Annotated in this window: 177 protein-coding genes; 85 read left to right on the top strand and 92 right to left on the bottom strand. The window is 58.2% G+C overall.

Translation table 11 applies throughout. The features are described 5' to 3' along the window. Positions 1-108: 108 nt before the first annotated feature. Genes AC2FLP_RS14315 through AC2FLP_RS14295 form a run of 5 tightly spaced genes read right to left on the bottom strand, consistent with a single transcriptional unit; the run spans position 109 to position 4,600 of the window. Positions 109-1,602: a cryptochrome/photolyase family protein gene (locus AC2FLP_RS14315; RefSeq protein WP_496684422.1), complete on the bottom strand. Its 1,494-nt coding sequence runs from the start codon at positions 1,600-1,602 to the stop codon at positions 109-111. A 3-nt stretch (positions 1,603-1,605) separates the two neighbouring features. Next, a complete protein-coding gene (locus AC2FLP_RS14310; protein WP_299899725.1) occupies positions 1,606-2,850 on the bottom strand; it encodes an FAD-binding domain-containing protein in 1,245 nt (414 codons plus the stop codon). Continuing rightward, positions 2,847-2,978, bottom strand: coding sequence for a DUF2256 domain-containing protein (locus AC2FLP_RS14305; protein ID WP_496684432.1), 132 nt, complete (start codon positions 2,976-2,978; stop codon positions 2,847-2,849). The genes AC2FLP_RS14310 and AC2FLP_RS14305 overlap by 4 nt, the downstream gene beginning before the upstream one ends. 5 nt (positions 2,979-2,983) lie before the next feature. Beyond that, on the bottom strand, positions 2,984-3,700 hold the full coding sequence (locus tag AC2FLP_RS14300) for an FAD-binding domain-containing protein (protein ID WP_496684419.1): 717 nt from the start codon (positions 3,698-3,700) through the stop codon (positions 2,984-2,986). Positions 3,701-3,730: 30 nt separating this feature from the next. Beyond that, on the bottom strand, positions 3,731-4,600 hold the full coding sequence (locus tag AC2FLP_RS14295; RefSeq protein ID WP_496684416.1) for a deoxyribodipyrimidine photo-lyase: 870 nt from the start codon (positions 4,598-4,600) through the stop codon (positions 3,731-3,733). 568 nt (positions 4,601-5,168) lie between these two features. Between AC2FLP_RS14295 and AC2FLP_RS14290 the strand changes: the two genes are divergently transcribed. Next, on the top strand, positions 5,169-5,702 hold the full coding sequence (locus tag AC2FLP_RS14290) for a thiol-disulfide oxidoreductase DCC family protein (protein WP_496684413.1): 534 nt from the start codon (positions 5,169-5,171) through the stop codon (positions 5,700-5,702). 174 nt (positions 5,703-5,876) lie between these two features. On the opposite strand, the gene AC2FLP_RS14285 is transcribed toward AC2FLP_RS14290, so the two are convergent. The 3 genes from AC2FLP_RS14285 to AC2FLP_RS14275 all read right to left on the bottom strand — a co-directional run bounded on the left by AC2FLP_RS14285 (position 5,877) and on the right by AC2FLP_RS14275 (position 8,873). Beyond that, the gene (locus AC2FLP_RS14285; protein WP_496684410.1) at positions 5,877-7,118 is read right to left on the bottom strand and encodes an ABC1 kinase family protein; all 1,242 of its coding nucleotides are present in this window, start codon (positions 7,116-7,118) and stop codon (positions 5,877-5,879) included. Between the two features lie 84 nt (positions 7,119-7,202). Next, positions 7,203-7,676, bottom strand: a complete 474-nt coding sequence (locus AC2FLP_RS14280) for a DUF427 domain-containing protein (RefSeq protein ID WP_117871557.1) — start codon at positions 7,674-7,676, stop codon at positions 7,203-7,205. Between the two features lie 189 nt (positions 7,677-7,865). Continuing rightward, positions 7,866-8,873: a pyridoxal phosphate-dependent aminotransferase gene (locus AC2FLP_RS14275; protein WP_254683749.1), complete on the bottom strand. Its 1,008-nt coding sequence runs from the start codon at positions 8,871-8,873 to the stop codon at positions 7,866-7,868. 152 nt (positions 8,874-9,025) lie between these two features. Here AC2FLP_RS14275 and AC2FLP_RS14270 point away from each other — a divergent pair, with 152 nt between their 5' ends. After that, complete coding sequence (locus AC2FLP_RS14270) at positions 9,026-9,781, top strand: N-acyl homoserine lactonase family protein (RefSeq protein ID WP_117871562.1); 756 nt, start codon at positions 9,026-9,028, stop codon at positions 9,779-9,781. Positions 9,782-9,829: 48 nt separating this feature from the next. Here AC2FLP_RS14270 and AC2FLP_RS14265 read toward each other — a convergent pair whose 3' ends face one another. From AC2FLP_RS14265 to AC2FLP_RS14220, 10 genes are all read right to left on the bottom strand, one after another. After that, positions 9,830-10,558 (bottom strand): SDR family NAD(P)-dependent oxidoreductase, encoded by a 729-nt coding sequence (locus AC2FLP_RS14265; protein WP_496684405.1) that lies wholly within the window; start codon positions 10,556-10,558, stop codon positions 9,830-9,832. 549 nt (positions 10,559-11,107) lie between these two features. After that, complete coding sequence (locus AC2FLP_RS14260) at positions 11,108-11,563, bottom strand: SRPBCC family protein (protein ID WP_299899711.1); 456 nt, start codon at positions 11,561-11,563, stop codon at positions 11,108-11,110. Positions 11,564-11,672: 109 nt separating this feature from the next. Next, entirely contained in the window at positions 11,673-12,281 is a 609-nt protein-coding gene (locus tag AC2FLP_RS14255) for a nucleotidyltransferase family protein (protein WP_299899709.1), read from the bottom strand. Beyond that, positions 12,274-13,053: an XdhC family protein gene (locus tag AC2FLP_RS14250; RefSeq protein ID WP_117871570.1), complete on the bottom strand. Its 780-nt coding sequence runs from the start codon at positions 13,051-13,053 to the stop codon at positions 12,274-12,276. The genes AC2FLP_RS14255 and AC2FLP_RS14250 overlap by 8 nt, the downstream gene beginning before the upstream one ends. After that, positions 13,050-14,231 carry a vWA domain-containing protein gene (locus tag AC2FLP_RS14245; RefSeq protein ID WP_496684400.1) on the bottom strand — a complete coding sequence of 394 codons (1,182 nt, stop codon included), beginning with the start codon at positions 14,229-14,231 and terminating at the stop codon, positions 13,050-13,052. The genes AC2FLP_RS14250 and AC2FLP_RS14245 overlap by 4 nt, the downstream gene beginning before the upstream one ends. Next, positions 14,228-15,103, bottom strand: coding sequence for an AAA family ATPase (locus tag AC2FLP_RS14240; RefSeq protein ID WP_117871575.1), 876 nt, complete (start codon positions 15,101-15,103; stop codon positions 14,228-14,230). The genes AC2FLP_RS14245 and AC2FLP_RS14240 overlap by 4 nt, the downstream gene beginning before the upstream one ends. A gap of 44 nt (positions 15,104-15,147) precedes the next feature. Then, a complete protein-coding gene (locus AC2FLP_RS14235) occupies positions 15,148-17,574 on the bottom strand; it encodes an aerobic carbon-monoxide dehydrogenase large subunit (protein WP_496710061.1) in 2,427 nt (808 codons plus the stop codon). Then, positions 17,571-18,065: a (2Fe-2S)-binding protein gene (locus tag AC2FLP_RS14230; protein WP_117871579.1), complete on the bottom strand. Its 495-nt coding sequence runs from the start codon at positions 18,063-18,065 to the stop codon at positions 17,571-17,573. Before AC2FLP_RS14230 ends, AC2FLP_RS14235 begins: the two co-directional genes overlap by 4 nt. A gap of 12 nt (positions 18,066-18,077) precedes the next feature. Then, positions 18,078-18,932 (bottom strand): FAD binding domain-containing protein, encoded by an 855-nt coding sequence (locus AC2FLP_RS14225; protein ID WP_496684393.1) that lies wholly within the window; start codon positions 18,930-18,932, stop codon positions 18,078-18,080. Positions 18,933-19,045: 113 nt separating this feature from the next. Beyond that, on the bottom strand, positions 19,046-20,161 hold the full coding sequence (locus AC2FLP_RS14220; protein ID WP_117871583.1) for an MHYT domain-containing protein: 1,116 nt from the start codon (positions 20,159-20,161) through the stop codon (positions 19,046-19,048). A gap of 206 nt (positions 20,162-20,367) precedes the next feature. On the opposite strand from AC2FLP_RS14220, the gene AC2FLP_RS14215 reads away from it, so the two are divergent. Both AC2FLP_RS14215 and AC2FLP_RS14210 read left to right on the top strand, forming a co-directional pair. Then, a complete protein-coding gene (locus AC2FLP_RS14215) occupies positions 20,368-20,706 on the top strand; it encodes a transposase (RefSeq protein ID WP_496684429.1) in 339 nt (112 codons plus the stop codon). Between the two features lie 150 nt (positions 20,707-20,856). Further along, positions 20,857-21,081, top strand: coding sequence for a hypothetical protein (locus AC2FLP_RS14210; protein WP_117871585.1), 225 nt, complete (start codon positions 20,857-20,859; stop codon positions 21,079-21,081). Between the two features lie 29 nt (positions 21,082-21,110). Here the strand turns inward: AC2FLP_RS14210 and AC2FLP_RS14205 are convergent, their stop codons facing one another. The 5 genes from AC2FLP_RS14205 to AC2FLP_RS14185 are packed head-to-tail and all read right to left on the bottom strand — an operon-like array spanning position 21,111 to position 25,317. Further along, the gene (locus tag AC2FLP_RS14205) at positions 21,111-21,653 is read right to left on the bottom strand and encodes a DUF3833 family protein (RefSeq protein WP_496684390.1); all 543 of its coding nucleotides are present in this window, start codon (positions 21,651-21,653) and stop codon (positions 21,111-21,113) included. Then, complete coding sequence (locus AC2FLP_RS14200) at positions 21,650-22,267, bottom strand: DUF3833 domain-containing protein (protein ID WP_117871589.1); 618 nt, start codon at positions 22,265-22,267, stop codon at positions 21,650-21,652. Before AC2FLP_RS14200 ends, AC2FLP_RS14205 begins: the two co-directional genes overlap by 4 nt. After that, complete coding sequence (locus tag AC2FLP_RS14195) at positions 22,264-23,487, bottom strand: MFS transporter (protein ID WP_496684387.1); 1,224 nt, start codon at positions 23,485-23,487, stop codon at positions 22,264-22,266. Before AC2FLP_RS14195 ends, AC2FLP_RS14200 begins: the two co-directional genes overlap by 4 nt. Further along, positions 23,487-24,032 (bottom strand): hypothetical protein, encoded by a 546-nt coding sequence (locus AC2FLP_RS14190; RefSeq protein WP_496710060.1) that lies wholly within the window; start codon positions 24,030-24,032, stop codon positions 23,487-23,489. Before AC2FLP_RS14190 ends, AC2FLP_RS14195 begins: the two co-directional genes overlap by 1 nt. Next, positions 23,986-25,317 (bottom strand): NAD(P)/FAD-dependent oxidoreductase, encoded by a 1,332-nt coding sequence (locus tag AC2FLP_RS14185; RefSeq protein WP_496684382.1) that lies wholly within the window; start codon positions 25,315-25,317, stop codon positions 23,986-23,988. Before AC2FLP_RS14185 ends, AC2FLP_RS14190 begins: the two co-directional genes overlap by 47 nt. A 193-nt stretch (positions 25,318-25,510) precedes the next feature. Between AC2FLP_RS14185 and AC2FLP_RS14180 the strand changes: the two genes are divergently transcribed. Continuing rightward, complete coding sequence (locus AC2FLP_RS14180) at positions 25,511-26,236, top strand: SDR family NAD(P)-dependent oxidoreductase (RefSeq protein WP_117871596.1); 726 nt, start codon at positions 25,511-25,513, stop codon at positions 26,234-26,236. A 3-nt stretch (positions 26,237-26,239) separates the two neighbouring features. Here AC2FLP_RS14180 and AC2FLP_RS14175 read toward each other — a convergent pair whose 3' ends face one another. Both AC2FLP_RS14175 and AC2FLP_RS14170 read right to left on the bottom strand, forming a co-directional pair. Then, positions 26,240-27,892, bottom strand: a complete 1,653-nt coding sequence (locus AC2FLP_RS14175; RefSeq protein ID WP_496674479.1) for a Y-family DNA polymerase — start codon at positions 27,890-27,892, stop codon at positions 26,240-26,242. A 62-nt stretch (positions 27,893-27,954) separates the two neighbouring features. After that, entirely contained in the window at positions 27,955-28,242 is a 288-nt protein-coding gene (locus AC2FLP_RS14170) for an I78 family peptidase inhibitor (RefSeq protein ID WP_117871601.1), read from the bottom strand. A gap of 130 nt (positions 28,243-28,372) precedes the next feature. Here AC2FLP_RS14170 and AC2FLP_RS14165 point away from each other — a divergent pair, with 130 nt between their 5' ends. Continuing rightward, positions 28,373-29,485, top strand: a complete 1,113-nt coding sequence (locus AC2FLP_RS14165) for an S-(hydroxymethyl)glutathione dehydrogenase/class III alcohol dehydrogenase (protein WP_117871603.1) — start codon at positions 28,373-28,375, stop codon at positions 29,483-29,485. A gap of 58 nt (positions 29,486-29,543) precedes the next feature. Here the strand turns inward: AC2FLP_RS14165 and AC2FLP_RS14160 are convergent, their stop codons facing one another. The 3 genes from AC2FLP_RS14160 to AC2FLP_RS14150 form a co-directional block, all read right to left on the bottom strand. Continuing rightward, on the bottom strand, positions 29,544-30,482 hold the full coding sequence (locus AC2FLP_RS14160) for a DMT family transporter (RefSeq protein WP_117871605.1): 939 nt from the start codon (positions 30,480-30,482) through the stop codon (positions 29,544-29,546). Between the two features lie 152 nt (positions 30,483-30,634). Then, positions 30,635-31,048: a group III truncated hemoglobin gene (locus AC2FLP_RS14155; protein ID WP_496684376.1), complete on the bottom strand. Its 414-nt coding sequence runs from the start codon at positions 31,046-31,048 to the stop codon at positions 30,635-30,637. A gap of 47 nt (positions 31,049-31,095) precedes the next feature. Continuing rightward, entirely contained in the window at positions 31,096-34,014 is a 2,919-nt protein-coding gene (locus tag AC2FLP_RS14150; RefSeq protein WP_496684373.1) for an error-prone DNA polymerase, read from the bottom strand. A 109-nt stretch (positions 34,015-34,123) separates the two neighbouring features. On the opposite strand from AC2FLP_RS14150, the gene AC2FLP_RS14145 reads away from it, so the two are divergent. Further along, positions 34,124-34,588 carry a DUF1203 domain-containing protein gene (locus tag AC2FLP_RS14145; protein ID WP_117872934.1) on the top strand — a complete coding sequence of 155 codons (465 nt, stop codon included), beginning with the start codon at positions 34,124-34,126 and terminating at the stop codon, positions 34,586-34,588. Here the strand turns inward: AC2FLP_RS14145 and AC2FLP_RS14140 are convergent. Further along, positions 34,585-35,577, bottom strand: coding sequence for an ABC transporter ATP-binding protein (locus AC2FLP_RS14140; protein ID WP_117871611.1), 993 nt, complete (start codon positions 35,575-35,577; stop codon positions 34,585-34,587). The genes AC2FLP_RS14145 and AC2FLP_RS14140 overlap by 4 nt on opposite strands. A gap of 87 nt (positions 35,578-35,664) precedes the next feature. Here AC2FLP_RS14140 and AC2FLP_RS14135 point away from each other — a divergent pair, with 87 nt between their 5' ends. The 3 genes from AC2FLP_RS14135 to polA all read left to right on the top strand — a co-directional run bounded on the left by AC2FLP_RS14135 (position 35,665) and on the right by polA (position 39,263). Continuing rightward, on the top strand, positions 35,665-35,841 hold the full coding sequence (locus tag AC2FLP_RS14135) for a zinc-finger domain-containing protein (RefSeq protein ID WP_299899654.1): 177 nt from the start codon (positions 35,665-35,667) through the stop codon (positions 35,839-35,841). A gap of 82 nt (positions 35,842-35,923) precedes the next feature. Beyond that, positions 35,924-36,394: a hypothetical protein gene (locus tag AC2FLP_RS14130; RefSeq protein ID WP_496684370.1), complete on the top strand. Its 471-nt coding sequence runs from the start codon at positions 35,924-35,926 to the stop codon at positions 36,392-36,394. A gap of 70 nt (positions 36,395-36,464) precedes the next feature. After that, positions 36,465-39,263 carry a DNA polymerase I gene (gene polA / locus AC2FLP_RS14125; protein ID WP_496684367.1) on the top strand — a complete coding sequence of 933 codons (2,799 nt, stop codon included), beginning with the start codon at positions 36,465-36,467 and terminating at the stop codon, positions 39,261-39,263. 10 nt (positions 39,264-39,273) lie between these two features. Here the strand turns inward: polA and AC2FLP_RS14120 are convergent, their stop codons facing one another. Together AC2FLP_RS14120 and AC2FLP_RS14115 are read right to left on the bottom strand one after the other, a co-directional pair. Further along, positions 39,274-39,594 (bottom strand): DUF2798 domain-containing protein, encoded by a 321-nt coding sequence (locus tag AC2FLP_RS14120; protein WP_366140778.1) that lies wholly within the window; start codon positions 39,592-39,594, stop codon positions 39,274-39,276. Then, the gene (locus AC2FLP_RS14115) at positions 39,579-40,334 is read right to left on the bottom strand and encodes a hydroxypyruvate isomerase family protein (protein ID WP_496684364.1); all 756 of its coding nucleotides are present in this window, start codon (positions 40,332-40,334) and stop codon (positions 39,579-39,581) included. The genes AC2FLP_RS14120 and AC2FLP_RS14115 overlap by 16 nt, the downstream gene beginning before the upstream one ends. Positions 40,335-40,508: 174 nt before the next feature. On the opposite strand from AC2FLP_RS14115, the gene AC2FLP_RS14110 reads away from it, so the two are divergent. Beyond that, complete coding sequence (locus AC2FLP_RS14110) at positions 40,509-41,459, top strand: DMT family transporter (RefSeq protein WP_299899648.1); 951 nt, start codon at positions 40,509-40,511, stop codon at positions 41,457-41,459. Here AC2FLP_RS14110 and AC2FLP_RS14105 read toward each other — a convergent pair. After that, positions 41,442-42,017 (bottom strand): DUF1285 domain-containing protein, encoded by a 576-nt coding sequence (locus tag AC2FLP_RS14105; protein ID WP_496684361.1) that lies wholly within the window; start codon positions 42,015-42,017, stop codon positions 41,442-41,444. The two genes, AC2FLP_RS14110 and AC2FLP_RS14105, sit on opposite strands and share 18 nt — an antisense overlap. Positions 42,018-42,081: 64 nt before the next feature. Between AC2FLP_RS14105 and AC2FLP_RS14100 the strand changes: the two genes are divergently transcribed. Genes AC2FLP_RS14100 through AC2FLP_RS14085 form a run of 4 tightly spaced genes read left to right on the top strand, consistent with a single transcriptional unit; the run spans position 42,082 to position 48,759 of the window. Beyond that, positions 42,082-43,089, top strand: a complete 1,008-nt coding sequence (locus AC2FLP_RS14100) for an AAA family ATPase (protein WP_117871625.1) — start codon at positions 42,082-42,084, stop codon at positions 43,087-43,089. Next, the gene (locus AC2FLP_RS14095) at positions 43,086-43,961 is read left to right on the top strand and encodes a DUF58 domain-containing protein (protein WP_299899644.1); all 876 of its coding nucleotides are present in this window, start codon (positions 43,086-43,088) and stop codon (positions 43,959-43,961) included. Before AC2FLP_RS14100 ends, AC2FLP_RS14095 begins: the two co-directional genes overlap by 4 nt. Continuing rightward, on the top strand, positions 43,958-46,720 hold the full coding sequence (locus AC2FLP_RS14090) for a DUF4159 domain-containing protein (RefSeq protein ID WP_496684356.1): 2,763 nt from the start codon (positions 43,958-43,960) through the stop codon (positions 46,718-46,720). The genes AC2FLP_RS14095 and AC2FLP_RS14090 overlap by 4 nt, the downstream gene beginning before the upstream one ends. Then, positions 46,717-48,759: a hypothetical protein gene (locus tag AC2FLP_RS14085; protein WP_299899641.1), complete on the top strand. Its 2,043-nt coding sequence runs from the start codon at positions 46,717-46,719 to the stop codon at positions 48,757-48,759. The genes AC2FLP_RS14090 and AC2FLP_RS14085 overlap by 4 nt, the downstream gene beginning before the upstream one ends. Here AC2FLP_RS14085 and pbpC read toward each other — a convergent pair. Continuing rightward, positions 48,756-50,792: a penicillin-binding protein 1C gene (gene pbpC, locus AC2FLP_RS14080; protein WP_299899639.1), complete on the bottom strand. Its 2,037-nt coding sequence runs from the start codon at positions 50,790-50,792 to the stop codon at positions 48,756-48,758. The genes AC2FLP_RS14085 and pbpC overlap by 4 nt on opposite strands. Before the next feature lie 36 nt (positions 50,793-50,828). Next, a complete protein-coding gene (locus AC2FLP_RS14075; RefSeq protein ID WP_496684353.1) occupies positions 50,829-56,255 on the bottom strand; it encodes an alpha-2-macroglobulin family protein in 5,427 nt (1,808 codons plus the stop codon). 116 nt (positions 56,256-56,371) lie between these two features. Between AC2FLP_RS14075 and AC2FLP_RS14070 the strand changes: the two genes are divergently transcribed. Then, positions 56,372-58,630, top strand: coding sequence for a response regulator (locus tag AC2FLP_RS14070; RefSeq protein ID WP_496684350.1), 2,259 nt, complete (start codon positions 56,372-56,374; stop codon positions 58,628-58,630). 93 nt (positions 58,631-58,723) lie between these two features. Here AC2FLP_RS14070 and yaaA read toward each other — a convergent pair whose 3' ends face one another. The 3 genes from yaaA to AC2FLP_RS14055 all read right to left on the bottom strand — a co-directional run bounded on the left by yaaA (position 58,724) and on the right by AC2FLP_RS14055 (position 61,933). After that, positions 58,724-59,494 carry a peroxide stress protein YaaA gene (yaaA, locus tag AC2FLP_RS14065; RefSeq protein WP_299899635.1) on the bottom strand — a complete coding sequence of 257 codons (771 nt, stop codon included), beginning with the start codon at positions 59,492-59,494 and terminating at the stop codon, positions 58,724-58,726. 33 nt (positions 59,495-59,527) lie between these two features. Then, positions 59,528-61,567 (bottom strand): DNA helicase RecQ, encoded by a 2,040-nt coding sequence (gene recQ / locus AC2FLP_RS14060; RefSeq protein WP_496684346.1) that lies wholly within the window; start codon positions 61,565-61,567, stop codon positions 59,528-59,530. Positions 61,568-61,645: 78 nt separating this feature from the next. Continuing rightward, a complete protein-coding gene (locus AC2FLP_RS14055) occupies positions 61,646-61,933 on the bottom strand; it encodes a YggT family protein (protein ID WP_117871642.1) in 288 nt (95 codons plus the stop codon). Positions 61,934-62,061: 128 nt separating this feature from the next. Here AC2FLP_RS14055 and AC2FLP_RS14050 point away from each other — a divergent pair, with 128 nt between their 5' ends. From AC2FLP_RS14050 to smpB, 10 genes are all read left to right on the top strand, one after another. After that, positions 62,062-63,429: an MFS transporter gene (locus AC2FLP_RS14050; RefSeq protein WP_117871644.1), complete on the top strand. Its 1,368-nt coding sequence runs from the start codon at positions 62,062-62,064 to the stop codon at positions 63,427-63,429. Continuing rightward, positions 63,426-64,289, top strand: a complete 864-nt coding sequence (gene mepA, locus AC2FLP_RS14045) for a penicillin-insensitive murein endopeptidase (RefSeq protein WP_496684342.1) — start codon at positions 63,426-63,428, stop codon at positions 64,287-64,289. The genes AC2FLP_RS14050 and mepA overlap by 4 nt, the downstream gene beginning before the upstream one ends. Continuing rightward, positions 64,262-65,146 carry an esterase-like activity of phytase family protein gene (locus AC2FLP_RS14040; RefSeq protein WP_496684339.1) on the top strand — a complete coding sequence of 295 codons (885 nt, stop codon included), beginning with the start codon at positions 64,262-64,264 and terminating at the stop codon, positions 65,144-65,146. Before mepA ends, AC2FLP_RS14040 begins: the two co-directional genes overlap by 28 nt. A 91-nt stretch (positions 65,147-65,237) precedes the next feature. Next, positions 65,238-65,885 carry a queuosine precursor transporter gene (locus AC2FLP_RS14035; RefSeq protein ID WP_496684336.1) on the top strand — a complete coding sequence of 216 codons (648 nt, stop codon included), beginning with the start codon at positions 65,238-65,240 and terminating at the stop codon, positions 65,883-65,885. A 263-nt stretch (positions 65,886-66,148) separates the two neighbouring features. Continuing rightward, positions 66,149-66,568, top strand: coding sequence for an alternative ribosome rescue aminoacyl-tRNA hydrolase ArfB (gene arfB / locus AC2FLP_RS14030; RefSeq protein WP_117872938.1), 420 nt, complete (start codon positions 66,149-66,151; stop codon positions 66,566-66,568). 60 nt (positions 66,569-66,628) lie between these two features. Then, on the top strand, positions 66,629-67,375 hold the full coding sequence (locus AC2FLP_RS14025; RefSeq protein WP_496684333.1) for an SDR family oxidoreductase: 747 nt from the start codon (positions 66,629-66,631) through the stop codon (positions 67,373-67,375). A gap of 82 nt (positions 67,376-67,457) precedes the next feature. After that, complete coding sequence (locus AC2FLP_RS14020) at positions 67,458-68,474, top strand: P1 family peptidase (protein ID WP_117871655.1); 1,017 nt, start codon at positions 67,458-67,460, stop codon at positions 68,472-68,474. 113 nt (positions 68,475-68,587) lie between these two features. Continuing rightward, entirely contained in the window at positions 68,588-69,001 is a 414-nt protein-coding gene (locus AC2FLP_RS14015) for a c-type cytochrome (protein ID WP_117871657.1), read from the top strand. A gap of 200 nt (positions 69,002-69,201) precedes the next feature. Next, on the top strand, positions 69,202-69,744 hold the full coding sequence (idi, locus tag AC2FLP_RS14010) for an isopentenyl-diphosphate Delta-isomerase (protein ID WP_299899615.1): 543 nt from the start codon (positions 69,202-69,204) through the stop codon (positions 69,742-69,744). Positions 69,745-69,802: 58 nt separating this feature from the next. After that, entirely contained in the window at positions 69,803-70,279 is a 477-nt protein-coding gene (smpB, locus tag AC2FLP_RS14005) for an SsrA-binding protein SmpB (protein ID WP_496684329.1), read from the top strand. Here smpB and glpK read toward each other — a convergent pair. From glpK to panB, 3 genes are all read right to left on the bottom strand, one after another. Continuing rightward, on the bottom strand, positions 70,276-71,754 hold the full coding sequence (glpK, locus tag AC2FLP_RS14000) for a glycerol kinase GlpK (RefSeq protein WP_496684326.1): 1,479 nt from the start codon (positions 71,752-71,754) through the stop codon (positions 70,276-70,278). The two genes, smpB and glpK, sit on opposite strands and share 4 nt — an antisense overlap. Positions 71,755-71,823: 69 nt before the next feature. Next, positions 71,824-72,675, bottom strand: coding sequence for a pantoate--beta-alanine ligase (gene panC, locus AC2FLP_RS13995; RefSeq protein ID WP_496684323.1), 852 nt, complete (start codon positions 72,673-72,675; stop codon positions 71,824-71,826). Then, positions 72,672-73,511: a 3-methyl-2-oxobutanoate hydroxymethyltransferase gene (gene panB, locus AC2FLP_RS13990; protein WP_496684320.1), complete on the bottom strand. Its 840-nt coding sequence runs from the start codon at positions 73,509-73,511 to the stop codon at positions 72,672-72,674. The genes panC and panB overlap by 4 nt, the downstream gene beginning before the upstream one ends. A 169-nt stretch (positions 73,512-73,680) precedes the next feature. Here panB and AC2FLP_RS13985 point away from each other — a divergent pair, with 169 nt between their 5' ends. The 6 genes from AC2FLP_RS13985 (at position 73,681) to AC2FLP_RS13960 (ending at position 81,181) form a co-directional block, all read left to right on the top strand. Continuing rightward, complete coding sequence (locus AC2FLP_RS13985) at positions 73,681-75,168, top strand: ABC transporter substrate-binding protein (RefSeq protein WP_299899608.1); 1,488 nt, start codon at positions 73,681-73,683, stop codon at positions 75,166-75,168. A 62-nt stretch (positions 75,169-75,230) separates the two neighbouring features. Further along, complete coding sequence (locus tag AC2FLP_RS13980; protein ID WP_299899606.1) at positions 75,231-76,301, top strand: ligand-gated ion channel; 1,071 nt, start codon at positions 75,231-75,233, stop codon at positions 76,299-76,301. A 40-nt stretch (positions 76,302-76,341) separates the two neighbouring features. Then, a complete protein-coding gene (locus AC2FLP_RS13975) occupies positions 76,342-77,289 on the top strand; it encodes an ABC transporter permease (protein WP_299899604.1) in 948 nt (315 codons plus the stop codon). Next, entirely contained in the window at positions 77,286-78,101 is an 816-nt protein-coding gene (locus AC2FLP_RS13970) for an ABC transporter permease (RefSeq protein WP_299636910.1), read from the top strand. Before AC2FLP_RS13975 ends, AC2FLP_RS13970 begins: the two co-directional genes overlap by 4 nt. Continuing rightward, the gene (locus AC2FLP_RS13965; RefSeq protein ID WP_496684315.1) at positions 78,098-79,696 is read left to right on the top strand and encodes an ABC transporter ATP-binding protein; all 1,599 of its coding nucleotides are present in this window, start codon (positions 78,098-78,100) and stop codon (positions 79,694-79,696) included. Before AC2FLP_RS13970 ends, AC2FLP_RS13965 begins: the two co-directional genes overlap by 4 nt. Before the next feature lie 33 nt (positions 79,697-79,729). Next, positions 79,730-81,181 carry an aldehyde dehydrogenase family protein gene (locus AC2FLP_RS13960; protein WP_496684312.1) on the top strand — a complete coding sequence of 484 codons (1,452 nt, stop codon included), beginning with the start codon at positions 79,730-79,732 and terminating at the stop codon, positions 81,179-81,181. A 16-nt stretch (positions 81,182-81,197) separates the two neighbouring features. Here the strand turns inward: AC2FLP_RS13960 and AC2FLP_RS13955 are convergent, their stop codons facing one another. Both AC2FLP_RS13955 and pncB read right to left on the bottom strand, forming a co-directional pair. Beyond that, positions 81,198-82,358 (bottom strand): hypothetical protein, encoded by a 1,161-nt coding sequence (locus AC2FLP_RS13955; protein ID WP_496684309.1) that lies wholly within the window; start codon positions 82,356-82,358, stop codon positions 81,198-81,200. A gap of 87 nt (positions 82,359-82,445) precedes the next feature. Further along, the gene (gene pncB / locus AC2FLP_RS13950) at positions 82,446-83,738 is read right to left on the bottom strand and encodes a nicotinate phosphoribosyltransferase (protein ID WP_299899592.1); all 1,293 of its coding nucleotides are present in this window, start codon (positions 83,736-83,738) and stop codon (positions 82,446-82,448) included. A gap of 164 nt (positions 83,739-83,902) precedes the next feature. Between pncB and AC2FLP_RS13945 the strand changes: the two genes are divergently transcribed. Then, entirely contained in the window at positions 83,903-84,433 is a 531-nt protein-coding gene (locus AC2FLP_RS13945) for a hypothetical protein (RefSeq protein ID WP_117871685.1), read from the top strand. On the opposite strand, the gene pncA is transcribed toward AC2FLP_RS13945, so the two are convergent. Beyond that, positions 84,430-85,023, bottom strand: a complete 594-nt coding sequence (gene pncA, locus AC2FLP_RS13940) for a bifunctional nicotinamidase/pyrazinamidase (protein ID WP_496684305.1) — start codon at positions 85,021-85,023, stop codon at positions 84,430-84,432. The two genes, AC2FLP_RS13945 and pncA, sit on opposite strands and share 4 nt — an antisense overlap. A 96-nt stretch (positions 85,024-85,119) precedes the next feature. Here pncA and trhO point away from each other — a divergent pair, with 96 nt between their 5' ends. Continuing rightward, on the top strand, positions 85,120-86,025 hold the full coding sequence (trhO, locus tag AC2FLP_RS13935; protein WP_496684302.1) for an oxygen-dependent tRNA uridine(34) hydroxylase TrhO: 906 nt from the start codon (positions 85,120-85,122) through the stop codon (positions 86,023-86,025). A 66-nt stretch (positions 86,026-86,091) separates the two neighbouring features. Then, positions 86,092-86,601 (top strand): potassium channel family protein, encoded by a 510-nt coding sequence (locus AC2FLP_RS13930; protein WP_117871691.1) that lies wholly within the window; start codon positions 86,092-86,094, stop codon positions 86,599-86,601. Between the two features lie 7 nt (positions 86,602-86,608). On the opposite strand, the gene AC2FLP_RS13925 is transcribed toward AC2FLP_RS13930, so the two are convergent. After that, complete coding sequence (locus tag AC2FLP_RS13925; protein ID WP_299899585.1) at positions 86,609-86,938, bottom strand: hypothetical protein; 330 nt, start codon at positions 86,936-86,938, stop codon at positions 86,609-86,611. Between the two features lie 187 nt (positions 86,939-87,125). On the opposite strand from AC2FLP_RS13925, the gene betB reads away from it, so the two are divergent. Beyond that, complete coding sequence (betB, locus tag AC2FLP_RS13920) at positions 87,126-88,580, top strand: betaine-aldehyde dehydrogenase (protein ID WP_496684298.1); 1,455 nt, start codon at positions 87,126-87,128, stop codon at positions 88,578-88,580. Positions 88,581-89,182: 602 nt separating this feature from the next. On the opposite strand, the gene AC2FLP_RS13915 is transcribed toward betB, so the two are convergent. Genes AC2FLP_RS13915 through AC2FLP_RS13895 form a run of 5 tightly spaced genes read right to left on the bottom strand, consistent with a single transcriptional unit; the run spans position 89,183 to position 93,796 of the window. Continuing rightward, positions 89,183-91,318, bottom strand: a complete 2,136-nt coding sequence (locus tag AC2FLP_RS13915) for a hypothetical protein (protein ID WP_496684295.1) — start codon at positions 91,316-91,318, stop codon at positions 89,183-89,185. Next, positions 91,315-92,184, bottom strand: coding sequence for a flagellar motor stator protein MotA (motA, locus tag AC2FLP_RS13910; RefSeq protein ID WP_496684292.1), 870 nt, complete (start codon positions 92,182-92,184; stop codon positions 91,315-91,317). The genes AC2FLP_RS13915 and motA overlap by 4 nt, the downstream gene beginning before the upstream one ends. 47 nt (positions 92,185-92,231) lie before the next feature. Beyond that, complete coding sequence (locus AC2FLP_RS13905) at positions 92,232-92,816, bottom strand: MotE family protein (RefSeq protein ID WP_496684289.1); 585 nt, start codon at positions 92,814-92,816, stop codon at positions 92,232-92,234. Then, complete coding sequence (locus AC2FLP_RS13900) at positions 92,813-93,289, bottom strand: hypothetical protein (RefSeq protein WP_299899577.1); 477 nt, start codon at positions 93,287-93,289, stop codon at positions 92,813-92,815. The genes AC2FLP_RS13905 and AC2FLP_RS13900 overlap by 4 nt, the downstream gene beginning before the upstream one ends. Before the next feature lie 9 nt (positions 93,290-93,298). After that, positions 93,299-93,796, bottom strand: a complete 498-nt coding sequence (locus AC2FLP_RS13895) for a flagellar basal body-associated FliL family protein (RefSeq protein WP_299899575.1) — start codon at positions 93,794-93,796, stop codon at positions 93,299-93,301. 119 nt (positions 93,797-93,915) lie between these two features. On the opposite strand from AC2FLP_RS13895, the gene fliF reads away from it, so the two are divergent. Genes fliF through fliP form a run of 4 tightly spaced genes read left to right on the top strand, consistent with a single transcriptional unit; the run spans position 93,916 to position 97,103 of the window. Then, positions 93,916-95,499, top strand: a complete 1,584-nt coding sequence (gene fliF, locus AC2FLP_RS13890) for a flagellar basal-body MS-ring/collar protein FliF (RefSeq protein WP_496684284.1) — start codon at positions 93,916-93,918, stop codon at positions 95,497-95,499. Beyond that, entirely contained in the window at positions 95,499-96,095 is a 597-nt protein-coding gene (locus AC2FLP_RS13885) for a FliH/SctL family protein (protein ID WP_299899571.1), read from the top strand. Before fliF ends, AC2FLP_RS13885 begins: the two co-directional genes overlap by 1 nt. Beyond that, positions 96,088-96,375 carry a FliM/FliN family flagellar motor switch protein gene (locus tag AC2FLP_RS13880; protein WP_496684281.1) on the top strand — a complete coding sequence of 96 codons (288 nt, stop codon included), beginning with the start codon at positions 96,088-96,090 and terminating at the stop codon, positions 96,373-96,375. The genes AC2FLP_RS13885 and AC2FLP_RS13880 overlap by 8 nt, the downstream gene beginning before the upstream one ends. After that, the gene (gene fliP / locus AC2FLP_RS13875; RefSeq protein WP_299899569.1) at positions 96,375-97,103 is read left to right on the top strand and encodes a flagellar type III secretion system pore protein FliP; all 729 of its coding nucleotides are present in this window, start codon (positions 96,375-96,377) and stop codon (positions 97,101-97,103) included. The genes AC2FLP_RS13880 and fliP overlap by 1 nt, the downstream gene beginning before the upstream one ends. Positions 97,104-97,206: 103 nt before the next feature. Here the strand turns inward: fliP and AC2FLP_RS13870 are convergent, their stop codons facing one another. Continuing rightward, positions 97,207-97,806 (bottom strand): MlaC/ttg2D family ABC transporter substrate-binding protein, encoded by a 600-nt coding sequence (locus AC2FLP_RS13870; RefSeq protein ID WP_117871718.1) that lies wholly within the window; start codon positions 97,804-97,806, stop codon positions 97,207-97,209. Next, positions 97,796-98,566 (bottom strand): MlaA family lipoprotein, encoded by a 771-nt coding sequence (locus tag AC2FLP_RS13865; protein WP_299899743.1) that lies wholly within the window; start codon positions 98,564-98,566, stop codon positions 97,796-97,798. The genes AC2FLP_RS13870 and AC2FLP_RS13865 overlap by 11 nt, the downstream gene beginning before the upstream one ends. 345 nt (positions 98,567-98,911) lie before the next feature. Here AC2FLP_RS13865 and AC2FLP_RS13860 point away from each other — a divergent pair, with 345 nt between their 5' ends. The 4 genes from AC2FLP_RS13860 to AC2FLP_RS13845 are packed head-to-tail and all read left to right on the top strand — an operon-like array spanning position 98,912 to position 101,654. Then, entirely contained in the window at positions 98,912-99,367 is a 456-nt protein-coding gene (locus AC2FLP_RS13860; protein ID WP_117871720.1) for a RidA family protein, read from the top strand. After that, on the top strand, positions 99,364-100,131 hold the full coding sequence (locus tag AC2FLP_RS13855) for a glycerophosphodiester phosphodiesterase family protein (RefSeq protein ID WP_299899558.1): 768 nt from the start codon (positions 99,364-99,366) through the stop codon (positions 100,129-100,131). The genes AC2FLP_RS13860 and AC2FLP_RS13855 overlap by 4 nt, the downstream gene beginning before the upstream one ends. A gap of 45 nt (positions 100,132-100,176) precedes the next feature. Then, positions 100,177-101,364, top strand: a complete 1,188-nt coding sequence (locus AC2FLP_RS13850) for a GNAT family N-acetyltransferase (protein ID WP_299899556.1) — start codon at positions 100,177-100,179, stop codon at positions 101,362-101,364. Then, positions 101,361-101,654: a 4a-hydroxytetrahydrobiopterin dehydratase gene (locus AC2FLP_RS13845; protein ID WP_496684275.1), complete on the top strand. Its 294-nt coding sequence runs from the start codon at positions 101,361-101,363 to the stop codon at positions 101,652-101,654. Before AC2FLP_RS13850 ends, AC2FLP_RS13845 begins: the two co-directional genes overlap by 4 nt. Here the strand turns inward: AC2FLP_RS13845 and AC2FLP_RS13840 are convergent. From AC2FLP_RS13840 to AC2FLP_RS13825, 4 genes are all read right to left on the bottom strand, one after another. Beyond that, on the bottom strand, positions 101,651-101,959 hold the full coding sequence (locus tag AC2FLP_RS13840; protein WP_117872941.1) for a hypothetical protein: 309 nt from the start codon (positions 101,957-101,959) through the stop codon (positions 101,651-101,653). The two genes, AC2FLP_RS13845 and AC2FLP_RS13840, sit on opposite strands and share 4 nt — an antisense overlap. A 22-nt stretch (positions 101,960-101,981) precedes the next feature. Beyond that, positions 101,982-102,329 (bottom strand): EF-hand domain-containing protein, encoded by a 348-nt coding sequence (locus AC2FLP_RS13835; protein ID WP_496684272.1) that lies wholly within the window; start codon positions 102,327-102,329, stop codon positions 101,982-101,984. Between the two features lie 11 nt (positions 102,330-102,340). After that, positions 102,341-102,586, bottom strand: a complete 246-nt coding sequence (locus AC2FLP_RS13830) for a glycine zipper 2TM domain-containing protein (protein WP_496684269.1) — start codon at positions 102,584-102,586, stop codon at positions 102,341-102,343. A 102-nt stretch (positions 102,587-102,688) separates the two neighbouring features. Next, a complete protein-coding gene (locus AC2FLP_RS13825; protein ID WP_299899552.1) occupies positions 102,689-103,174 on the bottom strand; it encodes a peroxiredoxin in 486 nt (161 codons plus the stop codon). A 99-nt stretch (positions 103,175-103,273) separates the two neighbouring features. On the opposite strand from AC2FLP_RS13825, the gene AC2FLP_RS13820 reads away from it, so the two are divergent. The 4 genes from AC2FLP_RS13820 to AC2FLP_RS13805 all read left to right on the top strand — a co-directional run bounded on the left by AC2FLP_RS13820 (position 103,274) and on the right by AC2FLP_RS13805 (position 105,969). Further along, positions 103,274-104,485 carry an NAD(P)/FAD-dependent oxidoreductase gene (locus AC2FLP_RS13820; RefSeq protein ID WP_496684266.1) on the top strand — a complete coding sequence of 404 codons (1,212 nt, stop codon included), beginning with the start codon at positions 103,274-103,276 and terminating at the stop codon, positions 104,483-104,485. Then, positions 104,482-105,039 carry a 16S rRNA (guanine(966)-N(2))-methyltransferase RsmD gene (gene rsmD, locus AC2FLP_RS13815; protein WP_299899548.1) on the top strand — a complete coding sequence of 186 codons (558 nt, stop codon included), beginning with the start codon at positions 104,482-104,484 and terminating at the stop codon, positions 105,037-105,039. The genes AC2FLP_RS13820 and rsmD overlap by 4 nt, the downstream gene beginning before the upstream one ends. Positions 105,040-105,128: 89 nt before the next feature. Then, positions 105,129-105,764 (top strand): HAD family hydrolase, encoded by a 636-nt coding sequence (locus AC2FLP_RS13810; RefSeq protein WP_299899546.1) that lies wholly within the window; start codon positions 105,129-105,131, stop codon positions 105,762-105,764. Positions 105,765-105,789: 25 nt separating this feature from the next. Further along, positions 105,790-105,969: a hypothetical protein gene (locus AC2FLP_RS13805; RefSeq protein ID WP_299899544.1), complete on the top strand. Its 180-nt coding sequence runs from the start codon at positions 105,790-105,792 to the stop codon at positions 105,967-105,969. On the opposite strand, the gene map is transcribed toward AC2FLP_RS13805, so the two are convergent. The 3 genes from map to sfsA all read right to left on the bottom strand — a co-directional run bounded on the left by map (position 105,957) and on the right by sfsA (position 108,237). Further along, on the bottom strand, positions 105,957-106,769 hold the full coding sequence (map, locus tag AC2FLP_RS13800; protein ID WP_117871744.1) for a type I methionyl aminopeptidase: 813 nt from the start codon (positions 106,767-106,769) through the stop codon (positions 105,957-105,959). The genes AC2FLP_RS13805 and map overlap by 13 nt on opposite strands. A gap of 134 nt (positions 106,770-106,903) precedes the next feature. Then, a complete protein-coding gene (locus AC2FLP_RS13795) occupies positions 106,904-107,473 on the bottom strand; it encodes a hypothetical protein (protein WP_496684261.1) in 570 nt (189 codons plus the stop codon). 65 nt (positions 107,474-107,538) lie between these two features. Beyond that, complete coding sequence (gene sfsA, locus AC2FLP_RS13790) at positions 107,539-108,237, bottom strand: DNA/RNA nuclease SfsA (protein WP_299899540.1); 699 nt, start codon at positions 108,235-108,237, stop codon at positions 107,539-107,541. A 50-nt stretch (positions 108,238-108,287) separates the two neighbouring features. Here sfsA and AC2FLP_RS13785 point away from each other — a divergent pair, with 50 nt between their 5' ends. The 4 genes from AC2FLP_RS13785 to AC2FLP_RS13770 are packed head-to-tail and all read left to right on the top strand — an operon-like array spanning position 108,288 to position 111,204. Next, positions 108,288-109,010: a competence/damage-inducible protein A gene (locus AC2FLP_RS13785; protein WP_496684257.1), complete on the top strand. Its 723-nt coding sequence runs from the start codon at positions 108,288-108,290 to the stop codon at positions 109,008-109,010. Continuing rightward, positions 109,007-109,717 carry a GNAT family N-acetyltransferase gene (locus AC2FLP_RS13780; protein ID WP_299899538.1) on the top strand — a complete coding sequence of 237 codons (711 nt, stop codon included), beginning with the start codon at positions 109,007-109,009 and terminating at the stop codon, positions 109,715-109,717. Before AC2FLP_RS13785 ends, AC2FLP_RS13780 begins: the two co-directional genes overlap by 4 nt. 30 nt (positions 109,718-109,747) lie before the next feature. Continuing rightward, complete coding sequence (locus tag AC2FLP_RS13775) at positions 109,748-110,305, top strand: peroxidase-related enzyme (protein ID WP_496684425.1); 558 nt, start codon at positions 109,748-109,750, stop codon at positions 110,303-110,305. Continuing rightward, positions 110,302-111,204: an OmpA family protein gene (locus AC2FLP_RS13770; RefSeq protein ID WP_496684253.1), complete on the top strand. Its 903-nt coding sequence runs from the start codon at positions 110,302-110,304 to the stop codon at positions 111,202-111,204. Before AC2FLP_RS13775 ends, AC2FLP_RS13770 begins: the two co-directional genes overlap by 4 nt. On the opposite strand, the gene AC2FLP_RS13765 is transcribed toward AC2FLP_RS13770, so the two are convergent. Then, complete coding sequence (locus AC2FLP_RS13765) at positions 111,197-112,159, bottom strand: sodium-dependent bicarbonate transport family permease (RefSeq protein WP_117871760.1); 963 nt, start codon at positions 112,157-112,159, stop codon at positions 111,197-111,199. The two genes, AC2FLP_RS13770 and AC2FLP_RS13765, sit on opposite strands and share 8 nt — an antisense overlap. 98 nt (positions 112,160-112,257) lie before the next feature. Here AC2FLP_RS13765 and AC2FLP_RS13760 point away from each other — a divergent pair, with 98 nt between their 5' ends. Beyond that, positions 112,258-113,175 carry a hydrogen peroxide-inducible genes activator gene (locus tag AC2FLP_RS13760; RefSeq protein ID WP_496684248.1) on the top strand — a complete coding sequence of 306 codons (918 nt, stop codon included), beginning with the start codon at positions 112,258-112,260 and terminating at the stop codon, positions 113,173-113,175. 52 nt (positions 113,176-113,227) lie between these two features. Here the strand turns inward: AC2FLP_RS13760 and AC2FLP_RS13755 are convergent, their stop codons facing one another. After that, entirely contained in the window at positions 113,228-114,133 is a 906-nt protein-coding gene (locus tag AC2FLP_RS13755) for a LysR family transcriptional regulator (protein ID WP_117871765.1), read from the bottom strand. Between the two features lie 226 nt (positions 114,134-114,359). Between AC2FLP_RS13755 and AC2FLP_RS13750 the strand changes: the two genes are divergently transcribed. Then, complete coding sequence (locus tag AC2FLP_RS13750; RefSeq protein ID WP_299899531.1) at positions 114,360-114,800, top strand: DUF4399 domain-containing protein; 441 nt, start codon at positions 114,360-114,362, stop codon at positions 114,798-114,800. Here AC2FLP_RS13750 and AC2FLP_RS13745 read toward each other — a convergent pair. The 3 genes from AC2FLP_RS13745 to AC2FLP_RS13735 form a co-directional block, all read right to left on the bottom strand. Further along, positions 114,787-115,005, bottom strand: coding sequence for a hypothetical protein (locus AC2FLP_RS13745; protein ID WP_117871769.1), 219 nt, complete (start codon positions 115,003-115,005; stop codon positions 114,787-114,789). The genes AC2FLP_RS13750 and AC2FLP_RS13745 overlap by 14 nt on opposite strands. Positions 115,006-115,013: 8 nt before the next feature. Next, positions 115,014-115,163, bottom strand: coding sequence for a hypothetical protein (locus tag AC2FLP_RS13740; RefSeq protein WP_299899528.1), 150 nt, complete (start codon positions 115,161-115,163; stop codon positions 115,014-115,016). Between the two features lie 184 nt (positions 115,164-115,347). Continuing rightward, positions 115,348-117,375, bottom strand: a complete 2,028-nt coding sequence (locus AC2FLP_RS13735; RefSeq protein WP_496684243.1) for an FAD-dependent oxidoreductase — start codon at positions 117,373-117,375, stop codon at positions 115,348-115,350. A 137-nt stretch (positions 117,376-117,512) separates the two neighbouring features. Between AC2FLP_RS13735 and AC2FLP_RS13730 the strand changes: the two genes are divergently transcribed. Beyond that, a complete protein-coding gene (locus AC2FLP_RS13730; protein ID WP_496684240.1) occupies positions 117,513-118,007 on the top strand; it encodes an RNA pyrophosphohydrolase in 495 nt (164 codons plus the stop codon). Positions 118,008-118,073: 66 nt separating this feature from the next. Further along, positions 118,074-118,715 carry a PAQR family membrane homeostasis protein TrhA gene (gene trhA / locus AC2FLP_RS13725; protein WP_496684237.1) on the top strand — a complete coding sequence of 214 codons (642 nt, stop codon included), beginning with the start codon at positions 118,074-118,076 and terminating at the stop codon, positions 118,713-118,715. A 71-nt stretch (positions 118,716-118,786) separates the two neighbouring features. Here trhA and AC2FLP_RS13720 read toward each other — a convergent pair whose 3' ends face one another. Both AC2FLP_RS13720 and nth read right to left on the bottom strand, forming a co-directional pair. Beyond that, positions 118,787-119,776 carry an adenosine kinase gene (locus tag AC2FLP_RS13720; protein ID WP_496684234.1) on the bottom strand — a complete coding sequence of 330 codons (990 nt, stop codon included), beginning with the start codon at positions 119,774-119,776 and terminating at the stop codon, positions 118,787-118,789. Beyond that, positions 119,773-120,417: an endonuclease III gene (nth, locus tag AC2FLP_RS13715; protein WP_496684231.1), complete on the bottom strand. Its 645-nt coding sequence runs from the start codon at positions 120,415-120,417 to the stop codon at positions 119,773-119,775. The genes AC2FLP_RS13720 and nth overlap by 4 nt, the downstream gene beginning before the upstream one ends. A 116-nt stretch (positions 120,418-120,533) precedes the next feature. Here nth and AC2FLP_RS13710 point away from each other — a divergent pair, with 116 nt between their 5' ends. Both AC2FLP_RS13710 and AC2FLP_RS13705 read left to right on the top strand, forming a co-directional pair. Next, entirely contained in the window at positions 120,534-121,385 is an 852-nt protein-coding gene (locus tag AC2FLP_RS13710; RefSeq protein WP_496684228.1) for a bifunctional helix-turn-helix domain-containing protein/methylated-DNA--[protein]-cysteine S-methyltransferase, read from the top strand. 175 nt (positions 121,386-121,560) lie between these two features. Beyond that, positions 121,561-121,998 (top strand): glyoxalase superfamily protein, encoded by a 438-nt coding sequence (locus tag AC2FLP_RS13705; protein WP_496684225.1) that lies wholly within the window; start codon positions 121,561-121,563, stop codon positions 121,996-121,998. 59 nt (positions 121,999-122,057) lie between these two features. On the opposite strand, the gene AC2FLP_RS13700 is transcribed toward AC2FLP_RS13705, so the two are convergent. Beyond that, entirely contained in the window at positions 122,058-123,497 is a 1,440-nt protein-coding gene (locus AC2FLP_RS13700; protein WP_496684222.1) for an aldehyde dehydrogenase family protein, read from the bottom strand. 213 nt (positions 123,498-123,710) lie between these two features. Between AC2FLP_RS13700 and AC2FLP_RS13695 the strand changes: the two genes are divergently transcribed. Further along, complete coding sequence (locus AC2FLP_RS13695; RefSeq protein ID WP_117871788.1) at positions 123,711-124,361, top strand: peroxiredoxin; 651 nt, start codon at positions 123,711-123,713, stop codon at positions 124,359-124,361. Between the two features lie 225 nt (positions 124,362-124,586). Here AC2FLP_RS13695 and AC2FLP_RS13690 read toward each other — a convergent pair whose 3' ends face one another. The 3 genes from AC2FLP_RS13690 to AC2FLP_RS13680 form a co-directional block, all read right to left on the bottom strand. Then, the gene (locus AC2FLP_RS13690; RefSeq protein ID WP_299899516.1) at positions 124,587-125,276 is read right to left on the bottom strand and encodes an outer membrane protein; all 690 of its coding nucleotides are present in this window, start codon (positions 125,274-125,276) and stop codon (positions 124,587-124,589) included. A 139-nt stretch (positions 125,277-125,415) separates the two neighbouring features. Beyond that, entirely contained in the window at positions 125,416-125,916 is a 501-nt protein-coding gene (locus AC2FLP_RS13685; RefSeq protein WP_299899514.1) for a helix-turn-helix transcriptional regulator, read from the bottom strand. Between the two features lie 23 nt (positions 125,917-125,939). Further along, the gene (locus AC2FLP_RS13680) at positions 125,940-126,212 is read right to left on the bottom strand and encodes a PepSY domain-containing protein (protein ID WP_117871794.1); all 273 of its coding nucleotides are present in this window, start codon (positions 126,210-126,212) and stop codon (positions 125,940-125,942) included. A gap of 235 nt (positions 126,213-126,447) precedes the next feature. Between AC2FLP_RS13680 and AC2FLP_RS13675 the strand changes: the two genes are divergently transcribed. Next, a complete protein-coding gene (locus tag AC2FLP_RS13675) occupies positions 126,448-127,083 on the top strand; it encodes a DUF1326 domain-containing protein (protein ID WP_496684217.1) in 636 nt (211 codons plus the stop codon). Between the two features lie 7 nt (positions 127,084-127,090). On the opposite strand, the gene AC2FLP_RS13670 is transcribed toward AC2FLP_RS13675, so the two are convergent. Together AC2FLP_RS13670 and pnp are read right to left on the bottom strand one after the other, a co-directional pair. Further along, positions 127,091-128,098, bottom strand: a complete 1,008-nt coding sequence (locus AC2FLP_RS13670; RefSeq protein ID WP_496684214.1) for a Hint domain-containing protein — start codon at positions 128,096-128,098, stop codon at positions 127,091-127,093. 176 nt (positions 128,099-128,274) lie between these two features. After that, positions 128,275-130,425, bottom strand: a complete 2,151-nt coding sequence (pnp, locus tag AC2FLP_RS13665) for a polyribonucleotide nucleotidyltransferase (RefSeq protein WP_117871800.1) — start codon at positions 130,423-130,425, stop codon at positions 128,275-128,277. A 482-nt stretch (positions 130,426-130,907) separates the two neighbouring features. On the opposite strand from pnp, the gene AC2FLP_RS13660 reads away from it, so the two are divergent. Together AC2FLP_RS13660 and AC2FLP_RS13655 are read left to right on the top strand one after the other, a co-directional pair. Then, positions 130,908-132,509, top strand: coding sequence for a BCCT family transporter (locus AC2FLP_RS13660; protein ID WP_117871802.1), 1,602 nt, complete (start codon positions 130,908-130,910; stop codon positions 132,507-132,509). 344 nt (positions 132,510-132,853) lie between these two features. After that, the gene (locus AC2FLP_RS13655; RefSeq protein ID WP_117871804.1) at positions 132,854-133,606 is read left to right on the top strand and encodes a class I SAM-dependent methyltransferase; all 753 of its coding nucleotides are present in this window, start codon (positions 132,854-132,856) and stop codon (positions 133,604-133,606) included. Between the two features lie 159 nt (positions 133,607-133,765). Here AC2FLP_RS13655 and rpsO read toward each other — a convergent pair whose 3' ends face one another. The 6 genes from rpsO to rbfA form a co-directional block, all read right to left on the bottom strand. Continuing rightward, on the bottom strand, positions 133,766-134,035 hold the full coding sequence (rpsO, locus tag AC2FLP_RS13650) for a 30S ribosomal protein S15 (RefSeq protein WP_117871806.1): 270 nt from the start codon (positions 134,033-134,035) through the stop codon (positions 133,766-133,768). A 144-nt stretch (positions 134,036-134,179) separates the two neighbouring features. After that, positions 134,180-135,193 carry a calcium-binding protein gene (locus tag AC2FLP_RS13645; protein ID WP_496684200.1) on the bottom strand — a complete coding sequence of 338 codons (1,014 nt, stop codon included), beginning with the start codon at positions 135,191-135,193 and terminating at the stop codon, positions 134,180-134,182. 91 nt (positions 135,194-135,284) lie between these two features. Further along, a complete protein-coding gene (locus AC2FLP_RS13640) occupies positions 135,285-135,791 on the bottom strand; it encodes a DUF1643 domain-containing protein (RefSeq protein WP_117871811.1) in 507 nt (168 codons plus the stop codon). Positions 135,792-135,812: 21 nt separating this feature from the next. Next, positions 135,813-136,718 carry a tRNA pseudouridine(55) synthase TruB gene (gene truB / locus AC2FLP_RS13635; RefSeq protein WP_496684197.1) on the bottom strand — a complete coding sequence of 302 codons (906 nt, stop codon included), beginning with the start codon at positions 136,716-136,718 and terminating at the stop codon, positions 135,813-135,815. A gap of 60 nt (positions 136,719-136,778) precedes the next feature. Beyond that, positions 136,779-137,516, bottom strand: a complete 738-nt coding sequence (locus AC2FLP_RS13630) for a phosphodiester glycosidase family protein (RefSeq protein ID WP_299899501.1) — start codon at positions 137,514-137,516, stop codon at positions 136,779-136,781. Then, a complete protein-coding gene (gene rbfA, locus AC2FLP_RS13625; RefSeq protein ID WP_117871818.1) occupies positions 137,513-137,908 on the bottom strand; it encodes a 30S ribosome-binding factor RbfA in 396 nt (131 codons plus the stop codon). The genes AC2FLP_RS13630 and rbfA overlap by 4 nt, the downstream gene beginning before the upstream one ends. A gap of 91 nt (positions 137,909-137,999) precedes the next feature. On the opposite strand from rbfA, the gene dapB reads away from it, so the two are divergent. The 3 genes from dapB to AC2FLP_RS13610 all read left to right on the top strand — a co-directional run bounded on the left by dapB (position 138,000) and on the right by AC2FLP_RS13610 (position 140,073). Then, complete coding sequence (gene dapB / locus AC2FLP_RS13620; RefSeq protein ID WP_299899498.1) at positions 138,000-138,809, top strand: 4-hydroxy-tetrahydrodipicolinate reductase; 810 nt, start codon at positions 138,000-138,002, stop codon at positions 138,807-138,809. 342 nt (positions 138,810-139,151) lie between these two features. Next, complete coding sequence (locus AC2FLP_RS13615; protein WP_299899496.1) at positions 139,152-139,835, top strand: hypothetical protein; 684 nt, start codon at positions 139,152-139,154, stop codon at positions 139,833-139,835. 106 nt (positions 139,836-139,941) lie between these two features. Then, positions 139,942-140,073, top strand: a complete 132-nt coding sequence (locus AC2FLP_RS13610) for a hypothetical protein (protein WP_299899494.1) — start codon at positions 139,942-139,944, stop codon at positions 140,071-140,073. A 90-nt stretch (positions 140,074-140,163) separates the two neighbouring features. Here the strand turns inward: AC2FLP_RS13610 and AC2FLP_RS13605 are convergent, their stop codons facing one another. The 3 genes from AC2FLP_RS13605 to tmpA are packed head-to-tail and all read right to left on the bottom strand — an operon-like array spanning position 140,164 to position 142,552. After that, positions 140,164-140,832 carry an ureidoglycolate lyase gene (locus tag AC2FLP_RS13605; RefSeq protein ID WP_496684192.1) on the bottom strand — a complete coding sequence of 223 codons (669 nt, stop codon included), beginning with the start codon at positions 140,830-140,832 and terminating at the stop codon, positions 140,164-140,166. Beyond that, the gene (tmpB, locus tag AC2FLP_RS13600; protein WP_299899491.1) at positions 140,829-141,419 is read right to left on the bottom strand and encodes a (R)-1-hydroxy-2-trimethylaminoethylphosphonate oxygenase; all 591 of its coding nucleotides are present in this window, start codon (positions 141,417-141,419) and stop codon (positions 140,829-140,831) included. Before tmpB ends, AC2FLP_RS13605 begins: the two co-directional genes overlap by 4 nt. Next, the gene (gene tmpA / locus AC2FLP_RS13595) at positions 141,416-142,552 is read right to left on the bottom strand and encodes a 2-trimethylaminoethylphosphonate dioxygenase (RefSeq protein WP_496684189.1); all 1,137 of its coding nucleotides are present in this window, start codon (positions 142,550-142,552) and stop codon (positions 141,416-141,418) included. Before tmpA ends, tmpB begins: the two co-directional genes overlap by 4 nt. Before the next feature lie 98 nt (positions 142,553-142,650). On the opposite strand from tmpA, the gene AC2FLP_RS13590 reads away from it, so the two are divergent. Beyond that, positions 142,651-143,505 carry a LysR family transcriptional regulator gene (locus tag AC2FLP_RS13590; RefSeq protein ID WP_299899487.1) on the top strand — a complete coding sequence of 285 codons (855 nt, stop codon included), beginning with the start codon at positions 142,651-142,653 and terminating at the stop codon, positions 143,503-143,505. A gap of 4 nt (positions 143,506-143,509) precedes the next feature. Here AC2FLP_RS13590 and AC2FLP_RS13585 read toward each other — a convergent pair whose 3' ends face one another. Then, positions 143,510-143,692 carry a DUF1674 domain-containing protein gene (locus AC2FLP_RS13585; protein ID WP_117871831.1) on the bottom strand — a complete coding sequence of 61 codons (183 nt, stop codon included), beginning with the start codon at positions 143,690-143,692 and terminating at the stop codon, positions 143,510-143,512. Positions 143,693-143,780: 88 nt separating this feature from the next. Between AC2FLP_RS13585 and AC2FLP_RS13580 the strand changes: the two genes are divergently transcribed. From AC2FLP_RS13580 to AC2FLP_RS13550, 7 genes are all read left to right on the top strand, one after another. Further along, the gene (locus AC2FLP_RS13580; RefSeq protein ID WP_496684187.1) at positions 143,781-145,040 is read left to right on the top strand and encodes an RsmB/NOP family class I SAM-dependent RNA methyltransferase; all 1,260 of its coding nucleotides are present in this window, start codon (positions 143,781-143,783) and stop codon (positions 145,038-145,040) included. A 90-nt stretch (positions 145,041-145,130) separates the two neighbouring features. After that, positions 145,131-146,870 (top strand): heparinase II/III family protein, encoded by a 1,740-nt coding sequence (locus AC2FLP_RS13575; protein ID WP_496684185.1) that lies wholly within the window; start codon positions 145,131-145,133, stop codon positions 146,868-146,870. Between the two features lie 22 nt (positions 146,871-146,892). Continuing rightward, a complete protein-coding gene (gene purH, locus AC2FLP_RS13570; protein ID WP_496684182.1) occupies positions 146,893-148,482 on the top strand; it encodes a bifunctional phosphoribosylaminoimidazolecarboxamide formyltransferase/IMP cyclohydrolase in 1,590 nt (529 codons plus the stop codon). After that, entirely contained in the window at positions 148,482-148,958 is a 477-nt protein-coding gene (gene lspA / locus AC2FLP_RS13565; RefSeq protein WP_117871840.1) for a signal peptidase II, read from the top strand. The genes purH and lspA overlap by 1 nt, the downstream gene beginning before the upstream one ends. 50 nt (positions 148,959-149,008) lie before the next feature. Further along, a complete protein-coding gene (locus tag AC2FLP_RS13560; protein ID WP_117871842.1) occupies positions 149,009-149,524 on the top strand; it encodes a DUF3035 domain-containing protein in 516 nt (171 codons plus the stop codon). A gap of 81 nt (positions 149,525-149,605) precedes the next feature. Further along, positions 149,606-150,946, top strand: coding sequence for a M16 family metallopeptidase (locus tag AC2FLP_RS13555; protein WP_496684179.1), 1,341 nt, complete (start codon positions 149,606-149,608; stop codon positions 150,944-150,946). Then, positions 150,943-152,253 carry a M16 family metallopeptidase gene (locus tag AC2FLP_RS13550; protein WP_299899476.1) on the top strand — a complete coding sequence of 437 codons (1,311 nt, stop codon included), beginning with the start codon at positions 150,943-150,945 and terminating at the stop codon, positions 152,251-152,253. Before AC2FLP_RS13555 ends, AC2FLP_RS13550 begins: the two co-directional genes overlap by 4 nt. 22 nt (positions 152,254-152,275) lie before the next feature. Here the strand turns inward: AC2FLP_RS13550 and AC2FLP_RS13545 are convergent, their stop codons facing one another. The 3 genes from AC2FLP_RS13545 to deoC form a co-directional block, all read right to left on the bottom strand. Further along, the gene (locus AC2FLP_RS13545) at positions 152,276-153,085 is read right to left on the bottom strand and encodes an SDR family oxidoreductase (protein ID WP_496684176.1); all 810 of its coding nucleotides are present in this window, start codon (positions 153,083-153,085) and stop codon (positions 152,276-152,278) included. A gap of 24 nt (positions 153,086-153,109) precedes the next feature. Next, positions 153,110-155,443 (bottom strand): aldehyde dehydrogenase family protein, encoded by a 2,334-nt coding sequence (locus AC2FLP_RS13540; RefSeq protein WP_496684173.1) that lies wholly within the window; start codon positions 155,441-155,443, stop codon positions 153,110-153,112. A gap of 74 nt (positions 155,444-155,517) precedes the next feature. Then, complete coding sequence (gene deoC, locus AC2FLP_RS13535) at positions 155,518-156,516, bottom strand: deoxyribose-phosphate aldolase (RefSeq protein ID WP_117872944.1); 999 nt, start codon at positions 156,514-156,516, stop codon at positions 155,518-155,520. Between the two features lie 199 nt (positions 156,517-156,715). Here deoC and AC2FLP_RS13530 point away from each other — a divergent pair, with 199 nt between their 5' ends. The 6 genes from AC2FLP_RS13530 to AC2FLP_RS13505 all read left to right on the top strand — a co-directional run bounded on the left by AC2FLP_RS13530 (position 156,716) and on the right by AC2FLP_RS13505 (position 164,026). Then, entirely contained in the window at positions 156,716-157,669 is a 954-nt protein-coding gene (locus AC2FLP_RS13530) for a metal ABC transporter solute-binding protein, Zn/Mn family (protein ID WP_117871851.1), read from the top strand. Positions 157,670-157,672: 3 nt separating this feature from the next. Further along, positions 157,673-158,476, top strand: coding sequence for a metal ABC transporter ATP-binding protein (locus AC2FLP_RS13525; RefSeq protein ID WP_496674680.1), 804 nt, complete (start codon positions 157,673-157,675; stop codon positions 158,474-158,476). A gap of 3 nt (positions 158,477-158,479) precedes the next feature. Continuing rightward, positions 158,480-159,685, top strand: a complete 1,206-nt coding sequence (locus AC2FLP_RS13520; protein WP_496684169.1) for a metal ABC transporter permease — start codon at positions 158,480-158,482, stop codon at positions 159,683-159,685. Further along, positions 159,682-160,611, top strand: coding sequence for a metal ABC transporter permease (locus AC2FLP_RS13515; RefSeq protein WP_496684167.1), 930 nt, complete (start codon positions 159,682-159,684; stop codon positions 160,609-160,611). The genes AC2FLP_RS13520 and AC2FLP_RS13515 overlap by 4 nt, the downstream gene beginning before the upstream one ends. Before the next feature lie 262 nt (positions 160,612-160,873). After that, positions 160,874-162,739: a DNA mismatch repair endonuclease MutL gene (gene mutL, locus AC2FLP_RS13510; RefSeq protein WP_496684164.1), complete on the top strand. Its 1,866-nt coding sequence runs from the start codon at positions 160,874-160,876 to the stop codon at positions 162,737-162,739. 57 nt (positions 162,740-162,796) lie between these two features. Next, positions 162,797-164,026, top strand: coding sequence for a DNA recombination protein RmuC (locus AC2FLP_RS13505; RefSeq protein WP_299639981.1), 1,230 nt, complete (start codon positions 162,797-162,799; stop codon positions 164,024-164,026). Positions 164,027-164,029: 3 nt separating this feature from the next. Here AC2FLP_RS13505 and AC2FLP_RS13500 read toward each other — a convergent pair whose 3' ends face one another. Genes AC2FLP_RS13500 through AC2FLP_RS13490 form a run of 3 tightly spaced genes read right to left on the bottom strand, consistent with a single transcriptional unit; the run spans position 164,030 to position 165,798 of the window. Then, positions 164,030-164,434 carry a hypothetical protein gene (locus AC2FLP_RS13500; protein ID WP_496684162.1) on the bottom strand — a complete coding sequence of 135 codons (405 nt, stop codon included), beginning with the start codon at positions 164,432-164,434 and terminating at the stop codon, positions 164,030-164,032. Between the two features lie 46 nt (positions 164,435-164,480). Beyond that, positions 164,481-165,131, bottom strand: a complete 651-nt coding sequence (locus tag AC2FLP_RS13495) for a ChrR family anti-sigma-E factor (protein ID WP_496684160.1) — start codon at positions 165,129-165,131, stop codon at positions 164,481-164,483. A 10-nt stretch (positions 165,132-165,141) separates the two neighbouring features. Next, the gene (locus tag AC2FLP_RS13490; RefSeq protein ID WP_496684157.1) at positions 165,142-165,798 is read right to left on the bottom strand and encodes a sigma-70 family RNA polymerase sigma factor; all 657 of its coding nucleotides are present in this window, start codon (positions 165,796-165,798) and stop codon (positions 165,142-165,144) included. Positions 165,799-165,944: 146 nt separating this feature from the next. On the opposite strand from AC2FLP_RS13490, the gene AC2FLP_RS13485 reads away from it, so the two are divergent. The 5 genes from AC2FLP_RS13485 to AC2FLP_RS13465 all read left to right on the top strand — a co-directional run bounded on the left by AC2FLP_RS13485 (position 165,945) and on the right by AC2FLP_RS13465 (position 168,960). Further along, positions 165,945-166,718 (top strand): DUF1365 domain-containing protein, encoded by a 774-nt coding sequence (locus AC2FLP_RS13485; protein WP_496674691.1) that lies wholly within the window; start codon positions 165,945-165,947, stop codon positions 166,716-166,718. Between the two features lie 86 nt (positions 166,719-166,804). Continuing rightward, positions 166,805-167,122, top strand: coding sequence for a DUF3775 domain-containing protein (locus tag AC2FLP_RS13480; protein ID WP_117871872.1), 318 nt, complete (start codon positions 166,805-166,807; stop codon positions 167,120-167,122). Between the two features lie 153 nt (positions 167,123-167,275). Then, a complete protein-coding gene (locus AC2FLP_RS13475; protein WP_299899451.1) occupies positions 167,276-168,343 on the top strand; it encodes a hypothetical protein in 1,068 nt (355 codons plus the stop codon). A gap of 126 nt (positions 168,344-168,469) precedes the next feature. After that, on the top strand, positions 168,470-168,697 hold the full coding sequence (locus AC2FLP_RS13470) for a YjiS-like domain-containing protein (RefSeq protein ID WP_496684153.1): 228 nt from the start codon (positions 168,470-168,472) through the stop codon (positions 168,695-168,697). Positions 168,698-168,756: 59 nt separating this feature from the next. Further along, complete coding sequence (locus AC2FLP_RS13465) at positions 168,757-168,960, top strand: DUF1127 domain-containing protein (RefSeq protein WP_117871880.1); 204 nt, start codon at positions 168,757-168,759, stop codon at positions 168,958-168,960. 91 nt (positions 168,961-169,051) lie between these two features. Here the strand turns inward: AC2FLP_RS13465 and AC2FLP_RS13460 are convergent, their stop codons facing one another. Genes AC2FLP_RS13460 through AC2FLP_RS13440 form a run of 5 tightly spaced genes read right to left on the bottom strand, consistent with a single transcriptional unit; the run spans position 169,052 to position 172,822 of the window. Next, positions 169,052-170,194, bottom strand: a complete 1,143-nt coding sequence (locus tag AC2FLP_RS13460) for a saccharopine dehydrogenase family protein (RefSeq protein ID WP_496684150.1) — start codon at positions 170,192-170,194, stop codon at positions 169,052-169,054. A 22-nt stretch (positions 170,195-170,216) separates the two neighbouring features. Beyond that, positions 170,217-170,465: a SemiSWEET family sugar transporter gene (locus AC2FLP_RS13455; RefSeq protein ID WP_117871884.1), complete on the bottom strand. Its 249-nt coding sequence runs from the start codon at positions 170,463-170,465 to the stop codon at positions 170,217-170,219. A 12-nt stretch (positions 170,466-170,477) separates the two neighbouring features. Next, positions 170,478-171,524 (bottom strand): saccharopine dehydrogenase, encoded by a 1,047-nt coding sequence (locus tag AC2FLP_RS13450; protein ID WP_496684147.1) that lies wholly within the window; start codon positions 171,522-171,524, stop codon positions 170,478-170,480. Between the two features lie 14 nt (positions 171,525-171,538). Then, entirely contained in the window at positions 171,539-172,153 is a 615-nt protein-coding gene (locus AC2FLP_RS13445; RefSeq protein WP_496684144.1) for a glutathione S-transferase family protein, read from the bottom strand. A gap of 18 nt (positions 172,154-172,171) precedes the next feature. Continuing rightward, on the bottom strand, positions 172,172-172,822 hold the full coding sequence (locus AC2FLP_RS13440; RefSeq protein WP_496684141.1) for a histidine phosphatase family protein: 651 nt from the start codon (positions 172,820-172,822) through the stop codon (positions 172,172-172,174). A gap of 136 nt (positions 172,823-172,958) precedes the next feature. Between AC2FLP_RS13440 and AC2FLP_RS13435 the strand changes: the two genes are divergently transcribed. Then, positions 172,959-174,146 carry a Zn-dependent hydrolase gene (locus AC2FLP_RS13435; protein ID WP_496684138.1) on the top strand — a complete coding sequence of 396 codons (1,188 nt, stop codon included), beginning with the start codon at positions 172,959-172,961 and terminating at the stop codon, positions 174,144-174,146. Positions 174,147-174,534 lie beyond the last annotated feature (388 nt).

Below are 174,534 nucleotides of genomic sequence, written 5' to 3'. Positions count from 1 at the left end.
ATCATGCGGGGCCCTGGGACTTCGGTTTTGCGATACTGCATCTGACGTGAAGCCAGTTTTTCTTCGAATGCGCTCAATCTCAGTCATGCGCTGCCATAAAGTCCACGCTCATGCCATCCGTCGCAAAAAGGCTTCAGCCGTCGTGACATGCTTATTTTTGACCTCTGGCGACATGCGCCCAGCCGTACGGCACATCATCGCCCAACGGGGATTGCCAGCAAGTCTATCGGTGTGTTTCAGGATAAAGCGCCAATAAAGCCCGTCCCATATGTCGGACCAAGGCCCTTTGCCCCAATGGCTCATTTTGCGAACATAGTTTGAACCGGAAAAGTACGGTTTGGTGGTGATTAACCCGCCATCGGCATGCTGGCTCATCGCGTAGGCATTAGGAACCATTACCCAATCATAACTGTCGACGAACATTTCCATGAACCAGCGATAGACATGATCCGGGTCAATCTCACACAGAAACATAAATCCGCCCAGTACCATAAGGCGTTCAATGTGGTGACAATACCCGGTTTTGAGCACCCTTTTGATCGTGTCGTCCAGCGGATCAATACCAGTGGTTCCGTTATAGAAAGAGCGGGGCATGGGGCGGTGATGGCCCCAATGATTTGTCGTGCGCATCGGCACACCAAGGTTCTCATAGGTCGCGCGCATAAACTCGCGCCAGCCAATGATCTGGCGGATGAAACCTTCTACCGAATTCAAGGGAATGCCCTTGCGACTCGCATGCGCCAAGGCAGCGTCCAAAACTTGTTTTGGCGTCAACAACCCAATGTTCAAAGCAGGCGTGAGAACGCCATGCCATAGCCAGTTTTCGCCCTCAACAATGGCATCTTCATAGTCGCCAAAACGTTCGAACCGCCGCTCCAGAAACTGCGCCAGCCAGTCGGACGCAGCTTTGTGTGACGTTGGATAATACATCGTTTCCAGGCTGCCTAATGCATCTGGAAAGTCAGCAATAACGCTCGCTTTTGCGGCTTCATCAACTGCGTCATGGTCAGGCCAGTCGATCCACGGAAGGTTGCCCAACAACGCCTTGGGTACTTTTTTGCGGTTTTCTTCGTCAAAGCTCCATTGTCCTCCGGTCGGTTGCCCGCTGTCCATCAACACATTCAAGCGGCGGCGTTGGCTTTTGTAGAACTCAGCCATGAGCCAACGTTTTCGACCGGCAAACCAATCTAGATTGTCGGCCCGAGTGTTCAAAAAGCCAGGCGATGGCTGGATATCGAGTGTGATATCGGTTTTGCCAGCCGCCGCCCGTAAACGCCTTTCTGCAATGAAGTCTACTGGATCAGCCATGATTATTTGGCTGACACCGCGATCACACAGACTCTGAAACAGTCGCAGACATGCGCCCGGCTGCCGCTCAAAGGGCCATATCGCGGCATCAATGCCCTTGGCAACCAAGCCATCGCGATAGCGCGCCATAGAGGCGCGGTGCAGCCAAAGCTTTTGCTTGTGCATCGTTGCGGGGTAATAGGCATCGCCAAAGAACAGAGGGTCTTCGAAAAGCACAACAGTATCTGGCCGGGCGGCCAGACCCGGGTGTTGGGCAAACAATTGGTTGGGGAGCAGAAGGGCGGCAGAGGACACGGGCTATGGCCTTTTTGGGGTGGCTAGGTTCATTTCGCCTAAGAACGATGGGATCTTCTTTTGAAGGCCGAAGAATCCGGCCCTTGCATGAGGCCATGTCATAGCGTCGTACGGCCGCATTACCCTGTTCAACGATAGGCCTGCGTCTCTCAATAAAGGTTCCGCACGATCCATCCTTGACCGGGAGGGACCGACAGGCGCATAGGCTGTTGCAATGGTCGTGACACCCGCATTCCGTGCTGCATCGATCAGCGGACCACTCCAGTCGTCAGCTGGTTTCGCGATTTTTCCGTGGTGTTCTAGAGCGCTGCTCATCGCGTCGGTGGCAAAATCCTGTACGACGTGCCCAATCGGGTTTGGGGACCGACCATGCGTCGCCAAAAGTCCAATCGCGGCAGCAGGAGATGTCGGCATTATGCAGTCACCTGACAGATCATCCTCCGTCAACAGTAACAGGTAAGGGCTGTCTGTGGGCATGTGAGGGCTTAAAAGGGGAATGAGCGGGTGATCTACCGGCTCGGTCAGCGGTTCTGCAGATTTGGCCAGGCCTCTCGGTTGAAACCGTCCTTCGGTATATCTGTCAATATTGTCAGCGCGCGCGAGGTAGTTTTTGCCTTTTGTGTGCAATCCGCCAACCCACCGCCAGCTCAGCGTGTTTGACGCGGGATCGCCGTCCAACAAGTGTCGTAAAAAGAAATCCGCGCCAAGCTGCCAAGGTATGCGGAGTGTAAAAATCCAAATTGAAGCAAACCACATGCGCGCATGATTATGAAGGTAGCCAGTCGCAACCAGTTCCCGCGCCCAATGATCGAAACAGTCGATGCCGGTATTGCCGTTTACTGCATCGTTGAAGCGCATCTCCAGGCCCTGATCATTTGCTAGTCGCTTACAAAAACTCAACAAGTCCCGCTGATACAGTGCCCAAACGCTGGGCCTTTGTTCCAGCCAGCCCTTGAAGTAAGTGCGCCAAAACACTTCTTGCACGAACTTTTCGGCCGCGTTGGAATGATGTGACGCTAAGACCCTTGTCAGTACCTCTTTCTCCGTTATCAACCGGTGGCGCAGCCAAGGTGACAAACCCGATACATTGCTGCGTCGCCCGGTCCCAAAATCGTAGTTCCGCGTACTTGTATAATGCCGACCAGTGCGGCCCACGAACTGCTTCAGCCTTTCCAGACCATTGGTGCGTGTAGGTTTGAAACTGATCGACTCTTTCGCTTCAGGAAGTTCTGGAAATTTCTCGATCATGCGGCAGACCTGCATTTTTTCGAGCAGTATTTCACTTCATCCCAAACGTTTTCCCATTTCTTGCGCCAGGTGAAAGGGCGCCGACAGACCGGGCAGTTTTTTTGGGGTAAATCGGCTTTTTTCCGCATTTTCATCACTGGTCCCCCAAAGGCAGGTCGAGTTGCTTTTGATTTTGAGGCGCCCGCGCGACTTCGCGAGCATTCCGCGTGGTCTTTCGGCTAGCGTGTTTTGTCGCGATGGCTCGTGCTTCGGTGCGAAACTCCGCACTTCGGCGGACGCCCCAAACCCGCTCGCGCGCGGCCTTGGCTGCCGCGAGATGGTCAAAAACACGCTCTGGATATAGCCTTCCAAGAAATTGTTTCGCGTTTTGAGCCCTCCAAGGTTCGTGGATATGCTGATCTGCGACTTGGGACAATTCCGGCACCCATGTCCGAATGAACACTCCTTTTGGATCCTGATCATAGCCCTGCTTAACCGGATTATAGATGCGCACAGTATTGATGCCCGTGGTGCCTGATTGCATCTGAACCTGGTTCCAGTGAATGCCCGGCTCATAGTCGGTAAACATGCGCGCCAAATGCGCACCCGGAGCCCGCCAATCCAGCCAGAGATGATAACTCGCCGTGGCCATCACCATTGCGCGCATCCGAAAGTTGAGCCACCCCGTTGCTTGCAAGGACCGCATGCATGCGTCCAGAAAAGGATATCCCGTTTCGCCTTTGGACCATGCGGCAAGTAGTTCGGCATCTGGGGCATTCGGTCGAAGACCGTTGTAAAGTCGATGCAGATTTTCAAACTCAATCCGGGGTTCATCCTCAAGTTTCTGAATAAAATGGCAATGCCAATGCAATCGGCCCGAGAACGAGCGAATTGATTTGCGCTAGTCCTTTGCGTGGGGCGGCAATCTGCGTCGCTGCTTTTCAGTAGCTTGCGCAACCTCGCGCATCGAAAGCGCACCCCAAGCCAGGTAGGGTGATAGCCGCGAACACGCAACGGCTCCCTCCAAGGGGCTGGACATTTCGCGTTGGTATCTTTTGCCACGGTGGGTCAGAAAGCTGTTCAGCCGTTCCAAACCCGCATTTCGTCCACCAGATTGACGACCAACGCACAGATCATCCCGCAAGCCGAGGTCGCGCGCCGTGGGAATATACCCTGGTTCTATGTCGATGTGCTCTAACGCAACTGGTGGAGAAACGGGCCGAGCCATAAACCTATCCCAACGCTCCGCCCAGCCGTTGCGAGACTTGAGCCTGCGAAAAACGCCGTGGTTTTGCACTTCGTGCCACAGCACACCGTAATCCCTGCACCATGCAGCGACCTGACGGTCCCGCTGATACGTCCAACTATTTCCTGTTTCCTCGTGTGACCAAAGAGCGTCAATTAAACCACGATCTTTCAACTCGGAAAGGACCGACACAATTTGCCCGGTGCGCACAACAAGTGGCTGGCCCAGTTTCCCAAGGTCTTTTCTTAACCCAGCGATTGTCTCTGCAACAAAGTCCCACTGCCGTGTTGACGCGTCGAGTTGGTGCCAAAGTTCCGGTTCAACCACATAGAGCGGCAAAACTGGCCCTACCTCAGACGCTTGCGCTATTGCCGGATGATCATATACCCGTAAATCCCGTTTGAACCAAACGACCTGCACGATACCTCCGTTTTTCAAGTGTAGTACGTATGGCCACAAAAAATGGATCTTTGTTCCAGTCTCCTCCGCATTTCGCTGGCGACGTGGCTTTTGCAAAGGCGTCATTTGCCTTCGACACTTGAAGGTCGGAAGTTGGCGCGAACTCACTGATGAGCGCCTGGCCGGGAGTATGAGACCTAGGCGAAGGTGACATTGTTTAGTGACGGCGCCGGGCCCTAAAACACCAATCAAACAACTGGGTTAGCACAACTTAGTTTTGTTCGAATTTCTGATTTCCAAGTAAACGATAACGAGACAACCTCGACGATCTGTACGTCACCAAGCTCTGTCGGCGGGGATGGCGGCGAACTCCAGAACATCCACCCCGAAAGAACTGAAATGGGAGAAAGATATATTCAAGCGGAACCATCTTGTTCGCGCGTCCAAAGCGGTAAGCTAGGCTCATGCAGTTTTTAGCTTCTTCGATCATGCGCTACGGAAATCACTGAACTTGTTTGATTGTCCTAGTCGATCTCCAGTGACGGCAATTTTTCAGTACTCTTCGGCAAACAGCGAGATAACTACAAGCCTTGGGCCTCATTTAACACATTTGCCTGTGCACCTGCAATTCGGGCGAAGCTACGTTTAAGTTTGACTGGCAGCATCCCAAGTTGCGGCTTCATAACGCATATGTATGCAGCTGCTGCACCCTCGTTTCTTCGGTTTTTGCGCTAGCTCTTGCAAACGTACAGGCGAAACCCAAGAGGCGAGGTCAAACAAAGTGTTCAAAACAGACAACGCTGAGGTTGCGCTCACATCTGATGACGCCGATCAATCCTTTACTACTGTGTACTACGACGGATCTTGCCCGCTTTGCTCCGTTGAGATCGGGCATTATGCTTCTTGCAAGGGCGCTGAGCGCCTGCGGTTTGTCGACGTCTCAAAACCCAATGCTCGTATTGGTGCAAATCTAACGCGGCAAGAAGCAATGGATCGATTCACTGTGCGTCGACCAGATGGAGAACTTGCATCCGGTGCGCGCGGGTTCACGGAACTCTGGGGTAATTTACCCAAATGGCGTTGGCTGGCACGTGTGGCAGGCTTACCGGGGGTAACGCCTCTTCTAGAGCTTGCATACCGGGTTTTCCTGCCCCTAAGGCCGACGCTTTCGAGTATCGCTTCTTGGTTCGGAGCGAAGCCGGTTGACAGGACGGGTTCGTCGACATGATCAACCTAGACGATGGTCATTTCTAAAGGCTTGATTGGCTCGTTAAAGGAGTTCTCGAATCCGCACTTGGCAACATTCGCGCCGTACTCGCGCTTCGTCTTGGGTTGGTCACGCGTATCAGTGACGCAGGTTTGTTATTTTTCGGCTTGTTGGTTTTGAGTTAATTGTGATCGTTCAGATGACATACTTTTCAAGCAGCGTCTTCAAAGGCAGCGAAGCACTCAATCGAGTGGCCAACATGAACATCCCCCCAATCTTTCGCTGAAGGTAAAGAATGTCCATTGGCATTTGGGGTGGGGCATACCCGGCCGCAGCCAGGGCCATACCTTCTTTGTTCAGGTGGTTGGAGAGCTTTCGGTCAGTAAAATCAAATTCATTCGCGGATAGGATTGCGGCGAAAACACTGCGGATCATTCCCAGGATCTGGTCGTCGAACGGGCCATCACCTTCAACAAGCTTCAATTGGATGGCGGCGTTACGAAGTGCTGCGTCATTTTCAAGTAAGCCTGCACGCAGCAGGTGCACATACCCGTCTATTGCAGATGATTGCAGTGCTCGGGTTGCGCCAAAATCCAAAAGACTAATCTTCCCATTTGACGCGTCGTATCGGTAGTTGGCACAGTTCGGATCGCTTTGCATGATACCGAACTCGAAAATCTCGCGCAGCGTGAGCTTGACCAAGGCCTCGGAAACTCGATTGCGTTCCTCACTGGGTGCATCTCTCACCGTTTCGATGGAGCGACCTTCCAGAAAGGACATCGTTAGAACTTCTGGCGTGCTCCAATCTGGATAGAACTCTGGGATTTCGAACGCTTCATCGCCCTGCAATAGGTCAGCAAAACAGCGCATGTATTGCCCCTCGCGTTCATAGTCCGTTTCTTCATGTAATTGACTGCGCGCCTCTTGGATATACGGAGCCATATCAAAGCTTTTGGGAAGCAGACCTGACATACGAACCAGAGTGGCAACATTGGCCACATCGCTGTCGATACTGCGCGCGATACCGGGATATTGCACTTTGATCGCCACATCGCGCCCGTCTCTAATAGTTGCACGATGTACTTGCCCAATGCTCGCTGCCGCTATGGGCCTTACATCGAAGGTTTGGAAGGAGTTTCGCCAATCTGAACCCCAGGCTTGGTTCAGGACGTCACGCAATTGTTTCGGCGGCATGAAATGCGCCTGATCTCGCAGACGCGCCATGATTTCTGCCAGTTCAGCCGGTAAGACCTCACCTGCATCCATCGAAATCAACTGACCCACCTTCATCGCGGCCCCTCGCATGCGAGCAAGCCGATCCGCGATCCGTGTCGCGTTACCCGGTGTCATCAACAAACCACGCATATCGGGTCGCGCACCGCGACCGATCTCTCGCAGGGCGCGTACTGCCACGTTCCCCGCAATGCCTGCCGTCATGCTGCTCAAACCGGCAACTCGGACCAAACGGCTTGTAGGAACAGCCAAAGGGGTAGGCGGGGATTTAGGGTCGGGCATCAATTCTCACCAAAACTCGGTTCCAGGAGAGCCTTTGATGCGACCCTTTAAGTTCTCGGTGGCCCAGCCTCCATAGAAGTTCCCGGGTTGCGGGATCACACGGTGCTCACCAACAAAACAAGCGTCCATAAGTCCGGGGTAAAAGGCGAGATAGCCCTTAATCTGTTCAAATCTGGTGGTTGGTGCACCATAACTCCACGCAGCTTTCTTAGCCGCGGCCGCCCCGCTCTGAACGTCCCAGTAACTCGCAACACCCTTCCACTCGCAGTACGATTTACCCAAGGCCTTTGTCAGAACGGCATCAATTGTATGCGGTGGGATGTAGTAAGTTGGGGCGTGGTGAGTTTCGAGAACCAGAAACGCCTGATCGGTTTCCACGATTGTTTCACCGCCGAACTCTACTCTTACGGTACGCGGCACCGCCCGCAGCGCAGGTGGCCGCGGATAGTCTTGAACGTCTTCAGTTGTCAAAGCTGTCATTGCGGACTCGAAATGTGTATTCGGCTGTTCTTTCTGTGAGGTAGCGCGCCGACAGCGTTATTCTAGCGAGATAGCTTTCAACGCATGGCAGGTGAACTTGCACCAAAATTGGGCTTAGTGTCAGCGTGGAACGGGCAGCGTTATTTGACCGACTGTGCAGCCTGAACCGCCGAAAAGAGTGTCCTAAGCCTACCAGTTCGCCAACAGTTCGCCCATGCGCTTAAGGCCAAGGTCGAGGTTGGCAATAGCACCTCCTCCGACACCTAGTCGGATGTGGTTCTGCATCCCGTAAGACGAGCCCGGCAAAAGAAATGTCCGATAGGGATCGGCGAGCAAGCGTTTGGCAAAAACATCACCATCAATCCCGTCGAGCCGTGCCAATCCAATCAATCCAGCCTGAGGTTTGACCCAATCCAGGCAGGGCTGATCGGCAACATACCGATCAAGGCGTTCCAGCGTCTTAATCCCTGCTGCCCGCGCAGTTTTCAAAGCCTGATTATATCGGTCAGGCCTCAAGGCGATTTCGGCGATGACTTCGCCGAGAATATTCATAATTTCGCTAGAGTTTTCCCGCAGGATGATGGCATCCCACATCAAATCAGAATCACGGCAAACCATCCACCCAGTGCGTAGTCCTTGGAGCCCCAGTGCCTTGGAAACGCTGCCCGTCGTGATGCCCCTAGGATACAAACCGGCTATCGAAGGGGCGCGAGACCCGTCCCACTCCAATCCTGCGTAAACCTCGTCAACAACCAGCCATGCACCTACGCGATCTGCAATTTGGACAAGCCTTTCCAGCTCTGTTTGGGTCATCAGGCGCCCGGTGGGATTATTGGGGTTGGTTACAAAGATCAGTCGAGTGCGTTCTGTTACTGCGGTCTCAACTTTGTCGAGCGGCAATAACCAACCAGCACTCTCTTCTCGGTCGACAACTTTGAGCGTCGCGCCGACTGCCTCTGCCAATACTCCCACTTGTGGCCAGCCCGGGCGTTCCGTTACGACTTCGTCGCCCGGTTGGACCAATTGCATGAATGCAAGATAATTGGCTTCTGCTGCGCCGGCGGTGATCAGGACGTCGTCTGGCTTGCAAACATCAGACAAACCGGCGCGGTCCAAAACATGTCGTCGTAAAGCAGGCAGACCCCGAAAACTCTTTTGGTTCCAATCCAACGGCAGCGCTGGATCCAGCGCATCCATGAACTCACCCAAACGCGGCGACTCGGACAAGGAAAACCCAACGAAAGCTTCTGGATCCGTTTCCGTGGTATCCAGTAGGTACTGAAAGAGTGTGTGTATCTTGACTTTCATGCTCTACTCAAAATCTATGTAGTCAATCAGGGAGATAGTCTGTGCAAGCAGAGGGATTTGTCAAAGGGCGACCGATTGACCTTGCGGTTTTGGACTACGGGCTGTTCAAGGTCCATTCCACTGGCCGCATCATAGGTATCTGCGGGTTTCTGATCCGGACAGATTTGGGAGAATCAATACTCATCGATACTGGGTTTCCTGAAAAATATGCCACCGATACCGACGCCGCGGTCAAAGAAGATCGATTGTATGAGTTCGGCGACGTCTTGAAGTGTGAACCAGACAATCTTCCAAGCGCACAACTGGCAAAACTCGGGCTTATTCCGTCAGACATTACACTACAGATTTGTACGCACACCCACATCGACCATATCGGGGCACTGGGCGACTTTCCAAGCAGTCCAATTCTTATCTCTGCTGCGGAGCGAGCCTTACCCCGCCCGTTGTACTGGGGCGATATGCGGCCTTTGGAGTGGCCCAACCAGGATTATCTCTTAGTTGACGGCGATGTAGAGATTGGGCCGGGTATCTTAGTTTTGGCGGCGCCAGGCCATGCGCCTGGCCAGATCGCCGTGATGGTCCATCTTCCGTCGGGGGCGATTTTATTAACCAGTGATGCGATTTCCCGACCAGCAGAAATCGACGAGAAGTTTGCCGGGTCTTGGGACGAAGATGCAGCGATTGCCAGCGCAGAAAGGTTGATGCGCCTTGCATCCGAGCGAGACGCCTTTGTAATCTATGGGCATTGTCCAAGCCAGTGGCTTGTTCTGAAGAAAGCACCAGAAGTCTACAGCTGATCCTACCCCGTGGACCATTTTCCCGAAAAGTGATGTCGCACCCGAGAGTTATCTGACGTCGCGCCCTTGGTTCAGAATAATCACATTCCCACTGGAAACATCACCGGCCGGCGAAATGAGAAAACCGACCCAAGAGGCGATTTGCTCAGGCAGCATCGCGCGACCATGTGGCATGGCACTGACGGCTTTCTCCAAGACTTCCTCAGTTAAGACATTGAACAAAGGTGTTTCAGTCATGGCAGGTGCCAGCGAATTCACACAGATTTTTTCCTGTGCGTATCGACGGGCGAGGTCTTTCGTAAGGGTATCCATCGCCGCTTTTGACGCCCTGTAATGCGGAGGGTCAAACACATCGAAATTATAAGCACCGTTCGATGAGATATTTACAATCTTTTTGATGCCTTCGCGTTCCAACATAAATTGGACCGCCTGCTGGCAACAATGGAACGCAGAGTTAAAGTTGATTGCCATCTGCTTTTCGAGTTCCTCGGGCGGAATATTCGGGAAGTCAGACATAAAGCAGGTGCCAGCGTTGTTTACCAAAGCATCCAGACCACCATTCTCTTCCTTAATGCCATCAAACGCATGAGCGATTGCAATAGGATCCGTTAGGTCAAGGCAGATAGGCGTGAAATCCGAACCTAACTCAGTTGCCATTTCACCTAGGCCCTCCTCGTTAAGGTCCAGTCCAACAACTTGGAACCCATCTGCCCACAGTTGGCGACAGATGGCCCGCCCCATCCCTCCCGCGGCGCCAGTCACAACCGCTGTTTTCATAGCAACTCCTCCCACCTTGACATGATTTTCGGATACTTCGATTTAAAGAAGGAAACTCACAACCCTTTTATCCGAAAGCCGCGAAAGTCAATTCTGCTTGAATTCAGTACGCGTCCGTTTTGGGCTCAAGCTAGACTTTGCAAAGTCCGCTTTCTGCGTATTGCTGTAATTGGGGCATAGCGCAGCATCGGCCAAAGTGGACTCCGAAGTAGACATTCGCGGCACTCGGTTTGAACGACTGCTATGCGGACTATGCAGCCGTTTGCTCAGATTGGCCTAATCTCTGCTCTCTTCAAAAATCGCACGGTATGAGGTTGCGTGTCTGTGTCTTGAACAACCGTTACGATTTCAGCCATTGCTGATACTGGAATGGGCGATGTGTCCTGTAACGACCGTACCAAGCCAATTGGTCCTCGAAATTAAGCCAGGCTCTCCTCGGGGATGCCCGGTTGGCGAAAAGAGACTTGTCACAGGCCGAAGAAGTGGTGGCTTTGCAAGCGCCGCCCCTTTGCAATGATGTCTGGCGCGTGCTGTGCCTAGATGAGATCGCTAGGCGATTGCGTCTTCATTGACCACATCAGCGAAGGATTTGAAGAATTTGGCCGCAAGTTTCTTGGCAGTGCTTTGGATCAGCCGGCTGCCCAGTTGAGCCAGCTTTCCGCCGATATCGGCCTTTGCCTGATACCGCAGGATCGTCGTGTCGGACCCGTCGGCTGTGAGCGTGACATCTGCGCCGCCCTTGGCATGCCCAGCGGCACCGCCATTGCCCTGGCCGGTCAGCGAAAAGGCATCCGGCGCGCCTGCGGTGTCGAGTTGGACGTCACCGTTGAACCTGGCCTTCACCGGCCCGACCTTGAGGACGACCTTTGCCTCCAGTTCAGTATCCGAGTGCTTGATCAACTCTTCGCAGCCCGGAATGCATTGCTTTAGAACCTCGGGGTCGTTGAGCGCGGCATAGACCTGCTCTTTGGGTGCGTTGATGATGATTTCGTCTGCCAGTTCCATGGGATGTCCTTTTAGCAACAGGGAAATTTGATGGTGGCCAGATGGCTGGCTTGCTCAGGTGTAAGTGCTGTCTTTCGGCGCAGTCGGGCTGCGATTTCTCGAACGAATTTCATGTGATCTGCTCCAGCGTGCCCGCCTGAAAGGCGGCATAGGCCTCGGGGGTGTCCACATCCATGTAAAAGCCGGGAGAGGCCAATGGGTGAAACTGGACATGTTCGGGATGGGTTCGGGTGAACTTCTTGCAGCCCGGTGATCTGGGGTTTGCCAGAAGCCGGGCACGCAAGTTTGCAGGCACCACGATCGGGTTGCCGCGCTTCTGATCGACCGCCGGAATGGAGATACGTGCGCTGTCAGTCGCCACGTGTGCGGCCAGCAATGACCGGATGTCAGCGACGTTCAGAAGCGGCTGGTCGCCCAATCCGATTAATACCGTATCGTCATCACGCGCCGCACGAAGCCCGCAGGCGACCGATGTGGGCTGACCGTCACCGTAAGCCGGGTTGAAAACCGTCTTGGCGCCACTGCCTGCAAGGGCTGTTTTGATCTCATTCGCCTGATGTCCCGTGACCACCAGCACAGGCCCCGCCGTGGCGGCGCCATAGACATCGACCATATGGCGGATCATTGGAACATCGCCATGGGGCAGAAGCAGCTTGTTCCGCGCGCCCATGCGGCGCGAAAGCCCTGCGGCCAGTATGATCGCAGTGACATCACGCATCGGCCTGCTTCACCGCCGCGCGCCGATCCTGAACAAGTTGCGCCAGTATGGACAGGGCTATTTCCTCAGGCGTGACCGCGCCAAGGTTAAGACCCGCCGGGGCCTTTACCCCGTCGATGGCGGCTTGTTCAAAACCGTCAGCGCCTAGTTTTTCTGCAAGCGAAGTGTATTTTCTGCGGCTGCCCACGAAGGCCACATAGGTCGGTTGCGTGTTGAGCGCGGCCTTCAAGGCGTCAAGATCACCCTGCCCTTGCGTGGCAACAACCACAAAGCACTGCTGATGTGGTTTGCCTTGCACCGGGGTCGAAGACACAGACCAGTGAAACTGCGGGGCAAGCGCACTCAGCGCCTGTGCTACCGGTGATGCTCCCATGACAACAAGTTGCGGTGACGGCAGGCAAGGTTCGATGAAGATGTCGACCGTGCCACGAGAGGGGCACCCATTGCGGGCAAATCGTGTGCCGTCTACTTCATCGCCGGCTGCAACGCCTTTTTCCGCCAGCAAATCCTCGGGTGCGACAGACACAAGCTGTGGCGTGCCGTCCTGCAACGCCTGCAGCGCCGCGCGTTTGACGGCACCTCGGGTGCAACCGCCGCCGAGCCAGCCTTGCAGGATCGTCCCATCGGCGCTGAGCAGCGCCTTGGCCCCCGGTTTGGCGGCGGTGGAACCAGCGGTGCGCACGATGGTGGCAAAGGCAAAGGGTTCGTCCTTGTCGCGCAACTCCTGAGCGGCCTCGGCCAGGTCTGATGAAAGAATTTCGGCCGGGGTCATAGGCGTGCCAGCTCCTGTTCCAGCGCGGCCAGATCACCCAGCGTGTTGGCCGCTTTGAAGACATCCAGATAGGGAAGTGCCGCCGCCATGCCCTCGGCCACGGGTGCGTAGTCTGCCCACCCTTTCAGCGGGTTGAGCCAGATCACCTTGCAGCCGCGTTTGCGCAGTTTTTCCAACGCGGTTGCGATCATGTCAGGTGCCTCAGTGTCGTAGCCATCCGACAGGATCAGCACGACGCTACGACCATCGACAAAGCGTTTGGCATAGGTGTCGGCAAAACGCCTGAGCGATGGGCCGATCCTTGATCCGCCGCCGAACCCGTCGGCCATCAGTGACATCCGGCCAATCGCGCGCATCGCGTCCTTGTCACGCAGCGCCTCGGTGATGCGCACAAGGCGGGTGTGGAACAAATAGGCGTCGGCGGCTGTATCAGCCCGCATTAGGCCAGCGAGGAACGCCAGAAAAACTTTGGCATAGACGGACATGGACCCGGAGACATCGCACAGCGCCACGATCTTGCGGGTGCGGTCCGGGCGTTTCTTGCGCCACAGGTGCAGAGGCTCTCCGCCAGTGGCCAGGCTGTGGCGAATGATCTTGCGAAAATGCAACCGATCGCCTTTGCGCGCGGCAATGCGGCGGCGGGATCGCGTGTCACGCAAGGCAGCCCCAAGGCGGCGTGCGACGTCTTCGGCCTCGGCAATCTCTTCCGGGCGGACAAGGTCGCGCAGGTCACGCCGGTTGAGGTTGCGTTGTGCGGTGGCGATCAGCTTGCCGGTCCCGTCGCTGTCGGACGCCCCGCCTGTGTCTTCCGGGGCCGTGGAGGTTCCTGATGCGCCCGCGTCTTCGCCCTTGGCATCGCGTGAGGAATGCACGTCATCGCTGACCGGGGACGACGAGGTGGGAACGACCTTCTGCCGCACGCGGCCCATGTCCATCCAGTAGCTGTCGAAAAGGTCGTCGAACCTTTCATACTCTTCCTTGCAGCCCGTGCAGACAGCGCGCAAGGCACGGCGGCTGTCGTCGGGGCGGATGGCGTCCACCTCGTCCAGCGCCTTCAGGGCAAGGTCCGCTTCGGCCACGCCAAGCCGCAAACCGTTGTCGCGCAAATGAGCGATGAAGCCCGCGATCCGCGCGGCAGGGCCGGGATCGCGGCCAGCAAATTTCGTCACCCGGCTCATGCAGCCTTGCCAGCGATACGCCCGGCCACCTCTGGCGTGATCTGGGCCTGATCGCTTTGGGTTTTCAGCAACGTCGTCAGCGTCGATTGAAGGACCGCGGGGTTTTCGGTCAGATCAGCGATGCCAAGACCCATCAACGCCGCGGCGAAATCCAGCATTTCGGCCACGCCAGGGGTTTTCTCCAGCTCTTCTTGGCGCAGCTTTTGCACAAATCCGACGATCTGCTCGCCCAGCCGAATCTCGACGTCGGGGCAGCGGGCCTTGAGAATGGCCAGTTCGGTCGCACGGTCCGGGTATTCCACGAAGGTATAAAGGCAGCGGCGACGCAGGGCGTCAGACAGGTCGCGGGTGCCGTTCGACGTCAGGATCACGACCGGGCGGCTTGTCGCCGTGATCGTGCCCAGCTCGGGGATCGACACTTGATAGTCCGAGAGGATTTCCAGCAGGTAGGCTTCGAACTCCTCGTCCGCCCGGTCAATCTCGTCGATCAAAAGGACCGGGGGCGTTTCCTGGGTAATGGCCGCCAGCAAGGGGCGTTCCAGCAGAAAATCACTGGAAAAGATGCGGTCTTCTAATGCCTTGCCTGTTTCGCCAGCCTCGGAGGCCGCTCGGATGGTCAGCAGCTGCCGCTGGTAGTTCCATTCGTAAATCGCCTGCGCCGCGTCCAGTCCTTCATAGCACTGCAGCCGGATCAGGCGCGTATCCATCACCGTAGACAACGTGCGCGCGATTTCGGTCTTGCCGACACCTGCCGCCCCTTCCAGCAATAGCGGACGGCCCAGCGACAAAGCCAGTTGCAGCGCAACGGTCAGATCGTCCGAGGCCACATAGCCTTCGCCAGCCAGCGCGGTTTTCAAGTCAGTCCAGGTCATTCGTGTCTCCGTAGGGCGAGGATCACCTCGCCCTACCAAAGGGATCAATCGTGCAGGCCAAGCTCGTTGGCCGTGCGCCAAATCCGCCAGTGATCATGCGGCATATTGGTATGCCGGTTGCCGAAGGGGCGGAACGCGTCCTGCACCGCGTTCGAGAAACAGGGCACGCCGCCCACGTGCGGGCTCTCGCCCACGCCCTTTGCGCCGATCGGGTGATGCGGGCTGGGTGTGACGGTGTAGTCGGTTTCGTAGTTCGGCACTTCCCATGCCGTAGGCAGGAAGAAGTCCATCAGCGTGCCGGTCTTGACGTTGCCCATGTCGTCATAGGCAATCTCTTGCCCCAGAGCGACGGCGAGGGCTTCGGTCAAACCACCATGCACCTGGCCTTCGATGATCATCGGATTGATCCGCGTGCCGCAATCGTCCAGCGCATAGAAGCGGCGAATTTCCGTCACACCCGTGTCGCCGTCGATGTCCATCACACAAACATAGGCTCCGAACGGATAGGTCATGTTGGGCGGGTCGTAATAGCTGACGGCCTCAAGCCCCGGCTCGATCCCCGGAATGGCCTGGTTGTAGGCTGCAAAGGCGATTTCCTTCATCGTCTTGAACTTTTCAGGCGCGCCTTTCACGACAAACCGATCAACGTCGAATTCCACGTCATTGTCGTGAACCTCAAGCAGGTACGCCGCGATCATCTGCGCCTTGGCGCGGATCTTGCGGCCGGCCATGGCCGTGGCTGCGCCTGCCACAGGGGTAGAGCGCGACCCGTATGTGCCGAGGCCATAGGGTGCTGTATCGGTGTCGCCTTCCTCGATGGTGATGCTGTCGGCAGGCAAGCCGATCTCCGAGGCAAGGATTTGCGCGAAGGTTGTCGCGTGGCCTTGCCCCTGGCTGATCGTTCCCAGGCGAGCAATCGCCGACCCGGTCGGATGGATGCGGATTTCGCAGCTGTCGAACATACCAAGCCCAAGGATATCACAGTTCTTTACTGGGCCGGCGCCGACAATCTCAGTAAAGAAGCTCAAGCCAATGCCCATCAACTTGCGCGTCTTGCCAGCTTTGAAGTCCTCGACCCGCTGGGCCTGTTCGGACCGCAGCCCTTCGTAATCGACTGTCTTGAGCGCCCTATCCCATGCGGTGTGATAATCGCCGCTGTCGTACTCCCAACCAAGGGCGGCGGTGTAGGGGAACTGCTCCTTCTTGATGAAGTTGATCCGGCGTAGCTCCGCTGCGTCCATGTTCAACTCTATGGCCAGAACCTCGATCATGCGTTCGATGAAGTAGACCGCCTCGGTCACCCGGAACGAGCAGCGATAGCTGACGCCGCCTGGGGCTTTATTAGTGTAGACGCCATCGACCTCTAGATAGGCGGTCGGGATGTCGTAGGAGCCGGTGCAGATGTTCATGAAGCCCGCCGGGAACTTTGTGGGATCGGCGCAGGCATCAAAGCCGCCGTGGTCGGCTGTCACATGGCAATGCAGCCCGGTGATTTTGCCGTCCTTGGTGGCAGAGATCTTGCCGGTCATATGATAGTCGCGGGCAAAGGCGGTGGTCATCAGATTGTCCATCCGGTCTTCGATCCACTTTACGGGCTTGCCCGTGACGATCGACGCCACGACCGAGCAGACATAGCCCGGGTACGCGCCGACCTTGTTGCCAAAGCCGCCGCCAATATCGGGGCTGATCACGCGGATGTTGTGCTCTTCAATGCCCGAGATCAGCGACACGACCGTCCGGATCGCGTGCGGCGCCTGGAACGTGCCCCACAGCGTCAGCTTGCCGTTAACCTTGTCCATCGACGCCACGCAGCCGCAGGTTTCCAGCGGGCACGGGTGGGTGCGATGGTAATACATGCTTTCAGTCGCAACGACCTCGGCGTTGGCGATGACCTCGTCCGTTGTGCCCTTGTCGCCCGCGTCCCATGTAAAAATGTGGTTGGGATGTTTGCGGGGTCCGTGTGCGCCATCGGGAATTGACCCGTCTTCGCCAACAAGATCTTCGCGCAGCACCACATCCGATTGCAAAGACTCGAACGGGTTGACGATGACAGGCAGTTCTTCGTAGTCAACCTCGACCGCCTCGATCCCGTCAGCGGCGGCATAGCGGTCTTCGGCGACGACATAGGCGACTTCCTGGCCCTGAAATAGCACCTTGCCATCGGCCAGTACCATCTGCTTGTCGCCCGCCAGCGTCGGCATCCAGTGCAGCCCCAGCGGCTCCAGATCCGCCGCTGTCAGCACGGCCAGAACGCCGGGCACCTCAAGTGCGGCAGCGGTATCGATGCTCTTGATCCGTGCATGGGCGTAGGGAGAGCGGACAAAGTCGCCAAACAGCATGCCATCCAGCTTGATGTCATCGACATAGTTGCCCTTGCCTTGGGTAAAGCGCGCATCCTCGACCCGCTTGCGCGAGCAGCCCATGCCTTTGAGATTGTCGACACGTTCTTCGCGGGAAATATCGTCCTTCATTCTGCGGCCTCCTTGGCTGCATTCATTTCGGCTGCGGCGGCCTGAATGGATTTCACAATGTTCTGATAACCCGTGCAGCGGCAGATATTGCCGGCCATACCAAAGCGGATTTCTTCTTCGGTCGGGTTGGGAATTTCTTCCAGCAGCTTGGTCGCCCGGGTGATCATCCCCGGCGTGCAATAGCCACACTGCAATCCGTGGTGTTCTTTGAACGCCTCTTGCAGAGGGTGAAGGTTTTCAGGTCCGCCGAGACCTTCGATAGTTGTCACCTCGGCGCCATCGGCTTGCGCCACGAACATGGTGCAGGATTTCACCGACTTACCGTTGATTGTGACCGTGCACGCCCCGCAGTGGGATGTTTCGCAGCCAATGTGCGGCCCGGTGATGTTCAGCCGTTCGCGCAGCGTATAGATCAGCAGTTCGCGCGGTTCGGCCAGGAATTCCTCGTCCTTGCCGTTCACGTTCATTTTGATGTGCATTTTCTTGGACATGGTGTGTTCCTCTTACGCCCGCGACCAGGCGCGCTCGATGGCGCGGCGCAGGATGACGCCCGCCACATGATTCTTGAATGCGACGGGGCCGCGGTTGTCTTCGGTTGGGTCGATATCGCCCAGCATCGCAGCCACTGCCGCGTCCAGTGCGGCGGCATCGACAGATGTTCCCACCAGCGCGGCGCCCGCATCCTCGGAATAAACCGGCGTGTCGCTTAGGTTCGTCATAGCGATGGAGGCGCTGACGCACGTTCCGTCGTCCTTGACGATCTGCACAGCGGCGGCGGCCGTCGCGTAGTCGCCGATCTTGCGCTTTTGCTTTTCGTAGGCGTAGCCGCCAGCTGGCGTGGGGATGGTCACGGCGGTCAGCACCTCTTCATCCTCGCGCGCGGTCATGTAGGCGGCCTCGTAAAACTCCCGCGCGAGGATATCACGCTCGCCATCCGGGCCGACCAAGGTGAACACCGCATCAAGGCATTGCATCAGACCCGGCATGTCATTGCCCGGATCGCCATTGGCGACGTTGCCACCGACGGTGCCCATGTAGCGGACTTGAGGATCAGCGATCTGCAAGGCAGCCTCGCGCAGGATGGGGGCGGCATCCGCGAGGCCGGCATGGTCTATGATTTCGGCCTGCGTGACCATTGCGCCGATCCGAACGCCGTCGGCACCTAGTTCGATATCCGACATACCTCCGACATCCTGAAGGTCGATCAGGTGTGGGACTTCCGCCATGCGAAGTTTCATCATCGGAATCAGACTGTGCCCGCCTGCCATGACGCGCGCGTCATCTCCGTATTCTTCAAGTACAGCCAGAACGCCAGCCATATCCTGAGGACGGTGATATTCAAATGCCGCTGGAATCATCGGCTCTCCTCCCTAAAGCGAATGCTCAGTGTCGGAGGAAGTTTGCATGCGACAGCAAGCCACATCACCAGAAAATCAGTGAAACACAGGTCTTTTGCACGAAATGCGCGTGCTCACGCACCAATTGCGCCGCCCTGCGACGCAAGCACGTCCTGAACAACCTTCAGTTTGGAACGGCTAACGGGTGCGGGCGGCAGATCACCCCTGTCGAAAAGGCAGCGCCCTTTGTCCTTGGTTCTTTCAAACCGCGAGACACGGGCAGGGTTGACCAAGTAGCTGCGATGCGTCTGCAGGAACCCCAGCGGCAAGAGGCGTTTGGAAGCCACGGTGATCGGCCAGACACAGAACAGCCGTTCGTCCTCGGTATAGATCTGCGTGTAGTGCCCATCGGCACGTACGAAAACAACGTCTCTTGCCCTGACAAAGACTTTGTTGCCGTCTGCCTCGCAAGGGATCTGCAGATCCGCCTTCAGTTCCGGCTCGAGCTTCGCTCGCTGGTGTTGCTCTTGTGATCCGGGCGTGACGAGATACGTCACGCTGACCCAGAGGCACGCACCAAAGATCACAAAGCTGAAGAAGATCACACCAAGTGCCAAAGTTTCATTGCTCATGGTGGGGCCAAATTCAGTAGCGGTGGACGCTTGCACAAAATTGGTTTCCGCAATCGCCAGAAAATGAGCCGAGCAAACTGCAATCGCAAAACAAATCGTCCCAAGCACGATGTTGCGGTTCGTGCGCTTTCCGTAGGCGATCCAGAAGGCAAGAATGCATAGCCCGATGGCCACGATGGAAGAAAAGACGACACCCGACGTCGTATAGACCGCGCGGCACAACTCCAGACCGGCCATGCCGATATAGTGCATGACCAGAATGCCGGTCCCGACAACGCAGCCGGAAAGCGAAATGATGAGCGGTGTGCGGTCAGCGAAATGCAACAGGATCAAGGCCGCGCCAACAAGAAGGATCGCTGACAGAGCCGACACCAGCGTGATCGCCGCATCGTAGTAGAACAATATCGGCAGCTTCAAACCCAGCATGGCCACGAAGTGCATCGCCCAGATGCCGCCCCCCAAGGCGACGGCCGCAAGCGCGATCGACGCCTTTTTTTGAAACATCGGTTTTTCTGACAGATCGCGGGTCAGCGAAAGACCTGTGAACCCCGCGACAAGTGCCACGACGCAGGACATTGCGATCAGGAAGCTGCTATGGTCGACGGTCAGAAACTCCATGCTGAAGAGGATGGCCAAGACTCAAGCGATTTGCAATCAGTGCCGTTCGCACGGCCTCCATCGCTTGCCTTGGAGTGCGGTCAGCGACAGCCGTAACTCTAAATGACTGAAGGCTCTACGGCTGATACGCTAGAGCTGCAGAAACCCAAATGCAATTGTCCGATAGAAGACATTCAAGTACTTTTCTGCATTCGGCACTTTGGGCTCTGAGCGACCTTTGTTGGCTGACCGACGTGCAGATGGCGAAGCGCGCGCCCTTCTTCCCGAAGTCGCACGGCAAGCCCCGGGGTCATGACAAACGGGTGTTGAGTGGGATTATCTTCATCAATCGCACTGGTTTGCGCTGGCGAGATGCCTCTGGCGAATACGGGCCTCGCAAGACGCCGGTCAAGTACGACAAGCGCAGTTACAAGCGGCGAAATCGCATCGAGATAATGTTTGGCAGGCTCAGGGGCTGGGGGTGCGTGGCGACACGCCATAATCGTTGTCCCAAGGTCTTCATCTCAGCAATCGCACTCGCGGCAACCGTCATCTGCTGGTTATGAATACTGACCCTAGGTATACGAGAGTGGTTAAGCTTTCCTCTCAACGGATGGTAGAAAGCCTCATTTTGTCCATAAAAAATTGTCTTTTTCTGGGAAAACCATTAGGTTTTATGAAAATGGTGGAAAACACCGGAGGCAGTAAGAGAGCAGATGCCAAAACCGAAAACACGTGTTTTGCGGACAAGGGTTCCTGCGCGCCTCATGGGAAAAAGGGATGGTCTGTTTTTCCTGTGGGGACAGATAGAGCGCGCGCGTTTGAAAATCGAAGACGGCGAACGCCCTGATGGTGCAGCCTCGGATGGGGCAAGAGTAGACATGGCTGGCGAGGCCAAAGGATCAACGGCGGCATTGGTGGACGAATTCATCTTCTACTGACTTTTGTGATGAAGCTGAGCCTGACGGGTCTATTTTTTCTCGAAAAACAGGATAACTTCACCCAGGCGTACGCCATAGCGTGAGACATACGCACGGTTCAGCAGGCGGTCGTCATCCAGCAGCCACATCCAGTCGTCAAACGTGACGCGCATGGTTCCGTCCTTGATCGGCAGGTCGATCTTGTATTTCCAGTTGAACGTATCCCCGCGTTCAATCCCGCTGGCGGCGCCCAGCACGCCAGGGGCCATACCGGTCCAAGTATCTTCTCCGGTCTTGGTCAATGCCCAGATGCGTTGCTCAGTCGCGCCATCATCGTAGACGAAGTCTTCGATCAGGGTCAGGGTTTCGCCGTCCCAAGTGCCGTCAATGTCGACCTTGAATCTGCGGGGGATGTTCCCCAGAACATCCTGAAACTGACCGTAGGCCACGGTTTCACCTTCAAAAAATTCCTCGAGGTTCAACTGTCGGTCAGAAAGAAAGGTTTTTGGTACCTTCGGTTTACTGGAGCAGGCCGTCAGAAGCGCGAGACTCGCGATGGCGACACAGGCGATCACGGAGCGAACGGTGATCATTGCAACGGTTTCCCGTCCGAAGTCGCGTCATATCCGTTCGAACCAATTGCGTGGGTCGGTTTTGATTTCGGGTTTGCACGCATTGTGGCCACAAGTTCCGCGACCTTGATGCCAAATTTGCGCATCTCGGACCGGTTCATGATGACGCCATGTTCTGTAAGATACATCCAGTCGGTGACATCCAGAGTATGCCCGCCAGCGTCTTCGGGCAGGATGATGCGATAGGTCAGTTTCACGGTTGACCCCGAGATGACACCCCGGCCTTCGCCCACGATATCATCCGCCATTGCCGTGAATGTGTCTCCGGTTCCCAGCGTCAGGTACCATTTGCGGGTCATCTGTTTTCCGTTTGAATAAGTGAAGTACTCGGTCAGCGTGCCCGAGTTGCCTTGCCAGTCGCCGGCCATGCGGGCGACAAAGCTGTTCGACATTTTGCCGTTGGGGCCATAGATCAGGCCCTCGGACACGATCTCTCCATTCAGGTGTTTTTTCAGCGAAAAACTTGGACCGGTGCCACTGTAATCGGACGGAGATTGCGCACGAAAGCTCAGCAGTCGGGTGCGGATGAATATTGCGATCAGAAGGACCAACAGGATGATAGCGATAGCGTTCATTTGCTTGTGACCTCGGTGGGCAGGGTCAAGACCATCCCGAACGCCCCGACTTTCAGGATGCAGGGCAGCACCGCATAGGCAAGGTTGAGTGTATCCAGTGCCTGTGCTGAATTGGTTTGACCAGGGGTGAAACCGCTGCGTTCCAGCAGCGGCAGAGTGAAAAAAGCAGCCAGGGCGAGGCCCAGCTTGCCAGCGAAGGACCAGATGCCAAACGCGGCCGACGCGTTCAGCCCGGCCCGGGTCAGGACGACCGAGAACATCGCGGGCAACACGACCATGTCCGCACCAAGGGCCGCGCCCGAGGCGAGACAGATGACGGCGAACCCGGTAAGGTTTCCCGCGCTCAGTGTGGCCGCGCCGATAAAGCCAGCGATCGAGAGCGGCATCGCGATTATCAGAGTCTGTTTCGGGCCAATTCTGTTGCTGAGCTTTGCCCAGAGCGGGACGCTCGCGCCTGCGCTCAGGAAGAACAGGATCAACAAGGGGCCCGCTTTGCCCGGCAGTTGCAGCCGATCTTCCACAAAAAACAGAAACAGGGTGGAGGTGATGGCGACCGGGAGGCTGTTTACCAAAGCCAGTGCAAGAAGGCGCAAGCCGCCGGCCTGACCCAGTCCAGAAAAAGACAAACCTGTTCCTGTTATCGGGGTCCGTCGCCAGATCGGGACAGTCAGCACCAGAGTCAGAACGGATAGCAGCCCCAGAAACGCTCCGAATGCGGGGTAGCCTTGGGATTGCGCGCCCAAAGCAACCAATAGGGCTGGTGCGCTGGCTGCGATGACCACCCCGGTCAACTGCCCGCCTTCACGAAAGGCGGCCAGTGTCATCAGTTCTTTCGGATCGGTTCGCTTTGCCAAAGTTGCGCTGCGACCGTACAGAAGAATGGTTCCCAGGCTGTATGCCGAGAACAGCAAGATCAGGATTGCGACCAGTTCCGGCACGCTGGCACCCTGCGGCAGATTGAAAAGCAGGGGAAACCCGACCGCCAGCCCCAAAGCCGCCATCGCCGCAAATACAAGCTGGCCACCGGGCCATCTGTCAATTGCCCAACCAATCAGCGGGTCCTGCACCAGATCCACCAAACGGATCAACAGCAGCACGGTACCAATGACCCCAAGGCCAATACCCAGGTTCACGGCTGCAAAGCGCGGCAAGTGGATATAAAGCGGAATACCCGCCGCAGCGAGCATCAGCGCATAGAGGCTGACCCGGGGATAGAGCATCACCGCCCCTGCAGCCTTCGCGTGAAAGACGCTGACCGCGTGTTGTCCCCCAGGAATACGGACATGAAACTGCGCTTGATGCCCGGATACGTCATGGTGCAGGTCTGTTGCCCGTTCAGCCAGAAACTGACCTTGTCGGGACCGTCAGAAACCGCCAGATAGCTGTCCCCTTTTACCACGGCTTTGAAGCACCGGTCCAGTTGGTCGCGAACGGGCACTGAACGGCCGATGCGGTCCATCTCCTCAAGCGTCGAGTTGACCAGCGCTTTCTTCTTGATGTTCTTGCGGTAGGTCAGTTGCAGGGCGATATCTTCGCTCCAACTGAACGGCGCACCATTGGGCGTATAAAGCGTGGCGTCATAAATCGGCAAACCCAGATACCGGAAAGTCGCGGTTCCGCGCAGTTGCGCATCGTTTAGACCTTTCGTGACCGGCGATGCCGCCAGACCCTTGGCGACCAGCAAACAAAGTGCAAGAAGCGCCACGCGCCATATCCCATTATTCGGCGGCAACAGATATGGCCGGGTCTTTACTAGGAATGCCATTGTCAGCTCCGATGGTTTGCGGGGCACCATTGATTTGAGCAACGACATGCATCGCGCTGGCTATCCCGTCTTCGTGAAATCCGTGCCGGTTGTAAGCCCCGGCAAACCAGGTTCGGTTATGTCCCTGCATCTCGCGGATTTGCCCTTGCGCCTTTAGGGCGGCCTTGTCGAATACCGGATGGGCAAATTCGACCTGATCATAGATTTTATCCGCGGGAATTTCTGATGAGGCGTTCAGCGTTACAAACAGCGGGTCACCGTCCGGAATGTTCTGAAGCCGGTTCATCCAGTAGGTCACGCCCACATCTCCGGCTTGCGAGCGATAGGACCAGCTTGACCAGCACGCGCGCCGCTTTGGCATCTGACCTGGGTCACAATGCAGTATGGCCGTATTGGGCTGGTAGCGGATCGCGCCCAATGCAGCGGCTTCCGCGGGGGTCGCGCCCTCACCCAAAATGGCAAGCGATTGATCCGAATGGGTGGCCAGGATGATTTCATCGAACTGATCCACGGCGCCCTGGCTGTGGATGGTGACGCCCATCTCGTCACGGGATACATTCTGAACGGGGCTGGCCAGACGTATTTCTGCCCCCCGCGCACGAAGGGATGCGTCGATCCGGCGGACATACTCTATGCTGCCGCCTTTGACGGTGTACCATTGATGCTGGTTTGCACGACCACTTGCCAGCAAAGCGTGATTGCGGAAGAACTGCACCAAAGAACGTGCGGGGAACTGATCCACGAACTCGACCGGCGTAGACCAGATGGCACCGCACATCGGCATCAGATAGTTGCGCCGGAACCAGTGACCCAGCCGCAGCTGGTCCACCAACTCACCAATCGTGGTGTCGTCGTCCTTGGCTGCCTCGGGGGCTTCTTTGCCAAACCGCAGGATATCGGCGATCATTCTATAGTAGGCAGGGCGCGCCAGATTGCGCTTTTGTGCGGTCAGAGTGCGCAGGTTGTTCAACCCGTATTCAATGCGCCCATTGTCGATGCTCGCGCCAAAGCTCATCTCACTTTCGATCACGGGTACGCCCAGCTCATCAAACAACCGGGTCAGGTAGGGATAGGTCGCATAGTTGAAGACGATGAAGCCCGTATCGACCGGTTGGTCCCCGTTCTTCCCAGCCATCACCGTGCGGGCATGACCACCAAGTCGCGGTTCTGCCTCATAGACCGTTACGTCGTTGTTTTCTGACAGATAGTAAGCGGCGGAAAGACCCGAAACGCCTGCGCCTACAATCGCGATTTTCTTACGTACACCCCGGGTTTCGTCGAACATTCCAGCCTCTTTATGTGACGTTTTACAAGAAGATACGCAGGGTAGGCGCGAGTGGATCAATTCGATTGGAAATTTTTAGCAGATGCACTACTTCGTGACTTCTGGTTTGAGATTCCGCGAATTGCGCCACCGTTTTGATCCGACGCGGATGCGAAGCCGTATTATTGTGACACACAAGTGAAACGGCCCACACATGAGCAGATTTGACGGGAAAACCATTTGGATCATCGGCGCAAGCGAAGGTCTGGGCCGCGCTTTGGCGCAGGCGCTCAGCCGAAAAGGTGCGTCCCTGATCCTGTCGGCGCGCAATTTGGAGCGGTTGTCCGAGATGTGTTCAGAATTGCCGGATGCGCGTGCGATTCGGTGCGATGTGACCGATTTAGACTCTGTTCGCTCTGCTGTTGCTGAGGTGGGGCATGTTGATGGGCTGGTTTATAATGCCGGTGCGTATGATCCCATGCGTTCGGCCGAATGGGACACCGAGGCGTCTCTCAGGATGAGCGATGTGAACTATCTGGGTGCGCTGCGGGTTCTAGGTGAAACTGTTCCGGGTTTTGTCCGGGCGGGCCAGGGAGAGGTTACTCTGATCGGATCTCTGGCCGGGTATCACGGGTTGCCCGCGGCGATAGGGTATGGCGCCAGCAAGGCCGCGCTGATTTCGCTGGCCGAGACGATGCGGCATGATCTGGCGGGTACTGGCGTGACAGTGCGTATCGTCAATCCCGGCTTCATCAAGACCCGTCTGACCGAAAAGAACAGCTTCAAGATGCCGATGTTGATGACGCCCGAGGATGCGGCGGATCGCGTGGTCAAGGCGATGTCTCACCGCCGTTTCCGTACGGATTTTCCGGCACCGTTTTCCTGGTTCATTCGTCTGATTGACTACCTGCCGGACCTGCTGGTTTATCGTGGAAAATAGACTCTAACAAAACTGTCCCTGACAGAACCAGCCTGCGGACATCGTGCCTCCGTGCCCGTAGAACAACCATAGTCGTTCCCCCTGTTCTGTCACCACCACCCAGTAATCGCGCACCCCGCTGCGCCAGTTGGGGTCATCCAGCCACCATTCCGGCGCGATACGTTCCGGGCCTGTGGCCTGCGCCAGTTGCCAGTCGCGCCCGCGCCAGCGAAAGGTGCAGGGCACATTCGGGGTTTCCGGCGCCATCACGGGTTCGGGCTGCCACATCTGCAAAGGCCGGGGGCGCGGTGGGGCAGGCCAGTCGCGCGCAGGTTCCGACCATGCGGCTGCCAGCGTTTGCGCCGTTTTCTCGGGGATATGAGAGGCCGCCGGGTGCCGCCGCGTGATTGCATCCAGCCCCACCCGTGCGCCCAGCTTGCCGATCAGATCATCCACCGCTGTATTGCCCTCAAGCCGGTTACGGGCCACACGGCGCGCTTCGGCATGACCGGCGATGGTGCGGGCATGGATGGGTTCCGTCTGGATCGCCTCAAGCCGCAGCATGTCGATGCCATAGCCTGCGTCGATCTTGTCAATTTTCATCTCTAATAAAGGGCGAATGCGATTTTTGTCATAGGTCGGGCGTGCAAGGCCGATCTCGATAACCTCAGCGGCCTGATCGGCCCGGTGGGCTTCCAGACGCAGCGTACGGACCCCGCGCCCCTTCTCTTCCAGCTTGGTGCAGAGCGTTGGCAGAATCCGATCGACGGCAGCCATCACGTCTTCGACCAAGCCAATCGGGTTGGGCAGAGTCATCCGCACCGCAAAGTGATGTGGCGGACGGGCGGGCGAGACCGGCTCGGGTGCGCTGCCCATCGCTTGATCCAGGCGCAGCACCAGCCCGCGGCCGAACCGCCGTGCCAAACTGGCACGCGGCTGTCCCAGCAAGTCTCCGATCCGGCGCAGGCCCAGACGATTCAGTTGCGCCACAACCTGATCTTCAAGCCGCAGCGCCGCAATGGGCAGAGGGCTGAGCGCGCCATAGGCCTGTCCCGGCTCGGCAATCCGCGCGCCACCGCCCAGCGCCATCGCCTGTGGCGCGGCCCCGCCCTTGGTCCAGTGCCGCCGCTTGCTTGCCCGGGCGCGGGTGGCGCGAGCCTCTTGGGCAATGGCATCACCGTTGCGATCGGATGTGGCCTCTTGCCCGGCATAGCGGGCCAGCGCCCAGGCCGCGCCCAGCGTGTCGGCGATGCCCATCTGCACGCTCAGGCCCATGTCGGCACAGTCGGTTTCAAGCACGACCAGCAAGGCCTCTTCACCGCCGAACAGATGGGCGCAACCCGACAGGTCAACGATCAACCCGTCCGGAGCCTCTTCGGCCACCCACGGGCTGAACTTGCCCGCCCAGCGGCGCAGCGCGGTCAGAAACGCGGCCTCGGTCGGGGCGTTGCGGGGGCGGGTGATCAGGCTGGCGCACATGGCATGGGCATCGCGTACCGGCTGGCCCACGCGCAGACCAGCGGCCTGTGCCTCGGTGTTTAGCGAGGTGATGACCTGCATGTTCGACTGTTCGGTCACAACGGCCAAAGGTCCGCCATGCAGGCCCCGCGCAGCGCGGATCAGCCGTTCGGCCCCCAGACGGGGGAACCACAGCGAGAGTATTCGGCGTTTGGGCATCGGGCAGACATCAAAATGTTCTCATTTTGTTCTTATTCGAGAATCACCTGCCGAGTCCACGCTTACCCACAGGTCAGACGCTGAATAACACCGGCGCCGTCCACATAGACGTTCAGCCTGTCGATACGGTAATCCTGTGTGGCGATGCCATCCGGACCCAAGACACGAGACCGTTCGGGAAGATCGGCCTGAATCGCTGAAACGGGCTGGCCGACGGACTCGGCAAAGGGCTCGCCCTTGCAAAATGCCAGATCAACAGGTGCGTCTTCTGAAGTGGCGGCAACTTCCTGCGGAATGCTTGTGTCTGCGCAGGCCGCCAGAAGGATCAAGATGGGGATAAAACGGTGCATTGGCGTTCCTCATTCTGGCAATGTCGTTTCTGCAATATCAAATAATTAGCCAACCTGCCAAGAAAGCACAGTTGAAAACACCCTGTATTTGACGCAGGGTCGGGGCAAAAGTGACAGGGAGAAAAGTACCATGCGTACCCGTGCTGCCGTCGCCGTACAGGCGGGCAAACCTTTGGAAGTGATGGACGTGAACCTAGAAGGCCCAAAGGCGGGCGAGGTTCTGGTTGAAATCAAGGCCACTGGCATCTGCCATACGGACGAATTCACCCTGTCGGGTGCCGACCCCGAAGGCCTGTTCCCGGCCATTCTGGGCCACGAGGGCGCCGGCGTAGTGGTCGAGGTCGGCCCGGGCGTCACCAGCCTGAAGCCGGGGGATCACGTGATCCCGCTCTACACCCCGGAATGCCGCGAGTGTGAATACTGCCTGCATCCTAAGACCAACCTGTGCCAGGCGATCCGTGAGACTCAGGGCAAGGGGCTGATGCCCGACGGGACGTCGCGTTTTTCGACCTTGGATGGCGATCCGATCCTACACTACATGGGCTGCTCGACCTTCTCGAACCACACGGTCCTGCCTGAAATCGCACTGGCCAAGGTGCGCGAGGACGCACCCTTCGACAAGATCTGCTATATCGGTTGCGGCGTGACCACAGGGATCGGCGCGGTGATCAACACCGCCAAGGTGGAAATCGGCAGCCGCGCCATCGTGTTTGGTCTGGGCGGTATCGGCCTGAACGTCATTCAGGGCCTGCGTCTGGCCGGGGCCGACCAGATCGTCGGTGTCGACCTCAACCCGTCAAAGGTTGAGATGGCCACCAGGTTCGGCATGACCGATTTCGTCAACCCGTCCGAAGTTGAAGGTGATCTGGTGCCTTATCTGGTCAACCTGACCAAGGGCGGTGCGGATTATACCTTTGATGCCACCGGCAATGTTGGCGTGATGCGCGCGGCACTAGAATCGGCACACAAGGGATGGGGCGAATCGATCATCATCGGCGTGGCACCTGCTGGGGCCGAGATCTCGACCCGTCCGTTCCAACTGGTGACCGGGCGGTCTTGGCGCGGCACCGCCTTTGGCGGCGCGCGCGGGCGCACGGATGTGCCCAAGATCGTCGACTGGTACATGGACGGCAAGATCGAGATCGACCCGATGATCACCCACACCATGGGTCTGGACGACATCAACCACGGCTTCGATTTGATGCATAAGGGTGAAAGTATTCGCTCGGTCGTAGTTTATTGAGACTCTATTCAGAGGTTTTTCGACAACGGCGCGCTGAGTGGTGCGCCGTTTTTTGGAACTACTTTCCGGGCCTTGTGGCCCCGGTATCCGACCGCGGTGATCGCACGCGCAGAACAGGGGTGTTGACTGAGGTGGTGTTGGCCCGGCTTTCTCGCCACACAACATAGATGCCTGACGCAATGATAACACTGGCGCCGACAGCAACCCAGATGTCAGGGCGTTCACCAAAGAAGATCATGCCAAACAGCGTCGCCCAAATGATCTGGCTGTACTGGCTGGGGGCGACAACACCGGCAGGTGCAGCGCGATAGGCCAGAATGATCAGGTGCTGGGCGATCACCGAGAACACCCCAACCAGCGCCATCATCGCCAGATGCAGCAGGGATGGCGGCTGATATACAGCGGGTTGGGCAACGCTCATCACAGCAATAGCCAGCAGCATCGGGTACAGGATCAGAACGGCCGAGCGTTCCTCATTTCCGATCTTGCGCACAAGCACCGAAGCAAAGGCGCTGCAAAAAGCAGCTGTCAGGGCGGCGAGGTGGCCAAGGGTGATGTCGGTCGTACCGGGGCGCAGAACGATCAGGACGCCGATCAGGCCGACGCCAACCGCGGCCCAACGCTGGGCGCGGACCACCTCACCCAGTATCGGGATCGACAAAACGGTGACGATCAGCGGGAAAGAAAACAGCAACGAATAGACTTCGGCCAGTGGCAGGACGGAAAAGGAATAAAACGCGCAGGACATTGCCGTGACCATCAGGCCTGACCGTAATAGAACCAGCCATGGGTGGCGGGGTCGAAAGTTTCCGGTCGTTCGGTCGGTCAGGATCGTGACGGCCATTGGGACAAAGGAAAACAGTGTGGCGAAAAAGATGATCTGCAGCACTGAATAGATACCACCCAGCACTTTGATCAGCGCATCGTGACTTGCAAAGACCGCAAAGCCAAGAAATGCATAGCCAAGCCCCCGCAGGGTGGTGTTCTGAGCGCTCATCGGTCTGGCCTCGGTCAATGTTGGTGTGGTGGCGATATGCCTTAGCAGCGCGGGCGGAGTTCCCGGCTGTCTTCCTTTCTGCTTACCCACATTTTGAGAGCGCGAACAGCCCCAATTTTATCGCTAACATATCAAAGCCGCCATGATTGAGATCATCGAAGGATGGGCGGCGCGTCCTTGGGCTGGCGGGCTGATTGCACCCCGGCCTTCATCCCAACACCGATGCGGCGCGCCAGAGCGACCCATGGTGTGGCGGTTTCAGTAGGCAGGGTCTGGGTGGCGACCTGTTCGAACAGGTCCAGCCAATGGGCGAAAAATTCGGGCTTCACATCTGGTCGTTCGATATGGACCCGCTGTGGATTGCCGTCATAGCTGCGTTCAAACAGGATGGCGTTGCGCCAGAAGGATGCGATCTTTTCCTCATGCGCGGACCAGTCGGTGACGTGGTTGGCGAATACGGGTCCAAGTACCGCGTCCTGCCGCACACGGGCGTAAAAGGCGCGAACCTGTGCGTTGATCTGCTCGGGCGTCGCGGGAAAGCGCGGTGGAAGGGTTGGTCTGGTCATGGTGGCCTGTTTTCGACTCTGTTTTTGGCAGATAGGCGGTTCCGGCGTTATGTGACAGAGGTGGTATTGTCGCGCCCATCCGGTGTCAGCAGATGCCGCAGCAGGGCCACCGGATGCGCGCGCAGGCTCAGGCGGGTGGCGACGTAATCCTCGACCACCTGCTCGCCCAGCGTCATTTGCGGCAGATAGGCTTCGGGCTCGTCCAGCGCCTCGCCCTCCAGATCCTGTGAGAACAGCGGCAGAGGCTTGGTAGTGGCAATCGCCTTGGCCTGCCACAAGGCCTCGCGCCGGGTCAGGCCGCAGGTGGAAAAGGCATCGGCCTCGGCCAGCCGTTCGATCACGGACGGGCCCAGCCCGGCGCGGCGCCAGACATCCTCGACCTGGGTGTAGCCATTGCCGCGCGCGGCGGTCAGCCAGCTGGCGTCCTCTTCGCTGAGGCCCTTGATCTGGCGAAAGCCCAGCCGGAGGGCCAGCCCGCCGTGGCCGTCGGGCTCCATCACGTTGTCCCAGAAGCTGGCATTGATGCAGACCGGGCGCACCTGCACGCCATGCTCGCGCGCGTCGCGCACGATCTGGGCGGGGGCATAGAACCCCATCGGCTGCGAATTCAGCAGCGCGCAGGCGAAGATGCCCGGATGGTGGCATTTGATCCAGGCCGAGGCATAGACCAGCAGCGCAAAGCTGGCCGCGTGGCTTTCGGGGAAGCCGTAGGACCCGAACCCCTCGATCTGCGAGAAACACCGCTCGGCAAATTCGGCGTCATACCCGTTGCGTTTCATCCCACGCAGGAACAGCGCGCGGAATTCGCTGACATTGCCGTGTTTCTTGAAGGTTGCCAGCGAACGGCGCAGCCGGTCCGCCTGTTCCGGGGTGAAGCCTGCGCCAACGATGGCGATCTGCATGGCCTGTTCCTGAAACAGCGGCACGCCCAGCGTTTTGCCCAACACCTCGCCCAGTTCGTCCGAGGGGAAGCTGACCTCCTCCTCACCATTTCGCCGCCGAATATAGGGGTGGACCATGTCGCCCTGGATGGGGCCGGGTCGGATGATGGCGACCTCGATCACCAGATCATAGAAATTGCGCGGCCGCATCCGGGGCAGAAAGTTCATCTGTGCACGTGATTCCACCTGAAACACACCCACTGAGTCTGCCTTGCAGAGCATGTCATAAACTGCCGGGTCCTCGGGCGGCAGAGTGGCCAGCGTATAGCTGGTCTGGTGGTGCTGGCCAATCAGATCAAACGCCTTGCGGATGCATGTGAGCATTCCGAGGCTCAGGACATCGACCTTGAGGATGCCCAGCGAGTCGATGTCGTCTTTGTCCCAGCAGATGACCGTGCGGTCCTCCATCGTGGCGTTCTCGATGGGGACAAGTTCGTCCAGACGGCCCTCGGTGATGATAAACCCGCCCACATGCTGGGACAGGTGACGGGGAAACCCGTCGATTTCATAGACCAGCATTAGAGTCTGTTTCAGCCGCCGATCTTCGGGATCGAGGCCGATTTCACGCATGCGCTGGGCTTCAAGGCCTGCGGCGGAAAAGAACCCCCAGAGCTGCGAAGACAGGGCGGAAATCGTGTCTTCGGTCAGCCCCATGGCGCGGCCCACCTCGCGGATGGCGCGCTTGCCGCGATAATGGATCACCGTGGCGCACAGTCCCGCACGGTGGCGGCCATAGCGTTCATAGATGTGCTGGATCACTTCTTCGCGGCGCTCATGTTCGAAATCGACGTCGATGTCGGGCGGCTCGTCCCGCGCCTCGGAGACGAAGCGTTCGAACACCATGGTGCCCATCTCGGGGCTGACCTCGGTGATGCCAAGACAGAAACAGACGACAGAGTTGGCCGCTGAGCCGCGCCCCTGACACAGGATGCCGCGCGAGCGGGCGAAATGGACGATGTCGCGGACGGTCAGGAAATAGGGTTCGTATTTCAGCTTTCCGATCAGGGCGAGCTCATGCGCCAGCATCTTTTTTGCTTTCTCCGACGCGCCCGCCGGATAGCGCCATTTCAGCCCCTCATGCGCCAAACGATGCAGGCGTTGGGTCGGGGTTTCCTGTTCGCTGCCCTCGCTGGGGTACTCATAACGCAGCTCATCCAGCGAGAATGTGAGCTGTTCGCTGAGTTCATGCGCGCGGGCGACAGCCCCCTCATAGCCTTTGAAAATGCGCAGCATCTCGGCCTCGGACCGCAGGCGTTGCTCGCCATTGGCAAGCGCCTCGCGGCCCAGCTCATCGACCTTGCGGCGCAGGCGGATGGCGGTGAGCACATCACCCAGCTTGCGGCGCGTGCCGTGATGCATCATCGGTGCGGCGCTGGCGAGTGTGGGGAGGCTGAGTTGCTTTGATTCAGTCTCTAATAAAGAGAAATATATGCCATCTGCGCCGTCATACCGGGGGTGCATCAACAGATGTATCCGCCCGGCAAAGCGGCGCGTCAGCTGTTGCGCTTGTGTCCGCCATGTGCCCGCGCCGCCCGGAGACCGGGCCGTTTGTGGCCACAGCAGCAGGTGGAGACCGTCGGAAAACTCCAGCAGGTCGGACAGGTGCAGGATGCAGTCGCCTTTTTCGGCGCGCAGACGGCCCTTGGACAGGATGCGGCACAGATTGGCCCAGCCCTGCCGGTTCAGGGGCAGGGCGGTAACCGTGGGTGCGTCGGTAAAGATCAGCCGTGCCGCCGGTATCAGGCGGGGCACCGCGTGGATCGGGTACGAGGGCGGTTTGGGGATGTGATCGGGGCAGGGTGGGCCTATGGAGGTGTTCTGCGCCTCCCACTCCAGCCGTTCGCGCACCTTGCGGGTGATCTCGCGCGCCTGCGTATGGGCGCGGACGATGCCTGCGACCGAGTTGTCATCAGCGATGGCGATGGCGGGCAGGCCCAGGGTGACGGCACGCTCCATATACTCCTCGGGGTGGGACGCCCCGGTGAGGAAGGTGAAATTCGACGTGATCGACAGCTCGGCATACATGACGATTCCATATTATATTCACGTTTTGTTCTTTTTCGAGTCCTTTGCGCAGGAAACGGGTCGCTTGGGCCTGATCGCATGGGCATGGTCAGCGAAAAGGAGACCCGAGATGTTCAAAATCACCGCTCTGCCAACCGACGAAGTCCGCGACCTTCAGGCAGGTGGCCCGGATGCGTATGGTTCAACGCCGGAACGCGCCATTTCGACGGGCGCCGGCAACCCGTGTCGCCATTGCTTGCAGAACATTCCCGAAGGCGAAAATATGCTGATACTGGCACATCGGCCTTTTTTAGAGACACATCCCTATGCGGAAACCGGACCGATCTTTCTGTGTGCCACGCCGTGCGACCGGTATGAGGGAGACACGCTTCCCGAGATTCTGACCTCCTCGTCCGAATACCTGATCAAGGGTTACGGTGCGGATGACAGGATCGTCTATGGCACCGGGGCGATCACGCTCAGCGACCAGATCGGCGCAAAAGTGGCGGACATCTTTGCCCGCGCAGATGTCGATTACATTCACGTCCGGTCTGCTCGAAACAACTGCTATCAGGCGCGAATAGACCGCGCCTAAAGCTTGACCCGGTGCATCCCGCGGCGTGGCTGATCCTGATCATCCATCGGGGCATCACCTGTGCGGCTGGATGTCAGCGCCAGGAACACATCCTCCAGATCCGCTTCTTCAGTGCGGACGTCGCGGATGCGAATACCTGCGGTGCGCACGGCTTCCAGAACCTGCTCGGCGCTGGTCTGGGCGCTGCGATATTGCAGTACAAGGCTGCCATCATCGCGCAATGTCGCCGCAACGCCTTCTGCTGTGGGCAAATCGGTAACTGGGCTGTCCGGCACAATCACCATTGTCCGGCTGTCCATGCGCCCCAGCAGATTTGCGGTACTGTCCTGAGCGATCTTTTCGCCGTGGTTGATGATGGCGATTTCGTCACACATCTCTTGCGCTTCTTCCAGATAGTGGGTGGTCAGGATAATCGTCATACCCTGTTCGTTCAGCTTCCGCACATTGGCCCACAGCATCTGACGCAGTTCGATATCCACGCCTGCCGTGGGTTCGTCCAACACCAGGATTTTGGGGTGATGGACCAGCGCCTTGGCCAGTAGCAGCCGCCGCCGCATCCCGCCCGACAGCGTGCGGGCATAGGCCTCGGCCTTGTCGCTGAGGCCGACCAGTTCAAGGATTTCATCGCTGCGGCGTTCGGATTTCGGAACGCCGTACAGGCCTGCCTGTACTTCCAAGGCACCACGCGGGGTGAAGAACGGGTCAAGGTTCAGTTCTTGCGGCATGACACCAATCGCGGCGCGGGACTGTCGCGGATTCTGATCCTGATCGAAACCCCAGATCGATACACGGCCCGAAGACTTCACCACCAACCCGGCGAGAATATTGATCAGGGTCGATTTCCCGGCGCCATTCGGGCCCAGAAGTCCAAAAACCGAACCCCTGGGAACAGTCAAATCAATGCCTTTCAGCGCGTGTTTCTCAGGCTGACCCTTGCCGCCACGATATGTCTTGCGCAGACCTTCGATCCTGATTGCCGCATCGCTCATGTGGCTCTTGCCCCCGGATTGCTCATCGCTCATAAACGCACCTAATGCATGCCCGCGAGGCCGACAACCGAAGAAGGATCGCTAGCCGTGACCATCGAAGCGCCGGAAACCAAGATCGTCGAAACCGACCGTGTCGCCTGTGACGGCGGCGAAGGCGCATTGGGCCATCCGCGCGTCTGGCTGCAAATCCCCGAGGATACAGGCTGGGTCGAATGCCCGTATTGCGACTGTAAATATGTGCTGAAGGGTACCGAACAGGGCTGATTGCCCGACTAACCGGGTTTTGCCCAAATCTTGCCTCGGTTATCATGTTAGTGCTTTGGCGCAACCAAAGCAGGGATACGTGATGACCGGAATTTCGGCCACTGACAATGTTAACCCGGTTTTCGGCTGGGTTGGGTTCTGCATCGCGTCTTTGGCGTTGTTTGCTGCGTTGTTCGTTTTCTGGGCGGGGCCCTTTGTACCTCAGCAGACTGCGGGTGTGTCGCTGGGCGAACTGGCGGCCGAGATCGGCAAATCGACCCTAAGGGCCGCCGCGGGGATGGAACAACCCGAGCCTGTTGCCCGCGCCCGCGATCTGGATGATTTCCTGCGGATCGGTGTCGCCATGCTTGGCGGGCTTGCGATCGTCATCTCGGCCGTTGGCATCCTGCGTCACGAAAAGCGGCGCCCCGCCATCGCCGGAATGGTTATCGGCACGGGGGCAAACCTTTTTCAGTTCTTTGCCTTTGCATTTTTTGCTTTCCTTGGCGTGTTGGTAATCATGGCTTTGCTGAACAGTTTCTCTGACGTCTTCTCGGGGCTGTTTGGCGGTTAGGCTGCGTTCTTGGCTGGTCAGCCGCGCGACCCTGTGGCAGAACCGTCCCTGACCGATAGGGAGCGCGCGCATGAGCAAATTCGGAAAAGGGTGTCACCTGCATCTGATCGACGGATCGGCTTTTATTTTCAGGGCCTATCACGCGCTGCCACCGCTGACCCGCAAGTCGGATGGTTTGCCGATTGGGGCGGTGTCCGGGTTCTGCAACATGCTTCAAAAATATGTCGAAGGGAACGCCGGGCCGGATGCACCGACGCATGTGGCGGTGATATTCGACAAGGGCTCGCACACATTCCGGAATGATCTGTACGACCTTTACAAGGCTAATCGCGAAGCGATGCCCGAGGACCTGCGCCCGCAAATACCGCTGACCCGTGAGGCGACAAAAGCGTTCAACATCGCCTGCAGGGAACTCGAAGGTTATGAGGCAGACGACATCATCGCCACTCTCGCCGTGCAAGCGCGCGAGGCAAGGGGGCGCGTGACCATCGTAAGTTCCGACAAGGATTTGATGCAGTTGGTCGGTGACGGTGTCGAGATGCTCGATGCGATGAAGAACAAGCGTATTGATCGGGACGGGGTGATCGAGAAGTTTGGAGTTGGCCCCGAGCGCGTTGTTGATGTTCAGGCGCTGGCCGGCGACTCCGTTGACAACGTGCCGGGCGCTCCGGGCATCGGGGTCAAGACGGCTGCCCTTCTGATCAACGAATACGGTGATCTGGAAACACTGCTGGACCGTGCTGAAGAAATCAAACAGCCCAAGCGCCGGCAAACCCTGATCGAAAAGCGCGATCAGATCGAACTATCTAAGAAACTGGTGCAGTTGGACGAGAACACGCCGCTGGATTTCACGCTGGATGACCTTGAAGTGCGGGAGCCCGATGCAGAGACCCTGCTGGGTTTTCTGGCGGATATGGAGTTTCGCACACTGACCAAACGGATTGCAGACAAGCTGGGGGCCGAAGCACCGGTCATCGCCGACGCACCGGTGCCTGCGGCCAAGGAAGTTGAGGCCGAGGCGATTCCGTTTGACGCGGAGAAGTATGAATGTGTCCGTGATGCAGTGGCTCTGCAAAAGTGGATTGATCAGGCCCATGAGCGCGGCTGGGTTGCGGTGGATACCGAAACCACCGGTCTGAATGAAATGATTGCCGATCTGGTCGGTATTTCGCTGTGTGTCGAGGCCGGAGAAGCCTGTTACATCCCGCTGACTCATCGCGATGGCGCAGCGGATGATCTGTTCGGCTCAGATGCGCTGGCTGAAGGGCAGATGCCGCTGGATGAGGCGCTGACACTACTGAAACCGATGCTAGAGGACCCCTCGATCCTCAAAATCGGGCAGAACATGAAATACGACGCCAAGATATTCAGGCGTCACGGCATCAATGTGACCCCCATCGATGATACGATGCTGATGTCCTACGCCATGCACGGTGGCGAGCATGGGCACGGGATGGACACATTGTCCGAGAGATACCTGACACACACACCGATCCCGATCAAACCGCTGCTGGGGTCGGGCAAGTCTGCAATCACCTTCGACAAGGTGCCGATAGACGAGGCCACAGCCTATGCCGCCGAGGATGCCGACATCACCCTGCGCTTGTGGAAACTGTTCAAGCCGCAGCTTCACCGCGTGCAGGTGACAACTGTCTACGAGACGCTTGAACGCCCGCTGGTGCCGGTTCTGACGGAAATGGAGATGCACGGCATAAAGGTCGACCGCGATGTGCTGAGCCGTATGTCCAACGCTTTTGCACAGAAAATGGCCGGTTTAGAGGCTGAAATCCACGAGCTGGCCGGAGAAACCTTCAACGTCGGCTCGCCCGCGCAATTGGGCGAGATCCTTTTCGACAAGATGGGTCTTGAGGGCGGCAAGAAGGGAAAGACCGGCAAGTATTCGACCGGCGCCGATGTGCTGGAAGATCTGGCGACCGAGCATGAATTGCCGCGCCGGGTCCTGGACTGGCGTCAGCTGTTCAAGCTGAAATCGACCTATACGGACGCGCTACAGACCCATATCAACCCCGACACGGGCCGGGTACATACGTCTTATGCTATCACCGGGGCGAATACGGGGCGTCTGGCTTCGACCGATCCCAACCTGCAGAACATCCCGGTGCGCACCGAGGAGGGCCGCCGCATCCGCGAGGCCTTCGTGGCCGAGCCGGGCAATGTGCTGGTCAGTCTCGACTACAGCCAGATCGAGCTGCGCATCCTGGCGCATATCGCCGACATTCCGGCCCTGAAACAGGCGTTTGCGGATGGGCTGGACATTCACGCGATGACGGCGTCCGAGATGTTCGACGTGCCGCTGGATGAGATGACGCCGGATATCCGTCGTCAGGCCAAGGCGATCAACTTTGGCGTGATCTATGGCATCTCGGGCTTCGGTCTGGCACGCAACCTGCGCATCCCGCGGGCCGAGGCACAGGGATTCATCGACCGCTATTTCGAACGCTTCCCGGGCATTCGCCAGTATATGGATGACACGGTGACATTTGCCAAAGAGCACGGCTATGTCCAAACCCTGTTCGGGCGCAAAATCCACACGCCCGAGATCAACGCCAAGGGGCCACATGCCGGCTTCTCGCGTCGGGCGGCTATCAATGCGCCGATTCAGGGCACAGCGGCGGATGTGATCCGGCGCGCGATGGTTCGAATGCCGGGTGCGATCAATGGGCTGCCCGCCAAAATGCTGTTGCAGGTCCATGACGAATTGTTGTTCGAAGTGGCCGAAGACGCGGTGGATCCGCTGATCGACGTGGCGCGCGACGTGATGGAAGGTGCGTCCGACCCGGCGGTGAGGCTGGATGTGAAGCTGAATGTGGATGCCGGCCAGGGTGCGAACTGGGCCGAGGCACACTAGCGGCGCTGGGTCAGCCCCGTGGCCTGACCCACCCTTCGACCATACGTTTGACCGAAGGTCCAAGGACCAGGATCACCGTGAAAGCGATGGGCCAGCAAAAGGCCCAGGACGCCATCCAGTCACTAAGCGTTTCAGGGTGGAACCCTACTGCTTTGACTGTGGCGATTCCGGTGACAATGCACGACATCAGGCCTGACATGATCAGTCCAAAGATGGCATGGGCAAAGCGGGCAGGGATCATATCGGACATCCTCGAAAACGGGTCGCCCGATATGTGCGCCATTCGTGCAGCGATTTCCAGACGGATGACCGGTGTTAACGTCGCATCCATGCCAGGGTCGCAGCCGTTCGAGTGGTTGAAGGCGTGTACTCGGCACTGACCCAACCGACATAACCGGTATCGTCCATTGCCTCGAAAAGCTGCGCGAAATCCGTGGGCCCGCGCCCCGGTTCAGAACGTTCAGGGGCGGCCCCGATCTGGGCATGGACAACATTTGGGTGAAAACGCTCCCAGACGGCCAACGCGTCGCCGTGGATCATGTGCGCGTGAAAACTGTCATATTGCAGACCGACATTCGGGCGATCCACACTGCCCAGTACCTCGGCCGCCAGATCATAGTCGTTCAGAAAATAACCGGGTTGGGAAATCGGATTGAGGGGTTCGATCGTGAAAGCCTGGTGCGGCGCGATATCGGCGGCCCACTGTAAGTTGTGCACGAAGCAGTCCATCGCATCCGTCCCGACAGCGTATCCCAACATGATGTGAATGAAGCCCGGCTTCAGCACTTCGGCATAGCGCAGAACGCGGCGGATATCTGACTGAAACCGAGCAGCACCGCCCGGGGTGGCGGCATAACCCGGTGCGCCACCGGTATAATTCGGCGGAGGGGCGTTAATCAGAACCAAATCGAGCCCGTTGGCCAGCAAGGCACGTTGGGTTTCTTTTGCCGCAAGTTCGTAGGGAAAGAGAATCTCGACCGCTTGGAACCCGGCGTCTGCGGCTGCCCGAAACCGGTCCAGATACGGAAGTTCGGCAAAGAGCAAAGAGATATTCGCGGCGAATTTTGGCATGGCGGCCCTTGGAAAGCTGGTGGGCCGACCTTATCCGCGCACAGGTTTCTGTGAAAGTGACAGAAAACGACAGTTTGTCGAAATTCGACCAGATCGAACCAATGAAATCGGAAACGCTTTTGGTATCACGGCGAATCATTTTTCCGGCGCCGTGCCAATAGAAGGTTCGAAACGATGGCGATGAGCCCAGACCCCGTACGCGGGAACAGCCTTTCTGCGTCCGCGGGGCAGTATTCTGCCTTGTCGGGCAACGGGTTGGCCGTGGCCTCGATGCTGACCTGGGCGGCCGGGTTTCCGGCGGCCGAAGTGCTGTTGCAAACATGGCCGCCTGTTGCCTTGTTGGCCGCGCGACTGGCGCTGGCCGTATTGGTGATGGTGCCGGTCTGGGTGATCATGGACGGACCGCACCGGGTTGTTTCGGCCCGCTGGGGTCATGCAATGATCGTCGGTGGCTTTGGGATTGGGTTGGGAATGTTCCTGCTGATCATAGCGCAAAAGCTGACCGACCCGGTGACGGTGGCAATCATCGTCTCTTGCGCGCCCTTGGTGGCCACATTGCTTGAATTGGCTGCTGGCACACGCCGGTTGAAGTGGAACTTTGCGCTGGGCGTACTTGTGTCGATTGTCGGCGGGCTGATCGCCACCAGCGCTCTGGCTCCGGCACAGTTGGGCCTGGGCGCGGCCTGTGCAGTTGTGTCAACGGTGCTGTTTTGCTGGGCGAGCATGGCAACCGCCCGGGACTTCCCCGAGCTCAGCCAGACGGGGCGTACGACGATCACCTTTGTCGGAGGACTGGCTATGGCGTCGCTGCTGATATTCGGATCGGCTCAATTTGGCATGGAAGTGAAGCCTGCAACTGCATTTGATGTGCAACAGGCAGGCATGTTGATGATCTATGCGCTCATTTCCATGGGCCTCAGTCAGGTATTTTTCATCACCTCCGTCGGCAAGCTGGGCGTTGCATTGGCCTCTTTTCACATCAATGTTGCCCCGTTCTACGTCATGTTGATCATGCTGATGATAGGGGACGAGTGGAACTGGACCCGGGCGCTGGGTGCGGGCGTTGTTGCATTGGCTGTCGTGCTGGCACAGGATCGCGCGCCCCGGTCAGCTCAGGTCGGCTGAGGGGATCAGGCCAAAGAACTGCCCGCCTGACCAAACACCAAACCAGCCGTCATGATGCGTTCCGATCTCGACGAGGCGGTAGAAGCTTTTGCGATCTATGCGGGCTTCGAGGTTGGCGCGGATCAATATGTAGGGTGAGGGTTCTTCCGTTTCCGGGTCAATAACAATCCGGATTGGATGGTCAACTCCGGCCACGGCCCTGTCGCCGACATGGGTTGTGAAGGTCAGAGACTGGTTCTTGCCATCCCCGTCCCGGTCGAAATCCACAGCAACAAACGGCGCGTCTTCGACAGTGATTCCCACCTTCTCGACAGGCGTGACGAGGTAGTATTTGCCCTCCTCCTTCTTAAGAATTGAGGAAAAAAGCTTCACAAGCTCGAAACGGTTGATGGGTGAGCCTAAATAACTCCAAGTGCCATCTATTGCGATCTTGATGTCCAGATCGCCGCAAAACGGAGGATTCCAGAGGTGAACGGGCGGTAAACCCTTGGTTTTGGCCGCTTTGACTGATGCCGCCAGACCATCAGGCGAGGGTTTCACAGGTTTTTGTCCGCTCATTGCTTTTGCCATTTCCTCTCAGCGCGATACACTTCAATCATATTACTCCACGGAAGGGAAAGTCATGACCGAACCTGCCGACCTCGTAGCCGAGATCGAAGCGCTGGAAAACAAGCTGCAAGAGGCCAAGGCCTCGATCACCCGCCGCTTCATCGGGCAGGAGAGGGTCGTGGACCTGACTCTGACCGCGCTTTTGTGTGGCGGCCATGCCCTTCTGATCGGTCTGCCGGGGTTGGGCAAAACGCGTCTGGTCGAGACCCTGTCAACGGTGATGGGCCTCCATGGCAACCGCATTCAGTTCACGCCCGACCTGATGCCCGCCGATATTCTGGGCTCTGAGGTGTTGGATACTGCCGACGATGGCAGCCGCCATTTCCGTTTCATTCCCGGCCCGATCTTCTGTCAGCTGTTGATGGCGGACGAGATCAACCGGGCAAGTCCACGGACCCAGTCGGCGCTGTTGCAGGCGATGCAGGAACGTACAGTGACCGTAGCGGGTGAGGATCGTTCATTGGGTACACCGTTCCATGTGCTGGCAACGCAAAACCCGATTGAACAGGAGGGCACCTATCCGCTGCCCGAAGCTCAGCTTGACCGATTTCTGGTGCAGATCGATGTCGAATACCCCGACCGTCAGACCGAGCGGGATATTCTGCTGGCCACAACCGGGGTTGAAGAAGACGAAGCGCATCAGATTTTCAGCAAGGAAGAGTTGCTGGCTGCGCAGGTCCTGTTGCGTAGGATGCCGGTCGGAGAATCCGTCGTTGAACTGATCCTTGATCTTGTCCGAGCCTTCCGTCCTGAAGAAACAGGAGTATCCGAGCGGGTTGCCGAAACCGTGGCCTGGGGCCCGGGTCCTCGTGCAGCGCAGGCGCTGATGATGACGGTGCGGGCGCGTGCGATGTTGCAGGGACGTCTGGCACCCAATGCCGAAGATGTTCTGGATATGGCGCGCCCGGTGCTCAGCCATCGGATGGCACTGAACTTTGCGGCACGGGCGCGCGGTGACAGTCTCGCTGATCTGATCGACTCGACCGCTGTTGGACTGATCCGAACCGAGGCAGCGGCGTGAATGCCGCGCTGACCCTTCGTGAAAGATCTGAAGCCGAGGCATCACGGCTGCCGCCCCTGTTGGCGCGGGCAGAGCATTTGGCAGGTACCGTTTTGCTGGGCGACCACGGTCGACGGCGGTCCGGTATGGGGGATGATTTTTGGCAATACCGCCCGGCCCAGATCGGCGATAGCCGTCGTATGATAGATCATCGCCGCTCGGCTCGTGGGGATCAGCAATTTGTACGTGAACGGGAGTGGCAGATCGCGCAATCCGTGATGCTTTGGGTCGATCAGGGGGCTTCGATGCGGTTTGCGTCCGACATAACCTTGCCCACCAAGGCGGATCGCGCCCGCCTGTTGGGGCTGGCGACCTCGATCCTTCTGGTGCGCGGCGGTGAACGTGTCGGCCTGACAGGCACGACCTTGCCGCCCCGGCGCGGCAATGCGCAGATCATCCGGCTGGCGCAGGCCTGGACCGAGGATGATCAAACGGATTACGCCCCGCCTGAACACCGTGCCATGATCCCACATGCCCGCGCCGTGTTCATCTCTGATTTTCTTGGTCCCATGGACGAAGTCGAACTGGCCCTGACCAAAGCTGCCGACCGTGGCGTGCGCGGCGTGGTTCTGCAGGTGCTGGACCCGAGCGAAGAGTCGTTTCCCTACCGTGGCCGCACCGTTTTCGAAAGCGTTGGCGGTTCTGTCCGACATGAAACGCTTAAGGCCGCAGAGTTACGGGACCGTTATCTGGAACGCCTCGCGCGCCGCAAGGACGCGCTGACGCAGTTGTGCCGAGCGACGGGCTGGCAACTGGGCCTGCATCATACCGGTGATAGTGCGCAAGCGGCTCTGTTGTGGCTCTATCGTGCGCTGGACGGGGGAACGCGATGACGGTTCTGGCGGGCATCGGCTTTACCGCGCCCTGGGTTTTGCTGGGTCTTCTGACCCTGCCGATCCTGTGGCTCATCCTGCGGGCCGTACCGCCCGCGCCGATCCGCCGGATGTTCCCGGCGGTAACGCTTTTGTTGGGTCTGAAGGATGACGAAAGCGTTTCGGACCGCACCCCGTGGTGGCTGCTGCTGCTGCGGATGTTGGCTGCTGCTGCGATCATTTTCGGGCTGGCAGGGCCGGTCCTGAACCCATCTCGGGATGAAACCGGAACCGGGCCTCTCCTGCTGGTTCTGGATGCCAGTTGGGCCGGTGCCACGCGCTGGCCGGCGACACTGGACCAGATAGAGACACAATTGTCCGAAGCCGGGCGCGCAGGCCGAACTGTTGCGATTCTGCGCCTGACAGAGCCGGAAACACCTGTTTTTCAGGCCGCAGAGGCATGGCAGGGGCGTTTACCCGGACTGACCCCTCACCCCTGGCAGCCGAATGCGGATCAGATTGCTCAGACCATTGCCGCGTTGAACGCCGTTGAGGGCGGGTTTGATACCCATTGGTTCAGTGACCGGTTGAACTATTCAAACCACGCTGAACTGGTTTCAAGCTTGCTGGCGCGCGGTGAAGTGACGGTCTATCAGGCGGCGTCTCGGCCCGTTGCGATCCTGCCAGCGGCCTATCACGACGGGCTGATCCAATTGACCGTACAGCGTGCAGGCCCCGGACCGGAAGACCGTGTGACGGTTTTGGCGCAAGGACGTGATCCGGCGGGAACGGCCCGGGTGTTGCATTCTGTTGAGCTGACCCTTGAAGCCGGCGAAACCACGGCGCAGGTCGATTTGGCACTGCCGTCGGAGTTGCGCGCCCGTATCACGCGGTTTGAGATTCAGGGCCAAAGGTCCGCCGGGGCCGTGACCCTGACCGATGACAGTCTGCGTCGGCGCGAGGTTGCACTGATTGCCGGAACCCTCAACCGTGAAGGGCTGGAGCTGTTGTCGCCTCTGCATTACCTGACACAGGTCCTGATCCTGACCGCGGATTTTGTCGATGGCGGCCTGCTTGAGGTTCTGCCCGCCAACCCGGATGTGATCGTCCTGTCGGACGTGGCGCAGATGTCGGAACCGGAAAAGGCCGCGTTGATCGAATGGGTCGAACAGGGCGGCCTGCTGCTGCGTTTTGCCGGTCCGCGCATGGCGGCCAGCGATCTGGGGCGGGACACCGAAGACACCCTGTTACCGGCGCGGCTGCGCAGCGGTGGGCGATCCGTCGGCGGCGCGATGAGCTGGGGTGAAGCCAAGACGCTGGCTCCATTCCCTGAGAACTCTCCTTTTTACGGCTTGGCTATCCCGAATGACGTGGTTGTCTCGACACAAGTCATGGCCCAACCAGACCCTAATCTTGCGGATCGCGTGATTGCTTCGCTGTCCGACGGGACTCCGTTGGTGACGCGCAAGGCACTGGGGCTTGGGCAGGTAGTGCTGTTTCACGTCACTGCGGATGCCGAATGGTCCAGCCTGCCGCTGTCAGGCCTGTTCGTCGAGATGCTGGATCGTTTGGCCGTGGCCTCAGCAGCCAAATCGCGGCAAGAAGCGCAGTTGCAGGGCACCACGTGGGAACCGGTTCAGATCATGGACGGGTTTGGAGCCTTGTCGGATGCTGGAACGCTGGCAGGTGTGGATGGGGTTCAGCTGATCTCGGGCCAGATCGGGCCAGAGTTGCGTCCGGGTCTCTATGAAAGCGGCAAACAGAAGCTGGCATTGAACGTGGTCTCGGAAGAAACCGAGCTGCGCCCGGTGATCTGGCCCGCCAATGTGCCGATCAAAGGGCAGGAGGTCAGCACGGAAACCCCGCTTGGTGGACTGTTGCTCAGCCTCGCACTGATCTTGCTGACGGTTGACGTAATTGCCTCTCTGGCTCTGTCGGGCAGGTTGGGTCTGGCCCGAACGACGGCTGCGGCGCTGGCAGCTTTCCTGCTGGTGCCTGAAGTACAGGCGCAGACGCCCGAAGATACCGAGTTCGCCTTGGCGGCAACGCAAGAACTTGTGCTGGCGCATGTGCTGACGGGTGACGCGCAGGTCGACGACATTGCCGAGGCCGGAATGCGGGGCTTGGCGCAAACCCTGTTCTTTCGCACCTCCGTCGAACCGGCGGACCCAATCGGCGTTGATCTGGAACGAGACGAGCTGGCATTCTTTCCGCTGCTTTATTGGCCCATTACACCGAACCAGCCGCAACCTTCGGCTGAGGCGTATATCAAACTGAACGCATATTTGCGCTCGGGTGGGATGATCCTGTTTGACACGCGTGATGCGGACATCGCCGGTTTTGGCACATCCAGCCCGAATGGCCGCAGGTTGCAACAACTGGCCGGACCGCTGAATATCCCTGCATTAGAGCCGATTCCCCGCGATCATGTCCTGACCAGAACATTCTATTTACTTCAGGATTTCCCGGGTCGCTATTCCGGTACCGAGGTTTGGGTCGAAGCTGCGCCCGGGGATGCAGAACAGATCGAGGGGATGCCTTTCCGCAACCTCAATGACAATGTGACACCGGTGGTTATCGGAGGCAATGACTGGGCCGGGGCCTGGGCTGTGGATCGTAACGGGCAAGCCCTGTTGCCTGTCGGTCGCGGCTATGCCGGGGAACGGCAACGCGAACTGGCAAATCGGTTTGGCGTAAATCTTGTGATGCACGTTCTGACCGGGAACTACAAATCCGATCAGGTCCATGTGCCCGCACTTTTGGACAGGTTGGGACAATGACCGGAACCGTCATATTCGACCCACTGATTCCGTGGCCGTTTTTGGCTGCTGTGGGGGCGGTTGCCGCTGTTGGAGTAGGTCTGGCCTTGTGGCGCGGCTTGTCGGGCTGGGCCCTGCGGGGATTGGCAGCTTTGGTTGTCATCGCTGCACTGTCCGGTCCGGTCTATCAGATCGAAGACCGTGCTCGGCTGACCGATATCGTTTTGATGATCGAGGATGAAAGTGCCAGCCAGACACTTTCGGACCGGGCCCGGCAAACTGCCCAGGCCGCCGAAGAACTGGCCGCTGAGATTGAGGCACGAGATAATACGGAACTGCGCCGCATTCGGGTCGGCGACGGTGAGGGGGATGAGGGCACGCAGGTCATGGCTGCCCTGAATGAAGCTCTGGCCGAAGAACCGCGCGCGCGCATCGCAGGCATTCTGGTGGTATCGGATGGGCTTGTGCATGATGCTGATCAGGCCCCGGAATTGCCAGCGCCGATGCATCTTCTGCAAACCGGGCGTGCAGACGACTGGGATCGCAGGCTTATCGTCCGAAATGCACCTGCCTTTGCCATCATCGGAGAATCAGTGACTTTGACCCTGCGCGTTGAAGACAGCGGAGCAGCCCCCGCGGGTGCCGCGACAGCGCCGCTGGAGATTTCCGTGGATGGTGGCGAGCCGCAGCAGCTGAGTATTCCAATCGGTCGGGACGTAGAACTGCCTGTCACTCTGCCGCATGGCGGGCGCAATGTGATCCAGTTTTCCGTGCCTCAGGCCGAAGGTGAGTTGACCGACCGCAACAATACCGCGCTGATCCAGATGAACGGCGTTCGGGATCGCCTGCGTGTGTTGCTGGTCTCGGGTGAGCCGCATCCCGGTGGGCGCACATGGCGTAACCTGCTGAAATCCGACAGTTCCGTAGACCTGGTGCACTTCACCATCCTGCGTCCGCCCGAGAAACAGGACGGCGTGCCCGTCGATGAACTGTCACTCATCGCTTTCCCAACGCGTGAACTGTTTCTGGAAAAGATCAACGATTTCGACCTGATCATCTTCGACCGCTACAAGCGGCGGGGCATCCTGCCGGCGATCTACCTGGACAATGTCACCAACTATATCAACGATGGCGGCGCAGTTCTGATTGCTGCCGGTCCCGACTTCGCAAGTGCAGATAGCATTTTCCGGTCGCCGCTGGCGCCTATATTGCCTGCTCAACCTTCCGCGCGTGTCTTTGAGGAACGTTATGTGCCGATGGTCAGCGAGTTAGGTCAGCGCCATCCGGTGACAACAAATCTTGGCGATCCCGCGGATTGGGGCGCCTGGTTGCGCCAGATTGATGTGAACCATCGCTCGGGCGAGGTACTGATGACAGGCATTGACGAACGCCCCTTGCTGGTTCTGGATCGTGTGGGCAAAGGGCGTGTTGCAATGCTGGCTTCGGACCATGCCTGGCTGTGGAGTCGCGGCTTTGAAGGTGGAGGCCCACAACTGGAGCTTTTGCGCAGGTTGGCCCATTGGATGATGAAGGAACCCGAACTTGAGGAAGAGGCGCTGTGGGCCGAAGCCAACGGACAATCCATGCGCATCATTCGACAGACGCTTGGGGATGACGTGGGTCCGGTGACTGTGACGCGCCCGAACGGCGAAACGCTGGAAATCACTTTGCAAGAGGTCTCTCCGGGGCGGTTCGAAGCGTTATACTATGGGCCCGAGATTGGTCTTTATCGTTTGCAGGAAGGCGACCACACGGCCGTGATTGGCCTTGGCCCCGCCGCGCCGAAGGAATTTGAACGCACCATCGCTACAGGGGATATCCTTGAACCGGTTCTGGCCAATATGCGTGGCGGCGTGATCCGGCTGGAAGATGGATTGCCGTCGATCCGAAACGTGCGCGCCGGGCGTCCAGCGGCCGGTCGGGGCTGGATCGGTCTGACGCCGCGCGATGCCTACGAGACAAGGGATGTGACCCAAGCGGGGCTGCTGCCTCCTTGGCTGGTTTTGCTGTTGGCAGGTGGTTTCCTGTTGGGAGGTTGGCTGCGTGAGGGGCGGCGCTAATCGATCCTGATTGCGACCCTGTCGGACTGACCTTGAGAATCCACCACGACAAGTGAGGTGAAACCGGCCCCCGGATTGGGGATTTTGAACTCTCTTTGCCGCTGCCCGGTCAGCAAGGGCACTCCATCTGCCAGTACGGAAAACGGTCCGACGCCGCCACGCAGTTTGACCGTCAAAGGTGCTCCGAATGTCTCTAACACAGCGTTATTGGGAGGAAACAGCAAGTCCGGCGCGGAAGGATCATCTTCGAAAGCTATTGTGCGGGGGCGAAATCGCTGCAAAGGTTGCGGCAATTGGGCAGCGCCGACAAGCAGGGTCGAGGGCGGCGGTGGACGCAGGGGCGTGAGGTCGGGTTTCAACAGGTTGAAAGCCTCGGCCAGAAGCGGCGCGGCAAGATCGCCCCCAAATGCACCGGGAACAGGCGTTCCATCAGCCCGTCCCAGCCAGACCCCGATGACGTGCCGCCCGTCAAAGCCGATGGCCCAGGCATCGCGGTGGCCATAAGATGTGCCGGTTTTGTAGGCAAGCGACCCTGTTGCATTGCCCGCCGGTGGCGAAACCCCGGCCAGAATGTCCGCAACCTGCCAGGCAGAGGTTTCTGACAGAACGCGCTGAGTTTGCCGCGCCTCCGCAAGCGTATCGTGAAACAGGATCGGGCCTGTGCCACCAGCCGCCAGAGTGGCGTAAACCTGAACCAGATCGTGCAGGCTCAACCCCACGCCGCCCAAAGAAATCGCCAATCCGGGTGTGCCACCATTCAGACGCGGTTCCGAGCCGGCCAACCGCAATGCCGTCATCACACGAGCGGGCCCCAGTTCATTCGTCAGCCGCACAACGGGGATGTTCAGCGACAATTGCAATGCATCCCGCACCCGGACATCTCCACGGAATGCGCCATCAAAATTGCGCGGCGCGTACCGACCGAACATGACGGGGCTGTCGCTGATCAGGGTCTCGGGATGGGCCAGCCCCTGATCGAAGGCCAGCCCGTAGACCAGAGGTTTCAGGGTCGATCCGGGAGACCGTACGGCCCGGGTCATATCCACGAACCCCTGACGCGCATCTTGATACCCGGCAGATCCGACCGATGCCAGAACCTCGCCGCTGCGATGATCGGCCACGATCAGGGCCCCGGAAACGCGCGGTCCGACACGGGTGGCGGCCTGGGCCACCAAGGTTTCCAGCCGGGCCTGCAATCCGGCATCCAGCGTCAGGTCGAAGGCTCGGGTCGCGGGCGCTTGCCGCGCCACACGGTCAGTCAGATGTGGTGCAAGGCGCGGAAACGAATTCATCCGATCCGGAAGAGCTTCGGTCAAAGCCACGCGCGCTTCAACACCGGTCAGGACGTTATGGCGTTCAAGCCTGCGCAGCACCCGGTCACGCGCTTCTCGGGCGGCCCCTGGGTTACGATCCGGACGTCGTGCTTCCGGAGATTGCGGTAACGCAACCAACAGGGCTGTCTGTGCAGGGGTCAGCCGGGCGGCGTCCTTTCCAAACCACGCGCGGGTGCCGGCGCGGAGTCCTTCCAGATTACCACCATAAGGGGCATGGGTCAGATAAAGGTTCAGGATTTGCTGTTTGCTCAGGCGCCGCTCCAACGCCAATGCGACTCTGATCTGGCGAAATTTTCCGCTCCAGCGCCCGGTCGGGCCATCTTCGATCAACCGTGCCACCTGCATGGTCAGGGTGGACCCACCCGACAAGTTACGCCCGTTCCACAGGCTTTGCCCAGCGGCCCGCAGCATCGCGATGGGGTCCACTCCGGCGTGGGTCCAGAACCGTTTATCCTCGTACCGGATCAGCATGGCGATGAAATTCGGATCGACTGCGCCGGGCCGTAGTCGCCAGATGCCATCCTCGACTGGAAGTGCACGCAGAAGGTCGCCATTCCGGTCTCGCATCTCGACCGAAGTTCCAGCCAGAACGGGAGGGAGGGTTGTGGCGTCGACCCAGCGGTCAACACCATCCCGCGCCAGTGCCGTCAGGTAGAGTGCTCCGGCCAGCGCAAACAAAAGCCGCGACCGCCTAGGCATGACAGCCATCCAAGCAGTGGTATGGTGCAAGGCTGATCACTGAACCTCAACCTGCCTGGTCGACGTACGCGCGCGGTTCTGCGGGCGGTACATATCTTCGACCGAGGCTGCAGGATGATGGAACACGCCCGGCGTTACGGCGCGCGCCACGTAGGCCAGCGTTACCGTCTCACGACCGGACAAATCAACGGCGGCCAGGAACCGGTCCGAACGGAACTCGGTATGGGTAGCGTCGGACAGGTCCAGCCAGTCGAGTGCCCGCATATCGCCCGAGCGGAGCAGGCTCGGGTTGTCGATCTCGATCCCGGCGGATAGTGGATCGTCCACCATCAACCGTGCTCCGCCGCTTTCGAACGGTGTTACTTGCAGTACTGTGACGAACCGGTCACCCACGGCAAAGCTGTTTGCGTCGATCAAATCGCCATCCATCGAGTAGTACTGCCGTTCGATCGCGTAGCCGGTGCCGCCCGCCTCCGGCGGAGATTCCGGAATGCCCGTGATCGTCAAGGTGATATCCGTCGCCTGACCGTCGGCGGCCATGATGTTGATATCATCCGCCTGTCCGGATTGCAGAACCTTCACAAACGGACCAGAAACCGGCGCGCCGTTGACCATCAAGCCCGATTCCGTTGTGTCAGACACAAGCTCGTGCGCCGCCAGCAACGACCACGTGGCCTCCTGAGTAGACAGCGGCGTGCGGCCTGTGCTCACCCGTTGGATCAAAGCATCGCGGTCAATCGCCTCGCTACCTGCGCCCACGGCAAGGGTCAACAGACCGGCCGCATCCCGCAGGTAGGTGCCGTAGTCAGCGCGCCAGACGTTCTGTTGCTGGTTCTGTTGCCGATCCAGCATTCGCGCGGCACGGTTGAACATCGAATCCGCACGGGTCTGGTCGCCGTAAGAGGCCAGAGCTGCGCCCAGTTGTGCCGCCGCCAGAGGGGTGTCGAAGGCATCCCCTTTAACATCAGCGTAATAGCGCAGATCGCCCATCGAGGCCGCGCCTTCCCGCGCAAGAACCATCAGGGCATAGGCGATGTCCTGACCGCCTTCGTCAAAATCTGGTGCATAATTGACCCTGTTCCGAAGGTTATCCATTGCCTGAGCGAAAGCCCGGTCTGGCACGGGATGTCCCTGAGTGCGGGCACGGGACAAGAAGTCGGTCACATAGGCGTCCAGCCAGAAATCCCCGCTGCCTGCGCGCCACAGGCCAAAGGCTCCGTTCGCGGCCTGACGGGTCAGGATGCTGCGGATCGAATCGCCGATGCGCTGATCCACCACCGGACCATCCCCCAGCCCCGAGGCTTGCGCAGCGGATGACAGGTACAGCAACGGCAGCGCTTTGCTGGTGATCTGTTCGGTGCAGCCATAGGGGTAACGGTTCAGCTGATCCAGCAGTCCGGGTGTGTCGAATTTTGCCAATGCTCCGGCTGACAGAATGGCCTTGGCCGAGCCCAGCTGGAACCCGTCAAACACATCCTGTGAAAACAGGAAGCTGTCGCCTGCGCCCAAGGCAAAACGCCGCGTCTGCGCAATCACCGGATCATTGGCGCGCACCGGCATCCGCAGGGTTTGCGACAGGTCGCGCCCATCAGGCGTGGTGATCGACACGCTGATTTCAGGATCGCCGACGGCGCTGGCCGTGATCGGGATCTCGAAAACCGCCTTGCCACCGTCCTCCAGCACAAAGCTGGCTGGTGCCGCGCCCAGTTCCAAACCGTTGGAGGCGGTCAGGCCAAGTGCCATTTCTCCGGGCGTGCCATCAGCATGGACGATCTCAAGACGCATTCGGCTTTGATCCCCTGGGGCAAGGAAGCGCGGAAGGCTGGCGGTGACGACCACAGGGTCGCGGACGATCATTTCGACTTCGGCCTGGCCGACGGCTTTGTGCGACCACGCGACGGCCATCAGGCGGACGGTTCCATTGAAGGCGGGAAGGGGAATGTCGATCTCAACCTCACCATCCGCACCGATCTCGACCGGGCCACTGAACACGGCCATCAGGTCTTGCGTCGGCGGCGGAGACTGGCGACGCATCCCGTTGTCACTGTCGCCGCCCGAGCGCACTGTGCCCATGGCTCCGGTCATGCCGTCGATCAGTCGCCCGTAGACATCCCGCAGATCAACGCCCAGACGACGCTGCCCGAAATAGTATCCTTGCGGGTCCGGGCTTTCGAACCCGGTGAGGTTCAGAATGCCCACATCGACAGCGGCCAGGGTCAGCCAGACCGGATCATTGTCTGCGGCGTTTTCGACCCTGATACGGGCTTTTTGCGTCTGACGTGGTGCGATGATCTCGGGCACATCGACAGTTACGGAGAGTTTGTGGTCCTCTGGATCGATGCTGGCATGGGCCACACCCATCGCCCGCGCCGGGTTCTGACCGGCTGCAACATCCATTGGGCGGATCACGGTTGCGGTGACATAAGCCCCTGCGCCCCAATCCTTCGTTACCTCAATGGGTATCAGAGTTTCACCTTCCGGCACTTCCACCATTTGGCGATGGACCAGACGGTTCGAAAGGACTTCTATCTGAGCGACACCGGCCATTCGCGGTACAATCCGCAACTGCGCCGTATCCCCGATGCGATAGCTGTCGCGATCCAACGACATTTCAAGCCGGTCCGGCGTGGTCGATGCATCGGCTGCCTGATACCAGCCCGCATGGAAATCGATAGCGGTTTCTGCATACGTCCCATCGACACGCTGCACCACCAGTTCATAGCGCCCCCATTTCACCGGCTGTGTCAGCGTCAGAGGGTCGGTAGAGACGTCCACTTCGCCAGTGGCGACACGGCTGCGGCGCGTAGTTGGTTCCCAATTCCAGTTGCCGTACAGCTGGTACCATTGATAGCGCGTTTCGACCTTGTTCAGCGTCCAGCGCAGACGCATCGGACTGGGCGTCAGGTCAGGGGAAAGGCCGACAATCTCAAACGCAGCCTCCGTGCCTTCCGGGATGACCTCGTCGAACAGGGGCTTGACGCCAATAACAGGGTGCGGCGGCAAGACAGGCGCGGTCAGGCGACGCTCAACCGGGCGGCCCGAGCCATCGGCCAGTCGGGCGATGATCTCGACCTCGATCGGCTTTCCTTCAGTCTCTAATGCAGGGACTTCGACCGCCACAGTTGCTTGACCCGCCGTGTCTGTGCGCATGTCACCGAAATATGTGCTCTTGATCGAGGTCTCTGCATCATAGCGACCAAAGCGATAACCTCCGTAGCCCGGAACCGTGTCCGCCGGGCGCGCGATGACCTGCCCATCGATGCTCAGGCCAGACCCCGGCGCACCAAACAGATAGCGCGCGTCGATCGAGAGTGGTGGACTATCGCCGGGGCGCAAGGGTGCGTCGGGCAAGGTCAGGTCAAAATCGATACGTTCGGGCAGGAAATCCTCGACGAGCACGGTCTGACGCGCCAGTGCATCGCCCTTGGGATCGGATTTGATTTCAATCTTCCATGCGCCACGCGGCACGTCTGCGGCCACAGGCAGGGCAAAGACATGACCCCCGGCAACGCCGCCATCCGAGACAGACCGGCGGTATTCCACCCCGTCCGGGCGATACAGGATTGCAGTCAGAGGCAGGCCCTCAATGGCCAGCGCCTTACCATCGCGGGACAGGGCAGTGACATGGATCACCTCTCCGGCCCGATAAGCACCTCGGTCGGTGGTCAGAAAGACATCGACCGGCCCCGCCGGCGCGCGCCCTTCAACGCCGCGATCCGACAGGTCAAAGGCAGGATCGGTCAGCGAGAGAAAGCTGAAATCGCTGTCATCACTTGCCGCCATCACCAGAGCAGGCGCACTAGCCCCTTTTCCGCGCGTCAGGCCCGGATCGAAGCTTACATAGCCGGTTTCATCGGTCCGCGCCGTCGCGATGACAGCGTTCGCCTTTGAGACCAGCGAAACTTCGACACCTTCGCGCGGTACTGCATCGCTTAGCCCGCGCACGGTCACGTGCAGCCCGTCAGTACCCAGGGCGGTGCTGATCCCCAGATCAGAAAGAACAAACCATTGCGTTGCACCAGGATCGTCATAGGGATCGGCTCCCGGAACGCGGGCGGTCAATGCATAGATACCCGCAGGTTGATCAAAGATCGCTTCGGCCATGGGAAGACGTGCCGTCATGGTCTGGTTCAACTGGTTGGAAACCTCGGCAGTACCCGTCCAGATGTCCTGAGCAATCTCGTCCGAGAATTCTTCTTCCTGCCATTCGCTGAGCGGACGGCCGAAAAGGTCCTGTTGCACGGCACGCAAAAGGTTCCGGTCACTGACCCGCCGCAGAGTCAGGTCAAGTTCTGTCACATTGACCGTTTCGACAGGCAAGGCCGCATCCGCAGAATTCGGAAGGACATAGCTGCGCCCGGGAAACCGAACCGAAGGTGCCCGGTCGCGAACATAATGGGTCAGTTCAATGCTGCGGTTCAGTGCTTCGCCCGAGGCGGCAGGCAACCCTTCGCGCAATGTCAGGCGATAACGCTGGCCATGCGCAACCCCATCGACGCAGAGCTGGCTGTCATCGGCCTGCACGACCAGCCCGTCAGCGTCACGCTGAACGAAGGGATCATAATCAACCCCAGCCTTGACCAGAGGTTCCGAGAACTCGATACAAATCCTGGGGGCAGCCGCATCGCTTTCGACCGAGCTGTCGACCACGCGGAAGCCATATTTACCGATGGCGTTGTCCAAGGCGGCCAATACGTCTTCCCGCGGTTGCACCTGCTCGGCCAGCCGAAGAACAGGGATCATGTCGCGCCCGCGCTCAACCTCTTCCAAGGCTTCTGCAAGTATCATCAGGGCAGCGATCTGGGAGCCGGAAGCATCGGCACGCAGATAGCCATTGATCGCCGCATTCAGCGCGCGATTGCGCAGATCGCGCCGCTCGTTCCAACCCGAAGGGTTCATGGCCAGCAGCAGGCGCGCATATTCCACCCAAAGATCCGGGGTGTCGCTGAGCGATACGGCGACACCCGTCCACTGCATCGCCTGCGTGACGCTGCCCGCGTCGCGCGCGGCATCCAGAACGGCTTGCAGATCGTACCCTACTGCCGGGTGCAGGAACCCCAAATCTCGGGCTTGTTTTGTTGCGCGACCAAGATCGTCAGAACTCAGGGCGCTCATTGTTTCAGCCCGTGTTTTTCCCAGGGTTAGAGACTTTTCAGTGCCTGGCACCTTTTGCGCAGACAGAGCCCCTTGATAGGTCTCTTGGCGGCTCACGCCACTTTTGGGAAAGCAGGCATCGGACCGGGTATTATAGGTGAACGCCGTACATTGCGCGTTGGCCGAGCAGGCCTGAATGCAGGACTTCAAATCGGTGTCGAACAAGGCATCCAGATCCGAGCCATAGAAATCCGTGTCCCGAGAGGCGACATAGCGGAATTCAGGCACCGCACTCTGCGCCAGAACCGCAGCAGGAAGGTTCAGAAGAAAAATTATGTAAGTTATTGAAATATAAACAAAGCGGCGCATGGCGTCCTCCTCTTTGGGCTCAGCCTTGCATGGTGCGCGCCTGTAGCGCAACGGCTTAAACAGATTTTCATTCTCTGTCGCGAAGCTGAAATCCGAACGTCCCGGAATCGATCATAATGAGTCTTGCGAACAAACTGGCACAGGAACGGCGCGCGCGTCTGGCAGCAGAACGAATGCTTGCCTTGAAACAGGCCGAACTTTCGACTGCAAATCGAAAACTGGGCCAACACGCCATGGCGCTGACCAGGCGTATTGGTGAAACTCAGGCCGAAGTTGAAACTGTCCGCGGTGAAAACGAAAAGGTCAAATCCGATCTTACCGTCGCCCATGCCAAGATCGAGATTGCTGAACGCCGCCTGTGGCATTCGATCCAGACCATTCAGGACGGGTTTGCTTTCTTTGACGGCGACAGCAGGCTTATCAGCGCAAATGGAGCATATCTAAGTGTTTTTGAAGGCCTGTATGAAGTCGCACCGGGGATTTCCTATCAGCGGATTCTGCAATTGCTGACCACCGAAGGAATTGTAGACATTGGCGACGAAGCTGCCGAGGAATGGCAGGCCAGAATGCAGGCCCGCTGGAATCGTTCCAGTCCACCTCCAATCGTCATGCAACTGTGGAACGGCCACTTCATCCGCCTGATCGATCAGCGTGGCAGCGGCGGTGACGTGGTCAGCCTGGCACGCAACATCACCGCGTCGGTCCGGAACGAAACAGAATTGAAGGCTGCCCGCGAACGGGCGGAAGCGGCCAACAGGGCCAAATCAGTCTTTCTCGCCAATATGAGCCACGAAATCCGCACGCCGATGAATGGTATCGTCGGTATGACCGAATTGCTTGATGAATCTCCTCTGGACGAAGAACAGCGGCTCTATGTCAACACGATCCGCAACTCGGGTGAGGCATTGTTGGTTATCATCAACGACGTGCTTGATTATTCCAAGATCGAGGCGGACAAACTGGTTCTACACCCTGAACCCTTCGATCTGGAGCGCTGCATCCTTGAGGTCGCGATGCTGTTGCAACCCAGCGTACGCGACAAGGGGCTCACCTTGCTTGTGGATTACGACCTTTTCCTGCCCACCCTTTTTGTAGGAGATCCCGGCCGAATACGGCAGGTTCTGACCAACCTGGTGGGCAACGCGGTCAAATTCACCAAGGAAGGGCATGTACTGGTCCGTGTGACAGGCGTTCCGCATTCCCAGGCTCAGACATGCGACATCCATGTTGCCATCGAAGATACCGGCATCGGCATAGATGCGGACAAGATCAACCACGTTTTTGGTGAGTTCAATCAGGTCGAAGATGAACGCAATCGTCAATTTGAAGGTACCGGGTTGGGTCTTGCCATCAGCAGGCGCCTGATCACCATGATGGGCGGTTCGGTCTGGGTTGAAAGCGAACCGGGTCGGGGATCCTGTTTCGGGTTCAAGGTGTCGCTGCCCACGGCAGAAGGCCCACAGCCGGAACCTCCGAAACTGTCGGATTGCGTGAAACACGTCATGGTGGTCGAGGATCTGGCCGTAAACCGGGCTATTCTGGCGAAACAACTTGGCCGTTTAGGGGCCGAAGTGACGGTTTGCGCGTCAGGAGCCGAGGCGCTGGCAGAAATGCATGACGCAATTGAACTTGTCCTGTGCGATCATGATCTGCCAGATATGGATGGATTGGACCTGGCCATCACCCTTAAAGACCGTGGGTGGGGCGATGCCTCGGTCATCGTGATGTCTGCAAATCCATCTCTGATCCACACGCACCCGGCCCGCGACCTGATCAACGGTGTGTTGCAGAAGCCGATCCCCAGGGCCGAGTTGTATTCCGGGCTCGTGGCTCTCAGGGGTAATTCGCCGCCAGAATGTCGTTCTACGCAGCAAAGTTCCGTCTCTGACAAAGAAGAAACCAAGGTGTTGGAAACAAGGCGCATGAAGATACTTGCGGCCGAAGACAATCATACCAATCAGCTGATCCTGAAAAAGATGGTCCAAGACCTGCAAATAGATTTGCGATTTGCCTCCAATGGGATTGAAGCCGTTGAGATCTTTCAGGAGTTTGACCCGGACTTGATCTTCATGGATATTTCCATGCCGAAGATGGACGGCAAACAGGCCACTACCGAAATCCGCAGGATTGAGGTCGAAACAGGGCGTCATGTCCCGATCGTTGCCTTGACGGCTCATGCAATGGCCGGTGACGACCAGGGCATCTTGTCCGCGGGGTTGGATTACTACATGACGAAACCGCTGCGCAAAAATCATATTCATCAAATGATCCTGCAACACCAACCAGACGGGGTAAGCAATGTTATGGACAATCACCTCGTCCAGGAGCATTCACCCATGTGTGACCGCAAACAGGATCCTGCTTCATCTGGCTGAAAATATCCCGGGGAGCGCGAGGTGCTGGCCCCTCGCTCAGACCCGCAGCCCAAAACCGTAGCTGCAAGAGTTATCGATCAATCTGTCAGGGTCTCAGGCCGAATAGGGTCGAACAAAGACAGGTCTGCCCTCTTCCGACAGGTCAGCACGATACGCGTATCCGCCCGTATCGAAATCCAGCAAAGCTTTCGGGTCAGTCAGGCGGTGTTGAATGACATAGCGCGCCATTGCACCACGCGCCTTTTTGGCAAAGAAACTCACGATCTTCGGAGTGTCGTTCTTGTCTTCCATGAACACAGGAGTGACGACGCGCAGTTTCAAAGCGTGCGGGTCCACGGCACCGAAATACTCCTGACTGGCGCAGTTGATCAGAACGTCGCTGCCGATCTTGTCGCATTGTGCGTTCAGGGCCTTGCTCAACTGGTCGCGCCAATATTCATAAAGGTTCTTGCCGCGCCGGGTTTTTAGCTTGCTGCCCATCTCCAGTCTGTAGGGTTGTATCGCATCAAGTGGCCGCAAAACGCCATACAGGCCCGAGAGGATGCGCAGATGATCCTGTGCCCATGCCATTTCGTCAGGACCGAGCGAAGCTGCTTCCAGACCCTGATAGGTGTCACCTGCAAAGGCCAGCGCGGCCGGGCGCGTTGCCTTGGCGTCTGGCATGTCCGAAAAAGCACGATAGCGATCGCGATTCAGACGTGCCAGATCATCGCTCAGATCCATCAGCTTTTTCAGATCGCCAAGGGTCAGATTGCGTGCGGTTTTGGACAGTCTGATCGCATCATCCTGAAAATCGGGCTGTGTGACTTCAACGTACCGCTCTGCCCAGTCCAGCCGCTTGGCCGGAGAAATCACTACCAGCATATCTGCCCTCTTTTCTTACCTGTTCCAGCGTATCTAGCCCGCCCCACGCAACACGTCCAGAAAGGCGGTGCCAAACCTTTGGTGACGTCGGTCGCCCAGCACCTGTTCAATCCCGCGCAGGTCGTCAGGGCGCATCTGAGCCACCTTCGCCAGTTGTGAGGCCGAGCAGGTCAGCGGTTTGTCTATCCCGTCTGGCCCGCGGGACAATTGAGACTGTATTTCGAGCAAGCGGTCATAAATTTCGCCCTGATCGCGTCCGGCCAGCTTGCGTCGCGCCGGATGAACGGTTTCTGCTGTGCCAGCGATCACTTCAAGAAAGGTATCGCCATAGCGTTCCAGCTTCTTTGCGCCGACACCGCCAATACGTGCCATGTCGTCCAGTGTCATGGGGCGTTTTTCCGCCATTTCAATCAGGGTACGATCCGGAAAAATAACATAGGCCGGGACCCGCGCGGATTCTGCCAAAGCGCGTCTTTTCGCCTTGAGAGCAGAAAGCAATGGCGCATCTTCATCGGAGACCATGGCTTTCACGGAGGGGCGGCGGGTTGCCTTGCGCAGGGTGTCCTTGCGCAAGTTGATCCGTGCCTCGCCCTTCAGAATTGGTTTGGCGGCCTCAGTCATCCGCAAGGCGCCGTGACGTTCGGGATCGGGACGCACCAGATCGTGACCCATCATCTGGCGGAAGATGGCCTGCCATTGGGCGCGCGACCATTCTTTGCCGATGCCCCAGGTGGACAAACCATCATGACGGCGCGCGCGGATCTTGTCAGTCTCGTTCCCCAGAAGAATGTCGATCAGATGACCGCTGCCAAACCACTCATCAGTGCGAAGGATCGCAGACAAGGCCATTCGGACAGGCGTTGTGCCATCAAATATCTCAGGTGGTGTGTCGCACAGGTCGCACTTCCCACACGGCTCCGCCCGTTCTCCGAAATAGCCCAACAATGTCTGGCGGCGGCATTCCAGCGCCTCGGCCAACCCCAGTAGGGAATTCAACCGGGCATGATCGGCCATGCGGCGCTCGGGCGGAGCAAGACCCTCGTCAATCTGAGAGCGGCGCAGACGGATATCGTCGGGTCCGAACAGGGTCAGGGTTTCAGTGGGGCCACCGTCACGCCCAGCGCGCCCTATCTCCTGATAATACGCCTCGATCGATTTCGGCAGGTCGGCATGGGCGACCCACCTGATATCCGGTTTGTCGATGCCCATCCCAAAGGCAACTGTGGCAACCACGATCAGCCCGTCCTCGCGCGCGAAACGGCTTTCGACGATGCGGCGATCTTCGGCCTCCATACCCCCGTGATAGTGGCAGGCGGTGTGACCTTCTGCGCGCAAGGCTTGCGCCAGCACTTCGGTCTTGTTCCTTGTGCCGCAATAGACGATGCCGGATTGTCCTTTGCGCGCCTCAGCGAAATCCAGAATCTGCTTGCGCGGTCCGTCCTTGGCAGCAAAGGCCAGATGGATGTTGGGCCGGTCGAACCCGCGCAGGAACTTGCGGGGTTCGGTGCCGTCGAACAGTTTTTCGACAATCTCGTCCTGCGTTTCGGCGTCTGCTGTCGCTGTGAAAGCGGCCAGCGGTACGTCCAAGGCGCGCCGCAGCTCTCCGATCCGCAAATAATCAGGGCGAAAATCGTGTCCCCATTGGCTGACACAATGGGCCTCGTCCACTGCAATAAGACTGACATTGATCCTGCGCAGCATCCCCAGCGCCGAACCCGCAGCCAGACGTTCTGGTGCCATGTAAAGCAGCTTGAGCCGTCCGGCCTCCAGCGCTTCCCAAACGGCATCTGTTTCTTCAGGGGTGTTGCCAGATGTAAGGGCTCCGGCCTCAACGCCGGCTTCCTGCAACCCGCGCACTTGATCGCGCATCAAGGCGATCAGTGGAGAGATCACCACGGTCACCCCGTCGCGCAATAGGGCAGGTAGTTGAAAACAAAGGGATTTGCCACCCCCGGTAGGCATGATGGCCAGCACGTTTTCGCCCGCAGTCACGGCATCGACGATCTCTTCCTGCCCGGGGCGGAAATCGTCGAATCCAAAGACATCTCGCAGCAGGGGTGCGGCGTCGAACATGTGTGGGGGTGCCCTGTTTTAAGGTTTATCTGCTCTTGAGACAGGACAATCACATACTAAGAATCGGTGAACAAGAGGTCAGTAGAAATAGACCGCATTGTTGATCAGGATGATCCGCAGGGCATACACACCGATCAGTACGACCAGAGGTGTTAGGTCGAGCCCGCCCATATTGGGCAGGATACGGCGGATCGGGCCATAAATAGGCTCTAGAATACGGTTCAGCCCGTACCAGATTTGCGCAACCAGCTGTTGGTGCAGGTTAAGCACCTGAAAGTTGATCAGCCAGCTCATGATCACATGGGCCAGGATGATGAACCAGACAATGTCCAGGATCAGCAGCAGGATTTGGATCAGCGACAGCATGGGTTCTCCGTTCTCTTGTTGGCCGAGACCTAAGCACCCTTGCCGCAAAGAGCAAGTAGCCTGAACTCAACGCTTGCGAATTGGGCTAAAGGCCCGTCTTATAAAAGCAACGATAAACAGGGGCAGAGATGGCAGAAATATCCAAGCGCAGGCGCATCTGGGGCTGGTGGTTCTTTGACTGGGCCAGTCAGCCCTACCATACTTTGTTGGTTACGTTCGTTTTTGGCCCATACTTCGCGGGCGTTGCGGCCGGGTACTTCACCAATGAAGGGCTGGATGCGCAGGAGGCCGCTGCGCGAGCTCAGACGGTCTGGGCGAACTGCCTGACGATTACCGGGTTGATCATCGCGTTTGGCGCGCCGTTGCTGGGGGCGATGGCAGATGTCTCTGGTCGGCGAATCCCTTGGATCTTTGTCTTTTCGGTGATGTATGCCGTTGGTTCCGCTGCGCTTTGGTACACTCTGCCCGACGGCTCGAACATGTGGTTGATGCTGTCGGCCTTTGGTCTGGGCTTTGTCGGCGCGGAATACGCGCTGATCTTCATCAACTCACAGCTGCCCGATCTGGGAGATGACAGTGAAGTAGGTGAGATTTCGGGCTCAGGCTTTGCCTTTGGCTATTTTGGCGGCCTTATTTCGCTGGCGATCATGCTGGCTTTGTTTGTGGAACAGGCCAACGGCAAGACGTTGATAGGTTTGGACCCCATATTCGGTCTGGACGCGTCGCAACAACAGGGAACCCGCTTTGTTGGACCATTCACTGCCGGTTGGTTCGTCCTTTTCATGGTGCCGTACTTCCTTTGGGTTCGTGAGGACGTGCCGACGGACAAGTCAGGCACCGTTCGTGAAGCACTGCGATTGCTGGCGAAATCGGTATCTAACCTGCGCCATCGCGTCAGTTTGGCCAGTTACCTCGGCTCGTCCATGTTCTATCGCGATGCGCTGAACGGATTGTACAGCTTCGGGGGTGTCTATGCCCGGCTGGTTCTGGAGTGGGACCTGATCAAAATCGGTGTTTTCGGAATTGTCAGCGTGTTGGCGGCTGCCGCGTTTTCATGGATCGGGGGAAAGCTGGACAAAAAGCTCGGCCCCAAACCAGTGATTTTGGCGGCAATTTGGGTGCTGATCTTCGTCTGCGTGACAATCGTGATGATGGACCGGACGCAGATTTACGGTATCGCACTACCCGAAGGCTCGAACCTGCCGGATATGGTGTTCTTTGGTTGCGGTGTTCTGATCGGAGGCATGGGCGGTATTCTGCAATCGGCCAGCCGCTCGATGATGGTGCGTCACACCGACCCCGAAGCCCCGGTGGAGAGCTTCGGACTTTATGGTCTGTCGGGCCGCGCGACCGCTTTTGCCGCGCCTTTGCTGATCGGGATTGCAACAACTGTGACCGGAAGTGCGCGGCTGGGGGTGTCACCCATCGTACTGTTGTTTATTCTGGGCCTATTCCTGATGCGTTGGGTGAGACCTGAAGGGGATCAGAGCGGATGATTTTATTACGTTATTTGGCATTTTTGGCCATCATGGCGCTGGCGAATACGGCGACGGCGCAGCCCCTGGCAAAGCAGTTGTTCGGGGCGCAGAAGGTAAGCTCGCAACAAAAAGCGGCTGCTTTCGGCAGTTATTCGCGTGGGTGCGCGGCCGGGTCGGTGCAATTGCCGGAAACCGGTCCGACGTGGCAGGCAATGCGTCTGTCGCGCAATCGAAACTGGGGACATCCCGAGGCAATCGATTACGTTCAGGACCTCAGCAAGTTTGCGGCACGGCAACCGGGTTGGAATGGTCTCTATATTGGGGATATCAGCCAGCCGCGGGGTGGCCCAATGACCTCGGGACACCGCTCTCATCAGCTGGGGCTGGATATCGATATCTGGATGCTTCCGGGCAATAACATGCGCCTGTCGCGCAAGGCGCGCGAGAACATCTCATCCATATCGCTGCGACGCTCGAACGGCGCCTACGTCAACAGCAACTGGACCAAACAGCATCATGCGGTGTTGCGCGAAGCCGCCAAGGACAAACGCGTGGCGCGTATCTTCGTGTTCCCCGGGGCGAAGGTTCAGATGTGCAACGATGAAAAAGGCAATCGTGCTTACCTGCGCAAGATAAGGCCTTGGTGGGGGCATCACTACCATTTTCACGTGCGCCTGAAATGCCCTAGAGGATCAAAGGGATGCGTCAACCAGGATGCACCACCCAAGGGCGATGGCTGTGCCGAGGCGCAACAATGGGTGCGTAACATCTTGAACCCGCCGCCGCCCGACCCGAACGCGCCGCCGCCCAAGAAACGCCGGGAATATGTTCTGGCCGATTTGCCAAAACAATGCGCCGCCATCTTGCAATCCAAGTAAGTACGGCACTGTTTCTGGCTTCGGCGGCCTTGGGAGTGGATGTAAAAACTGCCACACACCAAGGCAGTTTTGCATGGCGTCACCAGGCGGATTGGTTTGGCGGATTCTCGGCGCTGCACATTTCGGACAATGGGCAGCAGATGATGGCGCTGAGCGACCGGGCCAGGTCGGTGACCGCGCGCATTGAGCGCCTTGATGGCGAGATCACCGGCCTGCGCATTCTGGGGCACTGGCCGGTTCTGTCCAGCAATGGGCACATCATGTCAGGCGGCGTTGGCGATTCCGAAGGGATTGCGGCGGCTCCGGACGGTGGGTTCTACATCTCATTTGAAGGGGTGCACCGCGTCGCCCATTACCCCGCACCGGGCACAAAGGCGCGTGTATTACCGCGCCCGCAGGCATTTCAGGACCTCGCCGACAATGGATCCTTTGAAGGTCTGGCCATCGATGGGCGCGGGCGGCTGTATACGCTACCGGAAACAAACCGCACCGCCCGTGGAGATATTCCCGTCTATCGCTGGAATGGCCAAACCTGGTCGACCCCTTTTGTTCTGCCCCAGCGTGGTTGGTTCAAGCCGGTTGCCGCTGATTTCGGTCCTGATGGACGATTTTATCTGTTGGAGCGAAGCCTCTCGGCAATCGGGTTTCGCTCGCGCCTGCGGCGATGGGATCTGGCAGGTAACGTGCCGAACGCCGAGGAAACCCTGTTCGAAACCGGAGCAGGGGCCCATGACAACCTCGAAGGCTTGTCGATCTGGCGGGATGATAACGGGCATTTGCGGGCCACGATGATTTCGGACGACAACTTTCTGGCACTGCAACGAACCGAGTTGGTCGAGTATCTGCTGCCCGATTGACACGCGGTACATGAAGGTCTAAACGCACAGCCTGCCTTGGGACGGTCCCTTGGCCAAGTCGCCGCTACCTTGTCAAAACGGGCATCAAAATATGCAACGCAACTTTATTCCCGGCATTCTTGCCATGGCCGCCATCGTGGTGGCCTCGAACATTCTGGTCCAGTTCCTGATCCTTGACGGACTGTTGACCTGGGGTGCCTTCACCTATCCGCTGGCCTTTCTGATCACTGACATCATGAACCGCGTCTATGGTGTGGGCCCGGCCCGCAAGGTCGTTTTCGCGGGCTTCGTCACCGGGGTGATCTGCTCGCTGATCGGCAGCCAGATCATGCTTCAGGGCGACGGCTTTACCTATGCTGCCGTGCCGCTGCGCATCGCCGTGGCCTCGGGCACCGCCTTCCTGATTGCGCAACTGACCGACGTCACCGTGTTCAACGCCATGCGTGGCGGTCAATGGTGGCGCGCGCCGCTGGTATCGACTCTGGTAGGTTCAGCGCTGGATACCGCTTTGTTCTTCACCATCGCCTTCTCTGCCTCGGTCACCTTCTTTGGCGCCGATGCGGATGCTGCCATCAACTGGGCGTGGGAGCCCGTGCCCTTCATGCTGTCGGGTCCCGAGGCACCGCTGTGGGTGACGCTGGCCTTTGCCGACTGGTTGGTGAAACTGTCGCTGGCCCTGATCGCGCTGATCCCGTTCAAGGTGATCGTTGCGCGACTGACCGCTGCACAGCCTGCGTAAAAAAGTGCTTTGAGAATGGCGCATCTTGTGTCACGCTTCTTTCTAACCGCAACAGATAGAAAAGGAGGTGATCCAGTGTCAAGAAAGAGATTGGAGAGAGGTGTCGGAACAACCGGGGGGACCGCCTGCTAGGGCAGCCCTTGGCGGAGTGTTCGCTCCGGCTGGTCGATTGATCTAACCGACCCGACCTCCTGAACTTTCGAAGGGCCGTCCCGCCGGGGCGGCCCTTTCTGTTTTCACCCGTGCCAGTTATGGTCGAACCTATGTTGCGCATTACCGACGATATCACTCTGCAAGACTGGGAAATGACCGAGAGCTTTGTCCGCTCTTCCGGCCCTGGCGGGCAGAATGTGAACAAGGTCTCGACCGCCGTTGAGCTGAGGTTCGAGGCCGCGCGCTCCCCTTCTTTACCCGATCCGGTCAAGAACAGGCTGAAACGGTTGGCCGGGCGCCGCTGGACCAAGGATGGCGCGATCATCATCCAGTGTGAAGAAACACGGTCGCAAGCCCGCAACCGGGAAATCGCACGTACAAGGCTGGCCGAACTGATCACGCGTGCGCTGGTCCAACCCAAGCGGCGCATCGCAACAAAACCTACCTATGGCTCGGTCAAACGCAGGCTTGCGACGAAAAAGGCACGGGGTGACGTTAAGGCATTGCGAGGCAAGGTGTCCGAAGATTGATCTGGCATCTTGTCGGGGCGTTGATAGTCTGACCTTCAAAAGGAGCAGGAGAGTAACGCCATGAGGCTGGAGGGAAAAACCGCAATCGTCACTGGCGGAGCATCCGGGTTTGGTGCGGGGATCGTAAGGAAGTTCCAGGCCGAAGGTGCGCGCGTCATGATTGCTGACATCAATGGCGATGCTGCCCATGAGCTTGCTGGGCAGCTTGGTTCCGAAGCGGTTGCTCAGCAGGTCGATGTAAGCGACGGTGCTTCGGTCCAAAAGATGGCGGATGCGGCTTTCTCAACTTTCGGCTATTTGGATATTCTGGTGAACAATGCCGGTGTGACTCACCTTCCGACGCCGCTCGAGGAGGTCAGCGAAGAAGATTTCGACCGTGTTTTCTGCGTGAATATGAAATCCGTCTATCTGACTGCCCGCGCGTTGTTGCCTCATATGAAGGCACGCGGGGCGGGTTCAGTGCTAAACGTGGCTTCAACCGCGGGCCTGTCGCCGCGCCCGAACCTGAACTGGTATAACGCCTCCAAGGGTTGGATGATCACCGCAACCAAAACGATGGCGGTCGAGCTTGCACCGTCCGGGCTGCGGGTGAATGCGATCTGCCCGGTCGCCGGGGAAACGCCATTGCTGAAATCTTTCATGGGTGAAGACACACCCGAAATCCGTGCCAAATTCCTGTCGACCATCCCCTTGGGCCGCTTTTCAACCCCTGAAGATATGGCTAATGCCGCCTGTTTCCTGTGTTCGGACGAGGCCAGCATGATCACCGGCACTGCGCTTGAGGTCGACGGCGGCCGATGCATCTGATCCGCTCTTCATCTGGCCAAAAATATCCCCGCCGGTGGCAGCGCGCGCCAGCGCGCTTTCCCGCTCAACCGCCGAGACTTACATGATCCCCGGACCAAGAAACCTGATCACGGATGTTCCCGGCCTGATAGTCGGCAACGCTCAGGACGGCGCCTTGAAATCCGGCACGACTGTCCTGACCGCCGCAGAACCGTTCGTGACATCGGTCCACATTATGGGCGGTGCGCCGGGCACGCGCGAGACTGAACTTCTTGCTCCTGACAAGACGGTAACGCATGTGGATGCGATATCGCTGTCCGGTGGATCGGCGTTCGGGCTGGATGCCTGTTCCGGTGTCTCGGATGCATTGCGCCAGTTGGGTAGGGGTTTTCCGGTTGGTGATGTTGTGGTGCCAATCGTACCAGGTGCGATCCTGTTTGATCTACTGAATGGCGGCGACAAGACCTGGGATGTAAATCCCTATCGTGCCTTGGGGCGTGCTGCGTTCGAATCCGCGTCGGACAAGTTCGAACTCGGAACCGCAGGTGCAGGAACCGGGGCTCTGACCGCGATGCACAAGGGTGGGTTGGGCTCAGCCTCGCTTGTTTTGGACAACGGTGTCACCGTGGGAGCACTTGTTGCGGTCAATCCGCTGGGAAGTGTCACCACGCCGGGTGACAGGCATTTCTGGGCTGCCCCATTTGAAGTGGACGATGAGTTTGGCGGATTTGGGCCTGATCCCAGTGCTGGACTTGGCTATCCAACGGTCAGTCGAAAAGCGCAGGTGATGCAGCCGGCGAATCCGGACAAGGCCAATACCACGATTGCCATCGTTGCGACTGATGCTGCCCTGACCAAACCGCAGTGCCAGAGGTTGGCCGTTGCTGCCCATGACGGTATTGCCCGCGCCATTGTGCCCGCCCATACGCCCGGCGATGGTGATCTGGTGTTCGGGGTCAGCACCGGCGCGCGGGTGATCACCTCTGATGCCGAACCAGGTGTCATCGGGCACGCGGCTTCGCTTTGCCTGGCGCGGGCCATTGCGCGCGCCGTTTTTCTGGCGACTCCGGCAGCAGGCGACTTATTGCCGTGCTGGTCCGGGGTGCATGACAAAAGTTAAGGACACCCTATTTGTCGCAGTGGCACAGTGAGCGCGCGCGGCAATCTGCGCGTTGACTCTTTTTTGCGCCGACGGTCCATTCGGCGCAGCCATATTGTATCGGAGCAAAAGCTATGAATCGCATCCTCGCTACCGCAATCGTCGGTCTTCTGGCCCTTCCTGCTTATGCTGAAGGCGACGCTGAGGCGGGCAAGAAAACCTTCAACAAGTGCAAGTCCTGCCACATGATCGCTGACCCGGAAGGCGAAGTGATCGTCAAGGGTGGCAAAACCGGCCCCAACCTCTATGGAATCGCTGGCCGCACCGCCGGTACCGTTGAGGGTTTCAAATACGGAGACAGCATCGTTGCTGCGGGTGAGAATGGTCTGGTCTGGGACGAAACTACATTTGTCGAATACGCGCAGGACCCAAAGGCATTCCTGAAATCCTATCTGGATGACACGTCTGCCAAGTCGAAAATGACATTCAAACTGAAAAAAGGAGGCGAAGACGTCTATGCCTATATCGCAAGTGTATCGGGTGAATAACACCTGATACTGTGCACCACTGCACAAGGACCAAAGGCCGCAGCCCCTGCGGCCTTTGGTGCGATTGATAACATTGTGGAACAGCGACACTTTGATATCAAACGGCGGTTCGCGGAAAACGCCGAAACGCCAAGCCGACCCGGCAACAGCTATATTCAACATCAGCGCCCGTCAGGCGGATTGGCAGCAGGAGAGGACAGATGGGTATCATGATCCCAGCTTGGGTCAATGGTGAGTTGACACCTGTAGACAAGCTTGAAGTTCACGAAAAGGGGCTCAAGCACAAGGCTGTATCGGTTTTTGTTGTTCGGGGTACCGAGATCCTGTTGCAGCGCCGGGCGCTCGGTAAATACCACACGCCCGGCCTTTGGGCGAACACCTGCTGTACGCATCCAGATTGGGAGGAAAGCTCGTCCACCTGTGCCGTGCGCCGCCTGCATGAAGAGCTTGGCATCACAGGTCTTTATCCCGAATACCGACACCGTCTGGAATACCACGCCGACGTGGGCAACAGCATGGTGGAAAACGAGGTTGTCGACGTCTTTCTGGCCCATGTTCGCGGCCCGCTGAAAATCGCGCCCAACCCGGATGAAGTCATGGAAATCCGTTGGATCGATTATCACGATCTGCTGGCCGAGGTGAAACGTCATCCGGACCGGTTTACGCCCTGGCTGAAGATATACCTTCACAACCACGCCGACACGATTTTTGGCCCTGATCTGATCATTTCGGCCAAATCCTGACCCAGGCTGAAAATCCGTGCCTTGCAAGGACGGCTCAGGCCGCCTAAATCAACGCGTTATGGCCAAACAGAAGACAGACCCGAATTACAAGGTAATTGCCGAAAACCGGCGCGCCCGCTTCGATTATGCAATCGAAGAGGACATCGAATGCGGTATCGTTCTGCAAGGGTCCGAAGTCAAATCCCTGCGCGCGGGCGGCTCCAACATCGCCGAAAGCTATGCTATCGTCGATGACGGAGAGTTGTGGCTGGTCAACAGCTACATCGCGCCGTATGTGCAGGCCAAAGTGTTCAAGCATGAAGAGCGCCGCCGTCGCAAGCTGCTAGTGTCCCGCAAACAGATGTCCGATTTGTGGAATGCAACCCAGCGCAAGGGCATGACGCTGGTGCCGTTGGTTTTGTATTTCAACCACAAGGGGCTGGCCAAGATTAAGATCGGCATCGCCAAGGGTAAGAAAACCCATGACAAGCGCGAAACCCAGGCCAAGCGCGATTGGTCACGGCAGAAACAACGCTTGTTGAAAGACCACAGCTAGAACGCCATCGCCGCCTGTACCGCGCGTTGCCAACGGTCATAGGCCGCATCGCGGTCGGCTTGGTCCTGCGTTGGCTCGAACCGGCGATCCAGCGCCCATGTTTCCGCAAACCCGGCCTGATCCGGGTAAATTCCGGCTTTCATGCCTGCCAGCCATGCGGCGCCAAGGGCTGTCGTCTCCTGCATTACGGGGCGATCCACAGGCGCGCCAAGACAGTTCGACAGGCCTTGCATGGTCCAGTCAGACGCGCTCATCCCGCCATCGACACGCAGGATGACGTCGGCGTCGGCGCCCCAGTCACCCTGCATGGCGTGCCACAGGTCGCGGGTCTGGAAGGCGATGCTTTCCAGCGTGGCGCGGGCGATCTCTGCCCGGCCTGAATTGCGTGTCAGCCCGAACATCGCGCCGCGGCAATCGGGTTTCCAATAGGGTGCGCCAAGGCCGGTGAAGGCTGGCACAAGCACCACATGCTGGTTAGGATCGGCCTGAGCCGCAAGTTCGCCACTTTGCGGAGCTGAATCAATGATCTGCAACGCGTCACGCAGCCATTGCACGGCGGCCCCTGCGATAAAGATCGACCCCTCCAGCGCATAGGTACGCTGGCCGTCCAGCTGGTAAGCGATCGTCGTCAGCAGGCGGTTTTTCGACTGAACCGGTTGTGCGCCTGTGTTCAGCAGCGCAAAGCAGCCCGTGCCATAGGTTGATTTCATCATACCAGGCCGAAAACAGGCCTGCCCGATGGTCGCGGCTTGCTGGTCGCCTGCTACGCCCAGAATAGGAATGTCGCCCCCGAACAAAGTGGTGGTTCCGAAATCCGAGGCGCAATCCTTCACTTCGGGCAAAAGGTTCATGGGTACATCCAGCAGATCGCAAATCTCGGCGCTCCATGCGCCCTTGTGAATGTCGAACAGCAAAGTACGCGCGGCGTTGGTGGCATCGGTTGCGTGAACACTGCCTTCGGTCAGCCGCCAGATCAGGAAACTGTCGATCGTACCGAACAGCAATTCTCCGGCTTCTGCCCGCGCGCGGGCACCCGAAACGGTATCCAGCAGCCATTTGACCTTGGTGCTCGAGAAATAGGGATCCAGCAGCAGACCGGTCTGAGCGGTGACGTCATCCTCGCACCCGGCTTGCTTATAGCGGGCACAGATATCGGCGGTGCGGCGGTCCTGCCAGACGATGGCATTGTGGATGGCCTTACCGGTTTCTCTATCCCAGACAACCGTCGTTTCGCGCTGGTTGGTGATGCCTATACCGGCGATCTGATCCGCTGAAACACCGGTGGTTTCCATCACCTCACGGCACACATGCAAAACGCTGGACCAGATATCCTCGGGGTCGTGTTCAACCCAGCCTTCCTGCGGAAAGTGCTGAGGAAATTCCTGCTGGGCGGTGCCCACAGGCCGCATCTGCGTGTCAAACAGAATGGCGCGCGAGGATGTGGTGCCTTGATCGATTGCCAGAATATGGGTCATTTCCGCTCTCCCCCGGTATCGTTTTGCCGGACTTTAGCGCAAACAATGGCGCAGGGGCCAGTACAGAAATCAGGCCGGATTGACCGGAATATTGTCGATCAGGCGGACGCCGTCTGTCCAGGCCGTGACGAACAGGCGGGCTGGCTGGGTGGCGGTGGACAGGCTTTCCAGCGTCTCAGCACAGCGGAGGTCGATATACTCGACTTCGGTGAAACCGACCTTCAGCAAAGTTTCCTTGGCATCCTGCGCCAGCAAGGCAAAGTCTGCTCCCTCGGCCAGATCGTCGGCCACCTGCCGCATAACGCTGTTCATTTGTTCTGCGATCTTCAACCCTTGGGGGGAAAGAAGAAGGTTGCGCGACGACATCGCCAGGCCCGACGGTTCTCGTACGGTCGGGCAGCCGATCACCTCGATTGGGATATTCAGATCGCGCGCCATCCGGCGGACAACCAGCAGCTGTTGATAGTCTTTTTCCCCGAAATAGGCTCGATCCGCTCGTGTTTGCAGGAACAGCTTGGCGACCACCGTGGCCACGCCTTCGAAATGTCCGGGGCGGAAAGGGCCTTCCATCACGTCGGTCAGACCGGCGACCGATACCGTCGTCGAAAACCCTTCCGGATAGACTTCCTGCGGGTCCGGTACATAGACCGCATCGACTCCGTACGGGGCAAGCTTTCGGGCGTCCTCATGTTCGGTGCGGGGGTAATTTGCCAGGTCTTCGGGGCTATTGAACTGCTTGGGGTTCACAAAGATCGTCACGATCACCCGGTCGCAGCCCTGTTTCGCGGCCTGTGCCAGTGACAAATGCCCCTCGTGCAAAGCGCCCATGGTCGGAACCACGCCGATGGTCTCACCGTTTCGATGCCAAGTGGTGGTTTTGGCACGCAGCTCGGCCAGAGAGCGCAAAATCGGTGCGGTCATGTCTTTTGCCCTTTGGCCGGAGCCTGATCGGCAAAGACGTGTTCGTCTGCCGGGAAGGTCCGCGCGCGGACTTCGGCGGCGTATTCCGCAATGGCCGTTTCTGCCAACGGACCCAGCTCGGCATAGCGTTTGACGAATTTGGGTTTGAAGGCGGTGAAAAAGCCCACCATGTCGTCCACGACCAAAATCTGCCCGTCACAGCCCGCAGATGCACCGATGCCGATGGTCGGGATCGCAATCTCTTCGGTGATCTGGTTCGCCAGACCTTGCGGTACTTTCTCCAGAACGACCGAGAACGCGCCAGCCTCGGTCACGGCGCGGGCGTCTGCCATGACGGCTTCGGCCTGCTCGTCACGGCCCTGCACCTTATAGCCGCCCAGCGTGTTGATCGATTGCGGCGTCAATCCGATATGAGCCATCACCGGGATGCCTCGTTTCACCAGAAAGCGGATGGTTTCAGCCATTTCGACCCCGCCTTCCAGTTTGACCGAGCCTGCACTTGTGTCCGCCATCAAGCGTGCGGCGTTACGAAAGGCTTGTGTCGGGCTTTCCTCATAGCTTCCGAAAGGCATGTCGATGACCATCATCGCCCTGTCCAGGCCGCGAGACACGGCTTGACCGTGCAGGATCATCATCTCCATCGTGACCCCCAGCGTGGAGTCCAGCCCGTGCAGCACCATACCAACGCTGTCACCGACCAGAACAAAGTCGCAATGCGCGTCCATCAGGCGCGCCATTGGCGTGGTATAGGCGGTCAATGAGACCAGCGGCTCGCCACCTTTTCGGGCGCGAATATCCTCGGCGTTCGGGGCTTTCTTGCGGGCGGTGGCGCTCATGGATCGCTCCTGCAGTATTATGTTGCAGTGCGGCATAGCAGATCGGACGGGGCCGAAGAAACCCCGGTTGCGCGAACATTCCCTTGATTGACCTCAGGTTTACAGGAAAACTGTCGGTAAAACGGCCCTGAAAACAAGGGCACAACCAGTTTCAGTAGGGAGAGTTCACATGACAAAATTCATGTTTCGGACATTTGCATCGACCCTGGCCGTAGGGGCCAGCCTGCTTGCCACGCAGGCTTTGGCCAAGTCGGACATAACTATCGCGATGCAGCTTGAACCCCCGCATATGGATCCGACAAGCGCCGCAGCGCAAGCCATCGATTCGGTGGTCTATACCAATGTTTTCGAAGGCTTGACCCGCTTCATGGGCGATGGTTCGGTTGTGCCTGGCCTTGCCGAAAGCTGGGAGATATCCGAGGACGGTACGGTCTACACCTTCAAACTGCACGACGGGGTGACTTTCCATGACGGCACGACCATGGATGCAGAGGATGTCAAATTCAGCCTTGATCGCGCGACCGCCGAAGACAGCGCGAATGCACAGAAGGCCCTGTTTGCCGGTATTGAAAACGTGGAAGCGACGGACCCGCTGACCGTCAAAGTCACCCTGTCAGAGCCAAACGGAAATTTCCTGTTCAACCTGGCTTGGGGCGACGCAGTAATCGTCGCGCCCGAGAGCATTGAAAGCATCAAAACCAATCCAGTTGGCACTGGCGCCTATACCTTTGGCAACTGGGTGCAGGGTGACAGCATCACGCTGAACCGAAACCCCAATTATTGGGGCGAACAACCTGCATTAGAGACTGCAACCTTCAAGTTCATCTCGGACCCGACTGCCGCTTTTGCCGCCATGATGGCCGAGGATGTCGACGTATTTGACAACTTCCCCGCGCCAGAAAACCTGCCTCAGTTCGAGGCCGATCCGCGCTTTCAGGTTTTGGTCGGTTCGACCGAAGGCGAAACGATCCTGTCCACCAACAACAAGCAACCTCCGTTTGACAGTATTTTGGTTCGGCAGGCACTGGCACATGCCATCGACCGGCAGGCCATCATCGACGGCGCGATGTTCGGCTATGGTACCCCGATCGGAACCCATTTTGCGCCGCATCATCCGGCGTATGTCGATCTGACTGGCAATTCGGCTTACGACCCTGAAAAAGCAAAGGCGTTGCTGGCAGAGGCAGGATTCGAAAACGGGTTTGAGACCACGTTGCATCTGCCGCCGCCGTCTTATGCCCGCCGTGGGGGCGAAATCATAGCGGCGCAGTTGGCCGAGGTCGGCATCACTGCCGAGATCATCAATGTGGAATGGGCGCAATGGTTGGAAACGGTGTTCAAGGGCAAGGAGTTCGGCCTGACCATTGTCAGCCACACGGAGCCTATGGATATCGGCATTTATGCGCGCCCTGATTATTACTTCCAGTATGACAGCACGGACTTTCAGGCGCTGATGGACACGCTGAACACCACCACCGACCCCGAAGAACGCACCCGTTTGCTGGGTGAGATACAGCGCCTTATTTCAAGCGACTATGTCAATGGGTACCTATTCCAGTTGGCCAAGCTGGGCGTTGCGAAAGTCGGAGTTCAGGGCCTTTGGGAGAACGCGCCCACCGCCGCAATCGATCTGACTCAGATCAGCTGGTCTGAGTAACAGTACAGCCCGCGCCGCGCTGGGCGGCCCGGGCCTTCCATTGTGTCAGGGTGTTCTCACGCATGTTCTTGCTCCGTGCCATTCCCATCTTGGTTTTAGGTGTTTTCCTGGTGTTCAGTTCTTCGGTCGCCGCCACGGCTCAGAATGTGTTGGGTGGGCGGCTGGATGCCCTGTCCGGAACGCCCGAGAACCCGTTGGATGTTGGGATCGGCATTCGCATCGATCAGATCACCGGTGTTGATCAAAAGGCTGAAAACTACGGCGCGGTTGTGGTCTTGCGGGTGGAATGGACCGATCCTGCGTTGGCGTTTGATCCTGAGGAACAGCGGAGGGATGTCCGGGTCTTCAACCCACCCGACCTTGCCAATCATGCCGCAAGTATCGGTTCTGTTCTGCCGGCTTTTGTCATTCACAATCAGCAGTCCAACAAATGGATTCACGAATCCGCTGCATCCCTGCGGTACGACGGACGGGTGCTGTATGTCGAAAAATCGTCTCTTACACTCCAGGCGCCACATTTTAATTTCCGAAAATACCCGTTCGACACGCAGGAGTTTCATTTCGAGGTCGTTTCGGTCTTTCCGTCTGAATACGTCACTTACCATCCGTTGAACGAATTCTCTGGCCTCGGAGATCAGCTGGGCGAAGAAGAGTGGATTTTGAACAATGCCCGGTTGGAAACGTCCAGGGTCCTGGGGCTATCCGGCAAAGAAAGCGATCAGGTCGCGCTTGTTTTTGAAGGCAATCGACATCTGACATACTACGTCATTCGGGTTTTCCTTCCGATGCTTGTCTTGATCTCGGTCGGCTGGGCGCTGTTTTTTCTGGATGAATACCGCCGGAGGATCGAGATTGCAGGCGGCAACCTTCTGGTCTTTGTCGCGTTCAACTGGGCAATATCCGCTGATCTGCCCAAGCTGGGTTATCTGACTTTTCTGGATTTTGTCCTTCAGTGCATGTTTCTGATGACCGGGGCGCTGATCGTGTTCAACGTCGCACTGCGACGACTGAAAGTGTCCGGCAAGGAGCGAACGGCGCGAACCCTGGACAACTATGCGATCAAATGGATCTATCCACTGGGGTATGCCGCGATCGTGGCCTATGCGGTTTCTGCTTTCCTTCTGGTGCCTTAGACGCTGGACCCGCGCGTGATGTGACCCTAACGTGGTGCCAATGCTCCGCTACGTCCTCAAACGACTGATTTCCTTGCTTGTCAGCCTGGCCGTCGCCTCGGTGGTCATCTTCGCGGTGATCGAGGTCGCCCCGGGTGATCCGGCATCGTTCATGCTGGGCGTCAACGCGCAGGAGGACACGCTGGCCGCTTTGCGGGTCGAGCTGGGTTTGGATGGGTCCAAGATACAACGATACTTCAATTGGGTGGGCGGCATGCTGGGGGGCGATTTCGGCACCTCATACACCTACCGCACGCCAGTGTCGCAGATGATCGCGGACCGGCTTTGGGTGTCGTTACCCTTGGCACTTTACGCGCTGACTCTGTCCACCTTGATTGCCTTTCCGGCCGGAATCTATGCCGCTGCGCGTCGGGGCAAACCGGGGGACCTTGCAGTGATGGGGGCGACGCAGCTTGGGATTGCTGTGCCCAATTTCTGGTTTGCGATGATGCTTGTGCTGATCTTCGCCATCAACCTGCGTTGGTTCAATGCAGGCGGGTTTGTGGGTTGGGGCGACGGAGTGTTAGCGGGCCTGCATTCACTGACCTTGCCTGCTGTGGCTCTTGCCCTGCCACAGGCTGCGATTCTGGCGCGTGTCATGCGGTCGGCTTTGCTGGACATTCTGGGTGAGGACTTCATGCGCACGGCTCGGGCCAAGGGCCTGTCCCGCCGTCAGGCCCTTTGGCGGCATGGGGTGCGAAATGCGCTGATCCCGGTGCTGACCATCATAGGCTTGCAGTTTTCCTTCCTGCTGGCGGGATCGATCATCATTGAACAGGTTTTCTATCTGCCGGGTCTCGGGCGGCTGGTGTTTCAGGCCATTTCTGCCCGTGACCTCATCGTTGTGGAATCGGTCGTGATGCTGCTGGTCTTTGCCGTGATAACTGTCAATTTCCTTGTCGATCTTGCTTATGCGGCCGTGGACCCAAGACTGAGGAGCAGGACATGAGCCGGAACCTGATCCTTGGAGCTTTGCTGTCGTCGCTGGTGGTTCTGGCCGCGTTGGCCTCGTTCGTCTGGACCCCCTACGACCATGCCGTGCTGAACATTCCCGATAAATTGCAGCCACCAAACGGGCAGCATTGGTTTGGAACCGATCATTTCGGCCGCGACATGTTCTCGATGATCATGGTCGGTGCACGTACGTCGATTGCGGTGGCGCTGGTGGCCGTCGGCATCGGCATGGCACTTGGCGTTCCTCTTGGCCTGGCAGCGGCCGCGCGCAAAGGCTCATGGCTGGATGAGGTCATCATGCGTGGCAACGATCTGGTCTTCGCTTTCCCGTCACTGGTGATCGCCATCCTGATCACGGCAGTCTATGGCGCCGGAGCGATCAACGCCATTGTTGCGATCGGCATTTTCAACATCCCCGTCTTTGCCCGGATCACCCGCGGGGCAGCTTTGTCACTTTGGGAGAGAGAGTTCATCCTCGCCGCCCGTGTTTCGGGCAAAGGAGTGGCGCGGATATCAGCGGAACATATTCTGCCCAATGTCGCCAATCTGCTGATTGTGCAAGGGACCATCCAGTTCAGCCTTGGTATTCTGGCCGAAGCGGGACTGTCATATGTCGGCCTGGGCGCGCAGCCTCCGACGCCCAGCTGGGGCCGGATGCTTGCAGATGCGCAGACGATGGTCAGTTTTGCCCCGCATTTGGCTCTGATTCCGGGGCTGGCGATCATCGTTACAGTGCTGGGTCTGAACTTGCTGGGCGATGGTCTGCGCGACTGGCTGGACCCTCGTATCAGGGTGGCGCGGGCATGAGTTTGTTGCAGATTGAAAACCTGTCGCTGATGATCCACGGGACACCGATCCTGAAACAGGTCAGCCTGTCCATTGCCTCTGGTCAGATCGCGGCCGTGACAGGTGAAAGCGGCTCGGGCAAATCGATGACCGCTTTGGCGGTGATGAGATTGCTGCCACATGGGGCCAGCGTGGAAGGTGCTATCCGGCTGGACAGTCAGGATCTGCTGACACGGTCAGAATCCGATATGTGCACTTTGCGCGGTGCGGCCATGGGGATGGTGTTCCAGGAACCGATGACAGCGCTCAATCCGGTGAAAACTATCGGTGAACAGGTGATGGAAACGATCCTGATCCACAAGGCGATGCCCCAGCCTCAGGCCCGAACACGCGCCGAAGAGGTGCTGACCCGCGTCGGCCTGCCACCTGATCGGCTCCCCCTTTCACGCTACCCGCATGAGCTGTCCGGCGGGCAAAGGCAACGCGTGGTCATCGCCATGGCCATCGCTCTGCGCCCCAAGCTGTTGATCGCGGACGAGCCGACGACAGCGCTGGACGTCACGACACAGGCGCAGATCCTCGACCTGCTCAAGGGGCTGGTGCGCGAATATGACATGGGGCTGCTGATGATCACCCATGATCTGGCCGTTGTCTCTGATATGGCGGATCAGATCACCGTCATGCGCCACGGAGAAGTGGTTGAAAGCGGGGCCACACAGCACCTGCTGCGTCATATGCAACACCCCTATTCCCGAATGCTGTTCGAGGCGTCTGGCCATCAGGTCACTTTGCCGGAACCCGCGCAACCACAAACGTTGCTGGAGGTAAGCCAAGTTGTCCGGGACTACCGCCTGCCCCGAAAAGGCCTGTTGGACGCGCCGCGCCATCATCGGGCAGTGGATGGTGTCAGTTTCTCCCTCAACCGGGGGGAGCGGTTGGGTTTGGTAGGTGAATCCGGATGTGGAAAATCGACCCTAACGAGGGCAATATTGGGCCTGGAGGACGTTCAGTCCGGCCAAATTCGGCTGGGTGGTCAGCCGGTTTTCACGGGGCACAAACCCAACCTTGCAGTCCGCCGGAAGATGCAGGTGGTGTTTCAGGATCCATATGGCAGCTTCAACCCCCGCCACCGTGTCGCGCGACTGATCACCGAGCCTTTCCATTTGCTGGACACCCCGCCAACCGGATCAGAACGACAGGATCAGATATCTGAAATTCTGACGGCGGTCGGCCTCGGCCCCGACGACGCGGGCAAGTACATCCATGAGTTTTCGGGCGGGCAACGACAACGGATCGCTATTGCACGCGCCCTGATCATTCGGCCCGAACTCATATTGTTCGACGAGGCGGTTTCGGCCCTCGATGTTTCCGTCCGTGCTCAGATCCTCGATCTGCTCGCCGAATTGTGTGAAGCCTATGACCTGACCTATCTGTTCATCAGCCATGACCTGAGCGTTGTCCGCACGATCACCGACCGTGTGATGGTGATGCAGTCCGGGCGGATCGTTGAACAGGGTCAGACAAAGCAGGTGTTCGAAGACCCGCAGCACCTGTACACGCAAAGCCTGATTGCCGCTGCGCCCCAGTTGCCCGAGATAAAGTCACTGACGGCGTAAAATCCTTTTTTAGAGCCTGATTGGAGGCCCAAAATGACTCAGAAAACTTGGTTTGATCCCACCTTGTGCCTGATCGGCGGGCGCTGGACCCAAGCGGATACGGGCGACAGCCTGCCTTTGATCAACCCTTCGGACGGGACCGAGATTTGCCGAATCGCCCGAGGGTCCGAGGCGGATGTTGACGCGGCGGTCAAAGCTGCCCGATCTGCGTTGAAGGGTGATTGGGGGCGAAAGACGGCCTTGGAGCGCGGCCGTATCCTGACCCGGTTGGGCCAACTGGTGCAGGAACGGGTGGACGATCTGGCGCGGCTTGAGGCGATGGATGTCGGCAAACCGCTGACGCAGGCCCGGGCAGACGCGGTCGCCCTGGCGCGCTATTGCGAGTTCTACGGCGGTGCGGCGGACAAGGTGATGGGCGAGACCATTCCCTATCTCGATGGCTACACCGTCTATACCCTGCGCGAACCGCATGGGGTGACGGGCCATATCGTGCCCTGGAACTATCCGATGCAGATTATCGGGCGTTCGGTCGGGGCGGCGTTGGCCATGGGCAACGCATGTGTTCTGAAACCAGCGGAAGAGGCCTGCCTGACCGCGTTGGCCTTTGCCCATCTTGCGCAACAGGCCGGGCTGCCAGCCGGAGCATTGAACGTCGTGCCCGGTCTGGGGGCCGAGGCAGGCGCGGCGCTGTCCGGACATTCGGGTGTAAACCACATCTCGTTCACCGGTTCTGTTGCCACAGGGGCCCTTGTGCAGCGGGCGGCGGGACGCAACGTGGTGCCCGTGACGCTGGAACTGGGCGGGAAATCCCCGCAATTGGTTTTTGACGATGCCGATCTGAATGCAGCGCTGCCGTTTCTGGTGAATGCGGGTGTCCAAAATGCGGGCCAGACCTGTTCCGCCTCATCCCGCATCCTGGTGCAGCGGGGCGTCTATGAGCAGGTCAGATCGCGCATGGCCAAGGCCTATGAAGAACTGACCGTCGGGCCGGCGATGCAGGATCTGCGCGTTGGACCGTTGATCTCGGACCGGCAGAGACAGATTGTCAGGGGCTTTCTGAAAACAGCCACGGACCTGACTATCGCTGCGCAGGGGCAGATTGTCGATGACGCGCCAGAAACCGGAGCCTATGTCCGGCCCACTTTGTTCGCAGACGTGCCACCAGATCATCAATTGGCACAGGCCGAGATTTTCGGCCCGGTTCAGGTTCTGATCCCGTTTGACACCGAAGAACAGGCTCTGACCATAGCGAATAGTACGGAATACGGCCTGGTCGCCAGCGTCTGGACGCGGGACGGTGCGCGACAGATGCGGTTGGCGAAAGCGCTGCACTCAGGTCAGGTTTTCATCAACAACTACGGTGCAGGCGGCGGCGTTGAACTGCCGTTTGGTGGGGTGGGAAAATCCGGCCATGGCCGCGAAAAAGGGTTCGAAGCTTTGTACGGCTTTTCACAGTTGAAGACAGTTGCCGCGTTTCACGGGTAACATTTACCCAGGCAGTTCAGATCAGCTTTGCTTCCAATGCGTGATTGCCCCAAATCTGTGATGTCCGCGTGGCAGAATGCCCACTGAACCAACCTCCGACGACTTCGTCGGCAACCTTGGCGCTGGGGGGGAACTTTTGTCTGCCGCCGTCTGCCAGGATCACCAAGTCAAACCAGACCCGAACTGAATACGGCGCATTGATCCGGCCTGAATTCAGGTTGTACTTGTGCCAGTGTACCGGGCAGCTTAGGAAAACGACCTTGTTGAATTGTGCCCCCATCTCGGCGGCTTTCATGACGACATTGCAGCCGTGGCTGTGGGCAACCACATCGCAGCCGTGATAAGCCTCAAGATCTATCCAGTTTTTCAGGTGTTTGGCAGCAATATGTCGGCCGCGGTCGGACCACCGGCCCTCCCATTCATAGTAGTTCCGCCCTGAAAAGATGTCGTTGCGATGCGGCTTGATGTAATTATGCAGATCTCCGACATGGGGATAGTACCATGTGGGGTCGGGATTGACTTCGAAGTGCGTGCCATGAACAAGAAGCAACCCCGGGACACCGGCTTTCTGTTGCGCGGGCGCCGTTGGAACCTTCGAACCCAGCGGGTCTGAAATCAGAGCGGACGACAACACAGTAAGCAAATCTTGCGAGAGCGGCTCCAACTGCGCCCAACGTGCCGTAAACACACCAAGCCAAAGACGTGGCGGAAAAGATTCCGGCGAATACAGTTTGAGGCACGAACTCAGTGCGGCAAGAGCAACAATTGAATCAGGGGCTGCCAGACCAAGCTTCAAAGCAGCGTCAATATGTTCGAGGTTCGGCTGTTCTTCTGCTGCTCTGATCGCCTCGAACAAACGTTGGTAATACCCCTCAGGCTCTGGCGAAGTAAGCAGGTCAACGGGCCTTAGGTCGCCGGGGCCAATAAAGAAACGCATGTATTCGTGGGCGGATATTTGGCGGTCGTCAATTGGTCGGAATCCGAGCATGACAAGCTGTTTGGACAGAACGGCATCGTCAGTTTCTTCCAAATCGCGGTCCAACAGGAAAAGGTCGCTGTCATTGTTTTCGGCTTGCAGAAACTGCGCGCGGGATATCAGGTATGCGGCGTAGGAAAAAAGTGAAAGCTCGTCTCGGGATCCGCCGGTTTCGTAGAAGTTCTTTGGTTCAAAAATCATTGTATCTCAACCTTACTGCTCGTTGGGAATGCTTTCCAAACTAGCATCAGGTGAGTTGCTGACAAATGTTGAACTCGCCGCCGTGGTTCAGACGATCACTTCGATCGCCTTTTGCTCTCCGACATCAAACACCCGCTTATAGCGCTCGATCTGGTCTTTCGGCCCCATCGCTTTTTCCGGGTTGTCCGACAGTTTCACCGTCGGGCGTCCATTGGCCGATACCGCTTTGCAGACCAATGAGAACGGCGCCAGCGCGTCATTGGGAACGAGCCCGCGAAAATCGTTGGTCAGCAAGGTTCCCCAACCGAAGGAAATATTGGCGCGGCCCGCAAACTGGGCATGCAATTCCTGAATTTTCTCTACATCCAGACCGTCAGAGAAAATGATCCGTTTCCGTGTCGGGTCTTCACCGCGCGCTTTCCACCAGTCGATGGCAACCTCGGCTGCCGCTGCCGGGTCTCCGCTGTCGATGCGAATGCCGGTCCAACCCGCCAGCCAGTCAGGAGCATTGTCCAGAAACCCCTTGGTGCCATAGGTGTCGGGCAGGATGATGCGCAGGTTGCCGTCATGCTCGTCATGCCAGTCGCTGAGCACGTCATAAGGGGCTTGCGCCAACGCTTCATCCGTGTCGGCCAGCGCGGAATAGACCATGGGGAGTTCGTGCGCATTGGTGCCGATGGCCTCGACCTCGCGTCGCATGGCGATCAGGCAGTTCGAGGTTCCGGTAAAGGATTCGCCCAACCCTTCGATCATCGCCTGCACGCACCAATCCTGCCACAGGAAGGAATGCCTCCGTCTGGTGCCGAAATCCGCGATCCCAAGCCCGTTTATCGAGCTCAACTTTTCGATCTTCTCCCAAACTCGGGTCATCGCGCGGGCGTACAGCACCTGCAATTCGAACCGGCGCATATCGTTCAGCACAGCGCGCGAGCGTAATTCCATCAACACCGCCAGCGCGGGGATTTCCCACAACATGACCTCGTGCCATTTGCCTTCAAAGGTCAGTTCATATTGGTCACCTTTGCGTTCAAGGTGATAGGGCGGCAGGCGCATATTCTCGAACCACTCCATGAAGTCGGAGCGGAACATCTGCCGTTTCCCATAGAACATGTTGCCGCGCAGCCAGGTGCTTTCCCCCCGGCTGAGGCTGAGGGACCGGATGTGATCCAACTGTTCCCGCAGTTCGCCTTCATCGATCAAACGCGCCAGAGGTACGTGATTCGACCGGTTGATCAGCGAAAATACAACGTCTGTTTGGGGCTTGTTTCGAAACACTGACTGGCACATCAGCAGTTTGTAGAAGTCAGTATCGATCAAAGACCGTACAATCGGGTCAATCTTCCATTTGTGATTGTAGACGCGGGTCGCGATGTCGACCATGGGGAACTCCTGCGATTTCCGTAGTTAGATCAATCGACTCCGGAAATGGCAAGAGTCGCTGATTTGGTGACAATGCCAGTTTGACGTCACAATACCGGCATATTGTGCATTGTTTTCACCGGTTAGTGAGAAGAGGGGATGGAAAGACGAAACTGAGTTTGTAAATGGGTATCGAGTACGATTTTGATATTGTTAACGTAGCGTTGGATGATTTGGACCCCGAAAAGCTGGGGGCTGACTCTGATACGGAACGCCGGGTGTGTGCAGTGTTCCGAGATATCAGAGCCGCGGACGCGTTGCGTGGAACATCACCGAAAATCCGCAAGATTTTTCTGGATGCCGGATTCAGTCTCGAGTCGCGCAACAGCGGCATTGTGCCTGGTGTGTTTCCAGCCGAAGATCAGGCGGATCGGGTGCGAATTCTGCGGTCGCTGTTTGAAAGCATCAGGGCGCGTGGAATTCAGGGTGAATATTGCGGCGATTTCAACCTTTGGGATTTCCTGCACTATGTGCGAACAGCACAGCCCATGGCGGGGATCGTACGCAGCCGGCCGATGCGCGTTCCGTCACCACCGTCAAGCCAGACCAACCCGGAACGTCGCACTGTACCTGGACGCATTGGGTTTGCGCTGGGTCTGGCTGTTGTCCTGTTCGTAATGATCAAGCTTTTGGCCGCCGCAGGTGCCACACCTTAGGTCAATACGACTCCGGCGTTCCGCATCGCCTGCTCGGCTGCTGCCAGCGAACCGTCCATATCAATCGCGCGGCAGGCATCCATGCGAACTGTGACTCCGAAACCCAACCGGGCGGCGTCCACTGCGGAAAAGTGGACGCAGTAATCGGTGGCCAATCCCGCAAGGGTCAAATGGTCGATGCCTCGGGTATCGAAATAGCCTTTCAGACCTGTCGGTGTCTGGTGGTCATTCTCGAAGAACGCGGAATAGCTGTCGATGGCACCGCGGAACCCTTTGCGAAGGATCAAATCGCCATCCGTGCGCAATTCGGGATGAAAACCCGCGCCCTGGGTGCCTTGTACGCAGTGATCGGGCCACAAAACCTGTGGGCCGTAGGGCAATTCGATCAATTCGAACGGGTTTTTGCCATCGTGGGAGCTTGCGAACGAAGAATGCCCTGCAGGATGCCAGTCCTGAGTCAGGATCACGGCGTCGAATTCGTCCATTATGGCGTTTATCGGTGCGACGATCTCGTCCCCCTCTGCCACAGCCAGTGCGCCACCGGGGCAAAAGTCGTTCTGGACATCGATCACGAGCAGGGCATGGGTCATGGCGGTCTCCTGTATTTACTCTATCGGTAGGCGGCGGCGCGCAGGGCGTCAATGCAATCCCTTGCGACTCTGGGTCTGCGAAGGTAGATCGCGCATATGTACACAATCGCTGCCCTCTATCACTTTACCCGTTTCGCGGATCCAGCCGCGTTGCGCGACCCCTTGCTGGACCTGTGCCGTAAGCGGTCCGTCACCGGTACGCTGCTGCTTGCACAGGAAGGGATCAACGGCACAATTGCTGGCCCGCGTGCCGGAATCGACGCCGTGCTGACACTTATCCAATCCTTGCCGGGCTGTGCTGATCTGGAGTGGAAGGAAGCGACCTCGGACCATCCGCCTTTCGGCAAGATGAAGGTGCGGTTGAAGAAAGAGATCGTGACCATGGGTCAGCCCGATGTCGACCCGCGCGCCCGTGTCGGTAACTATGTCGACCCGCAGGAGTGGAATGACCTGATCCGTTCTGAAGATGTCGTGCTGATCGACACGCGAAACGATTACGAAGTGGCAATCGGGACGTTTGAAGGCGCAATAGACCCTGAAACAGCCAGTTTCCGCGATTTTCCGGCATGGTGGGAACAGAACAAGGACCGCTTTCACAACAAGCGGGTCGCCATGTTCTGCACGGGCGGTATCCGTTGCGAGAAATCAACCAACTACCTGCTGGGTCAGGGGGTCGAGGATGTCTATCACCTCAAGGGCGGTATCCTGCGGTATCTTGAGGAAATGCCCGCTGAAGACAGTTCGTGGCAGGGGGAATGCTTTGTGTTCGACAATCGTGTTTCGGTTGGTCACGGGCTTGTTGAAGGGCCGCACAAGCTCTGTCACGGCTGCCGGCGTCCAATCCTTCCGGAGGATGTGAAGCGCCCGGAATACGAGCATGGCGTTTCATGCCATCAATGCATCGATGAGACCTCCGAGGCTGATAAAATGCGCTTTCGCGAGCGGCAAAAGCAGATTCTGCTGGCGCGCGAACGGGGTGAGGCGCATCTGCGGCAGGGCTGAATTCGGGTTGCAGGCCTTTGCGTTAGATCGGATGATCTGCTCGCAGGCCAGATTGAAGGGGCGTTCATGCACCGCAAACCCACGACTTTGGATGAATGGAAATCAACCCTGATTGCAGCGTTGGGGCTGGTTCTGGCGAGCTTTCTTGCCTGGTATGGTCTTTCGCGCCTGAGCGAGGCGGCTGCGGGCGACACGATTGGCACAATCGCTTCGGTTGGCCTGTTGATCTGGCTGGTGTCGCAGTCTTGGTATTACATGACCCAGGTGAAGTCGCCCCGCAGGCTTTTGTTTCTGATGGGGGTGTCGTTCATACAGGTTGTCCCCTTCCTGTTCGCCGCGGTTTACGGCGCCTTCGGATACAACGACCACTGTGTCATCGGCGCAGAGGGTCCGGGTGATATTCTGTATTTTTCCTACGTCACCTTCACAACAGTCGGATATGGCGACATGTCCCCGACCGGTCTGTGCCGTGGGCTCGCCGTGTCCGAAGCCGTGACAGGATATATCCTGCTGGGAATGTTTGTTGCCGCAGCAGTTTCGCTTTACGCCCGCAATCACAATCAGGAAAGACCCTAATAAGGGTTTATTTGTTCTGATCGATCCAGCGAGACATCATTTTCTTGTCACGGAAACACTCGGACGGGATCGGGCGGCGTTTACTGCGTGAAATCCGCTCGGCAAATGCAACCTGCTTACCTGTCGGGTAGTTGTCGAATTTCGAAGAGCCACGCGGTTTGTGGGTCGAGATCCAATCAGACAAGAGCCGCCGGTCACGTTGTGCTTCAACCGGGATCTCAAGTGCCGATTGCTCGGCGATCGCGCGCGCATATCGCATTTGCCGGTCAGTCACCGGAAGCAGGTGGTAATCATTGTTTGGCCCATTAAGGGCTGCGTGACGTGCTTGCTGGGTCATCGGTTTTTCCTCTGACTGAGTAGAACATAAATAGAACATTAACCAAAAATTTCAAGGTTTGCGGGGTCTGGCAGGCGTAAAGTCGCCCTTTTGATGAATTTATTGACTGGTCAATCAATAACCGATAGGCCGATTTTCAACGGACCATTTGTCCCGTCCAGACGAGTGCGAAAGAAAAGGACACGGTATGAATTTTCAGCCCAGAGCCAGCCATTTCATTGACGGCGAATATGTCGAAGATGTAAACGGCGCTGCCCTTGAAGTAATTTACCCCGCAACAGGCGAAGTGATTGCGCGTCTGCATTCAGCGACGCCGGCGATCATAGATAAGGCTCTGAATAGCGCAAAAAATGCTCAGGCGGCTTGGGCGGCACTGTCCGGGACGGAACGTGGCCGAATTTTGCGCCGCGCGTCCGATATCATGCGCGAACGCAACTACGACCTGTCCGTTCTGGAAACCCATGATACAGGTAAACCGATTCAGGAAACCACAGTGGCCGACGCCACCTCGGGTGCAGATGCGCTGGAGTATTTTGGTGGATTGGCCGCCTCTCTGACAGGAGAGCATATTCCGCTGGGCGGGGGTGATTTCGTCTATACTATCCGCGAGGCGCTGGGCGTTTGCGTCGGGATCGGCGCCTGGAACTATCCCACGCAGATCGCCTGCTGGAAAGGTGCCCCAGCGCTTGCTTGTGGCAATACGATGGTATTCAAGCCTTCGGAAACTACGCCCCTTTCGGCATTGAAAGTGGCTGAAATTCTGGTCGAGGCTGGCGCACCCAAAGGCGTCTACAACGTGATCCAGGGTTACGGCGATGTCGGTGCTTCGCTGGTCACCGATCCGCGTGTGGCCAAAGTCTCTTTGACTGGTTCAGTTCCGACGGGCCGCAAGGTCTATGCTGCCGCAGCGGATGGCATGAAGCACGTGACCATGGAACTCGGCGGCAAATCCCCGATGATTGTCTTCGAAGATGCCGACATCGAAAACGCTGTTTCAGGTGCGATTCTGGGTAATTTCTATTCTTCGGGTCAGGTCTGTTCCAACGGCACCCGCGTCTTTGTACAAAAAGGTATCAAAGAGGCCTTCCTGAAGCGCCTGTCCGAACGTCTGTTCAACGCGAAAATCGGCGATCCAATGGACGAGGACGTCAGCTTTGGACCGATGGTCAGCAAGAACCAGATGAACATCGCCCTGAGCTATATCGAAAAGGGCAAAGCCGAAGGCGCAAGATTGATTTTTGGCGGCGAGCGGATCGACCGGGACGGCTATTATTTGCAGCCCACGGTTTTTGCTGACGTCACGGACAACATGACCATCGCGCGCGAGGAAATCTTTGGCCCTGTCATGTCGGTCCTGGATTTCGAGACCGAGGAAGAGGTGATGACCCGCGCCAATGACACCGAGTTCGGTTTGGCCGCAGGTGTCTTCACGAACGATCTGACCCGGGCGCATCGAATCGTGGCCGGATTCGAAGCTGGCACTTGCTATATCAACACCTACAACCTTGCCCCGGTCGAGGCGCCGTTTGGCGGGTCGAAAATGTCCGGTGTCGGACGCGAGAACTCGAAACTGGCGATCAACCATTTCTCGGAAATGAAAACCGTCTATGTCTCGATGAATGATGTTGAGGCTCCGTACTGAATCAAGGACGGTTGTCCGCTGTTATTGACGTCTCTGCTGCCGGTGTCTGACGCCGGGAGCAGAGGAAACGCCCTGCCAGCCAGTGGCTGGGTATACTGCACTGACAACACCGATGCCTGCCAGCGTGTTGAAAAAGTGGGTTTTGCAGAATTTGTGTTCAAAGACGCTGTCATCCTCAGCCGATTGGCCCGGCCCGGTGAGGATACTCGTCCGCGATTTTTCTGGCCACTGAACTCATTGAAGACGCGGAACTTTTGCCGCCGTATTTCGCTGATATGGCGTCTCGTTTTCACATATCTCCGGCAAATGCCACCGCACCGGTTGTTTCACGGGCGGTCAGCCGACGTGACCTTATTGATCGAGGAATGTGGCCTGAAATTCGGCGGCCTGTTCTTCGGCGTCATGTCTGGAACCTAACATCTCTGAAAAAGGCTAGAGCCATATTTGCATCCCCGCCTGATCGGGCGTCCTGATTGGATCGGCTTTGAAGCAACGGCACAAGGCTTCCAGCGCTGCCAGAAGTTGAAACGCATCGCAGGGTATACCGGAGTCGGGAACTGCGTTCACTTTTCCGGGTGTAGCCAGAACAGTCGCGAAATACGTCATTCTATCCCGACAGCGCTCAACATCTCTTCGATTCGCTGACGGGCGGACTGGCTGTCTTTCAACAGGTTTTCCGCGTCCGCCAGCGGTCTTTCCGCCGACCGTACCGGCAGGTCAAACAAGGCTTGGGTCGTTTGTTTCAATGCCGCGTATTTCCCGCCCGTAGGCTCCAACCTCTCATCCGACACCCCGGCCAGCCAGAAATAGCGGTTTGCCGCTTCGTTTTGTTCGAGGCCTCGGAACATATCACCTGCGGCTGCAAAATCTTCTGTTGAAACCATCGCTTGCGCGCGCAAGGCAAGCGCCTCATCGGAATTGTCATCAGCCAGCTCCAGCAGGGCTTGATGGGGGTGCCCCGACAGCAGAGCGGCCCGAGCCCGCAACCGAGCCCGATCCAAGCGGCGCGACTGATCTTTCGGTCTGTTCGCCAGCGCGAATGTCTGCTGAGCAAAGCCCAGATCAGCAAGGCGGCTGGCCAATGCAATTGTAGTTTCGGTTGTTAATACGGCAACCAAGTCCGGCTGCATTACCTCCATCGTCTGGTGTAGAAAGGTTGCGTCGTCCGATCTTTCGGAAAGCAAATGCAGATGCCGATTGACGGCGCTGTCGCTATCGGGGCCGGGTGGCAGCGCTTTGATCACGTCGAAGGCGCGGTCGAATTCCTGGCTCAGGCTCAGAGCGATCGCATAGGTACGGTTCATAATCGGACTCAGTTCCGATCGCCTGAACTCGACCGCATAAGACGCCGCCAGATCAAGTTCCTGCGAAGAAACGGTTTTGCGTTCAGACCAACGTTTTTCCACCAAGCGCGCCAAAGCCAGCGGAGACTCAGCCGCGGCGTGGGTTGAGGTTATAACTTCGGTCAACAATTCTTCTTCACGTTCACTGTTACCTTCCGCTTTGGCAACGCTGGCTTTGGCCTGAGTGACACTGGGCGTTGTTTCCGGTTCTATCCGGTCAACGGAACGAATGACTCTGCGTGCAACCTCCAGTTGTTGAGCGCTCACAAGTATTTGTGACAGCCGCGGCCCTAGCAGGCGGCGAAGATGATCCGGCAGTCTTGCAGATGCGTGCTCGATAGCTTCAATATTTGCGTCAGGTGCCAGTTCCTTTTCGGACAACACAGCCCAAAGCGCAGCATCACTTTCACATCGTTGCAGGCCAATGAATGGACTCATCGGAAGCGTCGCCCGGTTATCAACAACCCGCGCAATTGCTGAAATTTGTTTGGTGCCGTCTGGCGGTGTCTCCACCAACTTCAAAACACTCAGCGCTTCGGCCCCGAAGCCGTACGAGGTGTAGAGCTTAGCCAGTTTCAGAGCCTTTTCGTCGTCAACTTTGTCAAACTCTTTGTACAGTCCTAAGCGGAGTGCCGACACTTGGCTTGGAAAAGGTGCTTCCCCTGACCAGGACGCAAAATTCAGCCCGCCATTTGAGATACAGGCAGGTCTTGGATCAATTGGTTGCAGCTCTGCGTTCAGAATGTTCTGCAAATCGTCCAAAACCGTGGTCAGACGCACGTTCGAATTCAATTGGGATGAGACAGCTGTTGTATCGGGTGAGATGGTATTGCGCGGCCCGACAGGTGCAAGCTCCAAGTCCAGTAACTTGCGATCGGTCCCTTGCAAAAGACGGATCGACAGCTGGTCCTTTATCCCTTGCTCAGTCATGGTGAGGAGTGGCAGATTCAACCCTGTGTCGATGTATGGCGGCGTGGCTTCGGCTGTTCTCCCGCTCAAGGGTGGCGGTATATCCTCAAGAAGCGGCGGCAAAAAATCCTCTGGCATGATGTCCAGTACGATCATCGAATTTCTGTACAGAAACGCCGACGCTACGCAGTTGCATCCGAATTCCATCTCCAATGCGCTGCCGGGGCTTTTCTTTGACAAGGAGGTCAGGCGGTTCGTGGTCAAACGCCCAAAAACCGAGTTGGTTTCGAATGTCACGTCGTCCAAAGCAATTGTTATGCTTGCGCCGTTCTTGCGTTGCGCCAGCACCCAACCAGTATCCGGTGGCACGTCGAAAACCAGACGTGTGTAACCGTCATGCTCTCCGGATCGCACCACCACTCCCTGTGCGGTCACGACATTTGCAGCCGTGACCAAAACCGCTATCAGAAATCCGATACGCTTCATGCTGCAGCCTGCTTGAGCTCTTTTAAAGCGTCCTCCAACTCCGAAAAGCCGGGGCGGTTGTGAGTTGGGGTATTTTGGCGTCCGACCTCGATGCACATGGCGGCATTATGATTATGAAGATTGGCAACCAGCACTTCCTTGATCAATTGATAGAAGTGGTTGTCTTCTTCAGCCACGGCTTTCAATTTGCCAGCGAAAGGGCCGACCAGACCATAGGCCAAAAAAACGCCCAGGAACGTACCCACCAGGGCACCCCCGATCAATTTCCCCAGCACTTCGGGTGGCTGATCGATTGATCCCATCGTCTTGATCACGCCCAAAACCGCAGCAACAATCCCCAGCGCGGGCAGGCCATCTGCTACTGTCTGAAGCGCATGGCTGGAGTGCATGGCATGATGAAAATTTGCCTCCATGCGCTTCTCCAGAACCTCTTCAACCTGGTGTGGATCGTCATAGTTCATTGTCGCTGACCGCATCGTGTCACAAATCAGGTCGACGGCCTCTTTGTCGGATTGAATCTTGGGGTATGCAGAAAACAAGCTGGAGTTTTCAGGGTCTTCAACATGCTGCTCAACCTCCACGGGGTTGGCGCGGGCAATACGGATCAACGAAAACAGAAGACATAGAAGGTCGCGATAGTCTTCGGGTTTCCATTTCGGGCCTTTGAACACTTTGCCCATGTCTTTGATCGTATGTTTCACGCCACCCATGTCGTTGCTGATCAGAAAGGCTCCTACGGCCGCACCGCCGATCATCATCATTTCGAATGGAAGGGACTTCATGATGATGGTCATCTTGCCGCCTGCCGCAAGATAGCCCCCGAAGACCATTGCGAAAATGACAACAATTCCAACAATTCCAATCATTTGAGATCTCCAGATGAGTTCTGTGCAAAACCGGGCAACACAGGCGATTATTCCTGCGGGGCCGAGGCGTTGCGACCGGCCATGACAACGCTGATCGTGTAGGCAGCTTCGGGACTTAGGCCCGCCAGTACGCCAGCCGCTGCGTCCGCCGGCATGCGGGACAAGAACCCTGCGGCAAAGGTCGGGCCCATGGTTTCAAACAATGCGGCTGCGTCCTTAGGTTTCATGTTCTGGTAAACATCCGTTAAGCGCGCCAGATCGTTCTCTGCCGCCCTGTCTGCAACCGCCAGTGTGTCGCGCAGGGAATCTTCCGCGTCCTTCAAGGCTGTCAGACGCGTTTCAACGGCTTGGGTTGCGATTTCCAGTGCTTTTTCCTGATCGCGTAAATCATCCTCTCGCTGTTTGACGCGTTTCTCCCGGCTCAAAAGCTCTGCCAGCACAACCTGAACATCGCGTGTTTCGGACGCGGCAGGCTTATTTTCCACGGCTTCGGGTGTCACCGGTTTGGCGAGCGCAGGTCCCGCCTCCAAGCCAAGGCGAATGGCTGCCGAGCCGATCATCAGCAATGAGATGACGGCAAGCACACCACCGCGCGGACGTGTATTGTGTTTGGCGTTCCGCGCAAGGCTCATACCTGCGCCTCGCTCTGCTTGCGGTCATGCCGGAAGAACATCAGGCCCTCTGGCGCTTTGGGTGGCTCTTCACTCGCACCAGTTTCGACCGGTTCCGCTGTTTTCTCGTGCCCGGTGCCCTGTTCCTCTTCAGGTTGAGGCTCGTCTTGGAGAGACTTTGCTTTTTCCGGGGCAGCAGTTTCTTCTTCGGGGATGATATCATGCAGAGATGCCATCATGAGTTCCAGGCGCTGTGCCATGGTTTCAGCCCTTTGCGTCAGCGCCTTAAGCTGATCACCCGATTGATCAGAGGCGTTTCGCGCGCTGTCCAGGGATTTCTTCAGCTCTTCTGCCTGGGTCGACAACACGGCCACTGCACCACCGACGCCTTTTTCAAGATCGGTGAACCGCTTGAGGCGGCGCGACAGCACAAAGCAATAAAGACCCGCGCCCAACGCACCGGCGACCAGCAATATATCCGCAATCAGCTCCAATTCCGCCTCCTAATTCAGCACAAATTCCATCACCAGCACATCGCGAACGCGCCCTTCGCCGACGACTATTCCAATGCGTCGCAGCAGGTGACCTCGGATGCGCGTCAATGCCAGTGAATCCTCCAGGTCCTTCAGCTCAACGGCTCGCAGGTAACCGTTCAGGACATCCATGATTCGTGGCTGCATTTTTTTCACATCATCCATGTACGGCGCGTTAACTTCGAGCTGTGCGTGGAACTTCAAATGCCGCGACTTGCCGGAATTCACCGATACAACGACCGGCGGCAGATCAATAAACCCGACATCTGCCAGCGCTTTGGCAGGTTCGTCTTTCGCCCCGTCTTTGTTGGTCTCAACTGCGGCTTTGCCGCCCAGCGGAATCAATCCGGACGATGTCAGGAAATACCCGCCCGCAGCTCCGACGACCGCAAGGATCATCCCGATTAGCATTCCCTTTTTCCCTTTTTTCTCGGTGGGTTCCGCCAGTTTGTCGGTTGCGTCGGCCATGACGTCCTCATTCATCCGTTCTGACTCTGTCATAACCGTGCAGGGACTAACCGATTGTTAAGAGCAATCGTCCAAACAGAGGGTGCGTCGGGCAGAATGCCGGCGAGTCGGAGGTGAGCGTGCAGCAGATCGGAACTGTCTGGGCTAGTTTGGACAGGCGTAAACAAATCATTGTCGCTGGCGCGGTTGCGCTGGTGTTTCTGGGTATCCTCGGAATGTCGCGCCTTGTGACTGCTCCGTCCATGACGTTGCTTTATGCGGGTCTGGAAAACGGTGCCGCCGGGGATATAGTACGAGCGCTGGACCAGCGTGGCGTCACGTATGAGATCCGGGGCGGATCGATCTACGTCTCCGGTGCGCAGCGCGACGAGTTGCGAATGACCCTGGCCAGCGAAGGCCTGCCCGCAAACGGCAACAAAGGGTACGAACTGCTTGATTCGTTAAGCGGGTTTGGCACCACGTCTCAGATGTTCGATGCTGCTTATTGGCGCGCGAAAGAGGGTGAACTGGCGCGGACTATTGTCGGCAGCCCGCATGTCAGTCAGGCGCGCGTCCATATTGCCAATGGGACAGCAAACCCGTTTCAGCGCAGTGTGGCACCAACGGCTTCGGTTTATCTCGTGCCATCCGGAAGCGAAATTACCGGTGATCAGGCCAAGGCTATCCGGTTCCTTGTTGCCTCGGCTGTCAGTGGGCTGACGCCAGAGAACGTAACGGTGATTGATTCACAAGGGGCTGTGATTGGCGGGCAAGATACCACAGCGACAACAGACACCGCCGATGACAAGTCGCGTCAGTTGCGAGAACGTGTTCTGCGTTTGGTCGAGGCGCGTGTCGGTACCGGCAATGCTGTGGTCGAGGTCAGTGTGGATACCGAGACCAAGACAGAATCCATTCGAGAGAGGCGCTTTGATCCCAAGGGCCGCGTGGCGATCAGCACGGATGTCGAAGAACGCTCGGACAGTGCTCGAAATCAGTCATCGGATGTTACAGTGGCGTCAAATCTGCCTGATGGTGACGCGGCAGGCGGAGATGAATCCAACTCGACGGCCACCCAGACTCGTGAGCGGGTGAACTATGAAGTCTCCGAGACAGAGCTGGAAGTACACAAGGCCCCCGGCGCGATCAAACGTCTGACGGTTGCGGTTCTGGTCAATGGGACAAGATCGGTGGATGCGTCCGGATCCGAAGCATTTACGCCCTTGCCTCAGGAAGAGCTGACCGCTCTAGAAGAACTCGTGGCTTCAGCAGTCGGGCACGATGCGGCGCGCGGGGACGTTATCACACTGAAATCCATGGATTTGCCGTCGGTTGAGCCGCAGGGTACTCTGGTGACCTCGTCGTTCTGGCAGAACACCCATCTGGATGCCATGCCCTTGATACAGATGGCTGTGCTGGCTCTGGTTTCGCTGGTGTTGGCGCTGTTCGTGATCCGTCCGATCCTGACGAAGCCAACCTCGGCACCGGCGTTGCTGGCTGCCACGGATGGGGCGAATTCGGGCGCATTGGCTCTGACTGGTGAAATCGCGCCGGAGGAACCGGCAGAGTTCTCTTCCTTGCCAGCAGAGCGCAGTGTTCCGGCCCTCGGCTCGAGTGCCTCTGAGGATCCTGTTGATCGGCTGCGCGCCATGATCGGTGACAAGCAGGAAGAGACTGTCGAGATCCTGCGCAGTTGGCTTGAAGAAGGCGAGGAGCGGGTGTGATGTCGATTGCCCATCTGCTTGAGGATTTCACCACCCAGACTGGTACCGGGCCCGTTCTGCTTCTGGATGAGGACGCGCTGGAAGAACAACGGCTCGCTGCCTTTGAAGACGGGTATGGGGCCGGTTGGGAGGATGCCATTCGGGCGCAGGAACAAAGTCGCGGCCAGATCTCGGCTGAATTGGCCAGGTCGCTTCAGGATATGTCTTTCACCTATCACGAAGCAATCACCCGCATGACCCTGTCTCTGGAGCCCATGTTCGCCAGTCTGGTTCAGACCGTTCTGCCTGAGATGGCCGAGCGCGGCTTGGCTGCCCGCCTTGTGGAACAACTCTGTGAAATGGCGCGTTCCCGGGCAGAGCAGCCGATGCAGATTATGGTGCCGCCGGGATGTGCCGAAAAGGTTGCAGCGCTGCTGCCGCAAGACTTGCATTCCACTCCTCAGGTTATCGAACACTCTGAGCTGGAGCCGGGTCAGGCCCGCCTTGAGGTAGGCACAAGCAGGCATGAGGTCGATTGCACCGCGTTGCTCGCCGCCATCGCACAGATCTTTGACGCTTATGTCTTTGAGGCAAGAAAGGCTTTGTCCAATGAATGACACCCAGATCCCGAAATCTGAAAAACCCAACCCGTTCGATTCGGTCCCGATTGAAGTGACCGTTTCAGTTGGTCGTGCGCGCCCACTGATCCGGGACTTGTTGAACATGGGAGAGAATGCAGTGCTGACCTTGGACAAACGTATCGAAGACCCGGTCGACCTCTATGTTGGGGATCAGTTGGTCGCACGCGGGTTGCTGGAGGAAATGGAGGGCGATCAGGCGGGGCAGCTTGCAGTGCGCCTGACCGAGATTGCGGATTTGCAAAACGGAATCGGCTGATGCGCTATGTGACCTGGCTGGCTTTGGTGGTCATGTTGATGCCTTCACTGGCCGCAGCTCAGGATTTGACCTTGTCTTTGGGCGAAGGCGGGTCGATTTCCGCCCGAACAATCCAGCTGATTTTGCTGATCACAGTGCTGAGCATCGCTCCGGGGTTGGCGATCATGATCACCTGCTTTCCATTCCTGATCACTGTTCTTTCAATCCTGCGGCAAGGGATCGGCCTGCAACAATCTCCACCCAATATGCTGTTGGTCAGCCTGGCGTTGTTCCTGACCTATTTCATTATGGACCCGGTGTTTTCCGAAGCATGGGCCACAGGGATACGCCCGATGATAGAAGAGACGATGGAGGTGGAGTCAGCATTGGAGCGCGCGTTAGAGCCGTTCCGCGCCTTCATGGCGGCGCGACTCGATGCGGACACGTTTTATGCCATGGCAGCTTTACGTCCCGGCGGCGAGGCTATGGAGTTGTCCGCACAGGCACCGTTGTCGGTTTTGATGCCATCTTTCATGCTGTCTGAAATCACGCGGGCGTTTCAGATCGGGTTTCTGATTTTTCTGCCGTTTCTGATCATCGATCTTGTCGTGGCTGCTGTATTGATGTCGATGGGTATGATGATGGTGCCACCGGCCATTGTATCCTTGCCATTCAAGTTGGCGTTTTTTGTGATCGCCGACGGGTGGGCTTTGATTGCGGGTGCATTGGTGCGCAGTTATATGCCGTGATCTCGACATATAGCCGAGGCGCGTTGAAAAAACAGGCGGTCAGACGACTCTGTCCCACTTTCTTCAAAGGTGGTTTTCAACGCCCAAACGTAAATGAAACGATTCAGCCGGTCTTTTTCAGGTCTTTGATCAACTGGTCCAGGTTGCCTTTGCGGGCATCCAGCATCGCGCCGATTTCGGTGCGTTCGGTCAGCAACAGGTTCACGCCTTCGATGAACATGTTGTAGAATTTTTCACGCCCCGACTTGTCCGAAACAAGGAAAGTTACGTCAAACGGGGCCGAGCCGCGCAGTTTGACTGTTGTGCGCACTTCATATCCGGCCTTGATCTTGCGGGCATTGCGCACGTTGACCTCACCGCCAATGAACTCACGGAAGCGGCGGCCATATTTGCGCGAGATATAGCTCTGAAACGCCTTGGTAAATTGCTTCAGTTGGGATGGGGTGGCTGTGCGGGCATCCGCGCCGAGGGCATAGCGTGCCATGATCGGGACGTCCGCATATTGCACGAATATCTTCTCAAAATCACGCAACATCGCTTTTTCCGACTTACCCGATTCGATAACCCGGTTGATGTCGTTGACCACGCTGCTGACCAGTGCCTTGGCCGTTGCCTCGGTCTGGGCAAACGCGGACTTGGGCAAAACGGCCAAGGCCAGACCGGCTGCGACAAAGTGACGACGGTTCAACTCGTTATTCAGCATAGGGGTCCTCGTAGGGGTCTAAATAGGGGTCCCTGACCGGGTCTGTCCCGGTTTCGGCATAGGGGTCAGAGTACAAATCCAGATATGCGTCTTCGTCATCTCTTGTCAGTTCGAAGCGGCGGTTTTGCAGATAGATCAGGCGGGCCTGTGCATAACTGTCTGCGCTTTCATAAAGAATTGAGTCCACGGTATCCGAGAACCGACCACGATCGCCCATGCGGCGAACGACTTCGGCATAGACGCCCAGGTTGTCGGCGGGTCGGACAGGGGTAAAGTTGATCGGATTCGAGAACAGGTTGATCACGACCCCGATGGCATCCCTTTGGGTCGACGGGCCATAGAAAGGCAATTCAACATAAGCCCCTTCGCCGACACCCCAGACGTGCAGGGTCTCACCGAAATCAGTATCAACGGGCGGCAGGTTCAGCTCATCTGCGGGCGCGGACAGGCCAAAGCCGCCCACGGTCATGTTGATCACAAAGCGCAGCAGCGCATTGCCCATCTGTTTCGGGTTGCCCTGAAGCAGGTAGTCGACCGCCTGTCCGGGCAGCGAGATGTTTTCTGCGAATGTGCTGAAACTGGTAACCATAGGATCGGGAACGATCTTGACGTACCCTTTGGAAGCAGGTCGAAACAGAAACCGGTCAACGCCCAGATTGAACTTATGAATACCCCGGTTCGCGTTTTCATAGGGGTCAAACACGTCATTGCGTGAGGCGTCGTCGGGAGGCGTGGTTGCACAGGCGGACAGAATGGCCATGAGCGACAGTACAACCAGGTGTTTCAGGCGAAATCTGCTCGACACGATCTTTGCTTCTCCCAAATGCCCGGCATCCGTTCTGTCGGGCCAACAATCACAATTCACCAATACTTACACGCCGGTAAGGCACAAGTTCTTGTCACATAGTCGTTTCAGATCTCAAATGAAACACCTAGCGTGTAACCTGTCCGTCAGGTCCGGGTAAAGCAATTGAGTATCTACAAGTCATAATAAGTAAAGATATGCTCAGATCGCGTGCAAGCCGGAAATTGCCGTATTCCGTCTTTCCACGGCTGTGCTTCCCGGTTAGCGTCCGGCAGAGTCAATCAGGGAAGGACCCTCTCAATGAGCATCGCTGCAAAACTGGAAAGCCTCGGTGTCACACTGGGCGACGCACCGGCGCCGGCGGCAAATTATGTGCCTTTCGTACGTGTGGGCAATATCGTGTATGTGTCCGGCCAGATATCGAAAACGGATGAGCTGATCACTGGCAAGCTGGGCGACGACATGGATGTCGAAGCCGGAGCCGCTGCGGCGCGTGTCTGCGCGATCAATCTGCTGGCACAGGTCAAGGCGGCCTGTGGCGGAGATATCGACAAACTGGTGCGTGTCATCAAACTGACCGGTTTCGTGAACTCGACCGCAGATTTCACCGCACAGCCGCAAGTGATCAACGGCGCATCCGACTTCCTGGTCGAAGCGCTGGGCGACGCCGGTCGCCACTCGCGTTCCGCCGTTAGCGCTGCGTCACTGCCTTTGGGCGTGGCAGTTGAGATCGAAGGTATATTCGAGATCGAATGATACCGCCCCTGCCAGCTGCGTTTCTGCAGGCCCCAATTGCCCATCGGGCGTTGCACGACGTCTCGAAAAACCGTCCGGAAAACAGCCGGGCGGCCATTCGTGCTGCCATTGATGCCGGTTACGGGATTGAGATTGATCTTCAACTTACAGCTGATGATCGTGCCGTGGTATTTCATGACTATGATATGGCGCGTCTGACCGGTCAGTCCGGTCCGGTCCGGCAGGTGTCGGCGGTTGCGGCGTCCAATACCACTCTGTTGTATGGCGAGGACGGCATTCCAACGCTGGATGATGTGCTGGAAATCGTGGCAGGCCAGGTGCCGCTGCTGATCGAGTTGAAGGATCAGGACGGCGTTATGGGTATGAATATCGGTGCCCTCGAGCACGACACCGTGCGCGCATTGCAGGGGTACGAAGGTCCGGTGGCGCTGATGTCCTTCAATCCCAACTCGGTTGCGGAACTGGCGCGGCTGGCCCCGCATCTGCCGCGCGGCATCACAACTTGCGCCTATGAGCCCAGTGTCGAACTGTTGCCGCAAAACGTGTGTGATCACTTGCGCGATATTCCGGATTTCGATCGTGTCGGGGCCGGTTTCATCAGCCATGAGGCCGCTGACCTGTCCCGCGCACGTGTGGTTGAACTGAAGGCACAGGGCGTGCCGATCCTGTGCTGGACTGTTCGGACACCTGAGCAAGAGGCAGAGGCCCGCATGGTTGCCGACAATGTGACCTTCGAAGGGTATCTGGCTGCGTATTCAGCTTGAACCTTGGCGCCTCGGTCACAGATAAAGGGCTGGCGCGGAGGGTACATGGATCAGGCTCAAATCGAAGTTCAGGTACTTGGGTCACTGTCGCAGATTTCAGCGACCGAGTGGGATGCCTGCGCTTGCCCTGAGGCCGCCGATGGTGGACGGCCCCTTGATCCCTTCACCACGCATCGCTTTTTGCTGGCGCTTGAGGAAAGCGGCTCGGTCGGGCGTGGCACGGGTTGGCAGCCGCAATACCTGACGGCCTTTCTTGACGGGATCCTGATCGCAGCGGCCCCGATGTATGCCAAATCGCACAGCCAGGGCGAGTACATCTTTGACCACAGCTGGGCCCATGCCTATGAAAGCGCAGGCGGGCGGTATTATCCCAAACTGCAAATTGCGGTGCCGTTCACACCCGCAACGGGGCGTCGGTTTCTGGTGCGCCCGGGCTACGAGCGAATCGGAATGTCGGCTTTGGTGCAGGGTGCCGTTCAACTGGCGGCTGACAACCAGGTGTCATCGGTTCACGCGACCTTCTGCACAGAAGAGGAAGCATTGGCGGGGGAGCAGATGGGTCTTATGCTGCGCAGCTCGCAACAGTTTCACTGGCTGAATGATGGCTATGCTGATTTCGATGAATTCCTCTCCGCCTTGTCGTCACGCAAGCGCAAGAATATCCGCAAGGAACGGGCGCAGGCCCATGGCTTTGGCGGTGAAATCCATACATTGACAGGCGATGATCTGCGTCCGGAACACTGGGATGCTTTTTGGCGGTTCTATCAGGATACCGGGGCCCGAAAATGGGGATCACCCTATCTGACGCGCCAGTTTTTTGACATCGCACAAGAGACGATGGCGAATGATATGGCGCTGGTTTTGGCTGAACGGGATGGGCATGCCATTGCGGGTGCGCTGAACTTCATAGGCCGCGAAACGCTTTTTGGGCGGTACTGGGGCTGCATTGAACATCATGCCTGCCTGCATTTCGAGCTGTGCTACTATAGGGCGATAGATTTTGCCATTGCCCACGGTCTGGCCCGGGTGGAAGCGGGCGCTCAGGGTGAACACAAGCTGGCACGCGGCTATTTACCGACGCGCACGCATAGCTTGCACTGGGTCGGTGATCCGGGTTTTGCCGATGCGATTAAAAAATATCTGGACGCCGAAGGCCGCGCAGTGGGAGAAGAGATCGAGATTCTGACAGATTACGGCCCGTTCAGGAAATCGAACCCGGAGGAACAGCAATGACTGAACTTTTGTCCGCCGAGACCCGTGGCCCGCTGCTGGACCCGCTGTTCAAAAACGGCTGGACCATGGTCGAAGGCCGCGACGCGATCACCAAGGCCTTCATTTTCGACAACTTTGTGCACGCATTTGGCTGGATGACGCAAGTGGCGATCTGGGCCGAGAAATGGAACCACCACCCAGAATGGTCCAACGTCTACCGCACAGTCGAGGTGGTCCTGTCCACCCATGACGTAGGTGGCCTGTCGTCACTGGACGCCAAGCTGGCTCGAAAGATGGACAGTCTGTGTTAACGGTCGTTGCCTGAACCTTGGCCACCGGCCAGGGACGCGGCTGTGCCCATCTGCTTGAATTCCGCAGGCGTCACGGTGCCTTCGCTGACATCTATGGATCTTGGGATGCCCGTGGTCTTGTTCCCGATCTGGCGCACACTGCGCGCTGATGGGTTGATATCCAGACACCGGTTTTCGTAGCAGGTCAGGCCAGACAGATTGATCTGAATGCGGGCCTGCCCGTCCGGCCCCGTCACGACCGGAGCCTGCGGCGCATCGCAGGCCGCGACCAGCGCCAAAGCGCCCATTCCAATCCATCTTTTCATACCAAGCTCCTTGAAAACGGGCTTAGTCCAGTTGACCATTGCCGTTCTGATCTGCCGCGCCGAAATCTTCATTCATCTGTGCATAATATTCCGATCTTGAGATAAAGCTGTCCTTGTTGCGGTCAACATTCTGGAACTGCTTTATGTCCAGAAACGGTTTGGCCTCGGCCTGACCCAATGTGCCGTTCTTGTCTTCGTCCATGGCCTGAAACGCATAGTCCGAAAAAACGTCGAATTCGTCTTTGGACAGGAACCCGTCATTGTTTGCGTCGATGGCGTTCAATTCTTTTTCATGCAGTTCGGCCACGGTTTCGGCATTGGTCGCCGAGGCCAAAAATGCAGCCGTGAATACAAAAATCGCCTGTTTCATTTCCAATCTCCTCAGCATGCAAATCTTTGGCCTTCAAAGCCACCGGCGGCGGCGCCGGCTGCTGTCAGGATCGTCTTGCCCGATCCGCCGCCGAACTGGTTGCCGATTGCACCGCCGATCAAGGCGCCGCCCAATGTGCCGCCAAGGCAGGCAATCTCGTGCTGTCGTGCAGCTTGCTGTTGCGGGGCTGGGGCCGGTCCGCAGGCTGCCAGAAGGGCCGCGCCGGTCAGGAAGGATAAAAACAACTTAAGTTTCATAAAAAAGCTCCCCAAATTATGCGTCGAGTATTCGCGCATTGGGGCGCTGCTTCAAGTTAAATTGGGTTCACGCGGCCCCGGGCAAACCGGGGCCGGCCAAATTCAGATCACCTCCAGCAGGCCTTCACCCGCTGAGATCTCGCAGGCACCGGGGTTTTCTTCCAGATTCAGGGCCGTGACCTTACCGTCCTCGACCAGCATCGCATACCGTTTGGAGCGTGCGAACAAACCCACAGGCGGGGCGTCGAAATCCATGCCGATGGCCTTGGTGAATTCTGAAGCCGCGTCTGAGACCATGGTCAATCCCGCCGCGGTCGCGCCTGTGGATTCACCCCAGGCCTGCATGACGAACGGGTCGTTGACCGACAGGCACATGATTTCTTCAACGCCTTTGTCGTCGAACTGTTTTTTTGTACGGATGAAGCTTGGCACATGTGCGGTGGTGCACGTACCGGTATAGGCGCCGGGCACAGCGAAAATGACAACCTTGCGTCCTTTGGTCTTGTCTGAAATCCGAACCTCTTCCGGCCCGTTTGCCCCCATCTGGATCAGTGTGGCCTCGGGTAGGGTGTCTCCTGTTGAAATCATTTTTTAGCTCCTGTCGTTTGGATTTGCAGAATTGGGCTTAAGCGCAATATAGGTGGTCCAATCAGAGAGACCACGGGAAAACTGCAGGGTGGGCAAAGCATGAGCCATATTGTCGTGATTGGCGCAGGGCAAGCGGGCGCGTCTTTGGTGGCGCGGCTGCGCAAGGACGGGTTCGGCGGAGAGATTACTCTGATCGGGGCCGAGCCGCATCTGCCATATCAGCGCCCGCCATTATCCAAGGCCTATCTTCTTGGAGAGATGGAGCTGGAGCGCCTGTTCCTGCGCCCCGAAAGCTTCTACGTCGAAAACAACATCACTTTGCGTCTTGGCCAGCGCGTGACCGGCATCGATCCCAAGGCCAAAACGGTTACTCTTGGGGATGAGGTCATCCCGTATGACGAACTGGCGCTGACCACCGGGTCAGATCCGCGCCGCCTGCCTGCTGCCATCGGAGGCGATCTGGACGGTGTCCACGTGGTGCGCGACCTGGCCCATATTGACGAGATGGAACCCAAAGTGACCGAAGGCGCCCGCGCGCTGATCGTGGGTGGCGGTTACATCGGGCTCGAGGCCGCCGCTGTCTGCGCCAAGCGGGGCGTCAAGGTCACTCTGGTCGAGATGGCCGACCGCATCCTGCAACGGGTTGCAGCACCCGAAACCAGCGACTATTTCCGCGCGCTGCACAGCAAATATGGTGCCGACATTCGCGAAGGTGTCGGGCTCGATCGGCTGATCGGCGAAAACGGCAAGGTTGTGGGGGCCGTGTTGACCGACGGCACAAAGCTGGAGGTGGGTTTTGTTGTGGTCGGTGTGGGTATCGAGCCCTCTACTCAACTGGCCGAGATGGCAGGGCTGGAGCTGGACAACGGCATCAAAACCGATGCCCATGGCCGGACCTCTGATCCGTCGATCTGGGCGGCCGGCGATTGCGCCTCTTTCCCCCATGGCGAAAGTCGTATCCGTCTGGAAAGCGTCCCGAACGCCATCGACCAGGCTGAAATCGTGGCGCAGAACATGCTGGGTGCGGCCAAGGTTTACGTGGCGACCCCATGGTTCTGGTCTGACCAGTACGACGTCAAGCTTCAGATCGCGGGCCTGAACACCGGATATGACCGTGTGGTGACCCGCGGGGGCGAGGGTCAGACCATGTCCTTCTGGTATTACAAAGGCGACAGGCTGATTGCTGTGGATGCGATGAATGATCCGCGAGCATACATGGTCGGCAAGAGATTGATCGAAATGGGCAAGACAGCTGATCCCGAAGTTGTGGCAGACCCGAACGCGGACCTGAAACCGCTGCTTAAGGCGTGAGGATCATTGCCGGAGAATTCCGGGGCCGCGCCCTCGCCTCGGTCGGCAAGGGTGATGCGGGCGCGCATCTGCGCCCCACCACCGACCGCGTGCGTGAAAGCCTGTTCAATGTGCTCAGCCACCAGATCGAATTTGACGGTTTGCGGGTGCTGGATCTGTTCGCGGGAACCGGGACACTGGGGCTGGAGGCACTGTCGCGGGGCGCGTCGCATGTCACCTTCGTTGATGACGGGCGGGTGGCTCACGGGTTGATCCGCAAGAACATCGATCTGACCCGCAGCGCCGATCGTACCGACTTGATCCGCCGCGATGCAACCCGGTTGGGCGACAATACCGGCGCGCCTTATGATCTGGTTTTTCTGGACCCGCCTTACGGGAAATCCATGGGGCAGAAGGCCGTCGCCGCCTTGGCCAATGGCTGGATCGCGGATGATGCATTGTTGGTTTGGGAAGAAAACGCCCGGATGCAGGCGCCGGCCGGATTCACATTGCATGACAGCCGCAGGTATGGCGACACGCATATTTCTTTGATGTGGAAAGGTGTTCCAGATTGAATCGCTCTGCGCGGTTTGGCGCTTAACATGGGTGGGCAATGACGGGAAAGCCTGGATAGGCCGACCGCGAGGCGAAGTAGGGATTCCATATGCACGATCTTGTCATTTTCGACTGCGACGGCGTTTTGGTGGACAGCGAGGTGATCTCGAACCAGGTGCTGGTGGACAATCTGGCGGATTATGGCCTGCATCTGGCGCTGCATGAATGTATGTCGCTGTTTGTGGGTGGAACGATGGTCGGCGTGCGCGACAAGGCCCGCGCGATGGGTGCCCTTCTGCCCGAAGACTGGATAGATCAGATCTATGTCGAAACCTACGACCGCCTGCGTGCAGGTGTGCCATTGGTGCCCGGTATCGCAGACCTGCTTGAGGGGCTGGATCAAAAGGGTATCCCCTTTTGCGTCGCGTCGAATGGCAGCCCGGACAAGATGAAGATCACACTGGGTCAGAACGGGCTTTGGGACCGGTTCAAAGACGTGATGTTCTCGGCCCATGTGCTGGGCACCGGAAAGCCGGACCCAAAGATGTTCCAACTGGCCGCCGAGCACTTTGGTGCAAAGGCTCCGGTGGTGATCGAAGACAGTCATAGTGGTGTCACGGCTGCAATCCGAGCCGACATGCGTTGCCTCGCTTATGCGCCTCATGGAGGCGGTGAAAAGCTGGCGGATCTGGGTGCTGAAGTGATCACGGACATGTCGCAGGCGCATGGGTTGTTGGGACTTTGACCCGCGGTTGTGCTAAAGTACGGGTATGGATCGCACCCTGACACCTTTCGCCTGGACCTTTTCCAGCGATGCAGAAGCTTCCACCAGCCCAGAGCGCAAACCCATGCGTGCGCCGGTCTTCATCCACGACGCGGTCACGCCGTGGGGGGACGAAACGATGCTGTTGAAACTTTTCCGCGAACAGGCCGCGGATCAAGAGGAATAGGTCGGGTGGTATTTGCCGCCGGGAGACAGGGTAAAGATCTCGACCCCATCTGAGGTGACGCCCACCGAATGTTCGAACTGTGCCGACAGTGATTTGTCGCGGGTCACGGCAGTCCAGTCATCGGCCAGCGTCTTGGTTTCGGGACGACCCAGATTGACCATGGGTTCGATGGTAAAGAACATACCCTCTTCCAGAACGGCACCGGTGCCCGGGCGACCATAGTGCAACACGTTCGGTGGTGCGTGAAAAACGCGACCCAGACCATGACCACAGAAATCGCGTACAACGCTCATCCGATGAGCTTCGACATAGGACTGAATTGCGTGGCCGATGTCACCAAATGTATTGCCCGGCTTGACCATCTCGATGCCCTTGAACAGCGCGTCATGAGTCACCTGAATCAGCCGTTCCGCCTTGCGCGGCAGCTTGCCCGCCACATACATGCGCGAGGTGTCGCCGAACCAGCCATCGACGATGACTGTCACGTCGATATTCAGAATGTCGCCATCCTTCAGCTTTTTGTCGCCCGGAATGCCATGGCAGACAACGTGGTTCACGCTGATGCAACTGGCGTGCTGATAGCCTTTATAGCCTATGGTGGCCGAGGTCGCGCCGGCGTTTTCGACCATCTGCGTGATCAGCCCGTCAATTGCGCCAGTGGTTTGACCTGGAAACACATGTTCGGCAATATCATCTAGAATTCGCGCCGCCAAAGCCCCTGCCGCGTGCATTCCGGCAAAGTCACCTTGTTCATAGATGCGAATGCCGTCCTTGGTCAGGCGGCCACGATGCTCTTTCATCGACGCTAAGCTCCAAATGTTGCGCGCAGCATTCCTTTTACGCTGCTTGTGCAGAAAGTTCCAGAGGGTGTGCAGTGGTGGGTGTTTTTCAGTTAGTTGGGTTTAATACAGAGACTGATAAGGGCACTTGTCGATCAAGGCAGACGAAAGTGAGTTGGGAATACGCCGACACTGCTTCCGGGGCCAACAAGAATAATCTGCCTTCCGGTTTGCAGACGTCTGCGAATACTGTTCGGGACATCACAAACGACGTTAATGGCACGCGCCGTGTCTTTCAGAGCGATCGGCCTAGGGCACTTCCGAGAATCTCCCATATTGGGATCACTAACAACAAATGTTATTTCTACCGTGTGAAAAGAGGGAAGAGAAACAACCATCGGGATCGTCGCTGCCACTACAAGAAACCCCGCGAACGCGCCTACCAAAGGCATGAAAAATATAGACAATGTTGTTTTTATTGGCTCCGAGAGTTGGATGCCTTCCGATAAGCTAAGATGAACCGCCCAAAGCGCCAATGCCGCAGAAAGCGCGCCGACGACACATGCTGGCCAAAAGGTCCAAGAAACCCAAGTTGGAGAGGGAACAAACCCTACACCAAAAAATCTTGCCAATACAGGTATGCCACCCAAAATCATTAGAGTCAGTGAGATTGTTCGAATACGCTTTTCTAAGCGGGTGTTCTCGGTCTTCGGTAGGGCAGTCATTAAGTTGTCCTTTGAGAAACCTAGGCAAATTCGATAGAAATGATCGGGTTCATCTGAGTTTTCTCTCAACAATTGATTGACGAGTTTACCAAAATACCCCTTGGCGAAATACGCGTTCCGTAAACCAACCGTTCAACACCTTTCGCCCGTGCGCCCTCAAAGGCCGCAGCGTAAGCCGGGTCGATATCTGCGGCCAGCGCAAACCGGTCGCAATCCGTACGTTGCACCAGATACAGCATGATCGCCCGGTGCCCTTGTGACGCCATCGCGGCCAACTCGCCCAGATGCTTGGTACCACGGGCTGTGACGCTGTCGGGAAACTCGGCCAGCCCAGGCTGGCGTGACAGTGTCACGCTTTTCACCTCGACATAGGCATCCGGCAGGCCCGGCCCGGTCAGCAGGAAATCGATGCGGCTGTTGTTACCGTATTTCACCTCGGGCCGAACGATGTCATAGGCGGCCAGTTCGGGAATCTCACCGGCTTCCAAAGCAGTGCGCAGCGCCCGGTTCGGAACCGAGGTATCGACCCCGGTAAAATGCCCGTTCTCATGATCGACCAGCCGCCATCCGAATTTCAGCTTTTTCTTCGGATCGTCGTTTGGCTCCAGCCAAATCTTTTCGCCGGGCTCGGCCAGCCCCATCATCGACCCCGGATTGGCGCAATGGGCCGTAACCTCTCGCCCATCTTCAAGCGTGCAATCGGCCAGAAAGCGTTTGTAGCGGCGGATCAGGCGGGCGGGAACAAGAGGGGTTTCAAATCGCATGGTTCAGGGCCTATACCTGCCCCCAAGGACGATCAAGAGGGGAGAGCGCCATGGCCAATCCAACCGCAGCAATGCTGGTGATCGGGGATGAAATCCTGTCGGGTCGCACCCGCGATGCGAATATGCATTTTCTGGCGCAGGAGCTGACAAAACACGGCATCGACCTGAAAGAGGTCCGCATTGTCAGCGATGACGCCTCCGCCATCGAAGCGGCCGTCAAAGTGCTGTCCGACGCCTATGACCATGTCTTCACCAGCGGCGGCATCGGCCCGACCCATGACGATATCACGGCCGATTGTATTGCCCGCGCTTTCGATACACCAATTGATGTGCGGGATGACGCGCGCGCGCTCTTGCAGGCCCATTACGACAAATCCGGGCTGGAACTGAATGCCGCCCGCTTGCGCATGGCGCGTATTCCGGACGGTGCGACGCTGATCGAAAATCCGGTTTCAACAGCCCCCGGATTCACGCTTGCGAACGTGCATGTCATGGCAGGTGTGCCTTCTGTTTTTCAAGCGATGGTAGCGAGCGTTTTGCCAACATTGACCGGAGGCAGACCTTTGTTGTCGCAAACTCTGCGTGTGGACCGCGGAGAAGGTGATATCGCCGCAACCCTGTCGGCCTTGGCCGAAGTTTTCAGCGACCTGTCCATCGGTTGCTACCCGTTTCAGATCAACGGTGCCTTCGGGGCCAACGTGGTTGTGCGCGGCACCGATGGAGGCCGGATCGACGCGGCCACCACCCGCCTGGCGAAAGAGCTTGAGCTTTGAGCGATAACTGGGCGGAAATAGTCGACGGAACCTGGCCCGCCGTACGCTATCAGCGGCTTGGCCCGTTTCTGCTGCGTGAGGGGCAGGGCGGAGGGTCGCGCGTATCAGCGGCCAGTGCATTGGGTCCGGTCAATGAAGACGATATCGACGCCGCCGAGGCCGCAATGCAGGCCATGGGGCAGAAACGCATCTTCTGTCTGCGCCCGGGGGATGAAGTCCTGGATGCAAAGCTGGCCCAGCGGGGCTATGATATTCTTGACCCGGTGAACATCTATGCCTGTCCCGTCTCCAGACTGACCGATCAGCCAATCCCACCGGTCATGGTGTTTTCGATCTGGGAACCGCTTGAGATCATGCGCGACATCTGGGCCTCGGGCGGGATCGGACCCGAGCGGATCGCGGTGATGGAACGCGCCAAGGGCCCCAAGACAGGGTTTTTGCTGCGTCACAACGACAAACCCAGCGGCGTGGCTTTTGTGGCGATGCATGCAGACACTGCAATGGTCCACGCGCTTGAAATCCTTCCCGAACATCGCCGACAGGGGTTAGGCCACTGGACCATGCGCGCAGCAGCATTCTGGGCGCGGGATCACAGTGCGCAAAACCTCAGCGTGATCTGCACCAAAGCCAATGAGGGCGCCAACGGCCTTTATCGCGCCCTCGGGATGGAGATCGCAGGCGAATACCATTACCGTCATCTTGTCTGAACTGAAGAGGTCGCCGTGACACAAAAAGACATGCCCACCGCGCTGAACCTGCCCATGGTTGATCCGCTGCCGCCGGAAACGCAGAAATACTTTGATATCTGTATCGAAAAACTGGGCATGGTGCCGAATGTGCTGAAAGCCAACGCATTTGACATAGACAAGCTGAACACATTCACCGCGATGTATAACGACCTGATGCTGGCTGACAGTGGGTTGACCAAGCTAGAACGCGAGATGATCGCCGTAGTCGTCTCGTCGATCAACAAGTGCTTCTACTGTCTTGTCGCGCATGGGGCGGTGGTGCGTCAGCTTTCGGGCAATCCGCAACTGGGTGAGATGCTTGTGATGAACTACCGCGTCGCGCCGCTGGAGCCGCGTCAACGGGCGATGCTGGACTTCGCTGCCAAGATGACCACCGCCAGCGCAGAGATCGAAGAGCCCGACCGACAGAAATTGCGAGACGCCGGATTTACTGACCGGGACATTTGGGACATCGCCAATGTCGCCGGGTTTTTCAATATGTCAAACCGGGTGGCCAGCGCAACGGCGATGGTGCCCAACGAAGAATATCACGCACAGTTTCGATGATCCGCATCGCCGCCCTTATAGCCCTGCTGATGACAGGATCTGTTGCCGCGCAGGACCTGACCCTACCGGCCAGTGCCCGTCAGATCAGTGACCGGACGTCTCCGCTGGACAGCTATGATCTGCCAACGGGGCCGTATGCGAATGGCTCTGTGCCCGCAGACACTCTCGAAGGGCGCGTGGAACGCTATACGTGGCGGCTTCAGGCAGGGTCGAGCACGACATTGCAGCTTCTCGCCCCGCTGCGGGAACAGATCGAGGCGCAGGGATACAAGATCCTGTTCGAATGCGACGCGCGGGCTTGCGGTGGTTTCGACTTTCGCTTTGGCACCGAGGTCGTGCCAACCCCGGATATGTATGTCGCCATTCAGGATTACCGTTTTCTGTCGGCGATCAAAGGGGCGGTTGCCCTTAGTCTGCTGGTCAGCCGCAATCCCCCGGATGGCTACGTGCAGATGATCCGGGTGACGCCTCAAGATGCACCGGACTCGGACCCTGTGGTGGTCGAGCAAGCCGTAGAGGGTACGGTCGGGTTGCTGGAGGCCTTGGCGACAACGGGCCACGTGATCCTGGATGATCTGCATTTTCCAACGGGCGAGGTTGCCCTGGGCGAGGGACCGTTTGTCTCACTGACCTTGTTGGCCGGATACTTGACTGACAGCCCGAAAACGCGTCTGGCACTGGTGGGGCACACCGACGATACTGGTGCCTTGCAGGCGAATATTTCGGTTAGCAAAAGCCGGGCCGAGGCGGTGCGAACCCGCCTGATTGATGCACATGGCGTGGCACCCGACCGAATCGAAGCGCAGGGTGTTGGCTATCTGTCTCCGCTTACATCGAATGCAACCCCGGAAGGGCGCGATCTGAACCGTCGGGTCGAGGCAGTATTGCTCGTCAACTGATCCACCACAGGTACAGCGGCAATCCTACGGTGATGTTGAACGGAAACGACACCCCCAGCGACAAGGTCAGATAAATCCCGGCCTCGGCCTTTGGAAGGGCGATCTTCATCGCGGCGGGAACCGCGATATACGACGCCGAGGCTGACAGCACCATGAACAGGAACAAGCTGCCCTGTGGCAGTCCGATCACGGCACCTACCGCCCAGGCCATTACTGCGCCAATCAGGGGCATCAAGACACCAAAGGCGAACAGGCCAACCGACAGCTTGTCTCGATTGCCGATCAGGCTGCGCCCTGCCGACAGGCCCATATCCAGCAGAAACAGGCACAAGATACCGGTGAAAGGCGTAACGATGAAGGGCGCGATCATCTGCATACCTTCGCCGCCGGTGATGGCTCCGATCAGGAAGGCACCGGTGAGCAGAACAATCGAGCCATTGGCCAGCAGATCGCGCCACAGCTTGTCATCCTTGACACCATTGCTTCCGGTCCTGTGCGCCAACCAAAGCGCCGACAGGATTGCAGGCACCTCCATCGCAGCCGCAACGGCCACCATGAATCCGTCATGGGACAGCCCAACCAGATCCAGCAGACTGGTGGCGGTGACAAAGGTGACGATCGAGATCGAACCATAGTGCCCTGCAACCGCCGCCGCGTTCAGCGCATCCAGCTTTGTCATCACCCTGAGCAGGCCAAAGGCCACGAAGGGGATGGCAAAGGACAAAGCAACACCGCCCAGCAGTGTCAGGAACAGTTGCAGGTGAATGCCATGCGCAGCCAGACTGGCACCGCCCTTGAACCCGATGGCCAGCAACAGGTAAAGCGACATGAACTTGGCCGCGCCCGCCGGAATGGACAGGTCACTGCGTACAAAGGCCGCCAAAAGCCCAAGAGCAAAAAACAATATGGTAGGCACCAGCAGATTGCTGGACAGTGTCTCGATCACTCCGGGCATATTTGACTCCTGACCCCTCGTTTTCGGGTTAGGTGCCTTGCAAAACAGATTTCGCCAAATACTATCTTTCTAAGTAATAAATAGTTTCAGGCTATGAAATGCGCCCGACATTGCGGCAGTTGGAATACATCGTTACCGTCAGTCGCCTTGGGCGATTCAGTTTGGCCGCCGAGGTGCTGAATGTAAGCCAGCCCAGCCTGTCGACGCAAATTGCGACTGTAGAACAAGAACTTGGCGTTCGAATCTTTGATCGTAACCGTGGTGGAATCCAAGTGACGACAAAGGGTGAAGAGCTCATCTTGCGCGCGCAGAAGATTCTGGCAGAGGTCAAGGACCTGCGCCATGCAATGTTGAACGATATGCCCGTCGGAGGAAGGTTGCGACTGGGGGTATTGCCTTCGATCGGGCCCTATCTGTTGCCGCAAGCCATCAAACAGGTGCACCAGATTCGCCCCGGGTTGCGCATTGTCGTGCGCGAGGAAAACACACTGGATCTGGAACAGGGTCTGAAATCCGGTCGATTTGACCTGATATTGTCCACGCCCGAAGACCATCCGAATACCGTGCAACACCGTTTGTTCAACGAACCTCTCTGGGTCGCGGTTGCCGTAGATGACGTTCTGGCGCGGGATTTGCAGGGTGTCAGTGCCATAGATCTTCAGAACCGGATTTTTCTCACCCTGGATCAAAGCCACCGCCTGTCGCGCATCGTCTATGCATTGGCGGCAGAATGCGGTGGGGTGGTTTCGGATGAGTATGAAGGCACGACACTTGATTCCATTGTCCTGATGGCGGCTTCGGGTGTTGGTGTTGCGGTACTGCCTGATCTTTATGCTCGCAGACAGGGGATCTACCGCGACGAGGTGCGGTTGCGCCCACTCTCCATTGCCAATGCAAATCGCGATATCGCCCTTTTGGCACGCAGTTCCGAAACCCCGCCGCGGGGTCAGAATGTGCTGACCGACAGCCTGCGCTCTTCCGCCCGGTCCATGGGGCTGTCTGTGATCGGTCCATAAAAAAAGGCCCGCACTTTTACATGCGGGCCAAAGGTTGGTCTTCAGGGAGAAATTACCAGTCCATCGGACCCTTCTCGTGGAAAGAGTCGACGAGGAAATCAATGAAAGCCCGCACTTTGGGTTGTGTAAAACGGCCGGGCGGGTAGACCGCGTAAACGCCTTGAACTTCGTCGGGCAGGGATGGCATGGCATCGACAACCAGCCCTGCCTTCAAGGCTTCTGCGTAAAGATAGCTGGGCAGATACGCGATACCCAAACCGGAAACCGCCGCGTTCAACAGGGATTGGCCATCGTTCACGCTCAACCATCCGGCCGTTCGAACCTGACGCTTTTCGCCGGATGGCGCGGTCAGTTTCCAGACATTGCCCGAGGACTGGCTGGAATAATGCAGCAGCTTGTGTTCGTTCAGGTCGTCGATCTTCTGTGGGCGGCCGAATCTTTCGACATAACTGGGCGCGGCGACCATGCGTTTGACGGTTTCGGTCAGTTTGCGGGCCCGCAGCGTGCTGTCTTCCAGCTCACCAATGCGGACGGCCACGTCAAATCCTTCGGAAATAAGTTCGACGTAACGATTGTTCAGTACCATGTTCACAGTGATGTCGGGGTAGGCCGCAAGGAACTCGGACAGCACAGGTGACAGGTGATTTACGCCAAAATCCGTGGCAACGCTGATGCGCAAAAGACCAGATGGGGCTGATTGCATCGACGTGACCAGTGAATCCGCTTCTCCTGCATCATTGAGAACGCGGCGCGCGCGGTCATAATAGGCCAGCCCGATTTCTGTTGGTGACACCCGGCGCGTGGTACGGTTCAACAGTCGCGCTCCCAGACGTGCTTCAAGGCTCGATACGTGTTTGGACACGGCTGATTTGGAGATGCCCATCTTCTTGGCCGCATCGGTGAAGCCACCCTGGTCCACCACATTGGCGAAGGCTTCCATTTCGGTCAGTCGGTCCATACTCGTTCCCCAGATCTTGATTTCCGTCCTGACTATGGCGCTGAATCTGGGCGGAAACGGGGCAGACATGGGATAATATCAGGGATTTGAATCGGATCGTTTGCGTATGGGAAACGCAGAAACAGTGGTTTCCAATCTCGTCTCAGGCATTGTGATGCTGTGTTTTCTGGGAAATCGCGCTAAGCTGTTACCTTGAGAATGGCATTTTTGTGACCAGGGAGAAATCATGAAGACCTTTTTCGCCATTGCTGCCCTTTGCCTTTCGGCGGGTTTTGCACACGCCGGAGGAGAGACCTCATCGAATCCCGATGCAAAGGTCTATTTCGTCAACCTGTCGGACGGTGACACCGTGCAATCACCGGTCACGGTTGTCTTTGGCCTCAGCGGCATGGGGGTCGCTCCAGCGGGAACCGAGAAAGAAAACACCGGACACCACCATCTGCTGCTTGACCGTCCCCCGCTGGGTGAGGGTGAGGATGGTGCAGATGAGTTGGCCAATGGTTTGCCCGCCGACGACAACCACATACACTTCGGAGGCGGTCAGACCGAAGTGACGCTGGACCTGCCATCGGGCCAGCACACATTGCAACTGGTTCTGGGCGACGCCGGGCACGTGCCACATGCCACACCGATTGTATCCGAAGTGATTACGATTACCGTGGAGTAGTCCGCATGCCCAGTCGCAGGTTGAACGTGTCCGGGGCGCCTGCGTTGGTCGCAGGTGTACGGAGTCCCTTGGCATAGATCGCGGCCGCATCGATGAAGTCATACTTGCGCAACAGATCGTAGGCGACCTGAACATGTTCGGCATGTCCGAACGTCGTATTGTCGATGGCATGTGCCTCAAACGCGCTGGTGATCTCGGCGCTCATTTCTCGTCCTACTTGAAACGGTGACTGTCCTCGGCCGTCCAGTCGAGGTCATAGACGGTTTTGAGCTGCTTGATCTTCTCCAGCGTTTCCTTGGAAAAAGCCGGTTTGTTCTCGAAGCTGTGCAGGGCGATGCCCTCGATCAGATAACCAAGGGTCATGTCCAATGACTCCGCCAGTCCCTTGAGGACCTTCAGCAGGCGTTTCTCAATCCGAATTCCTGTTTGGTTCGTTCTATTTTATGACTCATGTGATACATACGTACATTGATAACACCTAAGTCAAGCAGCACAAAAAAGCCGCCTCATTAGAGACGGCTTTCCTCAACGTAACTTGAAATTCGTTTCAAAACGTTGCGGCCAGGCGCGTGCCCTGATTGATTGCGCGTTTGGCGTCCAACTCTGCGGCCACATCCGCACCGCCGATCACGTGTGGTGTGACTCCTCGCTCGATCAGTGCATCTGCCAGTGACCGCTCTGAAACCTGACCTGAACACAATACAACAGTGTCAACAGGGATTACAGTCGGGTCGGCGCGCTCTTCTCCGAACGAGACATGCAGCCCCTCGTCATCGATGCGCTCGTAATTCACGCCGCCCACGAAGTTCACGTCCTTCATCTTCAGCGTCGCGCGGTGAATCCAGCCGGTGGTCTTGCCCAGCCCCTTGCCATGCGCCTGTTTCTTGCGCTGCAGTAGCGTGATCTGGCGCTTGGGCGCCTCGGGCTGCGGGCCTTCGGGCGCCAGGCCTGCGCGGTGCTGCTCGGGATCGGCGACGCCCCACTCCTTCATCCACAGGGGCAAGTCGGTGGTGGGCGAGTGGCCTTCCTCCAGCAGGTATTCCGACACGTCGAAGCCGATGCCGCCCGCACCGATCACGGCCACCGACTTGCCCACCGGGGCCTTGTCGCGCAGCACGTCGATATAGTTCACGACATTGTCGCGATCCTCTCCGGGGATCTGCGGGTCGCGCGGATTGACGCCGGTGGCGATCACCACCTCGTCGAACCCGGTCAGATCATCGGCGCCAACCTCGCGGCCCAGTTCGACCTTGACGCCCAGCGTGTCGAGCATGGTGCTGTACCAGTCCACCAGCCCCCAGAACTCTTCCTTGCCCGGCACCTGCTTGGCCATGTTCAGTTGCCCGCCGATCTCGTCGGCCTTGTCGAACACGGTCACGTCATGTCCGCGCTGGGCGGCGGTCATCGACGTGGACAGGCCCGCCGGACCCGCACCCACGATGGCCACGCGCTTGGGCGCGTCGGTCTTTTCGATCACCAGCTCGGTCTCGTGGCAGGCGCGCGGGTTCACCAGGCAGGAGGTCAGCTTTCCGCTGAAGGTGTGGTCCAGACAGGCCTGATTGCAGGCGATGCAGGGCGCGATCTTCGTGGCTTCGCCAGCAACCGCCTTGTTCACGAAATCCGCATCCGCCAGCATCGGCCGGGCCAGCGAGACCATGTCGGCGCAGCCCTCGGCCAGCACCTGTTCGGCCACGTCCGGCGTGTTGATCCGGTTCGAGGTGATGACCGGAATCCCCACCTTGCCCATCAGTTTTTTGGTCACCCAGGCAAAGGCCGCCCGCGGGACGCTGGTGGCGATGGTCGGAATCCGCGCCTCGTGCCAGCCGATGCCGGTGTTGATGATCGTGGCCCCGGCTTGCTCGATCCGCTGCGCCAGCTGCACCACCTCGTTAAAGGTCGAGCCATTGGGCACCAGGTCGATCATCGACAGGCGGTAGATGATGATAAAATCACTGCCCACTGCCTCGCGGGTGCGGCGCACCACTTCCAGCGGCAGGCGCATCCGGTTCTCATAGGACCCGCCCCAGCGGTCGGTGCGCTTGTTGGTATGGGTTACCAGGAACTGGTTGAGGAAATACCCTTCCGACCCCATGATCTCGACCCCGTCATAGCCCGCCTTCCGGGCCAGCACGGCGGCGTTCACGATATCGCTGATCTGTTTCTCGATACCTTCTTCGTCCAGCTCGTTCGGTGGGAAGGGCGAGATCGGCGACTTCACCGGGCTGGGCGCCACGCATTTGGGGCCATAGGAATAGCGACCCGCATGCAGGATCTGCATGGCGATCTTGCCGCCCGCCTGATGCACCCGGTCGGTGACGATGGAATGGTTGGCCACATCCTTGTCGCTGGTCATCATCGCAGCGCCGGGCAGGACCGAGCCTTCAAGGTTTGGCCCAATTCCGCCCGTCACCATAAGCGCCACACCACCGCGAGCGCGCGCTGCATAAAACTCGGCCACCCGATTCCAGTCGCCGGTTTCCTCAAGCCCGGTGTGCATCGAGCCCATCAGCACGCGGTTTTTCAACGTGGTAAAGCCCAGATCCAGCGGGGCCAGCATGTTTGGGTACGCAGTCATGGCGAAACTCTCCCTCCCGAATTTGCGTGTTAGATTGACGTTCGCGTCAACTTTGTCACGCGAAACCCCACGTCACCCTCTTTGCTGTTGCGCCGGTGATTGCTAGAGGTGGTCGAAACAACCCGATGAGGCCGCGCATGACCCCCGAAGAAATCGCCAAACTGCCCTATCGCCCCTGCGTCGGGCTGATGTTGATGAATGCCGAGGGCAAGATTTTCGTCGGCCAGCGCAATGATCGCCACAAGGACGCCTGGCAAATGCCACAGGGTGGCGTGGACAAGGGAGAAGACCCGCGCGACGCAGCCTTGCGCGAGCTGTGGGAAGAAACCGGCGTGACTGCGGATCTAGTCGAGGTCGTTGCAGAGACCGATGGCTGGCTGCGCTATGATCTTCCGCACGACATCGTGCCCAAGATCTGGAAAGGTCGCTATCGCGGGCAGGAACAGAAATGGTATCTGCTGCGCTTTATCGGGGCAGATGATCAGATCAATATCGCGACCGATCACCCCGAATTCTCACACTGGAAATGGCAGGCGCCTGATCGGTTGATCGAAGAGATCGTACCGTTCAAACGCACGGTGTATGAACAAGTGCTGAAGGCTTTTGACAGCTATTTGGGCAAAAAGGCCTGACGCTTGGGAAAGTTGGACATTTTCCAGGCTGGCTTTTAGCGCTGAGCCGTTCATAACCGGCCTGTCATGACTCAAACGACCTATCCCAGCTCCGTACGCGCGCATCGCTCTGCCGACATGGTCGTCCATGTGTTCGGGTTGTCCCTGATCCTGACGGCTGGCAGCCTGCTGATCATGAACGCCTATCAGCGTTTGGATTCCGCGCTGCTTCTTGCGGTCATTGTTTATGTTCTCTGTGCGCTTGCGTCGAACCTTGCGTCCTGTGCCTATCATTTTGCGCCCTGGCATGACCGTCGCAAACTGCTGCGTCGTATCGACCATGCCGCGATTTATCCCAGCATCTGCGGGACATTCACGCCGTTCTTCGTTCAGGCGGGCACGACATGGACCATGACGCTGCTATGGGTATGCTGGAGCCTGACCATCGCAGCCGTCTGGAACAAGATCGCAAATGAAACGGTCAAATCACGATGGTCGACAGCGTCATACCTTGGTTTGGGTGGCATTGGTCTGGGGGCAATCCCAGACATGACCACTGTTCCCACAGCCACACTTTGGTGCATTGTGGGTGGCGCAGCCAGTTATGTTATCGGAACGATGTTTTACGCCCAAAAGACACTACCGTTTCGTTACGCGATATGGCACGTCTGGGTGAACCTGGGCGGAGTTCTGATGTTTGTTGGAATCTGGCTGGCGCTGTTTTCTTGATAAACGGCAGGGCCGGGGCGTGGGTGCCCCGAACCGTTTTCAGATCAAATCAAGAGGGTCCTGATTTGAGTTCACATCAACCCTTCGGCGTGCAGCAATTCCTGCATGTTTGCCTCGGGGCGTGGGCCGATATGGCAGATGACTTCGCGGGCGCAGACATTGCCGATGCGGGCGCAGGTCTCGTAATCCCGACCCGTGGCCATGCCGAAAAGGAAGCCCGCCGCAAACTGGTCGCCTGCGCCTGTTGCATCAACAGGGACAATCTTTTCAACCGGCACGTCAATGCGGGTGTCGCCGTTCAGAACGGTCACACCGTCGCCTGAGCGGGTGCAGACCACCAGCGGACAGATCGCGGCCGTCTTGGCCAATGCTTCTTCCAGATCGTCAGTTTCGAACAGTGATTTGATCTCGGCCTCATTGCCGATCACGAAGTCCAGCTCATTTTCGATCAGCAGCAGGAAATCGACCCGGTGACGTTCCACGCAGAACGGGTCGGAAATGGCGATGCCGGCCTTGCCGTCACTCTTATGGCAGGCGCGCGCGGCCTCAAGGAATGCCGCCTTGCCTTTTTCCTTGTCGAACAGATACCCCTCGAGGAACATGATCTGGCTGTTTCCAGCGACCTCTTCCGAGACATCCTGAGACGACAGCTCCGAGGAAATGCCCAGATAGGTGTTCATTGACCGCTCACCATCGGGCGACACAAAGATCATCGAACGTGACGTCGGCAATTCACCACCGGGTACAGGTGGGTTCACGAAATCGACGCCATCCTCGTTCATCGCATCTGCATAGAAACGGCCCAGCGCGTCATCGTGAACCCGGCCGATGAACGCAGCATCCAGCCCAAGTGCGCCTGCGCCCGCAATGGTATTGGCCACCGAGCCGCCCGGCGTTTGAACACGGCTTTCCATCGAGGCGTACAGCACCTCGCCGCGTTCCTGTTCGATCAACTGCATGATGCCTTTTTCGATGCCCATCAGCTCCAGGAAGCTGTCATCGGCCTGGGAAATCACATCCACAACGGCATTTCCGATGCCGGTCAGTTGATAAGTCTTCATAGGGTTTTGTCCTCGAATTGGCAGAGATCACGGATGATGCAGGTCGGGCATTGCGGCTTGCGCGCCTTGCAATGGTACCGGCCATGCAGGATCAACCAGTGATGCGCATGAAGTTGAAAGTCAGCAGGAATATTGTCTTCGATGGCGCGTTCGACAGTGTCTACATCTTTGCCGGGGCAAATACCGGTGCGGTTGCCGACGCGAAAGATATGGGTGTCCACCGCCTGCGCCGGTTGTCGCCACCACATGTTCAGAACCACGTTGGCCGTCTTTCGGCCCACACCCGGAAGGGATTGCAGGGCAGCCCGGGAATTGGGAACCTCGCCGCCATATTCGTCTACGAGGATACGGCTGAGCTTGATGACGTTCTTGGCCTTCTGGCGGAACAAACCAATGGTCTTGATGTGCTCGATCAGGCCTTCCTCGCCCAGATCCAGCATATTTTGCGGCGTGTCGGCGATCTTGAACAGCGCGCGCGTCGCTTTGTTGACGCCTGCATCCGTGGCTTGCGCCGAAAGGGCCACGGCGACGACCAGAGTATAGACGTTCACATGCTCCAGCTCGCCCTTGGGTTCCGGGTCGGCCTCTTGAAAGCGCGTGAAAATCTCGCGGATCGTATGATAGTCGAGTTGCTTTGCCATCCGGGCCTTAATGCCGTCCACCGGGCTCTGACACAAGCCCAAAGCCAATGCGCAAGTTCCGGGTCGCGGCAGCGTGGCCTGCGCGCTATGGTTTTGTCAGAAGATGAGGTGGAACCATGAACGTCCAGACCCCGGAAAGCGGATACCATTACAACGTCATGCGCCGCGCAATCGACCTGATTGATCAGGGCGGCGAGGGCCTGAGCCTTGATGAACTGGCACGCCAGATGGATATGAGCCCGGCCCATTTCCAGCGCCTGTTCTCGCGTTGGACCGGAGTGTCGCCAAAACGGTACCAACAATACCTGACACTGGGCCATGCGAAGGCATTGCTGCGCGAACGGTTCACAACACTGGAAACGGCACACAATGTGGGCCTGTCCGGTAGCGGACGTCTGCATGATCTGTTCCTGAAGTGGGAATCCATGAGCCCCGGCGAATATGCCCGCAAGGGCGAAGGTCTGACGATCTATTGGGGGTGGTTCGAATGCCCCTTTGGCCCCGCGCTGGTCATGGGTACCGACAAGGGCATCTGCGGCATGGCCTTCGGGGCCGAGACCGGCGAAGAGGCCGCGATGGAAGACATGATCTCGCGCTGGCCCAAGTCGACGTTTGTCGAAGATCCGATGCGCCTGCGTCCTTGGGCGCTGAGTGCTTTTGGCGCTGCCAACGATCGGTTGGAGCCAACACCGGTTTTCCTGATCGGATCACCTCTGCAAATCAAGGTGTGGGAAGCGCTGATGCATATCCCGTCCGGGCAGGTCACGACCTACTCCGAGATCGCCCAACGGGTCGGCTCTCCGCAAGCAGTTCGCGCAGTGGGAACGGCAGTTGGCCGCAACCCGGTTAGTTGGCTGATCCCCTGCCATCGGGCATTGCGCAAGTCAGGTGGCCTGGGAGGCTATCACTGGGGATTGCCGGTCAAGCGTGCCATGCTGGCCTACGAGGCGGCGCAGGCAGACGCCTGATTGACAGACGGCCTGACCGCTGCCAAAAGGCACCTCAGGTTCGGGTCCCCTGCCGTTCGCGGCCATTGGCTTTGGTGAAACCCGGTTTTGAAATGCATCTGTTGCCCTTTCTTGGCGCGCGGATGGTAATGCGAGCCCCGTCCTGATTTCGCGCCCGTTCAAGGAAACGAGGCACATGATGACACGATCCCAAACCGTTGCTCCGGTTGAAGAGCTGAAAGCGCAGGCAAAACGCTTGCGGGAAAAACTGAAAACGACGGGTGTTTCTCTGTCGCATAGCGCGGCATTGGAACTTCTGGCCCATCAGCATGGCGTTCGAGACTGGAACACCTTGCATGCGATGTCCGGAAACCGGATGCATCTGCGCGTAGGTGATCGGGTTGAAGGACGCTATTTGGGTCAGGCGTTCACAGCCGAAATTCGCGGCATGATCGTATTGGGCGATGGCGCGCGTCGCCGAGTGACCCTGCATTTCGATACGCCGGTAGATGTGGTCCGCTTTGACAGCTTCTCTGCATTTCGACAGCGCGTCACCGGAGAGATTGGGTGGGACGGTCGGTCCAGACGCCACACGTCCGATGGCGAACCCCAGCTTGTGGTGCGGCCCGTATAGAGCGTAATGGGCGAGGCAACCGCGTTGCCCCGCCCAATCTGTCTGCTTCGCAGGTGAAGTTACTCTGCGGCCCAGCCGCCGACGGCTTTGACTTCAAGGAAATCCTCGAGACCGAAGACTCCGCCTTCCCGCCCGTTGCCGGATTGCTTCATGCCGCCGAACGGTGAGCCCGCGCTGCGCGATTGTCCGTTCATTTCGACCATGCCCGACCGCAGAGCCCGCGCCATGCGATTGGCACGCGCACCATCCTGTGTCTGAACATAATTGGTCAGGCCATAGGGTGTATCATTGGCGGTTTCGACAGCCTCCTCTTCTGTGTCGAAGGGGATCATGGTCAGAACTGGGCCAAAGATTTCTTCGCGGGCGATGGTCATCTGGTTATTTGCATCAGCAAAGACCGTGGGGCGGACATAATAGCCCTTGTTCAGCCCCTCAGGTCGTCCGGTGCCGCCTGCAACCAGCCGCGCACCTTCGTCGATGCCCTTCTGGATCAGGTCCTGAATCTTGGTCCACTGAACTTCATTCACAACCGGACCGATGTGGCGACCTTCCTCCATGGCAGGGCCAACCTTGACCATGCTCGCAACTTCGGCCGCCGTTTCCACAGCCTTGTCGTAGATCGGGCGCTGCACCAACATCCGGCTGGGTGCGTTACAGCTCTGGCCGGTGTTTTGCATCATGTGCAGCACCCCGCGCTTGACCGCTTTTTCGTCCGCATCCTCAAAGATGACGTTGGCTCCTTTGCCTCCCAGTTCCAGATGCACTTTCTTGAGGGTGTCAGCCGCGTTCTTCGAAATCGCAGTGCCCGCGCGAGTCGAACCGGTGAAGCTGACCATATCAACATCCGGATGACCCGAAAGTTGCGATCCAACACCCGCTCCGTCGCCGTTGACCAGATTGAACACACCGGGCGGGAAGCCTGCCTTGTCCATCATCTCGGCAAAAATCATCGCGTTCAGCGGGCTTTGTTCTGACGGTTTCAGAACCATCGTGCAGCCCGCAATCGCAGCAGCACCAACCTTGAGCGTGATCTGGTTCATCGGCCAGTTCCACGGCGTGATCAGAGCGGCAACGCCAACCGCCTCATAAATGATGCGATCATTCGGTGCATGATCCCCCAGCGGGCGCTCGAATTCAAACGACCTTGCGGCGCGGATGAAGTTCTTCAGGTGATAGATGCCGGCACCAGCCTGCGCCGAGCGCGCCAGATCGATCGGGGCGCCCATTTCAAGTGACATCGCCTGCGCCAGATCCTCTGCCCGGGTTGCATAGAGTTCGACCAGCTTTTCCACCAGCGCGATGCGGGTTTCCACTGGAGTTGCCATCCAGCCTGGCAAAGCGGCCTTGGCTGCGGCAACGGCTGCATTCGTGTCGGCTTCGGCGCCAAGCGAGATCATTGCGCAGGGCCCTTCGGTCGAGGGGTTGATGACCTCGAAGTCATTGGGCTGCGACGGGGCCATCCACTGACCGTTAATATAGAAATCCCGCTTTTCGATCATCCTGAGCCCTCCTGAAGGTTCGCCTGAAGCCGGCTGTTCGGGGCCACTCTGTCACCCATGCACAGGCTGAGCAATAGTGAATTTGATCAAATTTTTTTCTGGTCAGGCTCACGAAATCCGTATCCCTGGACACGATGGCTGGTTTAACCTGTGCACAAAGTGATTAGGTTCCAGACGACCGACTCAGGTTTTTCACAGAAAAGGAGATGCCCCATGGGTTTGCGCATCAACGACACCGTCCCGAATTTCACGGCAGAAACGGATCAGGGCACCATTCAGTTCCACGACTGGATTGGCGACAGCTGGGCCATTCTGTTCTCGCACCCAAAAGATTTCACCCCTGTTTGCACCACCGAGTTTTCGGCCGTTGCGCAGCTGAATGACGAATGGGCCGCCCGCAACACCAAGGTGATCGGCGTATCGGTTGATGGTGTCGAGGACCACAAGAAGTGGAAGAAGGACATCGAGGAATACGGCAAGGCCAACCCCGGTTTTCCGATCATCGCCGATGAAGGTCTGGCTGTGTCCAAGGCTTTCGACATGCTGCCCGCCGAAGCATATCTGCCCGATGGCAGAACACCGGCTGACAGTGCCACGGTGCGTTCGGTCTTCATCATCGGCCCGGACAAGCAGTTGAAGCTGTCGATGACGTACCCGATGACCGTGGGCCGGAACTTTGCTGAAATTCTACGCGCGCTTGACGGGTTGCAGATGTCAGCCAAGGGCGTTGCGACGCCTGCCAATTGGGTGCCGGGCGAAGACGTGATCATCCCGCCAACCGTGTCGAACGAAGACGCCAAGGCCAAGTTTGGCGAGTTCGAAACGATCTTTCCCTATCTGCGCAAGACCAAGGCGCCGTCGTAAGCCGGTTGCCGGGTCAGGGGGGCTGTCTGCCCCCCATCGTGCCTGCCGGCACGATTCCCCCCGAGGATGTTTTTAGCCGGATGAAGCAGGCGGTTGTTGCAGGCCGGGTGACCACCGGCATATCCAGCGCGCGCTGTTTTTTCAGGGTTTTTCGGGGCCCCCGCACCTGAGGCGCGAGGGCAAAAAGGGGCAGGAAACCGGAGCGAAACCTGACACCCGAAGTGATCAGAAATTATAGCGAAGTCCGAAATTGACGCTGAATATATCCAGATCGTCCTCTACGTTGCCGGTCAAAGCTCCGTTGGGGGCCAGACGCTGCGACGAAACATCAAAGGCACGGGCGAAACGGGCATCAACGGTGAACGCTGTCGACGAGTTGATGTCATATGCCACACCGGCGATCACCTGGGCGGCAAAGGTGGTGTCGGTATCGTCCAGCGCCACACCCGGCCCATAAGAAAAATCCAGATCCGAATAGGTGGCACCCAGACCAAACCCGGCAAACGGTGTCAGCACTCCGGCCTGTCTGAAATCGAACAGCACATTGGCAAATAACGAGGTCTGCGTGACGTCGCCCGAGATATTGCCCTCGGGCCCCGGACCATTGCCGGTAAAGTTCACACCATCCACGTCACTGTCGCGATAAGACAGCTCCAGTTCGATCCGCGTTTCGATGATGTCGTTTGACCATTGCGGGATTTCCTTACCTATCGCGAAGCCCAGTCCGAAACCTGCGTCGAATTCGGTATCGACCGATTGCGTCGCGCCGCCGATCGTCCCGGTGAAATCGCTGTCCTGTAACTGGCTGTAGCCGATGAAGCCGTGAATATAGGTGCCGTCGCCCAGGCTCTGCGCGGCAAGCGCCGTTGCGCTGATCGTCAGAGCCGAAGAGGCGAGAATGAGGCGCGTGAACATAACCATCTCCAGTGTTCCAAAGTCCGCATGCCATGGATGTGGACAAGGCTGGCCCAAAAAGAAAGGCGCCGGGCCTTCACTTCGTTTCACAGGTTTTTAGGAATGTGTGAGTGAATAGGTACGAGGTTCTGCCACTGTTTCAGGGCACATCCCTGACCAACGGTTCTGACAGGAGTTCGTCGACAAAGAAACTGAGCAACTGCAACCTGCTGGAAACGCCCGCCTTTCGATAGACCGCAGCGCTTTGGGCCTTGATCGTCCCTTCTTTCGTCTGTCGCATTCCGGCGATTTCCGCGATGGAAAGACCCTTGATCGTCAGCATGGCAACGTCACGCTCAGCATCACTGAGCTGCCACTCGCTGAACTGAGTTTCGATGACCTGGGCAAAAGCCCCTTGCGCCACTTCCAGTTGCCGCTGCATGTCGCGCACCCGTCTGGACTGGGAACGGATCAGGGCGATCGTGGCGCTCAGGCCCCCGACAAGCGCCAGCGACAGAAACAGCTCGAACGAATGCAGGTGACGAAACCCCGCGCCGTCGCCGCCAGTCCAATCCAGCAGCGCATCCGTCATGAAAAAGGCGGCGCAGAGGGCCTGCACCACCAGAAGGAGCCAGAGTAAAGACGTTTGAGGTACTTTCATGCGGCCCCTTGGACGTTGCAGGTTCAGTCGTCATCCTCTTCGAGCTCGATGGCTGTCACCACCCCGTCCGTGTCAGACAGAACCAGTTCAGTTTCCACGCCATCCTTGATGAGTTCAACCTCGATCTTCCCACCTTCGAATTCGATCTCTTCGATCTGGTACCCCTGGGCTTCAAGGGCCGCGCGGATATCGGCTTCGCTTGTGCCCAGTTTGTCGCCCAGTCCGACATTAGCAAAAGCAAGAACCGGTGCGGTTGCGATCAATCCCGTCAGTGTCAGCAGTTTCAAGGTTTCCATATCGCATCTCCTTTTTGTGTTGTGGCGATGCGGTCGAACTGGGGATGGCAGAGGAGACCTGCGATTGGCTTTTGGTTGAAACGGGGCGAATTGAACCAAGGTTTATGCTATTTGCGGCCGTTTCCGCCCGTCAGGTTCAGGTTGCAATCAATTTGTGATAGTTTGTTTTGGGAAAACATACAGGCATGTGACCAACGATGTCGGGCTTTCTGACTGTCTTGAACAGGAGAAGACCATGGCTTTTACAGATTGGTACGTCGAGGGGGAAAGCTTCGGAAACTGCAATTGCGGCTATGCCTGCCCCTGCCAGTTCGAGGAATTGCCGACGCATGGCGATTGCCGGGGTTTCGAAGTGCTTGAAATATTCAAAGGATATTTTGGAGAAACGGATCTTAGTGGAACCAGGGCGGCATTGATCTATGCGTGGCCCGGACCAATATTCGAGGGTGGTGGTGAAATGCAGGTGATCGTCGATCCTGCGGCCTCACCGGCGCAGCGCGATGCGCTGGAAAAAGTCTTTCACGGTGAAGAAACCGAAGAGATGGCAACGCATTGGTACGTGTTCCGGGCCATGTGTGAGACGGTGCATGACACGCTTTACCTGCCGATTGAGCTTGAGATGGACATCGAAGGGCGAACGGCCAGCGTTACCGTTGGTGACGTATTAAAGTCGAACGGGCGCCCGATTCAGACCCCGCATGGCGGCGGGGAACACCGCGTACGCATCGATATTCCCGGCGGGATCGAATTCACCATTGCCGAGATCGGCAGCGCCTCGACCCGAGCCGATGCGTCGATCAAGCTGGATCTGAAAGACAGTTACGGCCAGTGGCACGTGTTGAAACATGGCCCGGGTGGTGTCACGCACTGACCTGCGGTCAGGCCGTTTTTGCGGTTTCGTTCGGATGCACCTTCCAGCCCGGAACCGCCAGATCCGCTGCAATCACTCGGACTTCAAAAGGTTTGAGGACCGGTAATACGGTTGAACCGTAACCGCATTCACCATTTGCCAGTTCCGGGAACAGTTCGAACAACTCGCTCCGGGTTGCGGGCGCCATTGCATCAAGACTTGTGTCACCGGGGTAAAAGGACTCGGACCAGATTCCTTCGACATTCACCAGCTCATGCTGATCAAAGAGGATGTGAATGTACTCCACCCCTTGTGCAGGCGTTTCCTGAACGATGGTCTTTCCATTGATCAGCCCTTTTGCAGGCGCCAACATCGTTGTTTCGCAATGCATCAGTTCCATCATGGCTGAGGTCACGGCAATCCGGTGCTGTGGTGAGATGACGAGATCGCGGGATGGGCCGTTCGGCCCGAAACAGCCCGCTTTGATCCGCACAGGGGATAGGTGAGGGTTTCGCTGCAACTCGGACGCGGACAAGCGGCGCTTGCCGATCCAGCGTACCGGACGGGTATGGCCGTCGGCGGTGACAACCGGGTCGCCGGGCTCCAGCGCCTCAACCCGGCGCAGTCCCGTCGGGGTCTGGATCAGCGATCCAAAGGTAAAACACACGAAAGAAGGCAAAGTGTGATACGCGGATGACGGCGCGGTTCCGGCAAAGCCGGTATCTGAAATCGTGTCATTCAGTTCGGCCTGACCGGAAGTGACGATTATGTAACGCGGGTTGGAAAACTGGATCAGGATAAACGTGACAGGCGCGCCATCGACTGTGCCCGTATAATTCTCGAAAGTACTGAAATTTTGGGTCGAGCCGGAAAAGCCGGGAAGAGACTCAAGATCAAGTTGCGAACTGCCGTCCGGGTCAGGATCTTGCAGCAGGGCGTCATTATCCGTGACTTCGACCGAATACGCAGCAGTAATATCAACACTGCGGTTGCTGAACGGGTCTGCGCTGATTTCGTAAACAGTAATCGATGCCACGGTTGAACAGCTTCCCTGAAAACGGCAAAATACCCCTTAAGGTTGAGCTAATACACGCAATAAGTGTTAATAATTGGTTTACCAAAATTGCGACGCAGTTCCCCTTCCTGCTGCCCCGCAAACAAAAAAGGCCCCGGATGAAACCGGGGCCTTCTGCTGTCTGTCAGAGGGGCAGATTACTCTGCGCTTTCCTCTTTCTTTTCTTTCTTCTCGGGAACGATCTCTTCGCCGGTTTCCTGATCGACCACTTTCATCGACAGGCGAACCTTGCCGCGATCGTCAAAACCCAGAAGCTTGACCTTCACTTCCTGACCTTCTTTCAGAACATCCGACGGATGGTTCAGACGGCGGTTTTCGATCTGCGACACGTGGACCAGACCGTCGCGCTTACCGAAGAAGTTCACGAAGGCCCCGAAATCGACGATTTTTACAACTTTACCAGTGTAGATCTGACCTTCTTCAGGTTCTGCCACGATCGAATAGATCATGTCATAGGCCTTCTGGATCGATTCACCATCCGGCGAGGCGATCTTGATGACGCCATCGTCGTTGATGTCCACCTTGGCTCCCGAAACCTCAACGATCTCACGGATGACCTTGCCACCGGAACCGATCACTTCACGGATCTTGTCGGTCGGAATGTTCATGGTCTCGATGCGCGGGGCGTGGACCGAGAAATCGTTGGTCTCGGACAGGGCTTTGCCCATCTCGCCCAGGATGTGCAACCGGCCGTCCTTGGCCTGCGCCAGGGCTTTCTCCATGATTTCGGGCGTGATGCCCGCAACCTTGATGTCCATCTGCAGCGAGGTGATGCCGTTTTCGGTACCGGCAACCTTGAAGTCCATGTCGCCCAGGTGGTCTTCGTCACCCAGAATGTCGGACAGGATGGCATAGTCGCCGTCATCTTCCAGGATCAGACCCATGGCCACACCGGCAACCGGCGCTTTCAGCGGAACACCCGCATCCATCATCGACAGCGAACCGCCGCAGACAGACGCCATCGAGCTGGAGCCGTTGGATTCTGTGATCTCCGACACGATACGGATCGTGTAGGGGAAGTCGGTCGCCGCAGGCAGAACCGCCTGCAGGGCGCGCCATGCCAGCTTGCCGTGGCCAATCTCACGGCGGCCGGGGCCACCAACGCGGCCAACTTCACCTACCGAATACGGAGGGAAGTTGTAGTGCAGCAGGAAGTTCGATTTGAAGTTGCCATGCAGCGCGTCGATGAACTGTTCGTCGTCACCGGTGCCCAGCGTGGTTACGGCCAGCGCCTGCGTTTCACCACGGGTGAACAAGGCTGAACCATGGGTCCGTGGCAGCATCGAGGTTTCTGCAACGATCGAGCGGATATCGGTGGTCGAGCGACCATCGATCCGCTTGCCGCCTTTGACGACGTCGCCGCGCAGAATACCTGCTTCGAGCTTTTTCATCGCGGAACCGAGGTTGCCGTCTTCCAGCTGTTCCTCGGTCAGCGCTTCCTTGATCGCTTCACGGGCAGCGGCAACAGCAGCGGTGCGCTCCTGCTTGTCGGTGATCGCGAAGGCGGCGCGCATCTGTTCTTCACCGGCGGCCTTAACGGCAGCATACAGCTCCGAGTAATCCGGTGCCTGGAAATCGAACGGCTCTTTCGCGGCTTCTTCGGCGAGGCTGATGATCAGGTCGATCACCGGCTGAATCTGTTCATGCGCAAAGTTCACCGCGCCTAGCATTTCCGCCTCAGAGAGCTCGTACGCTTCCGATTCCACCATCATTACGGCGTCTTTGGTCCCGGCAACTACCAGATCCAGACGCTGTTCAGGGTTCAGGCGCAGGTCCTGCATGTCATCGACGGTCGGGTTCAGAACGTATTCACCGTCTTCGAAACCAACACGGGCACCGGCGATCGGGCCCATGAACGGCGCGCCGGAGATGGTCAGAGCAGCCGAAGCGGCGATCATCGCGACGATGTCGGGATCGTTGACCAGATCGTGGCTCAGCACGGTGCACATCACCAGAACTTCGTTTTTGAAGCCGTCAACGAACAGCGGGCGGATCGGACGGTCGATCAAACGCGCAGTCAGCGTCTCTTTCTCGGTCGGGCGCGCCTCGCGCTTGAAGAAGCCACCCGGTACTTTACCGGCGGCATAGTATTTCTCTTGGTAGTGGACGGTCAGCGGGAAAAAGTCCTGACCGGGTTTTTGCGCCCGCGCAAAGGTCACGTTTGCCATGACGCTGGTTTCGCCCAGCGTGGCAATCACGCTGCCGTCAGCCTGACGGGCAACCTTGCCGGTTTCCAGTGTCAGCGTCTCTTCGCCCCACTGCATTGATTTCTTCGTTACATCAAACATATGCGTATCCTAGAAGGGAGCACTCCCGCCCCTGCGGGTCTCCCGTTTGCATGGCGGCCCCATTGCCGCCGACCCCAATTTATCTTCCATTCGAGTGCCGGGGTCAGGGCACAACGTCTCAGATACCGCGCGCATACATGAGAATGCGTTGAAAGGAAAGAGGAACTGGATGGGATGGCCGAATCACGCTGAGACAGACAACGGCTCTCTCTAAGTGTTCAGTTTTCAGATCGCGAGCAAAAGCTGTGAGCGGCGATGCAATGTGTTTCTTCGCAGGCGACGACCTAGAGATCTGTGGGTCGATTACATCGCTAACATCGGTAAAATCGAATGCATTTTGTAAAAATATGAAGGCAGTATAAGCTTTTACCACAAGCCCGCGGACGAAATGACGGAAACGCGCCAAGGGGGTTAATAATCCCATACCCGTCCGCCAACCGAAAACCTTGGCGTTTGCAGCTAGCGAACAGAAGGGCAATCGAATGGCACAAACAAAAAAGATGCTGGATCCGGATCCCCGGATTTACGACTTCGAAACGGAATATGAACTGGGGCAGGATAACGTCCGACCGTTTGGCTTGGACATTCACAACCCGGTCTTTCTGATCTCAAGTATCATGATCTTTGCGTTCGTCCTGATCGCATTAGCCAACCAAGAGGCCGCGGCTTCGTTCTTCGGCTGGCTCCGACCCTGGCTGACCAGCACGTTTGATTGGTTTCTGGTCCTTTCGGTTGATGCAATCACCCTGTTTTGTCTTGTTCTCATCATCCTGCCGGTCGGCAGTGTGCGGATCGGTGGCAAAGACGCCAAGCCAGATTATTCCTATGCGGGATGGATCGCGATGATGTTTGCTGCTGGAATAGGTATCGGTCTGCTGTTCTTTGGCGTGATGGAGCCGGTCTATTACAATTTTGCCGAAGACGGGAACGCAAGCCCGCTGGGCATTGATATCGCGGTGCCGGGAAATGAATATGCCGGTGTCGTCGGAACCATTCATCATTGGGGTCTGGAAGGCTGGGCGGTTTACGCCGCGGTCGGCCTGAGCCTGGCGATCTTCAGTTACAACCTGAACCTGCCGCTGACCTTGCGCTCGGCCTTCTATCCGATCCTTGGCGAACGGGTCTGGGGGTGGTGGGGCCACATCATCGATACGTTGGCGGTCTTTGCCACGTTGTTCGGGTTGACCACATCACTTGGTCTGGGTGCTCAGCAAGTTGCCGCTGGTCTTTACGAGGTCTTCGGCATCGAACCCAGCCCCACTGTCGTTGTCTTGCTGATCATCGGGATCACGTTGATTGCGCTGGGCTCGGTTCTACTGGGCATGGATGCGGGCGTCAAACGGCTGAGTGAGATCAATATGGTCATGGCCGTCGGACTATTCCTCTTCGTAATCGCCGTAACTGGCATTGGCACGGCCATCGCACGATATTTCAACGTGATGACCGACTACGTGCTGCACTTACCTGCCTTGTCGAACCCGTTCGGACGAGAAGACACCAGCTATTTCCATGGTTGGACGACCTTCTACTGGGCATGGTGGATCGCATGGTCACCCTTTGTGGGCATGTTCATTGCCCGGATCTCGAAGGGTCGTACTGTTCGCGAGTTCATAATCTGCGCGTTGCTGGCGCCGACAGCCGTCTGTGCCCTGTGGATGTCAACCTTCGGCGGCGCCGCCATCGACATGTTGAACGCGGGCGGAGCGGAAGGTGTTCGCGCGACAGTGATTGACAGCTACGCCCCAGAAGGTGCGTTGTTCGGTTTCCTGAAAGAACTGCCGCTTTACGGCATCGTTGCCCCGATTGCCCTTGTCCTGATCGTAATCTTCTTTGTCACCTCATCCGATTCAGGGTCGTTGGTGATCGACACGATCACTGCTGGCGGCAAGATGGACGCGCCCGTGGTTCAGCGCGTGTTCTGGTGCACATTGGAAGGTCTGGTCGCCATCGCATTGCTGTTGGGGGGTGGTCTTTCAGCGCTGCAAGGCGCAGCGGTTTCAACCGGCATCCCCTTTACGCTGGTGGTTTTAACAATGTGCTACTGTTTGTGGCTGGCGCTGAAATCAGAAAAAGCGAAAATGTAGAGCCGTACACATTTCCAAGAATGAAACGCCCACCGATTGGTGGGCGTCTTCGGTTTTGTGGAACTGCACAAGGCATAATGACTTAGATGATGTTTTGACTGAGTTCATGCGCGCACCAGTATCAACAAAAACTGCGTTGGGCGGGGTATGCGTTTGGTGCCAGATGCCGAAATCCCGGGCTTCAGGATATTGCTGAAGGGGGGAAACGTCCAACTATGCACTGAACAGGGAACTTGCCCGTTTTTCTGAGTGTTCTCGGGCGCTGCTATTGCGTTGACATTGAATTCTCAGAATAGGACGTTCACACGAAGAAAACTGCTTTCGACCACCCTCCGGAGGAATAAGTGTCAATTGTTGATGTCCTGGCCGCGCGCCTGATCGAAGATGTCAAATTCAACGACCTGTCAGGAAGCTTCCTGATGCTTGGGCGGCAGGACTGGATAGGTGCGCGTCGGTCGTCATCCGCCGCATTGTTTCGGGAAACCTTGCAGAAGTACCTGCCCGGAGTGAGCGAAGCTGACCTTTGCAACCCGGATGATGGGTACTCGGAAACCTTCTTTCGTAAACTTGGGTTTTCGGAAGTGGACTCTCTGGATTTCTCGGGTTTCGAAGGGGCGAGCATCGTTCAGGATCTCGCGGGGGATTTGCCTGAAAATCTGGTTGGTCGGTTTGACGTTATCTATGACGGTGGAACCTGCGAGCACGTGTTCGACTTGCCGACCGCCTACCGGAACATTGATAAGATGCTGAAGCCCGGGGGGGTGTTTATCGCACACTCGCCATCGAACAATTGGATCAATCACGGCTTCTATCAGATTTGCCCAGAGATAGTGTACGGCTTTTGGGTAAACGCCATGAACTATGAGGCTCTGAAATGCGTGTGGCAGCCGTTAAGGCCATACGCCGCGCGTGATGTGGTGAAAATGACGGATCCCAACAAGACAAAGAAACGTCCGCGCCCGCTGGGAACCTTTGGTCCGGGATTGCCTGTTCTTTTGGATTTTGTGGTTCGAAAACCTGTTGCCGACACCAAGACGAGTGCAAATGTGTCGCAAAGTGACTATGCCACACGTTGGGAAAACACGCGGAAGGCGTAAGGCCCGGTGTCGCAACAGACATTCTCTGACCGTCGGGGAATGTCCAACTGCTCTAGTAAGTTAAGGGGGATGTGTCGCTTTCGACGGATCCAACAGAAAACGCCCGCCGGGTGGCGGGCGTCGAACCGGAAAACCCGGTTTAAAGTCTTCTGAAAAAGCTTAGCGGCGGATGCCCAGCTTTTTGATCAGATCCTGGTAACGCGCTTCTTCCTTGCCTTTCAGGTAATCCAGCAGCTTACGGCGCTGGGCAACCATCTTCAGCAGACCGCGACGACCGTGGTTGTCTTTTTTGTGGGTCTTGAAGTGCTCGGTCAGGGTGGTGATGCGCGAGGTCAGGATGGCAACCTGGACTTCAGGCGAGCCGGTGTCGCCGTCCTTGGTTGCGAATTCTTTCATGACGCGTGCTTTTTCTTCAGCAGTAATCGACATCGGGGTCTCCTTTGAAAGGTTAGAGTTGATGGCGCAGGCCGGGATGTCGTCCAGCACAGGCCCATGGAGAAAACCGCACCGATTCCGATGCGGATGGGCGCGTATAGGCGCATTTTCACCAAATGGCAAAGGGAAACTGCGGGCTCAGACCATCTGTCCGTACTGGGCCAGTTGCGCTTCGGTGATCAACTGAATGTCGGCCACCGTCATACCTTCGGCCCCGTATACCTGCGCCACTTCCTGACCGTTGATCATCACCCGGGTCAGATTGGCGTTTTCAGCGTCAGGTTCCACCTCAATTTCCGGGTCGGCCTCATCCTCCCAGGTTACGAGCAGCTTGTCCTCACCGGGTTGGAAGCCCATGACGGTCACGTCTTCGTCACCCGGGCTCAGCACGATGTCATCAGCGCCCTGCCCACCGGTCACCACATCCCCGCCGCCTGCCACAATGGTATCGTCACCAGCGCCGCCATTCAGGAAATCCTTTTCGGCTGCGCCGTCTTCGATACCGAGGACAAAGTCGTCGCCGTCGCCCCCAAAGATCGTATCCTCACCTGCGCCACCGTTCAGGGCATCGTCTCCAAACCTGCCCTGCAATGCGTCGTCATCTGCCCCGCCTGTCAGAGTATCGTCGCCCTGACCGCCATAAAGTTCGTCTTCGCCTTCGCCGCCATCCAGGGTGTCGTCCCCGAAATGGCCGAACAGGGCGTCGTCCCCCTGATTGCCGAACAGAAAGTCGTCATCAGCCTCTCCGTGCAGAACATCATCACCCTGACCGCCCGAAATCGTATCCGTACCGTCGCCCCCGTGCAGAACGTCGTCGCCCTTGCCGCCGTCGATGGTGTCATCACCGCCAAACCCGTTGACCTGATCGACACCGTCCTGTCCGGTGATCTGGTCCGGGCCATCGCTGCCGGCAATTACGAGGTCTCCTTCGAATTCAGAGATTACGGTGCCAGTGGACGGGGTTTCGATATCGGGATTCACCGGGTCTTCGACGTTTTCGCCAATCTCAAGAAACTCTCCGGTATTGGGTTCAGTTTCTGCGTCATCATTGGGGTCGTCCTCTGATACGTCCTCGTCTTCGATCAGCATGTCGCTCATCGCGTATGCAGCACCGCCGATGGCGGCGAGTCCGATCAATCCGGCCAGAAACATGACACCCCTCCGATCGCAGAATGCTCCGAGGGTGAACATCCCATGCAATCGGCAATCGGATCAAAGTCAAGTTATTGAAATGGTTAATACTTTATTGCCATTGCTCTGGCTGTTGGCTGTAGGCGATATAGAGCGGGTGCTTGGGGTGGCCGTCTTTGGTCAAACCCAGATGGAACAGCGGCTGGCTGGTCCGGCGCAGCAGGGTCTCCACCGCCGGGCCCCGGTTCAGATGCGCACCATGGGTGCCCCAGGCAGCGATGACCTGATCGGCCCACCGAACACCTTCCAGAATGGCGGCGTCATTTTCCGGGCCTACCGGATCGGCAGCAGCGCGCATCTTGCGCGGATCGGTGTCGCGCCAGGCAAAGATGTTGGTTACCTGAAACGCGCCAAACCCCAGCGCTCGGGCACGGCGTTCGCAGCGTTCCACTGTCGGATCGTTCTGCACTTCGGTCGCGGTAGACGGGTTCAACATGACAAACAGCGCCTTGCGCCCTGCCGGGTCCCAAACACGCGTCAGGCTATAGCGGTACTTCTCGCAGTCGGAATAGATGGCGGTCGAGGGCGCATCGCCCTTGGTGTGCGTTCGGGTGATCATGCCTTTCGCCTAACACGTGATTCAGGCGGCGAACACCCGGCTGGGATGCAATTCGCCTGATTTATAAACCCCTACGGCAACGGCCTTGCCATCCAGTGAGGCCCATGCCTCGTCTCCGTATTCAACATCTGAGGCCAACACCATGCCCGGGTTACCATTGCGTAGACGGGTCGCGCCTTCGGGGGTGCATTTGAGCTCGGGCAGGTCCGACAGACCGGTTTCCAACGGGTGCAGATATTCGTCCAGCGCGGTGGTCTTTGCCATCTCGTCGATCTGTTCGATGCTCAGCCCGTCTTCGGCCTCGAACGGTCCGGACCAGATTCGGCGAAGTTCCCGGACGTGGCCATGACATCCTAGGGCTTCACCCAGATCGCGGGCGATCGAGCGGACATAACCGCCCTTGCCGCAGGTCATCTCCAGCACCACGTGATCTGCGTCGGGGCGATCGACAAGGATCAGTTCCTCGACCCAAAGGGGCCGGGCGGTCAGTTCCACATCTTCGCCATCGCGGGCCAGTTTATAGGCGCGCTGGCCGTCGATTTTCACGGCGGAAAACTTGGGCGGGACCTGCATGATGTCGCCCAGAAACGGGGTCAACGCCTGCTTGATGTCTTCATCTGACGGGCGGGCATCGCTTTCGGCAATCACTTCGCCCTCGGCATCGTCAGTGTTGGTGGCCTGACCCAGACGGACAGTGAAGGTGTAAGCCTTCAAAGCATCAGTGATGTAAGGAACGGTCTTGGTCGCCTCACCCAGGGCCACGGCCAGAACGCCGGTGGCCTCGGGGTCCAGCGTACCCGCATGGCCTGCCTTCTTGGCGTCCATGGCCCAGCGCACCTTGTTGACCACGGCGGTCGAAGTCATGCCCGCGGGCTTATCCACCACCAGCCAGCCGGAAATGTCCCGACCCTTGCGTTTGCTTCCCATTTAGCACCTTCAATCTTGCTGAGGCGCGCGACCTAGCGGATCGCCATCGCCCTGTCAATTTCAAGGTGCGTCTTCGACCACACCCACGATAGGCCCCAGCGAAAACCCGACATCGGACCGATTGTTCGCGCGGTCATACATGCGAGATATATTGCCATCGAAGAACAGCGCATTCGGAGTTTCCAGCACGTCCCGGAACAGACGGCCGAATTCGTGGAACGTGACGTAATCTTCGGAAATCGCAAACACCACACGGGTGCCATCGGCGCTGGTGCCCACTCCGTTGCGCACATAGAGCGAGGTCGAATCGGGCAGGAACCGGGGATGCAACTCGCCATTGATCACCAGCATCGGGCCGGATTGGCTGGCGTACCGGCAGTCGGGGGCATGATCGAGGAAATCCAGCGTCTCGTACACATCAGCACGGCCCTCGCGGATGCAGAAAACGCCGTTGGGCAGCAAGCCAAAATTGCCGGGGCCGGGGTTGGAGATCACCCGCATGACCTCTTTGCCGTTCTCGACATAATGGCCGACGGGCGACCGGTCATCGTGATACATGCCCGCGTTCATGGCAAAGGCCAGACGCTCACCACCGGGGGCCAGCGCCTCGTTCACCGACGAGAAATGCCCCAGAAGATCCCCATTCTCATCGTTGAGAAACAGGCGCAGGTCTTCGGTTTCCGCGTCGACTTCGCAGACGGTATAGCGTTTGTCATCATGGGTCAGCTTTTCGCAAGTAACCGCAGAGGCTTGCACGGCCCAGACAACCGCGCCCAATGTGACAAGTACCCGGATCACTCGTCCAGATCGCGGCGCACCGCGTCCTGTTCGAACATGCGGCGGGTGTCGTCCAGACGGTCGAACGTGTCATCAAGCCGGAACCGCAGATCGGGCGAGAATTTCAGGCCGACCTTCTTGCCAACCATGCGCCGAAGTTCACTTTTGTTGCGGGCGAGCAGTTCGATCACATCCTCCTGCCCCTTGCCGCCCAAGGGCAGCACATAGGCGGTGGCGATCTTCAGATCGGGCGAGGTGCGCACCTCGCCTACGGTGATCGACATACGGTTTAGTTCGGTGTCGTGGACATCTCCGCGCGCCAGAACTTCGGACAGGGTGCGGCGGATCAGTTCGCCGACACGCAGCTGTCGTTGGGACGGGCCGGGGCCATCATGGAATTTGTTCTTTGCCATAAACCCCGATCTAAGCGCAAACCGGGGCTTTGCCAAGCGGGCGCGAACGGGGTAGGAGGCTTTGAGCAGTTTGCAGCAAGGGAATACCGCCATGACCCATATTCCGGGGATCGTCATCACAGGGGCTTCGGGCCGTATGGGGCAGATGCTGATCAACACCGTAAACGACAGTGATCAGGCGCGTCTGGTCGGCGTGATCGAGCGCAAAGGGCATGACTGGGTCGGTCAGGATGTGGGCGAAGCCATGGGTGGCCAGGCGCTGGGCGTCAAAGTTACCGATGACCCGCTGGAAGCCTTCGCGCAGGCACAGGCGGTGATCGACTTCACCGCACCCGAGGCGACGCTGGAGTTTGCTGCTCTGGCGGCGCAGGCCCGGTGTGTACATGTAATCGGCACAACAGGTATGACCGACGAACAGATCGCGGCGCTGGAACCTGCCTCGCGCCACGCCGCGATCATACGGGCAGGGAACATGAGCCTCGGCGTCAACCTGCTGGTGCAACTGACCAAGAAAGTCGCGGCTGCACTGGATGAGGATTTTGATATCGAAATCATCGAAGGGCACCATCATCACAAGGTGGATGCACCATCCGGCACCGCTCTGATGTTGGGCGAGGCCGCTGCCGAGGGACGTGGCGTCAAACTGTCGGAGGTGTCCGACCGGGGTCGCGACGGCATTACTGGCGCTCGCAAACGTGGCGACATCGGCTTTCACGCCATTCGCGGCGGCGACATCGTGGGCGAGCATGACGTGTTGTTCGCCGCCCCCGGTGAACGCATCGTTCTGCGCCATCTGGCCACCGACCGCGCTATCTTTGCCCGCGGCGCGCTGAAAGCGGCTCTGTGGGGACAGGGCAAGGCACCCGGCCAATATGACATGGTCGATGTATTGGGGCTTTAGGCGCTAAGTTCAATTTTGCGCAGTCGCAACAACAAAGAATGCTGCAATTCAAATGGCTGCCGCCAGTCGGTTAAAGACTCATGACCAGCGGATGACGCGGGCCGCGAAAGCGACTGCATGCAGGAAAGTCTTGGGACAGGACCGTATCAGTGACATTGCCAGCAGTACCTAAAAACATTCTCGGGCATAATGAAAAAGCAATAGTAGCGAAACGGGACCTCCCATGAACAAAGAAATTAGGGTTGCGGCTTGAAGGTTGTCATACATCAAGGGTTTCACAAAACAGGAACCAGAACCCTGCAAACTATGTTGTTCAGGAACCGCTCCCGGCTTAAGAGCCGAGTGAACTTTCTTGTCCCCCGTGACCTGAAAGAAGCGGGGTTTGCCGCCCGGCGCTATTCCATTTTGCAAGAAGACAGGGTCCTTGCGAGATTCCGCAAAAGATTTCGTCAAGCTCTTGCTCCTTTCGAAGGTCAAACAGACACGCCTCTTCTTGTCAGCAGCGAGGAGTTTGCCGGCCTGATACCGGGGCGAAACAACGTGTGGTCATATTCGCAGACGCACGTTTTGGCTGATGCTGTGCTAGACGAAATTGACAGGTTCGCGAACGGCAATGCGCGTACCACATTCTTGTTCACGACGAGAAACCGCGCTGACTGGATCAGAAGCGTTTATTGGCAAAACATCCGCTCGAACAGAATCCGAGAGGACCTTTCGGAGTATGCTGATCTTTTGCAGCAGGGTACAGACCTTGAAGGTGTGGTAAGCCGCGTCAAAAACGCCGTGTCTTCGAGGGCTGACGTCCTGTCTTTAAACGTTTCGGAGCTCAACGATCGATTATTTCCTGTGGCAAAGGCGCTATCGATGCTGAACGTAAGGTCTGATGATCTGACGCCTGTCAGTAATCTGAATGTTCAGCCGGTTGGAGTCGCAGAGTACTTTCTGGAGTTGAACCGCTCACCCATGACCGATGAAGAAGTGATGGCGGCAAAACGAGCCCATTTGGACAGTTTGCGGACCTCTTAACAGTGCGCTTCTGCTCATCTCGTGCAAACTGTCTTGATGCTTCGGGGTCGGATTATGCCGCCACGTCGCGCGCCCTAATTCTAAAATCGGCATTATAATCGACATCATGTCGCAGCCTGCCATTACAGGCAATGACATCGATGGCAACCGGCGGGGGTTGATCCTGAGTGAAACCACGCACGGCGTAACCGCTCTCACGGTGAATTGCGCCGGTTTTCGCCGGTTCGATCCCATTTGAGTCTCTCTTGCGCACGTATAAAGTGACGCAGAGGTTTGCGGCAAAGATCGTGGGAACTTGAAATGCGTTACCCTAAGGCGGTGCGCTTGGTCAAAGATCGCGGATCTTGTCGGCACGCAGGGGGCAGGCGAGGTAGACGCCGAACTCCTGCCCGATATCGGCGCTGACACGCGCGTGAACTGCGCCCTGACGGTCAAGGAAACGCTGGTTGTCCTCAACCGGGAAAATGCCCTCATGCCAGATGCCGGGATGAATATAGAGGCCACGCGAGCCATCACACCAGAACGCCACCACTTTTTCGGGCGTGAGGTTGTCGCCAGGCAGGGCAGCTGGGATGATGAAGGGTTTGTTGTCGAGCGGCCAGAACATCTGCCCCCCGTCCGGGTGGTAGTTCATATGCCACAGCAACACCTGATCCCGCGGGGCCGTTTGCCGGTCGGTTTGCGCCTGCTGGGGGTCGGCTGACCAACCTAGCACGTAATGGCCTTTGACCGCCTCGTTCTCACCGTAAAGCACGTCACCCTGCCAGTCGCATTTGAACGTGCCTTCAACCCAGCCGCCTTCGTCACCCGTGCCTTCGTCAACCGGCCGCCAGCCCTGCTGCGGCCAGCGTACGATCTCGATTTCAAAGGTTTCGGGGTCGTCGGCCAAACAGCCGTAACCCTTGACCGATGTGTCCGTCGCACGGATCAGGGGAACCTCGTGCCACGGCAGCGAGCGTTTCGAACTGGCCTCGAAGATGTACTCGGGTGCAGTCATGATGCACCCAGATGCCTGTCGACCATGCGCTGAACCATCGGTGCGAAATGGGCGAAGTCCGGTGTCTCCATATCCGCGCGTTTGCCGGCCTCATCCAGATACCGGACCTGAACGATCTCTTTCAGGTTTGGATTGGATTCGAACGCGGCGACTTCCTCAGCGCTCATCGGGCCGCCTTGCAGCTCCAAGGTATGGACCGAGGCGGCGGAGAGGCGGTTGAAATATTCGGGCTTGGTGGCGCAGAGATACCGTTTGGCGGCCACGTGATATCGACAGCAATCGGTGATGACCGAGGGGAAGAACTGTTCCAGAACTTCCGCACCTGCATCCTCATGGTGGCGGTCTTCGGTATCATCGGGGTGGTAGGTCCCGAACTCGGATGTGAAATGGCCGATATCATGCAACAGAGCGCCGACGATGATTTCCTCAGGCTGACCGTTCTGTTCGGCGATGGTGGCGCCTTGCAGCATGTGCTGGGCCATGGTGACGGGTTCACCAAGATATTCCTCACCGCCGCGGCGGTGGAAAATATCCCCGATGAAGGCGACGATATTGTCTCGGTTCAGGGTCGAGAAATCGGGTTTCATTCCGCTGCCTCCGGCTGCGTCATCTCTATCGCCGCCAAAGTCGACAGCAACCCGTCCTTGTCGGCATAGCACCCTTGCAACCAACGCGAACCTGCACCGGAATAGCCCAGTCGTGCGTGCAGAACACGGGTGTTGTCGACGATGAAGCTTTCGCCCGGCTCCAGTTTGAACGACACGCCCATGGCCGGATCGTCGATGATCTCGCCCAGTTGACGATAAGCGGCGTAATAGGCCTCCATCCCGTCGAACGGGACGTCCACGAAGGGCGCGGATGAGCGGTTGTTGAACCGGATGCCGACCAGTTCTCCATCCGGCGACAATTCGATCATCGGACGGCGAGATCGCAGGCAGACACCGTCTGATCCCTTGTATTCGAAGCGGGCGGGGTAGCCTGCCAGCAGGGCAAAGCCCTCGGGGTTCTGCGCACGCAGCTTTTCGGCAGCGCGGAAGCCGTCGACAACGATCGAGTCGCCCCCTTCGGCGCTGTTTTCCAGACAGTAAAGGATTTGCAGCGTCGGTACAGGGTCGCGATAGGGGTTGTCGGTGTGGGCCTGCAAGCCAAGCCCGGTATAGGCGAGGTTGGTCGGGTTCACTTCCGTCCGAACCTCGAAATAAGGGCCATAGTTGGTTTCGCGGACGTAGCCGAACAGGTCGGCCACTTTTAGAAGCGACTCTGGTTCGGTTGGCCCGCCCGTCAGCTTGGCAAAGCCGTAACTCGCCACAGACGCCAGCCAGTTGCGTTTGGCCGCAGGGCGGGCATGAACCTCGTTCCAATCGCCAGAGGGTGCGGTGATCCCGCCTTCCCAGGTGATGATGCCGGGGGCAGTGCGGCCCAGCGTATCATCACGTTCGCAATCATACTTGTGTTCTGCCAGCCATTCGGCCGGGAAGGTAACGGTTTTGTCCTCGGGCTGGAACGTGACCTGAAGGTCGCCCGCGACAACTTCGGCGGAACTGACCGAGATGTCAGCAGGGATATCGCCGACGGTGATCAGTCGCTGGCCGTTGCCCGGGGCGCGGGTTTCCGGATCCAGCGCGTTGTCGCGCAACCAGATGGCGTGAAAGCGGGCTTGCGTTCCCGTGTCGAACACGACGGTGACGACCGAGGTGTCATGAGTGGCGGTGCGCAGCATTGGGGCCTCCTGTTCGGCGCGAACTTTGGTTGAGCAGATACGCCGTTCGTGGCATTACGACAATTAATCCTTATTTCGGCTGAGGCTTGGAAAATCTAATGGCTAAGAAAAAGATCGGACTACCGCCACTGGACTGGTTGCGCGTTTTCGAGGCCGCCGGGCGTCTTGGTGGGTTCTCGGCAGCGGCCAAGGAATTTGGGCTGACGCAGGCCGCTGTCAGCCAGCGGATCGGTAATCTGGAAGCCTGGCTGGGCCGATCCTTGTTTGTGCGCGAGGCGCGGGGCGTGTCACTGACGGTCGAAGGTGAAAGTTATCTGCCCTTGGTGCAGGACAGCCTTCGTGCGCTGGAGCGCAATACCGAGGACCTGTTTGGCAAATCCCCGCGCGAGCTGCGCGTGGCCGGGTTGTCGTCGAGCATCCACGCATTGGTTCTTCCGGCGCTGACCAGGTTTCAGGAGGTGCAGCCCAAGGTTCGGGTAATGACCGACTCGGTCGCACGCCGGTCGTCTTTGGACGAAGAACGAACCTGGCTGCAAATCCGATATGGTCGGGGCTTGTGGGCCGGGCGCGATTCAGGCTTGATCGCGCATGAGGTCCTTGCTCCCCTTGCGGCACCGGGTGTTGACTGGGGCGCCCCACTGATTGATCTGCGCGGAGAACGCCCCGGTTGGAGAGAGTGGAGCCAGAAGAACGGCCAGCAGGACCTGCCGCCTTCAAAAATCAGCTTCGATTCGATGGAACATGCGATTTCGGCAGCGCGGCGCGGCATGGGAGTGGTTCTGGGATCGGTTCCGTTAGCCTCTGCCGATCTGCAGGAGGGACGGTTGCGCCGACTGGATCTACCCGAATTGCACACCAGAGACGGGTACTGGCTGACGTGGCCTGAAGGCCGGGCGAAGTCCAAGAAACAACGTGCCCTGATCGAAGATTTCCTGAAGGCGCTGCGTGGTTGACCGTTTAGAAGTCGATGGCGATGCCCTTCTTTTCCCAATCACCGTAACGGGCTGGGTCCGGTCCGTCTCGACCACCCAGCTCTTTCGGCAATTCCTGGGCTTGGGCTGTGGCTTTGCGGCGGCGTTCTTCCGCTTCGGCCAGGGCGCGCTGGGCGGCGGGGGGCAAGTCTTTGCGGTCGTCACTCATGACATCGGGTTCCTTTCCGTGCACAGCCTTGATATACGCCCGCGTCCGCCATTGGCAATGCGGGCGCAGGTCACATGAAGGCGGTACCATGTTTAACAGCGCAACAGCAGCACGGCGCAGCGCAATCTATCTTCTGGATCAGGTTCTGGGCGAAGGTCGCCTGCTGGCCGAGTGTCTGGCGGCGGGCGCAGTGGATCGGTTGGAGCCCGAGGACCGCGCGCGCGCTCAGCGCCTGGCTTTGGAAACGCTGCGTGGGCTGGAACGTGCCGACCGCCTGTTGGACAATCACCTGAACCGCACGCCTGCCCTGACGGTCCACAACGCACTGAGACTGGGGGCGGTCGAGCTTTGCAATGGCGAAGCCGCGCATGGCGTTGTCAATTCCATGGTCGAGATCGTCAGCCGTTCGCGCAAGCATAGTCGCCTCAAGGGGTTGGTGAATGCCGTTCTGCGCAAGGTTGCGGCAGAAGGCCCCGAGGCGTGGCCAAAGATGCGCGTTCCGCGTTTGCCGGATTGGTTGCGTGAGCCTCTGATCGCAGCGTGGGGCACGGATGCTGTTACCGGAATGGAGCAGGCACATTTCGCGGGCGCACCACTGGACCTTACCTTGAAACCAAGGGCGGAAGGCCCTTCAGGCGAGATCCTTCCGACCGGGTCGCTGCGTATACACGACGCGGGTCAGGTCTCGACCCTGCCGGGGTACGAAGCAGGTGACTGGTGGGTGCAGGACGCCGCTGCGGCTTTGCCGGTTCGCATTCTGGACCCGAAGGCGGGCGAAAAAGTGCTGGATCTCTGCGCGGCCCCAGGTGGGAAAACGATGCAACTTGCGACCGCAGGGGCTGATGTCACGGCACTGGATGTGTCGGAATCGCGGATGGAACGGGTGCGGGAAAACCTTGCAAGGACCGGCCTGAAGGCGAAGGTCGTTGTTGGCGATGCGCTGGAACACGAGGGCCAGTACGACGCGATCTTGCTGGACGCGCCGTGCTCGGCCACAGGTACGATCCGCAGGCATCCTGACTTGCCGTTTGCCAAGGACGGTTCGGACTTCGGCGGTCTGATCGAGCTCCAGTCGCGCTTGTTGGCCCAGGCGTGGAGTTTGCTGAAACCCGGTGGGCGTCTGGTCTATTGCACCTGCTCCCTGCTGCCGGATGAAGGTGAAGTTCAGGTGGAAGAGGCGTTGGGCATGTATCCTGACATGAGCGCGGATCACGACGCGCTGAGCGTACCCGGTGTTGAAACAGATTGGCTCACTGAAGAAGGCGGCTTGCGATTGCGCCCCGATTATTGGCTGGACCGGGGCGGTATGGATGGGTTCTATATCGCGTGCCTGACCAAATCCGCCTGAGCGCACGCTTTTCGATGACTTGACGATCAGCGCGGTCTATCGTTGGGTCTCAAGCGCCAGCAGAGCGTAAGGGGCAGAGTAACACGCGTCATGTCGAAATCGGACACCATGACCAGCCGGTGCATGCGGTTTCAGAACCGCTTCTATGCGCGCCTGAGCCAGCGGCAGAAGGCGGTCACAGGGTTTGTTGCACAACCGGATCCGCGCTCGGTGGGTTCGTTTGCACGTGGGCGGCAACTGGTTGCCGGAAACCTGTTGTTCGCCGGGTATCTGGTCGAGGCCGAAGATACCGGGCTTTGGGACGTCACCGCCCCCAGCGCCGGCTTTGACGAAGAACGTCATGGTTTTGCCTGGCTGGATGATCTGGCTGCGGTCGGAGACATGCGTGCGCGGGAAAAGGCGCAGCGCTGGGTCTGGGGATGGATCGAGGCGCATGGGCGCGGGCAAGGCCCTGGCTGGGTGCCTGATCTGACCGGACGACGGGTCACGCGCTGGATCAACCAGGCGATTTTTCTGCTGCGAGGGGCGGATGAAAGGCAAAGCAAGCTGTTTTTCCGCTCGCTGGCCCAACAGACATGGTTTCTGTCCAAACGGTGGCAGGCCGCGACCCCGGGTCTGCCTCGGTTCGAGGCGCTGGCTGGACTGGTACAGGCCGGGCTGGCGTTGGAGGGGCTGGAACACATGGCCGACCCGGCCCTGCGCGCCCTGGCCGGAGAATGTGACCGTCAGGTCGACGCGCAGGGCGGCATTCCAACACGCAATCCGGAAGAACTGCTCGAGGTCTTCACATTGCTCAGCTGGACTTCGGCGGCGCTGAACGATCTTGGGCGCGGGACGCCTGCCGCTCAGGCCAATGCGATCAAACGAATCGCTCCGACCCTGCGCAGCCTGCGCCATGCGGATGGGGCGTTGGCGCGGTTCCATGGTGGCGGGCGCGGTGTCGAGGGGCGTCTGGAACAGGCGCTTGCGCAAAGCGGCGTCAAACACAAGGCAGCCACTGCGTTGCCGATGGGCTATGCCCGGCTGGCAGCCGCACGCACCACGGTGATCGTGGATGCCAGCGTGCCGCCGTCGGGGGCGGCCTCCTACAATGCGCATGCTTCTACATTGGCGTTCGAGCTGACCTCGGGGCGGCGTCCGTTGATCGTGAACTGCGGGTCGGGGGCCAGTTTCGGGTTGGAATGGCGCCGCGCCGGACGGGCGACACCGTCGCATTCGACGCTTTGCCTGGATGGGTTCTCAAGCGCCCGGCTGGCCAACCCGGTGCCGGGGCGTGAAGCTCAGGCGCTGGTCGACGCGCCACAGGAGGTGCCCGTTGATTTCGAGGACGCGTTCGAGGGCATCCGCTTTATGGCCGGGCATGATGGATATGCCAAGGTGTTTGGCCTGACCCACGCGCGCACATTCGAATTGCGATTTGACGGTCGGGAACTGACCGTTGAGGATATTCTGCTGACCGCGACCGACAAGGCGAAGCGACAGTTTGACAAGGCGATGGATGCTTCGGGCCTCAATGGCATCGGTTACGACATCCGGTTTCATCTGCATCCTGATGTTGATGCGGCGCTGGATTTGGGCGGGGCGGCGGTGTCGATGGCGCTCAAAAGCGGTGAGATCTGGGTTTTCCGCCATGATGGCGTTGGAAAATTGTCCGTAGAGCCAAGCGTTTATCTTGAAAAAGGGCGTTTAAAGCCACGCGCGACAAAACAGATCGTTCTATCTGGCCGCGCAATGGAGTATGCGACGCGCATCCGGTGGACTCTGAGCAAGGCACAGGACACAGCCTATGCCGTGCGCGATACGCACCGGGACGAGCCAGAATTCGACTGACGCCAAAAGGACCTTTGGACCCATGAACGATCTTCACCCCGTGCGCCGCGCGTTGCTTTCCGTATCCGACAAAACCGGGCTGATCGAGCTGGGCAAGGCGCTGGCCGAGCGCGGAGTCGAGCTGCTGTCGACCGGTGGCACGGCCAAGGCGCTGCGTGATGCAGGGCTCGCGGTGAAGGATGTCAGCGAGATCACTGGCTTCCCCGAGATGATGGATGGTCGGGTCAAGACCCTGCACCCGATGGTGCATGGCGGACTGCTGGCCCTGCGTGACAATGACACCCATGTTGCAGCCATGAACGAACACGGCATCGGTGCAATCGATCTGTTGGTTGTGAACCTTTATCCGTTTGAAGCAACTGTGGCCAAAGGCGCAGGTTACGATGAGTGCGTCGAGAATATCGACATCGGTGGCCCGGCGATGATTCGCGCAGCGGCCAAGAACCATGCGTTTGTGAACGTGGTCGTGGACGTTGAGGATTTCGACAAACTGCTGGACGATATGGATCAGCACGACGGCGCGACATGTCCGAAATTCCGCCGCAAGCTGGCGCAGAAGGCCTATGCCCGCACCGCCGCCTATGACACCGCAGTGTCCAACTGGCTGGCCGACGCGCTGGAGCTTGAGGCCCCCAGGCGTCGCGCGTTTGCCGGTGAATTGAATCAGACCTTGCGCTATGGCGAGAACAGCCATCAGCAAGCCGCGTTCTACACCGACGGCACCAATCGGCCCGGTGTGGCCACCGCTGTTCAGCATCAGGGCAAGGAACTCAGCTACAACAATATCAACGACACCGACGCGGCCTTTGAACTGGTTGCCGAGTTTGACCCCGAGCAGGGTGCCGCCTGCGCCATCATCAAGCACGCCAACCCATGTGGCGTGGCCAAGGGTGCAACCCTGCTTGAGGCTTACAAGGCCGCCTTCGACTGCGATCGCACCTCTGCCTTCGGCGGGATCGTGGCGTTGAATCAACCGTTGGACGCCGAGACCGCGCAGGAGATCACCGGGATTTTCACCGAGGTCGTGATCGCTCCGGGCGCATCGGATGAGGCCAAGGCCATCTTTGCCGCCAAGAAAAACCTGCGCCTCTTGACGACCGAAGCTCTGCCGGATGTGACCGCCGGTGGGAAAACCGTGCGTCAGGTGGCCGGTGGGTTGCTGGTGCAGGACAAGGACAACGGCTTTGTCGGCATGGATGATCTGAAAGTTGTAACCAAGAAGGCCCCGACCGACGAACAGATGCGTGACCTTTTGTTTGCCTGGAAAGTGGCAAAACACGTCAAGTCCAACGCTATAGTCTATGTCAAAGACGGCGCCACCGTGGGCGTCGGCGCGGGCCAGATGAGCCGTGTGGACTCGGCCCTGATCGCCGCCAAGAAAGCCAAACGTATGGCCGACGTGCTGGGCTTGGCGCAACCGCTGACCATCGGCTCGGCCGTTGCGTCGGACGCATTTTTTCCCTTCCCTGACGGCCTGATGGAAGCGGCCGAGGCAGGCGCAACTTGTGTGATCCAGCCCGGTGGGTCCATGCGTGACGATGAAGTCATCGCCGCCGCGGATGAGGCCGGCCTTGCCATGGTCTTTACCGGCATGCGCCATTTCCGTCACTGATGCGGTCACGCCTGCTTCTCTGGGCGGCCCTGGCCGCCTTTGCGATCGACCAGATCAGCAAATACCTGGTCGTTCATGCCATGCGCGTGGCCGAACAGCCCGGTGGTATTGATGTTTTGCCACCGCTGCTGGTGTTCAAATACGGCGAGAACCGGGGCATCAATTTCGGCCTGTTCCAAGGGAACTCGGAGGCCGCGCGCTGGATTCTGATCGGAGTTTCCGTGGCGATCTGTGTTGGCGTGCTTGTCTGGCTCAGCCGTGCAGCCCCCTCAAGACTGATGCTGTTTTGTGGTGGTTTGTTGGTCGGCGGTGCGCTTGCGAATGTGGTGGACCGGGTCCTTTACGGATATGTACTGGATTTCCTGAACATGTCTTGTTGCGGCATCAACAACCCGTTTGTGTTCAACCTAGCAGATGTGTTCATATTTGCGGGTGCCATCGGGCTGGTGCTGTTTGACGGCAAAAAGGCCTCGTGACGCGCGGAATGATATGCGATAAAAGCCCCTGAAACAGGCTGGAGACACCAATGCGGATGCCGCGCGCCCTATTTGTTTTGACTGTTGCTGCTGCGGTTGCGGCGTGTTCGAATCCTGGTCTTCGGGATCTGGCGCCTCCGGGTCCGGGTCCGGATGAGTTTTCGGTGTTGCCTGTAAAACCACTGACTCAGCCTCAGGATTATGCCTTCTTGCCTGCGCCTACTCCGGGTGGCGCAAACCTGACTGATCCGAACCCCAATGCCGATGCTGTGGCTGCATTGGGCGGCAATGCCGCTGCACTAAACCCGAATACGGCTGTGCCGTCCTCGGATGCAGCGCTTGTCACGGCGTCCAGCCGCTATGGTGTTTCCCCCGATGCGCGGCAGGTGGTCGAGGCTGATGACGCCGCGTTCCGCAAACGCCGGGGGCGCTGGACCGGTCTGCGCCTGTTCCCGGTCGACCGCTATAGTCAGGTTTACGAAAAACAATCGATCGATCCGTTCGCGGAAACAGAAGCTGCCCGTCGGGCCGGGATCGAAACCCCATCTTCGCCGCCGGGTGAATAATTCTTAACTTTCCGTCATCGGGCTTGAACCCGGGCCGCGTCACCGTAGTTTGAATACCAGAAACGAAACGGAGGATGCCCTATGGTTCGGGCCCTGGCCTTGTCGGCTGCCCTGATCGCTGCCGCCCCGGTATTTGCCGAGGACGGGAAAGAAGCGGTCACCACATTCACATTGGACAACGGAATGGATGTCGTTGTGGTCGAAGACCGCCGCGCACCAGTCGTACAACACATGGTCTGGTACCGTGCGGGATCCGCAGATGAGCCGATCGGATCGTCAGGTGTGGCGCATTTTCTGGAACACCTTCTGTTCAAAGGCACCGACACGCTGGCCCCGGGTGAGTTTTCGGCCACCGTAGCGGCCAATGGCGGCAACGACAACGCCTTTACCTCGTATGACTACACCGCATATTTTCAGCGTGTCGCTGCCGACAGGCTTGAGCTGATGATGCGGATGGAATCCGATCGGATGCGAAACCTTCGGCTGAATGAAGAGGATATTCTGACCGAACGGGACGTGATTCTTGAGGAACGCAACCAGCGCACCGAAAACAATCCGCGCGCCCTGTTCGGCGAGCAGATGAGTGCGGCTCAGTATCTTAACCACCGCTACGGCGTGCCGATCATCGGCTGGATGCATGAGATGGAGGATCTGGATATGGAGGACGCGCTATCGTTCTACCAGACCCATTATGCACCCAATAACGCCATTCTGGTGGTCACGGGCGATGTTGATCCCGACGAAGTCCGCGCGCTTGCCGATCAGTATTACGGTGTGATTCCCGCCAACCCGGACCTGCCCGAGCGGGTGCGGTCACAGGAACCGCCGCAAACGGCCGAGCGCCGTCTGACCTTCAAGGACCCGCGCGTGGCCCAGCCTTACGTTCAGCGCAGCTATCTGGCACCGGAACGCGATCCGGGCGAACAGGAAAAAGCAGCGGCTCTGTTCTTGCTGGCCGAATTGCTGGGTGGAAGCACCACCTCTTATCTGAACGAAAAGTTGCAGTTTGATCAGCAGAAGGTTGTTTATGCCGGAGCGTTCTATCGTGGTGTTTCGCTGGATGACACGACATTTGATCTTATTGTCGTTCCGGCCGAAGGTGTATCCTTGCAAGAAGCCGAAGACGAAATGGATCAGGCCGTGGCTGATTTCATTGCTGAAGGTGTGAACGAAGACGATCTTGGCCGCATCAAGATGCAGTTGCGCGCGGCCCAGACCTATGCGCGCGACAATGTGGACGGCATCGGCAACCGCTATGGCCGGGCCCTGACCAGCGGTCTGACGGTCGAAGATGTGCAGGCCTGGCCCGAGATCCTTCAGGCCGTGACCGGGGATGAGATCATCGCCGCAGCCCGCGAAGTTCTGCAACCCGAGGCGTCGGTCACCGGCTGGCTGATGCGCGATGACGAGGTGACGCAATGAAACGGTTTATTGCAACGCTGATTGCCTGTCTGGTCGCCCTGCCGGCTTTGGCCGAGATCGAGATAGAAGAAGTGACCTCGCCTGGTGGCATCAAAGCCTGGCTGGTCGAGGATCATTCCATCCCATTTGCCGCGCTGGAACTGCGATTCCGTGGTGGCACATCGTTGGATGACCCTGACAAACGCGGCGCGGTCTACCTTATGAGCGGGCTGATCGAAGAAGGTGCGAGCGACATGGATGCGCGGACCTATGCCCGTGAGCTGGAGGCTCTGGCCGCCTCATTCCGATACAATGCCGGCGACGATTCAGTTTCGATTTCCGCGCGTTTTCTGTCCGAAAACCGGGATGAAGTGGTCGATTTGCTGCGCACAACGATCCACGAGCCGCGTTTTGATCAGGATGCGGTTGACCGGGTGCGCGCACAGATTCTGTCGGGTCTGCGCTCGGACCAGACTGACCCGAACGAAATCGCCGGGCACAATTTTGCGCAGATGGCCTATGGAGATCACCCCTACGGATCTGAAGGGAAAGGCACCATTGAAAGCGTCTCGGCCCTGACGCGTGACGACGTGGTCGCGGCTTATGAAGGCGTCTTTGCCAAGGATCGCCTGTACGTGGCGGCCGTCGGCGATATCACGGCAGAGGAACTGGGTTTCCTGCTTGATACCCTGCTCGGCGACTTGTCGGACACCGGAAAGCCCATCCCCGGCAAGGCTGATGTCAACATTTCCGGCGGCGTCAGTGTTGTCGAATTCGACACGCCTCAGTCCGTGGCCTTGTTTGGTCAAGCAGGGATTGATCGGGACGATCCGGATTTCTTTGCAGCTTTCGTTCTAAACCACATTCTTGGCGGTGGCGGGTTTGAAAGCCGACTGATGCAGGAGGTGCGCGAAAAGCGCGGACTTACCTATGGGGTCGGGACTTATCTGGTGCCCAAGGATCTGGCCTCGGTCTACCTTGGATCCGTGTCCTCTGCCAATGACCGTATCGCCGAAGCCATCGACGTAATTCGCGATGAATGGGCGCGCGCGGCCACTGAGGGTGTGACGCAAGAGGAACTTGATGACGCCAAGACCTATCTGACCGGCGCCTATCCGCTGCGGTTTGACGGCAACGGACAGATTGCCGGGATCATGGTTGGGATGCAGATGGAAGGTCTGCCGATCGACTATATCGCCACCCGGAATGACAAGGTGAACGCGGTGACATTGGAAGATGTAAACCGGGTCGCCGCCGAACTGCTCGACCCGGATGGTTTGCACTTTGTTGTCGTTGGCAAGCCGGTTGGCATGGAAACAACGAACTGAACCTGTGGGGGTAAGCTGCGGCTTACCCCTTTTTCATGCTCCGCAGCATCTGCCCCATCATCTGGCCGAACTTGCCTGAGCCACGCTGATACAGCGCTCCGTCAACAGCCAGAACCGTACCACTGATGTAACTCGCCATGTCCGAGCTGAGGAACAGGCAAGCGTTGGCCACGTCCTGCGGCCGGCCCCAACGGCCCAGCGGCACGTCGCGGCGCAAGGCCTCACCAGCATCGGGAGTCGGGGCAAGGCGCTTGGCGCCTTCCGTGCCTTCGATGAAGCCCGGCACGACCGAGTTCACGCGAATGCCCTCCACACCCCATTCCATCGAGAGTGTGCGTGTAATCTGGTCGACACCTGCCTTGGCGGCGCAGACATGTGCCTGACCCTCATAGGGTAGATAGGATTGCGGGGCCGAGATGTTGATGATGCTTGCACCCGGGCGCTTAAGGTATGGATATGCCCCCTTCACCACGTGGATCGTGCCCATCAGGTCGATATCGATCACTGTCTTGAACGCGTTGACTGACATTTCAGCAGCCAATGCCGGAAAATTGCCCGCCGCACCCGAGATCAGCACATCGAAATCACCAAATGCGTCGTGGAACTGCTTGAGACCCGCCGCCACCGCATCAGGGTCACGCACATCAAACGCCGCCCCGATCGCATCCTGTGCACCAGCGGCTTTCAGCGCGGCAACGGTGTCATCGACCTTTTCCTGCGACCGACTGGCAACGGCCAGTTTGGCACCTGCGGCCGCGAAAGCCTCGGCAATGCCGCGGTTGATACCGCTGGTTCCGCCGATGACGATGACGGTTTTTCCCGAAAAATCCATATAGGCCTCCCTAGGCGGGGAGCCCTACTCGCCGTAGGGCACCCAGATGTTTTTCACTTCGGTCGAAGCCTGAAGGAAGCGGCGGGAATGGTCCATGCCCCAATCAAATGCCGTCGCGTTATTGACCCATGTCCGTTTCAGGTTCCCGGCAGAGACGACCTCGATCTCCTTCGACAGGTCGGTGGACGAGAACGACCAGACCGCATCCACATTCAGGTGCGAGGCCAGCGGTTTCGCCAGCTCTGCATGGCTGCCGGTCAGGATGTTGACCACACCCGCAGGCACGTCAGAGGTCTCGAGGATCTGGTAGAAGTCCGTCGCGGCCAGAGGGTATGGCTCGGACGTCACCAGAACTGTCCGGTTGCCCATCGCAATCGCAGGCGCCATGGCCGAGACCAGACCCAGCAGCGGCGCCTCGTCCGCACAGAGCGCGCCGATCACGCCCACCGGTTCCTTCATCGCAATCGCCACGCCCCGGATCGGAACGCCATGCACCTGACCGTCATACTTGTCGGCCCAGGCAGCGGCGGTGAACAGGCGCTGGATCGCGGCGTCGACCTCTTTCGCGCCGTCCTTGCGGCCGGTCATCGCGTCGATGCGCCCGACGAATTCATCCGCGCGGGCCGAGAGGTTCTCGCCGATATAGTACAGGATCTGCGCCCGCAGATGGCCGGTGGTCTTGGACCAGCCCTTGGCCCCCGCCGCGGCCTCTACCGCGTTTCGGACGTCCTTTCGGTTGGCAAGGCCCACGTGGCCCAGCAGCCCCGCCTTACCCCAGACCGGCTTCGAATAGCCGCTGTCAGGCCGCGCCTGCTTGCCTCCGACATACATCTTGGCCGTGCGGTCGATCGGATCTACCGGCGCACCTTCGCCGGTGACTGCTTCGACCTTCGCCAGCGGTTTTGCCTTGCCTTTGGGCTTGGTGTACGCGGCCAGTCCTTCCCAGCCTCCTTCTCGACCAAAGCCGCTTTCGCGTACACCGCCAAACCCGGCGGCTGCGTCGAACAGGTTGGTGGCGTTTACCCAAACCACGCCCGCGACCAGCTTGGGAGCGATGTCCAGCGCAAGGTTCACGTTCTCGGTCCAGACCGTCGCGGCCAGCCCGTAACGGGTGTTGTTGGCCAGTTCGACTGCCTCTTCCGGGGTGCGGAAGGTGGACGAGACCAGAACCGGGCCAAAGATCTCCTCCTGCATCAGAGGGTCCGAGGTCTCCAGGCCCGAGATCAAAGTCGGCGGATAGTAACACCCGTTCGCAGGTAAATCACACGCGGCCTGGTGAACGTGACCAGCAGTGTTGCTTTCGACCATGCCTTTGATGGTCTGCAACTGAACCGGGTCGACCACGGCGCCCACGTCGATGCATTTGTCCAGAGGATTGCCGACGCGCAGCTTGTCCATCCGGGCACGCAGCTTGTCATGGAAACGGTCGGCGATGCCTTCCTGCACCAGCAGGCGCGAGCCCGCACAGCAGACCTGACCCTGATTGAACCAGATCGCATCGACCAGACCTTCGATGGCTGAATCAATATCGGCGTCGTCAAAGACGATATAGGGCGACTTGCCGCCCAGCTCGAGCGTCAGGGACTTGCCGGAACCGGCGGTGGCCTCGCGGATGCGGCGGCCCACTTCGGTCGAACCGGTAAAGGCGATCTTGTCCACGTCCGCGTTCACGATCATCTCGCCCACTGCGCCGTCGCCTGTCACGATGTTGACCACGCCCTTGGGCAGACCGGCCTGCTGGCAGATATCGGCAAACAGCAGCGCGGTCAGCGAAGTGTATTCCGCCGGTTTCAGAACAACCGTATTGCCCATCGCCAGTGCAGGCGCGATCTTCCACGCCAGCATCAGCAATGGAAAGTTCCACGGGATGATCTGGCCGCACACACCCAGTGCCTCAGCGTCGGGCAGCTCGCTTTCCATCAGTTGGGCCATGCCCGCATGAAAATAGAAATGCCGCTGCGCCAGAGGGATGTCGATGTCACGCGATTCACGGATCGGCTTGCCGTTGTCGAGGCTTTCCAGCACGGCAAACAGGCGCGAATGCTTCTGCAACAGGCGCGCGATGGCGTAGAGGTATCGCGCACGGCCCGCGCCACCCAGTTTTTCCCACTTGGTTTGCGCTTTGCGCGCGGCGGTCACGGCAGCGTCCACGTCTGCCTGTTTCGCTTGCGTCAGCTTGGCCAGAACCTCTCCGGTCGCCGGGTTGCGGCTTTCGAACCCCTTGCCGGGTTTGGTGAAGATACCATCGATATAGTGTCCAAACTTGTCGCCCTGATCGACCAGCCAGGCCAACGCCTCGGCAGCGCTTTCGGGGGCGGGTCCGTATTCCATGGTTTCGAAAATCTCTTTGACTGTCATAGTTCTTGTCCTTTTCCGGGGCTTCGCCCGTTCAGCGCTGAAATCGTTCCACCGGAACGAGTTCCGGGCGCGCCTCACCCCATGGAGTGACGGTAACCGGCGGAGTAAGCGCCTGTCACATAGTGTTCCAACTGCCGCTCGATATCGCCCAACAGCGACGAGGCGCCAAAGCGGAACAGGTCGGGTTGCAGCCAGCGGTCGCCAAGCTCGTCCTTGATCAGCGACAGGTAGACCAGCGCGTCCTTGGCCTTGGAAATCCCGCCCGCAGGCTTGTAGCCTACGCGATAGCCGGTGCGGTCGTAATAGTCACGGATCGCCCGGATCATCACCAGCGACACCGGCAGGGTGGCGTTGACGCTTTCCTTGCCGGTCGAAGTCTTGATGAAATCCGCCCCCGCCATCATGCAGACCAGCGAGGCGCGCGCGACATTACGCAGGCTGCCCAGTTCGCCGGTGGCTAGGATGGCTTTGACATGCGCATCACCGCAGGCCACACGGAAGGCCTTCATCTCATCGTACAACGCCTGCCAGTCGCCCGACAGCACATGCCGGCGCGAGATCACGATATCGATTTCCTCGGCCCCGGCTTTCACGCTCTCTTCAATCTCGGCCACGCGCAGGTGGAAGGGGGACAGGCCCGCCGGAAAGCCGGTCGAAACGGCTGCGACAGGAATTCCGGTGCCTGCCAGGGCATCCACGGCGGGTTCGATCATGTCGTGATAGACACAGACCGCCCCGGTGGTGATCGGTGGCATATCCAGCGCTTGCAGCACTGAAGGGGCAACAGGTTGCCGTGCCTTGGCACACAGGCGGCGCACGCGACCCACGGTATCATCGCCTGACAAGGTGGTCAGGTCGATCATCGTGATCGCCTTCAGCAGCCAGGCTGCCTGATATTCCTTTTTGACCGACCGGCGGCCCGGCAGGGTCGCGGCGCGGCGCTCGATAGCCGAGGTATTGGCCTGAACGGCGCGCACCCAGTCCAGATCCAGATCCATGCCAGGGTTCCGGGATTCGGTCACTTGCGGCAGATGCGCGGTGCGCACGGGGCTTTCTGAGCTCTGCGTATCCATTGTCACGTCCTTTGGGAGGTTTGCGACAAAATCGCACGGGAGACCGGGGAATGGAAGATGTAGACGGGCAATGATTGGAAAAATTTTGACCAAATGGACAAAAATAACGACTTTCTTGCGAATAACTCGCATTAGCGTTGACTTACTTGCGAATGGTTCTCATATTCAGTTCAACAGGAAGCAAAAGCTGAGGTCGAAGATGATTCGCCGGAATTTTCTTGCAGTATTGGCGCTGGCCGTATCCCTGCCAGTCACAGCCTGGGCCGATGCACCCCTCAAGGTGGTGGCCACGACGGGCATGATTGCCGACGCGGCACGTCAGGTCGGCGGTGATCAGGTTGACGTCAGGGGATTGATGGGTCCCGGCGTCGACCCGCATGCCTATCGCCAGACCCGCAGCGATATCGTGGCGATGACGCGTGCGGATCTGATCCTGTGGCATGGCCTGTACCTCGAAGCACAGATGGAAGATTTCTTCCATGACCTTGATCGCAAGCGAACCGTGGTTGCAGTTGCCGAAGGAATGGATAAGTCGAAGCTGCGCGCGCATGACGATTATGCGGACAAATATGATCCGCATGTTTGGATGACGCCCGAGTTGTGGCGGGACGTAGTGCTTGAAGTGCAAGCAGCCCTCACCGAGGTACGTCCTGAAGCGGCCGAGGTTTTTGCGGCGAACGCGCAGGCACACCTGGCAGATATCGATCGTCTGACAGCCTATGCGGACAAAGCTCTGGCGTCTGTTCCGGACAACAACAAGGTTCTTGTCACCGCCCATGATGCCTTTGGGTATTTCGGTGAAAGCTTCGGGTTCGAGGTTCTGGGAATTCAGGGCATCTCAACCCAGTCCGAGGCTGGCCTGAACCGGATTGGTGAACTGGTCGATCTGCTGGTTGACCGGAAGATCACGGCTGTTTTCGTCGAAAGCTCGGTCTCGGATCGTTCAATCCGCGCGCTGATCGAGGGCGCGGCTGCCAAGGGACATGAGGTGCACGTGGGGGGCGAACTGTTCTCGGACGCCATGGGTGAAGAAGGAACCTATGAAGGCACTTATGTTGGAATGCTGGATCACAACATTACGGTCATTGCCAGTGCTTTGGGTGGTGATGTGCCGGATCGTGGAATGGACGGAAAACTGTCGGCGGGGTTTTGATCGATGCTGGATCTGATTAGCGACGAAGGTATGACCGTTGACGACAACGGGTTGGTCGACAGCCCCCTTGCCCTGCGCGGCCTGACGGTCTCGTACGGGCAGAAACCTGCGGTGTTTTCAGTCGACATGACCGTACGGCCCGGGGCGATGACCGCGATCATCGGACCGAACGGAGCCGGGAAGTCCACATTGCTCAAGGCGGCGCTTGGCATCGTTTCCCCCCTGTCAGGTCAGGTGACCGTGTTTGGCCAGCCATTGGACACGCAGCGCGCACGCATTGCCTATGTACCTCAGCGCGCCAGCGTGGATTGGGATTTTCCAACGCGCGTCATCGACGTGGTTCTGATGGGCCTGTCGCGCGAACTTGGCTTGCTGGGCCGTGTGCGTGCCCGCCACAAGGCGTGCGCGATGGATTGTTTGCACCGTGTTGGAATGCGGGATTTCGCGGATCGCCAGATCGGGCAGTTGTCCGGCGGGCAGCAACAACGCGTGTTTCTGGCGCGCGCGCTGGCGCAAGGCGCTGATCTGTACCTTCTGGACGAACCTTTCGCAGGCGTGGATGCGGCCACCGAGAAAGCTATTATCTCGGTGCTGAAATCCCTGAAAGAGTCGGGCAAGACGGTTGTCGTGGTGCATCACGACCTGGCGACCGTGACCGACTATTTCGACCACGTCTTCCTGATCAATACACGTAAGGTGGCCGAGGGACCGGTGGCCGAGGCCTTCACGGCGGAAACATTGCAATCAGCATATGGCGGTCGACTGGCAACCGCGCAGATCGATCAGATATCGCGCGCGCTGGGGTAACGCATGCTTTGGGATGCTCTGACTCTTCAACTTGGTTACAACGCCACGCTGGTTGCCATCGGTGCAACCTTGCTGGGTGTTTCAGCTGGTGTGACGGGGACGTTTCTGTTCTTGCGCAAGCGCGCTTTGGTCAGTGATGCAATCAGCCACGCGACCCTGCCAGGCGTCTGTCTGGCTTTCATGGTGTTGGTCGCGCTGGGAGGGGACGGGCGCAACCTGCTGGGCCTGTTGGCAGGATCGGCCATCTCGGCCTGGATCGGCCTTCTCTGCATGAACTGGCTGACGCGTCACACGCGTTTGGCCGAGGACGCCGCCATAGGAGCGGTCCTGTCGGTTTTCTTCGGCTTTGGCATCGTGTTGCTGACTGTCATACAGACGATGGGCGTAGGCCGTCAGGCCGGATTGGAAGGCTTTCTGCTAGGGTCCACTGCCGGGATGCTCTGGGCTGATGCAATGATCATTGCAATCGGGGGGGCGGCGACGCTGCTGATGGTCATGATCATTCGTCGCCCAATGATTCTTGTCGCCTTCGATCCCGAGTTTGCTGCGGCCCGCGGGTTGCCGGTGCACAGAATTGATCTGGCCATGATGGGTTTGGTCATGGCTGTCACAGTGGTTGGCCTTAAAATCGTGGGTTTGATTCTGATCGTGGCTTTGCTGATCATTCCCGCCGTGACCGCGCGGTTCTGGTCCGAACGCTCGGACCATGTTGTTCTTCTTGCCGGAGTTGCTGGCGGGCTGGCCGGTTACATTGGCGCGGCCATTTCGGCCTCGGCGCCAAACCTGCCGACAGGGCCGATCATCGTTCTGGTCAGCTTTGCCTTCTTTGTCGTGTCTTTGTTTTTTGCACCGATACGTGGCGTTTTGGCTGCGGTGTTACGTCATCTGCGCTTCCAGCGTCGGGTGCATATTCGTCAGGGTCTTTTGGCCTTGGCGCAAGGGCAAAAGATTTACGAGCCCCTGACCCTGCGCTTGCTGCGCCGCGCTGGGCTGGTGCGCGCGGACGGCGTTGCGACCGACATCGGCAAAGCCCGCGCGGCCAAGGCGTTGCGGGACGAAAAGCGTTGGGAAATCGTGCGCGCAGATCAGGCGCATGAGGCGACAGCCGCGCTTTATGATGGGTTACGGGACATCGAAACCGTCCTGACCCGCGATCAGATCGCCGAGATAGACCACCGCATCGGCGGGCCAATGGGGGTGCCGGTATGAGTGGTGAAGAATTCGTCCCCCTGTCTCTGACGCCGTTGTTGATCGGTACATTCGCGGCCATTGCCTGCGCATTACCTGGCAATTTTCTGGTGTTGCGCAAACAGGCATTGATCGGAGACGCGATCAGCCATGTGGTGCTGCCGGGAATTGTTGTGGCGTTTCTGATCACAGGGACGATATCGACCTGGCCGATGATGCTGGGCGCGGCAGGCGCTGCCGTTGTGGCCGTGGTGCTGATCGAAGCCATTCGCCGATTGGGTCAGATCGAACCCGGGGCCGCCATGGGCGTGGTCTTTACCACCATGTTCGCCGCGGGCGTCCTGTTGCTTGAGCAGACGGATACGTCGACGGTGCATCTGGATGTGGAACATGCGCTTTACGGCAATCTCGAAAGCCTGATCTGGCTGGACGCCACCGGATGGTCGTCCTTGCTGGACACAGAGGCGCTGTCCGGGTTGCCCCCGGAATTACCCCGCATTGCGCTGACACTGGTCGGTGTATCTTTGTTCACATGGCTTTTCTGGCGGCCGCTGAAGATCTCTACCTTCGATGAAGGCTTTGCTCGGACCATTGGCATTCGCACCGGCGTTCTGGGCATGGCACTGGTTATCACCGCGGCAATTGCGGCGGTGGCGGCTTTTGACGCGGTGGGCTCGATCATCGTGATCGCCATGTTCATCTGCCCGCCCGCCGCGGCACGGATGTTGACCAACCGGCTGGAAGCGCAGATTGCCTGGAGCGTTGTGTTCGCCATTGCCGCGGCGGTGTCGGGCTATGTATTTGCAGGCTATGGCCCGCTGTGGCTGGGTGGTGCGGATGCCGTCAGCGCGTCGGGTATGATCGCCACGATGTCAGGCCTGATTCTCGCTTTGGCAGCGATGTTCGGCCCCTGCCGGGCTCGGATCGGCGCTCACATGTCTGTCTGATCGGGCATTTTCCCGCCACACTTGCCCATACGCCATCGGCCAAACTCTGCCCAGAAACTGAGCGGGAAAATCTTAAGCAGATTTTCCAACACGTGCATGATACATCCTGCCCCATTAATTAGCTGAAACACACCACTCACTTGGCACGTCCGGGTGATCCGGAATGAGGACTCGTTCGCGGACACCCGGGCGCCCCCTCCCTTCAAAACGTACTGTTCAAACCGGTGGCAGAATCGTGCGCGATTATGCTAGGTCTAGGGGTATGCCCCAAGCAAACCCCAATATCGGCGAAAAACGCCCCGTGATTAAGCAGCTCGATGATGCCGCAATCAACCGCATCGCGGCTGGTGAGGTGGTGGAACGACCGGCCTCGGCGGTCAAGGAACTGGTCGAGAACGCAATCGATGCAGGGGCCACCCGGATTGCCATCGATGTTGCCGATGGTGGCAAGACCCTGATCCGTGTCACGGATGATGGGTGCGGTATCTCGGCGGAAGATCTTCCGCTGGCCTTGTCCCGCCATGCCACGTCAAAGATTGACGGGTCGGACCTGCTGAACATCCACACTTTCGGCTTTCGGGGCGAGGCTCTGCCGTCCTTGGGGGCCGTCGGGCGTCTGACCATAACCAGCCGCGTTCCCGGCGCGGATGCGGCGCAGGTGCACGTCGCGGGTGGCAAAATGGATGCGGTCAAACCCGCCGCACTGCGCACGGGGACTGTGGTCGAACTGCGCGATCTGTTCTACGCCACACCGGCCCGCCTGAAATTCATGCGCACCGACCGGGCCGAGGGGCAGGCAATCACCGACATAGTGAAACGGCTGGCCATGGCCGAACCTTCCGTGACATTTACCTTGCGAGATGTGTCCGGTGGCGGAGAGGGTCGCGTGACTTTTCGCGCAGATCGCGAGAACGGAGACCTGTTTGATGCGCTCCACGCCCGACTGGCCCGCGTGATCGGGCGCGAATTTGCAGAAAACTCCTTGCAGATTGATGCCACACGTGAAGGCATCCGTCTTTACGGCTACGCCGCCCTGCCGACCTATTCGCGGGGCGCAGCCGTGGCACAGTACCTTTTCGTCAACGGACGCCCCGTGCGCGACAAGATGCTGACCGGCGCGCTGCGGGCGGCTTATTTCGATTTCCTGAGCCGCGACCGCCACCCGGCTGCGGCTTTGTTCATCGACTGCGACCCCACGCTGGTTGACGTGAACGTCCACCCTGCCAAATCCGAGGTCCGGTTCCGAGATCCCGGTATTGCGCGGGGACTGATCGTTTCCAGCCTGCGCCATGCTTTGGCGGAAGCCGGGCACAGGGCATCCTCGACCGTCGCGAATGCGACGCTGGGCGCAATGCGGCCGGAACCGGCACAGCCGGCACCTGCGCGGGTTTATCAGATGGATCGCCCGTCGCCTGCCGCGCGCACGGAGGCGTTTCGTCCGCAGGCTCCGGGATTTGCCGAACTGGCCAACGACTACAGTGGCAGCATTGTCGAGCCGACTCCGATTGCACAGGTCGCCGAGATTCAGGAGCAACCTCAGGCGCAGGATCTGCCGCTTGGTGCAGCCCGCGGACAGGTGCATGAGAATTACATCATTGCTCAGACCGCCGATGGCATGGTGATCGTTGATCAACATGCTGCACATGAACGGCTGGTTTATGAAAAGCTGAAAACGCAGATGGCCGAGAATGGCGTCGCGGCGCAGGCCCTGCTGATTCCGGAAATCGTGGAATTGTCCGAAGGGGATTGCGCCCGCCTGATGGCCGTCGCAGATGATTTGACGCGCTTTGGCTTAACCATCGAACCCTTCGGTGGAAGCGCCATTGCCGTACGCGAAACCCCTGCCATTCTGGGCGAAGTCGATGCGAGGGCGATGATCCTCGATATCCTGGATGAACTCGCGGATCAGGGTGAAAGTCAGATGGTGCAGTCAAGGATCGAGGCGATCCTCAGCCGTGTGGCCTGCCATGGGTCGATCCGATCCGGTCGTCGGATGCGGGCCGAAGAAATGAATGCCCTGCTGCGCGAGATGGAGGCGACGCCGCATTCCGGCCAGTGCAACCATGGGCGACCAACCTATGTGGAACTTAAACTCAGCGATATCGAACGCCTGTTCGGGCGCAGTTGATCTGGTTTCAAACATGGCTTAACAAGATAGAAACAAAACGAGAACAACCTGAACCCCATGATCCAGATTGCAGGCACTGAGATGGCGTTGAATGATCCCGTGATACTGACCGTGGGTGGCGTGGTAGCGTTGATTCTGCTGCTGCTGTTCCTGTCGTTGCGGGCGGCCAACCGCTCGGCCCGGATGGCGGAACCTCTGGCGCGGCAGATGGCGCATCTGGGTCAGCACGTCCAGCAACTGGGCCAGGGACAGGAACAGTTGCGCGGCGGCCTTCAGCATGTCTCGGACACTCAGGCCAACGCGCAGATGCAGGTGATTCAGACGGTCGAGGCGCGTTTGGCTTCGGTCCAGCAACAGATGAATGACCGGCTGGCGGATAATGCAATGAAATCGGCGCGTGCGCTGGCCGAGATGCAGGAACGGATGAAAGAGACGTTGCATGGCTCGTCGAAACAGACGGCGACCTCGCTGACCCAATTGCAGGAACGTCTGGCCGCCATCGACAAGGCGCAGGACAATATAACCAAACTGTCGGGCGATGTGCTGTCTTTGCAGGATATCCTGTCGAACAAACAGAGGCGCGGGATGTTCGGGGAAATCCAGCTGAACGATATCGTGTCCAAGGCGCTGCCCGCTGACAGTTATTCGCTGCAGGCCACATTGTCGAACGGCAGGCGGGCGGATTGCCTGATTCACCTGCCGAACCCGCCGGGACCGATCGTGATCGACGCAAAATTCCCTTTGGAGGATTTCGAGGCGCTGGCCGCTGCGCAGACGAAGGCGGATGTCGATAGATGCCTTCGGGCCTTCGGCGCAGCGGTGAAAGTGCATATCAATGCGATTTCCGAGAAGTACATCCTGGATGGGGAAACCGCGGACGGTGCTTTGATGTTCGTGCCGTCCGAAGCGATTTATGCCGAGCTGCACGCCCGTCTTCCCGACGTTGTACGCGAGGGGTTCGCCGCGCGGGTCTGGATCGTGTCCCCGACCACGTGCATGGCCACGCTGAATACCATGCGGGCGATCCTGAAAGATGCGCGTATGCGCGAACAGGCCGGTGCAATACGCAAAGAGTTGGGGCTGCTGCATAAGGATGTGGACCGCCTGGGTGATCGCGTCTCGAACCTGGATCGTCATTTCGGGCAGGCGGCCAAGGATATCTCAGAGATCAAGATCAGCGCCGAAAAGGCAGGCCGCCGTGCGCAGCGTCTGGACAATTTCGATTTTGAAGAAATCGAGACGAAGGCCGAAACTGACGTTGTGCCCCTTGCGAGACACGAAGGTTGAAATCTATTGGATGGACAGGTCCAGATTGTACCCTACGGTTTTACCGGTGTCCCTGTCATTACCCATCAGATAGACGCGGATCATATAGTCTCCATCTTCGGGCAGATTGATCCGGGCGGTGTTGCCGTCGATCGATCCGTTATAGATCGCGACACCGTCGCTGCCTGGCGGCAGGATGTTGAAATAGATCACGCCGTTACCATTGGTATCGCTGACCTGAAGATCGGCAAACATCTCCTGCCCGGTTTTGGCGCCAAGCGTATAGTCGAAGTACTCATCTCCTGAGATGGTCCCACTGACCATGGTTCCATAATTGCCGGGCTGAAACTGAACCTCGGCCGACATTTGGGCCGAGACGACGGGCGCGACTGCAACGAGAAGGACGGATACAAGAAGTCTTCCGAACATGATCATTCCTTTCAAAACACGCCTTGCGCGGGGATCGCAGGCAAATTCAGATGCGCAGAAAGGGCTGGAACAGGCGCGGCATCAGCTTGTTGAACTTCAACGGTGCATCCGTAACCGCCAGACAAATGCAATCTTCCGAAATGTCCGCCAAAGGTGTGTGTTCCAAATCCTCGTCTGCGATCTCGACGTCGCCACGGGCGAAGTGATCCACTTCGTCTGAGAAAGCGCCCTGAAGCACCATCGTCAGTTCCATTCCATGATGCCCGTGATCAGGAACGGCAGCACCGGCTGGAATGAGCAGCAAGCGGGCCGTCGCATCCTTTGTTGTCGGCAGGATGACTTGCTTTACGCCCATGCCGACGGGTCTCCAGCGGATATCAGAGACAGTCCCGCCCACATAGTCCTGCAAGGGCGCCGGCAACACTGGGCAATTCGGACGCACAGGTTTCGCCGCTGGTGGGCCTTTGGCGATTAATGCCATTGTCGCGGCCAGAGATGTATCACTCATGGCGATTGATTCTGTCTGTTCCTCCAGAACATGCCCACCTACGGCGTCATAACTCCCGGCCCGCGCACGGCAATGGTCGCACAGAGACAGATGCGTCGCGACCATCAGGTCGAAGGCTTCGGGCAGACTTCCTGCGGCATATGCCATCAACAGGTCATCTGTCAGGTGATGTTTGATCGACTTACTCATGTTACCCATCTCAGTTCATCGCATGGCGCAAGCGGTCCAGCGCCAGCCTAATTCGTGATTTGATCGTTCCCAGCGGCAAGCCGGTCTGTGACGCGATTTCCCGATGGCTCAGATCACCGAAATACGCCTTTTCGATCAGTTCTCTCTGCGCGTCCGGCAACGCCTTCAAAGCGGTGCGCAGCTGCGCGGTTTCCTGTTGCAGCGCGATGACATCGTCCTGCTCAGGCTCGGCCTCGGGACCCCACCACAGATCTTCGGGTTCGGGACGGCGTTGCTTGCGCAGAACGTCAATGCGCTTGTTCCGAGCGATGGTGAACACCCAGGTGGCCACCGTTGCCCGCGTTGGGTCAAACAGATGGGACTTGCGCCATAAGGTCGCCATCACCTCTTGGGCGCACTCTTCCGCCATCGCGGCGTCTGACCCTGACTTCATCAGGAACGCCTTGATGCGCGGCGCGAAATGCTGGAACAGCTCGGCAAATGCCGCCTGATCCTGCTCGTCGCGGATGCGCCTGACGTGATCCACCCATTCGGTTCTGGTCTCGCGCCTGCCGTTGGTTCCGTTCACCCGTCCACCCTTGATGCGTTTCTTTTCGCGCCGAGGCTGAAGGGCGGCCGGTTGAGCCGCAGGTTCGTCCAAGGTCACGGTATCGATCTCGGTAAACATAACCTCAATACGGCGCGTTACCCAAGCCGGATCACTTTATAGGGACATTATGATCCAATTTGTGCAAATTTCCGTATCAAGGTTATCGGCATCTGAAGAAATTCAGTGCAGTTAAAGGTGTTTACGAGAAGGCCGGAAAGCAACGGATGACGCAGGAAATAGACCTTATCGCGGGCCACACCTACCACGGGCGCAAGGGCGCGATCGAAAACGCGTTTCGTTACTCGGTCGACTACATTCTGCTGGATCCCGAAGCAGCACAGAACACGCCCTTGCTGTTTTCGGTTGATCGCGCGAATGTCACGAACTGGCGCACCAGAGATCATGGAGGAGAGCCAGGTCGGGGCGAAGGCGCGCTTTGGCTGCGTGCGCGGTTTGATGAGATGTCGGTACAACAACCGGCGCGCTTCGAGTTGCTGACCCAACCCCGCGTTTTTGGGCACGTCTTCAATCCCGTCAGTTTTTGGTTCTGTTTTGACGACAGTGACCATCTTTATGCCGTGGTCGCCGAAGTCACCAATACTTATGGCACCCGCCATAGCTACCTGTGTCACAAACCCGATTTCTCGGCCATCGAACCGACTGACAGGGTGGTGGCGGACAAGCTGATGCATGTCTCACCGTTTCAGAAGATCGAAGGCAGTTATACGTTCCGCTTTGACTATCGCCCGGATCGGGTCGGCGTCTGGATCGACTATGGCCGCGCTGGTGGTGGGCTGATCGCGACGCTGACCGGACCGCGGCAGCCCCTGACCAACCGGGTGATCCTGTGGTCCTTGCTGCGGCGACCATTTGGCGCCCGGAGAACCTTTGCACTGATCGTCTGGCAGGCTTTCAGGCTGTGGTTGAAAAAAGCAACCTTTCGCCCGTTTCGCAGGCAACCGGTACCGGACCAGCCGGTTTCACGGGCGCGGCACTAGGGCCGTTGTTTGCGTAAGATCAAAGACTCGGGTGGTGTTCGGTGATTGTGATGGCATGACAACCGCGAACACGAGGAACATGATCCATGTTGGAAATATCGGCAAGAAAGGTCGCTCAGATAGCCATGATGGGGCGCGAGCTAAACCGGGCAGAAGGTGAAATGCGCGCCTTTATCGAACGTATGAGCGAAGACGAGCAAGCCGAACTGGTTGCCATCATGTGGATCGGCCGCGAGAGTTTTTTCGCCGAAGATCTGGCCGAAGCGATTGCCACTGCCAAGGCTGAGGCCTCAACCCCCTGCGCCGACTACCTGATCGGTACTCCGCACATGTCCGATCATCTTGAGAATGGTTTGGATGCGCTGGGGATATCGGCCGAGGACGTCGAAAATGATCTGATGTAGACGGGACCCAAGGTCATGAAGCAATCTAAACCGATAGTTCGCCCCTAGACCAAGCCACCGGCGTTCAAGAAATGGCATATGCTCTCAAATTGAGTTAGTTTACAACCTACGAACAGGGTGGGTTTTGGATTTAGGGGCAGGAACTTGCGACGTATGACACGGCTTTTCGGGTTCTTTGTCTCGATTTTTTTGGGGACTACGAGCGTCCGACCTGTGGAGGCATGCAGCATCTGTCTAACTTTGCCGGAGTTTACGCTTGCTGACCGCATACTATCGGCGAACGTAGTTATTCTGGCACGGCCAGCGTTTGATAACGCTTTTAAGTATCAGCCTGTTACCATTATCAAAGGAACTCAGGGAAAGCTTTCGTCGCTACCAGATATTCCCTTTCTCATTGATAGCGCAACACGCGCGGCATTTCGATCGGATACTGAGGCCCGCGTTTTGCTGATATACGGCACCGACGACATCGATGCCGCCGGTCGCGGGTTTTCGCGGAGCTGGAAAAAGGTTTTTCGGATTACTCCGGAACGGGCTCGGTTTTTGGACGCACTTCAGACCAACGGGCAAAACTGGATTCTGGGTGAAACGAAAGACATCGAACGAGTGACTTTCTTTGGCAGCTTTCTCACACATTCCGACCGGATATTGCGTGATACGGCGATGGTCGAGATCAGTCGTGCACCATACGAGTTAGTTCGTGCCGCTGGACTGGCTGTACCAACGGAGCAGCTGTTACAGGAAGTTCAGACATTACAGCGGTTCAACTATGCGCCGGTATCGATCAGGCTACTCGGGTTACAATCGGACGCAACTGCGGTTTCTATTGTTCGGTCGCGATACAAGGCGCGGCTACAGAACGGTGGGGTGCATCTGGAGGAGTGGGCACTCGCGGGAATTGAAGCGGACAGTTCAGAAGCCCTTGCCAGGATCGAGGCAGCTCTTACTCAAGCGACTTTGTCATTTGACGAAAAAAGCAGCCTGATCCGAGCCCTGTCTGATGCGGGCACGTCGATGCCCGAACATCGTGCTAAAATATTGGAGATCTATGGCCGCGTATTAGATCGTGATACTTCACTGGCTGCGCAAACCGCCATTGCGGTTCGGTATTGGGACTTTTCTCCTTTGCAACACAGGTTCGATGCTCTCCTTTCCGCTGGGAACATCGATCCGGCGACGCGTTTTGCCATTCAGACAGTCTTGCCCACCGAAAGCAGGTAAAGTCGGGTCCGGCACTAGCGCAGGATCTTTAAACGCACGTTAATGTTTTGGAATGGCGTCCTTAACGAATGCCTCCTTTATTTGATGTCAGGAAGACAATGACATCAAGTTCAGGAGGAGAAAGACATGTCACATACACAAATGTTCGCAGGCCGGGGTGGCCTGCTTGACGGTCTGTTTTCAAACTATGCGGATGCAAAGGTTGAGCATTTCCGCCGCCGGATTTTCTCGAAAACCGTGCGGGATCTGGAAAAGCTTGATGACCTGCAACTGGCCGATATCGGCGTCCAGCGGGATCAGATCAAACGATGCGCATATGAGAGTGTTTATAACAACAAGCCTTACCGGCAGTGATAAAGCACTCAGCGTGACCTGAAACCAACTCCCGTGATCCTGTTAGCGAGGTTACCAGTATGTTCGACGTCATACCGCCCACCAATCAATCGGCTCCGGCTGCCAGCGCGCTTTTGCTGTTCGATCGTGCAATGCGAATCCGTTCGATCAGCCCTGATATTGTCCGCGCAGCGCAGCATCTGAATGCAATGACCGATCATCAATTGTCAGAGCTCGGAATCAACCGCAGTGATATCGAAGATACTATCCAGCGGTATATCTAAAGGTCGGGTGAGAGAAACCCGAATGAGTACAACATGCATAAAGAAGAACAATGAAAGCCATTCCAGACTGTCTGGAATGGCTTTTTTGCATTCAGGCCGTGTGATCGACGATTTGCAGATGCTGGGCCAGCCTGTTGATTTCGCTCATCCACCCCTGCACCAGCTTGGGATCACTGGGGGCCGCGTGAACTCCGGCCGGGATGGCGCGGTTCAATACGGCCTCGACGGCAAGTGAGACCGGAATGGACACCAGGCGCGCCATCGCCGTCCCACGCTCATCTCCCCAGGCGTCCATGACATAGGTCTTGTGCCAGACGGGGACACCGTTTTTCTCGGCCTTCAATCCCACGCACAGTACAACGCGATCAGGCTCGCCTTCGTCATAGGCGTTTTCCTCCCAGAACTGGTCCGACATCTCTTTCAGACGCGCATCTCCTTCGGGACCAGACAGGGTTTCGATCTCGGTGAACACATCCGACCACGCGTCGGCCCAGCCGTTCAAGCGCAGGGTGCCGCGGACGAATTCCTTGACCGGCCAGTGATCCTCGAAATGGTATTGCGCCATGAAGGGGATCGAGTCGCGGTTCGGATAGACTTCGAAGCTTTCCGGCGCTGGCAGCGGGGCAATGTAGCTGCTGATTGCATCCCACGGGCGGGTTACGTCCAGCGGCGCGTAATCGCGGATCGACTTCGACGGCGACCGCAGTGCTTTCAGCACGCCCAGCGGCGACCAGCTGAACTTGTATCGGAACGGGTTCGGATGTTTGGGAATGCCACCGCAATATGAGATGAAGCTCAGGTGGTTTTTCGGATCGAATGCATCAGAACCGCGGTAGTCGTCGATCAGCGCATGCGCCATCAGGTGATCGATGCCCGGGTCCAGACCGACCTCGTTGACCAGTGCGACACCGGCCTCGCGCGCCTTGTCATCCAGCGCGCGCATCTCGGGCGCGATATACGAGGACGAGACGAAATTGGCTCCTTTCGAAATCGCCAGTTCTGCCAGCGGCACGTGCCAGTCGCCCGGCAGCATCGAGACGATCACATCGCCCTTCTCCAATACAGCGCCGAGCGCGTCGGTGTCGAAGGCGCGGATGTCGTCGGTCAGGTCTCCGACCTCGACCTTGGCCTTTTCGATGGTCCGGTTCCAGACGGCGACCTTATGGCCGCCTTCGATCAGGCGGCGCAGGCCGGGAATGGCCGAGAGGCCGGTGCCACACCAATGAATGGTCATTAGAAAACTCCTCTGAGGCTGTTCAGCCGAACTTCAATTTCGCGGTCACAATCGCACCGACAAGAAGGATCGATATCACATTGCCCAGGATCAGCGGCCACGCCGAGATCATCAACCCATAGATCAGCCACAAAGTCAGGGTGGTCAGAATCAACAGGTTTGCGGGCAGAGACAAATCCTTGGTCTCGCGGCTGCGCCAGGTTTTCAGGGTCTGCGGCAACCAGCAGATGGTACCCAGAACCGCCGCCGCCCCTCCGATCAGGTGTTCCATGCGTGTGCTCGCCTAAACATGTTTGTTGAACTCGTCCCGCGCGCGACCCCAGACACCCTTTTCCAGATCGGTCAGGGTCAGCAGGGACGGCAGAAGCTGCGCCGCGTAGTCTTCCGAGGTTTCAACCGGCAGCATAGACGGAAGGTTGTCGATTGCCATCACGTCCATCACCGGGTCGGTGGCCACGCGCAGGGCGGGTGCTTCCCATGTGGTGGCGCGGTCATAGACGGGCACCGGGTTGTAGTCGCTGTCCGGGTCGCAGGCCACGTCGCCGATGGCTGTCAGGTTGCGGCGGGCTGTCAGCGCCTCGCGCGGGACAAAGACCGGAGTGCCGGGCCGCGCGAAAATGCAGTTCAGGAACAGATCATGGTCAAGGACTTCTGGGAAAGGTCCACTGCTGGCCGTCTCGGCCATGTCCCATTTGGTGACCGCGACGCCCATCGCCTCACACAGGTCTGCGGCACCGGTGCCCACACGGCCCAAAGCTCCGATGACGATGGCGCGCGGGCGCGTTGCACCGGTGGCGTCAAGCTCATCCCGAAGTTCCGCATTCAGCGCATCCTTGCCAGCGTACACGCCAACGGGCGGGCATATCCCGCCTCGTTGCTGCGCCGCCCAGGTCTTGAGCGTAACGGCAGCACCCGCATAACCGGCCCAATACCCGAATGCCGCGACCCGGCGACCATCTTCATCCACGAGGTATTCCAGATCATAAAGCGTGCCGCCACCGGCCTTGAACCGCTCCAGCAGCTTGCGGCCCGAATGCTGGCCCTTGTAGGCGTGGCCAAACATGATGTGGCGGTGGGGCAGGGGTGTACCGTCTTCGGGCAGTTCCTTGAGGCCGAAGATAATCGCGTCCAGCGGGGCATCGGGCCAGGAATTCTCGGGCGCGATCTCGCAGCCAGCGTCCTTGTAGCCGTCCAGTGGGATGGCGCGGGCATGGCTTTCCTCGACCGTCACGCGGATGCCAGCCGCGATCAGCGCGGCGGCACCTTCCGGTGTCAGCCCAACCCGTTCTTCGTTCGGGCGCTGTTCTGCCCGGACCCAGAGATGTGTCATCTTACTTCCTTTTGTCAGAGCATTCCGGCGGCACGCACCGCCTGAACCGAGGGACGTGCCTCCATCGCCTCACGGAAGGCGACGATTTTGGAAAAGGCCGAAACGTCGGCTCCGTCGCCTTCCAGCCAGCTGCACACCACGAACAGGTAAGCATCGGCCAGCGAGAACGCCTCGCCCAGCACAAATGGTCCACGCAGCCCGTTCAACGAGATGTAAGTGCAGGATTCGGTCATCGTTTGCGCGACCTTGTCTTTCATGTCCTTCCAGCTGGATTTCTTGTCGGCCCAGCGGTGCCCGCGCAACTTGTGCGCATGATTCACATGCATGGTCGAGGCAAGGTAGAACATCACTTCGCGCATCCGCGCGGCCATCACCGGATCGGGAGGCACCAGCCCTGCTTCGGGGGCCTTGGCGGCAACAAACTCCAGCAAAGCCCCGGTCTCGGTCAGGATGCCTCCATCAACGACCAGCGCCGGAACGCGGCCCTTGGGATTGATCTGTTTGTAGGCCGGTTTCGTCTGCTCGCCCCCGGCGAAGTCGAGCTTGATTGCTTCGTATTCCAGTCCGGCCTCTTCCAGGGCAATCGCAACAGCGACCGAGATGGTACGGGGTGCATAGTAGAGCTGCATCAGGCGTCTCCGGTCTGGTTACAGGTGGGTCTGCGCGAACTGTCGGTCAGGGGCTTCCAAATGCGGTACGGCATTGAAAAGAACCGGGCTCAGTTGAGCGCCAATCGGGTGCAGACGATGCATTGACGTGTTCATGATGGCAAGGGCCACCCGTGCCATTGACGGGATATCCAACCCCATCGCCTGACGCACCACCATCGAAATTAACCCGCCTGAGGTCACGACAATGGCCGATCCGCCCTCGGTTCCGATCTCGTGCAGCGCGTCGCGCACGCGCGTCTCGAATTCTACGAATGTTTCCGGCGAGTTCTCGATTTCGCCATTGGCCCAGGCCGCAAACGTTTTGGGCAGATGTTCGACAAAACCTTCGCGGTCCGTGGGGATCGCGACACCGTGTTGGTCCTCGAACAATTGCGCCAGCGTGAAATACTCGATCTCGTTCAGTCGTGCGTCGCGGATTGGATTGGGCAAGTCCATACTGGCCGCTGTCTCGGCGTGGCGGTTCAGGGTGCCGCAATAGACCCGGGTATAATGGCTGCGGGTATCACGCAGATGCGCCCCCAGCCAGCGGGCCTGCTGATGCCCCAAGTCGCTGAGCCTGTCGTAACTTACCTCGTCCCGTGCTGTTGTGTTTGCCTGCCCGTGACGCACCAATGTGATATGTGACATGTCGGTCCCTCTTGCGCCGAAGTCTTAGGGCAGGTTCCCCTCCGGTGCCAGAGGGGTTTCACGTCCGTTGAAAAAAACCTCGCCCCTTTTCTGTTTCTGGCTATTGTTCGCCCCGTACAAGTCTTCGGAGGGGTTTATGACCGTAGATCACACGCGTTTTCTGACCGACCTGCATAAGTTGCGTGAATTCGGTACCTCGGGTGTGGGCAAGGGGGTTGTCCGCCCCGCCTATTCGGACGCGGATATCGCCGCGCGCCAGTGGCTTGCCGGACGTATGCGCGAAGCAGACCTGACCCCGCAGTTTGACCCGGTTGGCAACCTGTTCGGATTGGCGACCGGCCCCTCGCTGCTTTTGGGATCACATTCTGACAGTCAGCCTGAAGGCGGCTGGCTTGACGGTGCGCTGGGCGTCATTGCCGCGCTGGAAATCGCACGTTCCAGCGACCGGCCCGTTTCGGTTGTCAGCTTTCAGGACGAAGAGGGGCGGTTTGGTGTGACCACTGGCTCGGCCGTCTGGTCGGGCGGGTTACCTCTGGAAAAAGCCGATGTGTTGACGGATGGGGCCGGTGTCAGCTTTGGCCAGGCCCGATCATCCATGGCAGACCTGGCGCAAGGTTTCGTGGACCCGTCCCGTTTCACTGGCTTCATAGAGATGCATATCGAACAGGGCCCCTCGCTGGACGCGTCTGGAGGCCAGATTGGCGTGGTCACCGATATCGTTGGCATCCGCGATATGTCGATCACCTTTCAAGGTCAGCAGAATCACGCCGGCACCACCCCCATGCACCTGCGTCGTGACGCTTTTCAGGCCCTGTCTCTGTTCAACACCCGGCTCAATGAGCGGTTTCGCAATGTTGTCACCCCGCAGACTGTCTGGACTATCGGGCGAGTCGACCTGCATCCAAACGCATCGTCCATCGTGCCGGGACGGGTTCGATTCTCGATGCAATGGCGCGATGGTGATGCAGACCGTTTGGCCCGGATGGAGGAGATCATTCGAGCGACAGCTCATGAGACGGCCGAGGAACTGGGACTGAATTTGGACTACGACCCGATGCTGGGGCTGGAACCCGTCGCCATGGATCAAACCTTGCGCCGCGCACTCGAAAACGGTGCGGAGCGGGTCGCTCCGAACAGGTGGCGCACAATGCCGTCAGGGGCCTTGCACGATGCCACCAACGTTTCTCGATTGATGCCGGTCGCGATGGTGTTCGTGCCCTCGATCGGCGGAATCAGCCATGACTTTGCCGAAGATACGGCAGAGGCCGATTTGATTGCGGGGCTCGAAGTTCTGGATCATGCCGTGCGGACACTCTCCACTTGAGCGTCACTTTGCAAAATACTGCCGAAGAAGATGTTGCATCAGCGGAGAAGTCCCTCTTCTTGGCTTTTGGCAAGATGAATGGATTTTTACCCTGTGAAAACGAGGACTGTTGCCTAACGGAAAAAAGTTTCCTATAGGAACATTCATGGTGCATGCGTCTGTATACCGCCTCTTCTTCGGATCGGTGTTTCACTAAAAACCGGGTGGAATCATTGCATTCTATGCGGCTTGGGGCAGACTGACTGTCATGCATTTTGACCTTTAAATAATCGGAAGTTGGCCGGATCATGACGTCACCGAAACGCACGCCTCTTCACTCGTTGCACGTTGCTTTGGGCGGTAAGATGGTTGATTTTGCTGGGTGGGAGATGCCTGTTCAGTATCCTTT

The sequence above is a fragment of the Ruegeria sp. CDSA141 genome, assembly GCF_059612005.1.
The sequence above is the reverse complement of the archived record's forward strand: the minus strand, read 5'-3'. Positions and strand labels throughout refer to the sequence as shown.

What these genes read in the sequence shown, in the direction of transcription:
- AC2FLP_RS13690 (WP_299899516.1), bottom strand. Translation starts at nt 125,276, where the DNA reads ATGTTCACGCGCCTCATTCTCGCCTCTTCGGCTCTGACGATCAGCGCA.
- AC2FLP_RS13750 (WP_299899531.1), top strand. Translation starts at nt 114,360, where the DNA reads ATGAAGACCTTTTTCGCCATTGCTGCCCTTTGCCTTTCGGCGGGTTTT.
- sfsA (WP_299899540.1), bottom strand. Translation starts at nt 108,237, where the DNA reads ATGCGATTTGAAACCCCTCTTGTTCCCGCCCGCCTGATCCGCCGCTAC.
- AC2FLP_RS13960 (WP_496684312.1), top strand. Translation starts at nt 79,730, where the DNA reads ATGACTCAGAAAACTTGGTTTGATCCCACCTTGTGCCTGATCGGCGGG.
- AC2FLP_RS14040 (WP_496684339.1), top strand. Translation starts at nt 64,262, where the DNA reads ATGCGCCGCCATCTTGCAATCCAAGTAAGTACGGCACTGTTTCTGGCT.
- AC2FLP_RS14255 (WP_299899709.1), bottom strand. Translation starts at nt 12,281, where the DNA reads ATGCGTGATGTCACTGCGATCATACTGGCCGCAGGGCTTTCGCGCCGC.
- AC2FLP_RS13825 (WP_299899552.1), bottom strand. Translation starts at nt 103,174, where the DNA reads ATGATTTCAACAGGAGACACCCTACCCGAGGCCACACTGATCCAGATG.
- panB (WP_496684320.1), bottom strand. Translation starts at nt 73,511, where the DNA reads ATGAGCGCCACCGCCCGCAAGAAAGCCCCGAACGCCGAGGATATTCGC.
- AC2FLP_RS13905 (WP_496684289.1), bottom strand. Translation starts at nt 92,816, where the DNA reads ATGAGCCTTGCGCGGAACGCCAAACACAATACACGTCCGCGCGGTGGT.
- AC2FLP_RS13820 (WP_496684266.1), top strand. Translation starts at nt 103,274, where the DNA reads ATGAGCCATATTGTCGTGATTGGCGCAGGGCAAGCGGGCGCGTCTTTG.
- AC2FLP_RS13560 (WP_117871842.1), top strand. Translation starts at nt 149,009, where the DNA reads ATGCGGATGCCGCGCGCCCTATTTGTTTTGACTGTTGCTGCTGCGGTT.
- tmpB (WP_299899491.1), bottom strand. Translation starts at nt 141,419, where the DNA reads ATGAAACCCGATTTCTCGACCCTGAACCGAGACAATATCGTCGCCTTC.
- AC2FLP_RS14245 (WP_496684400.1), bottom strand. Translation starts at nt 14,231, where the DNA reads ATGAGCCGGGTGACGAAATTTGCTGGCCGCGATCCCGGCCCTGCCGCG.
- AC2FLP_RS14225 (WP_496684393.1), bottom strand. Translation starts at nt 18,932, where the DNA reads ATGATTCCAGCGGCATTTGAATATCACCGTCCTCAGGATATGGCTGGC.
- AC2FLP_RS13795 (WP_496684261.1), bottom strand. Translation starts at nt 107,473, where the DNA reads ATGACTGCCCTACCGAAGACCGAGAACACCCGCTTAGAAAAGCGTATT.
- pncB (WP_299899592.1), bottom strand. Translation starts at nt 83,738, where the DNA reads ATGGTCGACATCGCGACCCGCGTCTACAATCACAAATGGAAGATTGAC.
- AC2FLP_RS14115 (WP_496684364.1), bottom strand. Translation starts at nt 40,334, where the DNA reads ATGCCAAAATTCGCCGCGAATATCTCTTTGCTCTTTGCCGAACTTCCG.
- AC2FLP_RS14240 (WP_117871575.1), bottom strand. Translation starts at nt 15,103, where the DNA reads ATGACCTGGACTGACTTGAAAACCGCGCTGGCTGGCGAAGGCTATGTG.
- AC2FLP_RS14280 (WP_117871557.1), bottom strand. Translation starts at nt 7,676, where the DNA reads ATGACAGCTTTGACAACTGAAGACGTTCAAGACTATCCGCGGCCACCT.
- AC2FLP_RS13450 (WP_496684147.1), bottom strand. Translation starts at nt 171,524, where the DNA reads ATGACACATCTCTGGGTCCGGGCAGAACAGCGCCCGAACGAAGAACGG.
- AC2FLP_RS13885 (WP_299899571.1), top strand. Translation starts at nt 95,499, where the DNA reads ATGTCGATTGCCCATCTGCTTGAGGATTTCACCACCCAGACTGGTACC.
- AC2FLP_RS13520 (WP_496684169.1), top strand. Translation starts at nt 158,480, where the DNA reads ATGCTTTGGGATGCTCTGACTCTTCAACTTGGTTACAACGCCACGCTG.
- AC2FLP_RS13740 (WP_299899528.1), bottom strand. Translation starts at nt 115,163, where the DNA reads ATGACCCTTGGTTATCTGATCGAGGGCATCGCCCTGCACAGCTTCGAG.
- motA (WP_496684292.1), bottom strand. Translation starts at nt 92,184, where the DNA reads ATGATTGGAATTGTTGGAATTGTTGTCATTTTCGCAATGGTCTTCGGG.
- AC2FLP_RS13975 (WP_299899604.1), top strand. Translation starts at nt 76,342, where the DNA reads ATGCTCCGCTACGTCCTCAAACGACTGATTTCCTTGCTTGTCAGCCTG.
- AC2FLP_RS13835 (WP_496684272.1), bottom strand. Translation starts at nt 102,329, where the DNA reads ATGAAACAGGCGATTTTTGTATTCACGGCTGCATTTTTGGCCTCGGCG.
- AC2FLP_RS13805 (WP_299899544.1), top strand. Translation starts at nt 105,790, where the DNA reads ATGGATCGCACCCTGACACCTTTCGCCTGGACCTTTTCCAGCGATGCA.
- AC2FLP_RS14175 (WP_496674479.1), bottom strand. Translation starts at nt 27,892, where the DNA reads ATGCCCAAACGCCGAATACTCTCGCTGTGGTTCCCCCGTCTGGGGGCC.
- AC2FLP_RS13505 (WP_299639981.1), top strand. Translation starts at nt 162,797, where the DNA reads ATGATCCAGATTGCAGGCACTGAGATGGCGTTGAATGATCCCGTGATA.
- AC2FLP_RS13545 (WP_496684176.1), bottom strand. Translation starts at nt 153,085, where the DNA reads ATGGATTTTTCGGGAAAAACCGTCATCGTCATCGGCGGAACCAGCGGT.
- AC2FLP_RS13440 (WP_496684141.1), bottom strand. Translation starts at nt 172,822, where the DNA reads ATGTCACATATCACATTGGTGCGTCACGGGCAGGCAAACACAACAGCA.
- AC2FLP_RS14195 (WP_496684387.1), bottom strand. Translation starts at nt 23,487, where the DNA reads ATGCTCTATCCCCGGGTCAGCCTCTATGCGCTGATGCTCGCTGCGGCG.
- AC2FLP_RS13640 (WP_117871811.1), bottom strand. Translation starts at nt 135,791, where the DNA reads ATGATCACCCGAACGCACACCAAGGGCGATGCGCCCTCGACCGCCATC.
- AC2FLP_RS13755 (WP_117871765.1), bottom strand. Translation starts at nt 114,133, where the DNA reads ATGGACCGACTGACCGAAATGGAAGCCTTCGCCAATGTGGTGGACCAG.
- fliP (WP_299899569.1), top strand. Translation starts at nt 96,375, where the DNA reads ATGCGCTATGTGACCTGGCTGGCTTTGGTGGTCATGTTGATGCCTTCA.
- AC2FLP_RS14025 (WP_496684333.1), top strand. Translation starts at nt 66,629, where the DNA reads ATGAGGCTGGAGGGAAAAACCGCAATCGTCACTGGCGGAGCATCCGGG.
- AC2FLP_RS13925 (WP_299899585.1), bottom strand. Translation starts at nt 86,938, where the DNA reads ATGACCCAGCAAGCACGTCACGCAGCCCTTAATGGGCCAAACAATGAT.
- AC2FLP_RS14070 (WP_496684350.1), top strand. Translation starts at nt 56,372, where the DNA reads ATGAGTCTTGCGAACAAACTGGCACAGGAACGGCGCGCGCGTCTGGCA.
- AC2FLP_RS13775 (WP_496684425.1), top strand. Translation starts at nt 109,748, where the DNA reads ATGCCCACCGCGCTGAACCTGCCCATGGTTGATCCGCTGCCGCCGGAA.
- AC2FLP_RS14120 (WP_366140778.1), bottom strand. Translation starts at nt 39,594, where the DNA reads ATGGATGCGACGTTAACACCGGTCATCCGTCTGGAAATCGCTGCACGA.
- AC2FLP_RS14100 (WP_117871625.1), top strand. Translation starts at nt 42,082, where the DNA reads ATGACCGAACCTGCCGACCTCGTAGCCGAGATCGAAGCGCTGGAAAAC.
- AC2FLP_RS13490 (WP_496684157.1), bottom strand. Translation starts at nt 165,798, where the DNA reads ATGTTTACCGAGATCGATACCGTGACCTTGGACGAACCTGCGGCTCAA.
- AC2FLP_RS13850 (WP_299899556.1), top strand. Translation starts at nt 100,177, where the DNA reads ATGGATCAGGCTCAAATCGAAGTTCAGGTACTTGGGTCACTGTCGCAG.
- AC2FLP_RS13945 (WP_117871685.1), top strand. Translation starts at nt 83,903, where the DNA reads ATGGGTATCGAGTACGATTTTGATATTGTTAACGTAGCGTTGGATGAT.
- AC2FLP_RS13730 (WP_496684240.1), top strand. Translation starts at nt 117,513, where the DNA reads ATGACCCCCGAAGAAATCGCCAAACTGCCCTATCGCCCCTGCGTCGGG.
- AC2FLP_RS13465 (WP_117871880.1), top strand. Translation starts at nt 168,757, where the DNA reads ATGTTCGACGTCATACCGCCCACCAATCAATCGGCTCCGGCTGCCAGC.
- AC2FLP_RS13695 (WP_117871788.1), top strand. Translation starts at nt 123,711, where the DNA reads ATGGGTTTGCGCATCAACGACACCGTCCCGAATTTCACGGCAGAAACG.
- AC2FLP_RS14170 (WP_117871601.1), bottom strand. Translation starts at nt 28,242, where the DNA reads ATGCACCGTTTTATCCCCATCTTGATCCTTCTGGCGGCCTGCGCAGAC.
- AC2FLP_RS14260 (WP_299899711.1), bottom strand. Translation starts at nt 11,563, where the DNA reads ATGGAACTGGCAGACGAAATCATCATCAACGCACCCAAAGAGCAGGTC.
- AC2FLP_RS13955 (WP_496684309.1), bottom strand. Translation starts at nt 82,358, where the DNA reads ATGATTTTTGAACCAAAGAACTTCTACGAAACCGGCGGATCCCGAGAC.
- AC2FLP_RS14295 (WP_496684416.1), bottom strand. Translation starts at nt 4,600, where the DNA reads ATGACGCCTTTGCAAAAGCCACGTCGCCAGCGAAATGCGGAGGAGACT.
- AC2FLP_RS14220 (WP_117871583.1), bottom strand. Translation starts at nt 20,161, where the DNA reads ATGGAGTTTCTGACCGTCGACCATAGCAGCTTCCTGATCGCAATGTCC.
- AC2FLP_RS13445 (WP_496684144.1), bottom strand. Translation starts at nt 172,153, where the DNA reads ATGCAGCTCTACTATGCACCCCGTACCATCTCGGTCGCTGTTGCGATT.
- AC2FLP_RS14210 (WP_117871585.1), top strand. Translation starts at nt 20,857, where the DNA reads ATGCCAAAACCGAAAACACGTGTTTTGCGGACAAGGGTTCCTGCGCGC.
- AC2FLP_RS13555 (WP_496684179.1), top strand. Translation starts at nt 149,606, where the DNA reads ATGGTTCGGGCCCTGGCCTTGTCGGCTGCCCTGATCGCTGCCGCCCCG.
- rpsO (WP_117871806.1), bottom strand. Translation starts at nt 134,035, where the DNA reads ATGTCGATTACTGCTGAAGAAAAAGCACGCGTCATGAAAGAATTCGCA.
- AC2FLP_RS14285 (WP_496684410.1), bottom strand. Translation starts at nt 7,118, where the DNA reads ATGACGGCAGGCATTGCGGGGAACGTGGCAGTACGCGCCCTGCGAGAG.
- AC2FLP_RS13585 (WP_117871831.1), bottom strand. Translation starts at nt 143,692, where the DNA reads ATGAGTGACGACCGCAAAGACTTGCCCCCCGCCGCCCAGCGCGCCCTG.
- AC2FLP_RS14140 (WP_117871611.1), bottom strand. Translation starts at nt 35,577, where the DNA reads ATGAGCGATGCGGCAATCAGGATCGAAGGTCTGCGCAAGACATATCGT.
- AC2FLP_RS14165 (WP_117871603.1), top strand. Translation starts at nt 28,373, where the DNA reads ATGCGTACCCGTGCTGCCGTCGCCGTACAGGCGGGCAAACCTTTGGAA.
- AC2FLP_RS13475 (WP_299899451.1), top strand. Translation starts at nt 167,276, where the DNA reads ATGACACGGCTTTTCGGGTTCTTTGTCTCGATTTTTTTGGGGACTACG.
- AC2FLP_RS14185 (WP_496684382.1), bottom strand. Translation starts at nt 25,317, where the DNA reads ATGTTCGACGAAACCCGGGGTGTACGTAAGAAAATCGCGATTGTAGGC.
- AC2FLP_RS13915 (WP_496684295.1), bottom strand. Translation starts at nt 91,318, where the DNA reads ATGAAGCGTATCGGATTTCTGATAGCGGTTTTGGTCACGGCTGCAAAT.
- AC2FLP_RS13980 (WP_299899606.1), top strand. Translation starts at nt 75,231, where the DNA reads ATGTTCTTGCTCCGTGCCATTCCCATCTTGGTTTTAGGTGTTTTCCTG.
- pnp (WP_117871800.1), bottom strand. Translation starts at nt 130,425, where the DNA reads ATGTTTGATGTAACGAAGAAATCAATGCAGTGGGGCGAAGAGACGCTG.
- mutL (WP_496684164.1), top strand. Translation starts at nt 160,874, where the DNA reads ATGCCCCAAGCAAACCCCAATATCGGCGAAAAACGCCCCGTGATTAAG.
- AC2FLP_RS13530 (WP_117871851.1), top strand. Translation starts at nt 156,716, where the DNA reads ATGATTCGCCGGAATTTTCTTGCAGTATTGGCGCTGGCCGTATCCCTG.
- AC2FLP_RS13675 (WP_496684217.1), top strand. Translation starts at nt 126,448, where the DNA reads ATGGCTTTTACAGATTGGTACGTCGAGGGGGAAAGCTTCGGAAACTGC.
- AC2FLP_RS13485 (WP_496674691.1), top strand. Translation starts at nt 165,945, where the DNA reads ATGACGCAGGAAATAGACCTTATCGCGGGCCACACCTACCACGGGCGC.
- AC2FLP_RS14200 (WP_117871589.1), bottom strand. Translation starts at nt 22,267, where the DNA reads ATGAACGCTATCGCTATCATCCTGTTGGTCCTTCTGATCGCAATATTC.
- pncA (WP_496684305.1), bottom strand. Translation starts at nt 85,023, where the DNA reads ATGACCCATGCCCTGCTCGTGATCGATGTCCAGAACGACTTTTGCCCC.
- AC2FLP_RS14235 (WP_496710061.1), bottom strand. Translation starts at nt 17,574, where the DNA reads ATGAAGGACGATATTTCCCGCGAAGAACGTGTCGACAATCTCAAAGGC.
- AC2FLP_RS13470 (WP_496684153.1), top strand. Translation starts at nt 168,470, where the DNA reads ATGTCACATACACAAATGTTCGCAGGCCGGGGTGGCCTGCTTGACGGT.
- arfB (WP_117872938.1), top strand. Translation starts at nt 66,149, where the DNA reads ATGTTGCGCATTACCGACGATATCACTCTGCAAGACTGGGAAATGACC.
- AC2FLP_RS13610 (WP_299899494.1), top strand. Translation starts at nt 139,942, where the DNA reads ATGTCGCAGCCTGCCATTACAGGCAATGACATCGATGGCAACCGGCGG.
- panC (WP_496684323.1), bottom strand. Translation starts at nt 72,675, where the DNA reads ATGACCGCACCGATTTTGCGCTCTCTGGCCGAGCTGCGTGCCAAAACC.
- AC2FLP_RS14130 (WP_496684370.1), top strand. Translation starts at nt 35,924, where the DNA reads ATGACCGGAATTTCGGCCACTGACAATGTTAACCCGGTTTTCGGCTGG.
- AC2FLP_RS14250 (WP_117871570.1), bottom strand. Translation starts at nt 13,053, where the DNA reads ATGACCCCGGCCGAAATTCTTTCATCAGACCTGGCCGAGGCCGCTCAG.
- polA (WP_496684367.1), top strand. Translation starts at nt 36,465, where the DNA reads ATGAGCAAATTCGGAAAAGGGTGTCACCTGCATCTGATCGACGGATCG.
- AC2FLP_RS14205 (WP_496684390.1), bottom strand. Translation starts at nt 21,653, where the DNA reads ATGATCACCGTTCGCTCCGTGATCGCCTGTGTCGCCATCGCGAGTCTC.
- AC2FLP_RS14180 (WP_117871596.1), top strand. Translation starts at nt 25,511, where the DNA reads ATGAGCAGATTTGACGGGAAAACCATTTGGATCATCGGCGCAAGCGAA.
- AC2FLP_RS13830 (WP_496684269.1), bottom strand. Translation starts at nt 102,586, where the DNA reads ATGAAACTTAAGTTGTTTTTATCCTTCCTGACCGGCGCGGCCCTTCTG.
- AC2FLP_RS13770 (WP_496684253.1), top strand. Translation starts at nt 110,302, where the DNA reads ATGATCCGCATCGCCGCCCTTATAGCCCTGCTGATGACAGGATCTGTT.
- AC2FLP_RS13840 (WP_117872941.1), bottom strand. Translation starts at nt 101,959, where the DNA reads ATGAAAAGATGGATTGGAATGGGCGCTTTGGCGCTGGTCGCGGCCTGC.
- AC2FLP_RS13550 (WP_299899476.1), top strand. Translation starts at nt 150,943, where the DNA reads ATGAAACGGTTTATTGCAACGCTGATTGCCTGTCTGGTCGCCCTGCCG.
- nth (WP_496684231.1), bottom strand. Translation starts at nt 120,417, where the DNA reads ATGGCAAAGCAACTCGACTATCATACGATCCGCGAGATTTTCACGCGC.
- AC2FLP_RS14275 (WP_254683749.1), bottom strand. Translation starts at nt 8,873, where the DNA reads ATGGATGCGCTGGATCCAGCGCTGCCGTTGGATTGGAACCAAAAGAGT.
- AC2FLP_RS14035 (WP_496684336.1), top strand. Translation starts at nt 65,238, where the DNA reads ATGCAACGCAACTTTATTCCCGGCATTCTTGCCATGGCCGCCATCGTG.
- AC2FLP_RS14265 (WP_496684405.1), bottom strand. Translation starts at nt 10,558, where the DNA reads ATGAAAACAGCGGTTGTGACTGGCGCCGCGGGAGGGATGGGGCGGGCC.
- yaaA (WP_299899635.1), bottom strand. Translation starts at nt 59,494, where the DNA reads ATGCTGGTAGTGATTTCTCCGGCCAAGCGGCTGGACTGGGCAGAGCGG.
- AC2FLP_RS13765 (WP_117871760.1), bottom strand. Translation starts at nt 112,159, where the DNA reads ATGCCCGGAGTGATCGAGACACTGTCCAGCAATCTGCTGGTGCCTACC.
- purH (WP_496684182.1), top strand. Translation starts at nt 146,893, where the DNA reads ATGAACGATCTTCACCCCGTGCGCCGCGCGTTGCTTTCCGTATCCGAC.
- AC2FLP_RS13580 (WP_496684187.1), top strand. Translation starts at nt 143,781, where the DNA reads ATGTTTAACAGCGCAACAGCAGCACGGCGCAGCGCAATCTATCTTCTG.
- AC2FLP_RS13965 (WP_496684315.1), top strand. Translation starts at nt 78,098, where the DNA reads ATGAGTTTGTTGCAGATTGAAAACCTGTCGCTGATGATCCACGGGACA.
- AC2FLP_RS14020 (WP_117871655.1), top strand. Translation starts at nt 67,458, where the DNA reads ATGATCCCCGGACCAAGAAACCTGATCACGGATGTTCCCGGCCTGATA.
- AC2FLP_RS13760 (WP_496684248.1), top strand. Translation starts at nt 112,258, where the DNA reads ATGCGCCCGACATTGCGGCAGTTGGAATACATCGTTACCGTCAGTCGC.
- AC2FLP_RS14090 (WP_496684356.1), top strand. Translation starts at nt 43,958, where the DNA reads ATGACGGTTCTGGCGGGCATCGGCTTTACCGCGCCCTGGGTTTTGCTG.
- AC2FLP_RS13710 (WP_496684228.1), top strand. Translation starts at nt 120,534, where the DNA reads ATGAACGTCCAGACCCCGGAAAGCGGATACCATTACAACGTCATGCGC.
- AC2FLP_RS13860 (WP_117871720.1), top strand. Translation starts at nt 98,912, where the DNA reads ATGAGCATCGCTGCAAAACTGGAAAGCCTCGGTGTCACACTGGGCGAC.
- AC2FLP_RS14085 (WP_299899641.1), top strand. Translation starts at nt 46,717, where the DNA reads ATGACCGGAACCGTCATATTCGACCCACTGATTCCGTGGCCGTTTTTG.
- AC2FLP_RS13745 (WP_117871769.1), bottom strand. Translation starts at nt 115,005, where the DNA reads ATGAGCGCCGAGATCACCAGCGCGTTTGAGGCACATGCCATCGACAAT.
- AC2FLP_RS13970 (WP_299636910.1), top strand. Translation starts at nt 77,286, where the DNA reads ATGAGCCGGAACCTGATCCTTGGAGCTTTGCTGTCGTCGCTGGTGGTT.
- AC2FLP_RS13810 (WP_299899546.1), top strand. Translation starts at nt 105,129, where the DNA reads ATGCACGATCTTGTCATTTTCGACTGCGACGGCGTTTTGGTGGACAGC.
- AC2FLP_RS13865 (WP_299899743.1), bottom strand. Translation starts at nt 98,566, where the DNA reads ATGGCCATTCTGTCCGCCTGTGCAACCACGCCTCCCGACGACGCCTCA.
- AC2FLP_RS14110 (WP_299899648.1), top strand. Translation starts at nt 40,509, where the DNA reads ATGGCGATGAGCCCAGACCCCGTACGCGGGAACAGCCTTTCTGCGTCC.
- AC2FLP_RS13515 (WP_496684167.1), top strand. Translation starts at nt 159,682, where the DNA reads ATGAGTGGTGAAGAATTCGTCCCCCTGTCTCTGACGCCGTTGTTGATC.
- rbfA (WP_117871818.1), bottom strand. Translation starts at nt 137,908, where the DNA reads ATGGCAAAGAACAAATTCCATGATGGCCCCGGCCCGTCCCAACGACAG.
- idi (WP_299899615.1), top strand. Translation starts at nt 69,202, where the DNA reads ATGGGTATCATGATCCCAGCTTGGGTCAATGGTGAGTTGACACCTGTA.
- AC2FLP_RS13605 (WP_496684192.1), bottom strand. Translation starts at nt 140,832, where the DNA reads ATGACTGCACCCGAGTACATCTTCGAGGCCAGTTCGAAACGCTCGCTG.
- AC2FLP_RS13575 (WP_496684185.1), top strand. Translation starts at nt 145,131, where the DNA reads ATGTCGAAATCGGACACCATGACCAGCCGGTGCATGCGGTTTCAGAAC.
- recQ (WP_496684346.1), bottom strand. Translation starts at nt 61,567, where the DNA reads ATGTTCGACGCCGCACCCCTGCTGCGAGATGTCTTTGGATTCGACGAT.
- AC2FLP_RS14050 (WP_117871644.1), top strand. Translation starts at nt 62,062, where the DNA reads ATGGCAGAAATATCCAAGCGCAGGCGCATCTGGGGCTGGTGGTTCTTT.
- AC2FLP_RS14305 (WP_496684432.1), bottom strand. Translation starts at nt 2,978, where the DNA reads ATGCGGAAAAAAGCCGATTTACCCCAAAAAAACTGCCCGGTCTGTCGG.
- map (WP_117871744.1), bottom strand. Translation starts at nt 106,769, where the DNA reads ATGAAAGAGCATCGTGGCCGCCTGACCAAGGACGGCATTCGCATCTAT.
- AC2FLP_RS14145 (WP_117872934.1), top strand. Translation starts at nt 34,124, where the DNA reads ATGTTCAAAATCACCGCTCTGCCAACCGACGAAGTCCGCGACCTTCAG.
- AC2FLP_RS13735 (WP_496684243.1), bottom strand. Translation starts at nt 117,375, where the DNA reads ATGACTGCGTACCCAAACATGCTGGCCCCGCTGGATCTGGGCTTTACC.
- AC2FLP_RS14290 (WP_496684413.1), top strand. Translation starts at nt 5,169, where the DNA reads ATGCAGCTGCTGCACCCTCGTTTCTTCGGTTTTTGCGCTAGCTCTTGC.
- AC2FLP_RS13895 (WP_299899575.1), bottom strand. Translation starts at nt 93,796, where the DNA reads ATGGCCGACGCAACCGACAAACTGGCGGAACCCACCGAGAAAAAAGGG.
- AC2FLP_RS14105 (WP_496684361.1), bottom strand. Translation starts at nt 42,017, where the DNA reads ATGAGCGGACAAAAACCTGTGAAACCCTCGCCTGATGGTCTGGCGGCA.
- mepA (WP_496684342.1), top strand. Translation starts at nt 63,426, where the DNA reads ATGATTTTATTACGTTATTTGGCATTTTTGGCCATCATGGCGCTGGCG.
- pbpC (WP_299899639.1), bottom strand. Translation starts at nt 50,792, where the DNA reads ATGCCTAGGCGGTCGCGGCTTTTGTTTGCGCTGGCCGGAGCACTCTAC.
- AC2FLP_RS13645 (WP_496684200.1), bottom strand. Translation starts at nt 135,193, where the DNA reads ATGTTTCTGGCCGGATTGATCGGACTCGCCGCCATCGGCGGTGCTGCA.
- AC2FLP_RS13880 (WP_496684281.1), top strand. Translation starts at nt 96,088, where the DNA reads ATGAATGACACCCAGATCCCGAAATCTGAAAAACCCAACCCGTTCGAT.
- AC2FLP_RS13720 (WP_496684234.1), bottom strand. Translation starts at nt 119,776, where the DNA reads ATGAAGACTTATCAACTGACCGGCATCGGAAATGCCGTTGTGGATGTG.
- trhO (WP_496684302.1), top strand. Translation starts at nt 85,120, where the DNA reads ATGTACACAATCGCTGCCCTCTATCACTTTACCCGTTTCGCGGATCCA.
- AC2FLP_RS14190 (WP_496710060.1), bottom strand. Translation starts at nt 24,032, where the DNA reads ATGGCATTCCTAGTAAAGACCCGGCCATATCTGTTGCCGCCGAATAAT.
- AC2FLP_RS13700 (WP_496684222.1), bottom strand. Translation starts at nt 123,497, where the DNA reads ATGATCGAAAAGCGGGATTTCTATATTAACGGTCAGTGGATGGCCCCG.
- AC2FLP_RS14310 (WP_299899725.1), bottom strand. Translation starts at nt 2,850, where the DNA reads ATGATCGAGAAATTTCCAGAACTTCCTGAAGCGAAAGAGTCGATCAGT.
- dapB (WP_299899498.1), top strand. Translation starts at nt 138,000, where the DNA reads ATGACCCATATTCCGGGGATCGTCATCACAGGGGCTTCGGGCCGTATG.
- AC2FLP_RS13685 (WP_299899514.1), bottom strand. Translation starts at nt 125,916, where the DNA reads ATGAAAGTACCTCAAACGTCTTTACTCTGGCTCCTTCTGGTGGTGCAG.
- AC2FLP_RS13680 (WP_117871794.1), bottom strand. Translation starts at nt 126,212, where the DNA reads ATGGAAACCTTGAAACTGCTGACACTGACGGGATTGATCGCAACCGCA.
- AC2FLP_RS13845 (WP_496684275.1), top strand. Translation starts at nt 101,361, where the DNA reads ATGACTGAACTTTTGTCCGCCGAGACCCGTGGCCCGCTGCTGGACCCG.
- AC2FLP_RS13540 (WP_496684173.1), bottom strand. Translation starts at nt 155,443, where the DNA reads ATGACAGTCAAAGAGATTTTCGAAACCATGGAATACGGACCCGCCCCC.
- AC2FLP_RS13495 (WP_496684160.1), bottom strand. Translation starts at nt 165,131, where the DNA reads ATGAGTAAGTCGATCAAACATCACCTGACAGATGACCTGTTGATGGCA.
- deoC (WP_117872944.1), bottom strand. Translation starts at nt 156,516, where the DNA reads ATGGATACGCAGAGCTCAGAAAGCCCCGTGCGCACCGCGCATCTGCCG.
- betB (WP_496684298.1), top strand. Translation starts at nt 87,126, where the DNA reads ATGAATTTTCAGCCCAGAGCCAGCCATTTCATTGACGGCGAATATGTC.
- AC2FLP_RS14160 (WP_117871605.1), bottom strand. Translation starts at nt 30,482, where the DNA reads ATGAGCGCTCAGAACACCACCCTGCGGGGGCTTGGCTATGCATTTCTT.
- AC2FLP_RS13435 (WP_496684138.1), top strand. Translation starts at nt 172,959, where the DNA reads ATGACCGTAGATCACACGCGTTTTCTGACCGACCTGCATAAGTTGCGT.
- AC2FLP_RS13930 (WP_117871691.1), top strand. Translation starts at nt 86,092, where the DNA reads ATGCACCGCAAACCCACGACTTTGGATGAATGGAAATCAACCCTGATT.
- AC2FLP_RS13855 (WP_299899558.1), top strand. Translation starts at nt 99,364, where the DNA reads ATGATACCGCCCCTGCCAGCTGCGTTTCTGCAGGCCCCAATTGCCCAT.
- AC2FLP_RS13460 (WP_496684150.1), bottom strand. Translation starts at nt 170,194, where the DNA reads ATGACCATTCATTGGTGTGGCACCGGCCTCTCGGCCATTCCCGGCCTG.
- glpK (WP_496684326.1), bottom strand. Translation starts at nt 71,754, where the DNA reads ATGACCCATATTCTGGCAATCGATCAAGGCACCACATCCTCGCGCGCC.
- AC2FLP_RS14015 (WP_117871657.1), top strand. Translation starts at nt 68,588, where the DNA reads ATGAATCGCATCCTCGCTACCGCAATCGTCGGTCTTCTGGCCCTTCCT.
- AC2FLP_RS13525 (WP_496674680.1), top strand. Translation starts at nt 157,673, where the DNA reads ATGCTGGATCTGATTAGCGACGAAGGTATGACCGTTGACGACAACGGG.
- AC2FLP_RS13705 (WP_496684225.1), top strand. Translation starts at nt 121,561, where the DNA reads ATGATGACACGATCCCAAACCGTTGCTCCGGTTGAAGAGCTGAAAGCG.
- AC2FLP_RS13590 (WP_299899487.1), top strand. Translation starts at nt 142,651, where the DNA reads ATGGCTAAGAAAAAGATCGGACTACCGCCACTGGACTGGTTGCGCGTT.
- AC2FLP_RS14075 (WP_496684353.1), bottom strand. Translation starts at nt 56,255, where the DNA reads ATGCGCCGCTTTGTTTATATTTCAATAACTTACATAATTTTTCTTCTG.
- AC2FLP_RS14155 (WP_496684376.1), bottom strand. Translation starts at nt 31,048, where the DNA reads ATGACCAGACCAACCCTTCCACCGCGCTTTCCCGCGACGCCCGAGCAG.
- tmpA (WP_496684189.1), bottom strand. Translation starts at nt 142,552, where the DNA reads ATGCTGCGCACCGCCACTCATGACACCTCGGTCGTCACCGTCGTGTTC.
- AC2FLP_RS13985 (WP_299899608.1), top strand. Translation starts at nt 73,681, where the DNA reads ATGACAAAATTCATGTTTCGGACATTTGCATCGACCCTGGCCGTAGGG.
- AC2FLP_RS13480 (WP_117871872.1), top strand. Translation starts at nt 166,805, where the DNA reads ATGTTGGAAATATCGGCAAGAAAGGTCGCTCAGATAGCCATGATGGGG.
- smpB (WP_496684329.1), top strand. Translation starts at nt 69,803, where the DNA reads ATGGCCAAACAGAAGACAGACCCGAATTACAAGGTAATTGCCGAAAAC.
- truB (WP_496684197.1), bottom strand. Translation starts at nt 136,718, where the DNA reads ATGGGAAGCAAACGCAAGGGTCGGGACATTTCCGGCTGGCTGGTGGTG.
- AC2FLP_RS14150 (WP_496684373.1), bottom strand. Translation starts at nt 34,014, where the DNA reads ATGTATGCCGAGCTGTCGATCACGTCGAATTTCACCTTCCTCACCGGG.
- AC2FLP_RS13500 (WP_496684162.1), bottom strand. Translation starts at nt 164,434, where the DNA reads ATGTTCGGAAGACTTCTTGTATCCGTCCTTCTCGTTGCAGTCGCGCCC.
- lspA (WP_117871840.1), top strand. Translation starts at nt 148,482, where the DNA reads ATGCGGTCACGCCTGCTTCTCTGGGCGGCCCTGGCCGCCTTTGCGATC.
- AC2FLP_RS13785 (WP_496684257.1), top strand. Translation starts at nt 108,288, where the DNA reads ATGGCCAATCCAACCGCAGCAATGCTGGTGATCGGGGATGAAATCCTG.
- AC2FLP_RS13455 (WP_117871884.1), bottom strand. Translation starts at nt 170,465, where the DNA reads ATGGAACACCTGATCGGAGGGGCGGCGGCGGTTCTGGGTACCATCTGC.
- AC2FLP_RS13870 (WP_117871718.1), bottom strand. Translation starts at nt 97,806, where the DNA reads ATGCTGAATAACGAGTTGAACCGTCGTCACTTTGTCGCAGCCGGTCTG.
- trhA (WP_496684237.1), top strand. Translation starts at nt 118,074, where the DNA reads ATGACTCAAACGACCTATCCCAGCTCCGTACGCGCGCATCGCTCTGCC.
- AC2FLP_RS14230 (WP_117871579.1), bottom strand. Translation starts at nt 18,065, where the DNA reads ATGTCCAAGAAAATGCACATCAAAATGAACGTGAACGGCAAGGACGAG.
- AC2FLP_RS13660 (WP_117871802.1), top strand. Translation starts at nt 130,908, where the DNA reads ATGGCACAAACAAAAAAGATGCTGGATCCGGATCCCCGGATTTACGAC.
- AC2FLP_RS14055 (WP_117871642.1), bottom strand. Translation starts at nt 61,933, where the DNA reads ATGCTGTCGCTGATCCAAATCCTGCTGCTGATCCTGGACATTGTCTGG.